The following is a 224,120-nucleotide window of genomic DNA, read 5'->3' as shown; positions in this document are numbered from 1 at the left end:
AAGCACATCTGGCCGATCTTCATCCCCGGCCAGAGCGTTATGGGGAGCGTCGCGACGTTGCTGAGCTCGAGGGTGACGTGGCCGGTGAAGCCCGGATCGATGAACCCGGCGGTCGAGTGGGTCAGCAGCCCGAGCCGTCCGAGCGAGCTCTTGCCCTCGAGGCGCGCCGCGATGTCGTCCGGCAGGGACACCTCCTCGTAGGTCGAGCCGAGCACGAACTCTCCCGGGTGGAGGATGAACGGCTCGCCCTGCGGCGTCTCGACCAGGCGGGTCAGCTCGGGCTGGTCCTCGGCCGGATCGATGTACGGGTAGCGGTGGTTGTCGAACAACCGGAAGAAGCGGTCGAGGCGCACATCGACGGACGACGGCTGCAGCATCGACGGATCGTGCGGGGCGAGCCCCACGCGGCCGGAGGCGAGTTCGAGCGAGATGTCGCGGTCGGAGAGGAGCACGCTGCGATCCTAGGGCGTGGCGCGACCCCGGGGCGTGGGCCGGCTCCGGGCCTTGCTACGATGTCCTGGTGCGCCCGAGTGGCGTCGCGCGAGTGTAGTTCAATGGTAGAACTTCTGCTTCCCAAGCAGATGGCGCGGGTTCGATTCCCGTCACTCGCTCTCCTCTCCCCTCGTCTGCGGCCGGTCCTCCGGCCCGATGCGAGCGGCTCCTCCTCCGGCGCTGCAGCGGCGTACGGCAGCGCAGCTGCGTTCGGCAGCCCCGCGGTGTCCGTCAGCCCAGCAGCGGCAGTCGCCCGACGATCCTGTCGATCCGGTTCCTCGGCCCCACCAGGCTGACCGCGAGGTACTGCAGCTCGTCGGAGCCGCTCGCCGCCACCGCCTCCCGGTACTCGTCGTACACCCGGGTGGCCTGCGCCGACGCGGGCATGTCGGCGACGAACGTCCCCTCGTGCGCCTCGGCCTTCGCGCGGATCGCGAGCAGGGTGGCCGCGTCGGCGGCGAGGACCGTGCAGCCGGCCCACGGCAGACCGGGATGCAGCGATCCGGACGCGTCGGCGGGGCTCGGTCCGAGCAGTCCCGCGACGTGCGCGGCCGTCGCGGCGCCCACGCAGATCGCGGCGTTCACGGCGCGACCGGCGGGGAGGGACTCGTCGACGACGACCACCCACTTGAGGCGGGCCGAGCGGGTGGGCGCGGCGGTGTCGATCTCGTCGGGGTGGAAGCCGACGGCGTCGGGGGCGGGGATGGTCATGCTGCTCCTCGGTTCGTGCGAAGTGACGTCACGAAGAGTAGGCAGGAGGGGTCCCCTGCGGCAGGATCTCCGTATGAACGACCAGCAGAACGGCCCAGGAGCGGCACTCGACGAACTCGACGTCCGGATCCTGCAGGTCCTGCAGTCGGATGCACGGATCACGAACCGGGACCTCGCAGCCGCCGTGCACGTCTCGCCCACCACCGCCCTCGACCGCACGAGGAGCCTCCGGCGCCGCGGCGTCATCACCGGCGCGACGCTCACTCTCGACTTCGCGGCCCTCGGGCGCGGCGTGCAGGCGCTGATCGCGGTCCGCATCCGTCCGCCGTCGCGCGAGATCATCGAGGCCTTCCGCGACTGGGTCGCCGGCCTCGACGAGACGGTCGGCGTGTTCGTCACCTCCGGCTCGGAGGACTTCATCATCCACGTCGCCGTCCGCGACAACCAGGACCTCTACGCCTTCGTCATCGACGAGCTGACGCAGCGCCGCGAGGTCGCCGACGTGCGCACCTCGGTCGTCTACGAGCACCTGCGCGAGCAGGTCGTCCTGCCGCTGGAGCCGCACGGCCGCGCGGAGCGGTGAGGCGCCCGAGCGGCGTTCCGACGCGACACGCCGGGCGGATCAGTGGCAGCGCGCGTGATCGCGGGACGCAGAGGGCAGGGTGGAGGGGTGACAGAGCTCGTCCAGATCCCGTCGCCGGGCGTCGCCCTCGAGTACGGGCACCCCGGCCGGCCCGTGGTGGTCGTGCTGCACGACGTCTTCGGGCGCCTGCCGTGGCTGGAGCCGTTCGCCGAGGCCGTGGCGAAGCACGGCTACCACGTGCTCGTGCCCGACCTCTACGACGGCTGGGCCACGCTCGCCCCGGAGGACGCGCGCGACCTCGCCGCGATGGCCGCGCAGGACCGCACCCTCGCCGCCGTCGCCGAGGCGGTCGGCACCGGAGTCGCGGCCGGGGCACCGCGCAGCGCCGTCATCGGCTTCGGCTTCGGCGGCCGCCTCGGGCTGCTCGCCGCGGGCACCGGGCTCGTGGACGCGGTGGTCGCGTACTACGCCACCCTCGGTGCGGAGGAGCACGTGCTGGTCCCGTGCCCCACCCTCCTGCACTACGCGCAGAGCGACGAGTGGCCCGCGGGCGACGACCCGGAGTCGTTCGTCGGACGGCTGAAGGAGTCGGGGACGCCGGTCACGGCGCACACCTACCCGGACACGCAGCGGCACTTCGCGAACGGCAACCTGCGCGACGCGGTCAGCCCCGCCTCCGCGGCGCTCGCCTACGCGCGGACGCTCTCGTTCCTCAATCCGCAGCTCATCGACACCTGAGCTCAGCCCTGCACATCGTGCAGGTGGTGCTGGACGTCGTGCAGGTAGTAGCGGGCGATCGTGTCGACCGTGAACGCCGCGCCGTCGCTGCGGCGGCCTCGGCGCTGCCACTGGGCGCCGGCGACGGAGTCGAACACCTCGGCGATGCGCTCGGCCGCCTCGACCAGCTCGCGGCCGACCGTCGCGGGGTCCTGCTGGTCGTAGCGCTCCTCCACGGCGGTGACGTCCTGGTCCCAGTTGGGGTAGAGCGGGTCGTCGCCGGCGAGCATCAGCTGCACGCGGGTGCGGTAGATACGGTGCACGTCGCGCACGTGCGCGGCGTACTCGAGCGGCGACCAGGTCTCGTCGTCGGGCCGGCCCGCCGCGTCGTCGCGGTCGAGCACGTAGGGCCAGGCGGCGGCGTTCTCGCGGATGAGCTCGGCGACCTCGTCGGCGTCGACGAGCGAGGCGTCGAAACCGCACTCGAGGCAGGGGCGCTCGAGGACCCAGGTCCAGTCCTTGGTGTCGGGAGTGATCGGCATGGCACCAGAGTAGGGCGCCGTCGGATCAGCAGCGCGTCGGGGTCCCCTGCACGGCGCCGCGCTCGCCGTCGGCCGTCCACGGGAGCCGGGGCAGGCCCTCGGCTCCCGCCGCGGCTCCCTGCTCGACCGCGATGGCGGCCAGCGTGCGGGCGACCGTCGCGGCGAAGTCGCCGCCGGGCGTCGAGCTGTTGATCGAGACGGCCACGGTCAGGCCCGAGACCGGGTCGGAGTAGGCCGCGGTGACGAAGCCGGGCGCGAGGCCCGAGAAGCCGCGGAGGGGTCCCGCCTCGTGCCCGCCGAGCGCGGCGCGGAGGTAGTCGGCGCGGCCCTGGCCCTGGACGACCGGGTCCTGCCACATGGCGTCGCCCGCGGGATCGGCCGCGAGACCCGTCGCCAGCCGCCGGAGGTCCTCCAGATCGGTCAGCGCTCCGCCGGCGGCGCCGAGGGCGGACGGGGACGCGGCGGTGACGTCGAGGCGCACGTCGCAGCGCTTCTCCCCGGTCGCCGGGTCCAGCGCGACCGCGTAGCCGCGGGGGGACGGAGCGGGCAGGTCGACCTCGGAGGCGCCGGGCAGCTCCGTGCTCCGCAGCCCGTACCGCGGCACCACGTACTGGTCGTAGAGCTCCCCGATGCTCCGACCGGTCACCTGCGCGGCGACGATGCCGGCGAGCAGCGGACCGGTGGCGGAGTCGGACCACGCCGCTCCGGGCTCGGCCGAGGCACCGCGCACCTGGGCCGCGGCGAGCAGCTCGAGCGTCGGCCACTGCCGCGGGGGGTTCTGGAGCACGGTCGGCCAGAGCGCCGAGCGGAAGTCGGCCAGGCCGGAGGTGTGCGCGCAGAGCTCGCGCAGGGTGAGCCCGTCGATGCCGGGCAGGGAGCGCAGCGTCTCGCCGACGTCGGCGTCGAGGTCGACCCGGCCGGAGTCGGCGAGGGCGAGGACCACGTCGCAGGTCATCGCCTCGGTGCCGCCGGTGCCGAGCCGCAGGTGCGCGTCGGTGGTGAGGGCGGTGGTGCGCTCGTCCGACTCCCAGCCGACCGCGCCCTCCCAGCTGCCGCCCCACGGCGACCAGACCCCGGCGACCGCTCCGGTCGCGCCGGCGACGCCGACCGTCTCGTCGAGGAACCCCGACAGGGCGGAGGCGAGCTCCTCCGACGCCGCCTGCGCGGGCGCCTCCGCCACGCGCGAGGCGGCGGCGGACGTGCAGCCGGCCAGTGCGAGCACGAGGACCGGGACGACGAGCAGTCCCGTCCGCGTCCGTCTGCGAGATCCCATGCCGTGCGACTCCCCCGTCGTCTGCGAACGGCACCACTGTACGGGGGCTCCGTCGGGCCGGAGAGGGCCGCTGAGCGCGCGATCGCGATTCGTGTCCTGACCGTGACCGGCGGAGTCCACCCCGTTCCCAAACCGGCAGGCGCCGGGTTACGAAGAGAGGGAGTACAGCGCAGAGGCGCTGCTCGAAGGAGGTAAGAGACCATGCGCAGATCCCCCAATCGACTGCTGGCGACTCTCTTCGGAGCCGTCTACGTCGTCGTCGGGCTCCTCGGCTTCGTCGTGACCGGAGGTGTGCAGTTCCTCTCGACCGAAGGCGGGCTCCTGCTCGGCGTCTTCGAGGTGAACCCGCTGCACAACATCGCCCACCTGCTCATCGGAGGCGCCCTGCTGATCGCGGGCCTGTCGACCGTCGCCGCGGCGAAGACCGTCAACGTGACCGTCGGAGCGGTGTACCTGCTGCTCGGCATCGTCGGCTTCTTCCTGGTCGACACCGCTCTGAACGTGCTGGCGCTGAACACCGCCGACCACTTCCTGCACCTGGCCAGCGCGCTGGTGCTCCTGGGAGTCGGACTCGGCACCGAGAAGACGGCGAGGACGCGCACCGCCGCGACCGCCTGACCCGGGCGGCACCCGCCGCCCCCCTCTACTCCGTCCGCCGTGGGCCCGCCGTTTTCCGCGGCGGACGGACTGAACGGCCCCGGACGACACGATGCGGTGTGTCGATCCGGGGCCTCCTCTTCTTCCCCGATCCAGCGAAGGAGCCGCCATGACCACCGTGGCCCGCTGCAACGCCGCTTTCGCCGGACTCGGCGCCGGGCTCGTCCACCTCTCGCTCGCCGCCGGCGGCGAAGGCGTGCAGGCCCCGGTGATCGGAGTGCTCGGTGCCGTCGAGATCCTCTGGGCGGTCCTCGTCCTGGCGCGCGGCCGGATCGTCGTGCCGCGCTCCGCGCTGGTCGTCGCGGTCGCCTCCCTGGCGGCGTTCACCCTCGCTCTGGCCCTCGGCGCACTCGCCGAGCCCCTCCCCGCGCTGGCGGCCGCGGTCCTCCAGCTGATCGCGGTCGCCGTGGTGGCCGTCTCGCTCCGCTCTCCGCGCGTCGAGGAGAAGGCCGTCTCGCCGTCGCGAGCTCTCGTCGGACTCCTGGCCGGCGCGCTCACCGTCTCCGCCCTCGCCACCCCCGCCATGGCCGCCTCCTCGGGCGGGTCGGGCGACATGGGCGGGATGATGCACTCCGTCGTCGACGGCGGACACGGGCACTGACGCCTCTGGTCCCAGCGGCTCCGCTCGGCTAAGGTAAGGCAGACCTAAGTCGCCGAGGGAGGCCACCGTGTCGAACGTCATCCCGTTCTCCGAGGCCCTGCGCCTGCGCATCGGGCAGTCCGGCGCGGACGACGAGGGCGCCGCCTTCATGACCTCGCTGATGACCGGCTCCGGCAGCCGCGACGACTACATCGCGCTCATCTCGCAGCACTACTTCGTCTACGAGGCCCTCGAGGCCGTGGCGGAGGACATGGCCGGCGATCCCGTCGCGGAGCCCTTCCTCTCGGCCAAGCTCACCCGGCTCCCCGCGATCGCGGAGGACCTGCGCTTCCTCGTCGGCGAGGACTGGCGCGAGCGCATCCGCCCGCTGCCCTCGACCAGCGCCTACGTCGACCGGATCCGCACTGTGGCCTCGGGCTGGAGCGGCGGCTTCGTCGCCCACCACTACACGCGCTACCTCGGCGACCTCTCCGGCTGCGCGATCGTCCGCGGGCTGCTGCAGCGGCGGTTCGGCTTCGAGACCAACGGCGTCGGCTTCTTCCTCTTCGGCGAGATCGCCGCACCGTCGGCCTTCCGCGCCACCTACCGCGAGCAGCTCGACGCCGCGGGCTGGGACGAGGAGGAGCGCGAGCGGGTCATCGCGGAGGTCGCGGAGGCGTACCGGCTGACGACGGAGCTGTTCCGCGATCTCGCCCGGACCTGCGCGGCGGCCTGAGGCCCCTGCTCCCACGTCCTCCGCAGGGCGTCAGTCCGCGGACGCCTCCGCGACGGCGGCCGGCTCGGCTCGCCGTTCGGACATGAAGCGCAGCACGTCCTTGTCGACGATGATGTCGCTCGGCCGGAGCGGCCGCGTCAGGTAGAGCCCCTCGAGGCTCGTGATGCGGCTGAGCGCCACGTAGGTCTGCCCGGGGGCGAAGGCGCGCTGCCCGAGGTCGACCACGGCGGAGTCGTAGGTCTTGCCCTGCGACTTGTGGATCGTGACCGCCCACGCCAGGCGGAGCGGGAACTGCGCGAACTCGGCGACGATCTCGCGGGTCAGCTTCTTCGTCGCGGCGGAGTAGGAGTAGCGGTAGCGCTCCCAGGTCGCGGGCTCGACCTCGTGGACCTCGCCGTCCACCTCGACCCACACCGTCCCCGCGACCTTCGTCACCCGGCCGATCGTGCCGTTCACCCAGCGCTGCTCGGAGTCGTTGCGCAGGAACATCACGTGCGCGCCGATCTTGAGCTCGAGGTTCTGGTCCGCCGGATAGGCGCGCCCGCCGAAGTCGCCGCTGATCTCGGCCGACGCGGTCTTCAGCGGGCCCTTCAGCCGCGCGAGCGCCGCCTGGTTGATGCGGTTGACCGTGTCGTTGCGGGTCGCGAGCGTGATCGCGTCGTCGGCCGGAGGCGTCCGCGCGCCCGCCGCGTTCAGCACGTCGGCGATCTCCTTCGTCACCATGCCGAAGCGGACCGCGTTGAGCATCCACTTGAAGCGCTCGTCGCTCTGCCGGTGGATCCGGCCGAGCTCGACGATCCGCAGCGGCGCCTCCTGCCAGACGAGGGCGTCGAAGAACCACAGCGAGCGGTAGCGGTCGGCGAAGTAGGCGCGCTCCTCCGGATCGCCGGGAACGGGTGCGAGCTGGAACGGGTCGCCGAAGAGGACGACCTGCACGCCCCCGAACGGCTCGGAGCGCCGCTGCCGCGCCTGCCGGAGGCTGCGGTCGATCCCGTCGAGCAGGTCGGCGTTGACCATGGAGATCTCGTCGATGACGAGCGTGTCGATGGTGTTGAGGAGCTTGCGCAGCTCGGGCGGCTGGTCGAGGTCGGAGTCGGCGATGACGCCGATCGGCAGTCGGAAGAGCGAGTGGATGGTCTGGCCGCCGACGTTCAGCGCCGCGACGCCGGTGGGGGCGCAGATGACGATCTGCTTGTCGGTGTTCCAGCTCAGGTGGTTGAGCAGGGTGGACTTGCCCGTGCCCGCGCGACCCGTGACGAACAGGTGCTCGCGCGTGTTCTCGATGAGGTCGAAGACCCGCTGCTGCTCGTCGGAGAGGGTCGGCTGAGTCACCGCTCCACTGTACCCGCGGGCCGCCGGGACCCCGGGGCCCGGGCGCGGATCAGCCGCGCTTCTGGAGGGCGGCCAGGCGGTCGTTGTAGGCCGTGAGCTCGGCCTCTCCGGTGCGGTCGGCCTGGCGGTCGCGGCGCTTGGTCTCGCGGGCGTCGGAGCGGCTCCACATCATCGCGACGACGATCGCGAGCGCGAGGGTGGGGATCTCGCCGATGCTCCACGCGATGCCGCCGGCCGCCTGCTGATCGGCGAGCGCGGAGGTGCCCCAGCCCATCGCTCCGTACCAGTCGGCGAGGAGCAGCCCCTCCCCCGTCATCAGTGCGAGGCCGAAGAAGGCGTGGAACGCCATGGTGCCCAGCAGCAGCAGGAGGCGCATCGCGTAGGGCACGCGGTGCACGCTCGGGTCCACTCCGATCAGGACGCTGACGAAGAGGTAGCCGGTGATCAGGAAGTGGACGATCATCCACTCGTGGCCGATGTGGTCCGTGGTGGCCCAGCGGAACAGCGGGGAGTAGTAGAAGCCCCAGAGCGACCCGACGAACAGCAGCGCGGCGACGATCGGGTGCGAGATCGCGGTGGCGAAGCGCGAGTGCACGGCGAGCAGCACCCACTCGCGGGCACCGCGGGAGCCGTCGGTGCGGCGGGCGGCGGCGCGGGCGATGAGCGTGACCGGTGCCGCCGGGACGAGCAGCAGCGGCACCGCCATGGTGAGGACCATGTGCGAGAGCATGTGGGCGCTGAACAGGTACTTCTCGTACGCGTTCACCCCGCCGTTCGTGATGTAGGCCAGGAGGAGCATGCCCGCGATCCAGAGGATCGTGCGGTGCAGGGGCCAGCGGTCGCCGCGGCGGTGCAGGCGCACCACCCCGGCGACGTAGAACGCGATGGCGAAGGAGCAGACCAGGAGCCAGACCAGGTCGATGTTCCAGAGCGTGAGGAAGTTCATCGCGCTCGCGGGCGGCGGCAGGGGCTCGCCCGTCAGCAGCTGGGCCGGGGTCGGATCCGTGAGCTGGCTCGCGGCGATCTGGTCGACCGGGGTCGCGGTGCGCGCGAGCGCCGCGGCGACTCCGGACGCGATCCCCATGAAGGCGACCTCGGCGCCGACGAGCCACCAGAAGCTGCGGCCGCCGACACCGCCGGCCTTCCGCATCCGCTCGATGAGGTAGCGGCGCTGCAGCACGCCGAACAGGCCCAGCGCGACCAGCGCCGCGACCTTGACCAGCACGAGGATCCCGTAGCCGGTGAGCAGGTTGTCGAGGGTGGCGAGCCGGAGCTCGGCGCTGACGTAGCCGGACGCCGCGACCACGACGAAGCTCACGAGCGCAAGGCTGGAGTAGCGCTCGATCACGGGCAGCAGGCGGGAGCCGCCGAGCAGGGGCCGCAGGGCGATGACGGTGATGAGGCCGCCCAGCCAGATCGCCGCGAAGACGAGGTGCAGGCCCAGCGCAGCGACGGCGGCGTCGTGCCCGCTCGCTCCCGCCGCGTGCCCCTGCTGCGCCATCGGCAGCAGCGTGAGCAGGGCCAGGCCCGTGACGAAGACGAGCGCGGTCTGGTTGCGGACGGCGAAGCAGAGGACGGTGACGACGGCCGCGAGCAGGGTCGTGATGAGCCAGGCCTGGCCGACCTCGATGCTGCCGATGAAGTAGCTGAGCTTGGTGCCGAAGTCGCGGTCGAGGCTCAGAGGCGTCTGCGTGACGTTGAGGAAGGTGAGGAACCCGGTCACCGCGCTGGCCGCCGCGAAGAAGGCGGCGCTGGCGGCGGCGACGTCGAGGGCGATCGAGAACTCGGTGCGCGGCTCGGGCGCGGCCTCGGCGGACGCGGGGCGCGCGGGGGCGACCGCGGTCCGCGTCGATCCGGCGCGGGAGGAGGCCTGGCCGCCGCGCGAGGACTGGCCGCCGCGCGAGGAGGCGTGAGCGGTCGAAGACCGGGACGAGGACCGGGCGTCGCGGGCGGCGGCGGCGCGGGGGCTCAGCGCGAACAGCGTCAGCACGAGCGAGCCGATCATGCCCGCGGCGCCGAGATTGACGGCCAGCTTGGCGATCGGGAGGCCGTAGCGGACCACGGGGCCGGGATCGTTCAGCAGCGGAGCCGCGGCTCCCCCTCCGAAGGCCAGGGCCGCGAGGAGGGCGACGAGCGCTGCGGCGACGAGCACGAGCGCAGGGCCGACGATCCGGACGGTTCGATTCACCGGTCCAGCCTACGTTCCGCGGCTGATCGGCAGCCGCGTCCGCGGACGACGACGGCCCCGGCGCAGTGCCGGGGCCGTGTCGGAGGGCGCGACTACTTCGCGGCGGCCTTGAGCTTGGTGCCAGCGGAGACCTTGACCGAGTGGCCGGCGGCGATCTGGATGGTCTCGCCGGTCTGCGGGTTGCGGCCGGTGCGCGCGGCGCGGGAGGTGCGCTCGACGGCGATCCAGCCGGGGATGGTGACCTTCACGTCGTTCGACACGGAGTCGGCGAGGGTGGTGAAGAGCGAGTCGAGGACGCCGTTGACGGCGGCCTGGCTCTGGCCGGAGTCGGCGGCGATCTTCGCGACGAGCTCGGTGCGGTTGAGCGACTTGTCAGCCATGGAGTGTCCTCCCAGGACGTTCTCGCTGTCGGAACAGCTGGTTTCGATGGATCGTCCTCGGCCGGGGACGGACGTCCTCAACCGGTCGGACCGTCGGTAACCTACCAGCCCCGCCCCGGATCTCCGGCGATTCCGGCCCCGAGACGCCCGGAACGACGCCGATCGCGCCGGTCGGTCCCTCCACAGGAGGCGCTCGGCGCCTCTCGTCCACCGATCCGCCGATCGCCTCTCCGCAGAGTCCGCCGCCTGACGAGGATCGGCTCATGACGACGACGGCACTCCTCCCTCCATCCGCTCCGGCCGACGCGGCCCTCCCCCGGCCGCCCAGGCGGCACCCTCCCGCTCGCCGGCCGTACGAGCCCGGCCTCGCCGCGCTCGCGCTGGGCCTGCTCGCGCTCGCGTCCTCCGTGCATCCGCTCTGGGCCCTCCCCGCCGTCGCCGTGGCGGTCGCCGCGGTGATCGCGTCCGTGCGGGCGCTGCGGTGGGCGGGCGAGCGGAGGAGCGCGGTGGCCGGGCTCGCCTGCGCGGCTCTCGCGCTGCTCGTCTGCACCGTCACGGCACCCGCCTCCGTGCGGGCGGGCCTCGCCGTGCTGGCCTGGATCACCGCCCTGCGGCCCGGCTCGTGAGCGGGCGCGGCTCCGGTCCAGCCCGCCTCGCTACAGTGACGGCGGCCCGCGCCCGAGCGGGCCGGGAGGACGGCCACGATGGCTCAGACGGACGGTTGGATCTCGACGGCGATCTGGTGGCACGTCTACCCGCTCGGCTTCACGGGCGCCGAGGCGAGCGCCTCGGAGGGTCCGGGCCCGGACGACGAGCCGCAGCACCGCCTCCGCGCCCTGCTCCCCTGGCTCGACGACCTGCTGGCGCTGGGCTGCAACGGGCTGCTGCTCGGGCCGGTCTTCGCCTCCTCCACCCACGGCTACGACACGGTCGACCACTTCCGGGTCGATCCCCGCCTCGGCGACGAGGCCGACCTCGACGCGCTGATCGCCGCGTGCCGCGAGCGCGGGATCCGGGTGCTGCTCGACGGGGTCTTCAACCACGTGGGACGGGAGCACCCCTGGTGGCGTGCCGCGGTCGCGGCCGGCGAGGGCTCCCCCGAGGCGGCGCGCTTCTCCCGCAGCGAGCGGTCGCAGGAGGTCGACGGCCTCCGCGTCGACGTGTTCGAGGGGCACGACGCCCTGGTCGAGCTCGACAACGGGAACCCCGAGGTCGCGGAGCACGTGTCCTCCGTGCTCGCGCACTGGCTCGAGCGGGGCATCGACGGCTGGCGGCTCGACGCGGCGTACGCGGTCGCGCCGGCGGCCTGGCACGCGGCGATCGACCCGGTGCGGCAGCGCTTCCCCGACGCGTGGTTCGTCGGCGAGGTCATCCACGGCGACTACACCGGCTACGTGCGGGAGTCGGGGCTCGACTCGGTCACGCAGTACGAGCTCTGGAAGGCCGTCCGCAACTCCCTCGAGGAGGCGAACCTCTTCGAGCTGGCCTGGTCCCTGAAGCGCCACGACGACTTCGTCCGCGAGTTCCTGCCCCTCACCTTCGTCGGCAACCACGACGTGACCCGGATCGCCAGCGCCGTCAGCGACGAGCGCCACCACGGCCACGCCACGGCGATCCTCGGCTTCGTCGCCGGCGTGCCGAGCATCTACTCCGGCGACGAGCGGGGCCTGCGCGGCGTCAAGGAGGAGCGGATCGGCGGCGACGACGCGATCCGCCCGGAGTTCCCGGCCGATCCCGCCGCGTGGCCGGGCGGGGAGGCCTACCGGGCCCACCAGGAGGTCGTCGCGTTCCGCCGACGGAACCCGTGGCTGGTCGGCGCGAGCACCCGCACGGTCGACCTCTCCAACACCGCCGTGATGCTCGTGGCGGAGGGCCCGGAGGGACGCACCGCGCGGCTCGCGCTGAACATCGGCGACGAGACGGCGACCGTCGGCGGCGTCCAGGTCGCTCCCCACTCCTGGTCGCTGCACGACTGACCAGGCGCGCAGGCGGCCCGGCAGTGCGCGACGGAGCGTCGACCTCCGGAGGCCGGTCCTCTACGCTCGGGCGCATGCCGAGACCTGCACGAGGACCCTCCGACGGGCGAGCCGACTCGATCGACGACGCCGGTATGCCGGCGTCCGGACTCGAGCAGGCGTTCGCCGCCCCGGTCGACCCGGAGAGCGACCCCGGACCGGGCGAGAGGAGCGGCCTCTCGAGCCGCATCGCCCAGGAACTGCTCGAGGACGGCTTCGGCCTCGACGCGAGCGACGAGGAGCCCCCGTCCCGCGCCGTCGAGATCGACGATCCCGCCCGCGCCGTCGGTGACGATCCCGCCCACCCCGTGCACGGCTCGATGTCCGGCGAGTTCGAGCGCCGCTGAGCCCGGCCGCCGTCGGTCGGTCGTCGACAGCCCGGCGGCACCGCTCCGCCCGCCGGCCGTCGTCACCCCGCCGGTACCGCGCCGCCGGCCGCCGGAGCCGGGTCCGGGCCGCCCGCCTCCAGCTCGGCGAGGAATCCGGGCCGGAGCACGCGTGCCTCGATCGACGCGGCTCCCGAGGTCCAGCCGTCGCCGAGCGGACGCTCGGGCGTGAGCAGCACGTGGCCCGGCGTCCCCGCTCGGCCGAGGGCGGCGGCGACGCGGCCCTCCGGATCGTAGAGGGCGTGGTCGACGAGCGGCCCGTAGACGGCGTGCACCGCGAAGTCCTCGCGGCTGCCGAGGAGGACGGGCAGCAGCTCCTCGGCCGGGCGCAGGCCGTGGGGCCACCAGCGGAAGCGCTCGACGAGCTCGTGGCAGGCGGCGCACGAGGGCGAGAAGAAGACGAGGTGCGTCGCCGGGCGGGACAGCTCCTCGAGCGTCAGGAGCTCGCCGGCCACCGTGACGAACGCGAGGTCGGCGGCCGAGAGGTCGCCCTCGGGCGCGCGCCCCGGCGCGGACTCCCTGTCGGCTGCGGGCAGGCGGGCGGCCGCCCGGACGCGAGCGGCCGTCGACGCCGCACGGCGGTCGCGCACCAGCACGAGCGAGACCGCGGCGAGAGCGGCGGCGAGCCCGGACACCGCCGCCGAGGCACCGCCGCCGCCGAGCAGCGCGGCCGGAGCGAGCCCGCCGAGCGCCCCGGCCACCGCGAGCGCGAGCAGCACCGCGTTCCTCGCGACGGTGCGTCCGGTCATCCGCGCCGAGCCCAGCCCGCCGAAGCACTCGCAGTCGACGTCCTCGGTCGCACGGACCGCGCGGACTGCGACGACGAGGAACACGGCGTCGAGGAGCACCACCGGCACGAGGGCGGCACGGTGCGCCGGAGCGGGCGCCAGCACCACCGCGGCGCCCAGCACGATCTCGACCACGGGGAAGGCGGCCGCGAACCAGCCGCGGCGCCGGAGGAGGAGGGGGACCCCGAGCGCCTCGAGGCTCGCCCGGAACCGCTCCGCGCGGCCGAGCTTCAGGGCACCGCTGACGCCGAGCACCGCGCCCGCGCACCACGCGGCGATCGCGAGAACCGCCTCCAGCATCCGTCGCCCTCCTCGCTCGGCATCGACCCGCGCGACGCTACCGGCGCGGATCGGCCTCCCGCGGCCGAGGCGGGGAACGGGGCGGAGACGGCGCGATCCGGCGCGTTCCGCCCTCCGGACGAGCCGTTGCCGGTGCATCCGGTGCCCTGATCCGGCCAGGCGCGGCGCCCCCGGGCTCCCTCCCGGTCCCGGACGGCCGCTCGGCCGTACACTGCGAGAGGATCGGAGGGGTCATGCGGGGACGGCGAGCGCGCGACGAGCGGCACGGCACGGCGACGACCCCGCCTGCGGACGCCGCTCCCCCGGCAGCGGTCCCGGCTCCGGCCCCCTCGGACTCGCCGGACGACGCCTCGGGCGACGTCTCGACCGGGATGCGGATCGCCGCCGCCTGGTCGTGGCGCTTCCTCGCCGTCGCCGGGCTCCTCTACCTCCTCGTGCGCCTCGTCTCGCTGCTGCCCGTGATCGTCGTGCCGGTGCTGATCGCGCTGCTGCTCACCGCGCTCCTCACCCCGCTGCGGAACCGGCTCGAGCGCCTGCGGCTCCCCCGCCCACTCGCGGTCCTGGTCTCGATCGTCCTGATGCTCCTCCTGCTGACCGGCCTCGTCGGGCTGGTGATCGTGCAGTCGCGCTCCGGCTTCAGCGGAGTGGGGCAGCGCGCTCTCGACGCGGTCGACGGCGTCGAGGCGTGGCTGCGGAGCCCGCCGCTGTCGTTCTCGGACGTCCAGCTCTCGGACTGGGCGCAGCGCGCGGTCGACTGGGCCGACGCGCAGGCGTCGACGATCGCGTCCGGGGCCCTCGCCGTCGGCTCCCAGCTGGCCGAGGTCTTCGCCGGAACCCTCCTCACCCTGTTCTCGCTGATCTTCCTGCTCCTCGACGGCCGCCGGATCTGGCACTGGTTCCTCCGCCTCCTCCCCCGCCGCGCCCGCCCGGCGATGGAGCGCGGCGGCGCCGCCGGCTGGCGGACCCTCAGCCAGTTCGTGATCGCGCAGCTCGGCGTCGCCGGGATCAACGCCGTCGGCATCGGCATCGGCGCGCTCGCGCTGCAGCTGCCGCTCGTCGTGCCGATCGCGATCGTGGTGTTCCTCGGCTCGTTCGTCCCGATCCTCGGCGCGATCGTGACCGGTGCGCTCGCCGCGCTGGTCGCGCTGCTGTTCAGCGGGCCCGTCGCCGCGCTGGTGATGGTCGGCGTCGTGATCCTGGTGCACCTGCTCGAGGGGCACGTGCTGCAGCCGCTCATCCTCGGGACCGCCGTGAAGGTGCATCCGCTCGCCGTGGTGCTCGGAGTCGCGACCGGGCTCGAGGTGGCCGGGCTCGCCGGAGCGCTGTTCGCGGTGCCGACCATCGCGACGCTGAACGCGGCGGTCACCGCCATGCGGGCGCGCGCGCCCGGCGCGGAGTGAGCGCGTTCGATCCGGCCGCCCGACCCGGATCGACGGTGCTGCCCGCCCTCGCCTGCCCGGTCTGCGGCGGCGCGCTCGCCCCCGACGCGCTCCCCCGCCCCTCCTCGCTCCGCTGCCCCCTCGGGCACAGCGCCGACCTCGCGCGCCAGGGCTACGCCTCGCTGCTGCGCGGGAGGCACGCGACCTCGGGCGACACCACGGCGATGGTGCAGGCCCGCGCCGACCTGCTCGGCTCCGGCCACTACCGGGTGATCCAGGACGCGGTCGCCGCGGCCGTCCCCGCCGGCGCACGGCTCGTGGTCGACCTGGGCTGCGGCACCGGGGCGTACCTCGCGGCCGTGCTCGAGGCGCGTCCGGCGGCGGACGGGCTGGGCCTGGACCTCTCGGCCCCGGCCGCCCGCCGCGCCGCCCGCGCGCACCCCCGGGCGGCGATCGCGACCGCGGACCTCTGGCAGCCCCTCCCGCTGGCCGACGCCTCCGCCGACGCGCTGCTCACCGTCTTCGCGCCGCGGAACGCCCCGGAGATGCGGCGGGTGCTCCGTCCGGGCGGCGTCGCCGTCGTCGTCACTCCGCGCGAGAGGCACCTGCACGAGATCCGCGAGCGGTTCGGGATGCTCGGCATCGACGCCGGCAAGGCGGAGCGGCTCGACGAGCAGCTGGCGGGATTCGCGCTCGGGGAGCGCATCGAGCTGGACACGACGGTGCTGATGAGCGTCGACGAGCTGCGCGCCGAGGTGCTGATGGGGCCGAGTGCCCACCACGTGGATCCCGAGGCGCTGGACGCTCGGCTCGCGGCGGTAGAGGGGACGACCGCGGTGACGGTCGCGGTCACCGTGTCGCGCTTCGTGCGCGCGGAGTAGCGGCGGGCGCGCCGCCGGCCCCGCGTCAGTACGTCTCGCGCAGGCGCTCCTGGTCGACCACCGCTCCGCGGTCCGCGAGGCGGCGCAGGCCCGCGAGGGGCTGGGCCATCCGGTGGTTGCCGCGGAGGACCGGCTCGGCCCGGTCGAGGAAGGCCCAGTACCCGGCGGTCACCGGGCAGGCGTTCTCGCCCAGGCGCACCTTCGGGTCGAAGCGGCAGCCGCCGCAGTAGTCGGACATCCGGTTGATGTAGGCGCCGCCCGAGGCGTACGGCTTCGTCGCGACGACGCCGCCGTCGGCGTGCTGGGACATCCCGATCACGTTCGCGGGCATCACCCACTCCGTGCCGTCGACGAAGACGTCCACGAACCAGTCGTTGAGCTCCGCCGGATCCCACCCCCGCTGCAGTCCCCAGTTGCCGAGCACCATCAGGCGCTGGATGTGGTGCGCCCAGCCGTGCCGGTGCACGTCGTCGAGCGTCTCGTGCAGGCAGTTCGCCTCGATGCCGCTCGGGTCGAGCGCGAGCAGCCCGGCGGGCAGCGGCGTGGAGGCGCCGAGCGCGCGGCTGCGGTTCCGGTACTCCGGCCCGAGGTGCCAGAACAGGTTCCAGACGTAGTCGCGCCAGCCGAGGATCTGGCGGATGAACCCCTCCGTCGCCGCGATCGGCGCGCCCCCGGCGGCGTACTCCGCCTCGGCCGCCTCGACGACCGTCCGCGGATCGAGCACGCCGAGGTTCATCGGGGCGCTGAGCAGCGAGTGCGCCATCGTCCAGTCGCCCGAGAGCATCGCGTCCTCGTAGGTCCCGAAGTCGCCCAGGCGCGACGACACGAAGTCGGCGAGCGCCGCCTCGGCCTCGGCGGGCGTCGCGGCGAATCGGCGCGGACCGTCGGCGCCGACCAGGCGGACCGCCCCCTCGGCCTCCCAGCGCGCGAGGTCGGCGCGCACCTCCTCGTCGATGTCGTCCTCCTCCGGCCACCACGGGTCCGGCAGGCCGAGCCGGGAGGCGCCCTTGGGCGGAGGCTGGCGGTTGTCGTGGTCGTAGTTCCAGCGGCCGCCCTCGGGCTGGTCGCCGCGCATCAGCACGCCGGTGCGCTCGCGGCTCCACCGGTAGAAGTCCTCCAGCAGCAGGCGCTTGCCCGAGCGGGAGAGCGCCCACTCGCGGAAGTCCTCCTCGGCCGTGATGAAGCCGCGGCCGGGCAGGACGCTCATGCCGAGCCTGCGGGCGAGGCGGCGGCCGCCGCGGGTCGGCGGGTCGATCACCTCGAGGTCGTCGCGCCCGGCGAGGGCCTCGCCGAAGGTCTCGGAGCGGACGTACTCGGCGCGGTCCCCGAGCTCGCGGGCGCGGTGGCGGAGCGCCGACAGCAGCAGTTGCGCCTTGGCGCGGTGCATCGGGCGGCGCCCGAACGCCGATCGGGCCTCGACCAGCAGCATCGGACCGCCGTCGTCGAAGGCCGGTCCGAGCTGGCCGATGACGCTCCAGCGGGTGCGAGGGGGTCTGCTCATCCTCGGAGGCTAGGCGGGCGGATCCGGCACCGGTAGGAGTTGCGCGGCACGGATGTGCAGCCGCCACGTCTTGCACCCCCGCCCCCGATGCAGAAGTCTCGGAGCGAGCGCGGTCGATCCGACCGCGCACCGACGCGACGAAGCGAGGAGGCCGCCATGGCCCACCACGACCACGACAACGAGCACCACGAGGGTCACGAGCACCACGACCACCACGAGGGTCACGACGAGCACGCCGCCGGCCACGGCCGTCACGTCGCCGAGGGCACGAGCACCGAGGACACCGAGGGCGGCGAGTACACCTCGACGGAGGGCGTCTCGCACACCGCCGGCGAGGCCGAGGGCAGCTACGTCGACACCTCGGTCAACGAGCAGAGCACCGCCGACAAGGGCAGCTACGTCGACACCAGCGCCGCGGGCACCTCCGCCGAGGGCGAGGGCGAGTACACCGACCGCGACGAGTGACCCGCGCCCGGGCGCCGCGCGTCCCGCCGGGACACCGCGCTCCGGCCGGTGTCCCGGCGGGGAGCCGGCGCCTCGGCGGGACGCGGTGGTCCGCCGGCGCTTCAGGCGGGCTTCAGCGGGGCCGCGGCTAGCCTGGGCTCGCGCGGACCCCCGCGCGCCGAGCCCTGGGGAGGCCGCCATCCGCATCCTGGTCGTCGACGACGAGATCAACCTGCTCCGCGCCCTCGAGACGGGCCTGGAGGCCGAGGGCTTCGCCGTGGACACCGCCACCACCGGCACCGACGCCCTCTGGTACGCGCAGGAGGCCGACTACGCCGCCATCGTCCTCGACCTGATGCTCCCGGACGTCAGCGGCTTCCGCGTCTGCGAGCGGCTGCGCGCCGCCGAGGACTGGACTCCGATCCTGATGCTCACCGCGAAGGACGGCGACCTCGACCAGGTCGAGGCCCTCGACACCGGCGCCGACGACTACCTCACCAAGCCGTTCTCGTTCCCGGTGCTCGTCGCGCGGCTGCGCGCCCTCATCCGCCGCGGAGCCGCCGAGCGGCCCACGGTGCGCGTCGTCGGCGATCTCGTGCTGGATCCGGCGTCCCGGAGCGTCGAGCGGGGCGGAGTCGCCGTGCCGCTGACCGCGCGCGAGTTCAGCGTCCTCGAGTACTTCGTCTCGCGGGCGGGCGAGGTCGTCTCCAAACGGGACGTCCTCGGAGCCGTCTGGGACTTCGACTACGACGGCGACCCGAACATCGTCGAGGTCTACGTCCGCACCCTGCGCAACAAGATCGACCGGCCCTTCGGCCGCGACACCCTCCGCACCCGGCGCGGGGCGGGCTACACGCTGGTGGCCGGGTGAGCCGCCGGAGCCTGCGGACCCGCATCACCGCGGCCGCGACCGCCGTGGTGGCCGCCGCCGCGCTCCTCGGGAGCGTGCTCTTCGTCCTGGTCCTCTCCTCCGTGCTCGCCTCGAGCGCCGCCTCCGCCGCCGACGCCGAGGCGGAGCGGGTCGCGGCGCTGGTCGAGCAGGGCGGCCCGGAGGCCGTCCGCGGCTCGGAGGGACTGGTCCAGCTCGTGGTCGACGGGCGGGTGACCGCCGCGGGCGAGGACGCGGAGGACCTCCCTCCGCTCGCGCTGGCCGAGAGCGACGACCCGGTCACGGTCGACGTGGACGACGAGGGGGCGGTGGTGGTCGCCGCCCGCGAGCTCGACGACGACTCCCTCGTCGTGGTCGGCGTGCCCGACGAGGGCCGCGAGGAGGCGGTGTCCACGACGATCGGGCTGCTCGCGGTCGCCGTCCCGCTGCTGATCGCGCTGGTGGCGGTGGTGTGCGCCGGCGTCGTCGGCCGGGCGCTGCGCCCCGTGGAGCGGATGCGCGCGGAGGCCGAGGCGGTCACCTCCTCCGCCCTGGACCGCCGGATCGCCGCTCCCGGCTCCGGCGACGAGGTCGACCGGCTGGCGCACACCCTCAACCGGATGCTCGATCGGCTGCAGAGCGGGCAGGAGCGGCAGCGGCGCTTCGTCTCGGACGCCTCGCACGAGCTGCGCTCCCCCGTCGCCGCGCTGCGCCAGACCGCGGACGTGGCGCTCGCGCACCCGGACCGGCTCGACTCCGCCCGGCTGGCGAGGACGGTCGCGGAGGAGTCGGTGCGGCTCGGCGGGCTGATCGAGGGCCTGCTGCTGCTCGCCCGGGCGGACGAGGCGCGCCTGGCCGTGGCGGCGGCTCCGGTGGACCTCGACGACCTCGCCCTCGGCGAGGTGCGGCGCCTGCGCGACTCCGGAGTCCGGGTCGACGCGAGCGGGATCTCGCCCGTGCAGGCGGTGGCCGACGAGGCCCTGCTCTCGCGGGCGCTGCGGAACCTGGTCGACAACGCGGTGCGGCACCGCTCCTCGCAGCTGGCGCTCTCGACCCGGATCGACGGAGCGGAGGCGGTGCTCGCGGTGGACGACGACGGGCCGGGGATCCCGGCGGCGGAGCGCGAGCGGGTGCTCGAGCGCTTCGTCCGCCTCGACGAGGGCCGGGCGCGCGACGCCGGAGGGTCGGGCCTCGGCCTGGCGATCGTCGCCGGGATCGCCCGGGCGCACGGCGGACGGGTCGTCGTCGGCGACTCGGCGCTGGGCGGCGCCCGGGTCGAGGTGCGGGTGCCGCTCGTCCGCTGAGCGGGCGCTTCAGGCCTCCTTCAGCGCCCGACCGCGAGAGTGCTGGAGGCGTCGACGAGCGGCGCCGGGACGGAGCCATCGTGCAGAAGAAGACGAAGATCATCGCCGGGATCGCCGGAGCGGTCGTGCTGATCGGAGCCGGGACGGGCATCGCCTACGCCGCGACCGACGGCTTCGAGGGATCCGACTCCCTCACCGGCAGCGACCTGGACCGCGCGAGCGAGGCCGCGCTCGCCGAGATCGGCGGCGGGACCGTCACCTCGGCCGAGCGCGACGACGACGGCGCCACCGGCTACGAGCTGGACCTGACCGACCACGCCGGCCTCGAGTACGAGGTGCGCCTCGACGACTCCTTCGCCGTCCTGTCCGTCGACCCCGACGACCGCGCCCTCCAGGCCGGCTCCGACGACGACGGCGTGCCTGCCGGCGACCCGACCGCCGCCGCCGTGGACCCGGACGACCTCACCGGCGACGACCTGGCCCGCGCGAGCGAGGCGGCGCTGGGCGCCGTCGGCTCCGGGACCGTCACCGAGGCCGAGCGCAGCGACGACGCCGACCACGCCTTCGAGGTGGAGGTCACCCGCGAGGACGGCACGGACGTGGACGTCGAGCTCGACGCGGCGTTCGCCGTGCTCTCGACGCAGGAGTAGCGCTCTAGCGGCCGCCGGGGCCCTTCGCGGCCCCGGGCGCGGCACCGCTGCCCGCGGGGGCGCCGACGCCGGTCGCCGCACCGCGAGCGCCGGGGCCGTTGCCGTTGCCGCCCGCGTTGCCGTTGCCGTTGCCGTTGCCGTTGCCGGGAGCGTTCCCGCTGTTCCCGGGTGCGTCGCCGCTGTTCCCCGGAGCGTCCCCGCTGTTCCCCGGAGCGTCCTCGCCGGGAGCGGCCGGGGTCTCCTCCGCGGGCTCCTCCGGCTCGGTCGGCGTCTCCTCCGGCTCCGACTCCTCGGGCGAGGGGGCGGGGTCGTCCTCGGTCTCGACGGGGGCCGGCGTGTCCTCCGGCTCCTCCTCGACCGGGGTCGTCTCCTCGGGAGCCGGTTCGGTCGTCTCGGCCGGCGCCGGCTCCGGGGCTCCCGCGATCAGGGCCTCGAGGTCGCCGCGGACGACGTCGACCTGCGCCTGCACCGTCGCTGCGCGGTCGGAGCTGACGGATTCCTCGGCGAGCGCGGCGTCGAGCGCCGACTGCAGCGAGGCGAGCTCGGTGAGAGCGCCCTGGTAGTCGTCGGCCGAGGCCTTCTCGGCGACGGCCACCACCGCGTCGTCGAGGGTCTGGGCGGTGCCCTCGTCGATGCCCTGCGGCGCGGAGGAGCATCCGCTCAGCAGCAGGACCGAGGCGAGCACGGCGCCGGCGGCGCGCAGTCGGAGGCCCCTCACGAGCGGATGCTCTCGCGCAGCTGACGGAGGTGGTCGCCCAGCTCGCCGTCCACCTGCGGCAGAGGCGACTGGGGACCGTCGATCAGGATGATCGCGAGCCCGACGGCGACCGCGACCAGCGCGAGCACCAGCACGATCAGCCACGGGCTCGGGCCGCGGCGCTGCGGAGGGGCGGCCGCGGAGCGGAGCGGAGCCGTGCGCGGCGCTGGAGCGGTCCGCGGCGCCGGAGCGATCCGCGGTGCCGGAGCGATCCGCTCGGTCGCGGTGAAGCGCTGCGTCGGAGCGATCGCCTCCGTGGCCGGGTACGCGTCGGCCGCGAGCCGACGGGTCGGGTCGAGCGCCTCCGTCCGCGTGATCGGCTCGGTCTCGGCGAGCGGCTCCGTGGACATCACCCGGGTGGCGGGGACGTCGGGGACGACGATGGCCGCCGGCGGGGAGTCGCGCCGCGGATCGATCAGGCGGCGTGCCGACTCCGCCACCTGCAGCGCGGCGGGACGCTCGCCGGGCTCGCGCCGCGTCATCGCGGTCAGGAGCGAGGTCCAGCCGCTGCCGAGCGACTCCGAGACCTCGGGGTCGCGGAGCAGGCGGGCGAGCGTGACCTCGATCGCCGAGCCCGTGAACGGGCGGCGGCCGGTCAGCGACTCCAGGAGCACCAGGCCGAGGGAGTAGATGTCGCTCGCCGAGGTGACCGGGTCGCCGTGCGCCTGCTCGGGGCTGAGGTAGGCGGCGGTGCCGATGAGGGTGCCGGGCGCGGTGATCCGCGTCGCGTCGATGAGGGAGGCGATGCCGAAGTCGGCCAGCTTCGGGCGGAACTCGCGGCTGGTCAGCGGGCTCGGGACGAGCAGCACGTTCGACGGCTTCACGTCGCGGTGCACGACTCCGGCCGCGTGGACCGTGTGCAGGGCCTCGCCGAGGTCGCCCGCCATCGAGGCGACGTCGTTCGGCGCGACCGGGCCCTCGGCGAGCCGCTCGGACAGGCTCGGGCCCTCGGCGAGCTCCATCACCATGTAGGCCTGGCCGTTGGTGTCGTCGCCGCCGTCGTGCGCGTCGTAGAGGGTGACGAGGGCGGGGTGGTTGAGCGCCGCGAGCAGCCGGATCTCGGACGCCTTGCGCTGCAGGTCCTGGGCGTCGTCGATGCCGGGGGCGAACATCTTCAGCGCGACGGAGCGGCCGAGGACGCCGTCTCTCGCCCGGTAGACCGTGGCCATGCCGCCGCGGCCGATGAGCTCCTCGATCGTGTACCGGCCGTCGACGGTCGTCCCGACGATGCGGGTGTCGCCTGTCCGGTGGGATGCCACAAGTCCTCCTCGCGGTCGGCGGCGGGTGTGCCGCGCCCCCCGGTGCGACCGTCGACCCAGGGTAGTACGTCGACCCTGCACGCCGCCCTCCCCCGGCCGGGCTGTCAAGCGGGTGCCCCCGCTCGCGCCCCGACGTAGCGTCGGAGGTCCCGACGAAAGGCGACGACATGGACCAGGACCGCACGGAGCAGGACGACCAGGGCTCGACCATCGGCAAGCCGGACGGGGCGGCGCCCGCCACCTCCTCCGAGAGCGAGACCATCGAGAAGGACATCTCGGAGTCGCCCGGCAGCGAGCGCGAGACCGAGGCCAAGCAGGACTCGGACCCGGCGGAGAGCCGCACCGAGGTCTCCGGCTCGGCCGAGGTGAAGGCCGTGCCCGGCACGGGCGGCCCGGACGACGTGGGCGACGTCGAGGTCGACCCCGACGAGGTCTCGCTGAACGGCAAGCCGTTCCCGGGTCACGCCGGCACGAAGTAGGACGCCCGGGAGGGGCGGGGCCGCGGCTCCGCCCCTCCCGGGCTCTCCGGTCCACCCACCACCCGTCGTCCGCCCTCGCCCGGAGGTTCCGCGGACCGCGCGGATCGTCCCGCGCCTGTCAGGCGAGCGGCGTCAGGCGACCGGCCTTAGGCGACCGGCGTCAGCAGGCCCGGGTCGCGGCGGTCGACGGCGCGGGAGTTGTTCACGCGGCGGTCGACCGGGTGGGCCGTGACGGTCGAGGCCATCGCGACGGACGCCCGGTCGAGGGTGGCGAGCATCTCCTCGGCGGAGGCGAGCGGAGCCGGGTCGAGCCAGGCGTCGCGCACGTCGGGCGTCAGGAACACGGGCATCCGGTCGTGCACCTCGCCGGAGGCGTCGCGCGCCTCGCGGGTGATGATCGTGAAGGAGACGCGCCAGTCGTCGCCCTCCTTGCGGGCCGTGTAGAGGCCGGCCGCGGCGAGGATCGGCTCCTCGCCCTGCAGGAACCAGGGCTGCTTGCCGTCGGCGCGGGTCTCCCACTCGTAGTACCCGCGCATCGGGACGATCGCGCGCTGCTTGGCGAACGCCCCGCGGAACAGGCCGTTCGTCGCGACCGACTCGAGGCGCGCGTTGATCGGCGAGGGCCCCCTGCCCTTCGACCAGGACGGGGTGAAGCCCCAGGAGGCGAGCTCCAGCTCGCGCTCCCGCTCGCCGTCGTGGAGCCGCTCGCGCACGATCGGCGCGACGTCGGTGGGAGCGACGCTGTAGTCGGGCGCCCAGTCCTCGGCGCGCCCGCCCGCGGCGACGAACTCGCGGATCAGCTCATCGGTCTCGGAGTCCATCGCGAAGCGGCCGCACATGCGGGACAGGCTACGCCGCACCTCCGACGCCGCGCGAGGCGCCCGGTCCGACCACCCGGGACTTCGCGGACCAGAAGCGCATCAGCGCGCCGGCGAGGATCGAGCCCAGCGCGCCGGCGGCGAGGTCGCCGAGCGTGTCCTCGTAGCCGACGAAGATCGAGGAGTCGATGAAGCGGTGCCCCGCCCACTCGCCCCACTCCCACAGGACGCCCGCCGTCGTCCCGAAGCAGGCGCAGAGCACGACCGCCGGGAGCAGCGGCCCGCGATCGCCCGCGACCGCCGGCACGACTCCGGCCCGCGCGGCGACGATATAGGCCACCGCGGCGATCAGCCCGTTGAGCACGCAGTGCACGACCAGGTCCCACTGCGGCCAGGCCTCGTAGAGGCCGAGGACGCTGCTCCAGGACGCCACGAGCAGCGCGAGCCCGAAGAGGGCGTCGAGCGCCGGACGGATGCCGAGGAAGCGCGGCAGCACCAGCCCGATCGCCGCGAGCGCGAGCACCGCCACGTCGACCAGGTCCCAGCCGATCGCGGCCGCCACGATGCTCGCCGCCCCGATCGCGCGGATGCCGTCGGCCGTCCACTCCCCGCGGGTGCGCGGGGGCTCGAGGAAGGTCTCGACGAGGGCGGAGCCGCTCACGGGTTCGTGAAGCGCAGCACGGCCTGGACCGGCTCGTGGTCGGAGGGCGCCGCTCCCCCGTAGCGGACGGCGTTGATCCCCGCGGAGACGACCTCGAACGCGCCCTCGCTGACGAGCAGCCAGTCGATCCGCTTGCCCGGCGCCGGCGCCCGGTAGTTCGAGAAGGTGCTCCACGAGTGGGTGAGGTGCTTCTCCGCCGTCTCCCACGCGTCCGCGAGGCGGCCCTCGTCGAGGATCGTCCGGTAGGGGACGGTGTCGACGTCGGTGTTGGTGTCGCCCATCACGATCGCGGGGCGTCCGAGCTCGAGGACGCGGCGGGCGATGAGCTCGGCGGAGCGCTGGCGCGAGCGCCGCGAGATGTGGTCGAAGTGGGTCGAGATCACGGTGAGCTCGCGGCTGGTCGCGTGATCGGTCAGCTCCGCGATCACGGCGGTGCGCGGGATGCGATTGCCCCAGCTGCGCGAGCCGGCGACGTCCGGGGTGTCCGAGAGGGCGATCTGGGTCCAGTGCCGGACGGCGTAGCGGCTGCGGTCGACGAAGAGCATCACGCGCTCGCCGCCGCGGTCCGCGTCCCGGCCGAAGCCCATCGCCTCGAAGGAGGAGCCCAGCGCCTCGTGCACGGCGGCCGACTGATCCGGCAGCGCCTCCTGCACGGCGAGGATCGAGGGGCGCTCCTGCTCCAGCACCCGCTGGACGAGCGGGCGGCGCCGGTCCCACTGGTCGACGGCGCGGGAGGTGAGGCGCGGCATGCGGCGGCGGATGTTGTAGGTCATCACGTGCAGATCGGGCGCCTCGGTCGGGCCGATCAGAGGCGTCGCGTCGGTCATCACTCCACCCTACGGGGGCGGATCGAGGTGCCACGGAGGCTTGCGGTGACCGCTCCCGGCCGCTCTACTTCGGACATGCCCCTCTCCCAGGACCTCTCCGCTCTCGCCGACGAGCGCTTCGTCTCGCTCACCACGTTCCGGAAGTCCGGGGACGCCGTCTCGACCCCGGTCTGGATCGCCCGCGACGGCGACGAGCTGATCGTCACCACTCCCCGCCGCAGCGGCAAGGTGAAGCGCCTCCGCAACGACGCGCGGGTGACCCTCGTCCCCTGCGACCGCCGCGGCCGCGTCTCCGACTACGCGGTACCGGTCGAGGCCGCCGCGGAAATCGACGCCGACCCCGGCCAGGTGGAGCGCCTCGGCCGCGTGTTCCTGGCGAAGTACCGGCTCGAGTACCGCGTGTTCCTCCTGATCGAGGGCCTGGTCACCCGGGCCGACCGCACCCGCGTGATGCTCCGCGTCTCCGACCGCTGACCCGGCACCGCCCTACACCCCCGGAGGCTCCCGCCGGAAGGCCTGGGGGCCGCCGGTCCCGGGGTCTACCGTGGGGCGATCGCCGGTGCCCCTGCGCGCTTCCCGCGCGCGCTCCGGCGGCAGTCAGAAGGAGCACGCAATGAGCATCGGAGCAGGGATCTTCCTCCTCGTCGTCGGCGCGGTCCTCGCCTTCGCGGTGGACGTGCAGGTGTCCGGGATCGACCTGAGGCTGGTCGGCTACATCCTCATGGCGGCCGGAGCGGTCGGCCTGATCCTCGGGCTGGTCCTGCTGACGCGCCGCCGCCAGGCCGTCTCGACCACGCGCTCGGCCGTCGACCCGGCCAGCGGCGAGCAGGTCACCCGCCGCTCGAGTGAGAGCGACGGCCCGCTGATCTGATCGGCGGAACGACGAAGGGCGGGACCTCGCGGTCCCGCCCTTCGTCGTTCACGGCCCTACTCGGCGGGCTCGTCCGGCTCGCCGCCGGAGACGGTGTCGGTGTCGCCGCCACCGGAGGAGGTGTCCGTCCCGGTGCCGTCGGGGAGGTCCTCGGTCTTCTCGGTGTCCTCACCCGTGGTGCGGTCGGTGCTCATGGCGCTCTCCCTTCGCGTCGGCGACCTGCCGACCCTCCCACTCTGCTCCGCCCGCGCCTCGCGGGGCAGGGGGTAGCGGAGGCGGAGGCCGGCGTGGAAGGCGCCTACTCCTCGACGACGATGGTGGTGATGACCGGGTTGCGGCGGTGGCGGCGGGTCAGCCAGCGGCCGAGGGTGCGCGTGATCAGCGCCTCCATGGCCTCGAGCTCGACCGGCTTGCCCGCGGCCTGCAGGACGGCGTCGTCGATCGCCTTGCTCGCGTTGGCCTTCCAGCCCGGCTCCTCGACGAAGCCGCGGGTGAAGAACTCGACCGGCTCGCCGAGCGTGCCGCGGTCGAGGTCGGCGATGGCGAGGACCGTGATGGCCCCCTCCTCGGCGAGGACGATGCGGTCGTTCATCGCGTCCTCGGTGGCGACGCCCATCGTGGTGCCGTCGACCAGGATCTGGTCGGCCGGGATGCGCCCGCTGATGCGCGAGCGGCCCTTCACCAGGTCGATCGAGACGCCGTCCTCGATGACGAAGACGTCCTTCTCGTCGATCCCGGTGCGCGTCGCGATCGCCGCGTTCGCGGTGAGGTGGCGCCACTCGCCGTGCACGGGGAGCACCGCGGTGGGGCGCAGGATGTTGTAGCAGTAGGCGAGCTCGCCCGCGCTGGCGTGGCCCGAGACGTGCACCTTGGCGTTGCCCTTGTGCACGACGGTGGCGCCCCAGCGGGTGAAGGCGTTGATGATCCGGTAGATCGCGTTCTCGTTGCCGGGGATCAGCGAGCTGGCCAGCAGCACGGTGTCGCCGGGGCCGATGTCGATAATGTGGTCCTTGTTGGCCATGCGCGAGAGCGCCGCCATCGGCTCGCCCTGCGAACCGGTGCAGATCATCACGATCTCGGTCGCGGGGAGCTTCTCGAGCACCTTCATGTCGACGACGAGGCCGGCCGGGATCTTGAGGTAGCCCAGGTCGGCGGCGATGCCCATGTTGCGGACCATCGAGCGGCCGACGAAGGCGACCTTGCGGCCGTGGCGCTGCGCGGCGTCGAGGACCTGCTGGATGCGGTGCACGTGGCTCGCGAAGCTGGACACGACGATGCGGCGCGGCGCGGTGCGGAACACCTGGTCGATCGCGGGGGCGAGGTCGCCCTCCGAGATCGCGAAGCCGGGGACGTCGGCGTTCGTGGAGTCGACCAGGAACAGGTCGACTCCCTCGTCGCCGAGGCGCGCGAAGCCGGGGAGGTCGGTGGTGCGCCCGTCGAGCGGGAACTGGTCCATCTTGAAGTCGCCCGTGTGCAGCACGAGGCCGGCCTCGGTGCGGATCGCGACGGCGAGCCCGTCCGGGATGGAGTGGTTCACGGCGAGGAACTCGAGGTCGAAGACGCCGGCGTCGATCCGGTCGCCCTCCTTCACCGGGCGCGTGCGCGGGGTGATGCGGTGCTCCTGCAGCTTCGCGCTGATCAGCGCGAGGGTGAAGGTCGAGGCGATGATCGGGATGTCGCCGCGCTCCTTGAGGAGGTAGGGCACGCCGCCGATGTGGTCCTCGTGGCCGTGGGTGAGGACGATGGCCTCGATGTCCTTCAGGCGCGAGCGGATCGCGGCGAAGTCGGGGAGGATCACGTCGATGCCGGGCTGGTTCTCCTCGGGGAAGAGGACGCCGCAGTCGACGATGAGCAGCTTGCCCTTGTGCTCGAAGACGGTCATGTTGCGGCCGATCTCGCCGAGGCCGCCGAGCGGGGTGATCCGCATGGCGCCCTTCTCGAGGGGCTTGGGCTTGGGGAGCTCGAGGTGGTGGCGGGCGGGCTTGGCGGTTCTGGCGTTTCTCATGCGGTTCTTCCGGGAGGGAGTGGCTGGACGCGGGCGCGCGGCGCAGGGTCCGACCGCGCGCCCGGTCGGGCCGCGGTGATGTGTCGCTCCGGCGCTGTGAGCGCTGTCGGGAGCGGGTGGAGGTGTGCGGGACGGGGCCGGGCGGGGCCGCTCTCAGCGGGCGGTGCCGTCCGTGCGGCGCGCTCTCGCGCACCGACCGTCCCGTACATCCTGCCAGCGTTCCCTGGGTCGCGGGTCCAGGAGGCGGGATCCGGGCCTCGCAGGCGCTCAGGCGCGCGCGTCCTCCGGGGTCTCGGCGGCCTCCTCCGCCGCGCGGAGCACGCGCAGGGTGTTGCGTCCGGCGAGGTCGAGCAGCTCCGCGTCGCTCCAGCCGCGGTCGGCCAGCTCGGCCAGCAGGCGCGGGTAGCCCGAGACGTCGCCGAGCCCCTCGGGCAGGTCGGCGACGCCGTCGAAGTCGCTGCCGAGGCCCACGTGCCGGGACCCGACGGCCTCGCGGGCGGCGTCGACGTGGTCGGCGACCTGCGCGACGGTGACGAGCGGCGCCGGGTGCGCGCGGCGCCACTGCTCGAAGGCGGCGAGCGCGGCGGGCTCGGCCACCGGGAACGCGGCCCGGTTCGCCCGCGCGGCGTCCTCGGGCGCCTCGGCGGGGCGGGGGGCGCGGGGCCAGGGCATCGACGTGGTGATCCCGAGCCCGGCGCGGGCTGCGTCCGCCTCGGCCGACCAGTCGGCGAAGGCGCGCGAGACGAACTGCGCGACGAAGGCGATCTGCAGCACTCCTCCGTTCGCGGCGAGCGCCGCGAGAGCCCGGGCGGAGACGTTGCGCGGGTGGGCGGCGACGTCCGCGACTCCGGAGTGGGAGTAGAGGACGGGAGCGGAGGTGGCGGCGAGCGCGGCGAGCTGGGTGCGCTCGGAGGTGTGCGAGAGGTCGACGACGACGCCGAGCCGGTTCAGCTCGCGCACGACGGCCACCCCGTCCGCCGTGAGCCCGCCCTCGACCGGGGTGCCGGTGGCGGCCTCCGCCCAGTCGAGGGAGCTGTTGTGCGTGAGCGTCATCGTCCGCACGCCCAGCCGGGCGAGCATCCGGAGCACGCCGAGGGAAGAGGCGACGGAGTGGCCGCCCTCGATCCCGAGGAAGGAGGCGATCCGGCCGGAGGCGACCGCCTGCTCCGCCTCCCGCACCGTGGTCACGATGCGTAGGTCGCGCGGGTGGGCGGCGGCGAACCGGTACGCGGCGTCGATCTGCTCCAGCGTCGCGGCCACCGCGTCGCCCTCGCTCTGCAGCGCCGAGACGAAGACCGACCAGACCTGCGCCGAGACGCCTCCCGCGCGCAGCCGCGGCAGGTCGGTGTGGAACTCCGGGCGGGGCCGGTCGAAGCCCTCGACTCGGTACCCCTCGTAGCGCCGCAGCCCGCAGAGCAGGTCGTTGTGCGTGTCGAGCAGCACCTCGCCCTCGAGGAGCCGGCGGAGGCGCTCGGCGCTCACGCGACGTCGTCGGTGGGGATCGGCCCGACGCCGCGCCAGCGGGAGAACACCAGGGTCGTGTAGGTGTCGGCGACCACCGGATCGGAGGTGACGCAGTCGAGGACGAAGTCGCTCAGCTCGTCGGGGCTCGCGGCGACCACCTCGATCAGGTAGTCGTCCTCGCCCGCGACCAGCCACAGGTTCACCACCTGGGGCAGCTTCGACATCGCCTCGGCGAAGCGGGCGTTCTCGGCCCGCGAGTGCTCGCGCAGCTGGACGCGGAGGATCGCGCGGATGCCCTTGCCGAGCAGGCGCGCGTCGACCTCGGCGTGGAAGCCCGAGATGACTCCGCTCTCGATCAGCGCCCGCACCCGGGCCAGCGAGGAGGAGGGCGCGAGGCCGATCCGGTCGGCCAGCTCCTTGTTCGGGATGCGCCCGTCCTGCACCAGGACGTTGATGATCGCGCGGTCGACCTCGTCGAGCCGGACCGGCCTAATTATGTTCGGCAAGGGAGACACCTTTCGCGGGCGTGAGCCGCTTCTGTGCGGCCAGAGTGGGAATCGCTGTACAGGATACAGACCGTTTGCCTCGATGGGCATCGACGTGCAGACTTTCTGCGAGATCACCGAACGCATGCGCCAGTCCCCTCGATGACGCCGCACCCTCCCGACTCCCCCGAGTCTCCCGATGCACCACACACGAAGGGGTACCTCCTCCCATGAAACGGCTCCCGAAGCTCCTGATGGCGGCGGTCGCGATGACCGCGGCCGTCGGCCTGCTGTCCGCCTGCGGCACCGACTCGACGTCGTCGAGCCAGGCCGGCACGTCCTCCCACGTCCTCACTGTCGGCAAGCTGCTCCCCCTGCAGGCCGTCGATCCGCACAAGGTGAACGACGGCATGTCGAACGAGGTGCTCACCGCCGTCTTCGACGGCCTCTACACGCTCGACGCCGACGGCCAGATCGACCCGCTGATGGCGGAGAGCGTCGAGAAGTCCGACGACGGCCTGACCTACACCTTCACGATCCGCGACGCATCGTGGAGCAACGGGACGCCGGTCACCGCGCAGGACTTCGAGTACTCGTGGAAGCGCCTGGTGAACCCGGCCACCGCGGCCCCGAACAGCAACGAGGCGGTCGCCGCCGGCATCAGGAACGCGAACGAGATCGTCAACGAGGGGATGGACTACACCCAGCTCGGCGTCACGGCGCTCGACGACAAGACCCTGCAGGTGCAGCTCGCCGCAGACGTGCCCTACTTCCAGGCGCTGCTGGTGCGGCCGGCGTTCCTCCCGGTGAACCAGGCCTACCTGGAGAGCGTGGGCGACACCTACGGCCAGACCCCCGAGACGACGATCTACAACGGGCCCTTCGTCTGGGACTCGTGGGACTTCGCGAACAACTTCTCGGTCGCCAGGAACGCCGACTACTGGAACGCCTCCGGCATCGACCTGGACGCGATCAAGTGGCAGGTCGTGAAGGACTCGCAGACCGCGGCGCTCCTCCAGGAGAGCGGCGACCTCGACTTCACCGAGATCTCCGGAAGCCTGATCGACCGCTACACCGACTCCCCCGAGCTGACCACGGCGCTCGAGGTGCACATGTGGTACTTCTACCCCAACCTCCAGAACCCGGCGCTCGCGAACGAGGACATCCGCACCGCGCTGGCCACCTCCTTCGACAAGGAGGCGCTCGCCGACGAGGTGCTGAAGAACGGCGCCCAGCCGGCCGACTACTTCGTCGGTCAGAACCTGGCGGTCGGACCCGACGGGAAGCAGTTCCGCGACACGGGCGGCAGCTACCTCGCCTACGACCTCGACGCGGCGCAGGCCGCCTGGACGAAGGGCCTCGCCGCCCTGGGCACCGACTCGGTGAGCCTCACGCTCTCGTACTGGGACGACGAGGCCTCGATCGCGCAGGCCGAGTACGTCGCCTCGCAGTGGGAGGCGAACCTGCCCGGTCTGAGCATCGAGCTCACCAGCCAGCCCAAGGCGACGGCGAACGAGCAGGCCACGGCCGGCGACTTCGACCTCTACCTCTTCCGCTGGGGCCCCGACTACAAGGATCCGATGGCGTTCCTGGAGCTGCTGTCCTCCACCTCCGCCCGCGACTTCGGCGGCTATGCGAACCCGGAGTACGACTCGATCATCGCCGCGGCCCGCACCGCCGACATGCTCTCCCAGCCGGAGGCGCGCTGGCAGAGCCTGCACGACGCGGAGGACATCCTGATGGGCGACGTGGCGGTGATCCCGACCGTGCAGAACGGCATCGCGATGCTGATCAACCCCGCCGTGCAGGGCATGGAGGTCCGCAACGTGAGCCTGACCTGGAACTACCGCCTCGTCACGAAGGACGACTGATGCAAACCACCCCCCGAGAGGAGACGGCACGATGACCGCGACGAGGACCCTGCGCGAGCTGATGGAATCCGGGAGCGTCCTGGCCCCCTGCGTCTTCGACTGCTCCTCCGCCCGAGCGGTCGAGCTGGCCGGCTTCGAGGCGATGCTGCTGAGCGGATCGGAGGTGTCGATGTCGATGAAGGGCATCCCCGACCTCGGACTGCTCTCGCTGGAGGAGCTCCTCTGGGCGGTGGAGCGGATCGTCGACATGTCGCCGCTGCCGCTCGCGGTCGACATCGAGGACGGCTTCGGCGCGAGTCCCCTGCAGGTCTACGAGACCTGCAGGCGGGTGGCCAAGGCCGGCGCGATGGCGGTGCTGATGGAGGACGAGTTCGAGCCCGGCTACGCCCGGGACGTCTCGGCCGACAACATGATCCCCCGCGAGGAGTACTACGCGAAGGTGCGGGCCGCCGTCCGCGCAGTCGAGGGCACCGACTGCATGGTGATCGCGCGCAGCAACTACGGCAGCGCGAACCTGGAGGAGGGCATCCAGCGGATGATCGACTGCGTCGCCCTCGGAGCGCACGCGACGGTCGTGGTCAACGTCACGACCCTCGCGGACGCCGCCGAGGTGGCCCGCCGGGTGCCGGGGCTGAAGATGTTCGCCGACATCAACGCCAAGCGCGGCCTCGAGCAGATGTCGTTCGCGCAGCTGGCGGAGCTGGGCTTCCAGCTGGTCACGATGCACTTCACGATGAAGGCGTCCATGGCCGGGATGATCGAGGCCGGCCGGGCGAACCTCGCCGAGATGGGCAACACCTACTCGAACGAGCTGATGCCGGAGGAGTACCCGGGCCACAGCGGCATGGCGTTCTTCGCCGCGCAGGAGCTGCTCGACCTCGAGTCGGAGTTCTCGGGCCGCGTCCAGTCGTTCAACGACCCTCGGACCGTGCACGCGGCCCCGGCCGGCTGAGCGCGACCGCACCTCTGCAGGGCCGTCCGCCCGCGCCTCGAGCGCGGCGGGCGGCCCTTCGTCGTGCGCGGGGCGCGAGGGGCGCGGCGCCGAACATCGTTCGGCCGAGAGCCCTCACTGCCGCACGCAGCCGAATCCGCTTCGGCAGCAGCGTCGCATCGGCGCTTCTGTTCGGCTGACTTGCCGCTCGCCCGCGTTCTATGCAGACTTGAGCCACTACCACCGAACGACCGAGGCTCCGAAGCCGGATCAACGAAAGAGACTCACTCCCATGACTGAACTGGCACAGACGAGCGGAACCGCCACGATCGGCTCCTCTCAGCCCGACTTCGTCGAGATCGACGGCTTCACGCTCACGATCGAGGACATCGCGCTCGTCGCCCGCGGGCTCTCGGACGGCACGTTCCCCGAGGTCGTCCTCAGCGACGAGGCCCGCCGGGTCACGAACGAGGCCCGCGCCTACGTCGACGAGCACTTCCTCGCCCCCGACGCCCCCGCCATCTACGGCATCAACACCGGGCTCGGCCGGCTGATGGACGTCCGCGTCCCCGCCGAGGACCAGGCCCGCTTCCAGCGCCTGGTCATCAACTCCCACTCCGCCGGCGTCGGCGAGCCGCTCCCTCTCGACGAGACCCGCGCGCTCCTGCTGCTGCGCACCAACGCGATCGCCAAGGGCATGTCGGGCGTGCGGATCGAGTGCATCGACCGCCTGATCGCGATGCTCAACGCCGACGTCCTCCCGGTCATCCCGGGCCAGGGCTCGGTCGGCGCCTCGGGCGACCTCGCCCCCCTCGCGCACATGGTCAGCGTGATGGTCGGCCACGAGAAGGCCGAGGCCTACCACCGCGGCGTGCGGATGCCCGCCGTCGAGGCCCTCACGGCCGCCGGGCTCGCCACCGAGTTCGAGCTCAAGCCCAAGGACGTCCTCGCCCTGATCAACGGCTCGACCATCTCGCTCGCCACCGCCTGCCTCGCCCTGCACGACGCGTGGAGCCTCACCCGCCAGGCGGACGTGGCCCTCTCGCTCTCGCTCGAGGCGATCCGCGGCGAGCTCGACGCGTTCGACGAGCGCATCCACCTCGCCCGCAACGCCCCCGGCCAGGTCGACGTGGCCGCGAACGTCCGCGCCCTCACCGCGGGCAGCGAGCGCACCGTCGAGGAGGCGCGCCGCCTCCGCCTCCCGGACGAGCAGCGCGTCGGCGGCGTCTACAAGCCGCGCGTGCAGGACGCCTACTCGCTGCGCTGCGCGCCGCAGGTGCACGGCACGACCCGCGAGTCGCTCCTGTTCGCGCAGACGCTGCTGGTGCGCGAAGCCAACGCCGCGACCGACAACCCGCTGGTGCTCCCGGACGGCGAGGGCGGCTACGACGTCCTCTCCGGCGGCAACTTCCACGGCGAGCCGATCGGCGTCGCGGCCGACCTCATCGCGATCGCGGTCGCCGAGATCGGCGCCATCTCGGAGCGCCGCTCGTTCCGCCTCACCGATCCCAACCTCAGCTACGGCCTGCCGCTCAACCTCGTCGGCGGCCAGCTCGGCCTCAACACGGGCTTCTCGATCGTGCACTGCGCGGCGGCCGCCATCGCCTCCGAGAACAAGGTGCTGTGCTTCCCCTCCGTCGTCGACTCGATCCCGACGAAGGCGAACCAGGAGGACCACGTCTCGATGTGCACCTTCTCCTCGCGGAAGGCGCGCAGCATCATCCACAACACGCAGGTGATCCTCGGAGTGGAGTTCATCCTCGCCACCCAGGGCATCGACCTCGCGTCGCCGCACCTGGAGGACCGGGCGCTCGGCGAGGGCAGCACGGCCGCCTACGAGGCGGTCCGCTCGATCGTGCCGATGACCCGCGAGGACATCTACCAGTCGGAGCAGATGATCAACGCGCAGGCGATGGTCGTGCTCGGCACCGTCCTCACCGCCGTCGAGGCGCGCATCGGAGCCGTGCGGTGACCGCGGGCGGGACGGTCGTCCACGGCCGCGTCGTCACGCCGGGCGCCGTGATCGAGGACGGGGCGGTGGTCGTCGAGGACGGCCGCATCGCCGCCGTGCTCGGCGGACGCGAGGCGGCGCGCGCCCTCACGGAGGCCTCGGTCGTGATCGGCGGCGCGGGGATGCTCGTCCTGCCCGGCGCGGTCGACGCGCACGTCCACGCCTTCTCGGAGCCGGCCGAGACGTTCACCGGCGCGACCTCGGCCGCCGCCGCGGGCGGGGTGACCACGATCCTCGACATGCCCTACGACGCGGGCAGCCCGGTGAACACCGCCGCCGCCGTCGTCGCCAAGCGCGAGCGCCTCGAGCGCGAGGCCGTCGTCGACGTCGCCCTGCACGGCACGGTCCGCCCCGGGGACGGCGCGCGGGACGTGGCCGGGATGATCGACGAGGGCGTCTGCGGATTCAAGGTCTCGCTGTTCGAGACCGACCCGATCCGCTTCCCCCGCATCCCCTCCGACCAGCTGCTCGAGGCTTTCGCGATCATGGCCGACCGCGGCGTCCGCGTCGGCGTGCACGCGGAGGACGGCGAGATCATCGGCGCGCTCGTCGCGGCGGCGAGGGCCGCGGGCCGCACCGCCCCCCTCGACCACGTCCGCAGCCGCCCGCCCGTGTCCGAGACCTCCTCGGTGGCGCTCGGGCTCGAGCTCGCCTCTGCGGCAGGCGTGCCCTTCCACATCTTCCACGCGAGCCTCCCCGGCACCGTCGAGCTCGTGACGGCGAGCGCCGCCCGCGGGCTCGACGCGACGCTGGAGACCTGCCCGCACTACCTCGTCCTCACCGAGGACGACATGGAGCGGCTCGGCGCGCTCGGCAAGATCAACCCGCCGCTGCGGACCGCCGAGCACGCCCGCGGGATGTGGGAGGCGCTCGCCGACGGCCGGATCGGCCTGGTGACCTCCGACCACGCGCCGTGGCCGCTGGCGAAGAAGAGCGCCGACGTGATCTTCGACAACGCCTCCGGAGCGCCCGGCGTGCAGACCCTGCTGCCGATCGTGATCGGCGCCGGCTACCTCGGCGGCCGCCTCTCGCTGCTGCGTGCCGCAGAGGTCCTCGCGACGAACCCCGCCCGCGCGTTCGGCCTCGGGCACCGCAAGGGCGCGATCGAGGCGGGCCTGGACGCGGACTTCGCCGTCGTCGACCCGTCCGGCACGACCGTGATCGACGACACCCCGATGCTCTCGACCGCCACCTGGAGCCCCTACGCCGGGATGTCCTTCCCCGGCCGCCTCGAGACCACCGTCGTCCGCGGCACCCCCGTCTTCAGCCGGGCCGAGGGCCTGCTCGCGGAGCCGGGCGACGGACGCTTCGTCGCGAGGGCCGCCTGATGGGCGAGCAGTCCCTCCGCGCCTTCGTCGACGCGCTGCCCGCCGACGAGCTCGTCACCGTCGAGCGCACCGTCGACGCCCGCTTCGAGCTGGCGAGCGTGCTCGCGCTGCTGGACCGCGGCCCGGCCGTGCGCCTGACCTCGGTCGCCGGCTCGGCCCACCCGGTCGTCGGCAACGTGCTCTCCAGCCGCGAGCGGATCGCCCGCGCCGTCGGCTGCCGGGTCGACGAGCTGCTCGACCGGCTCACCGCCGCGGTCGCCGACCGCACCCCGGTGCGCGTGGTCGAGGACGCTCCGGTGCAGGCCGTGCGCCTGCCCGCCGCGTCCGTGTGGGAGGAGGTCGTCGCTCCGGTCTGGTTCGAGAAGGACTCCGGCGGCTACCTCACCGCCGGGCTCATCGTGGCGTTCGACCCGGTGACCGGGCACCGCAACGCCTCCTACGCGCGGATCAAGCCGCTCGACGCGACCACCGGCTTCGTCGGAATCGCGCCGAACCACCACCTCACCGCGCTCTCGCGCTCGGCCGCGGCCGTCGGCGGGCTCCCCGTCGCCGTGGTCCTCGGCGCGCACCCGGCCGTGCAGCTCGCCGCCTGCTGCTACCTCGCCCTGGGCGACGACGAGCTGGAGCACGCCGCGCACCTGCTCGGCGAGGAGGTGCGGGTCGCGCGGGCCACGACGAGCGACGTGCTCGTCCCCGCCGACGCGGAGATCGTGATCGAGGGGATCCTGCACGCCGACCGGCCGGTGCACGAGGGCCTCGTGAACGAGTACCACGGCATGTACGAGGACTACGGCGACGGGATCACCCTCGAGGTCACCGCCGTGACCCGCCGCGAGTCCCCCGAGGTCCAGGTGATCCTGCCCGGCCTCTCCTCGGAGCACAGCTACATCGCGGCGCTGCCCATCGCCGCCGGCATCCGGCACGCGCTGCGGAACGTCGGCTGCGACATCGTCGACGTGGCGGTCACGCACTCCGGCGGCGGCCGGGTCGACGTGGTGGTCGCGATCGCGAACGGCCGTCCGGGCACCGCCAAGCGCGTGATGTTCGGCGCGTTCGCGGCCGTCAGCATGGTCAAGCAGGTCACCGTCGTCGACTCCGACGTGGACGCCTGGGACATGGAGCACGTGCACTGGGCCCGGACGAGCCGGATGCGGTGGGACCGCGACCTGATGCTGGTCGACGGGGTCGCCACCGACCGCAACGTGCCGATGCAGGTCGGCGGCACCGTGACGAAGGTCGGGATGGACGCGACCCGCAAGGAGGGCGACCGCGCGCTCGGCGCCGAGCTGGCCGTCCCGCCCGGGGACGTCCTCCGCCGCGTGCGCGACGCCCTCGTCGCCGACGGAGTCGCCCTCCGCCCCGCCGTCGTCGTGCACGGCTCCCTGGCCGACGACGGGGAGGACCCGCGATGACCCCCGACGTGCGCTTCCCCGACGCCGGCCGGCTGGCCCTCGACCTCGACGAGATCGCCGGCCTCGTCGACTCCTCGCGCCCCGGCTGGAGCCGCGTGGCGATGACCGAGGTCGACACCGACTCCCGCCACTGGGTCGCCGAGCGGATGCGCTCCGCGGGCCTGGAGGTCCGGATCGACGGGATCGGCAACGTGATCGGCACCCTCGCCGGCACGGGAGCCGCCCGCCGCGCGATCGTGATCGGCTCGCACACGGACACGGTGGACGGCGGCGGGCGCTACGACGGCGTCGTCGGCGTGCTGGGCGCGATCGAGGTGGCGCGCCTGCTGCAGGAGTCGGGGATCCGGCTCCACCACGACCTGCGCGTCGTCGACTTCTACAACGAGGAGGCCAACCGCTTCGAGCTCTCCTGCCTGGGCAGCCGCGCGCTGGCCGGCTCCCTCACGGGCGAGCACCTCTCGGCGACCGACGACACCGGGCGCACCCTCGGCGCCGCCCTGGGGGCCGCCGGATGGTCCGACCCGCTCTCGGGCACCCGCTGGAGCCCCGACGAAGTGCTCGGCTTCCTCGAGCTGCACATCGAGCAGGGCCCGGTCCTCGAGCGCGAGGGGCTGCCGCTCGGAGTCGTCACCTCGATCGCGGGCATCTCGCGGTTCCGCACCCTCTTCTCGGGCCGCCGCGACCACGCGGGCACCATGCCGATGGCGCTGCGGCACGACGCCGGCTGCGCCGCGGCCGGAGTGGTCCTCGCGGTCGAGCGCATCGCCTCCCGGGCCGCGGAGGCGGTCGGCACCGTCGGCTCCGTCACGTTCACTCCGGAGGCGACCAGCGTCGTCACCGAGAGCGCCCTGGTCACCGCGGAGTTCCGCAGCCCCGACCCCGGCTGGTTCACCCTCGCCCGCGAGCAGATCGCCGAGGCCGCGGCCTCCGAGGCGGCGGCGCGCGGCCTCGGCCACGAGGTGACCTGGCTGCCCTGGGAGCGCCCCACGGCCATCGACCCCCGCCTCGCGGACGGCATCGGCCGCTCCATCGAGCGCCTCGGCCACCCCGCCGCCCGCCTCTACAGCGGAGCCGGGCACGACGGGGTGCAGATGGCGAGACTGGGACCCATCGGCATGATCTTCATCCCCTCGCAGGACGGCCGCAGCCACTGCCCGGAGGAGTACACCGGGATCACGGACATCGCGGTGGGCGTGCACGCGCTCGCGCAGTCCGTGCTCACCCTCGACAAGGAAGGCCTCGCATGAACCGCACCCGCCAGGAGCCCCCCGGCCGCGTGATCGTCGCCATCACCGGCGCCTCCGGAGTCGGGATCGGGGTCCGCATCCTCGAGCTGCTGCGGATGGATCCGGGGCTGCGCAGCGACGTCATCGTCTCGAAGGCGGGCGCGATGACGCTCGACCAGGAGTGCGGCCTCACCCAGAAGCAGGTGGAGGCGCTCGCCGACACGGCCCACCGGCCCGCGCACATCGGCGCCTCCATCGCGTCGGGGTCCACGCCCGCCACGGCGATGGTGATCGCGCCCTGCACGATCAAGACCCTGAGCGGCATCGCCTACGGCCTCGCCGACAACCTGATCACGCGGGCGGCCGACGTCTGCCTCAAGGAGGGCGTGCCGACGCTCCTGATGGTGCGGGAGTCGCCGCTGCACCGCGGCCACCTGGCCGCGATGGACGCGGTGGCCCGCTCGGGCGGCATCATCGCGCCGCCGGTCCCCGCCTTCTACACGCGGCCCGCCTCGGTGGAGGAGATCATCGACTCCCTCGCCCGCCGCGCCCTGGTGCGCGTGGGGCTGACCCAGTTCCACGCCCGCTCCTGGGCCGGCATCCCCGAGGACGGCGAGCGCGCCGTGCTCGCCGAGGGGTCGAGCCGGTGACGAAGTACGTCGCCACCCGGCTGCTCACCTCGGTCTTCACGATCATCGCGATCGCGATCGTGATGTTCGCGCTGCTGCAGCTGCTCCCGGGCTCGCCCTTCAACAGCGAGAAGCTCGACGCGGTGCAGAAGGCGCTCCTCACGCAGAAGTACGGGCTCGACGAGCCGGTGCTGCTGCGGCTGGGCACCTACCTGGTGAACCTCGCCCGCGGCGACTTCGGCATCTCGTACAACCTCATCCCGGACTTCCCCGTCTCGGAGATGCTCGGCAGCCGCCTGCCCGTCACGATCCGCATCGGCCTGCAGGCCCTCGTCCTCGGCGTGGCGCTGGGACTGCTGATCGGCATCGTCTCGGCGATCCGCCCGCGCGGCTGGTTCGACAACCTCTCGACGTTCGTCTCGGTGATCGCCTTCAGCGTCCCGTCGTTCGTCATCGCGCTGCTGCTGGTCTACTTCGTCGGCTTCGAGTGGAAGCTGCTGCCGATCCGGTACTCCGAGTCGGACCCCTTCACCTCGAGCGTGCTGCCGACGATCTCGCTCGCCGCCTACGTGATGGCGGTGACCGCCCGCTACGCCCGCTCCGAGATGCTCGACTGCCTCGAGAGCGACTACATCCTCCTGGCGAAGGCGAAGGGCATCGGCCCCTCCAAGGTGATCGGCCGGCACGCGCTGCGCAACACCCTGGTCTCGATCATCACGGTGCTCTCGCCGCTGCTGATCGGCCTGATCACCGGCTCCGTCGTCATCGAGCAGATCTTCGGAGCGCCGGGCCTGGGCCAGCTGCTGCTCACGGCGATCCAGAACGTCGACTACAACATCGTCATCGCGATCAGCCTCGTCTACAGCATCATCTACATCCTCGTGATGCTGCTCGTCGACGTGCTCTACGGACTGATCGACCCCCGCATCCGACTGGCAGGACAGGCAGCATGAGCGACCGCGTCTCCCCCACGGCCGGCCTCGACGCCGGCGTCCCGCCCGAGGGCCTGCGCCTCGTCTCGCCGGGCAACCGGCCCGCCGGGCCGCCGACCACCTCCACCCGCATCATCCGCGGCGGCGGCCGCGACATCGCCCGGCGCTTCCGCGGCAACTGGCCGGCGATGGTCGGCCTGGTGCTGCTGGTGGTCATCGTCGTGCTGAGCCTGGTGGTCCCCTTCTTCCCCGCAGCCGGAGGAGGAGCGGACGTCGGCTCGCGCTTCCTCCCGCCGCGCGTGCCGCTGCTCGAGGGCCTCGGGATCCTCGACGGCACCCGCGACGGCCAGGACGCGTACGCCGCGGCGGGCCTACCGCCCGGCACCTACTTCCTCTTCGGCACCGACGAGCTGGGCCGCGACGTGTGGTCGCGGGTCTGGAGCGGCACCCGCGTCTCGCTCCTGATCGCCGTGATCGCCTTCGCGATCGACGTCGTCATCGGCATGACCTACGGCCTGGTCTCGGGCTACTTCGGCGGTCGCACCGACTCGGCGATGCAGCGCGTGGTCGAGGTGCTCTCCGGCATCCCGCAGCTGGTGATCGTGACGCTCTTCGTGGTCGCCGTCGGGCCGGGCATCGGCGCCATCGTCTTCGGCCTGCTGCTGAGCAACTGGCTGGCGATGAGCCGCGTCAGCCGCGCGCAGGCGCTGCGCCAGAAGACGGAGGAGTACGTGCTCGCCTCGCGCACCCTCGGAGCGCGGGACAGCCGGATCGTGTTCGTCGAGATCCTCCCGAACATCATCGGCCCGATCGTGACGATGAGCATGTTCTCGATCCCGTCGGCGATCTTCACCGAGTCGTACCTGTCGTTCGTGGGCCTGGGCGTCCAGGCGCCGATGGCCTCGCTCGGCTCGCTCGTCAGCGTCGGCTACAAGTCGTTCCTCTCCTATCCGTTCCTCGTGATCGTCCCCGTGGTCGTGCTGGGCCTGCTCATGGTGGCGTTCACGCTCGTCGCCGACGGGCTGAAAGAGGCCACCGATCCGCGACTGTCCCACTCGAGAGGCCACTGACATGACCGAGAGCAGCACGGGCACGACCCGCCAGGACACGGCCGGACCGGAGCGCGGCAGGGTCCTCCTGTCGGTGCGCGATCTGGCGATCTCGTTCGACAACGAGGGCGGCAGCGTCGAGGCGATCCGCGGACTGGGCTTCGACCTGCACGAGGGCGAGGTGGTCGCGATCGTCGGCGAGTCCGGCAGCGGCAAGTCGGTCACGGCGCGCGCGATCCTCGGCCTGATGGCCCGCAACCAGCGGATCACCGCGGGCAGCATCGAGTTCTCGCACCGGAGCGACGACGGCACGGTGACCGCGAAGGACATCGCGGCGATGCCCGAGTCGGCGATCCGCCGCGAGATCTGCGGGCGCCGCATCGCGATGGTGTTCCAGGACGCCCTGACCTGCCTCGACCCGACGATGTCGGTCGGCAAGCAGGTGATGGAGGGGATCCAGGAGCACTTCGGGCTCGGCCGTCGCGAGGCGCGCGCCCGGGCCGTGGAGCTGCTCGGCGAGGTCGGCATCGACGATCCGGAGCGGCGGTTCAAGCAGTACCCCCACCAGCTCTCCGGAGGCATGTGCCAGCGGGTCAACATCGCCATCGCGCTGTCGTGCAACCCGGACGTGCTGATCTGCGACGAGCCGACGACCGCGCTCGACGTGACGATCCAGCTGCGGATCCTCGAGCTGCTGAAGCGCCTGCAGGCGGACCGCGGGCTCTCGGTGATCTTCATCACCCACGACCTCGGCGTCGTCGCGACCGTCGCGGACCACGTCAGCGTGATGTACGCCGGACGGATCATCGAGCAGGGCACCGCCGAGCAGGTCTTCTACGACCCGCGGCACCCCTACACCTGGGGCCTGCTCTCCGCGATGCCGGACCTGACCACCGACTCCCCCGAGCTGTTCGCCATCCCCGGCAGCCCGGCGAGCCTGGTGAACCGCGCGCCGGGCGACCCCTTCGCTCCGAGGAACCCGTTCGCGCTCGAGATCGACTTCGTCGAGGAGCCGCCCCTCTTCGACGTGGGCGGCGGACACCGGGTCGCCTCGTGGCTCTGCCACCCCTCCGCTCCCCCGGTCGAGATGCCGGCGCCGCTGCGCGCCAAGATCGACGCCATGCTCGCCCCCAGTGAAGGACCGACCCCGTGACCGCACTCGCTCCGACGCCCGACTCCGCGCCCGCCCTGCTCTCGGTGCGCGGCCTCACCCAGGTGTTCCGGCTGGGCCGGCGGCACCACGTGACCGCGATCGGCGGCGTCGACTTCGAGATCCGGCGCGGCGAGACCTTCGGGCTGGTCGGCGAGTCCGGCAGCGGCAAGTCCACGATCGGCCGCTCGATCATCCGGCTGATCGACCCGACCGACGGCCAGGTCGTGCTCGCGGGCCGCACGATCAGCGGCCGGCTCGACGCCGCCCAGCGCGACCACCTGCGCTCCAGCATCCAGATGATCTTCCAGAACCCGATGTCGAGCCTCAATCCGCGCAAGACCGTCTTCGACATCGTCGCGCAGGGACTCACCACCCAGCGCCGGTACTCCTCGGCGGCCGAGCGCGACGAGAAGGTCTACGCGATCCTCGAGAAGGTCGGCCTCGACCGCTCGCACGCCGACCGCTACCCGCACCAGTTCTCGGGCGGCCAGCGGCAGCGCATCGGCATCGCCCGCGCGCTCGTGATGCAGCCCGACCTCGTGATCGCGGACGAGTGCGTCTCGGCGCTCGACGTCTCGATCCAGGCGCAGGTCGTGAACCTGATGCGCGCGCTCCAGGAGGAGCTCGGCACCGCGTACCTCTTCATCGCCCACGACCTCGCGATGGTGAAGTACATCTCCGACCGGATCGGCGTCATGCACAAGGGCCACCTGGTCGAGACGGGCACGACCGCCGAGATCTTCTCCGGCCCCGTGCACCCCTACACCCGCTCGCTGCTGCGCGCCGTGCTCTCGGCGGACCCGCGCGCGATGCGCCGCCGCGCCCCCTCCGAGCCGTACGACCCGGTCGCGCTCGGGATCGACTACTCGGCCGGGAGCGTCCACGAGCTCTCGCCGACCCACCGCGTCCTGGCGACCCCGGAGGAGCTGGCGGCCTGGCGCGCGTGACGGCCGCCCGGCGTCAGGACTCGTCGGCCTCGAAGCGCAGGGGCCGGTCGGCCACCGGCAGCCCGGAGTCGCGCACGGCGGCCTCGATCGCGGCGTGCCCGCCGTCGGGCGCGACGATCCGCAGGCCGTCCTCGGTCGCCCAGTAGGCGGTGACGCCGTGCTCCTCGACGAGGGTCGTGATCAGCGCGGCAATCCGCTCCTGCTCGCCGGGACCGACGGTGATCGCGGCCCACGGGCCGGAGATCTCGACCGGGGCGCCCCGCTCCGCGCCCGCAGCGTCCCGCAGGTCCTCCGCCGCCCGGACGATCGGGAGCAGCGCGGGCAGCCCGCCGGAGACGTCCTCGAAGGAGTCGAGGGCGAAGGACCCCTCGCGGAGCGACGCGTACAGCTCCAGGCCGCGGCCGAGGCCGTCGATCCGCTCGAGCAGGGCCGACGCGTCGACGGCGGGAGCGGGGCACGCGCCGATCGGCTCCTCCGCGCCCGCGAAGGAGAGGGCGTTCCCGCCGGCGGAAATCGCCCGGAACGACCACAGCACCGGATCCGCGTACTCGGTCGCGCAGGCCGTCGCGAGGGCGTCGGCGAGCGCCGGCTCCTCGACCGCGACCCCGACCCACGAGGTCGGCGGGCCGAACGCCGGCGCCTCGACCCAGCGCTCGGCGCCGTCGAGGGAGACTCCGGGCACCGCGGCGACCTCGCTGGTCAGACGGTCGAAGCCGGCGTCGGGCCGTGCGAACGGCGTCTCGTCGATCGTCCAGACGAGGAGCGTCAGCCCGCCGGCGGCGAGGGCCGCGGCGAGGACGCCGGCGACGGGGAGGAGGAGGCGACGGGACACGCCCCCATCCTCGCTCCCCTCCTCCGCGGCGTCACGTGGACATCGGGCGAACGGACGGTGCGTCGGCGTCGACGGCTCCCGCCTCGATCGAGCGCATCATCCGCGTGTTCACGGGCGACGGGTGGATCGAGTCGACCCGGACGCCGGTGCCCGCGACCTCGAGGGCCGCGCTCTTGGTGAGCCCGGCGACCCCGTGCTTCGAGGCGACGGAGGGGCTGAGGCCCGGGGCGCCGTCGAGCCCGGCGACGGAGGAGGTGGTGATCACGCTGCCCCGCCCCTGCTCGATCATCCGCGGCAGCACGGGGCGGCGGCGGTGCCGGCCCGCTCCCAGCACGCTGGGCGGCCGCCTGCCACCTGCCACGGGGGTCGACCTCCGCGGGGGGCAGGGGCTACAGGCGCAGTCCCGAGACGAGCGCGAGGAGCCCGTCCATCGACTCGACGACCAGGGGCGGGAGGTCGCCGCGCTCGGCGACGAAGGCGACCGCGAGCACGCCCGCTCCGGACGCGTCCGACTGCTCCCGCTCCGGCACAAGGCCCAGCGCGCGGGCCGCCGTCTCCGCTTGACTGGGGGCGACGCGCCGACCCTCGGCGCACCCGGGAGGCGACATGGCGAACCACCGTTTCGAGCTGCGGTCCGGCCGCGGGATGGGCGTCTCGGCGGCGGGCGATCCCGTCGCCGACCGGCTGGTGGTGTTCTGCCACCCCACTCCCGGAGCCGGCGGCTTCGACCCCGACCCCACTGTCACCGGCCCGTGGGGCCTGCACCTGCTGATCCTCGACCGCCCCGGCTACGGCGCCTCGGACCCGGTCGACGCCGCTCACGGCCGCGTCGAGGACCGCGCGGACGACCTCGCCGAGTACCTGCGCCGCTCCGAGCGCACCGCCCGCATGGTCGAGGGCGCCCGCTTCGGCAGCGTCGGCGTGGTCGGCTGGGGCTCCGGCGGCGCGTTCGCGCTCTCGCTCGCGGCCCGGCACCCCGACCTCGTGGACCGCCTCGCGCTGGTCGGCACCCCCGCGCCCCCGCAGGCCGGCGTGATCGTGCACCCCACCAGCGCGTGGGAGCGGCGCGAGACCCTCCGCGGGGAGGACGCCGACGCGATCGCCGCCGCCCTCCCGCAGACGCAGCCGGGCCTGGACGCGCTCGGGATCGACTCCGACGACCCGGTGCTCGCCACCCACGGCGGACTGCGCAACCGGCTGGAGCGGATGCTCTCCGAGGGCTGGCGGCAGGGCCCGAGCGGCGCCGCGACCGACCTCGCGGCGCTCCGCGACGGCTCCTGGGCCGACGACCTCGACCGGGTGACCGCCGAGACGCTCCTGGTCCACGGCGACGCGGACCCGGTGGCGAGCGCCGAGGACGGCCGCTGGTACCGCGGCCGCCTCGCGCGGGCGCGCACCGTGACCGTCGACGGAGCCGGCCGGCTGGCGCTCGTGCGCGAGTGGCGCCGGATCCTCGACCACGTCGCTCCGCTCGAGCGCGGGGCGGAGGGCCGATGAGCCGCCTGGGCGCGGGCCCGCTCGTGCTCGTGTCGGCGATGGCGGTCTCGGGAGTCGTCCACCTGGTGCACCCGCGGACCTTCGACGCGGTGGTCCCGCGAGGGATGCCCGGCTCGGCGCGCGGATGGGTCCTCGTCTCGGGAGCGGCGGAGCTGGTCTGCGCGGCCGCGACGCTGCACCCGCGGACCCGCGCGGCCGGCGGTCTCGCCTCCGCCGCCCTGATGGCCGCCGTCCTCCCCGGCAACGTGCAGATGGCGCGGGACGCCCGTCGGCCTCGGACCCGGGTGATCACGCTGCTGCGCCTCCCGCTCCAGATCCCGCTCGTGCTCTGGGGTCTTCAGGCGGCGCGCGGCCGCTGACGCAAGCCCGCGCGGGCGCGGATCGCCCGCTGCTACCGTCCAGGCATGACCGACCAGAGCGCGGACGACCGCCACGACCAGCTGACCAGCGCCCCGAAGGCGACGGAGGCCGACGCGGCCCCGCGCATCGAGGTCTCCACCACCGAGGCCGGCGACACCCGCATCGACATCCGCGAGGACGCCGCCGTGCGTCCGGGCCGTGTCGACGAGAACGGCGACGAGCTCGACGAGAGCCGCGACGATGCCTGAGCGCCGCCGTGCCGCCCTCGTCTACAACCCCGTCAAGGTCGACCTGGAGTCCGTGAAGGCCGCTGTGAAGCGCGCCGAGGAGGCCGCCGGCTGGGAGGAGACGCTCTGGTACGAGACCTCCGTCGAGGACCCCGGAGCCGGTCAGACGAAGGAGGCCCTCGCCGCGGGCGCCGACGTCGTGATCGCGGCCGGCGGCGACGGGACGGTCCGCGTCGTGGCGGAGGCCCTCCGCGGCTCCGACGCCTCGCTCGCGCTGCTGCCCTCCGGCACCGGCAACCTGCTCGCCCGCAACCTGAACCTCACGCTCGACGACATCGACAACTCCCTGACCGTCGCGTTCTCCGGACAGGACCGGGCGATCGACGTCGGGATGATCGACATCGAGACCTCCACGGGCCGCGACCGCCACGCCTACGTCGTGATGGCGGGCCTCGGGATCGACGCGAAGATGCTCGCCAACACCGACGACGACCTCAAGAAGCGGGCCGGCTGGCTCGCCTACGTGGACGCGCTGCGGAAGGCCCTGCTCGACAAGAACCAGCTCGAGTTCCGCTACCGCCTCGACGGCTCGAAGACCCGCAAGGTGCGCGCGCACACGATCATCGTGGGCAACTGCGGCGCCCTGCCGGCGAACATCCTCCTGCTGCCGGACGCGGCCGTCGACGACGGCGAGTTCGACATCGTCCTGCTGCGCCCCGAGGGCTTCTTCGGCTGGGTGCAGATCATCTTCAAGGTGGTGTGGGAGAACGGCGTGCTCCGCCGCAGCGGCGTCGTCGGCAAGAAGCTGATGGGCCTGACCAAGGAGGTGTCGGCCCTGCGGTACGTGAAGGGCCGCGACCTCACGGTCCGCCTCGAGCACGCGCAGGAGATCGAGCTCGACGGCGACCCGTTCGGCTCGACCTCGGCGTTCCGCACCTGGATCGAGCCCGGCGGGCTGACGGTGCGCGTCCCGGCCTAGCGCCGGCGGCGGCCGGGCGGATCCGCCCGGTCCGCCTCCCGCCGGGAGAGAGGATCGTCATCCCTCCCGGCGGAGGCGTCTGCTCCGAGCAGGGCGGTGCAGTGCGGCTTCGGGTACCGCACCCCATGCACCTGCATGAACACGGCGACTGTAGTGCGGAATCCGTCGCCGCCGCAACGATCCGCAGGGCTCCGGCGGCTCGAATGGGTAATTCCACCGTGCGATGCTCTGCGGCCGCGACGGATTCCGCACATGACTGTCCGCACGGCCTTGCTCGGACGGGCGCGAGGATTCGTGTCGGCGGCCCATCACGAGTCAGCAAGGCCGGTGTCTCCGCGCGCGCACGAGGCGGATCGATGTCGATCGGGACGCCATGTCCCGGTACTGTCAGGCTCGCTTCATCGAAAGCGAGAACAGGGGACACGCTATGAGCGGGCATCAGGAAATAGGCGACGAATCGCATTCGGCTCACGAGACAACCGGAGACGCCGGGCAGGAGGGCTCAACGGGTTCTGAGGACACAGAGGCTCCCCGACCCCGCACTCGCTTTCGCCGCCCTCGGCGCTCTGTCCTCTTCGCGGCCGGCGGACTTGTTCTCGCCACTGCCCTGGTCGTCATCGGAATCGGTGTGACGAACGCGATAGCCGAGGCCGAGAAGGCCAAGGCCGAAGCAGTCGAGGATTACCAGACCGCACTCGAGCGGCACGATTCGACATTCCGAGCCCACCAGGAATCGACCTCGGACGCCAGAGCCGAATCTCTCTCGGTCGGAGCCGATGACCTCGACAATGCCGCCCTGCTCACTCTGCTGCAGGAGTCTCTCGAGCGCGCGGAGAAAGAGGAGGCGGACCTCGCCGCCGCCCAGCTCGACACGAGCGCCGTCAGCCGCGAAGAAGTGGAAGCTGCGACCGCAGAACTCGATGAGCGCGAGAAAGCTCTCGACCGGGGTAGCGACAGAGTCGACCTTGCCGTCGAGGCGGTCGAGAGCGATAAGACAGCGAAGGAAGAGCGGCTGGCTGCAGAGAAGCAGGCCGCTGAGGCAGCTGCCGCGAAGGCGGCAGCTGTGGCGATCGGCTACGAGGACCTCTTCCGAGCCGGGAACGCCGCGGCCGGCTCCTACTACAAGTTCGAAGGGAAGATCATTCAGGACGCAGGCGGAACGTACCGCGTGAACATCACACGCGAGCCTGGATACAGTCGAGATTTCTGGGAGGACACCATCCTCGTGACCATCGCCGGCTCGACTCCGCAGCGTCTGCTCGAAGACGACATCATCGCGTTCACGGCTCTCTCCGCGGGGGTTCAGTCCTACACGACGATCTTCGGTGCCACAGTGGAGCTCCCGTCCGTCGTCGCCTCGGGGAGCGACGTGAGCGTTACCGGCCGCGCCGAATAGGTCAGCTGCCCATTCCCGTACCAGGGCGGTAGAAGAAGCACACCGCTGTCGGCAGGCCGGATCGCCGCGGCGCGGCCGGGGTGTCAAGGAGGGACGGCAGGTCGGCCCGAGCCGATACCGTCCCTCCATGGGCTTCTTCGACCGCAACGACTCCTCGACCAGCGCCGCCGCGCCGCAGCCGAGCGCACCTGATCCGCAGCGGCGGGTCTGGAGCGACGGCCTCGGCCGGTTCGCCACCCGCTGCCTCCAGGTGGTCATCGTCCTCCTGCTGGCCTCGGTGCTCGTCTTCGCGATGACGCAGCTCACGCTGGTGCTCATCCCCGTGATGATCGCGCTCATCCTCGCCGCGGCGATCCACCCGGTCCTGGCGTGGATGCGGCGCAAGGGCGTGCCGTCGATCCTCGCGACCTGGCTGGCGCTGATCGGGCTGCTCGCGATCCTCGGCGCGGTCGGCTGGCTGATCACGGTCGCGGTCCGCAACCAGTGGGACGAGCTGGTCAGCAGCGCCTCCGACGGCATCACCTCGCTGCAGGACTACGTGCAGCACCTGCCGTTCCAGATCACCGACGAGCAGATCGAGTCCGCCCGCCAGTCGGTCGTCGACTTCCTCACCTCCAGCTCGTTCGGCAACGGCGCGCTCGCGGGCGTCTCCGCAGCGGCGAACTTCATCACCGGCCTCGTGCTGATGATCGTGGTGCTCTTCTTCTTCATGAAGGACGGCCCGAAGATCTGGGAGTTCCTCCTGCGCCCCTTCACCGGCTCGGGCTACGAGCGCGGCAAGCGCGTCGGGCACAAGACGGTCGACGTGCTGGGCGGCTACGTCCGCGGAACGGCGACCGTCGCGGCGGTCGACGCGATCGGCATCGGCGTCGCGCTGGCGATCATCCAGGTGCCCCTGGCGATCCCGCTGGCCGTCATCGTCTTCCTCACCGCGTTCATCCCGATCGTCGGAGCCACGGCCGCCGGCATCCTCGCCGCTCTCGTCGCGCTGGTGGCCAACGGCCCGGTCGCCGCGCTGATCGTGATCCTGGTCGTCATCGGGGTCAACCAGCTCGAGGGCAACTTCCTCCAGCCGGTCGTGATGGCGCGCTCGCTGAAGCTGCACCCGCTGATCGTCCTCATCGCCCTGACCGTCGGCACCGTCCTCGCCGGCATCGTCGGCGCCGTGCTGGCCGTGCCGATCGCGGCCGTCGTCTGGGGCATCGTCTCGATCTGGAACGGGCCCTCCGACCCCGCCGAGCCCGCGCGGCAGAAGCGCGCCGAGACGGTCTAGGCCCCCGGGACCGTCGAGCGCGCGCCTAGCGCTCGACGATCCCGTCGCGCAGCGCCTGCCGGCGGAGCGAGATCTTCGTGCCGACGGCCAGCCCCTCCGCCCGGTACTTGCCCCGGGCGCTGCGCAGCGAGCTCCGCGCGGCGTCCTGGGTGATGCCGAGGAGCGTGGCGACCTGCTTCAGCGGCATCCCGTCGACGAAGAGGCGGACGATCTCCCGCTCGCGGTGCGTCAGGGTGCCCGGGCGGTCGGCCCCGAGCAGCTCCCGCGTCTGCGCCGTCAGGAAGCGCTCGTCGCGCGCCGCCGCCCGGATCGCCGCGAGGATCGTCTCGGTCCGCTCGCTCTTGACCACGTAGCCGTGCGCTCCGGCCTCGAGCGCCCGGCTGATCGTCCCCGGCTCGGAGTGCGTGCTGATGATGATCGTGGCGGCGCCGGCGGCCGCGATGATCCGGATCTTCATGGCGAGGTCGAGCTCGTCGCCGAGGTCGATGTCGAGCAGCACCACGTCGGTCGGGAAGGCCGGGTGCGCGAGCAGGTCCGTCCAGGTGCCGGCCGTCGCCGCCACGCGGATGTCCGTGCCCGAGCGGCGGATCCACTCCGCCAGCGCCGCCAGCAGGATCGGGTGGTCGTCGAGGATGGCCAGCGTGATCGCGGGCTCGTCGCTCATGTCGTCGTCCTCCTCCGGGGCCGGTGAGAGACGAGGATCCTCGTCGCGCCGTGGTCGGTCGTCGTGCGGTGCTCGCCGAGCTCGCTGAGGATGCCCCAGACCGCGCGGTCGAGGTCGCGTGCGCGGATGCCCGCCGCGACCAGGGCGAGCTCCACCCCGCCGCCCTGGCCCGGCTCCAGGCGGACGGCGAGCGGAGTCCTCCCGGCGGGGGCGGAGAGCAGCCAGAGCGCCGAGAGCAGCCGGGAGCGGTCGAGCGGGGCCAGCAGCGCCGCGGCCCCGCTCGGATCGTCGATCGCGACAGCGGAGGACAGCAGCGCCGACTCCTCCACCGCGATCCTCAGCCAGGTGCGGTCGTGGCTGCGGGCGAGCGCCTCGCGGAGCTCGTCTCCGAGCACCCGCGCCCGCTCGCCCAGCTCCTCGTCCAGCGGCACCGGCGTCCGGACCCGTTCGAGGAGCTCCTCGATGCGGGCGTCCACCTGCGAGAACTCGTCGTCCGCGGCGTGGACGGTGCCGCCGGCCAGGCTGCGGTCGAGCGTGCGCCGCACGTACTGGTCGAGCGAGGTGAGCACGACGACGCACACGGCCGCGGGCGCGACGGCGAGGAGGACGTTGCTCACCGCGAGGGCGACGCCTCCGTCGCCGAGGAGCGCCTGGCCGACGAGGCCGAGCGCCGTGAGCCCGACCAGGACCACCAGGGCGAGGAACGAGCGCGAGAGCGGCTGGAAGGTGATCAGCGCGATCACGCCGGCGCCCACTCCCACGCAGACCGACGGGTAGTACATCGGAGCCGGTGTCGGCAGAGCGTGGTCGGCGAATTCGAGCAGCAGAGCGGCCACGTCCACGGTGAGGACGCCTGCGAAGGCCCGGCGCGGCAGCTCGCCGTGGCGGCGGAGGGCGATCGAGACCCCCACCGCGCTCGCGGCGACGACCAGCAGCCAGGAGAGTCCGCTCAGCCAGGTCGCGGACCGCGCGTCGAGGGACCAGAGGTACGAGATCACTCCGCGGATGTCGAGCAGCACCGCCATCGTGAGGAAGCCCAGCCCGAGGTAGCTCCCGCTCAGGCGGTTCGGCCGGGTGAGGCGCTCGCGGATGCTCCACAGCGCGCCCGGGCTCCTGTCCGCCGCCCGGACCAGCTCCAGGAGCGTCCCCTCCTCCTGCCGCGACCCGCTCACAGCGGCACGCTCAGCAGCACGGTCGCGCCGGACCCGGGCGCCGAGAAGACCCGGACCGCGCCGCCCACCGCCTCGATCCGGCCGACGACCGACTCCGCGAGGCCGAGGCGTCCGGCCGCCACCGCGGCCGGGTCGAAACCGCGCCCCTCGTCCGAGACGACGACGCGGAGCGAGCCCGCCTCCTCCGCCACGCTCACGTGGGCCAGGTCCGCTCCGGAGTGGCGCCGCACGTTCTCGAGGCACTCCCCGGTCGCGCGCACCACGGCGTCGAGCACCTCCGCGCGGATCCGCGGCTGCGCTCCGCCGTGCCAGCGCACCTCCACGCCCACCGCCGCCGACCGCCGACCGAGCGCGAGGAGCGCCTCCGGCACCCCGGCCGCCCCGTCCGGGTCCGGCTCCTCCACCGTCTCCAGACCGCGCAGGAGGGCCAGGTCGGCGGCGGCCCGGTCGCGCAGCACGGGAGCGGGCACGCCCTCCCCCCGGTGCGCCACCAGCGTCAGCGTCGCCAGGATCGTGTCGTGCATCAGCCGCGCGTCGGCGCGGTGCCGGGACTCGCTCTCGCTCGAGCGGCGCTCGGCGTCGTGGGCGGTCCGGAGGCGGGCGGTGCCGACGTGCGCACGCGCGACGCTGCCCGCGAGCCACCGCGCGGCGGTCAGCAGCAGCGCCCAGCAGACGACGACCGAGATCAGGACGAAGGGAGCGCGCCCGGACGCGCCCGTCGCCGCCGCGCCGAGGGCGAGGACCGGGAGCAGCGCGAGGACCGCGGCCCACGGCATGCCCCGCCAGGAGCCGACGGCGAGCAGCGCGCACGGCAGCGCCATCGAGGCGAGCATCGTGATCCCGCCCAGAACGGCGCGGAGGGAGGCGTCGACGCCCGGCGAGAGGAAGGCGGCGAGTGCCGCGACGTCCAGCGCGGATCCCAGGATCACGGCCCTCGTCCCGGTCGCGACCGATCGGCCGGGCGCGAGCTGCACGAGCGCCGAGACGACCAGCAGCGCCAGGCTCGGCAGCACCGTGGTCAGCTGCGCGGGCGTCAGGGCGAGCAGGTGCAGCGCGGAGGCGGCGGTCAGCACCCCGCCCGCCCGCCGGGCGCAGAGCACGCCGACCTCGCGCTGCTCGCGCAGCAGCACCGCGGCGTCGGCGGGCCGGGGAGGCAGGGGCACGGTGACCTCGGGAGGACGGGCTCCGGGCTCGTTCCGGGGCGACGGTGGCGGGGAGGCTGTGGCGGGGAGGCTGTGGCGGGGATCGGCGGCGGGGAACGGCGCGATCCGAGTCGTATCGTGGCACAACGCGACCCGCCCGGACAGCGGTTCCGGCCGCCTCGCGCACGCGGATCGGCGCGCCGTATGACGCGGGCGGTCGCGCTCGGGGGCCGTGATCCCGTAGAGTCGAGACATCTCCTGGGCGATCGCCCGAATTCCACGGCTGAGAAGTCGCACGACGACGAAGAGACTCAGCCCCTGATAGAGACCGCACCGACCGAGAGCATCGTCCTCGGTCGTCCGGTTCGAACGCCCGCCTCGCACGCGGGTACCGCCCTTCACAGGACGCCGCGGAAGCCGCGCCGTTCCTCGTTCGACCCCCGCTCCACCGGCTCGCCCGGTCCGCGGGACGTTCTCCCCCGCAGAGCCGCCCTCCCCCGGAGGCGCGAGCTCAGCCCCTAGACGACCCGGACGACTCCGGCAGACGCGTGTTTCACCCGCGGAGGCCGAGTCGAGCGGGTACCGCACACTCGTGCGGACTCTGACGACGCCGGCCCCGGTCGGCGTCATTAACACATAAGGAAAAGAAATGCCTACTGGCACCGTTAAGTGGTTCAACTCCGAAAAGGGCTTCGGCTTCATCGCTCCCGACGACGGAGGCGCCGACGTGTTCGCGCACTTCTCCGCCATCGCGAAGCAGGGCTACCGCGAGCTCGTCGAGAACCAGCACGTCGAGTACGACGTCGAGCAGGGCCGCAAGGGCCCGCAGGCCGCGAACATCCGCGGCGTCGGCGAGTAATCTCCGACTTCCGACGCCCCGTCGACCAGGATCCCCGGATCCGGTCGGCGGGGCGTCCGTCGTTGACGGGGTGATCCCGCCCCCGGCCGGCGGAGGCGAAACCCGTGTCACCCCTCCGGGCCGCAGGATCGGTATCCTCTCCGTGGCGGCTCCCGAGCTCACGGAGCCCGCGACGCCGTCCGGGACTCCGGCGCGTCGGCACGACTTCACGGCGGAGACAATGGGACGACTGATCTACGGACCGCAATCACTCGAGATCGACTTCGAGGACCGGCTCCTCGCGCACCTCAAGGTCGCGATGTTCACCAAGATGCGGCGGAACGAGTCGTTCAGCCTCTCCTGGAGCGAGCCGGAGTCGTCCGGCTACGGCCGCAGCTCCGTCTGGGTGCACCCGACGACTCCGCTGCACTTCCGATTCCACGGCAGCAAGCGCCCGTCGCTCAACCGCCTGTGGATCGAGCAGTTCATCGCGAGCGCGAACAACACCGGCGAGATGACCGTGGTGCCGGAGCCGGCCGAGGGCTCCTGACCCGCGACGCTCCTCAGACCACGAGCGGCCGGGCCGTGTGCACGAGCTCCTCGTGCGGCAGGGCCCGGAGGCGCTCGGCGATCTCGGCACGGGCGCCCGCGTCGACCGACGCCCGGGCGTGCTCCTGCGGCCGCAGTGGCGTGAGGGTGACCAGGTCGGCGTGACCGGTCGCCAGGTCGAGCCGCTCGGGCAGGCCGGGGCTGCGCAGGCCCAGGAGGACACCGACGGTGCCCTGCTCGTCGGTCCAGGCGGGCGGCGCCGCGACGTTCGCGAGCCGCGCCGTGTCGAGGGAGCTGCGGCAGCACACCCCCTGCAGGGCGGCCCGTCGGGCGGCCTCGTACAGCAGGCGGAAGTGCCAGTGGTTCCAGAGCTCGGCGGTGGGGACGCCGCGGACGGCGGACGTCTCGAGGCACAGCTCGAGGCCGAGACCGGTGCCGGGATACGCGAGCCGGTCGAAGGGGTCGCTCAGCCCGTCGGTCGCGAGCACCACGGAGGTGCCGCGGTCCACGCGCAGGAACGCACGGTGATCGGTGGGCCAGCGCGCGCCGCCGCGGACGCCGGGATCCTCGGTCGAGACGACGACGGTGCGATCCAGCGCACCCACTCCGCGCCAGGCGTCGGCCCGGTCCTCCGCCACCGCCTCGGCCAGCGCCCGCCTCTCGTCCTCGGTCCATCGGACCTCACGAGTGCGGTTCAGGAACAACGACATGGGACTCCCCGTCCGCGCGACCGGCGTGCCGCGCTCCCGGAACGCTACGGCGCCCACCCCTGCTCCTCCTCCGAGCAACCGGAACGCCAGCTGTGTGCGGTGTTCACTCCCGCGGCGGTCCCCGCCCGCCGCGGCGCGGTCGGCTCCCAGGAAAGGCCGGGCAGGTGGAGCGGGTCGCGACCGGCTACGCCGAAACGCTGGAACGCGTTTCGACGGTTCGCCTCACGGCGGTGTTCGTTACCGCGGCGGTCCCCGCCCGCCGCGACGCGGTCGGCTCCCGCAAACGGCCGGGCAGGTGGAGCGTGTCGCGACCGGCTACGCCGAAACGCTGGAACGCGTTTCGACGGTTCGCCTCACGGCGCGCCGCCGTGGCCGTGGATGGAGGAGTCGATGGCCCGCGCGGCCGGGCGTCCACCGCCGCTGTGTCCGCGAGGCGAACCGGCGGAACGCGTGTCAGCGTTCCGTCGTAGCTGGACGCAGGACGCTCCACCCGCCCGGCCATCCCAGGTAGCCGACTGCGCCGCGGCGGGCGGGGACCGCCGCGGAAGGAGGCTCAACCCAGCGGGTTGATGCCGTTGGTGCGCCAGCGCTCGTCGGCGAGCTGGCCGGGGGTGCCGGCGCTCGCGTTCTTGCCCAGGGGCTCGCCGCCCTCGATCGCGTCGGCGCCGAGCGCGGTGCCGGCTCCCTCGGCGGTGCTGCCGGGGGGAAGCAGGCCCTCCTCGTCCTCGCGGGGGCCGACCTCGTCCTCGGGGGCGTTCTCGGAGCCGCTCTCGCTCATCGGGTCGTAGCCGTGGTCCGGGTCGCGGCTCTCGTCGGCCGTCGTGTTCTCCTCGACCTCGGCGTCGGCGGGATGGACGTCGTCGGCCTTCTCCGCATCGGTGGAGGGGGTGGCCTCGAAGCCTGCGAACTCGGGGCTGTCGTCTGCGCTCATGGCCGCCACGGTAGCACCGGCCCCGCGGGCACCGGAGGGGGTTCCGCCGGGCGCCCGCGACGCCTCCGCTCAGCGGCCACGCCCTAGGCTCGGGGGGGCTGGCACGGACGACGGGAGCGACATGCGACGACTCGGGTACGACAGGTTCGGCGGGCCCGATCTGCTCTCGTGGCGGGAAGCGCCGGTGCCCATGCCGGGTCGCGGCGAGGTCCTGGTGCGCACGCGCGCGGCGAGCATCAACGCGACCGACGAGAAGATCCTGTCCGGCTCCGCGCGGATCATGGCCTTCGGCCGCTCCCGTCCCTACGGGTTCGGCCTCGACATCGCCGGCACCGTCGAGGCGCTCGGCCCGGGGTCGCACTCGGTCGCGATCGGCGACCGCGTGGTGGGGATGACCCGCGACGGCGACGCCTTCGCCGACGCGTCCATCGCGCGCAGCCGCTCGCTCGTCCCGATGCCCGACTCCCTCGGCTTCGTCGAGGCCGTCACGCTCGCGATGTCGGGCGGCACCGCGGTGGGCCTGGTGGACGCACTGCACGTGCGCGCCGGCGAGCGCGTCCTCGTCAGCGGCGGCTCGGGAGCCATCGGCGATCCGACGATCCAGCTGCTGGTGCGGGCGGGCTGCACGGTCGCGGCCACCGGCTCGGCCGCCTCCGCCGACCTGCTCCGCTCGCTCGGCGCCGAGCCGCACGACTACCGCGCGCTCGACCTCGGGGTGCTGGGCGGCCGCTTCGACGTGGTCGTCGACGTCTCCGGCCACCTGCCGGTCGACGACGCGGCGATCCTCCTGGCCGAGGGCGGACGCATCGCGACGCTGGTGCCGAGCGGTCCGGCGCTGGTCTCGCAGGCGACGGGCCTCGTCCGCCGCGACCGCCCGCGGGTGCGCAACATGATCGTGGTGGCGACGGCGGAGCGGATCGGGCGCGCGGTCTCGCTCGCCGCCTCCGGCGAGCTGCGGCCCCGGCCGGGCGCCGTGCATCCGCTGGGCGACGTCGTCGACGTGCTGTCGCGCCGAGCGACCGGCGCCGACCGCACGATCGGCAAGATCGTCTTCACCGCCGACGACTCGGCTCCGCTGAGCTGACCTCCGGCTCCTCCTCCTCTGCCGGGCGGCCGAGCGAGAGCGTGGCCAGGAAGCCGACGGCGAGGAACCCGGCGGCCGCGAAGGCGGCGTAGCGGGTGCCGTCCGAGAACGCCTCGCCCGCCGCCCGGGCCGCGTCGGCGGTGGCCGGTGAGGCGGCCAGCCCCGCGATCGCCGCACCGGAGGAGTCGACCACCGCGTCGACGGTGGTCGCCACCTGCTCCGCGGGGAGGCCCTGCTGCTCGAGCGAGGTCGTGAGGACCCCCGCGGTCGAGGTGTAGAGGATCGTCCCGAGCACGGCGATGCCGAGGGCGGAGCCGATCTGCCGTGCGGTCGACTGCGTGCCCGAGCCCTGCCCGCTGAGCTCGACGGGAACGTCCCGGAGCACGACCCCGGTCAGCTGCGCCGTCGCGAGGCCGACGCCGAAGCCGTAGACGGCGAGGAACGGGACGAGGGCCCACCACGGGGTGGAGTCGGAGACGACCAGGCCGATGCCCGCGACGCCGACGATCTCGGCCGCGAGACCCACCCGCACGATCAGCACCGGCGCGACCCTGTTGCCGAAGGCGCCGGCGAAGCCCGAGGCGACGAAGGAGCCGAGCGCGAGCGCGAGGAGCACCAGGCCGGTCTGCACGGCCGTGTAGCCGAGGACGCTCTGGAGCCAGATCGGCAGCGCCAGGATGATCCCGAACTCGCCGAGCGAGACGATCATCGCGGCGAGGTTGCCGTTGCGGAACGAGGCGAGGCGGAAGAGCCCGATCGCGAGCATCGCCGAGCGCCCGGCGCGCTCGCGGGCCCGCGCCCAGAGGACGAAGGCGACCCCGGCGAGCACCGCGACGGCGAACGCGATCGGGACCGGCGAGAGGCCGAGCGGCCAGCTCCAGCCGCCGACGCTCAGCGGCTCGTCGACGCCCCACCAGCCGAGGGTGCGCCCCTCGATGAGGGCGAACACCAGGGAGGCGGAGGCGATGATCGAGAGCGCGGCGCCGACGAGGTCGACCCGCCGCCCGTCGGGCTGCCGCGACTCGTCGACGAACAGCAGCGCTCCGACCACGATGATCACGCCGAGCGGGATGTTGATGCCGAACGCCCAGCGCCACGAGAAGTCGGTGGTGAGCCAGCCGCCGAGCAGCGGGCCGACCGCGGTCATGCCGCCGATGGTCGAGCCCCAGACGGCGAAGGCGATAGCGCGCTCGCGCCCGCGGAAGGTGGCGTTGATCAGCGAGAGGGTCGTCGGCAGCACCATCGCTCCTCCGACGCCCTGAACGACCCGGGAGAGGATCAGCAGGTCGCCGGTCGGAGCGAGGGCCGCCGCGACGGAGGAGAGCGCGAAGAGCGAGACGCCGACGATCAGCATGCGGCGCCGGCCCCAGCGGTCGGCGAGGGTGCCGAAGACCAGCAGGAGCGCGGCGAACACGAGCGTGTACGACTCCTGCACCCACTGCACCTGGGTCGAGGTGATCCCGAGATCGGCGACGATCGACGGGATGGCGACGTTGACGATGGTCGAGTCGACGATGATCGTCGCCACTCCGAGGCTGATGACGACCAGCCCGATCCACTTGCGGTTGCGCACGACGCTCTCCTCCGACGATTTAGTAAGCCAGCTGACTATATGCCCGCGGAAGGCGCGGTGTCGAAGGGAGGGCCTGGAAGATTAGCGGGAGGCGGGCGCGGCGACAAGGGCGCGAAGCTCTCGGAGCCGCCCGGTCAGGATGGACGCATGCCCGCATCCCCCCGTTCCTTCCCGTATCCCCTCGGCGTCTCCCTCCGCGGCGACGCCGGCGCCAACGTCGCCGTCTACTCCGAGACCGCGGACAGCGTCGAGGTCTGCCTCTTCGACGAGTCCGGAGCAGAGACCCGCGTCGCCCTCACCGAGCGGACCGGCCACGTCTTCCACGGCCTCGTCCCCGAGATGGGCATCGGCACCCGCTACGGACTGCGCGTCGACGGCCCCTGGGACCCCGCCAACGGCCTCCGCCACAACGCCGCCAAGCTCCTCCTCGACCCGCACGCCACCGCGATCGAGGGCTCGTACACCTGGTCCGAGGACGTCTTCGGCCAGTTCTACGAGGACGCCGACTCCCGCAACGACGCCGACTCCGCGCACGCGGTCCCCCGCTGCGTCGTCACCGACCCCGACTCCTTCGACTGGAGCGGCGACACCGCGCCGCGCATCCCGCTCGAGGAGACCGTCGTCTACGAGGTGCACGTGAAGGGCTTCACGAAGCTGCACACAGACGTGCCCGAGGACATCCGCGGCACCTACCGCGGCCTCGCGCACCCCGCCGCGATCAAGCACTTCACCGACCTGGGCGTGACCTCGGTCGAGCTGCTCCCCGTGCACCAGTTCGTGCAGGACTCGCACCTCGAGGAGAAGGGCCTGCGCAACTACTGGGGCTACAACTCCCTCGGCTTCTTCGCGCCGCACAACGAGTACTCGCACGCCGGGGACGACGGCTCGCAGGTCGACGAGTTCAAGGCCATGGTCAAGGCGTTCCACGAGGCCGGCCTCGAGGTCATCCTCGACGTGGTCTACAACCACACCGCCGAGGGCAACGACAAGGGCCCCACCCTCTCGTTCAAGGGCATCGACAACGGCTCCTACTACCGACTGGTGGAGGAGGACCGCGCGAACTACTTCGACACCACCGGCACCGGCAACAGCCTCAACGTCGCGCACCCGGCCGCGCTCGGCCTGATCATGGACTCGCTGCGCTACTGGGTGACCGAGATGCACATCGACGGCTTCCGCTTCGACCTCGCCACCACCCTCACCCGCCAGACCGGTGAGGCCGAGGTGCACAGCGCCTTCCTCGACCTGATCGCGCAGGACCCGGTGCTCGCGCCCGTCAAGATGATCGCCGAGCCGTGGGACACCGCCGGCTACCAGGTCGGCGGCTTCCCCGCGGACTGGTCGGAGTGGAACGGGAAGTTCCGCGACGACGTGCGCGACTTCTGGAACGGCGCCGACTCGGTGCTCGGCACGACCGCGCAGCGCGTCCTCGGCTCCCCCGACGTGTACGAGGCCGACCGCCGCTCGCCGGTCTCCAGCATCAACTTCGTCACCGCGCACGACGGCTTCACCCTCGCCGACCTCACCGCATACTCGCGCAAGCACAACGCGGCCAACGGCGAGGACAACAACGACGGCGAGAGCGACAACCGCTCCTCCAACAACGGCGCCGAGGGCCCGACCGAGAACGAGGCGGTCAACGAGCGCCGCGACCGCATGCGCCGCAACTTCCTCGCGACGCTGCTGCTCTCGGCCGGCGTGCCGATGATCCTGGGCGGCGACGAGATCGCCCGCACGCAGGGCGGCAACAACAACGCCTACTGCCAGGACGACGAGATCTCGTGGTTCGACTGGGAGAACGCGGACCGCGAGCTGCTCGCCTTCACCCGCGAGCTGATCGCCCTCCGCGCCGCGGAGCCGGCGCTGCGCCCGAAGTGGTTCCGCCGCGCCCCCGGCGACGGCGGCCCCGACACGGTCGACATCCTCCGCTCCGACGCGCAGGGCTTCGCCGACGAGGACTGGGACAACCCCGACGCCCGCTCGATCACCTTCGTGTTCGAGCACGAGGGCAGCGCGAGCTTCGCCCTGCTGCTGAACGCGGCGGAGAACGGCGTCGAGTTCACCGTTCCCGAGGCGCCCGGCGCCGAGTGGACGCTGGCCGCCTCGAGCGACCCGGAGCAGGTCGTCGAGGGCGAGGTCACCACGCTGATCGTCCGCGACGGCTCGTTCACGCTGCTGCGCTCGGCCTCCTGATGACCGGCCGGACCCCGCGGCTCCTCCGCTTCGGCGGGCGCATCGCGGGGTTCGGCACGTCCTCGGGCACAAGGATCGTGCTGGGCCTCTGGGAGGACACCCCCTTCGGCCCGTTCGCCGACGCGATGGTCGAGGACGGCGACGGCCACCGCCTCCTGATCGCACCGACCCGCGAGGTCGCGGACTTCATCGGGTCGACGTACGCGTTCGACGAGGTGCGGATCGCGCCGGTGTCGTGGCGGAGGATCGCGGGCGGCCTGTCCGTCGCGGCCGGACCGCTCGCGGTGCGACTGGAGCTCGGCGGTCTCACTGCGCTCGGCCGGCTGCTGCGGATCGTTCCGCGACCGCTCGCCGAGCACCCGGCATGGCTGACCGCGATCTCGCCGGTCGCCTCCCTGCTCGTCCGCGGGGTCAGCACGGCCGGGTCGGCCGGGCACGGACGCCGCGAGTACTACGGCGTGCGGGCGATCCGCCGCGTCGAGGGGGTCCACGCGGTGCTGGCGGAGGAGGACCTCGGCCCGCTGCGCCCGCTCTCGCCGCCCGTGCGGTTCGGCTTCTCGTCGGCGCCCGCCGCCCCGGCGATCGTCGACGTCACCACCACCATCGCGCTCCCGCGCGAGGGGACCACCGCGCTCCGGCGCGACCGAGAGAGAGGAGCCGCCTCGTGAAGAAGGGCGACAAGATCAGCTGGAACACCTCCCAGGGCGAGACCCACGGCGAGCTGGTCGAGAAGAAGACGAAGGAGTTCCAGTTCGAGGGGCAGAAGTTCAACGCCTCGGACGACGAGCCCTACTGGATCGTGCAGAGCGACAAGACCGACGCGAAGGCCGCGCACAAGGAGTCGTCGCTGACGAAGAAGTGAGCGGGCGCAGGCCGAGCGGCTGCGGGCCGGGCTCCGGATCCACTCCGGGGCCCGGCCCGCACCCGTCTCACGCGATGCGGATGAGCTTCTTGTTCACGAACTCCTCGAGGGCGGGGCGGCCCATCTCGCGGCCGGTGCCCGAGCGCTTCACGCCGCCGAAGGGCAGCTCGGCCGCGTCGCCGAGGACGAGGTTGATCCAGACCATGCCCGCGTCGATCCGGTCCGCCAGGCGCAGCGCCTGCTCCTGGTCGGTCGTGTAGAGGTAGGAGCCGAGGCCGTAGGGGGTGTCGTTCGCGAGGGCGATCGCCTCGTCCTCGTCGCGGACGCGGTAGAGCGCGGCGACGGGGCCGAAGAACTCCTCGCGGTAGGCGTCCATCTCGGGCGTGACGCCCTCGAGCACGGCGGGCGGGAAGAAGTTGCCGGTCACCTCGCCGCTGGCGCGGACGGTGGCCCCCTGCTCGCGCGCGGCCGCCAGCTGCGCCTCGAGGCGCTCCGTCGCGGCGGAGGAGGAGAGCGGGCCGAGGAGGGTGCCCTCTGCGAACGGATCGGCCGGCTGGGCGCGGGTGAACGCCTCCGTGAACTTCTCGGCGAACGCGTCGTACAGCTCGTCGATCACGATGAAGCGCTTCGCGGCGTTGCAGGACTGGCCGTTGTTGTCCAGACGCGCGGCGACCGCGTCCTCGACCGCCTTGTCGAGGTCGTCGGTCGACAGGAGCACGAACGGGTCGGAGCCGCCGAGCTCGAGCACGACCTTCTTCAGGTGTCGGCCCGCGAGCTCCGCGACGGCCGCGCCGGCCCGCTCGGAGCCGGTGACGGAGACGCCCTGGACCCGGGGGTCGGCGATGACGGTCGCGGCCTGCTCGTTCGTGGCGTAGAGGTTCACGTAGACGCCGGCGGGCGCGCCCAGCTCCTCGGCCGCGGTGCGGAACATGTCGGCGATGGCGGCGGCCGATTCCGGGCACTGCGGCGCGTGCTTGAGCAGGATCGTGTTGCCCGCGACCACGTTCGGGCCGGCGAAGCGGGCCACCTGGTAGTAGGGGAAGTTCCACGGCATGATGCCCAGCAGCACGCCCAGCCCGGCACGGCGGATCAGCGCGGAGCCGGTGCCCTCGGCGAGCTCGATCGGCTCGTCGGCCAGGAAGGCCTCGCCGTTCTCGGCGTAGTAGCGGTAGATGTCGGCGGCGAAGCCGACCTCGCCCTGCGCCTGGTCGAGCGGCTTGCCCATCTCGCGGACGATGATCGCCGCGAGCTCGTCGGCGCGCTCGACGTGCAGCTCTGCCACCCGGGCGATCAGCGCCGCGCGGGTCGCGACGGGCACGGTCCGCGACCACGAGGAGTACGCGTCCTGCGCCGAGCCGATCGCCGCGGTCAGCTCGGCGTCGCCGAGGGTCGGGTACTCGCGGAGGGTCTCCCCCGTGGCCGGGTCGATCACGGCGTAGTGGGTGCTCATGCGGGCTGTGCTCCTTCGCTGCGGGGGGCCGGTGCGATCGCGCCGTCCTCGTCGATGATCTCCTGTGCCAGGCGCCTGCCGACGCGGATGGCGCCGTCGACGTGCTGGTAGCCCTCGGCGGCGAGGTCGCTCGTGCCGAAGCGGAGCGGACCCACCGGCTCCAGCTGCAGCGCGCCGTACCGGGTCAGCCCGCCCAGGTCGAAGCTCGCGGCGTACGCGCCCTGCGTCCACTCCTCGGACGCCCAGTCGCTCTCGTAGTAGACGACCGGATCGAGTGCGGCCGGGCCGAAGTAGGCGGCGAGCGAGTCGAGGATCGCGGCCTTCCGCTCCGTCTCGTCGAGCGCGAGCACGCGGTCGGCCTTCTCGTCCGAGACGAAGCCGACCAGGGTGCCGCGCTCCTCCCCGTGGTTCGAGTTGTCGTAGGCCTCGTGGACGAGCGAGTGCGGGCTGAACGCGGTGCCGGAGAGGCCGTCGGCGCGCCAGAAGGGCGTGGCGTACGTGGCGTGCACCTTGATCACGAGGCCGAGCGACTGGTGCTGCAGGGCCTGCTGCCGCAGGCGCGGGAGCGGCGGGTCGAACGAGATGCGGCCGACGAGGTTCGGCGGCACGGCGACGATCGCGCGGCGGGCGCGGAGGACGACGCCGTCGGCGCGCACCTCGACGCCGTCGTCGCCGTAGCGGACGGAGCGGACCGGGTGCCCGAGCAGGACGCGCTCGGCGCCGAGGCGCTCGGCGAGCCGCTCCGGGACCTGCTGGAGGCCGCCGATCACGCGCTTGTCGAGGATGAAGTCGGCGTCGACCAGGTTGCTGAAGCTCCCCGCGCTCGCGGCCATGAGGAGCGCCTGGAGGAGGGAGAAGGCGTGCGCCGGCTTGGTGAGCATGGCGTCGGCGAGGAAGAGGGCGATGTTGGCCCGCGCCTCCTCGTCGTCGCTCTGCTGCTCCAGCCAGGCGGCGAAGGTGATGCGGTCGTAGTCGCGGGCGAGCGGATGCGTCCAGGGCGCCGCCGGGTCCGTCTCGGCGACGAGGCGGTCGAGCACCTCGATCAGACGGGAGATCTCGGACTCGGTGCGCTCGCTCCCCGGGAAGATGTCGCCGGTGAAGCGTCGAGCGGAGCCGTCGGCGCCGATGTAGACGCTCTCGCCCTCGCGGTAGCGGGAGTAGCTGCCGAGGCCGAGCTCGTCGAGGGTCTCGAGGAGCGCCGTCTGGTCCGGCGAGACCCACTGGCCGCCGAGCTCGAGGAGCTGCCCGTCGACCACGCGGGTCTCGAGCCGCCCGCCCACGCGCTCGCGCGCCTCGACGACGACGACGTCGAGCCCGTGCTGCTGCAGCCGGAGCGCCGCGGTGAGTCCGGTGGCACCGGCTCCGATCACGACGACGTCGTGCTCGCTGGGGGACATGACTTCTCTTTCCGTCGGTGATCGCGGGAGTGGACGCGCGAATACGGACGATCCTGTCACAGAAGCGGAGGAGAACGTCAGTGAGTGCGCCCGATGGAGGGCGGACTCGGAGCGCCCTCCACTGAACTACATAGGCGTGCTATATTGTTTCTCGTGCCCGACCCCAGTGCCCCCGTGCGTCTCGCCTCCGCCGCCACCGCCCTCACGCGGTTCGCGGGCCGGGCGAGCGGCGCGACCGGGCTCGGTGCGCAGTCCGGAGCCGTCTGGTCGACGCTCGCCGAGCTGCGCACCGCCTCCCCCTCCCGCCTCGGCGAGCTCGCCGAGCGGGTCCGCGTCACCCAGCCGACGATGACCGGCATCATCGCCCGGCTCGACGAGGCCGGCTGGATCCGCCGCGTCCACGACGCCGGCGACGGCCGCGCCTGGCTGATCGAGGGCACTCCCGCCGGCTTCGACGCCCTCGCCGAGCACCGTCTCCGCCTCGAGGCCGCCCTGGCCCCGCTGTTCGAGGACCTCGACGAGGACGACCGCCTCGCCCTCGAGCGCGCCGCGACCCTCGTCGAGGCCCGCGTCGCCCGGATCGCCGGCACCCCCGTCCCCTCCTCCCCCGAGAAAGGCCCCACGCCGTGACCACCTCCCCCCACTCGCCCGCCCAGGGCTCGATCCTGAAGCAGCCGCTGGCCGTCTGGGCCGTCGCCTTCGCCGCGGTGATCGCCTTCATGGGGATCGGCCTGGTCGACCCGATCCTCCCGGCCATCGCCGAGAGCCTGCAGGCGACTCCGACCGAGACCTCGCTGCTCTTCACGAGCTACCTCGTCATCACCGGCGTCGTGATGTTCTTCACCAGCTGGCTCTCCAGCCGCATCGGCGCCAAGAAGACCCTCATGATCGGCCTGGTGCTGATCGTGGTGTTCGCCGCGCTCGCCGGCACGGCGGGCAGTGTCGAGGGCGTCATCGGCTTCCGCGCGGGCTGGGGCTTCGGCAACGCGCTGTTCATCTCGACCGCCCTGTCGACCATCGTCGGCGCGGCGAGCGGAGGCTCCTCCGCGGCGATCGTGCTCTACGAGGCCGCTCTGGGCATCGGCATCGCCGTCGGCCCGCTGCTCGGCGGGCTCCTCGGCAGCGTCTCGTGGCGCGGTCCGTTCTTCGGCACCGCCGTGCTGATGGCCGTCGGCTTCATCGCCATCGCGACGCTCCTGCGGGAGGACGGCCCCAAGCCCGCTCCGACTCCGCTCTCGGCGCCCTTCGCGGCCCTCAAGGTCCCGGCCATCCGCACGCTGGCGGGCGCCGCCCTGTTCTACAACATCGGCTTCTTCGTGCTGCTCGCCTACACGCCCTACCCGCTCGGGCTGGACGAGATGGGCCTCGGCTTCACGTTCTTCGGCTGGGGCCTGGGCGTGGCGGTCACCTCCGTGTTCGTCGCTCCGCTGCTCACCCGGCGCCTCCCGCGCACCGTCGTGCTGCGCTCGGTGCTGCTGCTGCTCGCGCTCGACCTGATCGCCGGCGGCCTCGTGATCTCGTCCCGTGTCGGCCTGATCGTCTGCATCATCGTCGGCGGCCTGCTGCTCGGAGTCGTCAACACGGTGCTCACCGAGTGCGTGATGGAGGCGACCGACCTGCCCCGCTCGGTCGCCTCGTCCGCCTACTCCGGCGTCCGCTTCCTCGGCGGCGCGATCGCCCCGCCCGCCGCGTCCGCCCTGGCCGCCGCGATCTCGCCGGCCTTCCCGATGTACGCCGCAGCCGGAGCCGTCGCCGTCGCCGCGCTGATCGTGCTGCTCGGACGCCGCACCCTCGCCCGCGCCGACGCCCACGAGCCCGAGCCCGAGCTCGTCGAGGCGCAGGCGATCACGCTCGGCGAGTGACGCGCCCGCACCTGCGCGCGCCAGCTCGCTGAAGGGTCGCGGATGGTCGTCATCCGAGCGGGATGACGGCCGTTCGTGACGCATGGACGCGGTCGAGCGGGGTGGGCGCAGGATCCGGCCTGTGGAGAACCGGTTCACGAGGATCGGGAGGCGGGACAGTGGCCGGATGCACGATCCCTCGCCGCTTCCGATCGGACTCCGCGGCCGCGCCTTCACCGTCGCTGACGCTCGCGCGAGCGGTCTGAGCCGCGGGCGGCTCCGCAGCTCCGACCTCCACCGTCCCTTCCACGGGGTCCGCACCCCCGACCCCGACCCCGACCTGCGCCTGCGCGCGGAGGCGCTCCTCGCGCTGGTCGGTCCGGAGGCGCTCCTGAGCCACGTGACGGCGGCGCGGCTCTGGCCGCTCGACCTCCCGCCCGCCGCTGCGGACGAGCCGGTGCACGTCAGCGTCCGCCGGCCGGGACGCGCTCCCCGGCACCGGAACGTCGTCGGCCACGCCCTCGCCGATCCCGACGTCCGCCGCGTCCTGAGCCGCGGACTGCCCCTCACCGATCCGGCCTCGCTCTTCTGCCATCTCTCCGCGCTCCTCGAGCCGGACGACCTCGTCGCGGTGGGCGACGCGCTGGTGCGCACGCCGGTCGTCGGCGATCCGGCCGATCGACGGCCCTGGGTGCCTCTGCCCGACCTGCGGGAGCGCGTGTCGGCCTTCCGCGGTCGGGGCTCGGTGCGACTCCGCGCCGCACTCGCTCTGGTGCGCGACGGGGCGGACTCGCGGCAGGAGTCGCGGTTCCGGCTCGCCTCGCTCCGGGCGGGGCTCCCGGAGCCGGTGCTGCAGGAGCCGCTGTTCGACTCCGTCGGGGTCTTCGTCGGGCGGCCGGACGGATGGTACCCCGCGGAGCGGGTCGCGTGGGAGTACGAGGGCGACGATCACCGCACCAGCAACCGGCGCTTCGCGCGCGACCTCGGCCGCTACGACGACCTCGCCTCGATCGGCGTCCGCGTCGTCCGCATCGTCGGCGCCGAGTTCGTCCCCCACCCCGAGCGCTCCGTCGAGCGCCTGCGACGAGCACTCGCGGAACGGGCTCCGCATCGACGACCGCCGAGGGGTCGCGAACGGCCGTCATCCGGGCAGGGTGACGACCGTTCGTGACGCCTCACGGGAGGGCGCGCGCTCAGGAGTCAGGGCGCGACCTCGAAGAGGCGCGGGCGCAGCGCGGACGTGCGCGGGTCGGCGGCGCAGGCGGCGAGCGCCGCCGCGAGGACGCCGCGGGCCGGGTGCGGCTCGCGGACGTACACGTCGACGCCGGCGGGCGTGAACGGCGTCCGGGCGAAGCGGGTGAGCGCCCAGCCCGCCTCGTCGTCGGCGGCCACGAACGACCAGCGGCTGCGGGCGAGGAGGGTCAGCGGCTCGACGCCGCGCCAGCGGAAGCCGGACGGATCGTGCGGGTCGGGGGTGTCGATCCCGACCACGTAGTGCGAGCGCGTGCGGCCGCGCCAGCTGACGACGTCGCCGATCCCGCCGGTCGGGAGCGGCGCGTACGTGATCGCCACCCCCGACCGCGAGCGCCAGAGCGGCAGCGAGGAGCCCCGGACGAACCAGGTGCCGCTCGCGAGCGCCCGGGCGTCGATCATCGGAGAGCGTGCTTGATGTTGGTGCGGGCCAGCGCGACGGCCTCGCCCGCTCCTCCGTTCATCACGATCTTCGAGACCGCCAGCGCGAAGCCCTTCACCTGCGCGCCCGTGATCGTGGGCGGGAGCGAGAGGGCGAGCGGATCCGTCACCACGTCGACGAGGACCGGGCCGCCGTCGGCGAGAGCCGAGCGGAGGGCCTCCTCCACGTCGCGCGGGTCCTCGACGCGGATGCCGCGGATGCCGATCGCCTCCGCCACCTTCGCGTAGTCGACCATCGGCACGTCGACAGCGAAGTCCGGGAAGCCGTCGACCAGCATCTCGACCTTCACCAGCCCGAGCGTGGAGTTGTTGAACACGACGATCGTCACGGGCAGCCGGTAGGCGGCGACCGTGACCAGCTCGCCCATCAGCATCGAGAGCCCGCCGTCGCCGCTCAGCGAGACGACCTGGCGACCGGGGTGCGAGAGCTGCGCGCCGACCGCCTGCGGCAGCGCGTTCGCCATCGACCCGTGCATGTACGAGCCGAGCAGGCGCCGCTTCCCGTTGGGGGTGATGTAGCGGGCCTGCCAGACGTTGCCCATGCCGGTGTCGGCGGTGACGATCGCGTCCTCGGAGAGCAGGCCGTCGAGCGTGGACGCGACGAGCTCGGGGTGGATCGGGCTGCGCGTGCCGACCTCGGTGTACTTCCCGACGACTCCGGTGACCAGCTTCTCGTGCTTCTTCAGCGTCTTGTCGAGGAAGCGGTGGTCCTTCCGCTGCACGAGCGGGGTCAGCGCGGTGAGGGTCGCCGCCACGTCGCCGTGGACGGGGTGCGCGACGCTGACGCGGCGTCCGAGCTTCGAGGCGTCGCTGTCGACCTGCGCGATCACCACCTTCGAGGCGTCGGGGAGGAACTGCTCGTAGGGGAAGTCGGTGCCGAGGAGGAGGAGCAGGTCGGCGTCGTGCATGCCGGCGTGCGCCGCTCCGTAGCCGAGGAGGCCCGTCATGCCGACGTCGTAGGGGTTGTCGTACTGGATCCACTCCTTGCCGCGCAGGCTGTGCCCGACGGGCGCGCCCACCAGCTCGGCGAAGGCGACGACCTCGTCGTGCGCGTTCTGCACTCCGGCGCCCGCGAAGATCGCGACGGTCCGCGCCTGGTCGATCGCAGCCGCGAGGGCGCGGACGTCGGCGTCGGCGGGGACCAGGACGGGCGTCGACGGCAGCACGAACGCGGGGAAGCCGTCGACCGCCTCCAGCTCGGCGATGTCGCCGGGGAGGGTGACCACGGCGACTCCGCGGAGCGCCACCGCGCTGCGCATCGCGGCGTTCACGACCCGCGGAGCCTGGGCGGCGGTCGAGATCAGCTCGCGGTAGTTCGAGCACTCGACGAAGAGCCTGTCCGGGTGCGTCTCCTGGAAGTAGGACGAGCCGATCTCGTTGCTGGGGATGTGGCTCGCGATGGCGAGCACCGGGGCGGAGGAGCGGTGCGCGTCGTAGAGGCCGTTGATGAGGTGCAGGTTGCCGGGGCCGCAGCTGCCGGCGCAGACGGCGAGGCGCCCGGTGAGCTGCGCCTCCGCGCCGGCGGCGAAGGCGGCCGCCTCCTCGTTGCGCACGTGGATCCAGTCGATGCCTCCCTTCTCGGATCCGCCGCTGCGGCGCACCGCGTCGACGATCGGATTCAGCGAGTCGCCGACGATCCCGTAGATGCGGGAGACGCCGGCGTCGATGAGCTGAGCGATGAGCTGGTCTGCGACCGTCTTCTGAGCCATGACCCCATTCGACCCGACCGGGCTGAGCGTCCGCTACTCCGGAAAGTGGAGATCCGGATCGAGTGCATCCCCCTCGGGACGGATGCCCTGCACCCCTAGCCTGGGAGCCGTCACAGGAACACCTCCGTGCAGCAGATCCCGGGAGTCGTCATGAACCGCCGCAGAACCGCCCTCGTCCTGGCCGCCGGCGCGGCCCTCACCCTCGGCCTGACCGGCTGCTCGGGCCTGAACGGCCTGATGGGAGGCGAGACCCGCGACGACGAGACCGGGGAGATCACCGAGGGCGGGACGACCGACGTCTTCCAGCTGCGCGTGGGCGACTGCCTGAACGGCGAGCTCAGCGAGGAGGCGACCGAGGTCACCGACGTGCCGACCGTGCCCTGCACCGACCCGCACGTCTACGAGGTGTTCCAGAACCTGACGATGGCCGACGCCGACGAGTACCCGGGCGAGTCCGTCGCGACGGAGCAGGCCGAGACCGACTGCGTCACGGCGTTCGAGTCGTTCACCGGGATCGGCTACCAGGACTCGGCGTACGACTTCAGCTACTACTACCCGACCGCCGAGAGCTGGGGCACGGGCGACCGCACGATCAACTGCATGATCACCGACCCGAACGGGCCGAGCACGGGCACGCTGGCGGGCGTCGCGGCCTGATCGCGATCCCCGCGCGCGGTGGTGCCGGTCCCGCCGAGCGCTCCGCGCGCGGCTGGTGTCAGTCGCGGTCGCGCGCGGGGAACAGGCGCAGCAGCAGGCCGGAGCCGATCCAGACCACGGCGATCCCCGCGACGAGCCAGGAGGCTCCGAGGCCGGACGCCGCTCCCGCCAGCACAGCGCCGACGGCCGCGGCGGTGGAGCGCAGCCCCGCGCCGATCGTGAACACCTGTGAGCGGACGGCGGCGGGGCTCTCCTGGTCGCGCAGCAGCAGCATCGCGGCGTTCGAGGGGGCCGTGAAGACGCCGGCGACCGCGAAGGCGGCGACCGCCACGACGATGCCCAGGTCGGGGACGGCGATCAGGAGGACGGCGCCGGTCGCGATGTAGGCGGCGCCCATGGTCCACGCCGGCGGACGGCGGGTCCAGCGGCGGGCCGCCACGGCGAGGGCGCCCAGCAGGCCGCCCACGGCGAAGGCGGTCAGGATCCACGCGGCGGCGTCGGTGCTGCCCAGCCGCTCCACCGAGAGGCTGATCGCCGCGACTCCTGCCGCTCCGCCCGCGACCTGGCTGAGCGTGCCCGCCGAGGTGACCACCGCGATCGGACGGTGCCGCACGAGGTGGGTGACGCCCGCGACGATCGTCCGCAGCACGCCGACGGTCGGCGCCGGACGGGCCTCCATCGCCAGGCCGAGCGACCCGACGACGCCGATGAGGGCGAGGACCGCCATGGCGAGCATCGCGGTCCGCGCTCCCCCGACTCCGACCGCGAGGCCCACGATGGCCGGCCCGCTGATCGAGGCGACCGTGTACGAGAGCGAGTCCTGCGCGTAGGCGCGGCGCGGCTCCGGGATGGCGCTCGTGACGAAGCTCGACATGCCGCCCATGTAGACGGGCGTCGCGAGCCCCGCGAGGAGCAGCAGCACCACGATGAGCGGCGTCGGCACCTCGCCGAGGAAGGCGGCGACCGCGAAGGCGACGGCGGTCGTGAGCGCGGCGCCGACCAGGAGCCGGCGGGGGCGGCGGACCCGGTCGAGCACCGTGCCGACCAGCGGCGCGGCGATCACGGCGGGGAAGAGCGCCGCTCCGGTCAGGGCGCCGCCGAGCGCGACGTCGCCGAGACGCTCGACGGCGAGAACGGGGAGGGCGACGACCATGCCGGCGCTGGCCAGGCGGAGGGGGATCGACGCGGCCTGGTAGCTGACCGCGCTCATGCGGGACCGGGGATCGACATCACCTCCGATGGTGCCACGGCTGCGGGGCGGGGTCGTTCGGAGAGGCAGGCCACCGGCCTATGAGCGGCCTGCGGCGGCGCGCCCTAGGCGATCGGCGTCCGCGCCGCGAGCTCGGCCGCTGCCGCGACGCCCAGGCGCCAGGGCGCGCCGTGGCCGGGCAGGAGTGTCCGCGCCCCGGTCCCGGCGAGGACCCGCAGCGAGTCGAGGGACTGCGCCGTGTCGGCGGTGGCGGCGCGCGCGACCAGGTGCGGGCCGGTGCGCGCGGAGTAGGGGTCGAGCGTGACCAGCGCGTCTCCGCCGATCACCGCGTCGCGCTCGGGCAGGTGCAGCGAGACGTGCCCGTCGGTGTGCCCCGGAGTCGCGAGCACGCGGGGCGATCCGGGCACGTCGAGCACCGCTCCGGCGGTCAGCGGCAGGGTCCCGTGCACGGGCGGCACCGCGAGCGCGCCCGCACGGGCCATCGCTCCGAGCACCGGGATCGCGGAGGGGTGCAGCAGCGGGTACACGAACGGCGTGCGCTGGCGGCGGTAGGAGTAGGGCTGCGCGGCGAGCGGCTGGTCGGCCGCGTGCAGGTGCACGGGGACGCCCTGCCGGACGAGGCTGCGGGCGACGCCGAGGTGGTCGAAGTGCGCGTGGGTCAGCACGAGGGCGTCGATGTCGCCGAGCGAGCGGCCGAGCACCTCCAGCGCACGCACCAGGTGCGGCCACGTCCTCGGGAGTCCGGCGTCGACGACGGTCAGCCGGCCGGCCTCCTCGATCAGGTAGAGGTTCGTCCAGGCGTGCTCGAGCCGGTGCACTCCGGGTGCGACGTCCCGATGCAGGCTCGCGCCGCCCCCTCGCCGCTGCTGCCGGTGCTGCTGATCGCGCTGCTGCTGCTGCTCGCGCTGCTGCTGCTCCATCGTGCTCCCGCCCCTCCGGGCCCGCGCCCGATCGCGACGACGCTACGAGCGTCTATGACGGATCGGACAGGGCGTTGACGGCGGGGGTCCGCGTCGTGCAGGGCTCAGCGGCGCCGCCCGCGGAGGGCGAGCTGCACCGCGGCGAGCAGGAGGAGGACCGCGAAGAGGATCCCGGACACGCGCGCCGGCAGGAGGAAGGAGAGCGCCACTCCGGCGAAGGAGAACGCCGTGGCGGTGAGCCCGACCACGAGGCCCGCGCGCACGTCGAGCAGGCCTCGCCGGGCGTTCGCGATCGAGCCGGTGACCGCCGTCGGGATCATCGCGGCGAGCGAGGTGCCCTTGGCCAGGAGGTCCGCGAGCCCGAAGGCGCCGACCAGGACCGGCACGGCGATCGCTCCGCCGCCGATGCCGAAGAGGCCGGAGGCGACGCCCATCCCGATGCCGAGCCCCGCGAACCCGGGCCACACGCCCCAGCCCTCGGCGACGGCGCCGGTGTCGTTCGAGCCGAACACGGCCATCCGCACCGCCGCGGCCACGAGCAGCGCCACGAACATCCAGCGCAGCACGCCCAGAGGCAGCCGCGCGAGCAGCCAGGATCCGGCCACCGCCCCGAGCATCGCCGCGGCCGCGATCACCGCCGCCGGGACCCAGGCGACCTGGCCGGCGAGGGCGTAGCCGAACGCACCGGCGACCGAGGTCGGAGCGATCGCGAGCAGCGAGGTGGCGGAGGCGCGGCGCTGGTCCATCCCGGCCCACGCGATCAGCATCGGCACCATCACGATCCCGCCGCCGACGCCGAACGCGCCCGACAGGGTCCCGCCGACCGCGCCGATCAGGGCCAGGACGAGCAGGGCGCGCGGCCGCAGGCGCGAGGCCGGCGCTTCCGGGAGGGGCGCCTGCGGGGCGGTCGCGTCGGTCACGGCTCCATGCCACCACAGCACCGGGCCGAGGGCGAATCGACGGGCGTCGACCGCGTTCCTGAGAGGACCGGCCCGCCCCGGCCCGCCTCTCTGGCAGTTGCCTGGGCGGGCCGGATCCGACCGTGACGTTCGGCGTCGACGGAGCGTCCTACCTGCATACCCCGCCTGATCGAGCGATCGGGCCCCGAGCGAAAGAGGAGACCATGGCCGAGACCACCGCGACCACCACCCGTCAGACCAGCACCGGATCCGGACGCACCGTGATCGAGGACGGCGTCATCGCCAAGGTCGCCGGCATCGCCGCGCGCGAGGTCCCGGGCGTCCACGCCCTCGGCGGAGGAGCGGCCCGAGCGATCGGCGCCATCCGCAATGCGATCGGCAACGACGACCGCGGCCAGGGCGTCAAGGTCGAGGTCGGCGAGCGCCAGGTCGCCGCCGACATCACCATCGTCGCCGAGTACCCCGCGCCGCTGCAGAAGGTCGCCGAGGACGTGCGCTCCGCCGTAGCCGATGCCATCCAGCACATCGCCGGCATGGAGGTCGCCGAGATCAACGTGACCGTCCAGGACGTCCACATCCCCGAGGACGACACCCAGGAGTCCGACCCGCGCGTCGTCTGACCCGTTCCCCCGCACCGACGCCCCGGGCCGAACGGCACCGGGGCGTCGGCGTGTCGGCGACCCTGCGCCGACCCCCGGGGCGTCCCCCGCGCCCCTCCCCGACCGGGAACCCGGCCCCGCACCCCGACGCGGGGCCCCCGCCCCCGAACCCTGACCCGAACAGGAGCGATGACATGGAGAAGTCCTGCGTCCGCCCCCTCGACCTGGACGACGCCGTCGCCCTCGTCGGCATCCTCGCCGCCCTCCAGGCCCTCCTCGACAGCGGCGGCCTCCCCCCTGAGGAGGTCGAGGCCCTGCGCCACGGCCTCGAGCAGGGCGGAGCCCTCCTCCCCGGAAGTGACGAGAACGAGATCGCGACGGCTCTGGGTGGGCTGAACGCCCGCCTGCGTGGGACCATCGGGTGATCGCGCCGCGCTCGACGTTCCCGTAGCCTTCATCCGCGCTCGTGTCGACCCCGGAGACGCGCTCCCCCGCCCACGGGTAGCGTCCGGTCCGGTCCCGCACTCCCACGGGGTCGCTGAACCCCGAGAGCCGGAGGAGATCCGATCGTGAACGGTGACCACTTCGTGCTCTCGACCGCGACGCCGTGGGACGACCGCACAGAGATCATCGGCGTGTACGCCTCCGAGGCGTGGGCCCGCGAGGCCGCGGCCGCATGGCTCGGCTCCCCGGACCGCGAGGCGTTCCCCCGGTGCGTCATCGAGGGCTGGAGCGGCGCGCACCTCCTCGGCCGCGAGGTCGTCGAGGCCCTCGGCGTCGACGACGAGGGCGGCGACGAGTCGCTGGGCGGCCCCCGCAGCCTCTGACGTGGCGGCCTAGCCGCCCCAGTGCGACGGGCGCTCGAAATGCGACGGCAGCGTGGTCGCCGCATCCCCTCGGGCGCTGTTCACCTGCGCCTGGGTGAGGTAGACCGCCTCGGCGAGCCGCGCACCGGACACGTCCGCATCGCGAAGGTCCACCCCCAGCAGGTCGCACCGCTGCAGATCCGCACCCCGCAGGTCCGCGGCGAGGAGGAGCGCGCCCCGCAGATCCGCCCCCCGCAGGTCCGCGTTCCGGAGCGATGCACCCGCCAGATCGGCACCCGGAGCGAGCCGACGGCCCCTCGACCGGCGGGCAGCCGGCGCCGCTCCTGCGCGAGCGGCCGCGCTCGCCGCGATCAGGAGCGGCCGGGACGCTCCGTACTCCGCGTCGACGTCGACCGCGACCACCTGCTCCGGCTCGCCGAGGGTGTGCGCGTGCACCGCGTCGAACCGCTCGCGCAGCTCATCGAGGAGCGGCGCGCCGACACCGGGAAGCGCCAGTGCGGAGTCGAGGTACCAGAGCAGCTCGTGCAGGCGGCGCATCAGCGGGAACACCGCGAACATCCGCTCGCGCACGGCCGGGTCGGACCGCCAGGAGACGCCGCCGAACGTCTGCTGCGAGACCTTCTGACCGGCGCCGAAGCAGTCGAAGACGGTGCAGCCGACGAAGCCCTGCGGCCGGAGCCGGCGGTGGATCGTGCACGCGTCCTCGCCGTCGAGGTTGACGCACGCGTCCCCGGCGCGCTTGTCGAACGGGAAGTCGGCGGAGCGGGCGAAGGCGAGGGCCACGCAGCACAGGCCGAAGCAGTTCGCGCAGTCGGCGCCGAGGTCCTCCCGGCGGCCGAGCTCGACCCTGGTGCGTGACGTCATCCGTCCGAGCCTACGCGCGGCGGCGCCTCCGGATCAGTGCGCGAGCGCGAGCACGCCGACGACCAGCACGCCGAGGCCCACGATCCCGAGCAGCGAGACGAGGCTCTCCTTCCAGGAGAGGCCCGCGCGCACGACGGCGATGAGGGCGATCCCCGCGAGCGTGGCGACGTAGACGCCCGCGCCGATCCGCAGCGCGACCGTCGCGTCGATCCAGCCCAGCGCCGCGGCACCGAGCGCGAGGACCGGCAGCGACGCCGAGGCGAGCGCCCCGCCCGCGATCCGCAGCATCGTGCCCGACTCCGCTCGCGAGGGCGTCGCCGCGTGCACGACCTGGTGCGCGATCACCTCGGCGACGAAGCCCGCGGCGGAGATCCCGATGATCGAGATCACGAGGCTCTGGAGGGCGTGGACCGCGTCGGGGTGGTCGCCGACGAGGTAGATCATCACCACGGCCAGGCCCGTGAAGGTCGCGTAGACGCGCTCCTTGAGGGCGCGGGCGATCTCGTCGAGGGGGCGGCGGGTCCGCTCCGCCCACCGGCCGGCGCGGCCCGGGCGCAGGCGCACGGGCGTCATCCGGTCGGCGGGTGCGGTGCGGCCCTCGTCGGCCGCTCCGTCAGTAGGAGGCGGAGTCGACACGTGCCGCGGAGGAGTCGCCCGAGTGCCGCGCCGCGAGGTCGCCGAGGATGGTCGCGGAGCCGCTGGTGCCGAAGCGGGTGACGCCGAGGCCGCGGTAGGCGAGGAGCGTGTCGAGGTCGCGGACGCCGCCGGACGCCTTCACCTGGACGGCCTCCGAGACGGCGCCGCGCATGAGGCGGAGGTCGTGCTCGTTCGCGCCTCCGCCCGCGAAGCCGGTGGCGGTCTTCACGAAGTCCGCGCCGGCACGCTCGGCCGCCCGGCTGCCCTCGACGACCTGCTCGTCGTCGAGGAGGCTCGTCTCGAGGATGACCTTGACGACGTGGCCCTCGGCGGCCTCGACCACGGCGCGGACGTCGTCCTCGACGTCCCGGAGCAGGCCGCTGCGGAGGCGGCCGATGTTGACGACCATGTCGAGCTCGGACGCGCCGTCGGCGAGCGCCTGACGCGACTCCGCGACCTTCGCCGCGGTCGAGGTGGTGCCGTGGGGGAAGCCGATGACCGTGCCGACCAGGACGCCGGAGCCCTCGAGCCGAGCGACCGAGTAGGCGATGTCGGAGGGGCGGACGCAGACGCTGAACACGCCGGACGCGCGCGCCTCGTCGAGCTGGGCGTCGACCTCGGCGCGGGTGAGCTCGGGCTTCAGGATCGCGTGGTCGATGAGCGCCGCGATCTCGGCGACGGTGGGCAGGCTGGAGTCGGTCATCCGCACATTTTACGTCCGCCGGCGGGACGACGAAGGCCCGAGATCCTTCGATCACGGGCCTTCGGTCGTTCACGCCGCTAGCGGCGCTCGGTCACCAGCTGGACTTGGTGATACCGGGCAGCTCGCCGCGGTGCGCCATGTCACGGAAGCGGACACGCGAGATGCCGAACTTCGTGAGGTTGCCGCGGGGGCGGCCGTCGACGGCGTCGCGCGAGCGGACGCGGACGGGCGAGGCGTTGCGGGGGAGCTTCTGGAGGCCGACGCGGGCGGCCTCACGGGTCTCGTCGGTCCCGGCCGGGTCGACCAGGGCCTTCTTCAGCTCGAGGCGCTTGGCTGCGTAGCGGTCGACGATCACCTTGCGCTGCTCGTTGCGGGCGATCTTGCTCTTCTTGGCCATACTTAGCGCTCCTCGCGGAAGTCGACGTGCTTGCGCACTACGGGGTCGTACTTCTTGAGCACGAGACGGTCGGGGTCGTTGCGGCGGTTCTTCTTGGTCACGTAGGTGTAACCGGTGCCGGCCGTCGAACGGAGCTTGATGATCGGACGGACGTCCTGCTGCTTGGCCATTAGATCTTCACCCCGCGAGCGAGAACATCCTTGACGACGGACTCGATGCCACGGGCGTCGATGACCTTGATGCCCTTGGCCGAGAGGGTCAGGGTGACGTTACGGCGAAGCGACGGCACGTAGTACGTCTTCTTCTGCACGTTCGGGTCGAAGCGGCGCTTGGTGCGCCGGTGCGAGTGCGAGATGGCGTGCCCGAAGCCGGGGACGGCTCCGGTCACCTGGCAGACTGCTGCCATGGTTTCCTCCATGTGTGGTTACCGTGGATCACGCGCGGCACGAAGCCCCGCCCGACCCACCCAAGGTCACTTGTCGGCGCACCGCCCGCCTGTCCGGCCGGAGCCGGAGCTCCTGCCCGGTGGGCAGCACGCAAGCGCGTGCAGATGCACGCAACCTCGCTAGGCTACGCGACCCGGGCGGCGGCCGCAACAGGGTGGGGACACTCCCCCGACAGGGTGGGGACACTCCCCCGACAGGGTGGGGACACTGCCCCGACAGGGTGGGGACGCTGCCCGGACGTGCACGGGGACTTCCTGGGAGGTTCCGGCAGAAGTGGCCTTCCGTACCCCCCGAGCAGGGCGTTCGTGTACCTTCCGCCTTCCTCGCGGGTCCGCGACCGCCCTACTCTGAGCCGACCGCGGGCGCCCGCTCCCGGCAGCAGCCGGGAGTAGCAGCACATGCGCCAGTCCTTCCTCCGTTCCCTCGTCGCCGCGGCCGTGCTCGTAGCGGGCGCAGGACTCAGCGTCGTGGCCGCGCCGACCGCGTCGGCGGCGCCGGTCTTCAGCACCGCGTGCTTCACCTCCCCGAAGGTCTCGACGGTGTCGCAGTACACCGTTCCCGCGACCGGGGTCTCGACGGTCCGCGCCGTCCTCAGCGGACAGAACGGCGGGAAGGGTGCGAGCGGCCTCGGGACGGGCAACGCCGGCGGACGCGGCTCCAGCCTCGTCGTCGAGGTGCCCGTCACGCCCGGGCAGGTGCTGGAGATCGGGCGCCTCGCCGGCGCCCCGGCCGGAGCGGCAGGCGCCATGCGCTACGTGAACGGCGGCGTCTACGGGGGCGACTCCGGCGGCGCGGGCGGCGACGCCCAGTACCTCAGCACGGCCGGCTCGGACGGCTGTCAGCACGCCCTCGCCGTGGCGGCGGGCGGCGGAGGCGGCGGCGGGCGGTCCTCGGTCGGCGGCGACGCCGACGCCGGCAGCGGCGCGAGGGGCGGCGGGAACGGCGGCAGGAACAACGCGGCCGACGGCGGCGGCGGCGGCGCGGCCGGGCAGAGCTCGGGCGGCTCGCCCGGCGCCCGCGGCTACAGCACGTTCGGCGAGTGCGCCGACGGCAACAACGGCCAGTGGGGCGTGTTCCTCAACGACGGCAAGGGCGCCGACGCCGGCGCCTCCCGCGGCGGCGGCGGCAACTGCTCGTTCCCCGGCCACAGCGGCGGCGGCGGCGGGGCCGGCTGGTGGTACGGCGGCGGCGGCGGATCGCCCTATGTGTTCGGCAGCATGAACGACACCCTCGGCGTCATGAACGACCCCGGCGCCGGCGGCGGCGGCTCGAGCTACGTGCACCCGAGCGTGACGAGGATCTCGCAGACGGCCGGCCCGACGGCGGCCGACCCCGTGGTCGCTCCGGTGTACGACACCGCCGTGACCGTGACGCGCACCCCCGACTTCTCGATGCTCGGGCAGGAGATCACCGTCACCGCGAGGGTGACCATCCCGAGCCTGGGCCGGCCGGTGGCCGCCGGCGGCACCGTCGAGATCCTCACCGGTGCGGGCACCAGCAGGGTGACCCTCGACGCGGACGGCGTCGGCGTGCTGACCACGAGGGACATCCCGCAGGGCTGGAACGAGATCCGCGCGCACTACCCCGACACCATCACCGCCGCCGAGGCGGGACGCGGGAGCTGGTCGGCGCTCCCCGCTCTGCGCCACGAGGTGCGCGCGTGCGCCGCGACACCCGTCATCACCCGGCAGCCCTCGGACATCGCGGGCGTCACCAACCAGATCTACACGCTGACGATGGGCGTGAGCGTCTCGGCCGTCTACGGCGGCATCCCCGCCGTGTCGTGGGAGAGGTCCACGGACGGCGGCGCCACGTGGAAGCCCGCGCTCGGCCGGGCGGGCGCCCGGGAGGACGGGACCGCGTTCCTCGAGGCCGGCCCCGATCCCACCGGCTCCTACCGCTACCGGGCGACCCTGACCACCTGCGGCGGCAGCGTCCGCAGCGAGCCGGCCACCGTGGCGGTGGGCGGCGTGCGCTTCGACCTGTCGACGCTCCCGCAGAAGGCCTACGGCGACTCCTTCGACGCGAGCCCCTACGCGCAGGCCGTCGACGTGCCCGGCCGCTCGATCGTCCTGAGCAGCAGGACCGCCGAGACCTGCTCCGTCAGCGGCATGAGGGTGACCGTGCTCCACGCCGGCGTCTGCACGCTCGCGGCGAGGCTCGACGCGCTCGCTCCTCTGGGCTGGGCGGGCGAGCCCCTGCAGAGCTTCACGGCGAAGCCGAAGGCGCTCACGGTGACCGCCCCGACGGTCGACTACCCGCGAGGCGCGCCGGCCCCCGACCTGCGCTGCACGGCCGCCTTCGTCGGCTCCGACACCTTCGGCGCCCCGCTCACGGCCGGCGTCTACCGCCCGATCGTCACGGCGGACGACGTCATCTACCGCCTGATCCCTAACTGGCCCACCTCCACCTTCACCACCTTCACCACGCGGTGCAGCGGCGCGAAGGTCAGCAGCGACTACACGATCGCGGGGTACAAGGACGGCGCGCTGCGCATCGTCGCGGCTGTCCCGATGGTGACCGCCTCCTCGCCCTCGTCGACCTACGGATCCACTCCCCCCGCGATCACCGCCTCCGTGACCGGCTCCCCCTCGGGGACGGTCTCCTGCGGCGCCTTCGCGGCGTCCGACACCGGATTCACGACGCCGCTGGCGCTCTCCGCGACGACCCCCGTCGGCCGCTACCCCACGCGCTGCTCCGGCCTGACGAACCCCTCGGGACAGCTGATCACCATCGACGGCGCGCTCACGATCTCGCCGGCGCCCCTCTCGGTGACCGCGTCGAGCCCCGGGACGCAGGCGCACGGCACCGCGACCGCCCCGACGGTCACCTGCACGGCCGACGGCTTCGCAGGAACCGACCGGTTCGTCACCGAGCCGACCGGCGCCTACTACACGGCGGACGGCACCGGGAAGGTGACGATCGGAGCGCGCACGCCCGTCGGCGACTACGTCACGCGGTGCGACGGAGGCGACGCGGGGCCGAACTACACCCTCCGGTCGATCCCCGGCACCTTCGCGCTGGCCGACCGCTCGGCCCCCGTCGTGACCGTGCCCGCCGCCGTCACGGCCGAGCCGGCCGACGTCTCCGGCGCCGTCGTCACCTTCGCGTCCTCCGCGCAGGACGCGGTCGACGGAGCCGTGGGCTCGACCTGCACGCCCGCCTCGGGAAGCGTCTTCCCGATCGGGGACACGACGGTCGACTGCACCGCGGACGACGAGGCCGGCAACACCGGCACGTCCTCGTTCCGGATCACGGTCCGGAAGTTCTCGCAGACGGTCGCCTTCACCTCCTCGCGGCCGACCGCGCCGACGGCGCTGGGCACCTTCACTCCGACGGCCACCGGCGGCGGCTCCGGGAGCCCCGTCTCGATCGGAGCGACCGGATCCTGCGCGATCGCCGACGGCGTCGTGACCTTCACCCGGAGCGGCACCTGCACCGTGACCGCCGACCAGGCCGGCGACGACCACTACACCGCGGGGCGCGCCTCCTTCGATCTCGAGGTCGCGAAGGCGTCGCAGACGCTGACGGTCGCGGTGCCGAGGACCGGCGTCCTGGAGTCGACCGGCGTCGCCACGGCGACCTCGAGCTCGGGACTGGCGGTGCTCGTCAGGACCTTCTTCGGCTGCACCGTCGCCCCCGACGCGACGGGTGCGCAGATCCTGACCTACACCGAGCCCTCGACCTGCGGCGTGCAGTTCGACCAGCCGGGCGACGACGTGTACGCGGCCGCCGACGGCCTGGTGCGCTTCGTCCCGATCTCGCGGATCCCCCAGACGGTCGTCGTCACCTCGACTCCGCCCGACCGGGTGTTCACCGACGACCGGTACACGGTCGAGGCGACCGGCGGCGGCTCGGGCAACCCGCTCGTGATCGCGGTGATCGAGAACGGCAACTGCACCATCGCGGACGACGTGGTGACGTTCTTCGGCGACGGCACCTGCACGGTGACGATCGACCAGGCCGCGGACGATCGGCACGACGCCGCTCCGCAGGTCCGGCAGGTCATCACGGTCGGGACTCCCGAGGGGAACCTCTCCTTCGGGAGCACCGCGCCCCCGCACGCGATGTCGCTCGAGACGTACCGGCCGACGATCGTGCCCGGCCCGTCGAAGGGCGTGCCCGTGCTCTCCGCGAGCCGAGACTGCTCGATCCTCCCGGACGGAGTGACCGTGCGGAACGACGGGGCCGGGCTCTGCGTGCTGTCCCTCGACCAGCCCGGAGACGGCTACTGGCCCGCGCGGCACGCCGAGCAGGAGTACTCGATCTACTTCCTCCCGCAGACGGTCCGGATCACGAGCGCGCCTCCGGTCGGCGCCGTCCTCGGGGACACGTACCGCCCCGTGATCGAGGGCGGCGCCTCGGGCATCGCTCCGTTCCTCCTCACCACCGCGTCGTGCTCGGCGAAGGACGGCGTGGTCACCTTCACCACGAAGGGCGTCTGCGGCGTCTTCGCCTACCAGAACGGCAACCGGCAGTACGACAGCGCCCGGCCCGCCGTGCAGGAGGTGGAGGTCGGCTACGCGCCCGGCTCCGTGGCGTTCACGACCGCCGTCCCGACCGACGCGGAGGTCGGCGGATCCTTCACTCCCGCCTTCACGCGCGGACCGTCCTCCGGCCCCTCGGTGCTCAGCGTCTCGGGCGCCTGCTCCGACGGCGAGAACGGCGCCGTCCGGTTCGACTCCGCGGGCACCTGCACGCTGACGGCGATCCACTACCGCGACGCCACCTACGGCACCGCGCGGGCGGTCCAGACCTTCGAGATCACCGCGATCGCGCAGACCGTCGCCTTCACCTCGACCGCGCCGTCGACGGCTGCGTCCGGCGACACGCTCACTCCGACCGCGACGGGCGGCGCGTCCGGGCTCCCCGTGACGATCGGAGCGACCGGCGCCTGCACGCTCGCGGACGGCGTCGTCACCTTCGCCGGCAGCGGCACCTGCACCGTCACGGCGGACCAGGCGGGCGACGGGCGCTACGCCGCGGCGGCGCAGGCCTCGCAGACCGTCGCGGTCACGCAGCTCGCGGGCACCGTCGCGTTCGGCGGCGATGCTCCGGCCGAGGCCCGGGTCGGGGGCTCCTCGACGGCCGCGGTCGTCGCCGGCCCCTCCAGTGCTCCCCCGGTGCTGACGGCCTCCGGCGCCTGCTCCGTCGGGCCCTTCCGACTGGTCTCCTACGACTCCGCGGGCACCTGCACGCTGACGCTGGACCAGGCGGGCGACACCCGCCACAGCGCAGCACCGACGGCCGTGCGCAGCTTCGAGATCACCCGGATCGCGCAGGCCGTGGCCTTCACCTCGCAGGCGCCGGACTCGGCGCTCTCGGGCGGCACCTACCGCCCGACCGCGACCGGCGGAGCCTCCGGGCGGCCCGTGGTGCTCGGCGCCTCCGGGTCCTGCACGCTCACCAACGGGGTCGTCGCCTTCACCGGATCGGGCACCTGCACGGTGACCGCCGACCAGACGGGCGACGCCCGGTACGACGCGGCGGAGCGGGCCTCGCAGGTGATCGCGGTCGGACTGCTCGCGGGCACCGTCTCCTTCGGCGGCACCGCGCCGACCGGCGCGACGGTCGGCGGGACGACCACCCCGCGGATCATCGCCGGGCCCTCCACGGCGCGTCCGGTGCTGACCGCCTCCGGAGCATGCTCGGCGGCCGCGGGAGTCGTGTCCCACGACTCCGTCGGCACCTGCACGCTGACGCTCGACCAGGCGGGCGACTCGCGGTACGGCGCCGCTCCGCAGGCCGTCCGCGCCTTCGGGATCGGCGCCCTCGGCCAGACGCTGGCGTTCACGTCACCGGCCCCCGACGCGGCGGTCGCGGGGGGCTCCTACACGCCCGTCGTGACGGCCGGCGCGTCGAGCGCCCCCGTGGTGCTCGGAGCGGCCGGATCCTGCACGGTCGCGGACGGCGTGGTGACCTTCACCCGTTCCGGCACCTGCACGGTGACCGCCGACCAGGCCGGGGACGAGCGCCACTCGGCGGCTCCGCGGATCTCGCAGTCGGTGGAGGTCGGCGCGGCAGCGGGAGCGGTGACGTTCCGCGACGCCGCTCCGACGGACGCCCGGATCGGCGGCTCCTGGACCCCGTCGATCGTCCGCGGCCCGTCGAGCGCCGACCCGGTGCTCGACGCCTCCGACTCCTGCTCGCTGGGAGAGGACGGCACGGTGTCCTACGACTCCGTCGGCACCTGCACGCTGACACTGGACCAGGCCGGCGACGACGCTCACGCGCCCGCGGAGCAGGTCGTCCGGACGTTCCCGATCGGCAGGGCGCTGCAGACGGTCGCCTTCACCTCCGCGGCTCCGAGCACGGCGACCGCGGGCGGCCGCTACACGCCGACCGCGGCGGGCGGCTCCTCCGACCTGCCGGTCACGATCGGCGCCACGGGCGCGTGCTCGCTCGCGAGCGGCGTCGTGACCTTCAGCGGATCCGGCACCTGCACGGTCACCGCGGATCAGGCCGGCGACGCCTCGCACGACGCGGCTCCCCGGGCGACCCAGTCGATCGCGGTCACCGCGGTCGTCCCGCAGAAGAAGAAGGCGCAGAAGGTCGCCTTCTCGACCGCGATGCCGTCCTCGCCCGAGAAGGGGATCGCCTACCCGGTCGCGGCCACCGCCTCCTCCGGTCTGCCCGTGAAGCTGTACGCGAGCGGCAGCTGCACGCTGACCGCGACCGGCGCGGGCACGGCGACGGTGCGGCTGACGGGCGCGGCGAGCTGCACCGTCCGGGCCACGCAGGCGGGCGACTCGGCGTGGCTCGCCGCGACCTCGGTGACGCAGTCGCTGCAGGTGAAGTCCTCCACCCGCGCCGACCTCACACTGACGCTGGCGCCGGCGCCGGGACTGGCGGCGACGGCCCCGCTCTCGGGCACGATCACCGTCCGGAACACCGGCACTCGGGACGCGGCGACGACGACCACCCGGGTCGTCGTCAGCGGAACGGTGGCGAGTGCGCCCGGCGCCGTGCAGACGAAGGGCTCGGCCGCGGGCACGACGGTCCTCACCTGGACCGCGCCGAGCGTCTCGGCCGGGCGGAGCACCACCTACTCGGTGACGCTCGTCGACCGGCCTGCCGCCACGACGATCGACGCCAGGGTGTCGACCGCCGCCGCCGATCCCACGCCGGCGAACAACGCGGTCAGGCGCACCTTCCGGTAGAGGCTGCGGGGAGGGAGGGGTGTCGCGCCGCGTTGCCCGCTCCCTCCCCGACCGCTACGGTCGCGGGGACGCTCCGGGGGACGGGGCTCGCGAGGGGGGCCCGTGGACCGGTTGAGGCGACGCGCGCTGCTGCTGGGGATCGCCTCCTCGGCGGTCGCGCTGACGGGGTGCACGCCCGCCCGGCCCGCTCCCGCGGCGCTCCCGCCGAGCACGGCGCCGGCGGCGGTGCTGCCGTCCGCCGCTCCGACGGCCGTCCGGACCCCTCCCCGCCCCGTGCCGACCATGACCGCCGCGGCGACTCCGGTGCGGCGGAAGGCGCCGCTGCCCTCCGGCACGATCTCGGAGCTGCCCGGCGAGGGGAGCACGCTCGCCTGGACCGTCGACGACGGCGCCGACTCCGACGTGGTCGCCGCCTACGCGCAGTTCGCCCGCGACACCGGCACCCGGCTGACCTTCTTCCTCAACGGGAAGTACGACTCGTGGACCGCGAACGCGCCGCTGCTGGCTCCGCTCGTCGCCTCGGGGCAGGTGCAGCTCGCGAACCACACCTGGTCGCACGCCGACCTGACGAGCCTCTCGAGCGACGGCGTGCAGGAGGAGCTGGGCCGCAACGGCGACTTCATCCGCTCGACCTACGGGGTGGAGGCGGCGCCCTTCTACCGGCCGCCGTTCGGGTACACGGACGAGCGAAGCCGGGCCGCCGCGGCGGCGATCGGCTACACGGCGACGGTGCTCTGGTACGGCTCGCTCTCGGACTCCGGGCGGATCACGCCGGAGCAGGTGGTCGGCTTCGCGGACCAGTGGTTCCTGCCGCAGCACATCGTGATCGGGCACGCGAACTTCGATCCTGTGACGCAGGTCTACGCGCGGCTCGTCGACATCCTCCGCGAGCGCTCGCTCGAGACGGTGACCCTCCGCGACGTGTTCGCGGTCTGAGCGCCTCCCCGCCGACGTTGGTCAGCGCGCGGGTCAGCGCGCGGGTCAGCGCAGCGCGGGTCAGCGCGCGGGTCGGCGGAGCGCGGCGCGCGCGGCGGCGGAGACGGCCGCGGCGACCGCGTCGAGGGCGGGCGTGTGCAGGGCCCACTGCTGCCAGTAGAGGGGGACGTCGACGGGGTCGCCGCCCAGCTCGACGAGGCCCTCGCCGCCGACCGGGGCCTGCAGCTCGGGCAGCATCCCCCACCCCATGCCCAGGCGCACGGCCCGCTCGAAGTCGGTCGACCCGGGGACGCGGTGCTGCGGCGGGCGGCCCTCGACGCCGGCGGCTCGGAGGAAGTCGTCCTGCAGGCGGTCCTTCTCGTCGAAGACGACCAGCGGAGCGCTCGCGAGACCGGCCGTGCCGCCGTCCGGGAACCAGCGCTCGGCGAACGCGGGCGCGGCCATGGCGCGGTACCGCATCACTCCGAGCGGTGCGACGGTGCAGCCGAGCACCGCTTCCGACTCTCCGGTGACGGCCGCCAGCACGGTGCCGTCGCGGAGGAACGCGGTGGTGTGCGCCTGGTCCTCGCGGTGCAGCTCCACCACGACGTCGGGGACGGAGGCGAGCGCGGGCAGCACCCAGGTGGCCAGGGAGTCGGCGTTGACGGCGAGCGGGAGGACGACGGGGCCCGCCCCCTCCGCGTCCTCGCCGCCGAGCGAGCGGACGGCGTCGTCGGCGAGGAGCTCGATCTGGCGGGCGAGGCGGAGGAGCCCCGCACCGGCCTCGGTCGCGACGACCGGGCGCGAGCGCACCAGCAGGACGCGGCCTGCGGCGGTCTCGAGCGCCTTGATCCGCTGGCTGAGGGCGGAGGGGGTGATGTGCAGGGCCCGGGCGGCGGCGTCGAAGGAGCCGTACCGGACGGAGGCGGCGAGCGCGCGCAGGCGGGAGAGGTCGAGGTCGTCTGTAAGCATCAGTGCTGCTTACGGTACTGAAGGAGCATGAGCTGGTCTACAGGAGCGCCCCGCCCTAGCGTCGGAGCGTGTCCCCCCTCCTCGCCGCCCTCTCCGGCCTCGGCTTCGGCCTCTCGCTCATCATCGCCATCGGCGCGCAGAACGCCTTCGTGCTCCGCCAGGGCCTCCGCCGCGAGCACGTGCCCGCCGTCGTCGCGATCTGCGCACTCTGCGACGCCGCGCTGATCGTGCTCGGGATCGCGGGGATCGGAGCGGTCCTGGAGTCGGCGCCGTGGCTGCTGGTGGTGATCCGCTGGGGCGGCATCGTCTTCCTCCTCGCCTACGCGGTGATGGCGGCGAGACGCGCACTGCGGCCGGGGACCCTCGACGGCGATCCGGCCGGCGCCTCGACGTCGCTCCGCACGGCGATCGGCACGTGCCTGGCGCTCACGCTGCTGAACCCGCACGTCTACCTCGACACGGTCGTGCTGCTCGGGTCGGTGGCGAACACGCACGGCGACGAGCGCTGGTGGTTCGGGGCGGGGGCGGCGGCCGGGAGCGTGCTGTGGTTCACCGCTCTCGGCTTCGGGGCGCGCGCGCTGCGGCCGCTGTTCCGGAGCCGCGGGGCCTGGCGGATCCTCGACGCGGCCGTGGCGGTCGTGATGGTGGTGCTGGCGGTGTCGCTCGCGCTGCACTGAGGGCCTGGTGGTGCACTGCTTGTTCTACTAACATTGCAAACATGTTGTTCCGGGTCGACCACTCCGCGGCGGGCTCGCTCGCCGACCAGCTGGAGTCGCAGGTGCGCTCGGCCGTCGCCCGGGGCGAGCTCTCGGCGGGCGACCGCCTGCCGCCCGCCCGCGAGCTCGCCGACTCGCTCGGCATCAACATGCACACCGTGCTGCGCGCGTACGCCGCCCTGCGCGACGACGGGATCCTCCAGATGCGCCGGGGCCGCGGCGCGTGGATCACGGAGTCGGCCGGGCCCGGGCTCGTGCGCGTCACCGCCCTGGTCGACGAGCTGCTCGCGGAGGCCCGCCGCAGCGGCATCACCCCGGCGGAGCTCGTCCGCCTGATCGAGAGGACCGGATCATGACCGCCACCGCCGACCGCCGCCGCGAGCTCCTCGCCGCCGCGTCCCTCCTGCTCCCCGCCGCCGGAGTGCTCGTCTCGCGCCTCGTCCTGGACGACGTGCTGCCCGCGGAGCTCGCCTCGCACTGGTCGGGCACCGGGGCGGCCGATGCGACCGCGTCGACGGGCGCCCTGCTCGCGATCGCCCTCGTGCTCTCCGGGCTCCCGGCCGTCGCGGGCCTCGTGGCGGCGGCGGTCGGGCGCGCCCCGCGGCTCCTGCTGGCGACCCTCGGCCTCGTGGCCGGGCTGGGCGCCTCCGCCTGGGCGACCTCGGTCGGCACGACGCTGGCGGCCGGGCGCGCCGAGGGGGCGGAGCTCGGCGGATGGCTGCTCGCGCTGCTCGGCGGGATGCTCTTCGCCGTCGCGCCCGCGCTGATCGCCTGGGCACCCGGCGCGCCTCCCGCCTCGCCGCCGGCCGCCTGCCGCTCGCGGCGGAGGAGACCGGCGCCTGGTCGCAGACGCTGACGGGCCCGGTGTTCGCCGTCGCCGCGATCGCCACGGCGGCGGGCGCGGCCCTCTCCCTCGCGACGCTCGCCGCGGCGGGCGCCACCGGTCCGGCGATCGCGACGGCCGTCGTCCTCGGCGTCGTCGCGCTGGTGCTCCTCTCCTTCTCCCGCCTGAGGGTGACCGCCGACCGCCGCGGCCTCCGCGTCGTCACGACCGCCCTCGGCATCCCGCTGCGCCGCATCCCGCTCGACACCATCGCCTCGGCCGGCACGGCCCGGCTGCGGCCGTCGGAGTGGGGCGGCTGGGGGTACCGGGTGATGCCGGGCCGCTCGGCGGTCATCCTGCACGCCGGGCCGGGGCTGGTGGTGACGACGGACCGCTCGCGCGAGTTCGCGATCAGCCTCGACGACCCCGAGACCCCCGCGGCGCTGCTCGAGACCCTGCGCTCGCGGGCCTGAGGCGCCGACCCGTCAGTCGACCACGATCCGGACGAGCGTCGTGACGGCGTCCACCGCGTTCACGTAGGAGTAGTGCCGCGAGGTCGGGAAGGCGAGGTGCCGTCCGGGCTCCAGCCGCACGGGCTCCTCGCCCTCCCGCTCCAGGAGGAGCGCGCCGGCGGTGACGAGCAGGATCTCGTGCCACCCCTCGGGGTCGGGCTGCGCGTCGTAGCGGTCCCCGGGGCCGAGCGTCCAGGTCCAGAGCTGGGCCTCCCGGCGCGCGGGGACGGAGGAGAGCAGGACGGCGACGCTCGCCTCGCCCGCTCCCCGCCAGGCGACCTGGTCGATCGCCGCGGGCGCGGATCCCGGGGCCGAGACGAGTGCCGTGAACGTGGTGCCGAGGGCGGTCGCGAGGCGGTCGACTCCGGTCAGCGAGATGTTGGCCTCGCCGGCCTCGGCCGCGACGATCGTCCGCCGGCTGATGCCCGAGCGCGCCGCCAGCGCGGTCTGGCTCAGCCCGGCTCCGCGCCGCGCGAGGCGGAGGTTGCCGCCCAGGTGGGCGAGGACGGGAGCCGACATGCGCACTATTCTGCACCGAGAAGCCTCTGATGCTCCTAGGATGTGCAGAATGATGCACATCTCGCCGCTCCGGGGCCTCCGCTTCACGCGTCCGGAGTGGGCGCTCATCGGCATCACCGCGATCTGGGGCGGGACCTTCCTCGCCGTGCACATCGCGATGGAGCACAGTGGTCCGCTGTTCTTCGTGGGAATGCGGTTCGCGATCGCGGGGCTGATCAGCGCGGTCGTGTTCCACCGGTCGCTCCGGGGGATGCGGCGGATCGACCTCGCGGCCGGCATCGCGATCGGGGTGATGATCTTCGCGGGCTACGGCCTGCAGAGCTACGGGCTGCAGACGATCCCGAGCAGCACCTCCGCGTTCCTCACCGCGCTGTACGTGCCGCTGGTGCCGCTGCTCCAGTGGGTCGTGTTCCGTCGCCGTCCGGGCGTGCTGACGCTGGTGGGCGTCGCGCTGGCGTTCGTCGGACTGCTCCTGATCGCGGGCCCGCAGCCGGGCGTCGCGCTCGGAGCGGGCGAGGTGGCGACGATCGTGAGCACGCTGCCGATCGCGGCGGAGATCATCCTGATCGGCCTCGTCGCCGGACGGGTGGACCTCGGCCGGGTGACCGTGGTGCAGCTGCTGGTCGCCGGCGCGCTCGGGTTCGCCTCGATGCCCGTCGCAGGCGAGGCGGTCCCGGCGTTCTCGGGGGCCTGGCTGATCCCCGCGCTCGCGCTCGGGGCGAGCAGCTGCCTCATCCAGCTGACGATGAACTGGGCTCAGCGCTCGGTCTCGCCGTCGCGCGCCACGATCATCTACTCCGCCGAGCCCGTCTGGGCCGGCCTGATCGGCCGCCTCGCCGGCGACCGGCTCCCCGCGCTCGCCCTGCTCGGGGCGGGGTTCATCGTCGCGGGCACGCTCGTCAGCGAGCTGAAGCCGCGCCGCGAGCCCGCGCCGCCGGCTCTCAGGTGACGGCGGGGAGGGCGGCCGAGGCGACGAGCGCGCCGCCGGCGTCGGTGATCTCGACGGCGGCGACGGACTCGCGCAGGACGGCCGCGTTCATCTCGCAGTCGAGCTCCGCGGAGCTGCCGAGGAAGGACCCGGACGGGAGCCGCTCGCCGGAGCCGGTGACCAGCACGAGGTCGTAGCTCTCGCCGAGGGCGAAGCCGGTCCCGCGGAGGATCGTCTCGGTGCCCCAGGTGTGCGCGACCAGCGAGCCGTCGAGCGTCACGCCCTCCGTCCGCTCGTCGAAGGCGATCGCCTCGACGGCGCCGAGCGTCCCGGGCGGTCCAGCGACGGGACGCTCCTCAGCGGACCGCAGGGCCGCTCCGGCGACGCCGCCCACGACGAGGAGCGCGGCCGCCGCGGCGACGGCCAGGACGGCACGGAGACGCGAGGCACGGCGGCGCGGGGCCCGGCGGCGCGAGGCACGCAGACTCTCCCCGCGCTCGGGCCGCTCCCCGGCGAGCGCCGCGACGCGCGACCGCAGCTCCGGCGACGGCTCCGCCTCCTCCCAGCGGCCCAGTGCGCCGAGCCGGTCGACCACCGCACCGAACGACGCGAGCTCGGGGTCGATCGAGGGGTCGGCGGCGCGCAGGCTCTCGAACTCCCGCGCCTCCTCGGCGGAGAGGTCGCCGGCGAGGGCCGCGGCGAGGAGCTCCTCGCGGCGGCCGCCGGGCTCGTCTCCGGCGGGCTGGTCTCGGTCGGTCACGATCTCTCCTCGTCGGTGGGTCCGGCGCCCGCGAGGTGACCGCGGAGCGCTCGGAGAGCGTAGAAGGCGCGGCTGCGCAGGGTGGCGACCGGCACGCTCGTGGCGGCCGACAGCTCGGCGTAGGTCTCGCCGTTCACGTGGACGGCGACGACGACCTGCCGGTGCTCGGCGGAGAGCCGCGCGAGCGCCTCGGCGATCGCGAGCGGCTCGAGGGGGTCGCGGTCCTCCGCGGGCACCTCCTCCAGAACCTCGGCCTCGACCAGGCGCGGCAGGCGCTGCCGCGAGCGGTGCACGTCGATGACGACGTTGCGTGCGATGGCGAAGAGCCAGGTGCGGGTGCTGGCACGCTCGGCGGAGTAGCTCGCCCGCGAGCGCCAGGCGCGCAGGAACGTCTCCTGCACGCAGTCCTCGGCGAGGCCGCGGTCGCGCAGGGCGTTGAGTGCGAAGCCGAGCAGGGCGGACCCGTGCTCGTCGAAGGCGGCGGCCGGGTCGAACTCCGCCGTCCGGGGCTCGAGGCGCACCACGGGAGCCGGGACCTCCGAGTGCTCGCGCGGCATCGCGGGCCCTTCGTCTCGTCGTGCCGTCGCCGTGCGCGCCACACCGCCTCCTCGTCGGGACCGGTGGTCCGTCGGAAGGGGGTACGGCCGCGGCGGCGGCGGCGTTCATCGGAGGCGAGGACCGTCTCCGTGAAGATCCTCTCAGATGGAGTGAACGCGGCGCCGCTTCCGGCCGTACTCCCTGCATCGGGCCCGCTCGGCGCTCGCGATCGAAAGGCTCCACCATGACGAAGACGTCCCCCGCGCGGAACCGCGCCGGCCGCCGCCTGCTCTCCCTCGGCGGCATCACCGCCGTCGCCGCCGCCTCCTTCTTCGCCGCCGCGCCGGCCCAGGCCGAGACCGAGGTCGCCGAGCCGTCCTCGTTCACCAGCGCCTTCACGGTGATGGCGACGCCCGACCAGGTCGTGAACGCCGATTCCGCCGCGACCCCCGGCCAGCCCGGCGCCACGGGCGAGATGACCTTCCGGGTCAACAGCGACCTCGACGTCATCTGCTACGACATCACCCTCACCGGTGTGACCGGCGACTACCAGAGCCCCGCGAAGACCGCGACGCACATCCACCAGGCGGCGCTGGGCAAGGCGGGCCCGCCGCGCATCGCGTTCCCGAACCCGGCCCCGGTCGGAGACGGCCCCCGCACCAGCAGCGGCTGCCTGCAGGGCCCCTTCACCACGGGGATCCAGGCGAACGGGGCCGACACCGGCGCCGGATTCACGCTGAAGGCCCTCGAGGCCGATCCCGCCGCCTTCGCGGGCGACTCCCACACGGCCTCGTATGCGGCTGGCGTCGTCCGCGGCCAGCTCTCGCAGGTGCCGGTCGGCGGCCTCCAGACCGGTGGCGGCGCGACCGCCGCCGGGAGCGACGCCACGGGCCCGTCCGGTCTCGCCGCGATGGCCGGCCTCGGAGCCGTCGCCGCCCTCGGCGCGGCCGGAGTGGTCGTCGCCCGCCGGCGCACCGCCTCCTGATCGTGGGCACCCGGTCGAGGAGCGGCGCGGCGGCACTGTGCGCCGTGCTGCTCCTCGCGGGGTGCGCCGCCGCGGACGGGAGCGGAGGAGCGGAGACGCCCGCGAGCGCGCCCGCGCCTCCGGCCCTCGCTACTGCTCCCCCGGTCACTCCTCCCCCGGTCCCCGCGCCCGACCCCGCCGCTGCGGCGCCCGCGCGCACCGTCGGCGTCGAGCCCGCCCGGCTGATCGTGCCCGCGATGGGCCTGGACGAGCCGCTGATCGCCCTGGGCATCCAGTCGGACGGGGCGATGGAGGTGCCGGTGGACTACGACGACGTCGGCTGGTTCTCGGGAGGCGGGCGCCCGGGCGGCAGCGGCCGCACCGTGATCGCGGCGCACGTCGATTCGCGGTCCGGTCCCGCGGTCTTCTTCCGCCTCGGCGAGCTCGCCCCGGGAGATGAGATCGCGGTGAGCGGAGTGAACGGCTCCGACCACCGCTACCGGGTGACGGCGGTCGAGTCCCACGCGAAGGCCGCGTTCCCCACCGCCCGCGTCTTCGGCGCGACCCTCGAGGAGGAGCTGATCCTCGTGACCTGCGGAGGCGAGTACGACACGGCGATCGGCCGCTACCGGGACAACCTGGTGGTGTTCGCTTCTCCGCTCTGAGGCCCGCCACGGAGGCGCGGCACAGAGGGGCGGCACAGAGGGGCGGCACGACGGCCCGGCATCGCGGCGCGGAACGGAGGCGCCGAGCACAGCACGAGTGCCTCGTCGGCGCAAGGGTCCGGGCGCGCGGACGCCGTGTGGTCGGATGAGGAGGGCCGCCCCCGCCGCCGCTCCCCTCCCGCTCCCCACTGCCGTGGCGCGGCCGATTTGACAGGACGCCCGTGTCCACCAGCCCCCGCCCCACCCTCTTCGCCCTGCCCGGACTCGGGCTCGACGGCCGCGCCTTCGACGCGCTCGGCCGCGAACTCGCCGACGTCGCGGATCTCGTCGCGCTCGACCTGCCCGGTGGATCCGGGACCTCGCTCGAGGAGATGACCGCCGCCACGATCCGCCGGATCCGCGAGCACGGCGCCTCCCGCTGGCTGCTCCTCGGGCACAGCATGGGCGGGAAGATCGCCTCGCTCGTGGCCTCCCGCACGGTCACCGGCCGCTCGGGCCTGTTCGGGCTCGCGGGCGTCGTGCTCCTCGCCGGGTCGCCGCTCTCGCCCGAGCCGATGGAGGAGGAGCGCCGCTCGACCATGCTCGGCTGGGTCGCCGACGGGCACCTCGACGAGGCGCAGGTGCGCGAGTTCGTCGACCAGAACGTCGGCTCGCCGCTGCCCGCCGACGCCGACGCGGAGGTGCTGGCCGAGCTGCGCCGCTACTCCCCCGAGGGCTGGCGGGACTGGCTCGAGCACGGCAGCCGCGAGGACCGCACCGGCGAGGCCGCCCTCGGGCCTGTGCCCGCGCTGCTGATCGCGGGCGGAGAGGACGGCGACCTCGGCGCCGACGCGCAGCGCCGCCTCACCGGCTCCCTCTACTCCCGCGCCCGGCTGCTCACGCTCGCCGGGGCGGGCCACCTCCTTCCGTTCGAGCGCCCGGTCGAGGTGGCGGCGGCGATCCGCCGGTTCTGGGAGGAGGAGGCCGGCACGGCGCCGTCGGTCCCGGCCGACGTCGGCGCAGCCATCGCCTCCGCCCGCACCTCCACGCGGGTGCGCGGGCTGCTGGCAGTGCGCGCGCTCGCCGACGACCCGGAGTACGCGCCCCGCGCCCTGACCGTCGCCCAGCTCGCGGAGCTGCGCGCGATCGCCGACCGGGTCGTCCCACAGGAGGGCGGCCGGATCGACCTGGCCGCGCGGGTGGACACGCAGCTCGCGAACGGCGAGGGCGACGGCTGGCGCAACGCCGACCTGCCGGCCGACCCGATCGCCTACGGTCTGGCGCTCGACGCCCTCCGGGGCTTCGCCGGCCTCGGCCCCGCCGAGCAGGACGCGCGCCTCACCGCGATCGCCGACGGCTCCGCGGAACTCGGCGACCGCTCGGCCGGCGGGCTCGGTGCCGAGCAGCTGACCGCCTGGTTCGAGGACTGCCGCGTCGACCTCGTGAAGCAGTGGCTGGCCCACCCCGCGTCGATGGCGCGGATCGGCTACGACGGCTACGCCAGCGGCGGCGACACGCTGCCGCTCGTAACGGGCTTCCGCCTGCTCGGCGCCGACGACCGCGAGACCTGGGAACCGACGACGAGGAGTCACCGATGAACACGACCGGCATGCGCCGCTTCCCGCTCGACGAGACGGTCGACGCCGTCGTGATCGGCACCGGGGCCGGCGGAGCGCCCCTGCTCTCGGTGCTCGCCGCTCGCGGGCTGCGGGTCGTCGCCCTCGAGGCCGGGCCGCACGTCGATCCGCTCGGCCACACCGCCGACGAGACGGCGGCCGTCGAGATCAACTGGATGGAGGAGCGCCTCAGCGGAGGCGAGACCCCCACCGCCTTCGGGCAGAACAACAGCGGCCGCGGGGTCGGCGGCTCGACGCTGCACTGGGGCGCGTTCACGCCCCGCCCCGACCCGCGCGACCTGCGGCTCCGGAGCGACTCCGGCGTCGGCCGCGACTGGCCGATCGAGCACGCCGAGCTCACCGCGTACATCGAGAAGGTGGAGGCGACGATCGGAGTGGCGGGCCCGGCCGAGTACCCGTGGGACCCGTCGCGCCGCTACCTGCAGGGCCCGCTCGCGCGGAACGCCTCGGCCGACATGATGCTGCGCGGCTGCGCGGCGATCGGGATGCGCGCGACCGACGCGCCCGCCGCCGTGCTCAGCGGCCCGCGGGACGACGGCCGGCCCTCCTGCGTCAACTGCGGCCAGTGCCATCAGGGCTGCCGGACCGGCGCGAAGACGAGCATGGACGTGACCTACCTGCCGGAGGCGGTGCGGGCCGGTGCCGAGATCCGGGCCGACTCGTTCGTGCACGGGATCGAGCTGGACGCCGCGGGACGCGTGTGCGCCGTGGTCTACACGAGCGGCGGAGTGGAGCACCGGCAGCGCTGCTCCGCCCTGTTCCTCTGCGCGGGCGGCGTCGAGACGCCCCGGCTCCTCCTGCACACCGGCATCGCGAACAGCAGCGGCCAGGTGGGCCGCAACTTCCTGGTGCACGGGGCGACCCAGGTCTGGGGCACCTTCGAGAACGAGATGCGCGGCTACCGCGGCTACCCCTCCTCGGTGATCACCGAGGACACCGTCCGCCCGGCCGACGCGGACTTCGCGGGCGGCTACCTGATCCAGAGCCTCGGAGTGATGCCGCTGACCTACGCGACGACGCTCGCCCGCGGCGCGGGACTCTGGGGCCGCGATCTGATGGACGCGCTCGACGGCTACCGCTTCGCGGCTGGCGTCGGGATCAACGCGGAGTGCCTGCCCGCCGACGGCAACCGGCTGGAGCTGACCGACGAGCTGGACGAGCACGGGGTGCCGAAGGCGCGCATCACGTTCTCGGCGGGCGCCAACGAGGAGGCGATCGACCGGCACGCGATCCGGACGATGACCGCGATCGTGGAGGCGGCCGGCGCGACGAGCACGCGGGTGATGGCGCGCACGGCGCACACTCTCGGCACCGTGCGGATGGGCACCGACGCCGGTGACGCCGTGATCGACGCGGACGGCCGCAGCTTCGACGTGCCGAACCTCTGGGTGTGCGACAACTCGGTGTTCCCGAGCGCGCTGATCGCGAACCCGGCGCTCGCGACGATGGCGCTCTCGCTGCGGACGGCGGACCGCTTCCTGGCGGCGTAGCGTCGCGGCGGCGGGGCGGCTGCGGGGCGGGACGACGGGCGAGGTGCTCCTGCGCGTCGCCGACTGACCGCGAGGGCGTGCCCGGACTGCGCGCCTGGACTGCGCACCCCGCCGTATCAGCCGTGGGGCGGTGCGGGGCGCCAGCGCAGTCGCGAGACGCCCTGACCGAACGGCGGGCCGTCGCGACGGCGCTCGACGGAGGTTCAGCGCGCGCTGAGGTGCTGAGGTGCTGACGTGCTGAGGTGCTGAGGTGCTGAGGTGCTGCATCGTGGTGGCCGAACGGCGGCAGGGCGCAAGGCGGCGGCACGGCCCTGGTGTCGGCACGGCGTCAGGCGACGGACGGTGCGGCCCCGGTGACGGTCCGCGCCTCAGCGGCAGTGGTGCGGCGGTGGTGCGACGGTGCGGCCGCGTGAACCCGAGCGAAGGCGCAGATCCGAGCGTCAGCGGCGCGGCGGTAGTGCGCTGAGCACTCGCCCCCGAGCGACTCACGGCCCGATCACCAGTGCGAACCCGCGCAGCGGGCCGAACCCGCCCGACAGCCGATTCCCTCACGGCAGCACGGGAGCACGGCAGCACGGCAGCACGGCAGCGTGTCAGAACGGCGGCGGCCGGTCCTCGAACCTCGGGGTCGCGGGTGGGTCTGGACGGAGCCGTTCCTCGAGGCCCGGCGGGCGCGTGGTGATGCGGCGGCCAGTGGGGGTGGTCCAGTCGGCGGTGCCGTCGGGGTGGAGGACGTAGGTCCAGCGGTCGCCGTGCCGCACGTGGTGGTGGGCGACGCAGAGGCTGGCGAGGTTGCCGGGGTCGGTGCCGCCGCCGTTGCGCCACTCGACGACGTGGTCGGCCTCGGCGCTCGCGGCGGAGCGGGTGCAGCCGGGGAAGCGGCAGGTCACGTCGCGGAGCTGGAGGAGGAGCCGCAGCTCGCGGTGAGGCAGTCGGCGTGTGCGCCCGACCGAGAGGACGGCGCCCGTCCGGGGCTCGGTCAGCACGCGGGTGACGGTCGCGGGGACGAGGCTCCGGGCGACGTCCGCCGGGATCGGGCCGTAGCCGTCGAGCTCGGCGGAGGCGTCGTCGGCGTCGGACATGGTGCTCGCCGACAGGGTGACCCGCACCTCGGCGCGCACGCCGGTGACGAGGGTCGGAACGGGCCGATCGGCACCGACCGGGTCGGGCGCCGTGCCGATGACGTCCGCCTCGCAGAGGAGGTCGGCCAGAGCGTCGGCTCGCAGCTGGGCGAGGGTCCGCTCGTCGCCCGCTCCGGAGATCGCGTCGACGTCGCACGCCCCGGTGATTCCGGTCGGCTCCGCCCCGGTCGTCCCGCTCGACTCCGCCCCGCAGGAGCCCGCGTCCGTGGCGGCAGGCGGCTCCGCCCCCGCCGGCCCCTCGGCGCCGTCGCGGAGGATCCGGGCGATCCGGTCGAGGCGGCTGTACGCCCCCACGGCGACCGGGGCGGGGAGGAGGGCGCAGAGCGTCGCCATGCCGTCGACCTCGGGGGTCAGCCAGACCGCGCGGTCCTCGCGGGCACGTCGGTGTCGCTCGGCGAGGGGCTGCTCGTGGAGCTCCTCCCGCAGCCGCGCCAGGGCGCGCCGCAGCTGGGTCGGCGTGGTGCGGGCCGCGAGCTCGGCCGCCCGCGTATCGAACGCGGCGCGGGAGCCCGGAGGCAGGGTGGCCGCGACGGCGCAGACGACCTGGCCCGCCTCCCACCGCAGGCGCGCCCCGGCGAGGGCGGCGCGGGTGGTCGGCAGGTCCTCGACGAGGAGGCGCGCGTGGTCGAGCTCGCGGGAGGCGACCCGCTCGGAGACTCCGAGGGCGACCGCGAACTCCGCGCGGATCGACCGCTCGGCGAGGTCGCTCGACGCGTGCGGCGCCGAGCCGCGGGCGAACGACTCCGGATGCTCGAGTGCGGCCCGGTGCCCGGCGTGCAGCTCCTCGGCCGCGGCCAGGAGCAGCGGGGACGCCGAACGGGCCAGCGCAGCGGCTCGGTCGCCGCGAGCACGCACCTCGCTGAGCACCGCCTCCGCTGCTGTCGACCCGCTGATCATCGTCATACGTGTATTCAATCAGCGACCACCGACACGGAAGCGACGGATCGTCACATCCGTGGAGAACCGGCGTGAGGCCCTCCTGTGGAGGGAGGGATCACCGCAGCCGACGCCGCACATCCCAGCCGTCCTCGGGGCGGCGCGCGCAGGACACCGGCGCAACACCCCGCCACACGCCCCCGCTCACCCGAACCGCACCGCCACACACGCCCCCGCTCACCCGAACCGCACCGCCACACACCCCCGCTCACCCGAACCGCACCGCACCGCCACACGCACCCCCGCACGCCCCCAGCCTCACGCGAACCGCCCCGCCACCTCCGCCAGGCACTCCCGGAACACCCGCACGGCCGGCGACGCCAACTGCGCCTCGCGCTGGGCGGTGAAGATCGTGCGCCGGGGCGTGCCGGGCAGCTCGAGGAGGCGGCAGTCCGGCGCCTCGCCCGCCCAGACCAGGTCGGGCATCAGGGCGACGGCGTGGCCGGAGGCGGCGAGGCGGATCTGCGCCTGCAGGTCGGCGGTCTCGAAGCGGACATCCGGCTCGAAGCCCGCGACCCGGCAGGTCTGCTCGGCGAAGTGGCGGCTCGCGGTGCCGCGCGGCTCCATCACCCAGGCGGAGTCGCGGGCCGAGGCGAGGTCGACGACGGCGGAGTCGCGGCTCACGGCGAGGCGGATCGCGTCGGTCGTCAGGTCGCTGCGCACCAGTCCGGGCAGCCAGGAGGTCGAGTGGCCGGGGTACTGCTCGGCGACGACGAGGTCGAACTCCCGCGCCCACGACGTCTCGTGCAGCGCACCCTCGGGCTCGCGCTGCACCATCTCGACGCGCACCTCGGGGAAGCGGTCGGCGACGGCCCGGAGCGCACCCGGCATGAGCGCGAGCGCGGCCGACTGGAACACCGCGACCCGCACCCGCCCGGTCACCGACTCCCCCGAGGCCGCGAGCGCCGCCTCCGCCCGCTCGAGCAGGGCCATCACCTCTCCGGCCGCCTCGACCAGGATCTCGGCCTGGGGTGTGAGCTGCACGCGCCGGCCCGCCTTCCGCAGCAGCTCGACGCCGGCCTCGCGCTCGAGCACGGCGAGCTGCTGCGAGACGGCGGAGGGACTGTAGGCGAGGGCCTCGGCCGCGGCGGCGAGAGTGCCGCGGATGGCCACCTCGCGGAGCAGGACCAGGCGGCGGACATCGAGCACGGCGTCCCTCCGATCGTTCAGCTGAGCTGACCGGTACCGATAAGGAACGGTCGCTTCTGCTCAACGGTAGTCGGTCGAATACTGAAGGCACCCACCTCAGAGCAGAAGGACCGCACCATGACGGATCTCGCCAGCCCCGCTCTCGCCACCGGCCCCGCCGCCGACGGCCCGTCCGCCGATTCGATCGATCCCCGCCTGGTCGACGAGAGCGTCGCCCTGGTGCGGCGCTGGCTGCGCGAGGCGTCCGCGATCCCGATCGACGCCTCCGGGGCGCAGCTGGCGGGCGTGCTGAAGGACCCGGCCGGCCTGGACTTCACGGTCGGCTTCGTCGACGGCGTCGTCCGACCCGAGGACACCCGCGTCGCGGCGGCGGCGCTGAAGGCGATCGCGGGCGGCGTGCCGTCCTTCCTCCCGGCTCCGATGCGCGGCGCGGTCGCCCTCGGCGGCGTCATGGCGCCGCTCCTCCCGGACGTCGTGGTGCCGATCGCGCGCCGGGTGCTGCGCCGGATGGTCGGCCACCTGATCATCGACGCGACCGACTCCCGCCTGGGCCCGGCCATCGCCGCGATCCGCCGCGACGGCGTCCGGCTCAACATGAATCTGCTCGGCGAGGCCGTCCTCGGCCGCGAGGAGGCCCACCGCCGCCTGGAGGGGACGCACTGGCTCCTCGCCCGCGACGACGTCGACTACGTCTCGATCAAGGTCTCCTCGAGCACCGCCCCGCACAACCCGTGGGCCTTCGACGCCGCGGTCGACGACATCGTCGAGGAGCTGGCGCCGCTGTTCGCCCGGGCCGCCGCGTCCTCGCCGCAGAAGTTCATCAACCTCGACATGGAGGAGTACAAGGACCTCGACCTCACCATCGCGGTCTTCACCCGCATCCTCGACCGGCCGGAGTTCCTCGGTCTCGAGGCCGGCATCGTGCTGCAGGCCTACCTGCCCGACGCGCTCTCGGCGATGATCCGCCTGCAGGAGTGGAGCGCCGCCCGCCGGGCCCGCGGCGGCGCCGGCATCAAGGTGCGCCTGGTCAAGGGCGCGAACCTGCCGATGGAGCAGGTCGAGGCCTCGGTCCACGGCTGGCCGCTGGCGACCTGGAGCAGCAAGCAGGACTCCGACACGAACTACAAGCGCGTCGTCGACTACGCGCTGCACCCGGAGCGGATCCGCAACGTGCGGGTCGGCGTCGCCGGGCACAACCTCTTCGACGTCGCGTACTCGTGGCTGCTCGCCGGCACCCGCGGCGTCCGCGAGGGGATCGAGTACGAGATGCTCCTCGGCATGGCCCAGGGCCAGGCGGAGGCTGTGCGCCGCACGGTCGGCTCGCTCCTGCTCTACACGCCGGTCGTCGCGCCGGCCGAGTTCGACGTGGCGATCGCCTACCTGATCCGCCGGCTGGAGGAGGGCGCGTCGAGCCAGAACTTCATGTCGGCCGTCTTCGAGCTCGAGGCCGACCCGGCGCTCTTCGCGAGGGAGGAGGAGCGGTTCCGCGCCTCCGTCGCCGCCCTCGACGGGGCCGTCCCCCCGGCGCACCGCGTGCCCGACCGGTTCGCCGCGAGCGGCCGCCCGGGACCGGGCGACTTCCGCAGCACCCCCGACACCGACCCGTCCGTCGCCGCGAACCGCGAGTGGGCGCAGGCGATCCTCGCGCGCGTCCCCTCCTCCCGGGCCGGCGCCGACGCGATCGAGGCCGCCACGATCGGCACCCTCGACGAGCTGGAGTCGGTGCTCTCCGGCGCCCGCGGCAGCGGCTGGAGCGACGTCCCGGCCGAGGAGCGTGCCCGCATCCTGCACCGCGCCGGCGACGAGCTGGAGGCGCGCCGCGCCGAGCTGCTCGAGGTCATGGCGGCCGAGGGCGGCAAGACCCTCGACCAGGGCGACCCCGAGGTCTCGGAGGCCGTGGACTTCGCCCACTACTACGCCGAGCGCGCCCTCGAGCTCGACGCGGTCGACGGCGCCCGCTTCCACCCGGCCGCGCTGACCCTGGTCGCTCCGCCGTGGAACTTCCCGGTCGCGATCCCGGCCGGCGGCGTCCTTGCGGCGCTCGCGGCCGGCTCCGCCGTGGTGCTCAAGCCCGCCGGTCCGACCGCGCGCTGCGGCGCCGTGGTGGCCGAGGCGCTGTGGGCGGCGGGCGTGCCCCGCGAGGCCCTGCGCCTGCTCCGCCTGCCGGAGGAGGAGCTGGGGCGCGACCTGATCGCCTCCCCGCAGGTCGACCGGGTGATCCTCACCGGCGCCTACGAGACGGCGGAGCTGTTCCGCTCCTTCCGGAACGACCTCCCGCTGCTCGCCGAGACGAGCGGCAAGAACGCGATCGTGGTCACCCCCTCGGCCGACCTCGACCTGGCGGTGAAGGACGTGGTGGCGAGCGCCTTCGGGCACGCGGGCCAGAAGTGCTCCGCCGCCTCGCTCGTCGTGCTGGTGGGCTCCGTCGCTCGCTCGAAGCGGTTCCGCGCGCAGCTGCTCGACGCTGTCTCCTCCCTCACGGTCGGCTACCCGACCGATCCCGCGACGCGGATGGGGCCGGTGATCGAACCCGCCGAGGGCAAGCTGCTGCGCGGCCTGACCGCGCTCGGCGCCGGTGAGACCTGGCTGCTGCAGCCGCGGAGCCTCGACGACTCCGGACGCCTGTGGAGCCCCGGCGTCCGCGACGGCGTGCGCCGCGGCTCCGAGTTCCACCGCACCGAGTACTTCGGGCCGATCCTCGGGATCATGACGGCGGCGACCCTCGACGAGGCGATCGCGATCGTCAACGAGGTCGACTACGGGCTCACCTCGGGCCTGCACGCGCTCGACCCGGAGGAGATCGGCACCTGGCTCGACGGGATCGAGGCCGGCAACCTCTACGTGAACCGCGGGATCACCGGGGCGATCGTGCAGCGCCAGCCGTTCGGCGGCTGGAAGAAGTCGGCGGTCGGCCCGGGCACCAAGGCGGGCGGGCCGGACTACCTGCTCGGCCTGGGCTCCTGGACCGCGGCGCCGTCGGAGGCGACCGCTCCGGTCGTCGGACCGGCCGCCCGCCTGCTCGCCGCGTCGCGCGCGGAGCTCCCGGCGGAGGAGCACGCCGCGGTGGAGCGGACGGCGCGCAGCTGCGCGGCGGCGTGGGCCGCGGGCGCTCCTCGCGACGTGACGGGGCTGGAGGCGGAGCGCAACGTCTTCCGCCGCCTGCCCTACGACTCCGCCGTGCTGGTGCGCCTGGCCGCCGGGGAGCCGCTGGGCTCGCTCGTGCGGGTGGCCGTCGCAGCGGCGACCGCACAGGCACGGGTGGTCGTCTCGAGCGCCGTGACGCTGCCTCCGCAGCTCGCCGCCGGTCTCGACGAGGCGGCAGGCGCCGTCGTGGTCGAGGACGACGCTGCGTGGGAGGCGCGGGTGCGCGCCCACGCCGCCGGACGGGTGCGCCTGCTGGGCGCGTCCGCCGCGACGGTGACGGCCGTGACGGGCGGACGCCCCGACCTCGCGGTCTACGCCGGCCCGGCGACCGAGGCGGGCCGGCTGGAGCTGCTGCCGTTCCTCCGCGAGCAGGCCGTGTCGATCACGGCCCACCGCTTCGGCACGCCGGACCACCTCACGGACGGGCTGCTCTGACCGGCGTGATCCGACCGGCGTGATCCGACCGCCTGCCACGAGGTGCCGCTCCGGTACGCCCGCTCCGGCGTGTCGCTACCGGAGCGGCGTCTCGCGGAGAGGGCGACGGAGGGACGACGGGGCGGAGAGGGATCAGCCGCAGGTCGCACGTCAGTCCGCGTCAGCTCCGCGACGGGGCCGCAGGGGTGGAGCGCGCGTCGTTGCTGGTGCGCGGGCCCTCCGGGAGGAGCGCGGCGCGTCCCAGGCCCGATCGACGGCGACGGCCGGGGTCAGCAGGATGTGCGCATGACCCGCCAGGAGAACGGCCGGCGCACCGCCGCGCCCGCCCGCGCGCCACGCCCGCGCACGCGCCCGACCGTCGGCTCCGCCTTCGACCCGCGGTCGAACAGCATCAACGCCCTGCGGCTCGGGCTGGCGGTCCTCGTCATCGTGTCGCACTCCTTCCCCCTCGGCGGCTACGGCGACGACCCCGGGTTCGGAGGCTCGACCCTCGGCGCCTGGGCGGTCGGCGGGTTCTTCGCCACCTCCGGCTTCCTGATCACCGCGAGCCGGCTGCGCTCGCGATCGCTGGTCGACTTCCTCTGGCGGCGCTTCCTCCGCATCTATCCCGCCTTCCTCGTCTCGCTCCTGGTCGTGGCGTTCGTCGCCGCACCGCTCGCGTCGCTCCTCCTCGGAGCCGGCGAGTACAGCGCGGCCGGGGCGGTGCGCTTCGTGGTCGCCAATGCGGCCCTCTACATCCGGGAGTACGGGATCGCGGGGATGCTCGGCTCCGTGCCCTACCCGGGCGCGTGGAACGGCTCGCTCTGGAGCCTGTTCTACGAGTTCGTCAGCTACGTCGTCATCGGCCTGCTCGTCTCCCTGGCGCCCGCGCGCTGGGTGCGGCCCCTCGTGGTCACGGGATTCGCGGGCCTCACCTTCGTCGCGGCGGTGCTCGCGACGGACCTCGTCCCGTTCCCGGCACCCCTCAACCAGACGGTGACGCTCGTCGGGTACTTCCTCGCCGGCGCGCTCGTGCACCTGTACCGCGACCGCCTCCCCCTGACGGGCGCACTCACCGCCGTCGCGGCCGTGCTGCTCGTCCTCGTGATCGCGACCGGCCTCTACCGCGTGCTCGCCGGCCTCCCCCTCGCCTATCTGATGGTCGCGCTCGGCGCCCGGCTCCCCCTGCGTCGAGTGGGCGCGACCCACGACGTCTCCTACGGGATGTACATCTACGCGTTCCCCGTGCAGCAGCTGCTCTCGCTGGCGATCGTCGGAGCCGGAGCCGCCGTGCCGCTCTGGGCGTACATCGCGCTCTCGGTCGCAGCGACCGTCCCCCTCGCGTGGGCGAGCTGGCTGCTGGTCGAGCGCCCCGCGATGCGGCTGAAGCGCCTCACCGCCCGGGCTCCCGTCGACGTCGAGGGCCACGTCCTGCGCTGAGGCGCCGAGCCGAGAGCCCGGAGCCGCGACCCTGCAGCCGTCCTCGCACAACGCGCCCGCCCGCAACCGTCCACGCCCGGTCGCGCCCCCGGAGCCGCCCGCCCGCAGCCCCCGCCGGTGCCCGCGAACGCCCCGGAGCCGCCCGCATCCGACGCGCCGCGTCAGCCGTCCCAGCCGCCGGGGAGGTCGCGGACCACCCGCCAGCGCGGGTCGAGCTGCGTCGCCGCCCCTCCGTTCCACGCGCGGCTGTGGAACCACGGCGCGATCACGTCGGCGCCGCCGTGCACGTGGTCGCCGAGATGAGCGCCCCAGTACGAGAAGGTCGAGTTCGTCAGCACGAGGCGGCGGGACGCGGCCAGCAGGGCGAGCTGCTGCGGCACCGGCGTCCCCGCCCCCGGGAAGCGCACCTCGAGGCCCTCGAGGACGCGGGCCAGCTTCACCCGGCACCAGTCGAGGTCGTCCGACACGATCAGGACGCTGCGCACGGGCTCCCGCTCGCGGGCCAGGGCGAGCGCCGCGTCGACGTACTCGACCACGTCGAAGGAGTAGCGGCCGCGGAAGGCCGGGACGCTGTAGTAGTCGCCGCGCCGGATGTTCACGGTGAGGTCCGCCTCCGGTCGCGCCGCCGCCACCAGAGCACTGAAGGGGCCGCCGGGCGGGAGCAGCATCGTCGCGACGAAGTCCGCCAGCTCGTCCGTCGTGAACTCCACGCCGAGCTCCTGGTGGACGCTCCCGAGCTCGCGGGGGCTGAAGAACGACATCTCCGCCGGGGGCACCACGAGCTCCTCGAGGACCCGCGGGAAGACCTCCGCCCACTCCGCGGTCCTCCGCGTCGCGCGCACCGCGGTCGGCACCCCGCGGCTCCGACGGGCGTGGGCCTGCAGCCAGAAGTAGGCGAGGTTCCCGACCCCGAACGACTCGCCGGGCAGCAGCACCGTCGTGCCCCGTCGGCGGAGGGGCGCCAGCAGCGTCGAGCGGACGTCGCCGAGCGTCACCACCGCGGGCCTCCCCCGCTCACGAGAGCTCTCCGAGCGCCACGAGCTGGGCGAAGCCGGGGTGCGCGGCCCGCACCTCCTCGAAGGTGCCGGCCCCCTCGATCCGGCCGCCGTCGAGGAAGAGCAGCCGGTCGGCGCCGCGCACGGTCGAGAGCCGGTGGGCGACCACGAGGACGGTCATGCTGCCGTGCAGCTCGGCGACGGCACGCGAGATCTCGTGCTCCGTGCGGTTGTCGAGCGCCGACGTCGCCTCGTCGAGGACGAGGACGGAGGGGCGCCGGTACAGCGCCCGGGCGAGGCCGAGCCGCTGGCGCTGGCCGCCGGAGAGGCGGACGCCGCGCTCGCCCACGCGGGTGTCCAGACCCTGCGGCAGCCCGCCGACGAACTCCTCGAGCTGCGCCGTCCGCAGCACCTCGCGCACGCGCTCGTGGTCGACCTCGGCCGCCGGCACCCCGAAGGCGACGTTCGCGGCGACCGTCGCGTCCAGGAGGAACACGTCCTGCGGCACCACGCCGAGCCCCGCGTACCAGGCCGCGGGGTCCTCGTCGATCGGCCGCCCGCCGCAGAGGATCCGGCCGCTCGTGGGCGGGAGCAGGCCGAGGACCAGGTCGAGGAGGGTGCTCTTGCCGGCGCCGCTGGATCCGACGAAGGCGGTCGTGGCGTTGCGCTGGATCACCAGGGAGACGTCCCGCACCACGTCCACGTCGGAGTCGGCGTAGCGGTAGGTGACGTGCTCGAGCGCGATGTCGCCGGAGTAGCGGCCGCCCGGCCCGGGCGTCTCGACGTGCGCCCCCTCGGAGGCGAGCTCCTCGGCCGCGTCGGAGACGATCCGCAGCCCCGCCTGCCCGCTGCGCACGATCGCGAAGGTGGCCGAGACGCGGTTGAGCGTCGGCAGGGCGCGGAGGGAGGCGGCCGCGAAGACGCCCAGGACGGAGAGCGCCTCGGCGCCGGAGCCGGTGGCGACGAGGATCCCCGAGACGCCTACGACGGCGACGACGAAGCCGATCTCGAGCAGGTACTTCGGCAGCTCCGAGACGAGCGAGAGGGAGCGCAGAGCCTGGGCGCTGCGGCGCTTGGCTCCGCTGAAGCCGGCGACCAGGCTCGCCGCGCTCGAGGTCAGGCGCGCCTCGCGGAACCCGTCGAGCGAGGGGAGCAGGAACTGCCACGACTCCAGCGCCGCCTCCGCCATCTCCTCGCCGATCCGGCCCTGCCGCCGCCGCAGGAGGGCCTGGACGCCGCCGAGCAGCACCGCGAAGAAGACGGCCGCGAACAGGGTCGCGACCGGCGAGGCGACCAGCAGGATCGCCACGATCGCGACGAGCACCAGCAGGTCGGAGGCGATGCCGATCACGCCGAGGAGCACGCCGGCCGCCTGCGCGCTGGCGTCGTTGATGGTCCGGTACACCTCGGCGAGGCGCCGGGAGCGGTGGACGGCGTAGGGCGCGAGGACGTACCGCCGGAGCAGCTCCGTCGCAGCGTCGGCCGAGATCCGCGTGGTGCGGCCGAGCAGCCACCACCGGAAGACGATCGTCCCGGCGCTCTTGAGCACGAAGACGACCGCGACGAAGCCGGCGATGATCGGGAGGAGGGTCTGGACGTCGGTCGAGCCGAGGACGCCGGAGAGGACGCCGAGCGCGCCCGTGGTGGTGTCGGTCCCGGTGAGCAGCGCCATGAGCGGCACCATCGCGGCGACGCCCAGGGTGTCGAGGACCGCGAGCGCGAGGGAGCCCGCGACGGCGGCGGTGATCCAGCCCGGAGAGGCGGCGCCGGCCAGCGAGAGGAGGGTGCGCAGTCCCGGTCGCAGGGACCCGCCGCTCACGCCGCCACCCCCTCGTACACGGCGGCGATCCCGCCGCACATGGCGGCGACGTCCCGCACGGCGCGAGGAGCCGCGGCCCTCGACGCCTGCCGCTCCAGCGCCGCGGCCACCGCCTCCGGGTCGTCGGCGTCGACCAGCGAGTCCCGCTCGACGATCTCGGGGTTCCCGCCCACCGCGGAGGCGACCACGCCGATCCCGCGGGCGGCCGCGTCGAGCAGCGTGTAGGAGCAGTTCTCCCAGACCGAGAGCTGGGCGACGACGTCCGCCGCGGCGAGCGCCGCCTCCGGATCGGCGAAGCCGGGGAACGACACGGCGTCGCCGAGGCCGAGCCGCTCGGCCCGGGCGCGCAGGGCGCCGTCGAGCGGCCCCTCGCCGGCGACGGTCAGCGTGGCGCCGGGGACGCGTCGGCGCAGCACCGCGAAGGCCTCGAGCAGCGCGTCGAGGCGCTTCTCCGGCGCCAGGCGCGCGAGCGAGAGGACCCGGAGGGAGCCCGGCTCCCCCGGCTCGCGGTCGCGGGGCGCGGCGTCGACTCCGTTGAGCACGACCTGCACCGGCAGGCTCGGCCGCCACTTCTCGATCATGGTGCGGCGGGTGGCCTCCGAGACGGCGATCGCGCCGTCGAAGGACCGCAGCCGCGCGTGGTGCGCCGCCGCGGTCGTCCGCGCCCGCAGGGCGGTGCGGTGGTAGACGTCGGGCCCGGCGATGCCGTGCTCCGTCGTGACGCGGTGGACCCCGCGGGGCAGCGGGGTCGCCGCGGTCACGAGGTCGGCGTGGGCGAGGTGGGAGTGGACGATCGCCGGGCGGAGAGCCGCCGCGGTCGCGCGCAGGGTCGCCACGGAGGCGGCGACGCCGGCGGAGACTCCGAAGCGCCCGGTCGTCACGGCCGAGCCCTGCTCCCGGAGCCGCTCGGCGAGTGCTCCCTCCGGGCAGAGCACGACGAGCCGGTGGCCGGGGATCCCGTGCCGGGCGGCGTCGAGGACGTGGCGGGCCACCCCGCCGAACTCGCCGACCGGCACCGCCCAGAGCGCGAGCGGGGTCACAGCCACTCCTCCAGCCGCTCGAGCGCGGTCCAGAAGCCCTCGCCGCTGTTGACGTGCCCCTGCCAGATCTCGGGGATGAACGGCACCCCGGGCGCCAGCTCGTCGAGCGACGCCGCGAAGTCCGGCCAGTCGATCTCGCCCTCGCCGATCTGCACCCCCTCGCCGTCGACACCCGTCGCGTCGACGAGGTGCAGGTGCGCGCTGAGCGGAGCGAGCAGCGTCACCGCCTCCGAGAAGGCGAGCCCGAGGTGGTTCGCTGCGAGCTTGGTGTGCGAGGCGTCGAGGCAGAGCGGCGTGCCGGTCGCGGCCGCGAACTCCGCGGTGTCGCGCGGGTCCACGAAGAGGTTGTGGAACTGCTGCCCGCCCATGAGCCACGGGTAGGGCGGGAGGGTCTGCGCCAGCACGCGGACGCCGCTCGCGTCGATCCGCTCGAGGGCGTCGGCGACGCGCTCGTAGAGGGGAGCGCGCTGATCCGGAGCCACGTGCGCGTGCCGGGTGAAGCCGCCCATCGTGACGACCATCATCGGGTCCTCCTCCTGGCGGAACCAGCGCGCGAGGCTCCGGGTGGTCTCGACGGTGCGCTGCACCTCCGCGATCGAGCGCTCCCACACGTCGTCGTCGAAGGAGGCGAGGTCGACGAGGAAGTCGCCCGCGAACAGGTCCGGCAGGTGGGTGGTGAAGCCGGAGTCGAGGCGGCGGGTGAACACGTCGTCCGGCTCGATCTCCAGGTCGCGGTACGAGAAGTGGAACTCGAGGAAGTCGGCGTTCGACTCCGCGGCGAGCGCCGCGTGGTCGTGGTACCGCACCGGCAGGCCCCAGGGGCGGCGGAACCGGAACGGCCGGCCGGACGGCGTGCTCTCGCGCAGGTCGCCGGCGAAGAAGAACCCGCCCTCCTCGACGTCGCGGTGGAGCGCGCGGCCGAGCAGCTGCGGCAGCTCGTTGGGCTGGAGGCCCCGGCCGGGGCTGCGGACGACGACGTCGGCGGCGCGCACCACGTCCCCGATCGAGAGGTCGCGGGAGGCGACCAGCGACTTCGCGAGCGAGACGCGGTTCATCGACTCCCCCGTCGAGACCGATCGGGCGTCGCGCGTGCCGAGCGAGTCCTCGATGTCGCGGATCTCGCCGACCATGCGGCGGAACTCGTCCGGGAGCAGGGACACCGTGTGGTCGTTGCCCTCCATCCCCCGGTCGACCGTGAAGTGCTTCTCGACGATGCGGGCCCCGCGGGCGACGGCGGCGACGGGGACGTGCCAGCCCCGCTCGTGGCCGGAGTAGCCGACGACGCCGCCGCCGATCTCGGCGAGCCGGTCGAGGTAGGCGAGGTTGAGGTCGCGGTAGGGCGCCGGGTACGTCGACTGGGTGTGCAGCAGGGCGAAGGAGGTGCCGAGCGAGCGCAGCAGCGCGACCGACTCGAGGATCTCGGACTCGCGGGACATCCCGGTGCTGAGCAGCAGGGGCAGCCCCCGGGTGCCGGCGTCCTCGATCAGGCCGTGGTTGGTGAGGTCCGCCGAGGCGATCTTGAGACCCGGGATCCCGTAGTCGACGAGCGCCTGCACGCTCGGGGCGTCCCACGGGGTGCAGAGGACGTCGATCCCGGCCTCGGCCGCGTGGTCGAAGACCCGGAGGAGCGGCTCGGCGGGCAGCGAGAAGCGGCGCAGGAGGTCGATCGTGTACTGGGCGCCGAGGTCCTCCCCCGCGGTGGCCCCGCCGGCGCGCCGGTAGAGGGAGTCGAGGTCGCGCAGCTGGAACTTCACCGCGTCGGCGCCCGCCTCGACCGCGAGGTCGACCAGCCGCCGCGCCAGATCGACCGATCCGTTGTGGTTGTTGCCGATCTCCGCGATCAGGAAGGCCGCGTGGCCGTCGCCCACCTCGTGGCGGCCGATCCGCAGCGCCCGGTCGCCCTCGACCGCGATCGCGACGAGGTGCCCGCGGTCGTCGACGAGCGGGAGGTGGCTGATCCCGTCGCGGCCGAGCTGGGCGGCGATCGCGGTGGCCGGCTCGTCCGCTCCCGCCGTGCGGACGGCGGTGTTCGCGACGGCGAGGGCCGGGACGTCGAGGGAGGCCGTCGGGTTCGCGATGATCCAGCGGCGGAAGTCGCCGTCGGACACCGACCCGCGGAGGATCCCGTGCCCGTCGACGCAGAAGACGATCCGCTGCTTGTTCGCGTTGATCTTGGCCAGCGCGGTGAGCACCGGGTCCTCGGCGAAGACGATGAACGGGGCGAGGTGCCGGTCGATGATCATGCGCCGCCTCCCGCCGACAGGCTGAGGAGGGTCTGCTCGACCACCGCGAGGTCCGCCTCGGTGTCGATGTCCCCGCCCTCCGCCTCGTCCATGACGAACAGGCCGACCCGGCCGCCGATCCGGTTGCGCTCGCGCTCGTAGACCTCGGTGCGGGTGAGGTAGAGGGACCCGGTCTCGCGGTAGAAGAAGTCGGCCTCGGCGAGGTCCTGGCGCCGCGGCCGGGCCGTGACGTCGTACTGCGGCACGGCGGCCCCCTCCTGCAGCCGCCAGAGGAACGGCGTCTGCGGGACGACGCCCACCAGCGAGTCGACCCCCGTCGAGGCGAACTGCTCGAGCGCGCGGGCGAGGGTGCCCGGGAGCCGGATCGGCGAGGTCGCCTGGAGCAGCATCACCGCGTCCGGGCGGCGGCCCAGCGCGGCCCGGTGCTCGATCGCGTGGAGCACGACGGGCTCGGTCGCCGTCTCGTCGCGCGCCAGCTCGGCGGGCCGGAGGAACGGCACGTCCGCTCCCGCCCCCTCCGCGATCGCGGCCAGCTCGGGGTCGTCGGTCGACACGAGCACGTCGAGACCGGCGGCGAGCGCCTGCTCGATGCTCCAGACCACCAGAGGGCGGCCCGCGACGGGGCGGGCGTTCTTGCGCGGGACGCCCTTCGAGCCCCCGCGCACGGGGATGACGCAGAGAACGGTCACGGGGTGCCTCCTTCGGCGATGGCGAGCGCCCGGCGGGCGACGGCGACGGCCGGCTCGACGGACGGGACGGGCGGAGCCGCGGTCGGCGTCTCCCCGCCCCAGCGCGCGAGCCGGTACCGGCTCCAGAACTCGAGCACCCAGGCGGGCGGGTCCTCGCAGACGACCCACGCGGGGATCCCGGCGGCCGCGGCCTCCAGGACCCCGGTCGAGAAGATCGAGGCGACCGGCCGGGCCTGCGCGGCGAGGTCGCCGCCGCGGAGCACCCGGATGCCGCGGCGCTCCCACCGCGCGTGCTGCCAGCGCGAGCGGCGGTCGACCTCGGCGGGGTGGGGGCGGTAGTCGGCGCCCGCCTCGCGGCAGAAGCGGGAGGCGGTGGCCGCGGCCGTCCGCCGGGGCAGCTCCGCGCCGTGCAGCTGGCCGAGGAACAGGGGCCGCTCCTCGAGCCGCTCGGGGCGCGGGCGGCGCGACGCGGTCCAGAGCAGCTGGCTGCCGACGACCTCGGTCTCCACGTCGCTGCGGCCGGAGGTCCAGAAGGCCGCGTCCTCCTCCGAGAACGCCAGCAGCGTCGCTCCGGGCGGGAGCGGCGGGGCGGAGGGGGTGAGCAGCCCGTGCTGCACGACCAGGAAGCGGGCGCCGAGGATCCCGGACCAGCGGTGGGCGGCCGCTCCCGCCGCGAGGAAGTGTCCGGTGGCGATCACGGCGCGGAGGCTCCGCAGCTCGGCGGGCGGGTCCGCCTCCGGGTCGACCGGGTGCGCCCTCCAGCGGCCCGGCAGCAGCCCGGACAGCGCGTCGCCGGCTCCGGAGGGAGCGAGGACCGCCGCGGGAGCCCCGCCGAGAGGAGCGAGCGAGGCCGCGGTCGAAGCGAGGGCGCTCGCCGTCGACGCCTCCACCGCGAGCAGGACCGCAGGCCGGTCGCCGCGCACGTGCAGCACCAGGCGGGTCGGCTCGGAGCGCCGCAGCGCCGCCCGGGCGGTGCGCAGCGGGTCGCGGCCGCGCTGCCAGCGGCGCCAGGCCTCCAGGTCGGTCGGGTGCGTCAGCGCCACAGTGCCCTCACCTCCCGCATCCGGTGCACGAAGGTGTGCTCGGCGCCGGTGCGTCGCGCGCCCGCCTCGCGGATGCGCCGCGCCCAGGAGGGGTCCGCGCCCGCCCGCCGCACGTGCTCGACGAGCTGGTCGCGCTCCTCGAAGACGAGCACCTCTTTGCCCACCTCGTAGAACTCCGCCACCTCGGGCCGGTCGATCAGGGTCAGCGCCCCGACGCCCGGGGCCTCGAAGGCGCGCATCGAGAGTCCGCCGTGGCCCGCGCCGTGCAGAGCCAGGGTCGCGGTCGAGCCGGCCATCACTCCGTAGTAGCCCGCCCGCGGGACGTCGCGGCGGGCGGGGACGCCGGCCGAGCGCCAGCGGCCGGTGCGCGCCACGTCCCAGGGGTGCCGCGACCACTGCCGCCCGTACGCCTCGACCGCGACACCGCCGGCCGCGAGCTCCCGCAGCACGCGCTCGCGCTCGGGGTAGCGGGCGCCGACGAAGGTCACCGCGGAGGAGGGGCGGGGGCGGAAGGAGAGGAGGGAGTCGAAGGCGTCGGGCAGGTGCCCGGCCGGCACTCCCGCGCGGGCGAGCTCGGCGACGTCGGCGGTGGAGTAGCTGACGATCGACACCGCCTCCCCGGCGAGGGAGCGCAGACGGTCGACGGGGTGCCCCATGTTGCGGAGCTCGTCGTAGAGCCAGAGCACCACGGGGACGCCGGCGCGGCCGATCTCCTCCCACCAGGCGTCGCCGAGGGAGTCGCCCTTCACCACGAGGACGGCCCGGGGCCGGACGGCGCGCAGCGCCGCGATCGCGCGGTCGGTCTCGGCGCGCATCGACGAGCGCCGGAGCCTGCCCCCGGGGAGCCGGTGGCCGAGGGCGTCGCGCACGTGGGCCAGCCCGGTCGCGGCGTCGTAGCGGTGGACGACCACGTCGTCGCCCAGGTGGGCCAGCGCCGACTCGAGCGCCTCCCAGTAGCCGTGGAAGACCGGGCTCACCACGAGCACGGGCCCGCTCACCGGGACGCCGCCTCGGCGGCGGCGACGAGCCGGAGCTCGCGCCGGAGGACGGCCAGCGGGCGCACGTCGCTGCCGGCGGCGGCGCGCACCGCGTTGGCGGCGAGGTTCACGGCGGAGGCGGCGCGCAGGGCCGCGGCGAGGGCGGCGGGGCGCCCGCCCCACTTGCGGGCGTAGCGCAGGCGCGAGGCGACCAGCCAGATCAGCCGGCGCGCGGGGTCGGAGGAGCCGCCTCCCGTGTGCTCGGCGACGACGGAGCCGGCGAAGACCGAGGGCACGCCGCGCTCGCGCAGCCGGCGCTGGAGGTCGACCTCCTCGCAGTTCATGTGGAAGGACTCGTCGAACCCGCCGACCGCGCGGAACTCGGCCACCGGCAGCAGCATCACGGCGCCCACCACCCAGTCCACCGGCACCGTCGCGCCCGGGGTGCACCGGGTGTCGTGGCCGACGGCCGCGTGCAGCCGCGGTCGCCAGCGCGCGAGCGGAGTGAGCCACTCCACGACGTAGTGGTGCGGCCGCGGGAAGCGCCGGCCGACCCACTGCCGCTCCCCGCCCGCGTCGACGAGGTCCGGAGCGACGACCGCGGGCAGCCACGGCCGTCCCGCCTCGAGCAGGTCGCGGAGGAAGGAGGGCCCGACGACGAGGTCGCTGTTGAGCACCAGGAGCAGCGGGTGGCGCGCCCGGGCGGCGCCCGTGTTCACCGCGGCGCCGAAGCCGCCGTTCCGCTCGCGCCGCACGACCTCCACTCCGTCGGTCCCGGCCGGGAACGGGATAGGGGAGGCGTCGTCGACGACGACGATCTCGAGGGCGGAGGGCGACTCCTGGCTGCGGAGCCGCTCGACGAGGGCGAGCGCGGGCGCGGGGTCGCCGTAGTGCGGGATCACGACGCTCACCCCCTCGGCGGTCACCTCGCGACCGTCTCGGCGGCGCGGTCCCGGCGGAGCGAGCGGCGGGTGCTCCGGACGGTGGCGGCAGGGGGCTCCGCGCCGACGGGCAGAGCGCCGAGAGCGGGGAGGATCACCCGGAGCAGGGCGTCGATGTCCTCGACGGCCGCCGCGGCGACGTCCGGTCCGCGCCCGAACGGGTCGGCGAAGTCGTCCTCGGCTCCGTAGGGGGCGGTGTCGTCGGCGAGCAGCCGCAGGAGCGGGACGCCGGGGGCGGCTCCCGCCAGCCGCGCCGCCCGGCGGACCGTGGTGGTGCGGCGCGCGGCGGCCGGGAAGTGGCGGGTGACCCACTCCCGCTGGCCCGCCTCGAACACGAGCACGGGGTCGGTGCCGGCGAGCATCCGGCCGTCGGCCTGGCGCGCGCGGTGCCCGGCCGTGGAGAGCCCGCGGGCCCGCAGCGCATCGCTGAGCTCGGGGTCGAGCCCGCGGCCGGCCTCCGCGTGCGTTCCCGCGCTCTCGACCCGCCAGTCGGAGCCGGCGCCGAGCAGGCGCGCCGCGATCAGCTCGGCCGAGGGCGACCGGGCCACGTTCGCATGGCAGAGCAGGAGCAGGCGCCCGCTCATCGAGCCGCCCGGCGGGACGTCTGCGGAGGCAGGGCCCGCGACTCCACCGGGGCGAGCTCGGACCGGCGCGGTGCCGTCGCCGCGCGCTTGCGCCCCGTCGCCGGCTGCGGCTCGGCGTAGTACGCGTTCTTGCGGTCGTAGTAGTAGTACCCGGTGTCGCCGTCGCGGGCGGTGACCATGTTGAGCACGGTGCCGAGCACGCGGGCGCGGACCTGCTGGACGATCCGCCGGGCGGCGACGACCTCGGGCCGGCGCGTCTGGTTCGAGGCGACGACGAAGACGACGCCGTCGACGACGGTCGCGACGATGGAGGCGTCGGTGACGGGCAGCACGGGCGGCGCGTCGATGATGACGAAGTAGTCCTTCGAGAGGCGCGCGACCAGGGCGCGCATCGCCTCGGAGCCGAGCATCTCGGAGGGGTTGGGCGGGATGTGCCCGGCCGGGAGGGCGTAGAGGCCCGCGGTGCCGGTGGGGCGGATCGCGTCGTCCACGGGGATCTGGTGGCTGAGGACCTCGCTGAGGCCGATGGCGCCGTCGATGTCCAGCATCCGCGCCACGGAGGGCCGGCGGAGGTCCGCGTCGACCAGGAGGGTGCGCTGCCCGGACTCCGCGGTGACGCGGGCCAGTCCGGCGGCGATCGTGGACTTGCCCTCGGCCTGGTTGGCGCTGGTGATCACGACGCTGCGCGTCTCCTCGTCGACGCTGGAGAAGCGCAGGCCCGTCCGGAGCGAGCGGAACGCCTCCGCGGTGAGCGCGTCGGTGCCGCGGCGGCCGCCGGTCCGGCCCGGGCGTCCGGCCTTGGGGATGCGGCCGAGGACGCCGACGCCGAAGAGCTCGGTGAGGTCGTCGACGGTCCGCACGCGGATGTCGAGGGCCCGGCGGAGGAAGGCGAGACCGAAGCCGAGCACGAGCCCGCCCAGGGCGCCGAGCAGGATGTTCCGCACCCAGTCGGGGCTCGTCGGGGCGGCGGGCGGCTCCGCGTTCTCGAGCGGGACGACGGTGATCTGCGGTGTGCGGTCCGCGGTGGACTGCGTCTCGATGTCGGTGATGACGGCCGCCAGCGCCGCGAGCGCCCCGTTGGCCAGTGCTGCGGCGTTCTGCGCGGTCCCGGCCTCGGCGGTGACCTCGATCAGGGTGCTGCCCGGAGCGACCCTCGCGGTGAGGCGGCCGCTCAGGGCCTCTCCGCCGGGGTTCGCCTCCGGGTCGGCCTCGATCCGCTCGGAGACGGCGCTGCTCGAGATCAGCGGCAGGTAGGCGTTCGCCCGGGTCACCGCGGTCTGCGACCCGCTGATCGCATCGGCCGAGCTGCCGTCGCTCGCGGCGATCACGAATCCGGCCGAGCTCGACTCGTAGACCTTCGGAGTGAGGAACGAGAAGGCGGCCATCGCCAGGGCTCCGACGAGCACGGCGACCACGAGGGTCCGCCAGTTCCGCCGGATGAATGCGATGAGATCGACGACAGTCACTGCGCACCTTTCTGCGTGCCGCGCATGCGCCGCACGACGATGCTGAGGTGTCGGTCACGCTAGCAATGCGGAGCGCCTTTCCCTAGGCGGTCCCCGACCCCTCGGAAGGCCCTTTCTGCGAGGATGACGACATGTCCGCGCCAGGGGGAGAGATCGTCGTCGAGAGGCGTTACCCGCTCGTTCACGCGGCCTTTCCGATAGCACATTCCGCCCGGATACTCGATGCCGTCCTGATGGGCCTCCTGGTCTACCGGCTCCCCACCCCCTTCCTCCCGGGGAGCGTCCCGCTGGCCCAGACGGCGCTGGCCGCCCTGGTCCTCGTCAGCCTCTTCCGGCGTCCGACCCGCCGTCTCGGACGGGCCGCCTGGTACCCGTGGCTGTGCCTCGCACTGCTCGCCTTCGTCCTCGCCGGCTCGTCCTTCGACGGCCTCGACGCCCTGCGCCGGGCGGCGAACATCGCGCTCGTCATGCTCACCGCGGGCTTCCTCGCGAGCGGGCGGATCGACGTGGTCTCGGGGCTCAAAGGACTCGCCGCGGCCCTGTCGCTGAACGCCGTGCTGTTCGTCGCGGGACTCGCCCCGGACAGCTACCAGGGCGCCCTGACCGGCTTCCTCCAGGACAAGAACGTGGCCGGTCTCGTCTACGGAGCGGCGGCGCTGCTGGTCTCGGCGCTCAGCTCACGGCTGTGGCTGCGGATCGGCGTGCTCGCGCTCGGAGCCGGCGCGGTCGTCGCCACCGACTCCCGCACGTCGATGGCGGCCTACGCCTGCGCGCTCGTGTGGCTCATCGCGGCGCCGCATCTGCGCCTGCTCTTCCGCGCGCTCCTCGGCGGCGGCCTCGTCCTGCTGTTCCTCTGGGCCGAGCGGAACCTGGCGACGGCGGGCGACTACGGGGTGGAGCGGGCAGGCTCCGACGCCCTGCGCGCCCGCATCCTCGACGCCTCGGTCGACAAGGTGGCGCTCTCGCCGTGGACCGGCTCCGGGCTCGGCGAGGCGACGGCGCGGGTCGACGGGATCGACTGGTTCTTCCACAACTCCTACCTGGCGCTGATGGCCGAGGGCGGCGTCGTGCTGCTCGTCGGCGTCATCGGCACCGTGCTCGTGGCCGGCTTCGCGACCACGGCCGCCGGGGCCGGGAGCCGCCCGGGGCACGCGGTCGGCGCGGCGAGCATCCTGGTGCTGCTGTGTGCGACGCAGCTGGGCGAGGTGTTCTTCGCCCCGATCTCGTTCGTCGTGATCGGCGCGGGTCTCGCTCTGCTCGCGGAGCAGTCCGCCCGCGCCCGCGCTCTGCCGCCGGAGTAGCGCATCCCGCGCCCGCCCGATCCGGCGCGGATCCGCGGGTCCGGGGCGCGGAGGTCCCGGTCGGCGGGCGCTTCCCGGTGGGGCGGAGGTCGCCCGGTGCGGCCCCGGCCGACCGCCGCTCAGACGCGGCCGCGCTCGCGGACCGCGTCGCGGAGGATGGCGCGCACGCCCGCCCACATGTGCCGCGCGTTCAGCTCGGCCAGCACCCGCTCCCGGCCCGCGCGGGCGACCTCGGCCCGCTTCCCGTCGTCGCTCAGCACCGCCTCCAGCACCGCCGCGATCCCCGCCGGGTCGTGCAGGGGCAGCGCGAAGGCCGTCTCGCCGTCGCGGATGTAGCCGGTCATCGCGGCGCTCGCGGTGACCGCCGTGCAGGTCCCGCAGCCGGAGGCCTCCAGCAGGACGCTCTGGCCCGTCGGGTAGGCGAGGTCGTGGCTGGTGACGACGACGAGCTCGGCGTCGCGCAGGTTGTCGCGGTGCCGATCGACCGGGACGGGATCGTGCAGGACGACGTTGGCCGGCAGCGCCCGGGACGGCCGCCGCGCAGGAGTGGTCACGACGTCGAACCGCCGGTGCGGCAGGCGCTCGGCGGCGGCGACCAGCGAGTCGAAGTCGCGCCCGCGGTCGACCCCGACGGCGAGCACCTCGAACCGCTTCGGACGCGGAGGAACGGGCCGGTAGTAGTCGGAGTCGACCCCGAAGAGGACCGGTGCGATCCGCCGCTCGTCGACGCCGTGGCGGGCGAAGACCTCGCGCTGGTTCTCGCTGAGCACGACGAGCCGGTCCACGCCCTGGAGCAGCCGGACCACCTGTCGGCGCCGCTCCGGCGAGCCGGTGAGCAGCTCCTCCGCCCACCAGCAGGAGAGGACCACGAGCGGCGTGCGGCCGTACGGCCCGAGCCGCGCGCGCCGGAGCAGGGCGGGGAGGCCCGCCTCCGGCTCGAGCACGCAGAGCACCGCGTCGGCCGAGCGGACCGCCCGGAGCGCGCGCAGCTGCGTGTCCACGTTCAGCCCCGTGCGGTGCTCCACGACGTCGCGGAGCTTCACGTGCGCGGGCCGAGACGCGTGACCGGGGACGAGGAGCCGCGTCGAGTCGTCCCGGAGGAGGTCGGCCCGGTACGGCAGCCTCCCGCGGGCGAAGGGCTCACCCGGAGCCAGGCGCAGTGTCGGGTGCTTGAGGAACAGTCCGAGCACTCTGAGGACTTCCGGTTCGGGGGTCATCGTCGTCCTTTCCGGAGGGAGGAGGAGAGGCTCGCCGCGGCATTCTCCGGAAACGGATCGATCGCGTGGCGGGAGGATCAGGAATCACCGGAGAGGACCATTCGCGCCAGAAGTCCGTCGATAGCCGACTTCCCGGAGGACGGCGAGTAGGAATCGGTCCAGCGGGCACGATCACTCTCCCGCGACTCCGATAGTCCTCTCTTCTTCCGGGCTCTGATCAGCTCGGCCAGAGCCCGCGGATCGCCGGCTCGGAACGTGGCGCCGATCGACGGGCCGACGACCTCGGGGAGCGCACCGGCATCGCTCACGACCACGGGGACGCCGGCCGACATCGCCTCCGTCACGACCAGGCCGAACGACTCCGGCTGCACCGACGGCACCACCAGGAGGTCGATCCGCGAGAAGAGGTCGCCGGGCTCGATCCACCCCGGCCGGTCCACCAGAGCGGCGACCGGGGCGAGGGCCGCCTCCACCTCGCGACGCTCCCGCTCCGCCACGAACCGGGGCTCGCCCGCCAGCACCAGGCGATACGCGCCCGGTTCCCCGGCCTCCAGCAGCGCCAGCGCCTCGGTGAGGACCCGCACCCCCTTCGCGAGCGAGGGACGCCCGAGGAAGCCGAGGACGGTCGTCCCGTCCTCCCGCGGCCGCGCCTCCGGCAGGTCGACGCGGCGGCTCCAGTTCGGCAGCACGGTCGACCCGGGGACGACCCCCGCCAGGTAGCGGGAGGGGACGAGGGTCGCCAGGGCGCCGCGGCGGGCGACGGGCGCGAGCACCCGCTGCAGGCCGGACGGGCGCTGGTGCAGGTGCACGATCCGCCGCGGACGCCCTGCCGTCGCCACGGCCGGCACCAGCCCGTTGCACCACAGCACGCCCTCGCGGGAGGAGGCGTCCCAGCGCCGCAACGCGCGCATCCAGGCGGGTCTGCCCGCGGCCTCGAGCTCGACGACCCGGTGGCCGGCGGCGAGGGCGGCGGCGACGAGCGCACGCGGCTCCGAGGGGCCGACGACCACGACAGGCACCTCGAGCGCCTCGAGCGCCTCCGCGATGCTCAGCAGCATCACCTCGCCGCCGCCGATGTCGCCGTTGTTGGTCGCGAGCGCCACCGGAGGCCGCCCGGCGCCGCCCGCTCCCCCGTGGATCATCCGCCGCCCCGCCCGCCTCCGTGCGGCGCCCCCGCGGCCCGCGCGCCCATCCTCACCGAGACGAGCGCCCGGCTCCACCGGGCCCGGCCGGGCTCCGCGGGCCGCGGGAGCGCTGGAATACTGACCGGATGGAGCTCGTGGGCGTTCTCTGGGCCGACGAGGCCGTGCCGCTCGTGTCGGCGTTCGTCCACCGGCGGGCCGACGCGGCGGGCCTGCGCGCACTCGTGCTCAAGGGCCCGACCGCCGCCGCCGACCGGCTCCGGCCGCCCCGCACCTCCGGCGACGTCGACCTCCTGGTCGCCCCCGACGACCTGCCCCGGATCCTGGCCCTCCTGGCCGCCGACGGCTGGACCGAGCGGCCCTGGCCGGACGGCCCGACGCTCGCGGCCAAGCACTCGCGCTCCTACCGGCACGCCGCCTGGCCGGTCGACATCGACGTGCACTGGCGCTGGCCGGGCTTCCTCGTGCCGCCGCGCGACGCCTTCGAGGCGCTGTGGAGCCGGCACCGGATCGTGGAGCTGGCCGGCCGTCCGGTGGCGACCGCGAGCGTCGCCGACTCGGCGCTCGTGCTGGCGCTGCACGCGCTCCGCGACGCCTGGCAGATCACGGACCCGCGCCTCACGCGGCCCTCCGACTACGACCTGCTCGTCGAGGCGGTGGGCGCCCGCGCGGAGCTGCACGCTCCGCTCCGGGCGGCGGCGGAGGAGCTCGGCGCCGTCCAGACCGCGCAGCCCTTCCTCGACGCGCTCGGCATCCGCGCGCGCGCCGGGGAGGTGCCCGCGGCCGAGCTGCGGGCGTGGCGGATCAACGCGAGCTCGCCCCACGCCTCCGCGGGGGTGGGTGCAGGCCGTGCGCGCGGCCGGCTGGCGGCAGCGGCCGCTGCCTCGCCCGCGCCGTCTTCCCCGCCCCCACGCCCTGCGCGCCGCCGACCCGCCATCGGCCCGCGCCGGATCGACGTGGCGGCCGGCTGGTGGCGGCGGCTGCGCCGCGGCGCCCGCACGGCTCCGCTCGCGTGGGACCACCTCCGACGGACGGACAGGACCTGACATGACCCGCCGGCTGATCCGCGCCCCCTTCGGGCTCGGCGTGCGCTTCACCTTCGACGACACCGTCCCCGACCGCTTCGTGACGGAGGTGGAGGAGTCGTGGAACGACGTGGACGACGACGCCGATCGCCCGGGATCCGAATACCGGGTGTCGCTGACCGAGCCGGTCGGGGAGCCCGGAGTGATCGCGCAGCCGACCGAGGAGGCCCTCGCCGAGCACATCGGCGCCGCGCTCACCCTCGCGGCGGCCGACGCCTGCGAGGGCCGGCTGCTCAGCGTGCACGCCTCCGCGGTCGCCCTGCCCGACGGCCGCGTCGTCGCGTTCGCCGGGCGGCCCGGTGCCGGGAAGTCGACCCTCGTGAGCCTCGCCGCTCGGCGGTACGGGTACGTGACCGACGAGACGGTCGCCGTCCGCCGCGACGGGCGGGTGCTGCCGTTCCGGAAGCCCGTCGCCCTCCTCGACGGCGGCGACTGGAAGCGGTACCGCTCCCCCGCCGCGATGGGCCTGCAGCCGCTGCCGGACGCTCCGCTGCGCCTGGCCGCCCTGCTCCTGATCGCCCGCGACCCGTCCGGCCCGGCGGAGCCCCGGCTCGAGCCGATCGCCTTCGACGAGGCGCTCTCGGCGCTGCTGCCCGAGCTGAGCCACTTCGCACGGCTGCCCGCGGCGCTGCACCACCTCGCCGGGCTGCTCGATTCCGTCGGCGGGGCGCGGGTGCTCCGCTACCGCGAGGCGGAGACGGTGCTGCCCCTCCTCGAGCGGATCGGGGAGCCGTCGCCGGTCGTCGCCGATGCACCAGAGGCCGATCCTGCGGCGCCCGGCCCGGGCCTGCTCGCGCGCGCCGCTGGCGTCGAGTGGGTCGAGCGCGACGGAGTGGTCAGCTGCCTCCTCGACGAGCGGGTCGAGACGCTGACCGGGATCGGCCCGGTGCTGTGGCGCGTTCTCGGGACGCCCGCGACGGTCGACGCGCTGACCGGGGCCGTCGTCGCCGAGCACGGCGCCCCGCCCGCGGGCGACCCCCGGGCGCACGTCGAGGCCGTGCTCGACGCGATGGTCGAGCACGGCCTCGTGGTCCACGGCGCCTGACGGCGCCGAGCGCGCGGCTAGCCCGTGCGGACGTTCGGCCCGACGGAGCCGCGGGCGATGAACAGGTCGAGCAGGTTCACGAGCCCCACCGCGCGGATGTAGAGCGCCGCGACGTCGTAGCGGCCGACGGGGAGCGCCTCGAGGGCGGCGGGCCCGGTCGGGTTGGTCGAGCGGTTCTGCGCGTTGACGTCGATCTGGATGACGTTCGTCAGAGCCGTGAAGACCGGGGTGAGGACCGCGTTCTGCAGCGTCGTGAGCAGCGGCGGGAGGGTGACGGTGAGCAGGGTGGTCACCAGCGCCTGGACGCCCAGACCGACGACACCCGCACTGACCAGCGGGACGCCGTTCACCCGGATGGCGGCCCCGAGCCGGGTCGTCAGGGTGGAGAGGAGCGCGGCGGTGAAGTTCCCCACCGCCGTGCCCGGCACCTGCAGGGCGTTGTCGACGAAGAGGGTCGAGTTCGGCGGGAGGCCGTTGACGTAGGGCGAGGTCGCGCCCTGGCCCGGTGCTCCGCCGAGCAGCGAGAAGAGATCGACCGTGATGGTCGCGGGGTTCGTCGACAGCTGCGCCTGGATCGGCTGCGTGCCGCCGGGGATGCTGCCGCCGAGGACCGACGTGGTGTCGACCGTGACCGTCAGCCCGAGGCCCGAGAGGTTCACCACGGCACCGAGCAGCGTATTGAGCGCCGTCGTGATCGCGGTCAGCGTCGGCGAGGTCAGCACCAGGTCCAGGCGGCCGACCTGGTAGTCGCGCTGCAGGTTGTCCGACCCGGGCACGCAGGCCGACTGGAGGGACGCGCGACCGGTCAGGGCACCGATCCGCAGGGTCAGGTCCGTCACGTTGGTGAGCAGAGCGGCCACTCCGGCGCCGCCGGACGCCGCGAGGATCGCCCGGAGGTTCACCGTCCCGAAGTCGGGGAAGCTCCCCGCCGTCGAGTCGAGCGCCAGCTGGCCCGCGTCCGTGATCGCGCCGGAGGCGCCGCGGACGGTGCCGTTCGTGTTCGCCGACGCGTACTGGTTGAGAGTGCCGACGCCGGCGGGAGCCGCCAGCGTGAGGAGGGAGGAGAGCGTGCCGGTCAGCCCGGTCGCGTTCACGGCGATCGTGTTCAGCACCGTGGCGTTGACGCCGCCGGTCACGACGGCCGGGTTGCCCTGGTCGGGAGCGATCGCCGTCACGCCCGAGACGCCGGCCACGGTGTCGAGGTTCACGCCGCCGAGGAAGCCGCTGAGGAGGCGTCCGCGGGCGACCGCCTGGAAGACCGTCCCCACCGGGAAGCAGCTGATCGAGACGGCGGAGGCGGACTGCGCCAGCATCACCGCGGGCACCGACCAGACCGCTCCGGCCACGACCGTCCGCCGTGCGAAGACGCCCGCAGAATTCGCGCTCTTCTTCTCGCTCTTATCGCTGATATCGCTGGATGCGAGCGGATTAGACTCCGACATTGGCGGCCCTCCGGTGCTGTCGCTCGACGTACACCCCTTGGCGCGTCGGCGGCAAACATAGCGAGAGAGGCGTCGCGATAAGAGGCGCTGGCGGATTTCTACTCGCACTGGCGGTGATCAGCGGAGAGGACGCGGAGAAGATGGCAGAGGACCCCCGGCTCCTTCTCTGGCGGCGCCGCCCGGACACGGCCTCCGTCGATCTGAACGGTCGCGTCCTGGTGCTCCCGCTGGACGTCTCCCCGATGGGCAGCCCCTACGCGCTGCGCGAGAGCGTGGCCGCGACCTGGCGGGCGCTCGACGACGAGCCGCAGGACTTCTCCGGCCTGGCCGACCGGCTCGCCCGCCTCCACGCCACCGATCCCGGCGCCATCGCCGACGACCTGGCGCGCGTGCTGAGCGGGCTGGAGGAGCTGCTCCTGGTCGAGAGCAGCCCGCGCGGCGAGGAGTCCCCATGAGCGTCGCGAGCGTCGTCGTCCCCAGCTACGCGGGGGCGGCCCGCCTGCCCCGCCTCCTCGCCGCCCTCGCGGCTCAGACCCACCGCGATCTCGACGTGGTCGTGGTCCTCGACGGCGTCGTCGACGCCAGCGAGCACGCCCTCGACGCCTCCCCCGTGCCTGTGCGCCGCGTCGTGCTCCCCGAGAACCGGGGGCGCTCCGCCGCGCTCACGGCCGGCTTCGATGCCGCGCGGGGCGACGTGCTGATCCGCTGCGACGACGACCTCGAGCCCGGCCCGGGCTGGGCCGCCGCGCACGTCGGGGCCCACCGGGACGCGGTCGTCGGCGTCGTCGGCCTCTGCCCCGACGTCGACCCGGGCACCGCCTACTCCCGCGCCTACGGCCGGCCCGCCGGCGAGCGCTTCCGCCGCGGCGCCTACGCGGCGGGCCCCGACGCCTCCTGGCGCTACTGGGGCGGCAACGTCTCGGTGACGCGGGCGACCTACGACCGGGTCGGCGGCTACAGCACCGACTACCGCGAGTACGGCTGGGAGGACGTCGACTGGGGCTACCGGCTGCACCGCCTGGGAGTGCCGGTGCGGATCGAGCCCGGCGCGGAGGCCCTGCACCACGGCGCCTCCGTCTCGGCGGCGGTCCGCAGCCGGCGCGCGTTCCTCTCGGGGGCGGCCCGCCGCACCTTCGAGCGGCTGCACCCCGAGCAGGTGCGGGAGGCGGTGCCCGCAGCCGGCGCGTGGGACGCAGCCGTGCGACTCCTGGCCCGCGGCGGGAGCGAGCGGCGGACGGCACTGGTCGCGGGATTCGCGGACGCCGCGCTCGGAGTGGTGCCCCGCCCGGTCGGCGAGAAGCTGGTCGCGCTCGCCGTCGAGTCCGCGGCGATCGCGGGCTACGACCGCGGCAGAGGGCGCCCCGCGCACGGGTGACGGCGGCGCGGATCGACGGATCCGCGGGCCCGGCAGCGGCGCCGACGCCGTGCGGGAGCCGATCTAAGCTCCCCCGCATGCGAGTCCTTCTGGTGGGCGGAGCGGGCTACATCGGGAGCCACACCGCCGTCGCGCTCCTCGAGAGCGGCCACGAGGCGCTGGTCGTGGACGACCTCTCGCACGCGAGCGAGCGGACCCTCGACGCGGTGGAGGAGCTGACCGGCTCAGTGGTCCCCCGCCTGATCGCCGACGCGCGCGACACGGCCGCGCTGACCCGCTTCCTCGCCGCCCACGGACCGGTCGACGCCCTGGTCCTGCTCGCCGGGCTCAAGTCGGTCGGCGACTCGGTGCGGCGGCCCCTCGAGTACTGGACGGTCAACGTCGGGCTCGCCACCGCGGCGTTCTCGGTCGCGGCGGAGAGGGGGATCCGCACCGTCGTCTTCTCGAGCTCGGCGGCCGTCTACAGCCCGGGCTGCGTGATGCCGGTCGGGGAGGACTCCCCCGCCGGACTGAGCGCGGCGAGCCCCTACGGCGCGACCAAGCGCGTCATCGAGGAGATCCTCGGCGACGCCGCGCGCGCCGATCCCCTCCTGCGCGCGGTCAGCCTCCGCTACTTCAATCCCATCGGCGCGCACCCGTCGGGGCGGATCGGCGAGGATCCGGCCACGGCGCCGGGGAGCCTCCTGCCCGTGCTGACGCGGGCCGCGGGCGACCCCTCCCGGTGCGTCGACGTCCTCGGCGACGACTACCCGACCCCCGACGGCACGGGGCTGCGCGACTACATCCACGTCTGCGATCTCGCGGCCGGGCACGTCGCGGCGCTCGAGCGCGCGCGGCCCGGGCACCGGGTCTACAACCTCGGCACGGGCTCGCCGACGAGCGTCCTCGAGCTGATCGACGAGGTCGAGCGGGCGAGCGGGGAGACGGTCCGGTGGCGGGCCGTGGGGCGCCGGCCGGGCGACCTCGCCGCGAGCTGGGCCGACCCGGCGCGCGCCGAGCGGGAGCTGGGCTGGCGGGCGGTGCGCACCGTCCGCGAGGGCGTCCGCGACCAGTGGCGGTGGCAGACCCTGCAGCGCATCGGCGTCTCCTGATCCTTTCGGCAAGGCGTCACTGAAAGAGTGACTTCTTCTTCTCCGCGGCTCTTCTCCATCGTTGTGATCTCCAAGGGAATAGCGCCTCCGCGACGCACTCCAGACGATCCTCGCCATTCCGCTCGCGGCTTATCCGGATTATCGGACTCTCCTTTCCCCGTCGTTCTGCGACGACTCGTACTCGCCTTTCGATTCCTTCTCCACGAGCCGGTTAGCTTCTACTGCACTGCTGATCGGTCACCGACGACGGATAAGCATTCGGAGCCGCTCCCGTCTCCGGATGGCCGCCCGATCCTCACCGCACGCCCGGGGGAAGGGGCCCATCATCACTGCCGTCATCGACGCGACCACCCGTTCCCGATCCGTCCCGCCGGTCGGTCCCGGCCTGATCGTGCACGAGTGGGTCGAGCGCCGCGGAGGCGCCGAGCGCGTGCTCGAGGCGATGACCGAGGCCTTCGCCGACGCCGACGTCCGCGTCCTCTGGAGCGACTGCGCCGAGGTCGTCGGCAGGCCCGTCTCGGAGTCCTGGCTGGCGCGCACGCCGCTGCGCCGCCACAAGGTCCTCGCTCTGCCGGCGATGCTGCCCACGTGGAGGCTCCCGGTCGGCGCCTCCCGCGAGTGGGTGCTGGTCAGCTCGCACCTCTTCGCCCACCACGTCCGCACCAGCGGGCCGACCCGCAAGCTCGTCTACGCGCACACGCCGGCCCGCTACATCTGGGAGCCCGACCGCGACGGCCGCGGCAGCAGCCTCGCCGCCCGCACCGCGAGCCTGCTCCTCAAGCCGATCGACCGCCTCCGCGCCGCCGAGGCCTCCTCCATCGCCGTGAACAGCCTCTTCACCGGGCAGCGGGTGCGCGACGCGTGGCACCAGCCGTCGCGGGTCATCTACCCGCCGGTGAACACCGAGCTGCTCTCGACGATCACCGACTGGCGCTCCCCGCTCGACGACGACGAGCTGCGCCTCCTCGACTCGCTCGCCCGGCCGTTCATCCTGGGCGCCTCGCGGTTCGTCCCCTACAAGCGCCTCGAGAAGGTCATGGACGCCGGAGCCCGCACCGGGCTGCCGGTCGTCATCGCCGGGCACGGCCCCTGGGAGGCGCGGCTCCGCGCCTACGCCGAGGAGATCCGGGCCGACGTGACCTTCGTCATCTCGCCCTCCGACCAGCTGATCCGCGCGCTCTACGCGCAGGCGCTCGTGTACGTCTTCCCCGCGGTCGAGGACTTCGGGATCATGCCCGTCGAGGCGATGGCCTGCGGGACGCCGGTCATCGGGACCGACATCGGCGGAGTGCGCGAGAGCGTGTCCCTCGCCGGCGGGGGCGTCATCGCCGACCTCGAGGGCGATCCGGACTGGAGCGACCTGCTGCGCCGTGCGCTCGCGCTCGACGTCGACGCCTTCCGGGCTCGCACCCGGGTCTTCTCGCGCCGGCGCTTCATCGCCGAGATCCAGGACTGGGTCGCCGAGCAGACCGCCTGACGACGGCGCTCCCCGCCGTGGGAGGCCGTCCGTGCGCGCGTCACCGTGCGTGCGGACGACGCTCCCGCGGAGGGATCAGAACAGGCCGCGCGGGGGCTCGATCGAGGCGAGGACGCCGGGGGCGGCGATCACGCTGAGGCGGCCGACCTCCTCCGGGGTCAGCTCGGGCAGGCGCTGCGCGAGGTCGAGGAAGCGCTCGATCTCGGACTCCTCGAGCACGTCGGCGGCGAGCGTGCGGAACTTCGACACGTACTGCTCGCGGCTGAACGGGTGCGCGCCCAGCGGGTGCGCGTCCGCCACCGCGATCTCGTCGACGACCGTCGTGCCATCCGTCATCAGGATCTCGACGCGCGCGCCGAACGCCTTCTCGCTCGGATCGGTGGAGTGGTAGCGGCGCGTCCACTCCGCGTCCTCCTGCGTGGTGACCCGGTGCCAGAGCGCGATGGTGTCGGCGCGGGCGGCCCGCTCGGGGGCGTAGCTGTGCACGTGGTGCCAGGCGCCGTCCTGCAGCGCCACCGTGAAGATGTACGGCACGGAGTGGTCCAGCGTCTCGCGGGACGCGGCCGGGTCGTACTTCTGCGGGTCGTTCGCGCCCGAGCCGATCACGAAGTGCGTGTGGTGCGAGGTGTGCAGGACGATCCGCTCGACGCGCTCGGGGTCGGCGGCCTCGGGGTGCGTCCGGTGCAGGCGGCGCGCGAGGTCGATCAGCGCCTGCGCCTGGTACTCGGCCGAGTGCTCCTTCGTGTACGTGTCGAGGATCGCGCGCTTGGCCTCGCCGCGGTCGGGCAGCGGGACGTCGTAGCTCGCGTCGGCGCCGTCGAGCATCCAGGCGATGACGCCGTCCTCGCCCTCGTAGATCGGCGACGGGCTGGTCTCGCCGCGCATAGCCCGGTCGACCGCCTCGATCGCCATCTTGCCCGCGAAGGCCGGCGCGTACGCCTTCCAGCTCGAGATCTCGCCCTTGCGCGACTGCCGCGTGGCGGTCGTCGTGTGCAGGGCCTGCGCGACGGCCTGCTCGATCGTCGCGACGTCGAGGCCGAGCAGCGTGCCGATCCCGGCGGCGGCCGAGGGGCCGAGGTGCGCGACGTGGTCGATCTTGTGCCGGTGCAGACTGATCGCGCGCACCAGGTCGACCTGGACCTCGTAGCCGGTGACGATGCCGCGGACGAGCTGCGCCCCGCCGATGCCCGCGTGCTGGGCGACGGCGATCAGCGGAGGGATGTTGTCGCCCGGGTGCGAGTACTCGGCCGCCAGGAACGTGTCGTGGTAGTCGAGCTCGCGCACGGCGACTCCGTTGGCCCAGGCCGCCCACTCGGGCGAGACCCGGCGGGCCGGGTCGACGCCGAGGACGACCGAGCCCTGGCCGCCGATGGAGGCGGGGTGCGCGAGAGCCTGCGCGCGGGCGGCGACGACCGGGCGGCGCAGGAGCGACGCGGTGGCGACGGCGGCGTTGTCGATGACCCGGTTGACCACCATCTCGGCGACCTCGTCGTCGATCTCGACCGGATCGGCGGCGACCTCGGCGAGCGCGTGGGCGAGCTGCCCGTGTCGCGGGAGCTCCTCGTCGCTGCGGTGGACGCGGACGTGGTGTTCGTGCACGGGCGGCTCCTTCGTCTCTCCCCCAGGCTATCGCCCGCCTCCGGCCCGGGCCGCGCGGGCAGAATGGGCGGATGTCCTCCCCCACGCGCGTCGCGGCGCTCGACTGCGGCACCAACTCCCTCCGCCTGCTGATCGCCGACGTGGAGGGCGGCCGCCTCCGGGACGTCCAGCGCCGCACCGAGCTCGTGCGGCTGGGCCGCGGGGTCGACCGCACCGGCCGCTTCGACCCGGCCGCGCTCGAGCGGACCCTCGCCGTCACCCGCGAGTACGCGGCCGCCGCGCAGGAGGCCGGCGCCGAGCACCTCCGCTTCGTCGCCACCTCGGCCACCCGCGACGCGGCCGACCGCGAGGACTTCCTCGCCGCCGTCGAGCGGATCCTCGGCGTCACCCCCGAGACGATCTCCGGCGAGGAGGAGGCGCGGCTCTCCTTCCGCGGCGCGGTCTCGGCCGTCGACTCCGCCCGGCCCGTGCTGGTCGTCGACCTCGGCGGCGGCTCGACCGAGCTCGTGCTCGGCGGAGCGGAGCCGGAGCAGGCGCACTCGATGGACGTCGGCAGCGTCCGCCTGACCGAGCGCCACCGCCGGGCCGCCGAACCGACGGAGGGCGAGCGCGCGGCGATGCGGGCGGACGTGGGCGCCGCGCTGGCCGCCTCCTCCGTCGACCTCTCGCAGGCCCGGAGCGTCGTCGGCGTCGCCGCGACCGTGCTCACGATCACCGCGCACGTCCTCCGCACCACCGACCGCGCCGCGCTCGAGACGTCCCTCCCCCTCTCCGACGTCCTCGCCGCCTGCGACGAGCTCGCCGCGCTGTCTCCGGAGGGGACGGCGGCCCTCCCCTGGGTCCGCCCGGGGCGCGAGGACGTGCTGGCGGCCGGCACGCTGGTCTGGGGCGAGGTCCTCCGCGCGGTCCACGAGGCGTCGCCGGCCGTCGACCGGGTCCACTCGACCGCGCACGACATCCTCGACGGCATCGCGCTCGGCCTCGCCTGACGCCCGCGCGGGTCAGGCGGTGAGGGCGCTCCCGGAGTCGCGCGGGAGCCGGGCGGCGGCGGCGAGCGGCACGAGGGTCAGCACCGCGAGGGCGAGGAAGGCGACGCGGTACGGGACGAGGCCGGGCCCGATCGCGGTGCCGACGGCGAGCGCCACCGCGCCCACCGCGACTCCGAGGCCGGCCGCGATCTGCTGCGTGGTGGCGTTGAGGGTGTTCGCGCCCGACATCCCCTCCTGCGGGACCTCGGCGAACGTGACGGTGTTGTAGGCCGTGAAGCCCGCCGAGCGGGCCACTCCGCTCAGCACCAGCAGCGCCACCACGAGCGCCACCGGAGTCGCCGGATCGAGGAACGCCATCGCCGCCATGCACGCCGCCCCGACCGCGCTCGCCGCGACCAGCACCCCGCGGAAGCCGAGGCGCCGCAGCAGCGGAGTCGTGGCCGGCTTGATCGCCAGGTTGCCGGCGAAGAGCGCCAGCACCACGGAGCCGGCCTGCACCGGGCTCCAGCCGAACGCGTCCTGGAACAGCAGCGGGAGCAGGAACGGCACCGCGTTCACGGTCGCCCGGTAGAGCGATCCGCTCGCGTTGGCGACCCGGAAGGTGCGGAAGCGGAAGGCGTCGAGCCGCACGAGCGGATTCTCGGCGCGGCGCAGGTGCCGCACGGCGAGCGCCGTCACGGCCGCGCCGACGAGCATCGGCGCCACCGCCCGCCCGTCGAGCTCGGAGTCGGTGAGGAGCCCCGCCGCTCCGACCAGCGCGCCGAGCCCGACCGCGACGAGCACCAGCCCCGTGACGTCGAGCGGGGGCGGCGCGCTCTCGGCGGTGGCGGGGACGATCCGGCGCGCGATCGCGAACGCGACGACCCCGAGGGGCAGGTTGATCAGGAAGATCCAGTGCCAGGAGGCGACGGTGGTGAGCAGCCCGCCGAGGAACGGCGCGATCACGGGGGCGACCAGTCCCGGCCAGACCAGGATCGCGATGGCGTGGATGATCCCCTCCCGCGGGGTCGCCCGCAGCACCGCGAGCCGGCCGACCGGCACCATCAGCGCGCCGCCGACGCCCTGCAGGACCCGGGCGCCGACCAGAAGCGGCAGCGTGGGGCTGAGCGCGCAGAGCAGGGAGGCGAGGGTGAAGACGGCGATCGCGCTGGTGAAGACGCGGCGCACGCCGAAGCGCTCGCTGAGCCAGCCCGAGGCCGGGATGAGGACGGCGACGGTGAGGAGGAACGCGGTGACGGTGATCGAGACCGCGGCGGAGTCGACGCCCAGGTCGGCGGCGATCGCGGGCGCGGCGGTCGTCACGATCGTGGCGTCGAGGTTCTCCATGAAGAAGCAGCCGGCGACGAGCAGCGCGAGGGAGCGGTGGCGGGGGTCCGTGCTGTCCTCCTCGGCATGGGGCTGTCGGCGGCGAGCGTAGCGCGGCGACGGCGCGGCCGCCGGGCGGGTACCGTCGCAGCATGAGCGCTGCAGCCGAGACCAGGACGATCCAACTCCGACGCTACGAGCTGATGGACGGGGTGATGGACGACTTCCTCGCCTGGTTCCCCGAGCGGATCGTGCCGGCGCGCGAGGCCCACGGCTTCCGGATCGAGTTCGCCTACGCCGACCGCGAGGTGAACGAGTTCGTCTGGGCGGTCAGCACGGCCGGCGACGCCGACGCGTTCGCCGAGGTCGAGCGGGCGTACCTGGCCTCGCCCGAGCGGGACGCCGCCTTCGCGGGCGAGCCGAAGCGCGTCGCGGTGCAGCACGTGCGGCTGGTCGAGCGGATCGTCTGACTCGGGCGGCGTCCGACCGGGGCGCCGACGGCTCCGGGCGCCGTCGGGTCCGGGCCCGTCAGCTCCGGGCGCGCCGCACGGCCGCGAGGACGCCGCGGACCACGAGCGTCCCGACCGCGATCGACCCGATCGCTCCGGTCAGGCGTGCCCAGACGTGCTTCGGCCGGTCGATCCCGGCGCGGTCGGCGGGCGAGGGGAGCGAGGCGGGCGCGAGCGTGCGGCCAGCGGCTCCCGCCTCGGCCATGTGGGCGAGCCGGCGCACGGCCTCGCGGTTGCGGATCCAGAGGAACGAGTGCATCAGCGGCTTCGGGACGAGCGTGCCCGGGCCCTTCACGGGCGCCTCGTGCATCCGCACCTTCGCGCCGCGCGCGTGCGGCTCGACCTCGACGCGCACCCGGGCCTCGCCGAGCGGCCAGCCGGCGGCCTGGATGACCATCCGGTGCGGCGGGTCCCACTCGAGGACCGTGGTGCGGTCGTCGATCACGAGCGGCCACAGGCCGAAGGAGTGGTGCAGCTGCGAGCCCACGTGCGGGAAGTCGGCGTCGACCTTCCGCATCCGCGACGCGCCGACGACCCAGCTCGGGAACAGCCAGCCGGAGGCGAGCACCGCGAAGACGGACTCGGGCGGGCAGTGGACGACGCGGGTGGTGCGGGACATCGCGGACTCCTTCGAGTGGTGGTGGGGCGCGTGGCGGCGCCGTCCCTCAGCCTGGCAGGCCGGGGGCGGCGACGGGCGCAGCGCAACGGCGGCGGCTCAGGCCGGGCGCGCCTCCGGCGACAGGTCGGGCGACTCGCGCACCCCGAACTCGTGCCGCAGCGCGCTGCGGGCGGCGTGCCAGCCGGCCATGCCGTGCACTCCCGGGCCGGGCGGGGTGGATGAGGAGCAGAGGTAGAGCCCCTTCGCGGGCGTCCGCCACGGGTCGGTCGTGGGGACCGGGCGCGAGAGCAGCTGCGCGACGCTCGCGGCGCCGGCGGCGATGTCGCCGCCCAGATAGTTCGGGTTGTAGGCCTGCATGTCGCGGGCGGTCATCGAGGAGGCGCCGATCACGCGGTCGCGGAACCCGGGGGCGAAGCGCTCGATCTGGTCGGTGATCGCCTCCTGCTGGTCGGCGGGCGAGTACCGGGGGACGTGCGTGTACGCCCAGAGGACGTGCTTGCCCTCGGGCGCCCGGGTCGGATCGACGATCGAGGGCTGCGCCACCAGCACGTAGGGGCTGCGGCTGTGCCGGCCGCGCTTCACGTCGCGCTCGGCGGCCGCGATCTCGGCGCGGCTGCCGCCCACGTGCAGCGTGCCCGCGCCGGCGAGCTCGGGGTTCGTCCACGGCACCGGCCCGTCGAGGGCGAAGTCGACCTTGGCCACGCCGTTGCCGTAGCGGAAGCGCTGGAGGGCCGCCGCGTACGCCGGGGGCAGCCGGTCCCCCGCCATCGCGAGCAGCGCCGTCGGCGTGCCGTCGACGAGCACGGCGCGGGCCGGGGGCAGCTCGGAGAGGGAGGTCACCTCGACGCCGGTCTCGATGGTGCCGCCGTGCGCCCGGAGGTCGTCGGCGAGCGCGTCGACGATCGACTGGCTGCCTCCGATCGGCACCGGCCAGCCGCGCGCGTGGGCGTAGGCGCCGAGCGCCAGGGCGGCCGCGGCCGTCGACGGGCTCGGCATCGGGCGGATCGAGTGCGCGGCGACCCCGGAGAACATCGCCGGGGCGACGTCCTCGCGGAAGCGCAGGTTCCACACCGGGGTGCCCTGCTCGAGCACCCGCAGCCCGAAGCGGATCAGCACGCTCGGGTCCGTCGGGATCCGCAGAAGCGCGTCGTTGGTGAAGCCCGCGACGCGGTCGGCCCGCTCGGAGAGAGGTCCCATCAGGGCGCGCCACGCCGCTCCGTCGCGCCCCAGCGCCTCAACCGTGCGGTCGAGGTCGCGGTAGGCGATGCCCGCGCGGCCGCCGTCGAGCGGATGCGCGTACGAGATCTCGGGGACGACCAGCTCGATGCGCCGGTCGAGCCCGAAGGCGCGGAAGAAGCCGGACGCGAGCGCCATCGGGTGCACCGCCGAGCAGACGTCGTGGTGGAAGCCGGGCAGCGTCAGCTCCGCCGTGCGCGCGCCGCCGCCGATCGTCTCGTTGCGCTCGAGCACGGTGACCGAGAGCCCGGCCCGCGCGAACGTGACCGCGGCGGCGAGGCCGTTGGGCCCCGCCCCGATGACGACGGCGTCGACCACGGTCACTTCCTCCGCAGGGCCGAGACGACGCCCGCGGCGCCGGCGGCGAGGGCCGCGGCGGCCCCCGCGTAGCTCAGGGCGCGGTGGCGGATCATCCAGATCTGGGGCGTCATGGTGTGCGCGCGGTCGCTGAAGAGGCCGCGGGCGCCGTGATCGCCGGGGACCGGCTCGTAAACGTTGTTCGGCAGCATCGGCTCCGTCTTGTCGGGGGCCTGCTGACCGTCGAAGGCGCTGCGGGCGAGGTACCAGTCCATGAAGCGCCCGGCGAAGCGGTCGCCGAGGATGGTGCCCGCGGTCGGCTCGCCGACCCAGGTGCGGCGGCGCGGCTTGTCGGCCACGTCGGCGATCGCGATCGCGCCCACCTCGGGCTCGTAGATCGGCGGCACGGGCTGCGGGTGGTGCGGCAGCTGCGACTTCACCCAGTTGAACTGGATGGTGTTGAGCGCCGGCATGTCGACCTCGGACAGGCGCACGCGGCTCTTCGCGTGCAGCAGCTCCGCGGTGACGGCCTCGGTGAAGCCTCGGGCGCCGAACTTGGAGGCGCAGTACGCGGCCTGCAGCGGGATGCCCCGGTGCGCGAGGGCGGAGCCGACCTGGATGACGTGCCCGCGGTCGCGCGGGGTCATCCGGGAGAGGGCTGCGCGGGTGCCGTTGACGAAGCCGAAGAAGTTGACGCCCACGGCGCGCTCGAAGTCGGCGGGCTCGGTCGAGAGGAACTCGCCGAAGACGCCGACCATCGCGTCGTTGACCCACAGCTCGATCGGGCCGAGCTCGGCCTCGACCCGGTCGGCCGCCGACTCGACGGCCTCGCGGTCGGCCACGTCGGTCGGGATGCCCAGCCCGCGCCGGCCCTTCTGCTCGATCTCGGCGACCGTGGCCGCCAGTCCGTCCTCGCCGCGCGCCAGCACGGCGACGTCCCAGCCGCGGGAGGCGAGCTCGCGGACCGTGGCGCGTCCGAGCCCGGCCGTGCCGCCCGTGACGACGGCGACTCCGCGGCTCATGCGCGGGCCTCGCGGGAGGAGGTCTCGAGGCGGGGGTGCTGCGTCATGGTGCGGGCTCCTTCGTGAGGGCGCGGTGTGCGTCGGGAGTCCCACGCTAGGCGGGAGCGGCGGCGCGGCGCGCGGGGTTGCGCCCGATCGGTGGAGAGCTCGGTGGATCCGCGCCCGGGGAGGAGAATCGCTCCCGACAGCTCCCGGCTCTCCTCCAGAGACCGCCGCCAGACTGACGCCCGCCCGAGCACCCTCCGACCGGATCGACGCATGACCTCTCTCCTCGACCTGAGCCTCGTCTCCGGCCCCCTCGTCGTCGCCGTCTACGTGCTCGCGATCGGAGCGCTCCTCCTCCTGCTCGCCGCCCACGTCCGCGCTCCCCGCCGCGGGCGCTCCCGGCGCGGCGGGATCGCCGTCGCGGTCCTCCTCCTGGGCCTGATCGGCGGCGCCGCCCTGGCCGCCCTCGTCGACGGGCCCGACGGCCCGTTCGGCGTCGACTTCACGCCGGTCACCCGGGTCGCGATCGGCCTGGGGATCGGCGGGCTGGGCGTCGCGCTGGTCGTCCTCGGCCATGCGATCGCCCGCCGGCGCGTGCGGGGGGTGCTCGCGTCGCTCGCCGCCGGAGTGCTCGTCGTCGCGGCGGCCGCGATGACCGTCAACATCGACTTCGGCCAGTACCCCACGGTGCGCAGCGCGCTCGGGATCAGCGCGTACTCCGACTCCTCCGTGCCGGTCGCCGCCGCGGACGGACCGCACTCGGACCTCGCGACCTGGACCGCCCCGGCCGGGATGCCCGCCGTCGGCTCGGTCTCGACGGTCGCCATCCCCGCCACCGCGTCGGGCTTCCCGGCCCGCGACGCCGTCGTCTACCTCCCGCCCGCGGCCCTCACCGCGACCCCGCCGCTGCTGCCGGTGATGATCATGCTCTCGGGGCAGCCGGGGTCGCCCTCCGATCCCCTCTCGACCGAGAAGTTCCAGCAGACCCTCGACGCCTACGCCGCCGCGCACGCCGGCCTCGCGCCGATCGTCGTGTCGCCCGACCAGCTGGGCGATCCCGACAGGAACCCGATGTGCGTCGACTCGCCGCTCGGGAAGTCGGCCACCTACCTCACCGTCGACGTCCCGAACTGGATCCGCGCCAACCTGCCGGTGCTCGGCGACGCGCAGCACTGGGCGATCGGCGGCCTCTCGCAGGGCGGGACCTGCTCGATCCAGCTCGGCGCCGGCCACCCGTCGCTCTTCGGCAACATCGTCGACGCCTCGGGCGAGCTCGCGCCGACCCTCGGCAGCGAGGCGGCGACGGTCGCGCAGGGGTTCGGCGGAGACCAGGCCGCCTACGAGGCCGCGAAGCCGGTGAACGTCCTCGCGGAGAACGCCCCCTACACCGGCACCGTCGCGATCTTCGGCGTCGGCGCCGAGGACACCTCGTTCCTCCCCGGGGCGAAGACCGTCTACGCCGCGGCCGTCGCCGCCGGCATGAGCGCCACCTACCTCGAGGTGCCGGACAGCGCCCACGACGTCACGGCGTGGTCGGCGACCTTCGACAAGGGCCTCGAGATCCTCGCCGACCGCTGGAAGCTCGTCCCCGCCTCCTGAGCGGCTCCGGGCCTCAGGCGCTCTCGACCAGCCGGACCGCCGCCTCGATCCCGCCGCTCCACGGCGCTCCGTGGCCCGGCACCACCCAGCGCGCCCCGGTGGGCAGGAGCGCCCGGAGCGACGCGAGCGCCTGCTCCGGCTCGTCGGTGAAGGGCGCGGGCTGCGGACCCGTGCGGCCGGTGAGCACGTGGCGGGTGGTCAGCCCGTCGCCGACGAAGACCGCGTCGGCCAGCGGCACGTGCACGGCGATGCTCCCCGGGGAGTGACCCGGGAGCGCGATCACGCGGGGAGCGCCCGGCAGGTCGAGCGTCTGCCCGTCGTGCACTTCGACGACCTCGGTGAGCGGCGGGACCTTCGCGATGCCCTTCCGCAGCGCGTAGGCCGCGAAGCCGAGGAGCGGCAGGACGCGCAGCCGCGGTGTCGCGGTCCTCGGCTTCGCCCCGCCCTTCGCCCGCTCGGCGTCGGCGGCGTGCACGTGGACCGGCACGCCGTGGTCGCGGCGCAGGCGCTCGGCGAAGCCCACGTGGTCGGAGTCGCCGTGGGTCAGCACGACGCCGCGCACGTCGTCGAGGGTGCGGCCCATCGCGCGCAGCTCGGCCAGGAGCTCCGGCCAGAGACCGGGCAGGCCGGCGTCGATGAGCGTGACGCCCTCGTCGGTGTGGACGAGGTGGACGGCGACGATGTCGGTGCCGATGCGGCGCAGGTGGGGTCCGAGTTCCATGATGGCTACGCTAGTTAGCCATCATGGCTACTGTCAATAGCTATACTCGGTCCATGCCCACTCCCGACCGCACCTCTCTCGAGGCGATCGTGCGCGCCGCCGGCGAGCTCCTCGAGCGCGACGGGCTCGCCGGAGTCACGATGCAGGCCGTCGCGCAGAGCGTCGGAGTCCGCGCCCCCTCCCTCTACAAGCGCGTCGAGGGGCGCGAGACGCTGATCCGCCTCGTCGCCGCGGACGCCCTGACCGTGCTCGCCGACCGCCTCGCCGACGCCCCGGACGCCGCCGCGCTCGCCGACCGCCTCCGCGCCTTCGGCCACGAGCGGCCGGCCGCGTTCCTCCTCGTGATGGCTCCCGCTCCCGGCACGCCCGTCGCCGCCCAGGAGTACCGCGACGCGGCGAGCGCCCGCCTGCTGGACCTCACCGCGCAGCTGGCGGGCGAGGAGGACGCCCTCGAGGCGGCGCGCACGCTGACCGCCTGGGCGACGGGGTTCATCGGCATGGAGATCACCGGCGCCTTCACCCTCGGCGGCGACGTGGAGAGCGCCTGGCGCTTCGGGCTGGGGCGGATCGTCTCCGCGCTCGCTCCGGCCGCGTCGCGCTGAGCGCCACCGCTCAGGCCCGGCGGAGCGCCGCCTCGTCCTCGAGGAACCGCGGACGGCACGCGACGATCCCGCTGACCAGCAGCACCGCCACTCCGGCGAACAGCAGCGCGTACGCGCCGCTCCAGTCCCCCTGCGCCTCGTAGAGCACGCCGATCAGCAGCGGACCGAGGCAGGCGAGCCCGTAGCCGAGCCCCTGCGTGGCGCCGGAGAGGGTCGAGGAGCCGGTGGTCGTCCGCGTCCGCGCGTTCACGAGCGTCAGCGTCATCGGGAACGTGCTGACGCCGAGCCCGAGGCAGACCACCCACGCCACGGCTCCCTCCAGCGGAGCGACGACGAGGCCGGCGTAGCCGACCGCGAGCAGCGCGCAGCACACCACCACAACCACGACCGGGTTGCGCATGCCCAGCGTCAGCGGCGGCACCACGAACGCGGCGGCGAGGCCGAACACCGAGAACAGCGCCAGCAGCGCCCCGCCCTGCGCCGGATCCGCGCCCGCGTCGACGAGGATCGTCGGCAGCCAGGTGATGATCCCGTAGGTGTGCAGACCGGTCATCCCGAGCATCAGCACCATCGCCCAGAGCAGCGGCGTGCGCCAGGCCCCGTCCACGCGGCCGCCGGCGGCGGCCGGAGCCGCCCCGCCTCCTCCGCGGGCCGCGAGCGCCGCCCAGAGCAGGCACGCCGCGGCCGTCATCACGGCCCAGATCCCGATCGCCCAGCGCCACCCCGCCGTCGAGGCCAGCGGCACCGCGACCAGCGGAGCGACGAACTGGCCCACCTGCAGCAGCGCCAGGTAGAGCGAGCTGACCGTCTTGATCCGCTCGGCGAAGTACCGCTTCACGATCGGCACGATGAGCACGTTCGTGGTGCCCACGCCCGCGAAGGCGACGACGGTCGAGAGCACCAGAGCGACCGGGCTCGGGCTGAGCGCGCGGAGGGCGATGCCCAGTGTGGTCACCAGCGTCGCGATCGCGAGCGTGCGCTCCAGGCCGATCCGGCGCGAGACGGCCGCGGCGACGAAGCCGAAGACGGCGAAGGAGGCGGTGACGATCGTCCCCAGCGCCCCGTAGAGCGAGGGCCCGAAGCCGAGATCGGCGCCGATCGTGTCGAGCAGCGGGCTGAAGCCGGTGACGGCGGTGCGGAGGTTCAGCGCGGTGATCGCGATGGCGGCGAGGGCCAGGAGGGCGGTGGCGCGGAGCGTCGGTGCTGCGGTCATGGAGTCCCCGATAGATAGGATGATGGGATGAATCCTGGCGAGTCTAGCCCCGCGGCGCCGTTCCAGCGCGAGAGCGTGATCGACCACGTCACGGCGCTGTTCCACGAGGAGATCCGCTCCGAGCGCTGGGCCGTCGGCGAGCGGATCCCGGTGGAGGCCGAGCTCGCCCGCTGGACCGGCGCCGGCCGCAACTCCGTCCGCGAGGCCGTCCAGGCCCTCGTGCAGGCGGGCCTCGTGCGGCGGGAGCAGGGGCGCGGCACGTTCGTCACCGCGCGCTCGCAGCTCGCCGAATCGCTGCGCCGCCGCATCCCGAGCGCCGCCCGCCGGGAGGGCCTCGAGCTGCGGTTCGCGATCGACGGGGCGACGGCCGCGCTGGCGGCCGAGCGCCGCACCGGGGAGGACGTCGCCTCCCTCCGCGCCCTGCTGGCCCGCCGGGCCCGCTCGTGGGAGGCGCCGGAGCTCGCCGAGCGGATCGCCGCGGACACCGCGCTGCACCGGGCCGTCGTCGTCGCGACCCACAACGACCTGTTCGTCGAGCTCTACGACGGCCTCACCGGCATGTTCGAGTCGGTGCTGGAGGAGGACGTCGTCGGCGAGGAGGACGTGCACGCCCGGCAGCACGCCGAGCTGGTCGAGGCGATCGCCGCGGGCGACGCCGAGGGGGCGCGGCGCCGGATCGAGGAGCTGCTCGCGCCGCTGCTGGCCGAGGCGCAGCACGACGTCTGAGGGGAATCCTCCGCGGCCGGCGGCGGACGGCACGCGCTCGCGGCCGGTTCCGTGCCGCCCGCCGAGTGGGATCAGCCCCTCGGACGACGGGTCGACCAGAGCGCCCACGCCACCAGCAGCGGCTGGAACGCGAGGCGCACGGCGCGCTTGCGGTCGGTGTCGAGGCCGAAGGCGCTCGTCCGCGTCACCCACTGCGAGACGTTGCCCGGGAAGATCGCGGTGAAGAAGGCGGCGGCCGCGGCTCCGACCAGCGGCGCCCGGCGGCGCGCGAGCACCAGGGAGGCGCCCAGGCCGATCTCCACCACGCCCGAGGCGAGCACGACCGCGTCCTTGTCCAGCGGCACCCACTCGGGCACCTGCGCCTGGAACTCCTCCCGCTTGCGGGTGAGGTGGCTCACCCCCGCGAAGAGGAGGGCGGAGCCGAGGAGCACCTTGGCGCCGGTGCGGAGGAGGGACGGGGAGGAGGATGACATGCCCTCCATCGTTCCCGATGCGGGCCGCCGCCGCCGCCGTGGCGCGGCCACTGCGCACGAACGTGCCGGTGTCGGAGGCGGCGCCTAGTCTGATCGCGTGACTGACCGCATCCTCGTCCTCACCACCGGTGGCACCGTCGACAAGGAGTACTCGCTCGCGGGCGAGCTCGAGATCGGCGCCCCGATGGTGCCGCGCCTGCTCGCCCCGGTGCTCACCACGCTCGAGTTCCGCGTCGAGGAGGTCCTCGCCAAGGACAGCCTCGAGCTCGACGACGCCGATCGGGCCCTCATCCGCGAGCGGGTGCTCGCCGCCGAGGAGGATCGGATCGTCCTCACCCACGGCACCGACACGATGACCGCGACGGCCGAGGCCCTCGGCGTCGTCCGCGATCGGGTGGTCGTCCTCACCGGCGCGATGCAGCCCGCACGGATGCTCGACAGCGATGCCGCGTTCAACCTCGGCACCGCGGTGGCCGCCGTGCAGCTGCTGCCGCCGGGCGTCTACCTCGCGATGAGCGGGCGGGTGCTGCCCGCCGGCTCCGTGGTGAAGGACCGGTCGATCGGGGTGTTCCTCCCGGCCTGAGCCGGACCAGGATCGAGGGGCGCCCGCGGACGGGCTCCCGGCCGGACCGGCGTCAGGCCTCGGCGAGCTCCGCGGTGCAGGCCGCGCAGAGCCCGAAGACGTCCACGACGTGGTGCGCGTCCGTGAAGCCGTTCTGCGACGCGACCGAGCGCGCCCACTCCTCGACCTCGTCGGCCGCGATCTCGACCGTCAGCCCGCAGCGGCGGCAGATCAGGTGGTGGTGGTGCGTGCCCGGCGTGCAGGCGCGGTAGAGACTCTCGCCCTCGGGCGACTGCAGCGAGTCGGCCTCGCCCTCCACGGCCAGGTCCGAGAGCGCGCGGTAGACCGTCGCGAGCCCGATCGGCGAGCCGGAGGCGTGCAGCGCACTGTGCAGGCCCTGGGCGCTGACGAAGTCCTCGCGACGCCCGAGAGCCTCGCGCACCGCCTCGCGCTGCCACGTGTTGCGCTTGACCACTGGACCACCTCCACTCCGCACGACCCGGGCCACGCTACCGCCCCCCGCCGACGGCGAGCCGGGAGCGCCGGACGCCCTTGCGGCCGATGATCCGGCAGACCGCGTAGATCGCGAACGAGATCGTCGTCACGTAGGGGCTGATCGGGATCGATCCGCCCAGCGCGAGCAGGATGCCGCCCACCAGCGCGCCGACGGCGAAGAGCACGCTCAGCAGCGGCACGACCACCGGCGAGGCGGAGAGGCGCAGTGCCGCGGCCGCCGGCGTCACCAGGATCGCGAGCACGAGCAGCGAGCCGACGATCTGCACCGAGACGGCGACCGCGAGGCCGAGCAGGAGCATGAACGCGATCGAGAGCGCCCGGGTGGGGATGCCGCGCGCGGCCGCCACGTCGGCGTCGACGCTCGCGAAGGTGAGGGGGCGCCAGATCAGCGCGAGACCGACGAGGACGACCACCGAGATGCCGATCAGCCACCCGAGCTGCGGGTCGTCGACCGCGACGATCTGCCCGGTGAGCAGGCCGAACTTGTTCGCGCTGCGGCCCGGGTAGAGGGCCAGGCAGAGGATGCCGATGCCGAGTCCGAAGGGCATCAGCACCGCGATGATCGAGTTGCGGTCGCGGGCGCGCGAGCCGAGCACGCCGATCAGGACCGCCGCGATCAGCGATCCGACGATCGATCCCTCGACGACGCCGACGCCCAGCAGCAGCCCCGCGGAGGCCCCCGCGAACGAGAGCTCGCTGATGCCGTGGACCGCGAACGCCATGTCGCGCGACATCACGAAGACGCCGATGAGCCCGCCGACCACTCCGAGGACCGCGCCGGCGATCACAGAGTTCATCAGGAGCGACAGCAGCGCTCCGTAGTCCGAGAAGTCGAAGATCTGCGACCAGACGTCCGTCACGACTGCCCCTCCTCGTGCTCGTGCACGTGCGAGTGGTCGGGGGCGCCGACCACGATGACCCGGCCCCGGGCGCGGATCACGTCGACGGGTGCGTCGTAGAGCTCGCTGAGCACCTCCGAGCGCAGGACCTCGTCGGGGGTGCCGATCCGGAACCGGCCGCCGGCGAGGTAGAGCACGCGGTCCACCATGCCGAGCACCGGATTCACGTCGTGCGTGACGAAGAGGACGCCGAGGTTCCGCTCGCGGCGGTGCCGGTCGATCAGCTCGCTGACCGCCCGCTGGTGGGCGAGGTCGAGCGCGATCAGCGGCTCGTCGCAGAGCAGCAGCGCCGGGTCGCCCGCGAGCGCCTGGCCGACGCGGACGCGCTGCTGCTCGCCGCCGGACAGGCTGCCGATGGGGGCGTCGGCGAAGGCGGTGGCGCCGACGGCCTCGAGCAGCGCGTCGACGGCCGCGCGCCGGGAGCGGGAGGGCAGGGGCAGGCCGAACCGGTGGCCGTCGATCCCGAGCCCGAGCAGATCGCGGGCGCGCAGCGGAGTGCCCTCGTCGGCGAGCTTCTGCTGCGGGATGTAGCCGATGCGCCGGTTGCCGCGGTGCACGGGCTCGCCGAGCACCTGCAGCTCCCCCGCGCTCAGCTGCTGCTGGCCGAGCACCGCGCGCAGGAGGCTCGTCTTGCCGGAGCCGTTCGCGCCGAGCACCGCGACGAACTCGCCGGCGCGCACGTCGAGGTCGACGCCGCTCCACAGCTCGCGGTCGCCGAAGCGAAGGCCGGCGCCGCGCAGCCGCAGCACGGACGCCGAAGGGCCCGCCTCCGGGGAGACGGGCCTGGTCGGGGAGTCGTGGCTCACTGGGAGAGGGCTCCCTCGATCGCGTCGAGGTTGGCGGTCATCCAGCCGGTGTAGTCGTCGCCCTCGGGCAGCGTCTCGGTGACGGGGACGGCCGGGATTCCGGCGGCCTTCGCGGCGTCGAGCACCGCGTCCGTCTGCGCGCCCTCGGTCTGCTCGTTGTAGATCAGCGCGTCGACGGCCTCGCCGGAGAACAGCGCCAGCGTCTCCTGGAGCGTGGTCGCGGGGACGTCGGTGCCCTCCTCGACCGCCTCGCTGAAGGCCTCGGGAGTCGCGTCGGTCAGGCCGAGCGCATCGGTCATGTACAGCGGGACGGGCTCGGTGATCGCGATGGAGCGGCCGGAGAGCGCGCCCTTCAGCTCGCCCTCGCGGGCGATCAGAGCGTCGAGCCCCTCGTCGAGGGTGGCGAGATTGGCGGAGTAGGCGGAGGCGTTGTCGGGGTCGAGCGCGGCGAGCTCGTCGCCGATCCGCCCCGCGACCTCCTTCATCACCGAGAGGTCGTACCAGACGTGCTCGTTGAACTCCGCGTGCTCGTGCCCGCCCTCCGACTCCTCCTCCTCCGCGTGGTCGTGGACGTCCTCCAGGCCGGCGATCACGGTGGCCGTGATGACGGGGGCCTCGGTGCCGGCCGCGCTGATCATGGTGTCGAGGAAGTGGTCGTAGCCGCCGCCGTTCTCGATCACGAGGGTCGCGCCGGACACCGCGAGCTGATCGCGGGCGGTGGCCTCGTACTCGTGCGGGTCCTTGTCCGGGCTGTCGATGATGCTGGTCACCTCGACCAGGTCGCCGCCGATGCTCGAGACGAGGTCGCCGTAGACGTTCGTCGACGCGACGACCTTCACGGGTCCGCCCGCGGCGGCGGCGGAGGAGCTGTCGGAGGCGCTGCCCGCTCCGGAGCAGCCGCTCAGGGCGAGCGCGGTGCCGCCGAGGAGGGCGGTGAGGGCGAGGAGGCGGGTCTTCACGGTGAGCCGATCTGGGTCAGGGGCCGGGCGGGTGCCCCCACGCTAACGGCTATTGATAACGATTGTCAAAATCGTGCAGAGGCGCCCGCCGGTCATCCGCGGACACACGCGGACACGGGGCGACACGCGCCTCGCTCCGGACACCTCGCCCCTGGCACAGTCGCTGCACACCGCCCCCGACGAGACGAGGACACCGTGACCACCACCGCACCCACGACCGCCGGCGCCGACGCCGCGACGACGATCGGCGCCGCCGCCGAGCACTGGTCGGCCGCACCCCGGCCCGACTCCCCTGACGCCTGGCTCGTCCGCGCCGAGGAGGTCGCCGCCGTGCTCGCGACCGACGCCCTCGAGCGCGACCGCGCCGGCGCCGCCCCCTTCGCCGAGGTCGCCCTGTTCAAGGCGGCCGGCCTCGTCACGCTGCTCGGGCCCGCCGAGCACGGCGGCGGTGCCCAGGAGTGGACCACCGCCCTCCGCGTCGTCCGCACCGTCGCGCGCGGCGACGGCTCGATCGGCCAGCTGCTCGGCTACCACTACCTCTGGGCCTGGGCGGCCCGCCTCGTGGGGACCCCTGAGCAGATCATCGCGGTCGAGCAGCTCGCGACCGAGGGGGACCTCCTCTACGGAGGCGCGGTGAACCCGCGCGACTCCGACCTCACCGTGCGGGAGGAGGGCGACGAGCTGGTCTTCACCGGCCGCAAGTCGTTCTCGACCGGCGGCGTGGTCAGCGACCTGACCGTGCTCGAGGGGGTGCTCGAGGGGACGGACACCCACCTCTTCGCGATCGTCCCCACCGCTCAGGAGGGGATCGTCTTCGGCCGCGACTGGGACAGCCTCGGCCAGCGGCTCACCGAGTCCGGCTCCGTCGAGATCCGCGGCGTCCGCGTGCCGTGGGCGGCCGCGGCCGGCTTCGTCGACAGGGTCTACCGTCCGCTCGTCTACAACACCCTCAACGTGCCCGTCATCCAGCAGGTCTTCGCCGAGTTCTACCTCGGCATCGCGCAGGGAGCTCTCGAGCGCGCGGCGCAGTACACCCGCGAGCGCACCCGGGCCTGGCCGTACGGCGGCGACGACAAGGAGCGCGCCGGCGACGAGTGGTACGTGCTCGAGGGATACGGCGACCTGCAGTCCCGGCTCTGGGCCGACGAGGCGCTGATCGACGCGACGGGGGCCGCGCTCTCGGCCGCGCTGCACGCTCCGCGCGAGGAGCTGACGCCTCGGCGCCGCGGCGAGATCGCCGTGCGGATCGCCGCGGCCAAGGCGCGGATCGTGGAGGACGGCCTCGCGACGGCGACCCGCGTCTTCGAGCTGACCGGCGCCCGCGCCTCCGCGAGCTCGGTCGGACTCGACCTCTACTGGCGGAACCTCCGCACCCACTCCCTGCACGATCCGCTGCCCTACAAGCGCCGCGAGGTCGGCGTCTTCGCCCTGCTCGACACCGTCCCCGAGCCCAGCTGGTACACCTGATCGGCCGCGGGGCGCGTCCTGCTCCGGCGGCGCGCCCCGCCCGCACGCCGCCCCGGCGTCGATCCGCGACAGGCCGGAGCGGAGCCCCGGGGTAGCGTGAGGGCCGAGCGGAGGGAGGACCGTGGCCGTCACGCTGCACGACGTCGCCCGCGCCGCCGACGTCTCGATCAAGACCGTCTCGAATGTGATCAACGACTATCCGCACGTGCGCCCGGCCACCCGCTCCCGGGTGCAGGCGGCCATCGCGCAGCTGGGCTACCGCCCCAACCTCTCCGCGCGGAGCCTGCGCCGCGGCCGCACCGGCGTGATCGGCCTCGCCCTGCCGGAGCTGAGCCTCCCCTACTTCGCCGAGCTCGCCGACAGCGTGATGCGCGCCGCCGACGAGCGCGGCCTGACGGTGCTGATCGAGCAGACCGGCGGCGACCCCGAGCGCGAGCGGAGCGTCCTGGCGAGCGAGCGCCGGCAGCTCACCGACGGCCTGCTCTTCAGCCCGCTGGGCCTCGCCGACGAGGACGCACTCGCGGTCGGCTTCCCCCTGGTGCTGCTCGGCGAGCGGATCTTCACCGGGCTGGTCGACCACGTCACCATGCAGAACACCGCGGCGGCGCACGCGGCCACCGCGCACCTGCTCGCCTCCGGAAGGCGCCGGATCGTGGTGCTCGGGACGCACCCCGACGCCGCGGTCAGCTCGGCGTCGCTCCGCCTCGAGGGCTACCGCGCCGCGCTCGCCGAGGCCGGCATCGCCTACGACGAGCGGATGATCGGCGTCTCTGGCCCGTGGCGGCGCTCCGGCGGCGCCGAGGCGATGCGCCGCGTGCTCGCCTCCGGGCTCGACTTCGACGCCGTGTTCGCACTCAACGACACCCTCGCGCTCGGCGCGGTCCGCGCGCTCCAGGAGGCGGGGGTCCGCGTGCCCGAGGAGGTGGCGGTGATCGGCTTCGACGACATCGACGAGGCGGGCTACTCCTCCCCCAGCCTCTCCACCGTGGACTCGGGGCGCGACGAGATCGCGCGCACCGCGGTCGAGGTGCTGCAGGCCCGGATCGAGGGCACCCGCACCGGCCCCGGGACGCTCCACGAGGCGGCGTTCACCGTGGTCGCCCGGGAGTCGACCGCGGGCCGGCCGATCGCGGAGGACCCGCCGGTCGGCCGGGCGTCGGCCGGGGCCTAGGCGCAGGTCCCGCTGCCGCAGATCTCGCGGCGGATCCACGCTCCCGCGTCCGCGACGGCCAGCTCGCCGCGGCGGAGGAGCCGACTCCACTCCACGGCCCGCGTCGTCAGCCGGTCGTCGGCCGAGCCGCGGACGTCGCCGCCGACGGTCCGGAGGAACAGGTGCGCGAGCGGGCCGCCGAGGTACAGCGTGGCGCCCGCGACGCCGGCGAAGTGGCGGGCCTGGCCGCGGGTGCCGTCGTCGTAGGGGCGGCGGAAGCCCTTCCCCCGGACCCGGTTGCGGCCGCCGTGCGCCAGGTCGAGAGCGCCGAGCGGGGCGCTGCGGATGCCGGCGACGTCCTTCGCGACGGCCGCGAGGAACGCGCGCGGGCGGGGATGCGACGCCGCGAGGGCGTCGGCGCGGTCGGCGAGCTCGGAGCAGGCGTCGGTGACGGCATCGGAGGAGGGCACCCGCCCAGTCGAGCACAGGTGCGCTGAGCGGCGGCGGGGAGACGCGACGCCCGAAGAGGTCTGCCGCCGTCGGCAGCGGCGAGCAGCGAGGCAGGAGGGGGCCGGTGCCGCTCTTGACAGCGGCCGAGCCGGGGCGGACCATCGTGTACAACGTTAGAAAGACCGCTCGCCGCCGAGCCGCTGCGGGAGCCCGAAGCCCGAAAGGCCCTCATGACCGACGCCCCCGCCGCCACCGCGCGCATCAGCCTCGACCCCGCCGCGGTCGTCGCCCCCGTCACTCCGCGCCTCTTCGGCTCGTTCGTCGAGCACCTCGGCCGCTGCGTGTACGACGGCATCTACGAGCCCGGCCACCCCGCCTCGAACGAGGACGGGTTCCGCCTCGACGTGGTCGAGCTGGTCAAGGAGCTGGGCACCACGACGATCCGCTACCCCGGCGGCAACTTCGTCTCGGGCTACCGCTGGGAGGACGGCGTCGGCCCGCGCTCCGAGCGCCCCCGCCGCCGCGACCTGGCCTGGCACTCGCTGGAGACCAACGAGGTCGGGCTGGACGACTTCGCGAAGTGGGCGGAGCTGACCGGCAGCGAGATCATGTACGCCGTCAACCTCGGCACCCGCGGCGTCCTCGAGGCGCTCGACGTCCTCGAGTACGCCAACGGACCGGCCGGCACCGCTCTCGCCGACCAGCGCATCGCCAACGGCGGGACCGAGCCCTACGACATCCGCATGTGGTGCCTCGGGAACGAGATGGACGGCCCCTGGCAGGTCGGCCACATGAGCGCCGACGACTACGGCAAGCTCGCCTCCCGCACCGCCAAGGCCCTCAAGATCGCCGACCCCTCGCTCGAGCTGGTCGTCTGCGGCTCGTCGAGCTCGTCGATGCCGACCTTCGGCGAGTGGGAGCGCGTGGTCCTCGAGCACGCGTACGACGACGTCGAGTACGTCTCGTGCCACGCCTACTACCAGGAGTACGACGGAGACCTCGGCTCCTTCCTCGCCTCCTCCCTCGACATGGAGTACTTCATCGCGACCGTCGCGGCGACCGTGGACCACGTGAAGTTCAAGCTCAAGAAAACGAAGGACATCAAGCTCTCCTTCGACGAGTGGAACGTCTGGTACCTCGAGGAGTGGCAGGCCAAGGAGAAGGCCGACGCCGAGGGCGACCAGAGCACCCGCGAGTGGGCCTACGCCCCGCGCCTGCTCGAGGACGTCTACTCCGTCGCCGACGCCGTCGTCCTCGGCAACCTGATGATCACGCTGCTGAAGAACTCCGACCGGGTCACCTCCGCCTCCCTCGCGCAGCTCGTCAACGTGATCGCGCCGATCATGACCGAGCCGGGCGGAGCCGCCTGGCGCCAGACCACGTTCTTCCCGTTCTCGACCACTGCACGCCTGGCCTCCGGCTCGGTGCTGCGCCCCCGGATCGACGCGGGGACTTACTCGACCGCCCGCCACGGCGACGCTCCGCTCATCGACTCCGTCGCCACCGTCGACGAGGGCCGCGCGGCCGTCTTCCTGGTGAACCGGTCGCAGACGGAGCCGATCGAGGTCACCGTCGACGTCAGCGGCCTCGGAGTCTCGAGCATCGCGGAGGCGCTGGCCCTGTTCGACGAGGACCCCTACGCGAAGAACACGCGTGACGACCAGAACCGCGTGCGCCTGCGCGAGGCCCCGGCGACGCTCGAGGACGGCGTGCTGACGCTGACCCTCCCGCCCGTCTCGTGGACGGCGGTCGCGCTCACGGCGTAGCGACGTCCGACCCGCGGGACCGCGTCCGGCCTCCCGGAGCCGCGCGGACCCGCGGGCCCCGTCGGGAACCGTCCCGGCTCAGGCCGCGGGCCACTGCACGGGCACCGGCAGGCGGCGGCGCTCGGGAGGGGCGTCGCGTCGGGCGAGGCGCTCGATGAGCAGCTCCGCGGCCGCCCGGCCCAGCTGCTCGCCGTCCACGTCGACCGCCGGCACCCCCACCAGCCCGAGCGCGTCGACGATCGACCGCTCCGAGCTCACCACGAGCCGCTCCGGGAGGCCGCCGGAGGCGAGCAGCGCGTACTGCACCCCGAGCCCGAGGGCGGTCGCGTAGGGCACGACCGCCGTCGCTCCGGACTCGCGCACCGCGGCCGCGGCCGAGACGCCGGCCGCGAAGGTGGCCGGGAAGGACCCGAGCACCGTGAGCTCCGCTCCTCCGCTCGCCGCAGCCTCGTGCACGGCCGCGGTGCGCTGCCTGTCCTGCCACGAGCCCTCCGGCCCGCCGAGGTAGAGCACGCGCTCGTGCCCGTCGGCGGCGAAGCGCGCCACCAGCGACCCGAACGCGGCGGCCGTGTCGGCGACGACGGAGGCGAGACCGTCGACCTCGCGGTCCACCAGCACGGTCGGCTTGTGCGATCCAGCCGCCACCAGCAGCTCGTCCCCGCCGCGGGGAGCGACGACGATGAAGCCGTCGACCTGCCGCGAGAGCCGGTCGAACGCGCCGAGCTCGCGCACGGCCTCGAGCGGGTGCACGGCGACGGTCAGCTGCAGGCCGTCCTCGTCGGCGCGGCGCTGCGCCCCTCCGATGATCGGGGTGAAGAAGGCGTTGTCGAGCGTGGGGACGACCAGGGCCACGACGCCGGTGCGGCCGCGGGCGAGCTGGCGCGCGGCGGAGTTCGGGATGAAGCCGAGCTTGGCCGCCGCGGTCAGCACGCGGGCGGCCGTCTCGGGCGAGACGACCTCCGGGCGCGAGAGCGTGCGCGAGGCGGTGGCCTTCGAGACGCCGGCGAGGGCGGCGACGTCGGCGAGCGTGGCCATCCGACTCCTCCCTGCGGTCCTCCCGCGATCATAGGGGCCCGCCTGCAACCGGTCGCACCGGCGGCGCGAAGCGGTCCCGGATTCTGAAACACGGAATTTACACGGGCGACGCAGACCGGGTACCGCCGCACCCGTAGGGTCGATGCAACCGGTTACATCCGCAGCCGGCCACCGCTCGCCCCGGAAGGAGCAACCCGTGAGGACACGATCCGCTCCCCTCCTGCTCCTGCCGGGACTCGGGTTCCTGCTGCTGTTCTTCGTGGTCCCGTCGCTCGTGATGCTGTTCGCGCCGCCCGGCGCCACCGCCGCCGACGTGATCGCGAGAGTCGGCCAGATGCTGACCGACCCGTACGAGCTGCGGATCATCGGCCGCACCGTCGGCATCGGCCTCGTCGTCACGCTGATCTGCGTCGTCCTCGGCTTCCCGATCGCCTACCTGCTGGCCCGCTCCACCTCGCGCTGGGCGGGCGTGCTGCTGGCCCTCGCGATCTTCCCGCTGCTGCTCAGCAACGTGGTGCGCACCTTCGGCTGGCTCGTGGTCCTCGGCTCGAACGGCGCGATCGGGCAGCTCCTCGTCGCCACCGGCCTGGTCGACGAGGCGCCCCAGCTGCTCTACACCGAGCTGGCGATCGTGCTCGGCCTCACGCAGCTGTTCCTCCCGCTCGCGATCATCTCCTGCTACTCCGCCGTCTCGCAGGTGGACGCCGGGCTCGACGACGCCGCCCGCGGCCTCGGCGCGAGCCCGACCCGGACCTTCTGGGACGTCGTGGTGCCGCTCTCGCTCCCCGGCGTCGTCGTCGCGGCGACCCTCGTCTTCGCGGGATCCGTGACCGCGTACACGACTCCGTACCTGCTCGGCGGGTCCTCGCAGCGGATGCTGAGCACGCAGCTGTTCTCGTACTCCAGCGTGACGATCGACTGGGCGGGAGCGTCGGCCACGGCGATCGTGATGACGATCCTGGTCTTCCTCGTCTCCGGGCTCTCCTCGCTCGTCGCCCGCCGGGGGGCCGTCTCGTGAGGACCCGCCGCCCCGTCGCCGCGACCCTGGCCGTCGCCGGCTACGTGATCATGATCGTGCCGATCCTGTTCGTCGTCGCCACGGCGTTCACGGCCGGATCCACTCTGCGCTTCCCGCCGGAGGGCTTCTCGTTCCGCTGGTTCGGCGAAGCGCTCTCGTACGACCCGTTCCTCGAGTCGCTCGCCACCAGCGCTCAGCTCGCCGTCCTCTCGACGGCGATCGCGCTCCTGCTCGGGATCCCGGCGACCCTCGCCATCCACCGCGGGCGCATCCCGGGGAAGGGGATCGTCGAGGGGCTCTTCCTCTCGCCGCTGATCGTGCCCGAGCTCGTCGTCGGGCTGGCCCTCTTCCAGCAGCTCGTCGTGACGCTCAAGGTCGACAACGCCGCCGTGCTCCTCGTCGGCCACACCGCGCTCCTGCTCCCCTACGCGGTGCGCGTCACCGGCGCCTCGCTCGCCACCAGCGACCCGGCGCTGGAGGAGGCCGCCCGCGGACTCGGGGCCGGACCGCTGCGCACCTTCTTCACGATCACGCTGCCGATCCTGCGCCCCGGCGTCTTCTCGGCCGCCCTGCTCGGCTTCGTGACGTCCTTCAACAACGTCCCCCTGTCGCTCCTGCTGCAGAGCCGCGACGCCAGGACCCTGCCCGTCACGATGCTCGACTACGTGCAGCAGAGCTACGACCCGATGGTCGCGGCCACCTCCACCCTCATCCTCGCGGCGACCGTCGTCATCGCGTTCCTCGCCGAGCGCAGCGTCGGCTTCGCCCAGATCTTCGGAGGCATCAACCGATGAGCGCCGCAGCGGAATTCGTCAACGTCAGCCAGGTCTTCGGGGACTTCACCGCCGTCGACCGCATCGATCTCGCGATCCCCGCGGGGCGGCTGACCACCCTGCTCGGCCCCAGCGGCTGCGGCAAGACCACCTCGCTCCGGATGCTCGCGGGCTACTCGGCCCCCAGCTCCGGCCGCATCCTCATCGACGGCCTGGACAGCACGAAGCTGCCCCCGGAGAAGCGCGGGCTCGGCATGGTGTTCCAGTCGTACGCGCTCTTCCCGCACCTCAGCGTCGCCGAGAACGTCGGCTACGGGCTGAAGCTGCGCGGAGTCGGGCGGGCGGAGCGGCAGGCCCGGGTCGTGGAGAGCCTCGAGATGGTGGGCCTGGCGCACCTCGCCGCCAGCAGGCCGAGGAAGCTCTCCGGCGGCCAGCAGCAGCGGGTCGCGCTCGCCCGGGCCATCGCGATCCGGCCGAGGCTGCTCCTGCTCGACGAGCCGCTGTCGAACCTCGACGCCCGGCTGCGCGTGCAGATGCGCTCCGAGATCCGCCGCATCCAGGCGGAGACCGGGCTGACCGTGGTGCTCGTCACCCACGACCAGGACGAGGCGCTCGAGATGAGCGACGAGATGGTCCTGATGCGCGCCGGGCGGATCATGCAGCAGGGCGCCCCGAGCGCCGTCTTCGGCTCCCCCGCGAACCGCTTCGTCGCCGACTTCCTCGGCTACGAGAACTTCCTCGTCCTCGCGGACGGGTCGCTCGCGACGGTCCGGCCCGAGCACCTCGCGGTGTCGGCGACGGCCCCCGCCTCGCCCGGGCTCGCGCTCGACGGCGTGGTCGTCGACGTCGCCTATCGCGGCGTCGACGTGCTGGTCACGGTGGCCGCGACCGACCCCTCCGGCGCCCCGGTGCGCCTGGTGTCGGACGTCCGGGCCGACGGATCGGCCGCGCTCTCCCCCGGCGACGCCGTCGTGGTCTCGGCGCCGGCCGCGCGGCTGGTGCCGCTCGCCGCCGACGTCCCGGCCTGATCCGCGGTCCTCCCACCCCTCGCTCCTCCCACCCCGCACCGCCCGCTCCCTCCGCCCCGCAGCGCTCTCCTCCTCCACCGCCCCTCGAAAGGACCCGCCATGTCCCGCACCACCGCCCGGCGCACGCTCGCCCTCACCGCGGGGGCCGTCATCGGCGCCCTCGCCCTGGCCGGCTGCTCCGGCTCCGGCTCCTCCGACGAGTCCGACGCGCAGTCGCTCGTGGTCAGCACCTTCCCCTTCGGCGTGGAGGAGTTCCAGGAGGCCGTGATCGACCCGTTCACCGAGGCCACCGGCATCGAGGTCGAGGTCGAGACCGGCTCCAACTCCGACCGCCTCTCGCAGCTCCAGCTGGCCGGCGGGGACGACCCCGGCGTCGACGTGATGCTCATCAGCGACTACTACGCCGCGCTGGGCCAGAAGGACGACCTGTTCCAGCAGGTCGACGCGGCCTCGGTGCCCGCGCTCGCCGACGTCGCCGCCTTCGCCACCGAGGAGTCCTACCTCGGCCCCGCCTACAGCTACCAGCTCAACGGCACGCTCTACTCGACCGACGCCCTCACCGCCGACCAGGCGGCTCAGTGGTCGGTCTACTCCGACCCCGCGAACGCCGGGAAAGTCGCGCTGCCCGACATCTCCGTCACCGCGGGCCAGCTGATGGTCAGCGGAGTCGCCGCGACCGAGGGCTCCGGCCCGTACGACATCGACGCGGCCCTCAGCACCCTCGCCGACTGGGCCCCCGGAGTGCTCCAGTTCTACAGCTCCTCCACTGAGGTCACAAACCTGCTCACGCAGGGCGAGATCGTCGCCGCCGACGCCCTCAGCGGCTTCGCCACCGACCTGGTGGCCTCCGGCGAGCCGATCGGGTGGACCCCGCCCGCGACCGGCCGCTACATGGCGACCAACCGCGCGATGATCCCGACGGGAGCCGCGAACGTCGACGCCGCCGAGCAGTTCATCGACTACCTGCTCTCGGTCGAGGCGCAGACCTCCTCCGCCGCGATCGTCGGCGACCTTCCCGTGAACCTCTCCGCCGAGGTGCCCGACACCATCACGGCCGTCGTCGGCGACATCGCGGCCGACCCGACCGCCGCCGGCTACTCCACCCTCGACCCCGCCGAGCTCGTCCCCACCCGCTCGGAGTGGGTCGACCGCTTCGCCCGCGAGGTCACCGCCCAGTAGCGGCCCGCCCCGTGCGCGACGCCCGCGCACGGGGCCCCGACCGTCCGATCCCGCACCTCCGGAGACCGCCATGAGCACCACCCCCACCGCCGCCGTGCCCGACGAGTGGATCCGCCGGATCCCGAAGGCCGACCTGCACTGCCACCTCATCGGGACCGTGCGGCCCGCGACCTTCGCCGAGCTCGCCAGCCGCGAGGGCCTCGCCCTGCCGGCCGAGCCGGAGCGGATCTTCGCCGACATCAACTCGCTGCCCCCGGACCCGGCGCTCTACCGGGACACCGTGATCCCGGTGCCCCAGGGCCGCTCCGCCGACGAGCCCGCGGTGTCGTACTCGCTCTTCCAGGTCTCGGACTGGGTGGTGCAGCTGCTCCGCACTCCGGAGGACCTGACCCGGATCGTGCACGAGGCGTTCGAGGACGCCCACCGCACGAGCGGCACCCGCCACCTGGAGCTGTTCTTCGACGCCGTCCCGGAGCACCTCGCCGGGCTCGGCTACCGCGGCAGCGTCGAGGCCTACGCCGAGGGCATCCGGATGGCCGAGCGCGACTTCGGCATGACGGGGCGGATGATCGCCGGCATCGACCGCAGCCGCAGCGGGGAGGAGGCGCTCGAGCTGGTCCGCGAGGTCGTCCGCCACCCCCACGAGTACGTGGCGGGGATCGGGCTCGACAACCTCGAGACGGCGGGTCCGCCCGAGCGCTTCGCCGACGCCTACCGCCTCGCCGGGGAGGCCGGCCTGGGCCGGACCGCCCACTCCTCCGAGCACGCCCCGACCGCGGCCAACACGACGACCTGCCTCGATCTGCTGGGCTGCGACCGGATCGACCACGGCTACTTCGTCCTCGAGGACCCCGCCGTCGTCGAGCGCGTCCGCGAGCAGGGCGTGGTGTTCACCGTCGCCTCGACGACCTCGCGCCGCTCCTGGCGGCCCTGGCGGCGCGCGTCCATCCGGGCGATGCTCGACGCGGGACTGCGGGTCGTGCCGTGCTCCGACGATCCCGGGATGTTCCCGACCACGCTCGCCGACGAGTACCGCCTCGCCGCCGGCCCGATCGGCGCGACCGCCGCGCAGCTGCGCGCGATGGCGCTCACCGGAGCGGAGGCCTCCTGGCTGCCCGCCGATGAGAAGGAGAGTCTGCGCGCGTCGTTCGCCGCGGAGCTGGACGCGCTGGACGCGGAGTTCGGGCTCGTCTGAGGCCCGGGACGCGACGGGCTCCCCGCCCTGACAGAGTGGACGGATGAGCCCCCTTTCCGATCCCCTGGCCTTCGACCTCGAGGCGCTGCGCCGGGAGGTGCTGCCGGACGACGGGGGCGAGGTCGACGACAGCATCCCCGCGCTCGCGGATGCCGACCCGGGACTCTGCGCGATCGCGCTCGTCCTGCCCGACGGGTCCGTCCGCGCGAGCGCCGACGCGGAGGCGCGGTTCAGCATCCAGTCGGCCGTGAAGCCGTTCCTGTTCGCGCTCGCGCTCCTCGACACCGGCGGTGACGCGCTCGACCGCGTCGGCATCGAGCCCACCGGCGAGGCCTTCGACGCCCTCAAGCTCGAGAGCGGCACCGGGCGCCCGCCGAACCCGATGGTCAACGCGGGAGCGCTGCTGACCGCCGCCCTGGTCGACGGGGGCGACGCCGACGGCCGGAGCGAGCGGATCCTCCGCGGCCTCTCCGCCTTCGCCGGCCGCCCGCTCTCCGTCGACGAGAGCGTCGCCGCCGACGAGCACCTCCTCGGCGACCGGAACCACGCCCTCGCGCACCTGATGCGCGCGGAGGGCACCCTGCACCGCAGCGCCGACGACGCCGTCTCCGCGTACGCCCGGGCGTGCGCCGTGCTGGTCGACGTCCGCGACCTGGCCGCGATGGGCGCGACGCTCGCGTTCGGCGGCGTGCACCCGGGGACCGGCGAGCGGGTCGTGCCGGCGTCGGTCGCGCGCGACGTGGTCGCGGTCATGGCGACGTGCGGCGTCTACGACGGCTCGGGCCGCTGGATGCGCGCGGTCGGCGTGCCCGCCAAGTCGAGCGTCTCGGGCGCCCTCGTCCTCTCCGCTCCCGGTCGCCTCGGCGCCGCCGTCGTCAGCCCGCCGCTGGACCCCCAGGGCACCAGCGTCCGCGGCGCCCGTGTCGCCGCCCGCCTGAGCGACGCCCTCGCCCTGCACTCCTTCGCCGTCTCCCCCCGCTGACCGCTGCCGTTCCCCCGCTCTCCCCGCTCCCGCCGGCGCAGCCGCGGCCCGTGCCTCACGCCGTCGCGGGCGCCCACCGCACCCTCAGCGGAGACCACCCGCCCTCCCTCGACAGCGAAGGGCCGAGCCGCATCCGTGCACGCTCGCCCTCAGGGCCGAGCCACGTCAGCGCACGCTCGCCCGCAGGGCCGAGCTGACCGCCGAATCGCGTTCCAGCGATTCGCCGTAGCGGTACGCTCCCCGCTCCACGAAACGCCCCACCTCGTACAACCGACCGCGGAGCCGATGACGACGAAGGAGGAATCCGCTCGATCGAGCACCGCCGAGCTCACCGCCGAATCGCGTTCCAGCGATTCGCCGTAGCGGTACGCTCCCCGCTCCACGACACGCCCCCACCTCGTACAGCCGACCGCGGAGCCGATGACGACGAAGGAGGAATCCGCTCAGTCGAGCAGCAGCGCCGGTTCCTCCAGCACGCTGGCGACGTCGGCGACGAAGCGGCTGACGACGTCGCCGTCGACGACGCGGTGGTCGAAGGAGCCGCCGACCGTGGTGACGAAGCGGGGGCGGACCTCGCCGTCGACGACCCAGGGCTTCTGCTTGATCGTGCCGAGGGCGATGATCGCGACTTCGCCGGGGTTGAGGATGGGGGTGCCCGTGTCCATCCCGAACACGCCGATGTTGGTGATGGTGATGGTGCCGTTCTGCATGTCGGCGGCGGTGGTCTTGCCGTCGCGGGCGTCGAGGGTGAGCTTCTCGAGGGCCTGCGCCAGTTCGAGGAGGCTCATCGACTGGGCGTCCTTGACGTTGGGGACGAGCAGTCCGCGCGGGGTGGCCGCGGCGATGCCGAGGTTGACGTAGTGGCGGACGACGATCTCGGTGTCGGTCCAGGCGGAGTTGACGGTGGGGTTGCGGCGGACGGCCCAGATGATGGCCTTGGCCATGATGAGCAGCGGCGAGACCTTGACGCCGGCGAAGTCGGGCGAGTTCTTGAGGCGCTTGACGAACTCCATGGTGCGGGTCGCGTCGACGTCGACGAAGACGCTGACGTGGGGCGCGGTGAACGCGCTCGTCGACATCGCGGCGGCGATCGCCTTGCGGACGCCGCGCACGGGGATGCGCTCCTCGCGGTCGTCGCCCCAGGCGGGGGTCTGGATGTTGCGGAAGACGCTGGCCTGGGAGGCGTGGCGGATGACGTCGTCGCGGGTGACCTCGCCGGCGAGGCCGGTGGCCTGCACCTCGAGGAGGTCGACGTCGAGGTCCTTCGCGAGCTTGCGGATCGGCGGCTTCGCGATGACGGGGAGCGCGGCGGCGGCCGGCACGGAGGCGGGCCGGGCCGGGGCCGTCGGGCGGGCGGCAGGCGCGCGGCCGGAGCGGTGGCGCCCGGTCGGCGGCGGCGGGTCTGACGTGTCCGCCGGCGGTGCCGTAGCCGACGAGCGCGGCTCCGGAGCCCTCGCCCGGCTCGGTGGTGGAGGGGGCGGGCGGAGCGGCGGCCTGCGCGGGGTGGGCCGGGATCGCGGGCACCTCGGAGCCGATCGAGCCGGCTCCGGCCTGGACGGTGATGATCGCGGTGCCGACGTCGACCGTCTGGCCCTCGTCGACGAGCACGTCGACCACGGTGCCGCTGAACGGCGAGGGGAGCTCGACGAGCGACTTGGCGGTCTCGATCTCGACGAGGACCTGGTTGACGGCCACCTCGTCGCCGACCTTGACCTTCCAGGCCACGATCTCGGCCTCGGTGAGGCCCTCGCCGACGTCGGGGAGGAGGAACTGCTCTGTCATCGGGGGGACTCCTGTGGGCTCGTGCGGGCGGATGTCGCGCGCGTCAGTACGCGAGCGAGCGGTCGACGGCCTCGAGCACGCGGTCGACGTCGGGGAGGAAGAGCTTCTCGACCTTGGCGGGCGGGAAGGGGGTGTCGAAGCCGGCGACCCGGAGGACCGGCGCCTCCAGCGAGAAGAAGGCGCGCTCGGTGACGGTCGCCGCGATCTCGGAGCCGAGGCTCACGTTCGCGGACGCCTCCTGCGCGACGACGAGCCGGCCGGTCCTGCGGACAGACGCGAGCAGCGGCTCCCAGTCGATCGGGGAGAGCGAGCGCAGGTCGACGACCTCGACGCTCGTGCCCTCCTCGCCCGCGAGCTCGGCGGCCTGGAGGAGGACCGCGACCATCGGGCCCCAGCCGACCAGCGTGACCTCGGTGCCCTGGCGGACGACGCGGCTGGCGTGCAGCGGCGCGGCGGAACCGCTGAGGTCGACGTCGCCCTTGGGCCAGTAGCGGCTCTTGGGCTCGAAGAACATGACGGGGTCGTCCGAGGCGATGGCCTCCTGGATCATCCAGTAGGCGTCGTTGGGAGTCGACGGGCTGACCGCGCGCAGGCCCGCGGTGTGCGCGAAGTACGCCTCGTTGCTCTCCTGGTGGTGCTCGACCGCTCCGATGTGCCCGCCGTAGGGCACGCGGATGACGACGGGCATGGTGATCGCGCCCTCGTGGCGGTTGGTCATCTTGGCCAGCTGCGAGGTGATCTGGTCGAACGCCGGGTAGATGAACCCGTCGAACTGGATCTCGCAGACCGGGCGGAAGCCGCGCATCGCGAGCCCGATCGCGGTGCCGACGATGCCGGACTCGGCGAGCGGCGTGTCGAGCACGCGCTTCGCCCCGAACTCGGCGTGCAGGCCCTCGGTGATGCGGAAGACGCCGCCCAGGGGGCCGATGTCCTCGCCCATCAGGAGGACTCGGTCGTCCTGCGTCATCGCGCGGCGGAGGCCGGCGTTGAGCGCCTTGGCCATGGACATGGACTCGAGCTGCGACCCGGTGAGGGGCGGCTGCGCGGCCGTCGTGCTGGTGTCGATCGTCATCACTCGCCTCCGAACGATTCTTCGTAGCGCTGCAGCCACGCCTTTTGCTCCTCGACGAGCACGTGCGGCTCCGAGTAGACGTGGTCGAACATGACGCCCGTGGGCGGGACCTCGAGGGCGAGGAGGCGGCGGCGGATGTCGGACGCGAAGTCCTTCGCCTCCTCGTCGACCTCGTCGAAGAAGGACTGCTCCACGCCCTCGCTCCGCAGGAACGCGGCGAAGCGGGTGATCGGGTCCTTCGCGACCCACGAGGCGAGCTCGTCGTCGGTGCGGTACTTCGTCGGGTCGTCGCTCGAGGTGTGCGCGCCGATCCGGTAGGTCAGCGCCTCGATGAACTGGGGACCGCCGCCGGAGCGCGCGTCCTGCAGGTGCTTGGCGGTGACCGCGTAGCTCGCGAGCACGTCGTTGCCGTCGATCTGCACGCCGGGGATGCCGAAGCCGGAGGAGCGGAGGTAGAGGGGGCTGCGCGACTGCGTGGCCACGGGGACCGAGATCGCGTAGTGGTTGTTCTGGAGGAAGAAGACCTCGGGAGCCTGGTAGCTCGCGGCGAAGACCATCGCCTCGCTGACGTCGCCCTGGCTGGAGGCGCCGTCGCCGAAGTAGACGACGACGGCCGCGTCCTTCTCGGGGTCGCCCGTGCCGGTCGCTCCGTCGAGGGTGAGGCCCATCGCGTAGCCGGTCGCGTGCAGGGCCTGCGAGCCGAGCACCAGCGTGTAGAGGTGGAAGTTCCCGTTCGTCGGGTCGGTCGGGTCCCAGCCGCCGTGCGTCGTGCCGCGTAGGAGCGCGAGGACGCCGAGCAGGTCGATGCCGCGGATCTTGCCGACGACGTGCTCGCGGTAGGAGGGGAACACGTGGTCCTGCGGGCGCATCGCGAACGCGGAGCCGACCTGCGCCGCCTCCTGCCCGTGGCTCGGGACCCACAGTCCGAGCTGGCCCTGGCGCTGCAGGTTCGCGGCCTCGGTGTCGAAGCGGCGGACCACCGCCATCTCGCGGTAGAAGGAGCGGTGCTGCGCCTCGTCCACCCCGTCGAGGTAGGAGGCGTACTGCTCGGCCGCGGGGGTCGGCGAGAACCGCCCGTCCGCGGAGAGGAACTGGACAGTCGGCGACTCCGTGCTGGTGGCTACCACCCGACTAACCTATCCGTCTCGCGGGGTGGCCCTCGGGGAGGGAAGCCACAATCTCGGCCGCCGCGCTGAGGAGCTTGTCGACAGAGCGCGCCTCGCCGACGGAGACGCGGATCCCCTCCGGCGGGAACGCGCGGACCACGACCCCGGCGCGCTCGAAGACCTCGGCCGCCCGCGCCGTGTCCTCGCGGGTGTCGAACCAGAGGAAGTTCGCCTGCGACTCCGGGATCGTCCAGCCCTGGTCGAGCAGCGCCCGCCAGAGGTCGTCGCGGAGGCGGGTGATGCGGTGGACGCGCTCGAAGAGCTCCTCGCGGTGCTCGAGGGAGGCGACCGCCGCGGTCTCGGCGAACCGGGTGACCGAGAGCGGGATGGCGGTGGAGCGGGCGGCGTCGAGGATCCGCGCGTGGCCGATCGCGTAGCCGACGCGGAGGCCGGCGAGGCCGTACGCCTTGGAGAAGGTGCGAGCGATCACGAGGTTCGGGTAGCGGCCGAGCAGGCGGGTGCCGTCCACGGCCCGCTCGTCGTCGACGAACTCGGCGTACGCCTCGTCGAGGAGCACGAGGACGTCTCCCGGGACGCGCTCGAGGAGCGCCTCGACGTCGTCGGCGGTCGCGACGGTGCCGGTGGGGTTGTTGGGGCTGCAGACGATCAGCAGGCGGGTGCGCTCGGTGACGGCCTGAGCCATGGCGTCGAGGTCGTGGGTGTCGTCGGCGCGGAGCGGCACGCGCACGCTGGTGGCGCCCGCGGTCGTGACGAGCGAGGGGTACGCCTCGAACGAGCGCCAGGCGTAGACGACCTCGTCGCCCGGGCCCGCCGCCGCGGTGATGAGCTGGGCGATGACCGCGACGGAGCCGGCTCCGACGATCACCTCCTCGATCGGGACGCCGTACTCCGCGGCGAGCGCCGTGCGCAGGGCGGTCGCCGCCGCGTCCGGGTACCGGTTGAAGTCGTCCACCTCGCGGACCCGCGCGAGCACGGAGGGCAGCGGGTCGAACGGGTTCTCGTTGGAGGAGAGCTTGAAGGCGTCGGCGGCGGCCGCGCGGCCCTGCTTGTAGGCGGGGAGCGCCAGGATCTCGGGGCGGAGGCGGACGGGAGGCTCCTGCTGGTCGGTCACCCGCCCCATGCTAGGCGGCGCGGCGGCGGGCGCCCCGCCGTTCCGCGCGCGCCGTCCCCCGCCCTCGACGGGCGTGCGCCGGCCCCCCTTCCCACCGGTCGAGCGCCGCCGGTGCGGCCCGGAGGTGCGGCCGACCCGGGTCTCGGATGCGCGAACCGCCCCGCTGACCGGCGCCCACGGCGGCCGTCCCCCGATTAGGGTGCAGTGATGCGGAGTCGAGGGCGAGCCGAGCGGCGCGGGGGTGCGCGCCCGCTCCTCCGGGGCGCCACGGCCGCGATCGCCCTGCTCGTCGCCGCCGGCGTGCTCACCGGATGCACGCCCGCCGCGGAGGGCACGCAGGCGACCCCGACTCTCCGGGAGACGTCCATCGACGTCGCCGCTCCCCCGGCCTACACCGCCGCGCGCGAGGCCGGCCTCGCGCTGCGGGACGACTCGCTCGCGCTCCTCACCGCGACCGACGGCACCGTCGCGGGCGCGGCCCGCACCGATCTGCTGGTGGCGATCGGATCCCTGAACGCAGCGCTCGAGGGAGTCTCGGCCGACGCCATCACCACCGCGACGACCGCGGCCGGGGAGCAGCGGACGGCGCTGGCCGAGCGCGTGCTCGGGCTCGCCACGTCGACCCTCGCCTCCGGTCGCGGATCGACGTCCCGGCGGGCGGTGCTGACCGACGCGGTCGAGCAGCTCCGGAGCGCTCTCGCCTCGGGAGCCGCGGTCGCTCCGCTGGCCGTCGCCGTGATCGAGGCGCGCGAGCCGCTCGTCCCGGAGCCGGGCAGCGGATTCGCTCCTCCCCCGCGCCCCGCGCCTCCCGCAGCTCCCCGGCCGACCAGTGCGCCCGAGCCGACCCAGGAGCCGACGCCCGATCCCCCGGCTCCGGAGCCGGCTCCCGCGCCCGCTCCCGAGCCGACCGTGGCCCCGCAGCCGACGGCGGAGCCCCTGCCGCAGCCCGAGCCCACCGCGGTGCTCCCTCCGCGGACCTGCGCCGACGACCCCCGCCTCTGCACTCCTGCGCCCGAGCCGACCATCGGCGGGCCCCTCACCTGAGCCCCGGCTCGCGGCCCGCCCCGCCTGCGGGGATAGTGGAGGCATGAGCAGACTCCTCCTCGGCCTCCTGACCAACGCCGTCGCGATCTGGCTCACGACCCTGGTCGTGGCGGGCGTGCGCGTCGACCCGTACGAGGAGGGCCCCGCCGCGGCGGTCCTCACGTACCTGCTGGTCGCGGTGATCTTCGGCGTCGTCAACGCCGTCGTCGGCGGAGTGGTGCGGGTGGTCGCGTTCCCCCTGTACGTGCTGACGCTCGGCCTGGTCTCGTTCCTCGTCAACGGCCTCCTGCTGCTGCTGACCGCCTGGATCAGCGGCCTCTTCGGCTTCGGCCTCGTCGTGGACGGCTTCTGGTGGGGCGTGCTCGGCGCCCTCGTGCTCGCCCTGGTGAACTGGTTCATCGGCCTCCTCCTGCGCCCCTTCCTCCGCCGCCGTCAGGACTGACACCGCGGGCTCGGCAGCCAGCATCGGCCGCGCCGCCGCCGCCCGGGAGGCCGCGCGCGCCATCGGTGGACGGCGGCCGCGATCGGCCTGCTGTGGAGGAGCCGCGGTGCGCCATGATGGGCGGGTGACCCCCGACTCCCCTGCGCCCTCGGCCTTCGCCGTGTGCTTCGTCTGCACCGGCAACATCTGCCGGTCGCCGATGGCCGAGGTGGTGCTGCGCTCCCTGGCGGAGCAGGCGGGGCTCGGCTCCGCGATCGAGATCAGCTCGGCCGGCACCGGCGAGTGGCACCTCGGCGAGCACGCCGACAGCCGCGCCCTCGCGGCGCTGGAGCGGCACGGCTTCGACGGGGGCCGCCACCGCGCCCAGCTCTTCGACCCGTCCCGCTTCGCCGAGTTCGACCTGGTCGTCGCGCTCGACCACGGGCACGAGCGCGCGCTGCGCTCCTGGGCGCGCACCGAGGTCGACCGGCAGAAGATCCGCCGCCTGCTCGACTTCGAGCCCGGCCTCTCCCCGCAGGGCGACGTCCCCGACCCCTACTATTCCGATGCGGCGGCGTTCGACTCGGTGCTCGCGCTCATCGAGCGCGCCTGCCGGGCCCTCTTCGCCCAGATCGAACCAGGACTGCGCGGCAACCGCTCGGTCCGCCCCGACTCCACCGACGCGCGCGCCGCCCTCGCGCAGGACACCTGAGAACCGGAAGGCACCACCGCATGACCTCGCTCCCCACCCAGCCGCTGAGCCCTCTCGACGGCCGCTACAGCGGTGCCGTCTCGTCGCTCGGCGAGTACCTCTCGGAGGCGGGGCTGAACCGCGCGCGGGTGCACGTCGAGGTCGAGTGGCTGCTGGCGCTGACCGACCGCCGCCTCTTCGGCTCCGAGCCCGTCGACGCGGCGACCGCCGAGGAGCTGCGCCGCCGCGCCCGCGACTTCGGCCAGCCCGAGATCGACGAGCTGGCCGCCCTCGAGGCCCGCACCCGCCACGACGTGAAGGCCGTGGAGTACCTCGTCCGCCAGTGGCTCGAGGAGCTGGGACTGCAGCGCATCGCCGAGCTCACCCACTTCGCCGCCACCAGCGAGGACATCAACAACCTCTCCTACGCGATCGTGGTCCGCCAGGCCGTCGGCGAGATCTGGCTGCCGAAGCTGCGCTCGGTCGTCGCGTCGCTCCGGGAGCTGGCCGTCCGCTACCGCGACGAGTCGATGCTCAGCCGCACCCACGGCCAGCCCGCGACCCCGACCACGATGGGCAAGGAGTTCGCCGTCTACGCGTACCGGCTCGAGCGGGTCGTCGCGCAGATCGAGGCGACGGAGTACCTGGGCAAGTTCAGCGGAGCGACGGGCACGTTCGCCGCGCACCTCGCCGCCGACCCCGGCACCGACTGGCCCGCCCTCGCGGAGGAGTTCGTCACCTCCCTCGGCCTCGTCTTCAACCCGCTGACCACCCAGATCGAGTCGCACGACTGGCAGGCCGAGCTCTACGGCAGGGCCGCGCACGCGAACCGCATCCTGCACAACATCTGCACCGATGTCTGGACCTACATCTCGCTCGGCTACTTCCGGCAGATCCCCCAGGCCGGGGCGACCGGCTCGTCCACGATGCCGCACAAGATCAACCCGATCCGCTTCGAGAACGCCGAGGCGAACCTCGAGCTCTCCAGCGCCCTGCTCGACTCGCTCGCGCAGACCCTGGTCACCTCGCGCCTCCAGCGCGACCTCACCGACTCGACCACGCAGCGCAACATCGGCGTCGCGTTCGGCCACTCCCTCCTCGCCCTCGACAACATCGCCCGCGGCCTGCTCGAGATCGACCTCGACCCGACCGCCCTCGCCGCCGACCTCGACGGCAACTGGGAGGTGCTGGCCGAGGCGATCCAGACGGTGATCCGCGCAGAGGTGGCGGCCGGCCGCTCCTCGATCACCGACCCGTACGCGCTGCTGAAGGACCTGACCCGCGGCAAGCGCCTCGGTGCCGACGACCTCGCCGTCTTCGTGCAGGGTCTCGACATCGGCGACGGGGCGAAGGAGCGCCTGCTGGCGCTGACGCCGGGCGGCTACACGGGCCTCGCCTCGTCGCTGGTCGACCGTCTGAGCTGATCCGCCGGGCAGCGAGCGCGCGGATGCCGCCGTCCTCGAGCGCGAGCACTCGGACTCCTGCGTGCTCGCGGCGGCGCGGTCGACGGCGGCGCGATGTCGGGGGTCGCACCTAGCGTCGGCGGCATGGCAGCGTGCGCGATCGGAGGGTGCGCCTCCTCGGCCGAGACGGGCGCCCCCCTCGCGCTCTGCGCGGCGCACCTCGGGCTCGCGCACGACTGGGTCGCCCGCGAGGACGGGGTGATCGACGCCCTGCCCTCGCCGTGCGCGGCGTGCGGGTCCCGCCTGGGCGTCCGGCTCCCCTCCGCCTGGCTCTGCGCCGCCTGCGAGTGGCGGCTCGGCGACGCACCCGACGGCGAGCTCCCGCCGCCCCGGGTCGACGTCGTCTACTACATCCGCTTCGGCGAGCGGATCAAGATCGGCACCAGCGGCAATCCCCGGCAGCGCCTCCACCGGCTCCGGCACGAGGAGCTCCTCGCGTTCGAGCGCGGCGGGCGGGCGCTCGAGCAGCATCGGCACGCCCAGTTCGCCGACGAGCGCCTGGAGCGCACCGAGTGGTTCGCGCGCAGCCCTGCGCTCGACGCCCACATCGAGACCGTGCGCGCCGGGGAGCCCGACCCCTGGGCCCTGCACCGCCGCTGGCGCAGCGAGGCGCTGGCCCTGCGGCTCTGACGCGTCGGCTGCGAGCGGTCGGCTGCGACTCGACCGCTCCGACTCGCCGGCTCCTACTCGACGGTTCCCGCTCGCCGGCACTGCGTCGGCGGGTCCCGTTCCGCCGAGCCGGACACCGGCACGGAGCGACGGGGAGGGAGCGACGGGGACGGATCCCGGAGGACCGTCCCGCAGCCGCCGCGCGACTCGGTCAGCGCCCCCAGGCGTCGACGAGCAGCGGACCGCGGACATCGCGGAGCCGGTCGACGAGGCGGTCCGCCAGCGCGGCCGTGACCCCCGTGGCGACCAGGTCGTGGGGGCCGAGCGGCAGCAGCTTCCCCGTGCGGATGCGCACCACCTCCCATCCGGCGGAGCGGAGCGCGCGGTCCTTCCGCCGGTCGGCCTCCTCGCGGTGCCCGACGTGCTCGAGTCCGTGACGGCCGGTGGAGTCGTACTCGATCGCGACGCGCAGCTCGCCGAGCACCAGGTCGGGCCACGCCTCGCAGTGCTCGAAGAACGGCCGCGCGAGACGCACCGCCGTGTGGGCCGGGTCGAAGACGAGGCGCTCGGCGAGGAGTGCCCGGAGCCGGGCCTCGACGGCGGAGGCGGGAGGAGGCGCGCACCGGCTCGCGAAGGGCTCGCCGACGGGGAGGTCCGGCGTCTTCGGGCACACGCGGGCGGGCCGGGGTCGGGAGCGCGCCGGGCGGGCGGCGGGGTCGGCGGACGGGACCGCGGCCGGAACGGCGGAGGCAGCGGCGGGAGGGGCGGACGGGAGCGCGGCCGGAACGGCGGCAGTTGGAGGGGTGGATCGAGCGGACGGAGGAGTCGACGACGCGGCGGGCGCGGATCCGCTCGAGCCGGTCGAGAACACGGACGTCGGGAGCCCCCGCGCGATCACGGCGGGCGGCGCCAGGAGGACGAAGGAGCCGTCGTCGGGGGCGGCCGTCGGCGCGAGCACCTCGGCGAGCCGGCCGCCGATCATCGGCGCGGCCCGGGGCAGGCGCGGCGAGGCGAGCTCGGCGCAGTCGGGGCACCAGGAGGAGCGGCGCCGCTCCCGGCCGGGACGGTGGCGCTGCTCCTCGGGGGTGGCGACGAAGACGTGTCCGGCGTCGCAGAGCCAGCACAGGTACACGTCGGCCGCGGGCGGGATCTGGCTGAGCACGATGCCCTCGTTGTACTCGGGCCGGTACTGCCGCACCAGGACGGGGTAGGACGCCCAGGCCTCCCGGTAGGTGCCGACCGCGTAGGGGACGTCGGCGCCGCGCGAGAACCGCCGCCTCTGCCACCATCGCCCGATCGCCTCCGCCACCCTCCGCACGCTACGCGCGACCACCGACGCGGAAGCGGCGCCCGCGTGCGCAGGCGGGATCTCGAGACGCCCTGCGGGCTGCTCCATCAGCATGCGCGGCGGAAGGGACTATCCGCCCGCGCGGCGTGCTCCCGGCCGGCTGGGGACGGCGGAGCCGTCCCTCGCCTAGTGTGCGGAGTCCTGCTCGTCGATGTCCGCGATCTCGGCCTCGTCGGGCTTGAAGGTCAGCGAGAACATGGCGATCGCGACGAGCACGACGATGAAGGCGACGCCGAACGAGATGAGCGCGACGACCGGCTCGCGGGTCGAGAGCATGACGACCAGGCCGACGAAGGCCGCCATCACCGCGGAGAAGCCGATGAGCTCGAGCGGGCGCAGGCGGTCCTTGCGGGTCGGCTGGAACGTGCGGGGCGTGAACTCGCCGGGTTCGCGCGGCGGGGCGGAGTCGGCCGCCGAGGCGCGGTCGGCGGGAGAGGCGGGGTCGGGCTGCTGGCCTTCGGCGGTCATCGGTCTCCTCCGGAGGTCGGTGTCGTGGGGGCGACGGGATCGTGTCCGGTGGCTGCGTCGGCGCCGGCGGCCCATTTGAGCGAGAACGCCGCGATGGCGAGGAACACGGCGACCATCACGGCGTAGGCGCCGAGGAGGCCGACGGTGACGACGGGGTGGGGCGGGAGGAGTCCGAAGGCGGCGCCGAGGAGCATCGTGCCGACGCCGACGATCACGGAGTCGCGGGCGGCGAGGCCCTGACCGCGGCGGCCGCTCGAGAACTCGAGGAAGCCGGAGAGCAGCGCCCAGCCGGCCACGAGGGCGACGAAGGAGAGCAGGTTGGCGACCGGGAGCGCGACGAGCGCCGCGACTCCGGCGACCAGGGTGAGCACCGCGGAGCCGAGGGCGAGCGGGCGGGCCCGGCCGCTCCAGCTGCGGAGCCCGAGGGCGAGCGAGACGGCGCCGGTCGCGATCGCGAAGCCGCCGAAGACGGCGAGGCCGAAGGCGGGCCCGTGGTCGGGAGAGAAGGTGACGACGCAGCCGGCGACCGCCGCGATCACGGCGCGCGCGAGGGGCAGGGTCCACAGGCGGCGGTCGGAGTCGGCGGCGATGGCCACGGTCGAGCCTCTCTGGGATGGAGGGAGAAGGCGTCCGGGAGCGGACGGCTGGGCGCGCGACGGCACGGCGACGCGGACTCCACCGATTTTACGCTCCCGCGGCTCCGCCCAGGCCCGGAGCGGGGCCCGGGGCGCGATCCGGGGCGAAGTCGCAGGCGGCTCAGCCGAGCCAGACCTCCTCCACCCGCGGGAACACGGCGTCGGCGGAGAAGCGCTCACGGAAGCGCGCCCCGGCCTTCTCGACGACCTCGGCCCGGGCGTCCTCGTCGGTGATGAGCTCGGTCAGCGCGGCGGCGAGGCCCTCCACGTCTCCGGGCGCGACCACGCGGCCGCAGCCGTCGCCGAGGACCTCGGGGATGCCGCCGACCGCGGTCGAGACGACGGCCGCGTCGCGGGCGAGTGCCTCGAGGATGAAGATCGGCATCGCCTCGTCGCGCGAGGGCAGGACGGCGATGGACGCCTCGTCGAGCAGGGCGAGCAGGCGGGCGTTCTCGAGCGAGCCGAGGAACTCGATCCCCGGGACGCCGCGATCGACGACCTCCGGCTCGCGGATCGGACCGGCGACCAGCAGGCGCCAGCCCTCCTTGCCCTCGACCTGCGCCCACGCCTTCTGCAGCACGTCGACGCCCTTGCGGTGGCTGACGACGCCGCCGAAGACGACGGTGCGGGTCTTCTCGCGCGGGGTGCCCTGCTCGAGCGCGTTCGGCACGAGGTGCACACGCTCGGCGGGGACGTAGCGGCGGCAGATCGCCGAGGTCTCCTCCGAGAGCGAGATGATCTCGTCCGCGCTGCGCAGCACGTCCTTCACCAGGCGCGGGTGCGCGGCGGTGAAGGCGGCGAACTCGCTGCCGTGCAGGTGGGCGACCGTGCGCAGGCCCAGGCGGTGCGCGAGGCGGAGGAGGGACCCCTCGCGGAGGAACGAGCCGCGCTCCGAGAGGTGGACGACGATCACGGCGCCGGGCTCCCGGCGCGCGATCGCGACGATGCGGGCGGCGGCGCCGGCGGCCAGGCGGGCCGCGGCGACGTGCTCGCCCGGAGCGGTGCGGGAGGAGATCACCCGGACGTCCGAGCGCTCGAACGGCCAGCGCAGGTACCCGTTGACGACCTGCGTCATGCCTCCGGGAACCTCTCCGCTGCGGCCGACGTGGTACACCCGCGTCCTCGGGCCGGCAGTGGCTGCCGCGGCGGCCGGGCGGCTGCGGGGCGGCACGGCGAGCAGCGCCTGGATGTCGTCGCGGACGCCGCGGAGGCGTCCGCGGGCGACGAGCAGCTTCTCGAGCAGCTCGCTCCGGCGGGCGACCACGGCGGAGAACGTCTCGACGCCGGCGGCCGGGGTCGTCCGGGACATGTCGACCGTGACGTCGTGGATCCCGATGGTCTCGAAGTGGCGCGAGGCCTTCGTCGATCCGTCCATCTGCAGGCTCACCGGGGCGGCGCCCTCGGTGAACGCCATGATGATCACGTGCAGCCGGTCGCTCATCGCGACGCGGGCCGTGCGGTAGAGCTCGCGCAGCAGGATCTCGTGCTCGTCGTGGGTGTGCGCCGGATCCCAGTCGAGGATGTCCGCGTCGAGGTCGGCGGCGAGACGGCGGGAGCGCTCGGCGTCGACGGCGACCTGCGTGACCACGACGATGTCGAGGTCCTCGCGCTCGGCGAAGCCCTTGATCGCGGCCAGCCACTCCTGCTCGGGGTAGGGGCGGGCGTCCACCTCGTGGTCCTCGCGGAGGGACAGGACCAGCACGCGCCGCTCCTCGTCGGGCTGCGCGGCGAACGCGGTCAGCTCCGCGTCGCTCGAGCCCTCGCCGTAGCCGAGGTCGGGCATGGCGGCGCCGACGCGCATGTAGCCGGCGGTCTTGTCGTCGCGCCAGCGGGTGTAGCTCGAGAGCGCCATCGAGGGCCACATGATCGCGCGGGGCAGCGGGGCGAAGTTGCGGGTGCCCACGCCGGCGCGGATCACGCGGCCGCCGCCGAGGCGCACGAGGGCGATGCCCGGGAGCATCACGAGGTGCTCCTTCATCCCGATCAGGGTCAGCTGGATCTCTCCCGGCTTGAACACCGAGTTCGCCCGGCCGGCCAGGGCCTCGCGGGCGAGCGCCGCGTACCAGCGCAGGAGCGAGCGGTACACCGTGTCGTCCGGGCCCAGGCGCAGGCCGTCGTCGTAGCCCCACGGCGAGTGGCCCACGTAGACGTGGAGCGGACCCGACTCGCGGAGCCAGTCGAGGAGCTGGCGGCGCAGGATGATGTCGCCGATGTTCTCGTACTGGCCGCGGCCGACGGCGAAGATCGATCGGGCAGGTGTCACGGGCGGGCCTTTCGGAGGGGTTCGCGTGGGGGTGACCGGTGCGGAGCGGGGAGCGTCGCGGGTCTCCCCGGTCGATCCTCCTGCCGCGCTGCCGTCGTGGGCCGGGCCGGCCGGGCTCCGCAGGAGCGGGCTCGGGGCCGATGGCGCCCCGGGCAGACTAGCGCAGGCGGGCTCGTCGGCTCGAGGAGGAGTGCTCGCGTCAACAGCCGTTGGTGACCAGGAAGGCCTTGAGGAACGCGCCCGTCTGGTAGACGTACTGGTTCACCAGGTAGTCCAGGCCCATCGGCTCCCCCGAGGGCACCATCGAGAGCTCGCCGGAGTAGCAGCGCTCGATGATCATCTCGGCGCGCACGAGGTGGGAGGCGTTGGTGATCACGATGACGTGATCCCAGCCGTACTGCTCGGCCATGTCGCGCAGCTGCCGGGCCTCCCCCTGGGTCGTGAGCGGGTCGGCGGAGTAGCAGAGGACGTCGCCGCCGGGCTCGTTGCACTTCTTGTACTTCTTGGCCTCGTAGGGAGCGTTCATCTCGCCGGGGCCGACCGAGAGCACCATCGTGTCCGTCGCCCCGGAGGTGATGATCCGGCGGGCGAACTCGACGCGTGCCCTCGTGGACGGGCCGAGCACGAAGACCGCGTCCGCCTGCTCGGGGATCGGGTCGATCGGGGGCGTGACGTAGAGCGGGATCCCGGCGCCGAAGAGGGCGAGGATCACGAGGGGGACGAGCAGGAGCCGTCCGATCACGGTGCGAGCGCGGACCCGGTGGCGTCTCGGGCGCTCCCTGGACGGCGGGGTGGACGGGCGGTCGCCGGTCGCGGTCGTGGCCGTGTCCATCGCGTCCTCCCTCTCGTCGGGACCGCCGCTCGCCCGCGGCGGGTGATCCGCGACGCGGGTGCGACGGCGATCACCAGTGGAGAGCCCATCATCGCAGTGTTTCGGCGCGGGGTCGGCCCGGTGAACGCCCGGTCAATTCTCTCGCCCAGCGGCCCGGCCCGGGGCCGTGTCCAGAGTCGCCGGGTAGGGTCGCCGTTCCTCGACCGAGCAGAACTCCCCCTCGTCCATTCCGCGGACGGGCATTCCCGGAGTCTCCTCCCGATCCGACATCCGCCCTCCGATCCGTCGTCGACAGCGCGTGTGACCGTTCCGTGTACACGCATGCGCGGCGGTTCGCCAGTCCTTCAGCGGAATCGCTGATACAAGCCCGACCACCACGCCCGAATGGGGTACTACAACCTGAATCCGTCTCATCCAGCCATCAGTCGCAAGGCCCGTCTATAGCGTCGGGAGGACCAGCACCACCCCCTTGAGCAGCCCCCTCGAACCGCCCCCGACGCCCCCTCGAAGACCCGGAGCCGATCGTGAATCCTCAGACGACGCCAGACCCGACCCGCCCTCGCCGACGACGCGCACGCCTCTCCCTCACCACCGCTCTGATCGCCGCTCTCGGCATCCTGGTCGCCCCCCTCACGGCGCCCGCCGCCTCCGCGGCCACTCTCGACCCGGGCGCCGGGCAGAGCACGCGGATCCAGGAGACGAACTCCTCGCTGACCTACAGCGGCTCGTGGCGCACGATGACGGGCGGCGACAGCGGCGGCGGGATCAAGTTCCTCAACAGCACCGGCTCCGTCTCGTTCAGCTTCCGCGGCACCGGCTTCAGCTGGGTCAGCCGCACCACCGCCTCCGCCGGCATCGCCACCGTCACGGTCGACGGCGCGAGCACCTCGGTCGACCGGTACACGAAGACCACGGCGTACCAGGTCCCGGTGTTCACCAAGAAGGACCTCGCCGACACCGTCCACACGGTCAAGATCGCCTGGAGCGGCAAGGCCAACAGCTCCGCGAGCGACAAGAACCTCGTCATCGACGCGTTCGACATCACCCGCGCGACTCCCGCCACCGAGGAGCCGACCGACGAGACCGGCGGCGGCGAGGACGACGGCCCCGTGCTCGACCCCTCCGGAGCGACCAGCCTCCTCGTGCAGGAGACCGACCCCGCGCTGCAGTACACCGGCTCGTGGAGATCGATGGCCGGCGGCGACAGCGGAGGCGGGATGAAGTACCTGACCTCCGCCGGATCGGTGAAGTTCACCTTCGTCGGCACGTCGTGGCGCTGGATCAGCCGGAAGACCTCCTCCTCCGGCATCGCCGCGGTCTCGGTCGACGGCGGACCCGTCACCAAGGTCGACCGCTACAGCTCGACCGCGCAGTACCAGGTGCCGGTCTACGAGACGACCGACCTCGCCGAGGGCACGCACACCGTGACCATCTCCTACACGGGGACGAAGAACTCCAAGTCGACCGACAAGAACCTGATCATCGACGCGTTCGTCCTCGCCGAGGACGGCCTCGCGACCGACGCCGTGGAGCTCTCCCCCCTGACCGACGGCTACACCGTCGCCTGGGACGCGCCCTTCAGCTCGCGGGTCGTCTCGTACGACGTGCACCGCTCGAACGAGGACGGCTCCGGCGACACGGTCGTCGGCACCGTCGCCGACCCGGTGCGCCAGTACCGCGACGAGACCGCCGAGGCGGGACGCGCCTACACGTACACCGTCACGGCGACCGACGACGCTGGCCGCGACTCGCGGCTGAAGGAGTCGGCCACCACCTCGGCCGACATCCTCGCCTCCCGCGCCTCGCTGCTCGCGGCCTTCGACTGCCCCGCCGCCACCAAGACGGTGTCGACCTCGGCGCAGCTCGTCACGGCCCTGACCAACCCCTCCTCCGGCGACGTCATCCGCCTGGCCGACGGCGTCTACACCGGCAAGTTCGCCCTCCGCGGCACCGCCGCCCAGCCCGGCTCGATCTGGATCTGCGGCTCGCCCAACGCGGTCCTCACCTCCGGATCCACCTCGAGCGGCACCGCGCTCATCCTGAACACGGTGAGCGACGTGCACCTCGTGGGCTTCTCGGTCCGCAGCTCCTTCCAGGGCATCCAGGTGCTCGCCAGCAAGGGCGTCCAGATGGCCGGCCTGACGGTGAGCGAGATCGGCTACGAGGCGGTCCACTTCCGCAACCAGACCACCGACTCCCTGATCGTCGGCAGCACCATCCGCCGCACCGGCATCGTCTCCGCCAAGTACGGCGAGGGCGTCTACGTCGGCACCTCCGACCGCAACTGGTGCGAGTACAACAGCTGCAACCCTGACCGCACGGCCCGCATCGCGGTCGTGGACAACGCGATCAGCGACACCGGCGCCGAGCCGATCGAGGCCAAGGAGGGCACCCTCGACGGCGACATCATCGGGAACACGGTCCTCGGCGGATCTCGGCTCGCCTCGGACGTCGTCTCGCTGATCCTGGTCTCGGGCAACAGCTGGCTGGCCGCGGGCAACTCCGCCGCGGGCACCACCACCTACGGCTACCAGGTGATCACCCGCGCCGACGGCTCGGGCAACGACAACACCATCAGCGGCAACCTCGCGCTGAAGACCAGCAACGCGGTGGTCTACCTCCACCAGCCGTCCAACTGGTCCACCAGCGGCAACACGCTGAGCTGCTCCAACTCCGGGAAGGACCTGATCGGGAACGTGGCCTGCACGCCGTGACCTGATCCGCTCCCCGCGCGCAGAACCGCCGCCGTCGTCCCCTCGACGGCGGCGGTTCTGCGTGTGCCCGCCTCCCGCCGACCACGCGCGGACGGCCGGGGTCGCGCGCGATGACCGCGACCACCGAGGGCTCGCGAGGGCGCGGGCGGGCGCTCGGTGCCCGTGGGCCGCGGGAGGGGGCCGAGCGGACGGGGACGGGATCAGGGCCCGGCTGACGCGCCCGCACCACTCCAGCACGCAGAAGTGGGCGGAGTCGCGCGCGAGTACCGCGACTTCCGCGGACTCGACCGGTGAGCGGGCTCGCGGGAGCCGAAGCGGGGTCTGGTCCGGCCACGGTGGGCGCTGGAGAGACTGGAGGGCGGACGGGGCCGGCCAGGCCTCGCAGAACCCGCACGGGCCCGCCCCGGAGAGCCCGCGGGCCCAGCACGGGGACGCCGCCTCCTCTCGAATCCGCGGAAGTCGGCGTGCTCGCGCGCGACTACCGCGACTCGTGCGGACTCGCGGGGTGAGCGGGCTCGCGGGGGACGGAGAAGGGCCCGTCCGGCCGCGGTGGGCGCCGGAGAGACTGGGAGGGCGGACGGACCGGCCAGGCCTCGCAGAGCCCGCACGGGCCCGCCCCGGACAAGCGGCGCGGTCCCCGGACGCGGAAGAGCGCACCGCGGCCGGGGCCGGGGTGCGCTCTCCGCAGCGTGCGAGGACGCGATCAGACGATCGCGGGGGCCTTCTGCAGCTTATGGCGGGCCAGGACGACCGCGCCGACCACGGGGGTGCCGGCGGTCTCGATCCAGTGGACGTCGGCGGCGGCCTGGGGCGAGTCGACCTTGCCCTCGATCAGGACGAGGACGGCGCCGTCGGCCACGCCGCGGAAGGTCGGCGACTGCTCGGTCGCGCCGAGGGTGCCGGTGACGATCAGGACGATGTCGTAGACCTTCTCGAGCTCCTCGACCAGCGCGCGGAGGGCGTCGGTCGGCATCGGCGTGCCGGCCTGGGCGCCGCCCGCGGGGAGCAGGTCGACGCGGTCGGTCGAGCGCTTGATGATCGCGTCGTCGAGCGAGGCGGCTCCGGCGAGCACCTCGCGCAGGCCCGGGCGTCCGCCCGAGGCGGAAGCGAGAGCCGAGCCCTCGGCGGTGCCGTCCACGATCACGACGGACGAGCCGAGCACGGCCAGCGCCTTGGCGAGCAGCACCGCGCTGGCGGTGTGCGGGGTCTTCTCGGACGCCGGGGCGATCGCGAAGGAGGAGTACGAGCGGGTGCGCGCGATGGCGGAGAGCTCGAACGCGACGGCCGAGTAGCGGGCCGGGATCTCGGTCGAGTTCAGCATCTCGTCGAGCTTGGTGGCCTTGACCGGGACGATGCCCAGCAGCGGCCGGTCGATCGCGGAGCGGACGTCGTCGCCGCTGCGGAGGCGGCGGTCGAGGGCGGTCATCACGATCGCCACTCCAACGCCGACCACGGCGCCGCCGAGGATGCCGAGCGCGAGCAGGACGAGGATGCCACCGGTGACCGGCAGCTCCGGCGGGAGCGCCTGGCTGAGCACCTGGAGCTGGATCTGCGGGACGGCGACGCCGTTCGTGGTGGTCGCCGGATCGGCGCCCTTCACGGCCGCGTCGAGCTGGGCGGCGACCGCGTTGGCGATGACCGCGGCCTGCTCGGGCGAGGGGTCGGTGGCCGAGATCGTGATGACCACGGACTCCGGCTCGGCGAGGACGGTCACGCGCTTGGCGAAGTCCTCGATGGGCTCGTCGATGCCGAGGCCGTCGATGACGCCCTGCAGGACGGTGTCCGAGGTGCCGAGGGCGACGGAGGTGACCGTGGCCTGGGAGGCGGCGCTGTTGGCCGCGACCCGGTCCGCGGTCGAGAGGACTCCGGACGAGGAGACCGCGACGTACACGCGTGCGTCCGCCTTGTACTGCGGGAGGAGGACGGCGTTGAGTACCAGGGCCGCCACGGCGCCGAGCAGAGCGAAGGCGACGATGTAGACCCACCTCCGGCCGATGCCGGCGAACAGTCCGTTCAAGGTCATGGTGTGTGGTGTCCCTTTCGTCGACTGCACCGGAGTGCAGGGGGTCTGACTGTAGCGTCGTGATGTGTCGTCCGCGTTGCGCGGACCCGGCCGCGAGGTTTCGCGCGGGAGCGGTGGATCAGAGGTGGGCCTGCAGGAAGGCGAGGATCGCCTTCTTGTTGTTCGGGGTGTTGTTCTGGAGCCCGTGGTGGCCGGAGCCGTCCACGCCGACCTCGGACGCCACTCCGGCGTCCTGCAGGGCGACCTGCATCGCGTCGGCCTGCTCGACCGGGACGAGCTCGTCCTCGGAGGTCAGCCAGATCTGCGGGGCGTCCGTGGAGTCGACCGAGGTGATCGGCGACGCGGGGATGCTCTGCGGGCAGGTCGTCGAGTCGATCTCGTCGCAGTCCAGGTAGGAGAGGATCTGCTCCTTCGCCTCGGGCACCGGCGTGCCCAGCGACATCCCGGTCTCGGTCATGTCCGCGACCGCCGAGAAGGCGACGACCGTCTTGACCCGCGAGCCCTCGGTGAGGGAGCCCTCGCCGAGCGTGCCCATGGTCGCTCCGATGATCGCTCCGGCGGAGCTGCCCATCACGCCGATGCGGGCGGGGTCGAGGCCGAAGCGCGTGACCTGCGCGGGCTCGCGCAGCCACTCCACGGCGGCCTGCGCGTCCTCGATCTGGCCGGGGTACCGGCTGTCCTGGAGGAGGCGGTAGTCGACGGAGACCGAGACGAAGCCGCGCTCGGCGTAGTACTCGCAGAGCTCGGTCATCCCGCCCTCGTCGCGGGCGCCGTCGACGAACCCTCCGCCGTGCAGCATCAGCAGCGCGGGGCGGTCGGTGCCGCCCGCGGTGGGGAGGCAGGCGTCGGCCTTCAGCGAGACGCCGTCGACCGAGCGGTACTCGATCGCCTTCTCCGTCGTGAAGCCGTCGGGCGTGCGGACGGGCTCGGGCTGCGAGGAGCAGCCGGCCAGCCCGAGGGCGACGGCCACGACGGCCGCCAGGACTCCGGCTCTGCGTGCTCGTGTCGTCTTCACTCGTGGGACTCCGCTCTCTTCTTCTCGTGACTGGGGGAGGTGCCGGGCTCATCGGCCGGGACCGCGGCGGGATCGGAGACGACTCCGGGGCCGCGCGCAGGGACGGGCACGGGCTTGCGCCGCTTGCCGGGGCCGCCGAGGGCGGCCGGGGGGACGTAGATCCACTTGACCTTCGAGAGGTAGCGGGTCACGAAGAGCGAGAGGACGACCGCGAGCACCATCACGACCAGCAGCAGCGGCACCTCGAAGCCGCCGATCTCGGAGCGGTCCTCGGGGAGGATCACCCGCAGGATCGTGATGGCGATCACGATGAAGTAGAGGTGCAGCAGGTAGATGTGCAGGCTGCGCTCGCCGCAGATCGTGAAGAAGTTCAGGAATCGCACTCGTGAGAGGGCCCGCGACACGAGGATGCCCATCGCGACGGCGGCCATCTGGCCGGCGAGGGCGAGGAACGGCACCCAGCGGATCGGGAAGAGGAAGAGCACCGCGCTCAGCACGACGAAGACCGGAGTGACGTAGAGGAACGCGCGGCTCCCCTTCTGCTCGACGAAGTCGATGATCCTCTTCGAGTAGAGCGTGCCCACCAGGAAGAAGACGAACAGGGCGCCGATGCGGTTCCAGCCCACGTTGGTCGTGTTGAGGAGACCGGTGGTGAACATCGTCCCCATCACCGCGGCGAGGGCGACCTGCACGCGGTGGTCGACCTTGCGCAGGAGCCACGCGCCGAGCGTGAAGAGGACGAGGCCGTAGATGAACCAGTAGCTGCTGCTGGGCCAGAAGAACAGCAGGAGCAGGTTGAGCGGGTCGGTCGCGGGGAGCTCGCCGAGTCCGCCGTTCGCGAGCGGCACGACCAGGTAGAAGGCCATGCGGATCACGGACCAGACCACGTAGAGCCAGAGCAGCGGGTACAGCCTGCGGCGCCAGAGGTCGCCGAAGCTCCAGGTGCGGATGCGCGAGCCGAAGAGACCGGACACCAGGAAGAAGAGGGGCATCGGGAACAGCTCGAACACGACCTTGATGCGGCCGAGAGTGTTCTCGACCCCGATGTCGCCGAGGTACAACGACGTGTGGTAGTACACGACCATCAGGATGGCGGCACCCTTGGCGAAATCCACCCATTCGCGTCGGGCCCCGCCCGCAGGCTTCAGCAGCTTCATTCTCTCCCCCTTGTGCCCGGTCGTACCGCTCGTGAATTCCATCCGAGGTGAACAAGGCTCAGAGAAGGACGCAGGCTCGGTCGCAGAATGCGACCGAGGATCAAGACTAAGGGTGTATCGTCCGCGCCGCACATTCGACGGAATAGTGACGAGGACTCGATTGCCGGGAAGCGCACTCCGGCCTCTCCGCGCACCGGGGAGACGACGGTCACCGGCGTCCGTTCCCGGCGCTCATCGCCGCTCGGTAGAGCGCGGGCGCCGCGGCGGCGAGCCCGAAGAGGACGGAGCGCTTGAGGTCGCGCCGGCGCACGAGCGCGACCAGGTGCCGGAGTCCCGCCTCGTCGTGCGCGGCCCGCCAGAGCCGGTCCGCCTCCTCGGGACTGTGCGCGCCCGAGGTGGCGTCCTTGAAGCGGGAGAGCAGGGAGAAGCGCGCGCGGTAGTAGGAGTAGTCCTGCGAGTCGAGGATGCGCGGGTCGAGCCCGCGGGCCGTCCGCTCGATCACGGCGGCGAGCCCGGCGAGCGAGTCGGCGCGCTTCGCGCCCGAGCGGATGATCGAGCCGGAGCGGAGGCGGTACTCGTAGACGGAGTCGGGGACGACGACGACCTCGTCGGCCGCGGCGAGCAGCTGCGCGACCTGCGCCTGGTCCGAGTGCTGGCGGATCCGCGTGAACTCGATGCCGTCGAACAGCTCGCGGCGGAACAGCTTGTTCCAGAGGTGCCCGGTCAGCTCCCCGACCAGGAGCGCGGTGAAGGCGCCCCGGCCCGAGAGCGCGAGCGGGCCGCGCAGGGAGCCGACGGGCGTGGATCCGGTGGCGTCGACCGTGACCGCCTGGGCGACCACCACGTCGGCGCGGCCCGCCTCCCCCGCCGAGAGCATGGCCTCGACCGCGGTCTCCGGCCACTCGTCGTCGGCGTCGACCAGCCAGACCCACTCGCCGGCGGCCTCGCCGACGGCGCGCTCGCGAGCGGCGGCGACGCCCTGGTTCTCGTCCTGGCGCAGGTAGCGGATCCGCTCGTGCTCCTCGGCGAACGCGCGGCCGATCGCCTCGGTCCCGTCGGTCGAGGCGTCGTCGACCACGAGGATCTCGAGCTCGGCGTGGGTCTGCCGCAGCAGGCGCTCCAGGGCGGAGGCGAGGTGCGCCTCCTCCTGGTGCGCCGGGACCACCACCGAGACGAGGGTCACTTCTGCCCCACGACCCGGCGGAGCACCGTCTCGAGGTCGCGGCCGCTGGACTCCAGCGAGAAGCGGTCGAGCCAGCGGTCGATGCCGGTGATCTCGAGCTCGCTCGCGCGGATCAGCGCGTCGGCGAGGTCGGAGGCGGAGGGGGTGAGCGCGAGCTCGCCGGTCAGGCCGGGGACGATCGCGTCCGCGACTCCGAGCGCCCCGGACACGGCGACCGAGGGGACGCCGGCGGCGGCCGCCTCGACCAGCACGTTGCCGAAGCCCTCGCGCAGCGACGGGAGCAGCACGACGGCGTTCTCGTCGAAGTGGTGGAACCAGTCCTCGACCCAGCCCATGTCCTGGAAGTCCACGCCGCGCGCGGTCGCCTCCGCCTTCATGCTGCCGAGCAGCGGGCCGCCGCCGAAGGAGACGACCTTCGCGGGGATGCCGCGGCGCTCCAGCTCCTCGGCCGCGAGGATCGCGAGCTCGGGGCGCTTCTGGACGACGAGGCGGCAGGGCAGCACGATCTGCAGGCCCGCCGCGGTGCCGGGGGTGCGCGAGACCTGGCGGGAGCGGTCGACCTTGGCGGTCGCCGGGTTCGGCACGACGGTGCAGCGCTCGCCCGAGACGCCGAAGCCGGCGACGAGCTCGCCCGCGACGGGATGCGAGATCGCGATGACGTGGTCGGCGCGGCGGTAGAGCGTCTTGGCGAGCCCGAGCTGCACCTTCTGGGTCCTCGAGAAGCCCGGGATGCCGAGCGAGACGAGGTTGCGCTCGCTCACGATGGTCTTCGGGCGGTCCGCCTTCGCGGTCATCTCGGCCGAGGCCAGGAGCACGATGTTCGGGTAGCCCTGCAGGGCGACCGCGACGTCGGGGGTGCGGCGGCGGAACAGCTCCTTGAGCATCCGCGCCTTGCCGACGTGGCCCTTGCCCTCGCCGATGCGGTGCAGCACCGCGCCCTCGGGGAGGTACTCGTCGGTGCCCTTCACCGAGGTGGTGACGACGTCGACGTGGTGGCCCTGCTCGAGGAGCCAGCCCATCCAGGTGCGGGCGACGAACTCGGCCCCGCCGCCGTGCAGCGACGTGACGACGAACATGATCCGCATGCGCGGTCCCTTCTCCTGCGCCGCGCTCATCGCACGACCTCCGCGCCGAGGCCGCGGGTGTTGAGCGCCGAGAGGCGGCGCACCTCGGGCATGGCCGCGTCGATGGTGGCGCGCACGCCGCCGTCGCCCGGTTCCGCGAGGATGCGGTCGATCACCGGGAGGACGCGGTCGGCGAAGCCGGGGACCGGCTCGACGCACAGCTGCGGCAGGCCGATGAGGCGCATGATGCCCTCGACCTTGCCCTGGGTGGCGAGGGTGATCGCGGGGACGCCGAGCGAGAGCGACATGATCGCGAGGTGCATGCGGCCGGTGACGGTCAGCAGGGCGTCCTCGGCGAGGCCGCGGATCTCGGCGGGCATGAGCACGCGGTCGACGACGGTGACGCCCTCGGATCCCACGCGCTCGGCGACCGCGCGGACGGCCACCTTGTCGTCGCCGATGGGGCGGGAGACGTGCGGGAGGAGCACGACGTGCACGCCGGCGGCGCGGAGGCGGTCGACGATGCGCTCGTACTCCGGCACCTGGTCGACCATGCCGGCGACGAGGGCGCTCGCGTTCACGAGCGCGAAGGGGACGCCCTCGGGCAGCCCCAGCCCCTCGCGGAAGCTGCGGTCGCGGGTGCGCGCCGAGAAGACGATGTCCGTGACCTCCTCGACGCGCTGCACGCCGATGCTCCGGGCGCGCTCCGCCGAGAGCGGGTCGCGGAGCATCGGGACGACGCCGGCGCGGGAGGCGGCGATCAGGGAGCGGCGGGCGGCGAGGCGGGCCGCCGCGTTCCAGGAGAAGCCGAGGATGCGCGTGGGCACCCCTGCCTCGGCGGCCGCCTGCGCGAGCAGGGAGCGGCGGACCGAGCCGCGGAGGCTGTACTTGCCGTCCATCATGTCGGCACCGACGACCGAGACCGAGCGGGCGCGGCGGATCAGCGCGGCGTAGGCGCGGAGGTCGGCGGCGTGCGCGTCGCCCACTCCGTAGACCAGGTGCGGGAGCTCGACGACCTCGACCCGGTCGGCCTGCTCCTCGGGGATCACGACGTCGCCGGCGTAGCGCTGGACGACCACGACAGGACCGGTGGTGTTCTCGAGGAACGCCTCCAGCATCGCCTGGTCGCCGATGTTGCCGCTGCCGGGAGCGGCGATCACGAGGTGCGACTCGGGCTCGGGTCGGAGGTCCGCGAGGGCGGCGCGGAGCACCGCCGCGTCGCGGCGGGCGGGCAGGCGGGTCGTCGTGACGAAGTCCTTCTTCCAGGACTTGACGACGCCGAGCTTGAGTTTCATCGATCTCTTTCGGTGGGGGGAACGGCGGCGGGAGGCCGCTCGGAGTCGGGGGTGCCGGCCGTGACGGCTCCGTCGACCAGCGCGCTGTCACCGGTGGGGCTGGTGGCGTCGACCGTGGCCGGGGCGGGAGCGGCGGCCGGGCGGCTGCGGCGGAAGTGGCGGCGCAGGTCGGCGAGGCCGAGGATCTGGCGGCGGAACGCGGGGAGGATCAGCATCCAGAGCCCGACTCCGACCAGGACGGCGGCACCGCCCACGAGGAGGCGGAGGACGGGCTGGTCGGCGGCGATCCAGACGGTGGAGAAGGAGGAGCCGACCGTGATCGAGCCGAACGCGATGCCGCTGCGGAGGCCGTTGGTGAACATCTCGCGGGCGGGGGCGTCGGAGGTGCGGCCGATCCAGATCAGCGCGATCGGCCAGGTGAGGGCGAGCGAGCCGGCGTACGCGACCGCGACGCCCGTCACTCCCCAGTTGGAGCCGAGCAGGATCAGGACGACCATCAGCGGGCGGGTCGCCAGGCTGTACCAGACGCTCTGGCGCACGAGGCCCTTGGAGAGGAACACCCACCAGGAGCAGTAGGCCGTGGCCTGGAAGAACCCGGCCACGAGCAGGATCTGGAAGATCGGGACCGAGGCGAGCCAGCGCTCCCCCAGCAGGATCCGGATGACCGAGTCGGACTGGGAGCCGAGGACGGCGAGCACGAGGCCCATCACCGTCAGCATCGCCGACTGGCCGAAGAGGATGAACGTGCGGAACCGCTCGCGCTCGTCCTGCAGCTTGGAGAGCACGGGCAGGGCGACGCGCTGCGCCGGGGCGTTCAGCTGCTGCAGCGGCAGCATCATCAGCTGGAACGCGCGGTTGTAGAGGCCCAGGTCGACCGGGCCGAAGCGCGCGCCGATGATGACGGAGTCGACGTTCTTGCTCGCGTAGGTCAGCGCCTGGGTCGCGAAGACGCCGCCTCCGTAGCGGAGGAAGTGGCCCATCGCCTCGCCGCGGCGGTAGCGGCCGGGACGCCAGCCCGTGATGAAGACCAGCATCAGCACGCCGATGAGCGGCTGCACGACCTGGCTCGCGGCCAGCGCCCAGTAGCCGGCGCCGCCGAGCGCCATCAGCACGCCGACCACGAGGCCCAGCACCTGGCCGACGATGTCGACCAGGGTGAGCTTCACGAAGCGGAGGTGCCGGGCGAGGTCGGCGCGGAACTGCGTCGAGATCCCGTTGAGGAGGAACGTCGAGGAGAGCACGACGGTCAGCAGCTGGAGCCGGTCGTCGCCGTAGAGGGCGGCGATCGGCCACGAGGCCGCGATGACCAGCAGGGTGAGGGTGAGGCCGATGCCCGCGTTCATCCAGAACAGGTTGCTCTTCTGGCCCGGCGTGATCTCCTTCGCCTGGATGGCGGCGGAGGAGAGGCCGAAGTCGCGGAAGATCTCGCCGATGCCGATGATCGCCGTGACCATCGCGAGCAGGCCGTAGTCGGCCGGCGCGAGCAGGCGCGCGAGGACGACGATGCTGCCCAGCTGGACGGCGATGCGGATCGCCTGCCCGCCGATCGTGACGGCGGCGCCGCGGCTCGCGGAGCGGCCGAGGCTCGGAGACGGCTTCTGCGTGGTCCCGGTCATCGGGTCGAGCCCTTCTTGGTGGCGATCGCGCCCTCGTAGGCCTTCTTGAGCTGGAGTCCGAGCACGTCCCAGTCGCGACCGGAGAGAGCGGGGAGCCCCTCCGGCGGACGGGTGCGCGTGCGCTCGAGGGCGGAGGTGATCAGCTCGGGCGTGAGATCGCCGTCGTACTCGATCACCCAGTCGCTGCCGACCTCCTCGGCCAGGGCCGTGTTGGTGGGCGTGCGCGGCACCAGGATCGGCCGGCCGAGCGAGAGGGCGACCAGGATCGAGCCGGAGTTGTGCATCTCGCGGTAGGGCAGGACGATCAGCTCGGCCCGGCCGATCTCGTCGACCATCTCGGCGTCGTCGACCCGGCGGAGCGTGGTGCGCACCCGGGTGTCGCGGGCGGCCCGCTCCTCGACCAGCTCGCGCTGGCCCGTGCTGGGGCTGCCGACCACGTGCAGGGAGAGGGAGTCGTTCTCCACGCCGCGGAACACGTCCATCAGCTCGACGACGCCCTTGTACGGGCGGATGATGCCGAAGTAGAGGACGCGGCCGTGCTCGCGCTCGGGCAGCGGGTGCTGGGCGAACTGGTCGCGGTAGTGGCCGTGCAGCACGGTGACGGCGGGCGCCCGGCCGGGAGTGACGGTCGTGGGGTTCAGGCGGACGAACAGGTCGGTCGCGCGGTCGATCCGGGCCAGCGAGCGGCGCTCGGCGGCGGGACCGAGCTCGTGCGGGTGCAGGTTGTGCACCGTGCGCACGAGCGGGATGCGCTGGAGCGCGAGGCGCACCAGCAGCACGTCGAGGGCGCGGCGGCGGAGGAAGCGGTGCAGCGGGCTGCGGCCGCGGATCATCAGCTCGGGCCAGTGCACGTGCAGCACGTCGTAGTCGGCGAGCAGGGCGCTGCGCCAGGAGAAGAACAGCAGCTCGACGCCGGGGGCGAGGCCGTCGACGATCGAGTCGACGTACTGCGTGGTCGAGTCCGGGGGCGCGAGCGACTGCTGGACGACGAGCGCGGCCGGCGACGAGTCGTTCCTGCGCGAGCGGCGGCTCACCGCTCGCCCCGCATCCCGACGGCCATCGGCGCGTCGAAGATCCGCGCCCCGAGGGGCTGGCGCATCCGGATGCCCTTCGAGAAGTCGGGGACGTGCACCGGGTTCAGGCAGATGATGACGAGGAAGCCCAGGAGCAGGTGGCTGGGGCGGACCGCGTCGATGGCGTTGTAGCCGGCGAGGCAGACCATGAAGCCGAGCAGGCCGGCCGCGGGGCCGACGTCGCGACGGCTGAGCGTGGCGCCGAACATCGCGGCCACCATGATCACGAAGAACAGCAGGCCGGGGATGCCGACGCTGATCAGCAGCTGCAGGAACGAGTTCTCGATGACCACGTCCGAGAACCGCCTGCCGCTGATGCCGGACGTCGCCGCTCCGGAGCCGAGCCAGTGCGTGAGCTCGGCCGCCTTCAGCGACACGGTCACCGCGAGGTCGCGGGCGCCGGCCGAGATGGAGGCGTCGAGGTTGTTGTTGCGGGCGGTGACGGGCTCGAAGTTCAGGACTCCGACGCCCGCGATGAGGCCGGCGATCAGGATCGAGCCGGGCCGGAGCAGCGAGCGGTCCGGGTTGAGGAAGCCGACGGCGACGAGCGCGACGACGACCGCGACGGCGATGGCCGCCATCGGTCCGCGCGAGACGGTCGCGACGACACCGCCCGAGGCCAGGATGCCCAGCAGCAGGTCCGACTTGCGGGAGCCCTGGAGCCAGGAGCCGAAGGCGAGTCCGGCGCCCACGGTGAGGAAGGTGCCGGCGAGCAGCGGGTGTCCGAAGGTGATCTCGGCGCGGTAGAGCGACCAGTGCTGGTCCTGCTCGTAGCCGAGGGCGCCGTAGACGGCACCGAGGATCGGGGAGCTCTGCGCGACCAGCTCGAGGGCGGCGTAGAGGGCGAGCAGCCCGGAGAGGATCACCCACGTCTTGCGCAGCAGCACGGCCTCGCGCTGGGCGTCGAAGACGAGCATCGGCACGCCCACGCAGATCGCGAAGCTGAACAGCCACGAGACGCCCTCGCTCGCGAAGGAGCCGCGCACCGTCGCGACGGCCGACCAGAGCATGAGGGCGATGAACGCGAGGATCACCACGGCCCGCCACGGGGAGAGCACGAGCTCGCGGGTCCACGCCTTGACGGGGGCGCGCCACAGCTCGGGAGCGAGCCCGCGCCGGATCGCCCAGATCACGAGGATGACCGCCCAGAGCGTCATGCGGAACGTCAGGGTCGAGGGGGTGAGCGGCGTCGGGACGAGCGCGAAGAACGCGAGCGCCATCGCCGGCAGCCAGTGCGCGGGGACCCTCAGCAGCACGTAGGCGCCGACGATGCCGCCGACTCCGGCGGCGATCACCAGGAGGCCGGTGGCCGGCTCCCGGGTCGAGAAGATGTACCCCATCCCGAGGACGATCACCAGGGCGACCGAGAAGAGCGCGCCGACGAGGAGTCGTCGCGGGAGGATGTCGATCACGTCAGGGAGTCCTTCTGGCGTCGGAGCGGAGTGGTGGAGGAGGGGGCGGGCGGTGCGGCGCTCACGGGAGTGGTCCCGTCGGCCTCGATGAGGATCGCGATGCCCTCGCGAGCCGCCTCTCGGCGGCTGGGACGCCTGCGATGCCGTGCCCTCCTCCTCCACTGCTCGACCCTGGCGCCGACCCCCGGGGAGGAGGGGTCGCGTCGGTCCTGCCGCGGATCAGGCGGGGCCCTCCTGGAGCCAGCGGCGGAAGGTCTCGACCGAGTCCTTGTTGGTGGTGGTCGGGACGATGTGGCCGCCCTGGTAGCCGTCGCTGCTGTGGTACGCGATCGTCGCCTCCTTGGCGACGGGCAGCGCCAGGCGGCGGAGACGTCCGCCGTGGAGCTCGGCGGGAGCGAGCTGGTCGGCCGTGCCGGCGCTGACGCGCAGGCGGATGCCCTTCCACGCGTCCTGCGGCAGCCGGGCGGGGTTGGTCGCGCGCATCAGCGCCCGGTCTCCGCCGTACACCGCGAGGACGCGGTTCGGCTGGGTGTCGTCGCGCGCCGCGAGGTCCTCGACGTCGAAGACGCTGCTGGCGTGGTACGCCCCGTAGATGTTCGGCACCATCTTCTTCGCGTAGGCCCAGCACATCATCGCTCCGCCACCGGAGTTCGAACGGAGGAAGCTCGCGCGGACGTTCCAGAGGCTCTGCACCCAGGCCGTGGCCGCCGTCTGCACGGCGAGCGCGGTGGGGTTGGTGTAGTTGCTCGGGCCGCCGAAGTCGGGGCTGATGCTGACGAAGCCCAGGTCGACGAGCGGATCCGCCGAGTAGCTGTACGCGTTGTCGAGAGCTTTGTAGCTGCTGCCGCTGGCGTGGTAGAACCAGGCGACCGGCACCGAGGAGCCTGAATTCGGCTTCGCCGAGTGCGGGACGAAGAGACGGGTGGAGTCGTTGCCGATCTTGACGTCGATGATCTCGTACGGCTTCCTGCCGTTCCTCGAGATCGCGGTGTCGAGGCGCGAGACCTCGCCCGGGAGCCTCGGGATCACGCTGTAGTTCGGCGCGGCGAGCGCCGGGGTCGCTACGAGAGCGGAGGCGGTCGCGGCGGCTCCGACAGCGGAGGCGGCGAGCAGGAGGCGGCGCGAGAGGCCGCGCGGGGTGTCAGTCATATCGAGAATCCTTCGGAGCTTTCGCCATCAGTGTCGAGTCGGCCGACCATTCCGAATTCGACGCACATGAAGTGACGTCCGGCCCCCCAACCCATTCGAGAGTGTACGGGCCGCGGATGACGCGTGGATGTCGTTCTCATCACGTCTGGTCGCTCGGGCGGGGATCAGCGGGAGGAGGGGAAGAGACGGCGGGAGAGGCCCGAGGACTTCTCGGCCGTCTCATGCACCACGAAGGGCACGGCGGAATCGGCGGAGACGACCCGCCTCGCCGCGGCGAGTTCGAGCGTCTCGCGGGAGAGGCCCTCGATGTCGACGGTGACCGCGAGGCCGGAGTCGGCCAGGCGCGTGGCGATCTGCACCTGGTGGTCGTCGACGTGCTCGCCGAACGAGGCGCGGCGCGGGACCAGGATCGGCACCCGGCCCTGCTCGATGGCGCTGAGCGCGGTGCCCACTCCCCCGTGCGCGATGACGACGTCGGCCGCCTTCATCGCGGCGTTGAGCTCGTCGTGCGGCACGGAGTGGCGGCCGTCGATCCCGAGCCCGGAGACGTCGTTCGCTCCGGTCTGCCAGAGCACCTCCACGCCCTCGAGCAGCGGCGCGAGCGCGGCGAAGAAGCGGGGGAACGGGTAGCCGTCCTGCGTGCCGACCGAGACCACGGCGCGGCGGATCGGCTGCGGGACGACGTCCTCGACGCGGTAGGTGTCGAAGATCGAGCCGCCGAAGCTCCAGCGGTCGTCGGCCCAGGAGCGGTACTGGGTGTAGGTCGAGACGGCGGGGACCCGGGCGAGGATCCGACCGGTCATCGACGGGCCGAGCACGCGGGCGGCGCTCTCGATGTAGTGCGCGGGGATGCCGCGCGAGGCCGCGAGCGGCAGGAAGGAGAGGGCGGGGCTGGCGCCGGTGCTGAAGACGGCGTCGAAGGACCCGCGGGCCAGCAGGGAGCGGCCGATCATCGCGTTGCGGAGCACCGGCACCACGGCGCGGGGCGGCGGATCGGCGAGGTGGGTCACGCGCCGGTCGGCGAGGAGGGTTCGGCTGAGGGCGCTGTCGACGGTCGCCCAGTGCTGCTCCTCCGGGTCGACTCCGAGGAGCCCCGAGAGGGCGAACATCTCCTTGAGATGCCCGCCGCCGGAGCAGACGAAGAGATACGAAGCCATACGCGCCTTCACTGGTGATGATCGAGATAACAGGCGTGTGGATGATCGATCGTCCGCCGAGAACGACCCCCCGGTCCCTGGTGCAGAAGTCGCCCGATCATAGCAGGGAGGGTCTCCGAGGGGCACTTCTCTGAGAGAACTGTTCACCTCGCCGGAAAGCGATAGGGGCTCATTCGACAGGCGATATCCGCTCACTTCTCCGGAGGGTGGAGAGCGATATCCGCTCGATTCGAGGATGGCCGGGAACGTCGCTCGGCACCCCGATAGCGGACCGGCCGATTCCCGTCGATCACCTGCACCGCACGGGCGGCGCGCGTAGCGTCGGACCACCGGCGCAGAGGCCGGTCGACCCAGGAGGAGCGCCATGAGCGACAACGAGCAGAACAGCCCCGTGATGGACGGAGCCGAGGACGCCAGCAACGACGAGAAGCTCGGCGGCCTGATCGACCAGGTCGAGCACGACCACGGAGCCGAGGGCGCCGGCGCGATGGCCGACGCGCTCCGCGACCGCGCCGACGAGACCGACACCGAGATCGCCGAGGAGTCGGACGCGTCCGGCCCGGTCGAGGACAGCGGCACCGCCCAGGTCTGAGCGACGGGGCCCGGAGGACGACCCCGGGCCCCGCTCCCTGATCGCTGGGGAGAGCGGTGGGCCCTCCGGATCGCTCGTCAGAGCGGCCCGGCGAGCGCCGCCCGATGTGCACCGGAGCGGCCCGGCGAGCGCCGCCCCACCCCCAAAGCTGTGTTTGACGGTGCGGGAGCCGCCGGACACCATGGCCGCATGTCCTCTCTCGACGAGCTGCGCGCCACCGCGCATCCGATCCGCCTCCGCCTGCTGTCCCTGGTGACGGGAGCGGCGATGAGCGCCGCGGAGGCCGCCCGCGAGCTGCAGCTGTCACAGGCGACGGCGAGCTACCACTTCCGCGTGCTGGAGCGCGCCGGGCTCGTGGCCGTCGTCGAGACCGTGCGCCTGCGGGGCGGCGAGGCGAAGCGGTACCGGCACGAGGCCTCCGGAAGGCCCTTCGACGTGACCGCGTCAGTGGACGCCGGGCCGGAGGAGGAGCGGGACCTGCACCTCGAGGCCCTGATCGAGGAGCTCCGGCGGCGCTCGTCGAGCCGGGCGGACGGTCCTCAGCTCTCGACGGACGCGGAGCTCTGGGTCGACCCCGAGGTCTGGCGGCGGGTGGTGCGGCACGTCGGGGAGGCGTCCGCGCTGCTGCACGCGGCGGCCCGGCCGCCGAGGACGCCCGGTACCGCGCCGGTGTCGATGACGACCGCGATGTTCCCGCTCCGCCGGCCGTGACCCGCGACGGGCGCGGGCCGCTGGCGCACGGTCCTCTCGCGCACGGCCCCTTCCGCTGGCTCCTCGCCGCCCGCACGACCGGGGTCCTCGGCAACGCCGTCGCTCCGATCGCCCTGGCCTTCGCCGTGCTGGACCTGACGGGCTCGCCGACGGACCTCGGACTCGTCGTCGCCGCGCGCTCCCTCGCCAACGTCGCCGTCCTGCTGCTCGGCGGCGTCCTCGCCGACCGGCTCCCCCGCTCCGTGATCCTCGTCGGCACCTCGCTCGCGGCGGCAGCCACTCAGGCCGCGGTCGCCGTGACGGTGATCACGGGGACGGCGACCGTCGCGGCCCTGGTCGTGCTCAGCGTGCTCAACGGCGCCGTCGCGGCGATGAGCCTGCCCGCCGCGGCCGCCCTCGTCCCCGAGACGGTGCCGGTCGGCGAGCTCCGCCCGGCCAACGCCCTGCTCCGCCTGGGCCTGAACGGCGGGAGCATCGTCGGCGCCTCGGCCGGGGCCGCGCTCGTCGCACTGGTGGGTCCCGGGTGGGGGCTGGCGGTCGACGCCGCGGGCTTCGCCCTGGCCGCGGTCCTCTACTCCCGTGTGCGGCTGCCGCGGACGGTCCGCTCGGGCCCGGGCGCCTCCGTCCTCGCCGACCTCCGCGAGGGGTGGCGGGAGTTCACGAGCCGGCGCTGGGTGTGGATCGTCGTGGCGCAGTTCACCGCCGTCAACGCCGCGTTCGTCGGCGCGACCACGGTCCTCGGCCCGGTCGTCGCCGACCGGTCCTTCGGCCGAGCGGCGTGGGGACTCGTGATCGCCGCGCAGACCGTCGGCCTGGTGATCGGGGCCGTGATCGCGCTGCGCTGGCGGCCCCGCCGTGCGCTCGGGGCGGGCGTCGCCCTCATGGCGGTGACGGCCGTCCCGGTCGCCGCCCTCGGAGCCGTCCCGGCGCTCCCCGCCCTCCTCCTCGCCTTCGCCCTCGGCGGAGTCGCCCTCGAGATCTTCGCCATCGCCTGGGACCAGACGCTGCAGACCCACGTCCCCCGCGAGGCGCTCGCCCGGGTCTACTCCTACGACATGGTCGGCTCCTTCCTCGCCGTGCCGCTCGGGGAGGCGCTCGTGGGCCCGCTCGCCGACCTCGTCGGGCTCGACCGCACCCTGCTCGGCTGCGCCGCGGTCGTCCTCGTCGCCTCGCTCCTCGCGGCCTCCAGCAGGAGCGTCCGCGGGGTGGGCACGGACCACCCGCGGCCGGAGACGCTCTAACGCGTCCCGGGAGGTGCGGGTGAGGGGGCGAGCGGTCGGAGGTGCCGGAGGATCGCGGCCGCGACCGCCCCGGGGGCCTCGCGCTGCACGAAGTGGCCGACGCCGTCGAGCTCGATCAGCTCCCGGCCTGCGGAGAAGTACCGGCCGTTCGCCCGTGCGAGGGCGGGCGTCTCGCAGCCGTCGGCCGTCCCGAGGAGGAAGGTCGTCGGCGCGTCGATGCGCGGCCAGGCGTCGAGGGCCTCCTGCGCGGCGCGGTACACGGCCCGGCCGGGCGCCTCCCCGGCGCCGTGCCGGTAGTAGTCGACGACCGTGTCGGCGAAGCCGCTGGTCGCCGTCGCCGCGAGGACCTCCTCCAGGGCCTCCGGCGGGAGGGAGCCCGGAGGCGACCACTCCCGCCAGGCCCAGCGGACGAGCTGCGCCGGGTCGCCCCGGAACGCCTCCGCTCCCGCGGCCGTGCAGAGCCAGTAGCGGTACCAGGCCGCGGCGGCGTCGTCGAGGACCTCGCCGCCGCTCAGCTCGCTCGACGGTCCGTACGCGGTGGCGAGGGTGACCAGTGCGCCGACCCGCTCGGGCGCGAGCGCCGCGACGGCGTGAGCGGTCCGCGCTCCCCAGTCGTGGCCGACGAGCACGACAGGCCCGAGGTCGAGCGCCTCGAGGAGATCGAGCAGGTCGGTGGCCAGCGCGGCCACCTGCCCGGACCGCGCCCCGGGGTCGACGACACGGGTCCGCCCGACCCCGCGCAGGAAGGGGCGCACCACCCGGAGTCCGGGGGGAAGCAGCTCCAGGACGCCGTCCCAGGTGGCGGGGACGTCGGGGAAGCCGTGCACGAGCACGAGCGGAGTGCCGTCCTCCGGTCCCTCGTCGAGGTAGTGGACGTCGGTGAAGCGCGTGGACAGGACGCGCGCACCCGTCCCCTCCTGCTCCGGCCCGTCCGAACGGGAGTGCCGCGGCCCGCTCACGGGCGGTAGAGGGAGTCGACGGGGACCTCGCGGCTCGAGCCGTCCCGGGTGGTGATCGTGACCGTGCCGGCGGGCCCGGCGGCGAGACCGTCGGACGAGGGCCACCAGGCGGTCCAGGAGCCGCCCTCGAGGGTCGCGACGACCGGCTCGACGCCGGCCTCGTTCAGCACCACCGATTCCACGTCCGCGCCCGCGAAGCCGACCGCGTAGATCAGAGCGGCGTCCCCCTCTCCGAAGGTGCCGGCCGAGCTGAGCTGGACGGCGTCCGCGGCGAGGGGGCCGGCCGGTGCGGCGTCCGCCACCTCCCACATCCCCGCGCCGTTCCCGGCGCTGAGGCAGTAGTAGAGGGAGTCGTCGAAGCGGTAGATCATCGAGGCGGCGTCGCCGCGCGCGTCGAGGTGCGAGATTTCCGCCGGCCCGGCCTCGCCGTTGGGGCTCTGCAGGTTCGTCGCACACCACTGCGTCGCCGACTGCCCGAGCTCGGAGCTCGGCAGGATGCGCTCGGGGATCGCGGTCCAGGAGGCGAGCACCGCGCGGTTCAGCCCGACGGAGCCGGTGCCGGGGATGAGACCCGGGACCACGACGATCACCGCGGCTGCGGCTGCGGCGGCCAGGAGCACGGTCGCCGCGCCGGCGACGGCCCAGTCGCGGGGGCGGAAGAAACGGGGAGCGGCCGCGTCCTCGCTGACCAGGATCTCGCCGAGGAGCGCGTCCCGACGTGCGGCCTCGGCAGCGGTGAGGGGGATGCGGGGCTCGGCGTCGTGCGCGCGGAGCAGGTCGAGGAGCTGGTCGGTCATGAGAGGGTCCGTTCTGCCGTGCCGGAGAGGAGGGTGGAGTCGAGGGGGGCGAGCAGCGCCGCCAGCCGCCGCTTCGCGCGGGTGAGCCGCATCGCGTAGGCGGCCCGGGAGCAGCCGAGCACCTGCGCCGCCTCGGCCTGCGGGAGGTCCTCCCACACGTGGAGGGCCAGAGCCTCCTGCTCGGCGAGGGGCAGCCGCTTCCACGCGCTCGCCAGGTCGAGGCGGTCGCCGACCGACGGGTCGGCCTGCTCCTCCGGAGCAAGGGTCCCGACCCGCACGGCCAGCGCCTGCCGGCGGTTCTCGCCGCGGGCGGCGTTGAGGATCACGTGCCGGGCCGTGCCGAACAGCCAGGGCCGCACGTTCTCCGGCAGGTCCTGCCGGCGACGCCAGGCGGCGAGGAAGGTCTCGCCGACGATGTCGTCGACCGTCGCGGCGGGAGCGCGGCGGCGGACGAAGCGGAGCAGGTCGTCGTAGTGGGCGCGGTACAGCTCGGAGAAGTCGTCTCGGGAGCGGATGCTCATGGTTCCCCTTTCGCGGAGTCACAGGTACATGTCCGGCTGCGGCGGCGATGCAACATCCGTGTCGGCGGGAGTCCCGATGGGGCGGTGGCCGCGGCGTCCTGCGCGGCGCTCCGTGTCCGGGCAGGATCCACCGCGCGGGGCAGGTCCTGCAAGCGGCAGGCGGCGATCCGCGTCGACCGCACGCCGGAGAGGAGGGACCCTCGGCGGGTGGCGGGCTGTCGGAGGGAGCAGCGGACGCGCGGTCATCCCCGAGGCGCACCGGACGCGACTCCCGGACGACGCACCGGACTCCTCCGGCCCGGGACTCTGGCAGAACGCCGCCGAGCCTCTGCTCCCGGCGCCCGTCCCGCCCAAGGAGACCCTCGTGAACCGCGCCCTCGCCCTCGCCGCCGCCTCAGCCCTCGTCGTCGCCGCCGCCGACCAGCGCGCCGCTGACGCCCGATGACCGGCTCCGGGAAGCCGGCCGGCGATCAGGCTCCGCTCCGCCTCACGCTCGTGCACGTCGACTTCTGGTCGGCCGTCAAGCTCTCGTTCCTTCTCGGCCTCGCGCTCGCGGTGCTCGGCCTCGCCGCCGTCCTGGTCGCCCATCCGCTGCTCGTGCACTCGGAGCTCTTCACCCAGGCCGACACGCTCCTCGGGCAGGTCGTCGGCGATCAGGTCGACCTCGACGCGATCCTCTCGCTGCCGAACGTGCTGGGCTTCGCGCTCGTCGGAGCCGTGCTGAACACCGTCGTCGCCACCGCCCTGGGCGGGGTGGGGGCGCTGCTCTTCGGATCCGCCGCCGCCCTCGCGGGCGGGCTCCCGGTCGGCCTCGCCCGGCAGTGAGGGGCTCCGCTCCGACTAGGCCGCGAGCCCTCCCTCGGGAACAGGGGACGGACGGTCGTCACCGAGGAGCGGCGCCTGCTCGGGCTCGGCGGCGACGACCATGTCGCGCCCGGACGCGGGGGTGAGGAGCTCGCGCAGCCAGAGGCGGTTCACGGCGTGCAGCCGGGGATGATCGAAGCGGTACTCCAGCACCGCGTTCGGCTGCACGAGGATCGCGTGCGAGCGCGACTCCGACTCCTGCAGCGTCCTCCAGGTCAAGCGGAACGGCTGTCCCTGCTCCATCCGCGCGCGCACCACGATCCGCACGTGCGCGAGCGTCCGGTCCTCGAACTCGATCCGGCGCCGCCAGGCGCCGAAGATCAGCACTCCCACAGGGGCTCTCCTCATCGTGTCGGTCGAGCAGCCCGCAGAACGGCGGGGGCGGCGGGCGCGAGGCTCGCAGGGCCGGACCGCCATCGGACGGTCCGGTCGTGGGGACCGGAGTAGAGGTGGGTCCGAGGCTGGTCCCTTCCCGGAGGTGTGCGGACGGAGTGCGCTCCCGCGTCAGTCGGCGAAGATCGCGCCGACCGGCTCGCGCTTCTCGGCCTGGAAGCGGTCCTCGGCGCGGCCGAGAGCCCAGTAGGCCGAGAGCGAGAGCGCCCGGCGCTCCACGCCCCACTCGTCCTGCAGGAGGGCGCGCAGCTGCTTCATCGCGGTGCGCTCGCCGTGCGCGAAGACCTCGAGCACGCCCTCGGGCCTCCGCTCGGCCCGGACGGCCGCGACCAGCGCCCGGCCGGCCTCGAGACCGCCGCGGTGCAGCCAGCGCACCTCCACTCCGGCCGGAGCGGGAAGATCGAGCTCGTCGGCGGCCGAGTCGACCTCGATCAGGACCAGGCCGCGCGCGTGCGCGGACATCCCCTCGAGGGCGGAGGCGATCGCCGGCAGAGCGGAGTCGTCGCCGAGCAGCAGGTGCACGGCCTCGGGGTCGGCGCTCGGCGACCAGGCGCCACCGGGCGCGGAGAGAGCGATCCGGTCGCCGGGAGCCGCGGCGAGCGCCCACGGCCCCGCCACCCCTTCATCGCCGTGCACGACGAAGTCGACGGCGATCGAGCGCCGCTCGAGGTCGACCGAGCGGACGGTGTAGGTGCGGCGCACGGGCAGCTGCTCGGGGGCGACGCTCGCCCGGAGCGCGTCGAGGTCGAAGGGCGGCTGGAGGTCGGAGCCGCGCGGCGGGAGCAGGAGCTTCGCGTAGCGGTCGGTCGCGGCGAGGCGCTCGGGGTCGGACTCGGCGAGGAACGCGTCGAGCCCGTCGCCGCCGAGGTGCACGCGGACGAGGTGGCCGGTGAGGCGCTCGGTCCGCAGCACGGTGAGCACGTGCTGGCTGCGGGCACGGCGCGGGCGGTCGGGGGACGGGGCGGCGTCGGTCATCCGTCCAGCATGCCCGGTCGTGCTCGGTGCGGGCCGAGTGCGGGCCGCTCGCGGGCGGGTGGGCGCCGAGGGGTCACGAACGGTCGCTTCGGGAGGACGGAAGGAGCCGTTCGTGACGCATCGGAGCAGGCCGACGCGAGGCCGGCAGGTCGCGGCGGCGCCGAGCGCGAGGCGGCGGCGGGGGCGCGCGTGCGGACGAGCGGGCGCCGAGGGGTCACGACCGGTTGCTTCCGACGGGCGGAGGGGACCGTTCTCGACGCATCGGAGCGGGCCGGGGGCACGGCCGGGACATCCCGGCGCCGAGCGCGAGGCGGCGGCGCGGGCGCGCGTACGGACGAACGGGCGACGAGGGGTCACGAACGGTCGCTTCGGGAGGACGGAAGGAGCCGTTCGTGGCGCATCGGAGCAGGCCGGGGCGAGGCCGGGGCATCGCGGCGGGGATCCGCGCGAGGCGGCGGCACGGGCGGGCGTGCGGACGAGCGGGCACCGAGGGGTCACGAACGGTCGCTTCGGGAGGACGGAAGGAGCCGTTCGTGACGCATCGGAGCAGGCCGGGGCGAGGCCGGGGCATCGCGGCGGGGATCCGGGCGAGGACGGGGCATCGCGGCGGGGATCCGCGCGGGGCGGCGGCACGGGCGGGCGCTGATCCGTCGCTCACGGCCCGCGGAGGAGCGCAGGACGGGCCGTCCGCGACGGATCGGAGCGGGCCGGACGCGGCCGGGCGCCGCATGCGGAGCGAGCGCGGGCCTGCCGGACGGCGTCGGGCGTCGATCCGTCACGAAAGGCCCGTGCGGGAGGACGGAACGGGCCGTCAGCGACGGATCGGAGCGGGCGGCCGGAGGCCCGGGCCGACGGAGCGGAGCGGACAGCAGCGCACGTGGGCGGGGCGGGCGGCGCCGCGGCCGGTCAGCGACGGCTGGGAGCGGGCGGCCGGAGGCCCCGGCCGACGGAGGGGAGCGGACAGCAGCGCACGTGGGCGGAGCGGGCGGCGCCGCGGCCGACGGCCCGGCGGACTGCCCAGCGGACGGGCGGTGGCGCGAGGTGCGCTCGCGCGGGGCGCGGCGGCGGGGGCGCGCCTACTCTCGCGGGATGACTGCGACGGCTCCGCGACTCCGGCACGACCGACTGGTCGCCCCCGACGTGCTGCGCGGAGTGGCGGTGGCGGCCATGCTCGTCGCGCACGCGATGCCGCTCGTGCCGAGCGCGCGCACGGGGGTCGTCGGGTTCCTGGCGTGGAACGTCAACGATCTCGCGTCGCCGCTGTTCGCGCTGGTGATGGGGATGTCGGCGGCCCTGGTGCTCGCGCGGCCCGGTGCCTCGCCAGGGCGGGTGCTGCTGCGGAACGCGATCCGCGGCGCGGTGCTCGTGGCACTCGGCGTCTGGCTCGAGACCTGGGGCAGCTGGATCGCGATCGTGCTGCAGTACCTCGGCGTCGTGCTCGTGCTCGGCACGCCGCTGCTGCTCCTCCGCTCCCGGACGATCGCCGCGCTGGCCGCCGTGCTCGCGCTCGCCGCCGGGCCCGTGAACGCCGCGGTCGCCGCCGCCGCACCCGGCTCTCCGCTCGCCCTCTGGCTCTTCACCGGGCCGAGCTACCGCGCGACCAACCTGCTCCCCTTCTTCCTCCTCGGCGCCCTGCTGCTGCGGCACGGCGCGCAGCGCGACCGGCTGCTGCCGGTGCTCGCGGCGGTCGCGGTCGTCGCGTATCCGGTGCGGCCGCTGGTCGCGCTCCTGCTCGGCGTGGAGTCGCCCTCCGGCAGCCTCCCGGACACCCTGCACGACCTCGGGCTCGTGCTCCTGGCCTACGTCACGGTGGTGCTGCTGACCACGTCGCGCTCCACCGCTGTCCAGCGGCTGCTGGTGCCGCTCCGGGCGATCGGCACGCTCGCGCTCTCGGTCTACGTGCTGCAGGTGGCGCTCGTCGCAGCGCTCGCGCGGGAGGGCCTCGGCTACTCCGCCGACACTCCGCTCGCCGCTCTCGCCCTCGTGCTCGGGCTGTGCGCGGCCGCCGTGCTGTGGTGGCGGTTCCTCGGCGCCGGCCCCGTCGAGCGGCTGACGGCGCGGCTCACCGGGCTCGTGCCGCGCTGAGCCGCCCGGCGGCCCGGACGAAGCCCGCGGCGAGGACCTGAATCCGCGGCGAGGACCTGAGCCCGCTGCGGCCCGCGGCGAGCTCGCCTGAGCTCACAAGGTCCGCGGCGACCCCGGCTGATCCCTCAGAGCCCGGCAGCCCGCACACGGGCGCAGGCCGCGGGCGTCCCCTCCCTCAGCGCGCGAGCGCCGACGCCTCCTTCGCGAGGGCCGGGCCGTGCGCCGCGAGCACCAGGTCCCGAACCGCGGTGGCCGGGAGCGACGCGGCTCCGGCCGGCAGCAGGTCCGCGTCCGAGGCCAGCACGAGCGGGGTGTCCGCCGACGAGGACGGCAGCCTCCCGTGCGTGCCGCGCACGAGCGACGCGTCCAGGGGCACCAGGTTCATCGCGTAGCGCAGCCCCAGGGCCTTCTTGGCCAGGTTGCCCGCCGCCTTCGCCTTCACCAGCGGGTCGGCCGGATCGAAGAAGAGCTCGGCCGGGTCGTAGCCGGGCTTGCGGTGGATGTCGACGCCGCGGGCGAAGTCGGGCGCGCGGTCGTCGTCGAGCCAGTAGTAGTAGGTGAACCACGCCCCCGGCCGGGCGACCACGACGAACTCGCCCGAGCGCTCGTGGTCGAGGCCGTAGCGGGCCTGCGCCTCCCGGTCGAGCACCTCGTCGACGCCGTCGAGCCCCTCGAGGATCGAGCGCACCCGCGGCAGGTCCGCCGCGTCCTGCACGTAGACGTGCGCGACCTGGTGGTCGGCGACGGCGAACGCGCGCGACGTCCACGGGTCCAGCTGCTCGCGGCCGTCCTGCACGTAGACCTCGAGCAGGCCCTCGCGGCGGAGCGCCCGGTTCACGTCGACCGGAGTGTCGGCGTCGGCGATCCCGTACTCGGCGACCACGATCACCGACGCGCCCAGAGCCTCCGCGTCGTCGAGCAGCGGAGCGAGCACCACGTCGAGCTCCGACGCGGCCCGGCGCGCCTCGGGCGAGTCCGGTCCGAAGCGCTGGAGGTCGTAGTCGAGGTGGGGCAGGTACGCCGTGGTCAGCTCGGGCGGGCCGGAGCCGTCGCCCGCCAGCACGTGCCGGGTCGCGTCGACCATCCACTGGGTCGAGCGGAGCGACGCGGTCGGCCCCCAGTACTGGAACAGCGGGAAGGCGCCGAAGCGCGAGACCAGCTCGTCGTGCAGCGCCGGCGGGCGCACGTACGCGTCCGGCGACTTGCGGCCGTCGGCGTGGTAGATCGGGCGCGGAGTGACGGTGACGTCGGTCGTCGCCCCCATCGCGTACCACCAGCCGATGTTGGCCGCGCGGTACGGCTCCCCGCTCAGCCGGCGCGCGGTCTCCCAGACCTTCTCTCCCGTGACCAGGCGGTTGTGCTGGCGCCACAGGTGCACCTCGCCGAGGTCGCGGAAGTACCAGCCGTTGCCGACGATCCCGTGCTGCGCGGGCATCGAGCCGGTGAGCATGGTCGACTGCACGCTGCAGGTGACCGCGGGCAGGACCGTGTCCAGCGGCAGGCGCCCGCCCGCGCGGGCCAGCCGAGAGAGGCGGGGCATGTCGGCGAGCGCCGTCGAGGTCAGCCCGACCACGTCGAGCAGCAGCACGGGCCTCACAGCGCCGCCGCCTGCGGGAGGAGGGGCGCCAGCAGCGCCTCTCGGGAGGCGGGCGTGAGCAGGTGCGCGGCCGCCCAGGCGAGCTCGGCGCCGATGCCCGTCGAGAGGTCGCTCGGGGCGTCGGCGAGCACCGACCAGGTGTAGGTCTCGACGTCGAGGTGGATCTCGTCGTACGGCCAGGCGGCGTCGACCGCCGAGACCGCCTCCGCCAGGACGGCCGTGGTGGCCGAGAGCGGCGCCTCCGGCCGGTGGTGCAGCGGCACGTGGAAGTGCACGCGCCACGGGCCGGTGCCGGGGAGCGTGTCCAGCGCCTCGGGCAGGTCGTCGACGCGGAGCACGCCGTCGATCCCGTTCTCGCGGGTCTGGTGCAGGTAGCGCTTCTCGACGAACGGGGTGAGCGCGTCGCGGCCCGAGGGGTCCTCCAGGTGGAGCGCGGCCGAGGCCTGCACCTTGACCACGCGCAGGCCCGCGTCGCGGATGCGGCGGACGGCCGAGACCGGGTCGGCGAAGGAGACGGCGAGGTGGCAGGTGTCGAGGCACACGCCCACGTACGCCGGGTCGACCACTCCGATCCGCGGGTGCAGCCAGTCGACGACGTCGTCCACGGTGTCGAGGATGCAGCCGGGCTCGGGCTCGATCGCCAGGCGGATCGCGTGGCCGGTGGAGCGGCGCAGGTCGCGCAGCTCCTCGACGAGCCGGGCGAGGTTCCGGCAGGCGGCCTCGTCCTGCTCCCGCCCCCAGCCCTCGCGCCAGCCCAGCGGCAGCGTCGAGATGCTGCCGTCGGCGCCGGCGGGCAGCAGGTCGGCCAGGATCCGCGCGCAGTCGATCGTGTACTGCAGGCGCTCCGGCGTGGTCCAGTCGGGGCGGTAGACGTCGAGCTTCACGACCTCGGCGTGGAACGCGGCGTACGGGAAGGCGTTGAGCGTGCGCACCTCCAGGCCGTTGCGCTGCAGGGCCGCGCGGAGGACGGCGCGGTCCTCGGCGCTGGCGACCAGGCGGGCCGCGAGGTCGCGCGGGATCCACAGGCCGACTCCGACCAGGGCGAGCCCGGCGGCCACGCGCGCGGGTCCGGCGTAGACGTCGAGCTGGCGGACGACTCCGGCCAGGTCCTCGGCGGGATGGACGTTGGTGCAGTAGGAGAGGTGCATCACACGACCTCCGCCACGCGCGGGGCGCCCCGGAGCACGGAGTTGCCCTCGAAGGTGCGGCCGGCCGACTCCTGCACGTCGAAGCCCGCGACGGGCGAGAGGTCCAGGCGTCCGCTCTGCCCGTAGAACTCGACCGGGTTCTGCCAGAGCAGCCGGTCGACGTCGCCCGCGCTGAAGCCGGCGACGAGGAGGAGGCGGCCGGTCTTCGCGGTCGTGAGCGGGTCGGAGCGGCCCCAGTCGGCGGCGGAGTTGACCAGCACGCGGTCCAGCCCGATCCGCTCGACCAGCGTCACCAGGCGGGTCTCGTCCATCTTCGTGTCGGGGTAGATGGAGAAGCCCATCCAGCAGCCGGAGTCGCGGACCGCGTCGACGGTGACCTCGTTGAGGTGGTCGACGAGGACCCGCCCGGGCTCGAGCCCCGAGTCGGCGACGACCTCGAGGGTGCGGCGGGTGCCCGACTCCTTGTCGCGGTGCGGGGTGTGCACCATCGCGGGGAGGCCGTGCTCGCCGGCGAGCTCGAGCTGCTGGCGGAAGACCTGGTCCTCCTCGGGGGTGAGCGAGTCGTAGCCGGTCTCACCGACGGCGACGACGCCGTCCTTGGCGAGGTAGCGGTCGAGCTCGGGCAGGACGGCCCGGCAGCGCGGGTCGTTCGCCTCCTTCGGGTTGAGCCCGATGGTGCAGTGGTGGCGGATGCCGAACTGCGCGGCGCGGAAGCGCTCCCAGCCGATCAGGGCGTCGAAGTAGTCCGTGAACGAGCCGACGTTCGTGCGCGGCTGGCCGAGCCAGAAGGAGGGTTCGACGACCGCGCGGACGCCGGCGTCGAACATCGCCTGGTAGTCGTCGGTGGTGCGGGAGGTCATGTGGATGTGCGGGTCGAAGATGCGCATCGTCGCGCCTTTCTCATCGGTGGTGGTGCCCCGCGGTCGGGGCGGCGTTCGGGGGCGGTCAGCTCGGCAGGAGCACCGCCAGATCGTCCGGGAGCGGGCGCCCGGCCGCGCGGCGCTCGTCCGCGAAGCGGCCGGCCATCGCGCGCAGCTCGGCGTCGCTGCGCTCCTCCAGCCCGGCGACCGCCGCGAGCGGGACGCCGAGGAAGACGAGCTTGAGCACCCCGTGCCGCCAGGCGTGCGCGTCGAGGTGGCGGCGGGCGAAGGAGCCCATCGCCGCGGCGACGAGCCGGGTGTCGTTGGCGCGCAGGGCGTCGGCGGTCAGCTCGAGGCCGGCGAGGGTCGTCGCCGGTCCCGGGTCGCCGAGGGCGTTCAGCCCGGCCAGAACTCCGCGGCGCTCGGCGCCGTCCCCGCCGCGGTAGAGGCGGAGGAGGAGAGCGGCCAGGTCGTCGTCGCCGAGCGCCAGCGCCGCGGCCTGCACCAGGGCGGCGCGGGCCGCGTCGTCGTGCGTGCCGTGGACGAGGCCGTGCGGGTCCTCGGCGGGCCGGAGCGGCTCGCGTCCGGCCTCGCGGCCCGCGGCGGGGAAGAAGCGCTCGATCCGCGACGGGCGCTCGAGGACGGCGGCGCGGGCGGCCGCGGTCCACGGGTGCTCGGCGTGCGAGGAGGCGCCGCCGAGCGCCTCCTCCATCGCCGCGAGGCTCGCCACGGCCAGGCGGGGCGCGTCGTGCGAGTGCCGGGGCAGCTCGACGGCGGCGATCCCGCGGTAGCCGATCTCGGCGAGGGTCGCGAAGGCGGCCGCGAGGTCGAGCGATCCGGTGCCGAGCTCGAGGTGCTCGTGCCGCTCCGGGAGCATGTCGTCGACCTGCACGTTCAGGAGCAGGTCCCCGGCGCTGCGGAGGGCTCCGACCACGCCGTCCGGCTCCACCACGACGCAGTGGCCGAGGTCGACCGTCAGCCCGACCGACTCCGGGTCGCCGAGCTCGCGGCGCAGCAGCAGCGCGTCGGCGACCGTCTCCACCAGCATCCCCGGCTCGGGCTCGACGGCCAGCCGCACGCCGTGGCGCTCGGCCGTCGCGACGACGCCGCGCATGCGCTCGACGAGCAGCCGCCAGGCAGCGGCCGCATCGGCGCCCGCCGGCACGACCCCCGACCAGAGGGAGACGGCGTCGGCGCCCAGCAGCGCGGCGATCTCGATCGCGCGCTCGAGGAAGCGGACGCGGGGGCCGGCCTCCTCGTCGACCAGCGTGGGGCGGTGCTTCGCGAACGGGTCGAGCAGGTACCGCGCGCCCGTCTCGACGACCACGCGCAGGCCCAGCTCGTCGAGCCGCGACCGGAGCGCCAGCGTCCGCTCGCGCCAGTCGGCCGCGAAGGGATCGAGGTGCGGGTGCCCGAGGGTGAGCGCGACGGCGCGGTACCCCGCGGCGTGGATCACCGTGAGCGCGTCGTCGAGGGTGTGATCGGCGAAGCCGTTGGTGCCGTAGCCGAGGACGGGTCCGGTGGCGCTCATGTGATGTCCGCCGTCCGCGGGCGGCGGAGCAGGAGGGAGCCGAGCGCGTCGAGCGCGAGCAGCGCCGCGCCCAGCTCGGGACGCTTCAGACCGGCGAGCGCGGCCTGCAGCGGGATCATCCCGGTGATGCCCGCGCGGGTGGCCGTCCGCGCGGCCGCGGCCGTCGGCGTCCGCACGGCCTGCAGCTGCGCGGTGAGCACGAGCAGGAGCCAGCGCCCGAGGCCCGCGGCGACGACCGCGGCAGGGGCGGCCCGGCGCTCGGCCAGAGCGCCGGCCGCGGTGGACCAGCGCGATCGCCGCGGTGCCGGCCGAGACCGCTCCCGCCGCGACCGGAGTGGTGCCGTGCACCTCGCCGCGCGAGAGCACGGTGACGCCGAGCGTGTGCGCGGCCACGGCGGCGGAGGCGGGGGCCGCCGCGCGCACGCCGTCGACGCCCGCGCCGAGCAGCACGTCGAGACCGCGGCAGGCCGCCATCACGACCGGGCCCAGCGGAGTCGGCTTCGCGAGCAGGTCGTACGACCAGATCCCGGCCGCGAGCGGCAGCGAGAGCGCGAGCGAGCGCCGCCCGTCCACGACGGCCGCCACGACGATCCCCGCCGCGGTCAGCGCGGCCGCCGTGCCCAGTGCCGCCGAGCGCCGGATGCGCCCCGAGGGGATCGGCCGCTCCGGCCGCTCCCGGGCGTCGAGCTCGGCGTCCGCATAGTCGTTGAGCGCCATGCCCGCCGAGTAGAGCAGCGCCGAGGACAGCGGGAGCGCGACCGTGCGCGCTCCCACTCCGCGGCCCGCCCACGCTCCGCCCGCGACGGTGTCGCCGATCACGGTCAGCGCGGCCTTCGCGCGGACGAGCTCGAGGTAGTCGCGCAGCTCAGCCATCGCTCCGCGTCCCGCTCGTCACCGGGGTGCGGCGCTCGGCGACGAGCGCGCCGGTGCGGGCGGACCAGGCCACCAGCTCCGCGGTCTGCTCGGCGAAGCCGTGCACGTCGCTGCCCCACGGGTCCTTGAAGAAGAAGCCGAGCTCGCCGACGGGGCCCGAGACGCCGGCCTCGTCCGCGAGCGCCAGCAGGCGGGCGAGGTCGAGGATCAGCGGCGCCGCGAGTGCCGAGTCGTACGCCGACCAGATCGTCTGCACCGTGATCCGCGAGCCGAGAAAGCCCTCGGCGTGCACGTGGTCCCAGGCGGTCTTGACGTCGCCGAGGTCCGGGACGTTGTCGATGTGGAGCGGAGTGACGACGTCGTCGCCGAGGAGGCTGCGGAGTCCGCGGTTCTTCGAGACGAGCTTCGAGCGCACCGCCTCCGGGTCGGCGAGGGTCTGCCCGTCGCCGCCGCCGAGGAGATTCGCCCCCGCCCAGGAGAGCACGCGCATCCCGCGCGCCGTGAACATCGGCGCGAGCACGCTGCGGAGCAGGGTCTCCCCCGTCTTGCCGTCCTGGCCGGCGATCGGGATCCCGGCCTCGGCGGCCCACTCCTCCAGGGCCGGCAGGGCCAGCGCGGTCGAGGGAGTGAAGCAGGCGTAGGCCGCGCCCGCGACGACGGCCGAGAGGGCGGCGATCGAGCTCGGCGGCAGGAGGCGCTCGCCCGGACGCGCCAGGGCGGCGCGCAGGGCGACGAGGTCGTGGAACTCGGGACGGTCGGCCGGCAGCACCTCGGTCGAGGCGACGTCGATCACGACGACCCGGGCGAGGCCGTGGCGCTCGCGGAAGGCGACGATGTCGGCGGCCCGGCGGTCGATCTCCTCCTGCTGCGACGCGGCGTCGGAGGGGGCGAGGCGGATCTCGGCGTCGGTCGCGTCGATCCGGTCGGCCACCTCGGCGACGACCGAGGTCGGGAACATGCCGCCGGCCGCGAGGCCCGTGGCCTTCTCGAGCAGCGGGGTCGGCGAGACGTCGTGGCCGCCGATGACGATGTCGGCGAACCCGGCGAGCGGGACGTCCTCGAAGGCGGGGGTCGCGGTGGCGCACCCCGAGCTGGGCGCGGCTCCGGCGGCGATGGCGTGCAGGCCCACGGCGGCCGTGGTGGCGACGCTGCCCCGGGCCCCGATCAGCCAGAGGCCGATGCGCCCGCTCGATCGGGGGGCGCCTGTGGTGGTGGTGTCGGACGAGGTCATCGTTCTCTCCTGTCTGGAAGGGCTGGCTGAGCGGCGATCGTCGGGGCGCACCCGGGCGATCGGAGTGGGGAGGGGCCGCGGCCGGGCGCGCGTCGCGCCTCCGGCCGGCCGTGTTGCGCAGGACCCGCACGCAGGGCCCGCCGAGATTGCGCGACCGTGCGTCGACTGGTTTCCTCAGGTGTGCTGTCCCCCGAACCCGTTCTCCGGGCCGAGAGAAGGAGCTGAGCGTGGCCGAGCGCGCGGGTACCGCGACCGGCGACATGCTGAGGCTGTTCGCCGACGGTCGGCCGCGCACCCGCGCCGAGCTGGTCGAGGAGACGGGCCTCGCGCGGACCGCGGTGATGACGCGCCTGGAGCAGTTCTTCGAGCTCGGACTGATCGCGCACCTCGACCGCGCTCCGTCGACCGGCGGCCGTCCGTCCGCGCGTCTCGTCTTCGACCCGGCCGTCCGCTCGCTCCTGGCCATCGACCTGGGCGCGGCGCACTCGACCATCGCGCTGACCGACTTCGACGGCCGCATCATCGCCGAGCGCCGCGAGGAGCTCGACATCGCGCAGGGCCCCGTGGCGGTGCTCGGGCACGCGCTTGACGTCTGCGACGGGATCCTCGCCGCGGCCGGCGTCGACCGCTCCGCCCTCGCGGGCATCGGGGTCGGCGTGCCCGGCCCGGTGGAGCACGCGAGCGGCCGCCCGGTGCGCCCGCCGATCATGCCCGGCTGGGACGGCTTCGACATCCCCGCCTTCGTGCGCCGGCGCTACGACACCACGGTGCTCGTCGACAACGACGTGAACCTGCTGGCGCTCGGCGAGCGGGCCTCGCGGTTCCCGCACGCCCTCGACCTGATGTTCGTGAAGGTCGGCACCGGCATCGGCGCGGGCATCGTCTCGTCCGGGCTGCTCCAGCGCGGAGCCCTCGGCTCCGCGGGTGATCTCGGCCACGTCCAGGTGCCGCGCACGGCCCCGGCCGCGGCGGGCGGTCAGGAGGGGGACCTCGAGGCGGTCGCGGGCGGCTCCGCTCTGGCCGCCGGGCTCGCCCGGGCGGGCCGCGACGTGCAGTCGGTGCGCGAGCTGATCGACCTGCTGAAGGCGCGCGATCCCGAGGCCGTCGAGGCGGCGCGGATCGCGGGACTCCAGCTCGGCGAGGTGCTGGCCACCTGCGTGAGCCTGCTGAACCCCTCCGTCATCGTGCTGGGCGGCGCGGTCGCCCTCGCCAGCCCGGAGATCCTGACGGCCGTGCGCTCGGTGATCGACGAGCGCTCCCTCCCCCTCGCGACGCAGCGGCTCGACGTGGTGACCGCCGAGCTGGGCGGCAGCGGGGGCGTGCGCGGTGCCGCGCTGATGCTGCGCGGGCACCTGCTCAGCCCCGCCGTGGTGGACGGCTTCCTCGAGCAGCTGCGCGCCGAGGGGCGGGCGGTCCGCTAGAGCGGCGGCCGCGCACCCGGAGGCGGCGGGCCGCGCCGGCGCGATCCCCGCGGACCGCGCCGGCCGCACCCGGTCAGGAGCGGACCTCCGCGCGGTCGGCGTCCTCCGGCTGGGCGCCGAGAGCGGCGGCGACGGCGGCGTCGATGCGCGCCTGCTCCCCCGCGGCCCGGCGGCGGCGGCGGACGACGGTCAGCACGATGAGCCCGATGAGCAGGGCGAGGAGGAGCACGGCGCTCCACGGCACGGCCGCGGCCGAGGTCTCGGCGGTGGCGACCGGCACGTCGGGGACGACGACGGCGGAATCGGCCTGCGCGGCCTGGTCGGCGGTGACGACGGTGCCCGAGAGCGCGGCGCGGGCGGTCGCGACGAAGAGCGGCCAGACTCCGGCGACGGTCACGGTGCGCGAGACGGAGGTTCCGGGGAGGAGCTCGGGCAGCGGCTCCGGGTCGGTCGCGGACACCGGCGCGAGGCCGAAGAGGCCGGCGACGCTGATCTCGGCGCCCGGCGCGATACGGGTGTTGCCCGCGTTGGTCACGGTGTAGTCGACGGTCGCGGAGCCGGGGGCGAAGGGGTTCCAGCCGCCCTGGTACGAGACGGCGAGGCCGTCGATCGACAGGCGCGGGGCGAGCTCGCCGCCGACGCGGAGGTACATGCGCGAGCCCAGGCGCCGGTCGACCGAGACTCCGGTCTCGCCCTGCACCAGGATCGAGGAGACGACGCCCGCGGCGTAGTCGCCCGGGGTCACGTCCTCGGGGACGACGACCTCGAAGGGGACCTGCACGCTCTCGCCGGCGGGCACGGTGACCTCGGGCTCGGGGAACGCGATCCAGCTGCCCAGCTGCGTCGAGGGCTCCGCGGCGGGGAGCAGGTCGAGCTGGCCGGCCTCGGTGATGAAGCCGTCGGAGCCGTAGACGCGGAACGTCTGCTCCTCGTCGTCGTAGTTGGAGACGATCAGGGCGTCGCTGAGGCGGCCGCCGGGATCGAGGGCGTACGCGTAGTTCGGCCGCTCGCTGCCCTGCTCGGTGTCGGCGGGGCGCACACCCCAGGTGACCGGCGTGGAGGCGGGGTCCGCCTCCTGGGCACCCGCCTGAGCCGAGAGGCCGCCGGCTGCGAGGAGCGTCATCAGCAGCAGGGCGGCGGTGGTGCGGGAGGTGCGTGGCATGAGCGACATCGATCAGGCTTCCGTTGCAAGGGGGATGCCTCCCGCGGGACGCCGCTCCGGTACACGGCTCGCCGAGCGGGGCGTACCGGAGTCGCGTCTCGCGGAGAGACGGGGGGAGGGTGGGGCGGCCCGGAGGCCGCCCCACCGGTGCTAGCCGAGCGCGGTGAGCGTCAGCGTCGCGGTGTAGGTGCCGGTTCCGACCGAGAGCGGGAGCTTCAGGTCGAGGTCGGCGCCCAGGACCGAGGATCCGGTCGGGTGCTGCGCCGCGGCGGAGCCGAGGACGCGGGGCGTGGCGAGGCCGTTGCCCGAGTCGAACCCGGAGGGGACGGCTGCGCCGGCGACGGCACCGCCCGTGTTCTCCAGGACCTCGGGGGTCCAGCCGAGGTGCTTGCCCGAGAACGTCTTCTCGCCGGAGCGGAAGTCGCTCAGCTGGCCGGTGACCGACCAGGCCGGGCCGTTGAGGCGGGTGTCGGTCACGCGGACCGGCACGAGCTCACCGGAGGCGGCGAAGTGGTCGCCCTGCTCCTCGGCGACGCCGAGGTTCACCAGGTTGCTGGTGCCCTCGAGCGTCCAGGTCAGCTCGCCCTTGTTGGCCTCGGGGACGATGACGGCCACGGCCTGGTCGCCGGCCGCCGCAGCGCCCGCCGCCGTTCCCGTGAAGGTGCCGTCGACTCCGGCGGCGGTGTTGCCCGCGCCGAAGTTGACCGCCGGCGCGTTGTCGGCGAGCGCGATGCGCCCGCCGACCGTCGAGCCCGCGAGCTGGACGTTGCCGGAGTTGCCCGAGAGCGTGAGGTTCCCGCCCACCGTGTTGCCGAGGGCCGAGGCCGAGCCGTCCTCGTTCGCGCCCAGGAGGACGCCGCGCGAGGAGCCGGTGACGGCGAGCGAGCCGCCGACGATGGCGCCCTGCACGTTCACGCCGAAGTCGCTGCCGGCGAAGGTGGCGTCGCCGCCGATGCTGGTGCGGTCGACGTCGACGTAGTTCGCCGCGTCGGTGCTGACCGAGCCGTCGACCGAGAGGTCGCTGAACTCGACGTCGATCCCGCCGGCCTCGACCATGCCGCCGACCGTGAGGTCGCGCAGGTAGAGGAAGCCGTTGCGGCTGCCGTCCGAGAACGACACGACGTCTCCGCCGACGCTGGTGCCGTCGATCGAGATGCCGTACGCGTCGGTGCCGATGACGTCGCCGCTGATGGTCGCCGAGGTGGCGTCCAGCCAGGCGTCGTCGCCGACGATGACGTTGCCGGTGACGGTCACGTTGCCGAGCACGCAGGTCTGGCCCGCGCCGACGTTGAGATCTCCGGTGATCGTCTGGTTCCCGAGCTCGGTGGTGCAGTCCGTCGTCGCCGCGAAGGCGGACGGTGCGGCGACCATCGCGAGGGAGGCGGCCGCGAGGACCGCCGTGGGCGTCTTCCACTTCATGGGGGTTCTCCTCGGTGCGCTCGTGCGCGTCGTGCTGGTGGTGGTGCTGTCGGTGCGGCGCGCGCGGCGCGGGGTGCGCTCAGCCACGGAGCGCAGCGATCGCGGAGTAGCTGCGGGAAGCGGCCTCGAGGGAGTTCCCCGTGCTCGGCGGCGTCGCCAGCGTGGGAGCGGTGTCCTGCTCCCAGACGCCGAAGCGCTGGCCGCGGTCGCGCAGCTCCGAGAGGAACGCCTGGTAGGGCAGGTTGCCCGCGCCGAACTCGACGATGTCGTAGCCGTTGGTGTTGGCGTTGTTCGTCTTGCCGTCCTTGAGGTGCAGGATCGGGTAGCGGCGAGGGTTGCGCTTGATGTAGTCGAGCGGCTCGAAGCCCGGGTAGAGCTTCTTGCCGACGTACGCCCAGTAGACGTCCATCTCGAGGTACACGTGACGCGGGTCGGTGTTGTCGTAGAAGAGGTCGTACAGGCGGGTCTTGGGGTCGTCCGTGGCGAACCCGAACTCACCGGCGTGGTTGTGCTGGTAGAGCTTCATGCCCGCGGCCGAGACCTGCTGGCCCCACTTGTTCCACTCCTCCGCCGCGGCGAGGTAGCCCGCCTTGGTGTTGACGTTGGTGGGCGCGTTGCCGGTGCCGAGGTGCGGCGTGCCGAGGATCTGCGCGATCTCGATCTGCTTGCCCAGCTCCGAGCGGAGGAGGTTGGTGCCGACGTGCGAGCCGACGGCGCGGAGGCCGTTGTCGTCGAGCAGCTGGCGGATCTGCTGCGGGGTGATCGCCCCGACGTTGCCCTGGGTGTACCCGGCGAACTCGATCTCGCTGTAGCCGATGCGGCCGAGCTCCTCGAAGACGGCCCGGAAGCCGAGCGACGAGACCTTGTCGCGGACGCTGTAGAGCTGGATGCCGATGCGGTTGATCGGGACCAGGCGCGTGGATCCGGACGAGGGCGCGGGGGCGGCCGTGGCGGGTGCCGCGAGGGCTCCCGCTCCGACGCCGACCGCGACGGTCGATGCGGCCAGGGCCGTCATCAGCGAGCGCCGGCTCATCGGCTTGGCCGTGATGGATGCGTGGTGGTGGTGCATCATTTCTCCTTCGAAATGGCAGATGGTGCAGGGGGTGGGGGGCCGGCCGGCCCGGTCGAGCCGGCCGGCCCCTGCGCGGGGGCTACTGCTGGACGGTGAGGTTCAGCAGCGCCGACGCGGCGTTGGTGTCCGCCGTGGCGGTGTGGGTGACGGTCAGCTTGTAGCTGCCCGCCGCGAGCTTCGGGAGCGTCACCACGACGTGCCCGTTCTCGTCGAGGGTCCCGGTGAGCATCGCGACGGTGGAGAGGTTCCTCTTCACCATCACGCTCACCTGACCGGTGCCGGCGACACCCGTCGAGGACTTCGCGTCGACCGTGACCTGCGCGCTGGCGCCCGGCTTGACCGGGTTGGGCGAGACGGTCGCGGTGAGCTCCGAGGCGGCCTTCGAGACGATCAGGCGGGCGGTGCCCTCCGAGGCCTTGAAGGTGGCGTCCGAGCCGTACGCCGCACGGAGGGTGTGGGTGCCGGCGCCGAGGGTCTTCGGCAGGGCGAAGGTCGCCTTGCCGTCCTTCAGCGTCGCGCGGCCCAGCTCGGTGGCGCCCTCGTAGAGGACGACCTCTCCGCCGGGGTTCCCACCCTGACCGGTGACCGTGACGGTCGCCTCGCCCGGTGCCCCGAAGGTCACGCGGGGAGCCGAGAGCGCCACGGTGGTGGTCGACGCGGCGGTCGGGGCGTTCGCCGCGGCCAGGTCGATCGTGAACTTCACCGTGCCGACCGCCGAGACGTTGCCGCCGGTGTCGGTGGCGCGGTACTGGATCGTCCGGGCGCCGTTCGTGGTGAACGGGACCGTGTACGCGCCGTTGACGGCGCGGACCGTGGTCCACGTCGTGCCGTTGTCGGCGGAGTACTGGACGGTGGAGAGCGCTCCGTTGTCCGTGGCGGTGAGGCCGAGGGTCACGGGCTTGTTGTAGACGCCGCCGACGCCCGCAGGCGCTGCCGGGTCGAGGGTCGCCGCGACGGTCGGAGCCGTCTTGTCACCGGCGCCGACACCCTGGAAGGTGAGGGAGTCGAGCGACAGGCCGCTGGGCGAGGTCACGTAGAGCGAGCCGGTGCCGCGGGGGACGTTGGTGCCGAAGGGGACGAGGACGTCCTTCCAGCCGGCTCCCGCGGGGATGGTCGCCGTTCCGAAGGGCGCTGCGTCGGCAGCGTTCCAGCGGAGGTCGACGGTGCCCTCACCGGTGGCGCGGACCACGACGCCGGTCAGGTTGGCGAAGTTCACCGGGTCCCAGCGCAGGAAGGATCCCGCACCGAGTCCGCTGACGGCGTTGCCGCCGCTGGCGGTGGTGTCCGCGTAGGGCAGGACGCCCTCACGGGCGGCGTGCTCCGCCTCCTGCGTCTTCGGGTTCAGCCGCAGCGTCGCCTCGGCCGCAGCCGGGGGCAGGCCGTTGAAGCCGCCGTCCGTGTAGGTCACGACGACGGTGCCGTACAGCAGCGCGCCGGGGCCGTGCTCGGGCGAGTCCTTGGACGTCGGGAACGCTCCCTTGGCACCGGTGCCGGTGACCTCGGGGTGGGCGTGCTCGTCGTGGCCGAGGCCGTAGGTCCAGCCCACGCGGCTGCTGACGATCTGGTCGCCGTCCTCAGCGTCCTTGCCGGTCACCTGGTAGGGGATCGCGTCGCCCCAGCTGAAGAACGAGCCGTTGCCGGGCGTCTGGATCTGGATCTGCGGCGCCTGGTTGCCGACCGAGATGACCCGCGAGGTCAGGCTGAACTTGCCCTTGGCGTCGGTGACGCGCAGACGGGCCGTGAACTGTCCGAGCTCGGTGTAGGTCTTCTTGACGGTCACTCCGGTGGCGTCGAAGGTGCCGTCGCCGTCGAAGTCCCAGTCGTAGGTGAGCGCGTCGCCCTCGGGGTCGGTCGATCCCTTGGCGTCGAACGTGACCTCGAGCGGGGTCTGCGAGGCGGACAGGGGGGTCGCGGTGAAGCGGGCCTGCGGCGCCTTGTTGCCCTCGGCGTAGTCGATCCGGTACAGGCCCGCGTCGGGGTTGGCGCGGAAGAATCCGTCGCCGTACTCGATCACGTACATCGACCCGTCGGGGCCGAACTCCATGTCCATCGGGTTGTCGTGGATCGGCTGCGCGGCCTGGCTGAGCGCCGCGTTGGGGAGGAAGTCCTCGATGTGCGTGACCGCGCGGTCCTCATCGAGCGTGAACGCCGCGATGTAGTCCTGCGAGAACTCGCCGAAGAAGGTCTTCTTGTCCCAGTACTCCGGGAACTTCGACGTCGAGGTGTTGTCCGCGTCGAAGTGGTACACCGGTCCGCCCATGGGGCCCTGGCCGGTGCTGGTCCCGAAGTTGACGAGCTCGTCGAACGGCTGGTCGCCGGGGTTGTCGCCGTAGTAGACGGTCGCCGCCTTGGCGTCCGGGATGTCGACGAGGCCGGTGTTCCAGCGCGAGTTGTTCTTCAGGTTCTCCGGGTCGAAGAAACCGCGGGGCGTCGACGTCTCGAAGTTCCACTCGTTGTACGGCGCGTTGGGTCCGTGGACGTAGGGCCAGCCGGAGTTGTGCGGCTCGTCCAGTCCGGTCGCGTTCCACTCGACGAGGCCCATCGGGCCGCGGACGCCGTCGGCCGCAGCGGCCTTCGTGGCGTCGGGGCCGTAGTCGCCCCAGGAGAGGGTGTTCGTCTCGGCGTCGACGTCGATCTTGAACGGGTTGCGGACGCCCATCACGAAGATCTCGGGGCGGGTCTTCTCGGTTCCCACCGGGAAGAGGTTGCCCTCGGGGATCGTGTACGAGCCGTCCTCCTGCACGGTGATCCGGAGGATCTTGCCGCGGAGGTCGTTCGTATTGCCGGCGCCGCGACGCGAGTCGAAGCCCGGGTTCATGCGGGGCGCGTCGTTGTTCGGCGCGAAGCCCGCGGCACCCGGAGCGCTCGCCGGCGTGTTGTCGCCGGTGGAGAGGTACAGGTTGCCGTCGGCGTCCCAGTCGAAGTCGGCACCCACGTGGCAGCACTGCCCGCGCTGGGTCTCGATGTCGATGATCTTCTGCTCGCTCGCGAGGTCGAGGCCCGAGCCGGTCCACTTGAACCGGGAGAGGCGGTTGATGCCCTTCCACTGGTCCCAGTAGCTGTCGGTCGCGCCCTCGGGCAGCATGTTCGGGGCCGCGCCGGTCGGGGTGTTCCCGGGGGGCGCGTAGACGAGGTAGACCCACTTGTTCTCGGCGAAGTCGGGGTCGATGCCGACGGACTGCAGTCCGTCCTCCGAGTTCTGGTACACGGGGATCGTGTTGACGACACGGGTGGTGCCGGTCTTGGGGTCGGTGTGGCGGATCTCGCCGTTCCGAGCGGTGTGGAGGACCGACTTGTCCGGGAGGACGGCCAGGTCGAGGGGCTCGCCGACGTTCTTCGTCAGCAGGACCTTCTCGTAGTTGCTCCAGTCGAGAGCGGATGCTCCGCCCTCGGAACCGTGGTCCACTCCGTCGTGGGCCGAGGCGGGCAGGCCGAGGGCGGTGAGTCCGGAGACCGTCACCATCCCGGCGATGCCGAGTGCGAGAAGACGCCTGATGCTTCTTCTCGAGGATCGCTTACCATTCATGCGTGATGTGATTCCTTCAATGAGGTGTTCATCGCAGAGGCCGGGTCCGTCGCTGTCCGCACGACTGAGCGGATCCGGTCTCCTCCTGTCCGGCCCTGGGGCCGGTGTCTTGCACTCCTCCTCCTCTCGCGGATGCCGGTGGCGCTGCGCTGCGGGTCGTCAGTGATCCCGGGGCGGCGCCGAGGTGGGGGCCGGCGCGGGATGGTTCCCGCGCCGACCCGGGCTGGTGGGGCCGATCAGGACTCGAAGGCCGAGGGCAGGTACTCGGAGACGTTGTCCTTGGTGACGACCGGCGCGAAGAGCTGGATCTGGCGCGGGACGCCGAGCGAGCTGGTGTCGGCCATCGACTTGTTCTGCTCGACGAGGCGGGCGAGCTTGATGCCGTCCGCGGCCTGGGTCGAGGGGTAGACGACCGTGGCCTTGACGACGGAGTCGTCGGCCTCGATCGCGCGCATCACGTTGGCCGAGCCGGCGCCGCCGACGAAGAGGAACTCGTCGCGTCCGGCGGTGTCGATCGCCGCGAGGACGCCGACGCCCTGGTCGTCGTCGTGGTTCCAGATGGCGTCGATCTTCGGCGCGGCCTGGAGGAGGTTGGCCGCGGCCTGCTCTCCGCCCTGGACGGTGAAGTCGGCGGCGACGCGGTTGTCCACGTCGAGTCCGCAGCCCTCGAGCGCGTCCGAGAAGCCCTGGCTGCGCTCCTGGGTCAGCGGGAGGGAGTCGATGCCGGCGATCTCGGCGACGACGGCGTCGGGGTTGTCGCCGAGCTCCTCGCAGATGTAGGTGCCGGCGCTGACGCCCATGCCGTAGTTGTCGCCGAGGATGGTCGACCGGGCGGCGAAGGGGCTGGAGAACTCGCGGTCCACGTTGATGACGGTGATGCCCGCCTCCATCGCCTGGGTGGCGACCTGCGTGAGCGCCGCTCCGTCGATCGGCAGGAGCACGATCGCGTCGACGCCGTCGTTGATGAAGGTCTCGACCTGGCTGATCTGGAGGTTGACGTCGTTGGTGCCCTCCGCGGTGCGGAGCTCCACGTCGTCGTACTTCTCGGCCTCGGCGATGGCGGCGCGGCTGACCGCGCCCATCCAGCCGTGGTCGGCGGCGGGAGCGGTGAAGCCGATGACGACGTTGTCGCCGGAGGCGTCGTTGTCCGAGGCGGCCACGGCGGCGGCGGTCCCGCCGGAGGCGGCGTTGCCGGTCTCGACCGGGGCGTTCGAGATGCAGCCGGTGAGCATCAGCGCGACGGCGCCGAAGGCGACGCCGGCCGAGCCGAGTCGGGCGGTGCGGGAGAGGCGGCTGCGGGTGAAGGGGCGTGCGGGCATGGAAGTGATCTCCTTCGATCGATCCGAGGGGTCCGAGGGCACACGTGTCCTGCGGAGAGGTGACCTGAGTGGTCGGGTGGGTTGCTGTGTGTGGAGGAGCGGGGCCGGAGCCCCGGGGTCAGGACTTCCTGCCGCGGGCGGCGAATCGCTGCTGCAGCAGGACGGCGGCGACGATGATCGCGCCCTTCGCGACGGCCTGAGTCGAGGTCGACATGTTGTTCTGCGTGAACACGTTGGTCAGGGTCGTGAAGATGAGGACGCCGAACACGGTGCCGACGATGGTGCCGCGGCCGCCGGCCAGCAGCGTGCCTCCGACGACGACCGCCGCGATGGCGTCGAGCTCGTAGAGGAGGCCGTTGGTCGAGCTGCCGGCGGTGGTGCGGGCGAGCATCATGACGGCGGCGATGCCGGCGGTGAGCCCGGCGAGGCCGTAGACGTACATGGTGTGGCGGCGGACCTTGATGCCGGCGAGGCGGGCCGCCTCCGGGTTGCCGCCGACCGCGATGGTGCGGCGGCCGAAGGTGGTGCGGTTGAGCAGGATCCAGCCGGCGACGGCGACGACCACGAAGATCAGCACGAGCACCGGGATGCCGAGCACGTCGGCGCGGAAGAAGTCGAGGAACGGCGTGACCGTGACGACCTGCGTCTGGCGGTTCGAGATCAGCTCGGCGAAGCCGCGGGCGGCGACGAGCATCGCCAGGGTCGCCATGAAGGCGACGACCCGGCCGTAGGCGATCAGCGCGCCGTTGATGAGGCCGCAGACGAGGCCGACGACGACCGCGGTGAGCACGATCACCAGCCAGGAGGTGTTGGCCGCGTAGTACTGGGTCGAGACCGTGCTCGCCCAGACCGTCGCGAGCCCCATCACGGAGCCGACCGAGAGGTCGATGCCGCCGGAGGTGATGACGAACGTCATGCCGATGCTCAGCACGCCGATGACGGCGGCGAGGCGGAGGATCGTGAGCACGTTGTCGACGCTGGCGAAGCGCTCCCCCGCGGTCGCGAATCCGACGATGCAGAGGATCACCAGCGCGAGCAGCAGCCCGACGTTGCGGCCGAGGGAGCCCTGCATGAGGCGGGCGATCCCGGAGCGGGAGTCCTTCGAGGGCACGCCCCCGGAGGAGCCTCCCGTCGCGGCCGACGCGTGACGGGCGGCGTCCTCCTGCGGACCGCCGATCGACGGCGACGCGGTGTCGAGCTGTCCGCTCACGCTGCACTTCCTTCCATGACGAGATCGAGCACGCGGTGCTCGTCGATCGAATCGGCCGGGCCCTCGTGGACCACGGCGCCGTCGGAGATCACGAGCACTCGGTCGGAGAGTCCGAGGACCTCGCCGATCTCGCTGGAGACCACGAGCACGGCGGCGCCGTTGGTCGCGAGGTCCCTGATCAGGGTGTAGATCTCGGCCCGTGCGCCGACGTCGACCCCGCGGGTCGGCTCGTCGAGCAGCAGGACGCGGCAGCCGCGCACGAGCCAGCGGGCGAGGAGCGCCTTCTGCTGGTTGCCTCCGGAGAGGGTGCGGGCGTCGCGGTCGACCCCGGAGGGCCGCAGGTCGAGGGAGACCGCCTGCTCGGCCGCCGCCGCGCGCTCGGAGCGCTCGTCGAGGAAGCCGCGCTTGGCGAAGCGGTCGAAGGTCGAGAGGGTGATGTTGCGGTAGACCGGCTCGTCCAGGAGCAGGCCCTGGCTCTTGCGCTCCTCCGGGCAGAGGCCGATGCCGGCGTCGACCGCCGAGGTGACGGATCCGGCGCGCAGGCGCTTGCCCGCCACGCTGACCGTCCCGGTGCTGGCGCGGCGCGCCCCGTAGATGGTCTCGAGGATCTCGGAGCGGCCGGAGCCGACCAGCCCCGCGAGGCCGACGACCTCGCCGGCGCGGATCTCGAGGGAGACGTCCGAGAAGGAGCCCTGCAGGCCCAGCTTCTCGACCTTCAGCAGCGTCTCGGCCTCGACGTCGAGCTCCTGGCGGTCCGGGAAGACGTACTCGACGGCGCGGCCGGTCATCAGGGTGATGAGCTTCGAGGTGGGGGTGTCGGCGACCGCGAGGTTCTGCGCGACGGTCGCGCCGTCCTTGATCACGGTGATCCGGTCGCCGATGGCGCGGATCTCGTCGAGGCGGTGCGAGATGTAGACGATGGCGACGCCGGAGGCGGTGAGCTGGCGCACCACGTGGAAGAGGTTCTCCACCTCCTCGGAGTCGAGCACCGCGGAGGGCTCGTCCATGATGATGACCCGCGCGTCGTGCGAGAGGGCACGGGCCATCTGCACGATCTGCTTGCCGGCGGCGGAGAGCGTGCCGACCTCGCGGTTCGGCGAGATCTCGGAGTGCCCGAGGCGCTCCATCAGCTCGCGGGTGATCCTCGTGGCCTTCGCCCGGGCGGTGAAGCCGCCGCGGGAGAGCTCGTGGCCGAGGAAGATGTTCTCGGCGACGGAGAGGCCGTCGACGACGTCGAGCTCCTGGTACATCGTCGCGATGCCCAGGGCGAGGGCCGCCGTCGGGGACGGGATCGTGACGACGTTCCCGTCGACGAGGATCTCGCCCTCGGTGGGCTGGTGGGCCCCGGCGAGGGTCTTGATGAGGGTGGACTTGCCGGCGCCGTTCTGGCCGAGGAGGCAGTGCACCTCACCGGGTCGGACATCGAGGTCGACGCCGTCGAGAGCACGGGCGCCGGGGAAGACCTTCACGATGCCGCGCATCTGCAGAAGCAGCTGCTGAGACTCGTCGGAGGTGCGGGGAAGAGGCTGTGCAGCAGTGCTGCGGGGGTCTGCGGTGACCATGCGGATGAAGCTACTTCCACTTACGTCGCGGGTCAAGCAAAAGTTCTGAACCGATTCGAAGGCGGTTCGAGTGATCGCCCAGTCGCCCCAAGGGCTTCCTGCTACCGCGTCAGGGCTGGGATCCGCGGGATTACGCGACATCTGACGGCGGCTGTTGAGACATTCCGTCCGTGATAGAGCGCTCTCCGAACCCTATGAACGTGCTCATGTCCGTGCAGCCCGGGCGCGTCGCCCCGGAGGCGGCCTCGCCGAGCGCGGTAGCGCCCGCGCCCCGACCCGTGGCAGGGTCGTACGGCCGACGAAAGGACGACGATGTCGAACGACCGAGCCCTGCGCGTCGCGATGGTGGGGACCGCCTTCATGGGCCGCACCCACTCGCACGCCTGGCGCACCGCCTCCCGCTTCTTCCCCCTCCCCCTCCGCCCCGAGCTCGCCGTGCTCGTGGGGAGCAACCCCGACTCGACCGCGGAGCGCGCCGAGCGGCTGGGCTGGAGCGAGGCCTCCACCGACTGGCGGGCCGTCATCGCCCGCGACGACATCGACCTCGTCGACATCTGCACCCCGGGCGACACCCACGCCGAGATCGCCATCGCGGCCCTCGAGGCCGGCAAGCACGTGCTGTGCGAGAAGCCCCTCGCCAACTCCGTCGAGGAGGCGGAGCGGATGGTCGCCGCGGCCGCCGCCTCCGGGAAGGTGGCGATGTGCGGCTTCAGCTACCGTCGCACCCCGGCCCTCGCCCTCGCGAAGCGCTTCATCGAGGAGGGCCGCCTCGGCGACATCCGCCACGTGCGCGCCCAGTACCTGCAGGACTGGCTGTCCGACTCCGAGGCGCCGCTGACCTGGCGCCTGCAGAAGGAGCGCGCCGGCTCGGGCGCCCTCGGCGACATCGGCGCGCACAGCATCGACACCGCCCAGTGGCTGACCGGCCGCGGCATCACCTCGGTCTCGGCGACGCTGCGCACCTTCACCACCGAGCGCCCCGTGCTCAGCGAGCAGGTCGGCCTCGGCGGCCGCGCCGGTGCCGACGCCCCGCGCGGCGCCGTGACCGTCGACGACGCCGCGGCCTTCACCGCCTCCTTCGAGGGCGGTGCCCTGGGCGTCTTCGAGGCGACCCGCGTCGCGACCGGCCGCCGCAACGCCAACCGGATCGAGGTGAACGGCGAGCTCGGCTCGATCGCGTTCGACTTCGAGCGGATGAACGAGCTCGAGTACTACGACGCCCGCGACCCCGAGGAGGCGCAGGGCTTCCGGCGCATCCAGGTCACCGAGCCGGCGCACCCGTACATGGCGGCCTGGTGGCCGACCGGGCACGGCATCGGCTACGAGCACCTCTTCACGCACCAGGTCGTCGATCTCGTCGAGGCGATCGCCGGCGGCACGGCGGTCACGCCCACGTTCGCCGACGCCCTCGACGTGCAGCGCGTCCTCGACGCGGTGGCCACCAGCGCCGGCGCGTCGTCCGTCTCCACGCCGGTCGCCCGCTGACCCGACCCCTCCCCGCGAGATGCCGCCCCGGTACGCCTCCCCTGCGTGTCGCGTACCCGAGCGGCCTCTCGCGGAGGGGGACGGAGGGCGGGTGCGGGAACGCGTTCGGCGCCGTGCGCCGATCCTGCGCCATAATGCGCCTATGAGCAAGAAGATTGACGCCGCGCATCGCGCGCTGGTAGACGCCCTCGACAAGCACGCCCGACTCGTCTCGGACAAGGAGTCGAAGCCGCGGAAGGTCGAACGGGCGGGAGCCGAGCTCCGCGCCGCGACGAAGGCGTACGCCGCGCTCGTGTCCGCGCGCACCGGCGCCGCGAGCCCCTTCGCCGACCTGGCCGACCCCCGCCTGGACAAGCCGACCATCGCGTCGCTCCGGGCCGAGCGCGACGCGATCGCGAAGCGGATCGCCAAGCACGAGGCGTCGGCGGGCGAGGACGGCGCGCTCGCGAGCTGAGCGTGCGGCGCGGCGCGGTCGCGGCGCTGAGCAGCCGTCACAGCGCGATCCCGCGCTGAGCGGCGCCGCGGCGCGCTCTCGAGCTGGCCGCGCTCCACGCCGCGCTCAGGCGGTGAGCGGGCACCTCCTCTGCCTCCGAGTCGCCGTGTTACGCGCGGGTTCCGCGCGGGTCCGGCCGCCTTCGTAAGGTGATCCCCGGGATCCGCGCAGTCGCGGCGCCGAGCGACCGGAGGCCGGTCGCAGCGCCGGCGGTGACCAGCACCGCCCGGTCGGCGCCGAGTGCCCGGATCCTCTCCACGGAAGGATCCCCACAGCCATGACCCTGCGCACCCGACTCCTCGCGACCTCCGCGATCGCCGCCTCCGCCGCCCTCCTCCTCTCCGGCTGCTCCGGCGCGGGCGGCGGCGACGACACCGTCCGCATCGGCGTGGTCGGCGCGAGCGACCCCTACTGGGCCACCTACGAGAAGGCCGCCGCCGACGCCGGGATCGACGTCGAGATCGTCGACTTCAGCGACTACAACCAGCCCAACCCCGCCCTCACCGAGGGCGAGATCGACCTCAACCAGTTCCAGCACATCGCCTACCTGGCGCAGTACAACACCTCGGCCGACGCCGACCTCGTGCCGATCGGCGCGACCGCGATCTACCCGCTCGGCCTCTACTCCTCGCAGTACGACGACGTCGCGGACATCCCCGCCGGCTCCACCGTCGCGATCCCCAACGACGAGACGAATCAGGCGCGCGCGCTGCTGGTGCTGCAGTCGGCCGGGCTCGTCGAGCTGAAGGACGGCGGCGGAGTGCTCTCGAACGTCGACGACGTCGAGTCCTCCTCGAAGGTGGAGGTCACCGCGCTCGAGGCCTCCCTCACCCCGACGTCGCTCCCGGACGTGGCCGCCGCGATCATCAACAACGACTTCATCGAGAACGCGGGCCTGAAGGCCTCGGACGCGATCGCCCAGGACGACCCGAGCGACCCCGCCTCCCTGCTCTACACGAACATCTTCGCCGCCCGGGCCGACGACGCCGAGAACGAGACCTACACGAAGCTCGTCTCGATCTACCAGGACAGCCAGGACGTGCTCGACGGCGTCTCGGAGCAGTCCGGCGGCACCGCGGTCTTCCTGAAGACCCCCGCCTCCGAGCTGGAGACCTCGCTCGAGTCCGCCGAGACCGACATCTCCGCCGCCTCCTGACTCCGGCACCCGCGGCACCGCGCCGGTCGGGTCCTCCGCTCGCGGAGCTCCCCTCCGGCGCGGTCCCGCGCCTCCCCCGCAACAGAAAGGGCGCCCCGTGCCGCTCATCCGCATGACCGACGTGCGCAAGGTGTACCCCGGCGCAGGGCGCGGCGCCGCCCCGACCGCGGCCGTCGACGGCGTGAGCCTCGAGATCGAGGCGGGCGACGTCTACGGCGTGATCGGCTACTCCGGCGCCGGCAAGAGCACGCTCGCGCGCCTCGTCAACGCTCTGGAGCCCGCGACCAGCGGCAGCATCGAGATCGACGGCCGCGAGACCGTGGGCCTGCCCGAGCGCGAGCTGCGCCGGCTGCGCCTGGGGATCGGGATGATCTTCCAGCAGTTCAACCTGTTCGGCTCGAAGACCGTGGGGCAGAACGTCGCCTACCCGCTGCAGGTCGCGGGCGTCCCCCGGGCGGAGCAGCGCGCCCGCGTCGACGAGATGCTCCGCTTCGTCGGCCTGAGCGACAAGGCGCGCAGCCACCCGGAGCAGCTCTCGGGCGGGCAGAAGCAGCGCGTCGGCATCGCCCGCGCCCTCGCCGCCTCCCCGCGCATCCTGCTGGCCGACGAGGCCACCAGCGCGCTCGACCCGGACACCACCGGCGAGGTGCTCGCCCTCCTCCGCCGCATCAACGAGGAGCTGGGCGTCACCATCGTCGTGATCACCCACGAGATGGACGTGGTCCAGCAGCTCGCGACGAAGGTCGCGGTGATGGAGTCGGGCCGCATCGTGGAGCGCGGGCCCGTCTTCGACGTGTTCTCGGCCCCGCGCGAGCCGGTCACCCGCCGCTTCGTCTCCACGGTCGTCCGCTCGGTGCCCTCACCCGCGGAGGCGGCTGTGCTGCGTACGCGCCACCGCGGCCGGCTGGTCACGCTCTCGTTCTCGGACGACTCCGCCTCCCAGGGCGACGTCTTCGCCGAGGTCGCGGCCGCCGGTGTGCCGCTCGAGCTCGTCTACGGCGGCATCACCGACGTCCGCGGACGGGCCTTCGGCCACCTCACGGTCGCCCTCGACGCGCCGGACGGCGTCGTCGACCCCCTCCTCGCCCGCCTCGGCGGACGCGTCGCCCTCACGGAGGTGCCCCGATGAACGAGCTGATCCCGCTCCTGCCCAAGCTCGTCCAGGCGACCGGCGAGACGCTCTACATCGTCGCGCTGAGCCTCCTCTTCGGCGGGCTCGGCGGACTGCTGATCGGGCTGGGCCTCGCGCTCACCCGCGGCGGCGCCCTCTACGCGAACCGGGTGGTCCACGGACTGCTCAACGTGATCGTGAACGTGTTCCGGCCGATCCCGTTCATCATCTTCATCGCCGCTGCCCAGCCACTGGCCCGGCTGGTGGTCGGCTCCGGCATCGGCACGGACGCGATCGTCTTCACCCTCTCGCTCGGCGCCGCGTTCGGCATCGGGCGGATCGTGGAGCAGAACCTGCTGACCGTGCAGCCCGGCGTGATCGAGGCGGCACGGTCGGTCGGAGCGAGCCGGTTCCGGATCGTCCGCACGGTGCTGCTGCCGGAGGCGCTCGGTCCGCTGATCCTCGGCTACACGTTCGTGTTCGTCGCCGTGATCGACATGTCGGCGGTCGCCGGATACATCGGCGCCGGCGGGCTCGGCAACTTCGCGATCCAGTACGGCTACCGGCAGTTCGAGCCGGTCGTCACCTGGGCCGCGGTGCTCGTGATCATCGTGATCGTGCAGCTGGTGCAGCTGCTCGGCAACGTGCTGGCCCGGCGCGTCCTGCGCCGCTGAGGCCGCCCCGCACGAAAGCGGGACGCCACTCCGGTACGCGACACGCGAGGGCCGCTGTACCGGAGTGGCGTCTCGTGGAGGCCCGTCCGCCGGGGCCGGAGGCGTCAGTAGCGCGGCTTGCGCTCCGGGCGCTCGCTCGAGCGGCTCGGGCCGCTGGGGCGTGCGCCGCGGTCGGCGCCGGCGCGGCTCGGACGGCGGTCCGGCTTCAGCTCGATCAGCTGCCCGCTGATGCGGGTGTCGGCGAGGCGGTCGAGCACGTCCTGGGGCAGGTCGGCCGGCAGCTCCACGATCGAGAAGTCCGGGCGGATGTCGATGTGCCCGAAGTCGCCCCGGTTGAGGCCGCCCTCGTTCGCGAGCGCGCCCACGATCTGGCGGGGCTCGACGCGCTGGCGGCGACCGACCTCGATCCGGTACGAGGCGAGGTTGCTGTTCGCCGGGCGCTGACGGCGCTCGGGACGCTCGCCCCGGTCGCCGCCGCGGTCGAAGCGGTCGCCGCGCTCGGGGCGGTCGCCCCGGTCGGGCCGGGAGTCGCGGTCCTCGCGCTCGCGACGGGCGAAGCGGGGGTCGTCGGGCGAGAGCAGCAGCGGCTCCTCGCCCTGCGCAACGATGGCCAGCGCGGCGGCGACGTCCGACTCGACCACGTCGTGGTGCTCGACGTAGTGGCCGATGATGTCGCGGAAGCGCTGCAGGCGCTCGGTGTCGGCGAGCGCCGCGGTGATCGCGTCGTCGAAGCGCGAGAGGCGGGTGACGTTGACGTCCTCGACGCTCGGCATCCGCATCTCGGTCAGCGGCTGGCGGGTGGCCTTCTCGATGGCGGCGAGGAGGCGGCGCTCGCGCGGCGTGACGAAGCTGATCGCCGCTCCGCTGCGCCCCGCGCGACCGGTGCGGCCGATGCGGTGGACGTACGACTCGGTGTCGATCGGGATGTCGTAGTTGACGACGTGGCTGATGCGCTCGACGTCGAGGCCGCGGGCGGCGACGTCGGTCGCGACGAGGATGTCGAGCTTGCCCGACTTCAGCTGCTCGACGGTGCGCTCGCGCTGGGCCTGGGCCACGTCTCCGCTGATCGCCGCCGCGGTGTAGCCGCGGGCGCGCAGCTTCTCGGCCAGCGTCTCCGTCTCGCTCTTCGTGCGGACGAACACGATCATGCCCTCGAAGTTCTCGACCTCGAGGATGCGGGTGAGGGCGTCGACCTTCTGCGGGTACGACACCATCAGGTAGCGCTGGGTGGTGTTGACGGAGGTCGTGGTCTTGTTCTTGACCGTGATCTCCTCCGGCTCCTTCAGGTACTTGCCGGAGATGCGGCGGATCTGCGCGGGCATCGTCGCCGAGAACAGCGCGATCTGCTTCTCGACGGGGGTGTCGGCGAGGATCGTCTCGACGTCCTCCGCGAAGCCCATCTTGAGCATCTCGTCGGCCTCGTCGAGAACCAGGAACTTCAGCTGCGAGAGGTCGAGGGTGCCCTTCTCGAGGTGGTCCATGATGCGGCCGGGCGTGCCGACGACGACGTGGACGCCGCGGCGGAGCGCGGAGAGCTGGGTGCCGTAGCCCTGGCCGCCGTAGACGGGGAGGACGTGGACGC

General features: G+C 73.8%; 209 protein-coding genes, 1 tRNA gene and 1 pseudogene (2 of these 211 running past the window's edge). 100 read left to right on the top strand and 111 right to left on the bottom strand.

The genetic code is table 11. The features are described from left to right. Positions 1–452, bottom strand: partial view of a dCTP deaminase gene (gene dcd, locus GTU71_RS15615; RefSeq protein WP_104222898.1) — the 5' portion only. The gene continues 133 nt to the left of window position 1, outside the view; the window shows 452 of its 585 coding nt (coding positions 1–452); it begins with the start codon at positions 450–452; its stop codon lies beyond the left edge, outside the window. An 88-nt stretch (positions 453–540) separates the two neighbouring features. Here dcd and GTU71_RS15610 point away from each other — a divergent pair. Beyond that, positions 541–611, top strand: a tRNA-Gly gene (locus GTU71_RS15610). Positions 612–723: 112 nt separating this feature from the next. On the opposite strand, the gene GTU71_RS15605 is transcribed toward GTU71_RS15610, so the two are convergent. Further along, entirely contained in the window at positions 724–1,203 is a 480-nt protein-coding gene (locus GTU71_RS15605; RefSeq protein ID WP_104249914.1) for a DUF2000 domain-containing protein, read from the bottom strand. A 73-nt stretch (positions 1,204–1,276) separates the two neighbouring features. Here GTU71_RS15605 and GTU71_RS15600 point away from each other — a divergent pair, with 73 nt between their 5' ends. Continuing rightward, positions 1,277–1,786: an Lrp/AsnC family transcriptional regulator gene (locus tag GTU71_RS15600; protein ID WP_104255349.1), complete on the top strand. Its 510-nt coding sequence runs from the start codon at positions 1,277–1,279 to the stop codon at positions 1,784–1,786. Between the two features lie 87 nt (positions 1,787–1,873). Continuing rightward, positions 1,874–2,524, top strand: coding sequence for a dienelactone hydrolase family protein (locus GTU71_RS15595; protein ID WP_104237610.1), 651 nt, complete (start codon positions 1,874–1,876; stop codon positions 2,522–2,524). A 2-nt stretch (positions 2,525–2,526) separates the two neighbouring features. Here GTU71_RS15595 and GTU71_RS15590 read toward each other — a convergent pair whose 3' ends face one another. Beyond that, entirely contained in the window at positions 2,527–3,045 is a 519-nt protein-coding gene (locus tag GTU71_RS15590; RefSeq protein ID WP_104222903.1) for a DinB family protein, read from the bottom strand. Positions 3,046–3,070: 25 nt separating this feature from the next. After that, on the bottom strand, positions 3,071–4,318 hold the full coding sequence (locus GTU71_RS15585) for a serine hydrolase domain-containing protein (RefSeq protein WP_159940949.1): 1,248 nt from the start codon (positions 4,316–4,318) through the stop codon (positions 3,071–3,073). Positions 4,319–4,519: 201 nt separating this feature from the next. On the opposite strand from GTU71_RS15585, the gene GTU71_RS15580 reads away from it, so the two are divergent. The 3 genes from GTU71_RS15580 to GTU71_RS15570 all read left to right on the top strand — a co-directional run bounded on the left by GTU71_RS15580 (position 4,520) and on the right by GTU71_RS15570 (position 6,291). Further along, entirely contained in the window at positions 4,520–4,936 is a 417-nt protein-coding gene (locus GTU71_RS15580) for a DUF4383 domain-containing protein (RefSeq protein ID WP_104222905.1), read from the top strand. Between the two features lie 148 nt (positions 4,937–5,084). Then, positions 5,085–5,576 carry a hypothetical protein gene (locus GTU71_RS15575; RefSeq protein ID WP_159940947.1) on the top strand — a complete coding sequence of 164 codons (492 nt, stop codon included), beginning with the start codon at positions 5,085–5,087 and terminating at the stop codon, positions 5,574–5,576. A gap of 67 nt (positions 5,577–5,643) precedes the next feature. Further along, positions 5,644–6,291 carry a biliverdin-producing heme oxygenase gene (locus tag GTU71_RS15570; protein WP_104226125.1) on the top strand — a complete coding sequence of 216 codons (648 nt, stop codon included), beginning with the start codon at positions 5,644–5,646 and terminating at the stop codon, positions 6,289–6,291. Positions 6,292–6,321: 30 nt separating this feature from the next. Here the strand turns inward: GTU71_RS15570 and GTU71_RS15565 are convergent, their stop codons facing one another. The 3 genes from GTU71_RS15565 to GTU71_RS15555 all read right to left on the bottom strand — a co-directional run bounded on the left by GTU71_RS15565 (position 6,322) and on the right by GTU71_RS15555 (position 10,191). Next, complete coding sequence (locus tag GTU71_RS15565) at positions 6,322–7,623, bottom strand: DEAD/DEAH box helicase (protein ID WP_104222908.1); 1,302 nt, start codon at positions 7,621–7,623, stop codon at positions 6,322–6,324. Between the two features lie 49 nt (positions 7,624–7,672). Further along, entirely contained in the window at positions 7,673–9,811 is a 2,139-nt protein-coding gene (locus tag GTU71_RS15560) for a cytochrome c oxidase assembly protein (RefSeq protein ID WP_244230583.1), read from the bottom strand. 92 nt (positions 9,812–9,903) lie between these two features. Next, on the bottom strand, positions 9,904–10,191 hold the full coding sequence (locus GTU71_RS15555) for an HU family DNA-binding protein (RefSeq protein ID WP_056037903.1): 288 nt from the start codon (positions 10,189–10,191) through the stop codon (positions 9,904–9,906). 263 nt (positions 10,192–10,454) lie between these two features. Here GTU71_RS15555 and GTU71_RS15550 point away from each other — a divergent pair, with 263 nt between their 5' ends. The 3 genes from GTU71_RS15550 to GTU71_RS15540 all read left to right on the top strand — a co-directional run bounded on the left by GTU71_RS15550 (position 10,455) and on the right by GTU71_RS15540 (position 12,553). After that, the gene (locus tag GTU71_RS15550; protein WP_104339586.1) at positions 10,455–10,817 is read left to right on the top strand and encodes a hypothetical protein; all 363 of its coding nucleotides are present in this window, start codon (positions 10,455–10,457) and stop codon (positions 10,815–10,817) included. Between the two features lie 78 nt (positions 10,818–10,895). Next, the gene (locus GTU71_RS15545) at positions 10,896–12,167 is read left to right on the top strand and encodes an alpha-amylase family glycosyl hydrolase (RefSeq protein ID WP_159940945.1); all 1,272 of its coding nucleotides are present in this window, start codon (positions 10,896–10,898) and stop codon (positions 12,165–12,167) included. Between the two features lie 74 nt (positions 12,168–12,241). After that, positions 12,242–12,553 carry a hypothetical protein gene (locus GTU71_RS15540; RefSeq protein WP_146084422.1) on the top strand — a complete coding sequence of 104 codons (312 nt, stop codon included), beginning with the start codon at positions 12,242–12,244 and terminating at the stop codon, positions 12,551–12,553. A gap of 62 nt (positions 12,554–12,615) precedes the next feature. On the opposite strand, the gene GTU71_RS15535 is transcribed toward GTU71_RS15540, so the two are convergent. Beyond that, positions 12,616–13,680, bottom strand: coding sequence for a MauE/DoxX family redox-associated membrane protein (locus tag GTU71_RS15535; RefSeq protein WP_159940943.1), 1,065 nt, complete (start codon positions 13,678–13,680; stop codon positions 12,616–12,618). A 233-nt stretch (positions 13,681–13,913) separates the two neighbouring features. On the opposite strand from GTU71_RS15535, the gene GTU71_RS15530 reads away from it, so the two are divergent. Together GTU71_RS15530 and GTU71_RS15525 are read left to right on the top strand one after the other, a co-directional pair. Further along, a complete protein-coding gene (locus GTU71_RS15530) occupies positions 13,914–15,080 on the top strand; it encodes an AI-2E family transporter (RefSeq protein ID WP_159940941.1) in 1,167 nt (388 codons plus the stop codon). Beyond that, complete coding sequence (locus tag GTU71_RS15525; RefSeq protein ID WP_159940939.1) at positions 15,077–15,940, top strand: methyltransferase domain-containing protein; 864 nt, start codon at positions 15,077–15,079, stop codon at positions 15,938–15,940. The genes GTU71_RS15530 and GTU71_RS15525 overlap by 4 nt, the downstream gene beginning before the upstream one ends. A 25-nt stretch (positions 15,941–15,965) precedes the next feature. On the opposite strand, the gene GTU71_RS15520 is transcribed toward GTU71_RS15525, so the two are convergent. Next, a complete protein-coding gene (locus GTU71_RS15520; protein WP_159940937.1) occupies positions 15,966–17,441 on the bottom strand; it encodes a cryptochrome/photolyase family protein in 1,476 nt (491 codons plus the stop codon). A gap of 156 nt (positions 17,442–17,597) precedes the next feature. Here GTU71_RS15520 and GTU71_RS16350 point away from each other — a divergent pair, with 156 nt between their 5' ends. The 4 genes from GTU71_RS16350 (at position 17,598) to GTU71_RS15500 (ending at position 20,707) form a co-directional block, all read left to right on the top strand. Then, positions 17,598–17,906, top strand: coding sequence for a hypothetical protein (locus GTU71_RS16350; RefSeq protein ID WP_208543601.1), 309 nt, complete (start codon positions 17,598–17,600; stop codon positions 17,904–17,906). 178 nt (positions 17,907–18,084) lie between these two features. After that, positions 18,085–18,756 (top strand): response regulator transcription factor, encoded by a 672-nt coding sequence (locus GTU71_RS15510; protein ID WP_104222956.1) that lies wholly within the window; start codon positions 18,085–18,087, stop codon positions 18,754–18,756. Next, positions 18,753–20,057, top strand: a complete 1,305-nt coding sequence (locus GTU71_RS15505) for an ATP-binding protein (RefSeq protein WP_159940935.1) — start codon at positions 18,753–18,755, stop codon at positions 20,055–20,057. The genes GTU71_RS15510 and GTU71_RS15505 overlap by 4 nt, the downstream gene beginning before the upstream one ends. 80 nt (positions 20,058–20,137) lie before the next feature. Then, the gene (locus GTU71_RS15500; RefSeq protein WP_159940933.1) at positions 20,138–20,707 is read left to right on the top strand and encodes a PepSY domain-containing protein; all 570 of its coding nucleotides are present in this window, start codon (positions 20,138–20,140) and stop codon (positions 20,705–20,707) included. Positions 20,708–20,711: 4 nt separating this feature from the next. Here the strand turns inward: GTU71_RS15500 and GTU71_RS15495 are convergent, their stop codons facing one another. Further along, complete coding sequence (locus tag GTU71_RS15495) at positions 20,712–21,425, bottom strand: hypothetical protein (RefSeq protein WP_159940932.1); 714 nt, start codon at positions 21,423–21,425, stop codon at positions 20,712–20,714. Next, a complete protein-coding gene (locus GTU71_RS15490) occupies positions 21,422–22,723 on the bottom strand; it encodes a serine/threonine-protein kinase (RefSeq protein WP_159940930.1) in 1,302 nt (433 codons plus the stop codon). The genes GTU71_RS15495 and GTU71_RS15490 overlap by 4 nt, the downstream gene beginning before the upstream one ends. A 167-nt stretch (positions 22,724–22,890) precedes the next feature. On the opposite strand from GTU71_RS15490, the gene GTU71_RS15485 reads away from it, so the two are divergent. Continuing rightward, positions 22,891–23,202, top strand: coding sequence for a hypothetical protein (locus GTU71_RS15485; protein WP_104222919.1), 312 nt, complete (start codon positions 22,891–22,893; stop codon positions 23,200–23,202). A gap of 146 nt (positions 23,203–23,348) precedes the next feature. On the opposite strand, the gene GTU71_RS15480 is transcribed toward GTU71_RS15485, so the two are convergent. From GTU71_RS15480 to GTU71_RS15470, 3 genes are read right to left on the bottom strand one after another with little or no spacing between them, the layout of a single operon-like run. After that, on the bottom strand, positions 23,349–24,041 hold the full coding sequence (locus GTU71_RS15480; protein WP_159940928.1) for an SOS response-associated peptidase: 693 nt from the start codon (positions 24,039–24,041) through the stop codon (positions 23,349–23,351). A gap of 10 nt (positions 24,042–24,051) precedes the next feature. Beyond that, positions 24,052–24,681: a hypothetical protein gene (locus tag GTU71_RS15475; RefSeq protein WP_104226114.1), complete on the bottom strand. Its 630-nt coding sequence runs from the start codon at positions 24,679–24,681 to the stop codon at positions 24,052–24,054. Then, the gene (locus GTU71_RS15470; protein ID WP_104283121.1) at positions 24,678–25,508 is read right to left on the bottom strand and encodes an endonuclease/exonuclease/phosphatase family protein; all 831 of its coding nucleotides are present in this window, start codon (positions 25,506–25,508) and stop codon (positions 24,678–24,680) included. Before GTU71_RS15470 ends, GTU71_RS15475 begins: the two co-directional genes overlap by 4 nt. Positions 25,509–25,583: 75 nt before the next feature. Between GTU71_RS15470 and GTU71_RS15465 the strand changes: the two genes are divergently transcribed. Both GTU71_RS15465 and GTU71_RS15460 read left to right on the top strand, forming a co-directional pair. Further along, on the top strand, positions 25,584–25,982 hold the full coding sequence (locus GTU71_RS15465; RefSeq protein WP_159940926.1) for a PPOX class F420-dependent oxidoreductase: 399 nt from the start codon (positions 25,584–25,586) through the stop codon (positions 25,980–25,982). Between the two features lie 139 nt (positions 25,983–26,121). Then, positions 26,122–26,379 (top strand): DUF6458 family protein, encoded by a 258-nt coding sequence (locus tag GTU71_RS15460; RefSeq protein ID WP_104262774.1) that lies wholly within the window; start codon positions 26,122–26,124, stop codon positions 26,377–26,379. 56 nt (positions 26,380–26,435) lie between these two features. Here the strand turns inward: GTU71_RS15460 and GTU71_RS15455 are convergent, their stop codons facing one another. The 4 genes from GTU71_RS15455 to GTU71_RS15440 all read right to left on the bottom strand — a co-directional run bounded on the left by GTU71_RS15455 (position 26,436) and on the right by GTU71_RS15440 (position 30,354). Beyond that, positions 26,436–26,573, bottom strand: coding sequence for a hypothetical protein (locus tag GTU71_RS15455; protein ID WP_159940924.1), 138 nt, complete (start codon positions 26,571–26,573; stop codon positions 26,436–26,438). Between the two features lie 104 nt (positions 26,574–26,677). After that, positions 26,678–28,306: a ribonuclease J gene (locus GTU71_RS15450; protein ID WP_208543406.1), complete on the bottom strand. Its 1,629-nt coding sequence runs from the start codon at positions 28,304–28,306 to the stop codon at positions 26,678–26,680. 345 nt (positions 28,307–28,651) lie between these two features. Beyond that, positions 28,652–29,866, bottom strand: a complete 1,215-nt coding sequence (locus tag GTU71_RS15445) for a dipeptidase (protein ID WP_159940922.1) — start codon at positions 29,864–29,866, stop codon at positions 28,652–28,654. Continuing rightward, positions 29,863–30,354 (bottom strand): Lrp/AsnC family transcriptional regulator, encoded by a 492-nt coding sequence (locus GTU71_RS15440; protein ID WP_208543600.1) that lies wholly within the window; start codon positions 30,352–30,354, stop codon positions 29,863–29,865. The genes GTU71_RS15445 and GTU71_RS15440 overlap by 4 nt, the downstream gene beginning before the upstream one ends. Positions 30,355–30,563: 209 nt before the next feature. Here GTU71_RS15440 and GTU71_RS15435 point away from each other — a divergent pair, with 209 nt between their 5' ends. The 11 genes from GTU71_RS15435 (at position 30,564) to GTU71_RS15385 (ending at position 43,822) form a co-directional block, all read left to right on the top strand. Continuing rightward, entirely contained in the window at positions 30,564–32,204 is a 1,641-nt protein-coding gene (locus GTU71_RS15435) for a peptide ABC transporter substrate-binding protein (RefSeq protein ID WP_159940918.1), read from the top strand. Between the two features lie 31 nt (positions 32,205–32,235). Then, positions 32,236–33,156 carry an isocitrate lyase/PEP mutase family protein gene (locus GTU71_RS15430; protein WP_104284021.1) on the top strand — a complete coding sequence of 307 codons (921 nt, stop codon included), beginning with the start codon at positions 32,236–32,238 and terminating at the stop codon, positions 33,154–33,156. A 271-nt stretch (positions 33,157–33,427) separates the two neighbouring features. Then, the gene (locus GTU71_RS15425; RefSeq protein ID WP_104238813.1) at positions 33,428–35,107 is read left to right on the top strand and encodes a histidine ammonia-lyase; all 1,680 of its coding nucleotides are present in this window, start codon (positions 33,428–33,430) and stop codon (positions 35,105–35,107) included. Beyond that, positions 35,104–36,474: a dihydroorotase family protein gene (locus tag GTU71_RS15420; protein WP_159940916.1), complete on the top strand. Its 1,371-nt coding sequence runs from the start codon at positions 35,104–35,106 to the stop codon at positions 36,472–36,474. Before GTU71_RS15425 ends, GTU71_RS15420 begins: the two co-directional genes overlap by 4 nt. After that, positions 36,474–37,886 (top strand): UbiD family decarboxylase, encoded by a 1,413-nt coding sequence (locus GTU71_RS15415; protein ID WP_159940914.1) that lies wholly within the window; start codon positions 36,474–36,476, stop codon positions 37,884–37,886. The genes GTU71_RS15420 and GTU71_RS15415 overlap by 1 nt, the downstream gene beginning before the upstream one ends. Further along, positions 37,883–39,133, top strand: a complete 1,251-nt coding sequence (locus tag GTU71_RS15410; RefSeq protein WP_159940912.1) for a M20 family metallo-hydrolase — start codon at positions 37,883–37,885, stop codon at positions 39,131–39,133. The genes GTU71_RS15415 and GTU71_RS15410 overlap by 4 nt, the downstream gene beginning before the upstream one ends. Continuing rightward, positions 39,130–39,762, top strand: a complete 633-nt coding sequence (locus GTU71_RS15405; protein WP_104238809.1) for a UbiX family flavin prenyltransferase — start codon at positions 39,130–39,132, stop codon at positions 39,760–39,762. Before GTU71_RS15410 ends, GTU71_RS15405 begins: the two co-directional genes overlap by 4 nt. Then, positions 39,759–40,694: an ABC transporter permease gene (locus GTU71_RS15400; RefSeq protein ID WP_159940910.1), complete on the top strand. Its 936-nt coding sequence runs from the start codon at positions 39,759–39,761 to the stop codon at positions 40,692–40,694. The genes GTU71_RS15405 and GTU71_RS15400 overlap by 4 nt, the downstream gene beginning before the upstream one ends. Continuing rightward, complete coding sequence (locus tag GTU71_RS15395; protein ID WP_104238807.1) at positions 40,691–41,743, top strand: ABC transporter permease; 1,053 nt, start codon at positions 40,691–40,693, stop codon at positions 41,741–41,743. The genes GTU71_RS15400 and GTU71_RS15395 overlap by 4 nt, the downstream gene beginning before the upstream one ends. 1 nt (position 41,744) lies before the next feature. Beyond that, the gene (locus GTU71_RS15390; RefSeq protein ID WP_104249940.1) at positions 41,745–42,875 is read left to right on the top strand and encodes an ABC transporter ATP-binding protein; all 1,131 of its coding nucleotides are present in this window, start codon (positions 41,745–41,747) and stop codon (positions 42,873–42,875) included. Further along, complete coding sequence (locus tag GTU71_RS15385; protein ID WP_104249941.1) at positions 42,872–43,822, top strand: ABC transporter ATP-binding protein; 951 nt, start codon at positions 42,872–42,874, stop codon at positions 43,820–43,822. Before GTU71_RS15390 ends, GTU71_RS15385 begins: the two co-directional genes overlap by 4 nt. Positions 43,823–43,835: 13 nt before the next feature. Here GTU71_RS15385 and GTU71_RS15380 read toward each other — a convergent pair whose 3' ends face one another. Genes GTU71_RS15380 through GTU71_RS15370 form a run of 3 tightly spaced genes read right to left on the bottom strand, consistent with a single transcriptional unit; the run spans position 43,836 to position 45,184 of the window. Continuing rightward, a complete protein-coding gene (locus GTU71_RS15380; RefSeq protein ID WP_159940908.1) occupies positions 43,836–44,654 on the bottom strand; it encodes a hypothetical protein in 819 nt (272 codons plus the stop codon). A gap of 31 nt (positions 44,655–44,685) precedes the next feature. Further along, complete coding sequence (locus GTU71_RS15375) at positions 44,686–45,015, bottom strand: SDR family NAD(P)-dependent oxidoreductase (RefSeq protein ID WP_208543599.1); 330 nt, start codon at positions 45,013–45,015, stop codon at positions 44,686–44,688. Positions 45,016–45,043: 28 nt separating this feature from the next. Continuing rightward, positions 45,044–45,184, bottom strand: coding sequence for a hypothetical protein (locus tag GTU71_RS15370; protein ID WP_159940906.1), 141 nt, complete (start codon positions 45,182–45,184; stop codon positions 45,044–45,046). Positions 45,185–45,260: 76 nt separating this feature from the next. On the opposite strand from GTU71_RS15370, the gene GTU71_RS15365 reads away from it, so the two are divergent. From GTU71_RS15365 to GTU71_RS15340, 6 genes are all read left to right on the top strand, one after another. Then, entirely contained in the window at positions 45,261–46,151 is an 891-nt protein-coding gene (locus GTU71_RS15365) for an alpha/beta hydrolase (protein WP_104261538.1), read from the top strand. Beyond that, positions 46,148–46,510 carry a hypothetical protein gene (locus GTU71_RS15360; RefSeq protein ID WP_159940904.1) on the top strand — a complete coding sequence of 121 codons (363 nt, stop codon included), beginning with the start codon at positions 46,148–46,150 and terminating at the stop codon, positions 46,508–46,510. The genes GTU71_RS15365 and GTU71_RS15360 overlap by 4 nt, the downstream gene beginning before the upstream one ends. 45 nt (positions 46,511–46,555) lie before the next feature. Next, positions 46,556–46,759 (top strand): multidrug transporter, encoded by a 204-nt coding sequence (locus GTU71_RS15355; RefSeq protein ID WP_104222930.1) that lies wholly within the window; start codon positions 46,556–46,558, stop codon positions 46,757–46,759. Then, positions 46,752–47,717: a diacylglycerol kinase family protein gene (locus GTU71_RS15350; protein ID WP_104222931.1), complete on the top strand. Its 966-nt coding sequence runs from the start codon at positions 46,752–46,754 to the stop codon at positions 47,715–47,717. The genes GTU71_RS15355 and GTU71_RS15350 overlap by 8 nt, the downstream gene beginning before the upstream one ends. Before the next feature lie 427 nt (positions 47,718–48,144). Beyond that, a complete protein-coding gene (locus tag GTU71_RS15345) occupies positions 48,145–49,113 on the top strand; it encodes a hypothetical protein (RefSeq protein WP_159940902.1) in 969 nt (322 codons plus the stop codon). A 127-nt stretch (positions 49,114–49,240) separates the two neighbouring features. After that, positions 49,241–50,386, top strand: a complete 1,146-nt coding sequence (locus GTU71_RS15340; protein WP_159940900.1) for an AI-2E family transporter — start codon at positions 49,241–49,243, stop codon at positions 50,384–50,386. 25 nt (positions 50,387–50,411) lie between these two features. Here the strand turns inward: GTU71_RS15340 and GTU71_RS15335 are convergent, their stop codons facing one another. From GTU71_RS15335 to GTU71_RS15325, 3 genes are read right to left on the bottom strand one after another with little or no spacing between them, the layout of a single operon-like run. After that, the gene (locus GTU71_RS15335; RefSeq protein WP_104246949.1) at positions 50,412–51,050 is read right to left on the bottom strand and encodes a response regulator; all 639 of its coding nucleotides are present in this window, start codon (positions 51,048–51,050) and stop codon (positions 50,412–50,414) included. Next, entirely contained in the window at positions 51,047–52,222 is a 1,176-nt protein-coding gene (locus tag GTU71_RS15330) for a hypothetical protein (protein WP_159940898.1), read from the bottom strand. Before GTU71_RS15330 ends, GTU71_RS15335 begins: the two co-directional genes overlap by 4 nt. Continuing rightward, positions 52,219–53,385, bottom strand: coding sequence for an ATP-binding protein (locus GTU71_RS15325; protein ID WP_159940896.1), 1,167 nt, complete (start codon positions 53,383–53,385; stop codon positions 52,219–52,221). Before GTU71_RS15325 ends, GTU71_RS15330 begins: the two co-directional genes overlap by 4 nt. 628 nt (positions 53,386–54,013) lie before the next feature. Between GTU71_RS15325 and GTU71_RS15320 the strand changes: the two genes are divergently transcribed. Together GTU71_RS15320 and GTU71_RS15315 are read left to right on the top strand one after the other, a co-directional pair. After that, positions 54,014–54,223, top strand: coding sequence for a cold-shock protein (locus GTU71_RS15320; protein ID WP_055786246.1), 210 nt, complete (start codon positions 54,014–54,016; stop codon positions 54,221–54,223). 220 nt (positions 54,224–54,443) lie between these two features. Then, on the top strand, positions 54,444–54,752 hold the full coding sequence (locus tag GTU71_RS15315; protein ID WP_104226101.1) for a hypothetical protein: 309 nt from the start codon (positions 54,444–54,446) through the stop codon (positions 54,750–54,752). A 13-nt stretch (positions 54,753–54,765) separates the two neighbouring features. Here GTU71_RS15315 and GTU71_RS15310 read toward each other — a convergent pair whose 3' ends face one another. Both GTU71_RS15310 and GTU71_RS15305 read right to left on the bottom strand, forming a co-directional pair. Continuing rightward, a complete protein-coding gene (locus tag GTU71_RS15310; RefSeq protein WP_159940894.1) occupies positions 54,766–55,461 on the bottom strand; it encodes a hypothetical protein in 696 nt (231 codons plus the stop codon). 553 nt (positions 55,462–56,014) lie between these two features. Then, positions 56,015–56,392, bottom strand: a complete 378-nt coding sequence (locus GTU71_RS15305) for a hypothetical protein (RefSeq protein ID WP_159940892.1) — start codon at positions 56,390–56,392, stop codon at positions 56,015–56,017. 121 nt (positions 56,393–56,513) lie between these two features. Here GTU71_RS15305 and GTU71_RS15300 point away from each other — a divergent pair, with 121 nt between their 5' ends. Beyond that, positions 56,514–57,476, top strand: a complete 963-nt coding sequence (locus tag GTU71_RS15300; RefSeq protein WP_159940890.1) for an NADP-dependent oxidoreductase — start codon at positions 56,514–56,516, stop codon at positions 57,474–57,476. Here the strand turns inward: GTU71_RS15300 and GTU71_RS15295 are convergent. After that, entirely contained in the window at positions 57,445–59,049 is a 1,605-nt protein-coding gene (locus GTU71_RS15295) for a DHA2 family efflux MFS transporter permease subunit (protein ID WP_159940888.1), read from the bottom strand. The genes GTU71_RS15300 and GTU71_RS15295 overlap by 32 nt on opposite strands. 147 nt (positions 59,050–59,196) lie before the next feature. Here GTU71_RS15295 and glgX point away from each other — a divergent pair, with 147 nt between their 5' ends. Genes glgX through GTU71_RS15280 form a run of 3 tightly spaced genes read left to right on the top strand, consistent with a single transcriptional unit; the run spans position 59,197 to position 62,104 of the window. Further along, on the top strand, positions 59,197–61,242 hold the full coding sequence (glgX, locus tag GTU71_RS15290; RefSeq protein WP_159940886.1) for a glycogen debranching protein GlgX: 2,046 nt from the start codon (positions 59,197–59,199) through the stop codon (positions 61,240–61,242). Further along, on the top strand, positions 61,242–61,910 hold the full coding sequence (locus GTU71_RS15285) for a hypothetical protein (protein WP_104233046.1): 669 nt from the start codon (positions 61,242–61,244) through the stop codon (positions 61,908–61,910). Before glgX ends, GTU71_RS15285 begins: the two co-directional genes overlap by 1 nt. Beyond that, positions 61,907–62,104 (top strand): DUF2945 domain-containing protein, encoded by a 198-nt coding sequence (locus tag GTU71_RS15280; RefSeq protein ID WP_056866275.1) that lies wholly within the window; start codon positions 61,907–61,909, stop codon positions 62,102–62,104. Before GTU71_RS15285 ends, GTU71_RS15280 begins: the two co-directional genes overlap by 4 nt. Positions 62,105–62,171: 67 nt before the next feature. On the opposite strand, the gene GTU71_RS15275 is transcribed toward GTU71_RS15280, so the two are convergent. After that, positions 62,172–63,554 (bottom strand): NAD-dependent succinate-semialdehyde dehydrogenase, encoded by a 1,383-nt coding sequence (locus GTU71_RS15275; RefSeq protein ID WP_104226095.1) that lies wholly within the window; start codon positions 63,552–63,554, stop codon positions 62,172–62,174. Next, positions 63,551–64,951 carry an NAD(P)/FAD-dependent oxidoreductase gene (locus tag GTU71_RS15270; protein ID WP_159940884.1) on the bottom strand — a complete coding sequence of 467 codons (1,401 nt, stop codon included), beginning with the start codon at positions 64,949–64,951 and terminating at the stop codon, positions 63,551–63,553. Before GTU71_RS15270 ends, GTU71_RS15275 begins: the two co-directional genes overlap by 4 nt. 153 nt (positions 64,952–65,104) lie before the next feature. Here GTU71_RS15270 and GTU71_RS15265 point away from each other — a divergent pair, with 153 nt between their 5' ends. From GTU71_RS15265 to GTU71_RS15255, 3 genes are all read left to right on the top strand, one after another. Next, a complete protein-coding gene (locus GTU71_RS15265) occupies positions 65,105–65,581 on the top strand; it encodes a MarR family transcriptional regulator (RefSeq protein WP_159940882.1) in 477 nt (158 codons plus the stop codon). Further along, entirely contained in the window at positions 65,578–66,813 is a 1,236-nt protein-coding gene (locus GTU71_RS15260; protein ID WP_104246960.1) for an MFS transporter, read from the top strand. Before GTU71_RS15265 ends, GTU71_RS15260 begins: the two co-directional genes overlap by 4 nt. A gap of 166 nt (positions 66,814–66,979) precedes the next feature. Continuing rightward, on the top strand, positions 66,980–67,963 hold the full coding sequence (locus GTU71_RS15255; RefSeq protein ID WP_159940880.1) for a hypothetical protein: 984 nt from the start codon (positions 66,980–66,982) through the stop codon (positions 67,961–67,963). A gap of 29 nt (positions 67,964–67,992) precedes the next feature. Here the strand turns inward: GTU71_RS15255 and GTU71_RS15250 are convergent, their stop codons facing one another. Next, a complete protein-coding gene (locus tag GTU71_RS15250) occupies positions 67,993–68,445 on the bottom strand; it encodes a hypothetical protein (protein WP_104226090.1) in 453 nt (150 codons plus the stop codon). Further along, positions 68,442–70,193, bottom strand: coding sequence for a pyruvate dehydrogenase (locus GTU71_RS15245; protein WP_104226089.1), 1,752 nt, complete (start codon positions 70,191–70,193; stop codon positions 68,442–68,444). The genes GTU71_RS15250 and GTU71_RS15245 overlap by 4 nt, the downstream gene beginning before the upstream one ends. A 126-nt stretch (positions 70,194–70,319) precedes the next feature. Between GTU71_RS15245 and GTU71_RS15240 the strand changes: the two genes are divergently transcribed. Beyond that, positions 70,320–70,850: a septum formation family protein gene (locus tag GTU71_RS15240; protein ID WP_244230582.1), complete on the top strand. Its 531-nt coding sequence runs from the start codon at positions 70,320–70,322 to the stop codon at positions 70,848–70,850. A 58-nt stretch (positions 70,851–70,908) separates the two neighbouring features. Here the strand turns inward: GTU71_RS15240 and GTU71_RS15235 are convergent, their stop codons facing one another. The 3 genes from GTU71_RS15235 to GTU71_RS15225 all read right to left on the bottom strand — a co-directional run bounded on the left by GTU71_RS15235 (position 70,909) and on the right by GTU71_RS15225 (position 73,900). Continuing rightward, the gene (locus tag GTU71_RS15235; protein ID WP_159940878.1) at positions 70,909–72,060 is read right to left on the bottom strand and encodes an MFS transporter; all 1,152 of its coding nucleotides are present in this window, start codon (positions 72,058–72,060) and stop codon (positions 70,909–70,911) included. A gap of 104 nt (positions 72,061–72,164) precedes the next feature. Continuing rightward, complete coding sequence (locus tag GTU71_RS15230) at positions 72,165–72,980, bottom strand: MBL fold metallo-hydrolase (RefSeq protein ID WP_159940876.1); 816 nt, start codon at positions 72,978–72,980, stop codon at positions 72,165–72,167. 104 nt (positions 72,981–73,084) lie between these two features. Then, a complete protein-coding gene (locus GTU71_RS15225) occupies positions 73,085–73,900 on the bottom strand; it encodes a sulfite exporter TauE/SafE family protein (protein ID WP_159940874.1) in 816 nt (271 codons plus the stop codon). Between the two features lie 203 nt (positions 73,901–74,103). Between GTU71_RS15225 and GTU71_RS15220 the strand changes: the two genes are divergently transcribed. The 3 genes from GTU71_RS15220 (at position 74,104) to GTU71_RS15210 (ending at position 75,326) form a co-directional block, all read left to right on the top strand. Then, complete coding sequence (locus tag GTU71_RS15220) at positions 74,104–74,520, top strand: Asp23/Gls24 family envelope stress response protein (RefSeq protein WP_104283097.1); 417 nt, start codon at positions 74,104–74,106, stop codon at positions 74,518–74,520. Positions 74,521–74,693: 173 nt separating this feature from the next. Further along, positions 74,694–74,924, top strand: coding sequence for a hypothetical protein (locus GTU71_RS15215; protein WP_104225103.1), 231 nt, complete (start codon positions 74,694–74,696; stop codon positions 74,922–74,924). A 144-nt stretch (positions 74,925–75,068) separates the two neighbouring features. Continuing rightward, positions 75,069–75,326 carry a hypothetical protein gene (locus tag GTU71_RS15210; protein WP_104225104.1) on the top strand — a complete coding sequence of 86 codons (258 nt, stop codon included), beginning with the start codon at positions 75,069–75,071 and terminating at the stop codon, positions 75,324–75,326. Positions 75,327–75,335: 9 nt separating this feature from the next. On the opposite strand, the gene GTU71_RS15205 is transcribed toward GTU71_RS15210, so the two are convergent. The 6 genes from GTU71_RS15205 to rpmB all read right to left on the bottom strand — a co-directional run bounded on the left by GTU71_RS15205 (position 75,336) and on the right by rpmB (position 78,332). Continuing rightward, entirely contained in the window at positions 75,336–76,190 is an 855-nt protein-coding gene (locus tag GTU71_RS15205; protein WP_159940872.1) for a pentapeptide repeat-containing protein, read from the bottom strand. Positions 76,191–76,223: 33 nt separating this feature from the next. Then, on the bottom strand, positions 76,224–76,754 hold the full coding sequence (locus GTU71_RS15200) for a hypothetical protein (RefSeq protein ID WP_159940870.1): 531 nt from the start codon (positions 76,752–76,754) through the stop codon (positions 76,224–76,226). A 49-nt stretch (positions 76,755–76,803) separates the two neighbouring features. Continuing rightward, complete coding sequence (deoC, locus tag GTU71_RS15195) at positions 76,804–77,529, bottom strand: deoxyribose-phosphate aldolase (RefSeq protein WP_208543598.1); 726 nt, start codon at positions 77,527–77,529, stop codon at positions 76,804–76,806. Between the two features lie 91 nt (positions 77,530–77,620). After that, positions 77,621–77,926, bottom strand: a complete 306-nt coding sequence (gene rpsN, locus GTU71_RS15190; protein ID WP_104225107.1) for a 30S ribosomal protein S14 — start codon at positions 77,924–77,926, stop codon at positions 77,621–77,623. Between the two features lie 2 nt (positions 77,927–77,928). Continuing rightward, positions 77,929–78,096, bottom strand: coding sequence for a 50S ribosomal protein L33 (gene rpmG, locus GTU71_RS15185; protein ID WP_027692168.1), 168 nt, complete (start codon positions 78,094–78,096; stop codon positions 77,929–77,931). After that, positions 78,096–78,332: a 50S ribosomal protein L28 gene (rpmB, locus tag GTU71_RS15180; protein ID WP_056038148.1), complete on the bottom strand. Its 237-nt coding sequence runs from the start codon at positions 78,330–78,332 to the stop codon at positions 78,096–78,098. The genes rpmG and rpmB overlap by 1 nt, the downstream gene beginning before the upstream one ends. 438 nt (positions 78,333–78,770) lie before the next feature. Between rpmB and GTU71_RS15175 the strand changes: the two genes are divergently transcribed. Beyond that, on the top strand, positions 78,771–85,532 hold the full coding sequence (locus GTU71_RS15175; RefSeq protein ID WP_159940868.1) for an HYR domain-containing protein: 6,762 nt from the start codon (positions 78,771–78,773) through the stop codon (positions 85,530–85,532). Between the two features lie 102 nt (positions 85,533–85,634). Then, the gene (locus GTU71_RS15170) at positions 85,635–86,468 is read left to right on the top strand and encodes a polysaccharide deacetylase family protein (protein WP_208543597.1); all 834 of its coding nucleotides are present in this window, start codon (positions 85,635–85,637) and stop codon (positions 86,466–86,468) included. Between the two features lie 60 nt (positions 86,469–86,528). On the opposite strand, the gene GTU71_RS15165 is transcribed toward GTU71_RS15170, so the two are convergent. Beyond that, positions 86,529–87,419, bottom strand: coding sequence for a LysR family transcriptional regulator ArgP (locus GTU71_RS15165; RefSeq protein WP_159940866.1), 891 nt, complete (start codon positions 87,417–87,419; stop codon positions 86,529–86,531). A 68-nt stretch (positions 87,420–87,487) separates the two neighbouring features. On the opposite strand from GTU71_RS15165, the gene GTU71_RS15160 reads away from it, so the two are divergent. The 4 genes from GTU71_RS15160 to GTU71_RS15145 are packed head-to-tail and all read left to right on the top strand — an operon-like array spanning position 87,488 to position 89,431. Then, the gene (locus GTU71_RS15160; protein ID WP_104297480.1) at positions 87,488–88,096 is read left to right on the top strand and encodes a LysE/ArgO family amino acid transporter; all 609 of its coding nucleotides are present in this window, start codon (positions 87,488–87,490) and stop codon (positions 88,094–88,096) included. 41 nt (positions 88,097–88,137) lie between these two features. Continuing rightward, positions 88,138–88,491 (top strand): GntR family transcriptional regulator, encoded by a 354-nt coding sequence (locus tag GTU71_RS15155; RefSeq protein ID WP_104225158.1) that lies wholly within the window; start codon positions 88,138–88,140, stop codon positions 88,489–88,491. Then, the gene (locus GTU71_RS15150; protein WP_159940864.1) at positions 88,488–88,991 is read left to right on the top strand and encodes a hypothetical protein; all 504 of its coding nucleotides are present in this window, start codon (positions 88,488–88,490) and stop codon (positions 88,989–88,991) included. Before GTU71_RS15155 ends, GTU71_RS15150 begins: the two co-directional genes overlap by 4 nt. Positions 88,992–88,999: 8 nt before the next feature. Further along, positions 89,000–89,431, top strand: a complete 432-nt coding sequence (locus GTU71_RS15145) for a hypothetical protein (protein WP_159940862.1) — start codon at positions 89,000–89,002, stop codon at positions 89,429–89,431. A gap of 12 nt (positions 89,432–89,443) precedes the next feature. On the opposite strand, the gene GTU71_RS15140 is transcribed toward GTU71_RS15145, so the two are convergent. Next, positions 89,444–89,989 (bottom strand): XRE family transcriptional regulator, encoded by a 546-nt coding sequence (locus GTU71_RS15140; RefSeq protein ID WP_104292936.1) that lies wholly within the window; start codon positions 89,987–89,989, stop codon positions 89,444–89,446. Positions 89,990–90,038: 49 nt separating this feature from the next. Between GTU71_RS15140 and GTU71_RS15135 the strand changes: the two genes are divergently transcribed. Further along, positions 90,039–90,938, top strand: coding sequence for a DMT family transporter (locus GTU71_RS15135; RefSeq protein WP_244230581.1), 900 nt, complete (start codon positions 90,039–90,041; stop codon positions 90,936–90,938). On the opposite strand, the gene GTU71_RS15130 is transcribed toward GTU71_RS15135, so the two are convergent. Then, complete coding sequence (locus tag GTU71_RS15130) at positions 90,931–91,677, bottom strand: hypothetical protein (RefSeq protein ID WP_159940860.1); 747 nt, start codon at positions 91,675–91,677, stop codon at positions 90,931–90,933. The two genes, GTU71_RS15135 and GTU71_RS15130, sit on opposite strands and share 8 nt — an antisense overlap. Beyond that, positions 91,674–92,234, bottom strand: a complete 561-nt coding sequence (locus GTU71_RS15125; RefSeq protein ID WP_104256617.1) for a sigma-70 family RNA polymerase sigma factor — start codon at positions 92,232–92,234, stop codon at positions 91,674–91,676. Before GTU71_RS15125 ends, GTU71_RS15130 begins: the two co-directional genes overlap by 4 nt. 224 nt (positions 92,235–92,458) lie before the next feature. On the opposite strand from GTU71_RS15125, the gene GTU71_RS15120 reads away from it, so the two are divergent. The 4 genes from GTU71_RS15120 (at position 92,459) to GTU71_RS15105 (ending at position 96,949) form a co-directional block, all read left to right on the top strand. Next, on the top strand, positions 92,459–93,199 hold the full coding sequence (locus tag GTU71_RS15120; protein WP_104227340.1) for a CHRD domain-containing protein: 741 nt from the start codon (positions 92,459–92,461) through the stop codon (positions 93,197–93,199). 2 nt (positions 93,200–93,201) lie between these two features. Continuing rightward, a complete protein-coding gene (locus GTU71_RS16520) occupies positions 93,202–93,843 on the top strand; it encodes a class F sortase (RefSeq protein ID WP_167305259.1) in 642 nt (213 codons plus the stop codon). Positions 93,844–94,064: 221 nt separating this feature from the next. Further along, positions 94,065–95,420, top strand: coding sequence for an alpha/beta hydrolase (locus GTU71_RS15110; protein ID WP_159940858.1), 1,356 nt, complete (start codon positions 94,065–94,067; stop codon positions 95,418–95,420). Next, positions 95,417–96,949: a GMC family oxidoreductase gene (locus GTU71_RS15105; protein ID WP_159940856.1), complete on the top strand. Its 1,533-nt coding sequence runs from the start codon at positions 95,417–95,419 to the stop codon at positions 96,947–96,949. Before GTU71_RS15110 ends, GTU71_RS15105 begins: the two co-directional genes overlap by 4 nt. Positions 96,950–97,542: 593 nt before the next feature. Here the strand turns inward: GTU71_RS15105 and GTU71_RS15100 are convergent. Together GTU71_RS15100 and GTU71_RS15095 are read right to left on the bottom strand one after the other, a co-directional pair. Next, positions 97,543–98,994 carry an HNH endonuclease signature motif containing protein gene (locus tag GTU71_RS15100; RefSeq protein WP_159940854.1) on the bottom strand — a complete coding sequence of 484 codons (1,452 nt, stop codon included), beginning with the start codon at positions 98,992–98,994 and terminating at the stop codon, positions 97,543–97,545. A 291-nt stretch (positions 98,995–99,285) separates the two neighbouring features. Beyond that, positions 99,286–100,176, bottom strand: a complete 891-nt coding sequence (locus tag GTU71_RS15095; RefSeq protein ID WP_104267855.1) for a LysR family transcriptional regulator — start codon at positions 100,174–100,176, stop codon at positions 99,286–99,288. 117 nt (positions 100,177–100,293) lie between these two features. On the opposite strand from GTU71_RS15095, the gene GTU71_RS15090 reads away from it, so the two are divergent. Continuing rightward, positions 100,294–103,755, top strand: coding sequence for a bifunctional proline dehydrogenase/L-glutamate gamma-semialdehyde dehydrogenase (locus GTU71_RS15090; protein ID WP_159940852.1), 3,462 nt, complete (start codon positions 100,294–100,296; stop codon positions 103,753–103,755). A gap of 285 nt (positions 103,756–104,040) precedes the next feature. After that, on the top strand, positions 104,041–105,174 hold the full coding sequence (locus GTU71_RS15085) for an acyltransferase (protein WP_159940850.1): 1,134 nt from the start codon (positions 104,041–104,043) through the stop codon (positions 105,172–105,174). A gap of 161 nt (positions 105,175–105,335) precedes the next feature. On the opposite strand, the gene GTU71_RS15080 is transcribed toward GTU71_RS15085, so the two are convergent. The 10 genes from GTU71_RS15080 to GTU71_RS15035 are packed head-to-tail and all read right to left on the bottom strand — an operon-like array spanning position 105,336 to position 116,971. Continuing rightward, the gene (locus GTU71_RS15080; RefSeq protein WP_159940848.1) at positions 105,336–106,172 is read right to left on the bottom strand and encodes an alpha-1,2-fucosyltransferase; all 837 of its coding nucleotides are present in this window, start codon (positions 106,170–106,172) and stop codon (positions 105,336–105,338) included. A 16-nt stretch (positions 106,173–106,188) separates the two neighbouring features. Further along, complete coding sequence (locus GTU71_RS15075; RefSeq protein WP_159940846.1) at positions 106,189–107,988, bottom strand: ABC transporter ATP-binding protein; 1,800 nt, start codon at positions 107,986–107,988, stop codon at positions 106,189–106,191. Continuing rightward, positions 107,985–109,028 carry a glycosyltransferase family 4 protein gene (locus GTU71_RS15070; protein WP_159940844.1) on the bottom strand — a complete coding sequence of 348 codons (1,044 nt, stop codon included), beginning with the start codon at positions 109,026–109,028 and terminating at the stop codon, positions 107,985–107,987. The genes GTU71_RS15075 and GTU71_RS15070 overlap by 4 nt, the downstream gene beginning before the upstream one ends. After that, positions 109,025–111,271, bottom strand: coding sequence for an N-acetylneuraminate synthase family protein (locus GTU71_RS15065; RefSeq protein WP_159940842.1), 2,247 nt, complete (start codon positions 111,269–111,271; stop codon positions 109,025–109,027). Before GTU71_RS15065 ends, GTU71_RS15070 begins: the two co-directional genes overlap by 4 nt. Continuing rightward, positions 111,268–111,960, bottom strand: a complete 693-nt coding sequence (locus GTU71_RS15060) for an acylneuraminate cytidylyltransferase family protein (protein ID WP_104329399.1) — start codon at positions 111,958–111,960, stop codon at positions 111,268–111,270. The genes GTU71_RS15065 and GTU71_RS15060 overlap by 4 nt, the downstream gene beginning before the upstream one ends. Then, entirely contained in the window at positions 111,957–113,003 is a 1,047-nt protein-coding gene (locus GTU71_RS15055) for a hypothetical protein (RefSeq protein WP_159940840.1), read from the bottom strand. Before GTU71_RS15055 ends, GTU71_RS15060 begins: the two co-directional genes overlap by 4 nt. Continuing rightward, positions 112,994–114,001: a glycosyltransferase gene (locus tag GTU71_RS15050; protein WP_159940838.1), complete on the bottom strand. Its 1,008-nt coding sequence runs from the start codon at positions 113,999–114,001 to the stop codon at positions 112,994–112,996. Before GTU71_RS15050 ends, GTU71_RS15055 begins: the two co-directional genes overlap by 10 nt. Further along, entirely contained in the window at positions 113,998–114,906 is a 909-nt protein-coding gene (locus GTU71_RS15045) for a glycosyltransferase family 2 protein (RefSeq protein WP_159940836.1), read from the bottom strand. The genes GTU71_RS15050 and GTU71_RS15045 overlap by 4 nt, the downstream gene beginning before the upstream one ends. Next, positions 114,903–115,505, bottom strand: a complete 603-nt coding sequence (locus tag GTU71_RS15040; RefSeq protein WP_104227202.1) for a hypothetical protein — start codon at positions 115,503–115,505, stop codon at positions 114,903–114,905. Before GTU71_RS15040 ends, GTU71_RS15045 begins: the two co-directional genes overlap by 4 nt. Beyond that, positions 115,502–116,971, bottom strand: a complete 1,470-nt coding sequence (locus tag GTU71_RS15035; protein WP_159940834.1) for a polysaccharide biosynthesis tyrosine autokinase — start codon at positions 116,969–116,971, stop codon at positions 115,502–115,504. Before GTU71_RS15035 ends, GTU71_RS15040 begins: the two co-directional genes overlap by 4 nt. Before the next feature lie 233 nt (positions 116,972–117,204). Here GTU71_RS15035 and GTU71_RS15030 point away from each other — a divergent pair, with 233 nt between their 5' ends. After that, positions 117,205–118,272 (top strand): O-antigen ligase family protein, encoded by a 1,068-nt coding sequence (locus GTU71_RS15030; RefSeq protein ID WP_159940832.1) that lies wholly within the window; start codon positions 117,205–117,207, stop codon positions 118,270–118,272. Positions 118,273–118,391: 119 nt separating this feature from the next. Here the strand turns inward: GTU71_RS15030 and GTU71_RS15025 are convergent, their stop codons facing one another. Then, complete coding sequence (locus GTU71_RS15025) at positions 118,392–119,489, bottom strand: glycosyltransferase family 4 protein (protein ID WP_159940830.1); 1,098 nt, start codon at positions 119,487–119,489, stop codon at positions 118,392–118,394. A 77-nt stretch (positions 119,490–119,566) separates the two neighbouring features. Continuing rightward, entirely contained in the window at positions 119,567–120,631 is a 1,065-nt protein-coding gene (locus GTU71_RS15020; protein WP_159940828.1) for a glycosyltransferase family 4 protein, read from the bottom strand. Positions 120,632–120,759: 128 nt separating this feature from the next. Between GTU71_RS15020 and GTU71_RS15015 the strand changes: the two genes are divergently transcribed. Beyond that, positions 120,760–121,677, top strand: coding sequence for a nucleotidyltransferase family protein (locus tag GTU71_RS15015; protein ID WP_159940826.1), 918 nt, complete (start codon positions 120,760–120,762; stop codon positions 121,675–121,677). Between the two features lies 1 nt (position 121,678). Further along, a complete protein-coding gene (locus tag GTU71_RS15010; RefSeq protein ID WP_159940824.1) occupies positions 121,679–122,761 on the top strand; it encodes a PqqD family protein in 1,083 nt (360 codons plus the stop codon). A 17-nt stretch (positions 122,762–122,778) separates the two neighbouring features. On the opposite strand, the gene GTU71_RS15005 is transcribed toward GTU71_RS15010, so the two are convergent. After that, positions 122,779–124,203, bottom strand: coding sequence for a choice-of-anchor G family protein (locus GTU71_RS15005; protein WP_159940822.1), 1,425 nt, complete (start codon positions 124,201–124,203; stop codon positions 122,779–122,781). A 140-nt stretch (positions 124,204–124,343) separates the two neighbouring features. Here GTU71_RS15005 and GTU71_RS15000 point away from each other — a divergent pair, with 140 nt between their 5' ends. The 4 genes from GTU71_RS15000 to GTU71_RS14985 all read left to right on the top strand — a co-directional run bounded on the left by GTU71_RS15000 (position 124,344) and on the right by GTU71_RS14985 (position 128,146). Beyond that, the gene (locus GTU71_RS15000; RefSeq protein ID WP_159940820.1) at positions 124,344–124,658 is read left to right on the top strand and encodes a hypothetical protein; all 315 of its coding nucleotides are present in this window, start codon (positions 124,344–124,346) and stop codon (positions 124,656–124,658) included. After that, positions 124,655–125,578 carry a glycosyltransferase gene (locus tag GTU71_RS14995; protein WP_159940818.1) on the top strand — a complete coding sequence of 308 codons (924 nt, stop codon included), beginning with the start codon at positions 124,655–124,657 and terminating at the stop codon, positions 125,576–125,578. The genes GTU71_RS15000 and GTU71_RS14995 overlap by 4 nt, the downstream gene beginning before the upstream one ends. 77 nt (positions 125,579–125,655) lie before the next feature. Continuing rightward, positions 125,656–126,669 carry a UDP-glucose 4-epimerase GalE gene (gene galE / locus GTU71_RS14990; protein ID WP_159940816.1) on the top strand — a complete coding sequence of 338 codons (1,014 nt, stop codon included), beginning with the start codon at positions 125,656–125,658 and terminating at the stop codon, positions 126,667–126,669. A 280-nt stretch (positions 126,670–126,949) separates the two neighbouring features. Then, positions 126,950–128,146: a glycosyltransferase gene (locus GTU71_RS14985; protein WP_104224527.1), complete on the top strand. Its 1,197-nt coding sequence runs from the start codon at positions 126,950–126,952 to the stop codon at positions 128,144–128,146. Between the two features lie 75 nt (positions 128,147–128,221). Here the strand turns inward: GTU71_RS14985 and GTU71_RS14980 are convergent, their stop codons facing one another. Further along, positions 128,222–129,745, bottom strand: a complete 1,524-nt coding sequence (locus tag GTU71_RS14980) for an MmgE/PrpD family protein (RefSeq protein WP_159940814.1) — start codon at positions 129,743–129,745, stop codon at positions 128,222–128,224. 71 nt (positions 129,746–129,816) lie between these two features. On the opposite strand from GTU71_RS14980, the gene GTU71_RS14975 reads away from it, so the two are divergent. Then, positions 129,817–130,734 (top strand): exopolyphosphatase, encoded by a 918-nt coding sequence (locus tag GTU71_RS14975; protein WP_159940812.1) that lies wholly within the window; start codon positions 129,817–129,819, stop codon positions 130,732–130,734. 12 nt (positions 130,735–130,746) lie between these two features. On the opposite strand, the gene GTU71_RS14970 is transcribed toward GTU71_RS14975, so the two are convergent. Next, positions 130,747–132,084 carry an MFS transporter gene (locus GTU71_RS14970; protein ID WP_279631248.1) on the bottom strand — a complete coding sequence of 446 codons (1,338 nt, stop codon included), beginning with the start codon at positions 132,082–132,084 and terminating at the stop codon, positions 130,747–130,749. Positions 132,085–132,191: 107 nt separating this feature from the next. Here GTU71_RS14970 and GTU71_RS14965 point away from each other — a divergent pair, with 107 nt between their 5' ends. Continuing rightward, a complete protein-coding gene (locus GTU71_RS14965; RefSeq protein ID WP_104224531.1) occupies positions 132,192–132,509 on the top strand; it encodes an NIPSNAP family protein in 318 nt (105 codons plus the stop codon). A gap of 58 nt (positions 132,510–132,567) precedes the next feature. On the opposite strand, the gene GTU71_RS14960 is transcribed toward GTU71_RS14965, so the two are convergent. The 3 genes from GTU71_RS14960 to GTU71_RS14950 form a co-directional block, all read right to left on the bottom strand. Beyond that, positions 132,568–133,167 carry an SRPBCC domain-containing protein gene (locus GTU71_RS14960; RefSeq protein WP_159940808.1) on the bottom strand — a complete coding sequence of 200 codons (600 nt, stop codon included), beginning with the start codon at positions 133,165–133,167 and terminating at the stop codon, positions 132,568–132,570. Positions 133,168–133,263: 96 nt separating this feature from the next. Next, positions 133,264–134,727 (bottom strand): NAD(P)/FAD-dependent oxidoreductase, encoded by a 1,464-nt coding sequence (locus GTU71_RS14955; protein ID WP_159940806.1) that lies wholly within the window; start codon positions 134,725–134,727, stop codon positions 133,264–133,266. After that, positions 134,724–135,722: an SDR family oxidoreductase gene (locus GTU71_RS14950; RefSeq protein WP_104233564.1), complete on the bottom strand. Its 999-nt coding sequence runs from the start codon at positions 135,720–135,722 to the stop codon at positions 134,724–134,726. The genes GTU71_RS14955 and GTU71_RS14950 overlap by 4 nt, the downstream gene beginning before the upstream one ends. Before the next feature lie 258 nt (positions 135,723–135,980). Between GTU71_RS14950 and GTU71_RS14945 the strand changes: the two genes are divergently transcribed. Further along, positions 135,981–137,306, top strand: coding sequence for an alpha/beta hydrolase-fold protein (locus tag GTU71_RS14945; protein ID WP_104346400.1), 1,326 nt, complete (start codon positions 135,981–135,983; stop codon positions 137,304–137,306). 13 nt (positions 137,307–137,319) lie between these two features. Here the strand turns inward: GTU71_RS14945 and GTU71_RS14940 are convergent, their stop codons facing one another. Continuing rightward, positions 137,320–138,027, bottom strand: coding sequence for an MBL fold metallo-hydrolase (locus GTU71_RS14940; protein ID WP_159940803.1), 708 nt, complete (start codon positions 138,025–138,027; stop codon positions 137,320–137,322). 53 nt (positions 138,028–138,080) lie between these two features. On the opposite strand from GTU71_RS14940, the gene GTU71_RS14935 reads away from it, so the two are divergent. Continuing rightward, positions 138,081–138,629, top strand: a complete 549-nt coding sequence (locus GTU71_RS14935) for a TetR/AcrR family transcriptional regulator (protein ID WP_104329417.1) — start codon at positions 138,081–138,083, stop codon at positions 138,627–138,629. Positions 138,630–138,639: 10 nt separating this feature from the next. On the opposite strand, the gene GTU71_RS14930 is transcribed toward GTU71_RS14935, so the two are convergent. Then, positions 138,640–139,842: an MFS transporter gene (locus GTU71_RS14930; protein ID WP_104256448.1), complete on the bottom strand. Its 1,203-nt coding sequence runs from the start codon at positions 139,840–139,842 to the stop codon at positions 138,640–138,642. Positions 139,843–139,869: 27 nt separating this feature from the next. Between GTU71_RS14930 and GTU71_RS14925 the strand changes: the two genes are divergently transcribed. After that, positions 139,870–140,568, top strand: coding sequence for an FCD domain-containing protein (locus GTU71_RS14925; protein ID WP_159940801.1), 699 nt, complete (start codon positions 139,870–139,872; stop codon positions 140,566–140,568). 71 nt (positions 140,569–140,639) lie between these two features. Here the strand turns inward: GTU71_RS14925 and GTU71_RS14920 are convergent, their stop codons facing one another. Next, positions 140,640–141,041 (bottom strand): hypothetical protein, encoded by a 402-nt coding sequence (locus GTU71_RS14920; RefSeq protein ID WP_159940799.1) that lies wholly within the window; start codon positions 141,039–141,041, stop codon positions 140,640–140,642. A gap of 97 nt (positions 141,042–141,138) precedes the next feature. Here GTU71_RS14920 and GTU71_RS14915 point away from each other — a divergent pair, with 97 nt between their 5' ends. Then, positions 141,139–141,624: an asparaginase domain-containing protein gene (locus GTU71_RS14915; RefSeq protein ID WP_104224541.1), complete on the top strand. Its 486-nt coding sequence runs from the start codon at positions 141,139–141,141 to the stop codon at positions 141,622–141,624. A gap of 52 nt (positions 141,625–141,676) precedes the next feature. Here GTU71_RS14915 and GTU71_RS14910 read toward each other — a convergent pair whose 3' ends face one another. Genes GTU71_RS14910 through GTU71_RS14895 form a run of 4 tightly spaced genes read right to left on the bottom strand, consistent with a single transcriptional unit; the run spans position 141,677 to position 144,783 of the window. Then, positions 141,677–142,078 (bottom strand): transcriptional repressor, encoded by a 402-nt coding sequence (locus tag GTU71_RS14910; RefSeq protein WP_104238381.1) that lies wholly within the window; start codon positions 142,076–142,078, stop codon positions 141,677–141,679. Between the two features lie 34 nt (positions 142,079–142,112). Next, positions 142,113–142,916, bottom strand: a complete 804-nt coding sequence (locus GTU71_RS14905; protein ID WP_104224551.1) for a metal ABC transporter permease — start codon at positions 142,914–142,916, stop codon at positions 142,113–142,115. Between the two features lie 59 nt (positions 142,917–142,975). Then, entirely contained in the window at positions 142,976–143,824 is an 849-nt protein-coding gene (locus tag GTU71_RS14900) for an ABC transporter ATP-binding protein (protein ID WP_104227225.1), read from the bottom strand. Then, positions 143,821–144,783 carry a zinc ABC transporter substrate-binding protein gene (locus tag GTU71_RS14895; RefSeq protein WP_104336138.1) on the bottom strand — a complete coding sequence of 321 codons (963 nt, stop codon included), beginning with the start codon at positions 144,781–144,783 and terminating at the stop codon, positions 143,821–143,823. Before GTU71_RS14895 ends, GTU71_RS14900 begins: the two co-directional genes overlap by 4 nt. A 195-nt stretch (positions 144,784–144,978) precedes the next feature. Here GTU71_RS14895 and GTU71_RS14890 point away from each other — a divergent pair, with 195 nt between their 5' ends. Continuing rightward, positions 144,979–146,250, top strand: coding sequence for an acyl-CoA dehydrogenase family protein (locus tag GTU71_RS14890; RefSeq protein WP_244230580.1), 1,272 nt, complete (start codon positions 144,979–144,981; stop codon positions 146,248–146,250). A gap of 121 nt (positions 146,251–146,371) precedes the next feature. Beyond that, complete coding sequence (locus GTU71_RS14885; RefSeq protein ID WP_159940797.1) at positions 146,372–147,421, top strand: LacI family DNA-binding transcriptional regulator; 1,050 nt, start codon at positions 146,372–146,374, stop codon at positions 147,419–147,421. Here GTU71_RS14885 and GTU71_RS14880 read toward each other — a convergent pair. Further along, positions 147,418–147,870, bottom strand: a complete 453-nt coding sequence (locus GTU71_RS14880; protein WP_104224546.1) for a hypothetical protein — start codon at positions 147,868–147,870, stop codon at positions 147,418–147,420. The genes GTU71_RS14885 and GTU71_RS14880 overlap by 4 nt on opposite strands. A gap of 210 nt (positions 147,871–148,080) precedes the next feature. On the opposite strand from GTU71_RS14880, the gene GTU71_RS14875 reads away from it, so the two are divergent. Next, positions 148,081–149,616, top strand: coding sequence for an alpha-N-arabinofuranosidase (locus GTU71_RS14875; RefSeq protein WP_104349050.1), 1,536 nt, complete (start codon positions 148,081–148,083; stop codon positions 149,614–149,616). A 78-nt stretch (positions 149,617–149,694) separates the two neighbouring features. Here the strand turns inward: GTU71_RS14875 and GTU71_RS14870 are convergent, their stop codons facing one another. Continuing rightward, positions 149,695–150,651 carry a LacI family DNA-binding transcriptional regulator gene (locus GTU71_RS14870; RefSeq protein ID WP_159940795.1) on the bottom strand — a complete coding sequence of 319 codons (957 nt, stop codon included), beginning with the start codon at positions 150,649–150,651 and terminating at the stop codon, positions 149,695–149,697. A 196-nt stretch (positions 150,652–150,847) separates the two neighbouring features. Here GTU71_RS14870 and GTU71_RS14865 point away from each other — a divergent pair, with 196 nt between their 5' ends. The 6 genes from GTU71_RS14865 to glsA all read left to right on the top strand — a co-directional run bounded on the left by GTU71_RS14865 (position 150,848) and on the right by glsA (position 156,826). Continuing rightward, positions 150,848–151,669, top strand: a complete 822-nt coding sequence (locus GTU71_RS14865; protein WP_104283063.1) for an ABC transporter permease — start codon at positions 150,848–150,850, stop codon at positions 151,667–151,669. Continuing rightward, on the top strand, positions 151,666–152,463 hold the full coding sequence (locus tag GTU71_RS14860; protein WP_104283062.1) for an ABC transporter permease: 798 nt from the start codon (positions 151,666–151,668) through the stop codon (positions 152,461–152,463). The genes GTU71_RS14865 and GTU71_RS14860 overlap by 4 nt, the downstream gene beginning before the upstream one ends. Further along, positions 152,460–153,470: an ABC transporter ATP-binding protein gene (locus GTU71_RS14855; RefSeq protein ID WP_104288958.1), complete on the top strand. Its 1,011-nt coding sequence runs from the start codon at positions 152,460–152,462 to the stop codon at positions 153,468–153,470. Before GTU71_RS14860 ends, GTU71_RS14855 begins: the two co-directional genes overlap by 4 nt. A gap of 99 nt (positions 153,471–153,569) precedes the next feature. Beyond that, positions 153,570–154,649 (top strand): extracellular solute-binding protein, encoded by a 1,080-nt coding sequence (locus GTU71_RS14850; protein WP_159940793.1) that lies wholly within the window; start codon positions 153,570–153,572, stop codon positions 154,647–154,649. A 70-nt stretch (positions 154,650–154,719) separates the two neighbouring features. Beyond that, positions 154,720–155,844 carry a hypothetical protein gene (locus tag GTU71_RS14845; RefSeq protein ID WP_244230579.1) on the top strand — a complete coding sequence of 375 codons (1,125 nt, stop codon included), beginning with the start codon at positions 154,720–154,722 and terminating at the stop codon, positions 155,842–155,844. A 43-nt stretch (positions 155,845–155,887) separates the two neighbouring features. Then, on the top strand, positions 155,888–156,826 hold the full coding sequence (gene glsA, locus GTU71_RS14840) for a glutaminase A (RefSeq protein WP_159940791.1): 939 nt from the start codon (positions 155,888–155,890) through the stop codon (positions 156,824–156,826). Positions 156,827–157,269: 443 nt separating this feature from the next. On the opposite strand, the pseudogene GTU71_RS14835 reads toward glsA, so the two are convergent. The 4 genes and pseudogenes from GTU71_RS14835 to hisC all read right to left on the bottom strand — a co-directional run bounded on the left by GTU71_RS14835 (position 157,270) and on the right by hisC (position 161,918). Continuing rightward, a pseudogene (locus GTU71_RS14835) lies at positions 157,270–158,608 on the bottom strand (dihydrolipoamide acetyltransferase family protein). Positions 158,609–158,651: 43 nt separating this feature from the next. Continuing rightward, complete coding sequence (locus tag GTU71_RS14830) at positions 158,652–159,680, bottom strand: alpha-ketoacid dehydrogenase subunit beta (protein ID WP_104225191.1); 1,029 nt, start codon at positions 159,678–159,680, stop codon at positions 158,652–158,654. Next, positions 159,680–160,807 carry a thiamine pyrophosphate-dependent dehydrogenase E1 component subunit alpha gene (locus GTU71_RS14825; protein WP_104226633.1) on the bottom strand — a complete coding sequence of 376 codons (1,128 nt, stop codon included), beginning with the start codon at positions 160,805–160,807 and terminating at the stop codon, positions 159,680–159,682. The genes GTU71_RS14830 and GTU71_RS14825 overlap by 1 nt, the downstream gene beginning before the upstream one ends. 4 nt (positions 160,808–160,811) lie before the next feature. Beyond that, complete coding sequence (gene hisC / locus GTU71_RS14820; protein WP_244230578.1) at positions 160,812–161,918, bottom strand: histidinol-phosphate transaminase; 1,107 nt, start codon at positions 161,916–161,918, stop codon at positions 160,812–160,814. 207 nt (positions 161,919–162,125) lie between these two features. Between hisC and GTU71_RS14815 the strand changes: the two genes are divergently transcribed. From GTU71_RS14815 to GTU71_RS14795, 5 genes are all read left to right on the top strand, one after another. Further along, a complete protein-coding gene (locus GTU71_RS14815; protein ID WP_159940787.1) occupies positions 162,126–162,962 on the top strand; it encodes a hypothetical protein in 837 nt (278 codons plus the stop codon). Between the two features lie 43 nt (positions 162,963–163,005). Beyond that, complete coding sequence (locus GTU71_RS14810) at positions 163,006–163,404, top strand: phage holin family protein (RefSeq protein ID WP_104225199.1); 399 nt, start codon at positions 163,006–163,008, stop codon at positions 163,402–163,404. 124 nt (positions 163,405–163,528) lie between these two features. Then, positions 163,529–164,095 (top strand): low molecular weight protein-tyrosine-phosphatase, encoded by a 567-nt coding sequence (locus GTU71_RS14805; RefSeq protein WP_181027248.1) that lies wholly within the window; start codon positions 163,529–163,531, stop codon positions 164,093–164,095. A 20-nt stretch (positions 164,096–164,115) separates the two neighbouring features. Next, complete coding sequence (purB, locus tag GTU71_RS14800; RefSeq protein ID WP_159940785.1) at positions 164,116–165,498, top strand: adenylosuccinate lyase; 1,383 nt, start codon at positions 164,116–164,118, stop codon at positions 165,496–165,498. 123 nt (positions 165,499–165,621) lie between these two features. After that, complete coding sequence (locus tag GTU71_RS14795) at positions 165,622–166,167, top strand: GIY-YIG nuclease family protein (RefSeq protein WP_104351190.1); 546 nt, start codon at positions 165,622–165,624, stop codon at positions 166,165–166,167. A 190-nt stretch (positions 166,168–166,357) separates the two neighbouring features. Here GTU71_RS14795 and GTU71_RS14790 read toward each other — a convergent pair whose 3' ends face one another. From GTU71_RS14790 to GTU71_RS14770, 5 genes are all read right to left on the bottom strand, one after another. Further along, on the bottom strand, positions 166,358–167,455 hold the full coding sequence (locus tag GTU71_RS14790) for a hypothetical protein (protein ID WP_159940783.1): 1,098 nt from the start codon (positions 167,453–167,455) through the stop codon (positions 166,358–166,360). Positions 167,456–167,620: 165 nt separating this feature from the next. Then, positions 167,621–167,962, bottom strand: a complete 342-nt coding sequence (locus tag GTU71_RS16515) for a hypothetical protein (protein WP_244230577.1) — start codon at positions 167,960–167,962, stop codon at positions 167,621–167,623. Then, complete coding sequence (locus tag GTU71_RS14780; RefSeq protein WP_104225185.1) at positions 167,959–168,558, bottom strand: DUF308 domain-containing protein; 600 nt, start codon at positions 168,556–168,558, stop codon at positions 167,959–167,961. The genes GTU71_RS16515 and GTU71_RS14780 overlap by 4 nt, the downstream gene beginning before the upstream one ends. A 160-nt stretch (positions 168,559–168,718) precedes the next feature. Then, positions 168,719–170,860: a glycosyltransferase family 4 protein gene (locus tag GTU71_RS14775; protein WP_159940781.1), complete on the bottom strand. Its 2,142-nt coding sequence runs from the start codon at positions 170,858–170,860 to the stop codon at positions 168,719–168,721. Positions 170,861–171,059: 199 nt separating this feature from the next. Beyond that, positions 171,060–171,602 carry a YdcF family protein gene (locus GTU71_RS14770; protein WP_159940779.1) on the bottom strand — a complete coding sequence of 181 codons (543 nt, stop codon included), beginning with the start codon at positions 171,600–171,602 and terminating at the stop codon, positions 171,060–171,062. A gap of 614 nt (positions 171,603–172,216) precedes the next feature. Here GTU71_RS14770 and GTU71_RS14765 point away from each other — a divergent pair. Beyond that, a complete protein-coding gene (locus tag GTU71_RS14765) occupies positions 172,217–174,406 on the top strand; it encodes a hypothetical protein (protein WP_159940777.1) in 2,190 nt (729 codons plus the stop codon). A gap of 703 nt (positions 174,407–175,109) precedes the next feature. On the opposite strand, the gene GTU71_RS14760 is transcribed toward GTU71_RS14765, so the two are convergent. The 11 genes from GTU71_RS14760 to GTU71_RS14710 form a co-directional block, all read right to left on the bottom strand. Then, positions 175,110–176,429 (bottom strand): Wzz/FepE/Etk N-terminal domain-containing protein, encoded by a 1,320-nt coding sequence (locus GTU71_RS14760; protein ID WP_104226623.1) that lies wholly within the window; start codon positions 176,427–176,429, stop codon positions 175,110–175,112. 118 nt (positions 176,430–176,547) lie between these two features. After that, complete coding sequence (locus tag GTU71_RS14755) at positions 176,548–177,444, bottom strand: alpha/beta hydrolase (RefSeq protein ID WP_104247646.1); 897 nt, start codon at positions 177,442–177,444, stop codon at positions 176,548–176,550. Continuing rightward, a complete protein-coding gene (locus GTU71_RS14750) occupies positions 177,441–178,601 on the bottom strand; it encodes an acyltransferase family protein (RefSeq protein ID WP_159940775.1) in 1,161 nt (386 codons plus the stop codon). Before GTU71_RS14750 ends, GTU71_RS14755 begins: the two co-directional genes overlap by 4 nt. Positions 178,602–178,809: 208 nt before the next feature. Beyond that, on the bottom strand, positions 178,810–179,784 hold the full coding sequence (locus tag GTU71_RS14745; RefSeq protein WP_104297679.1) for a glycosyltransferase family 2 protein: 975 nt from the start codon (positions 179,782–179,784) through the stop codon (positions 178,810–178,812). After that, on the bottom strand, positions 179,781–180,899 hold the full coding sequence (locus tag GTU71_RS14740; protein WP_104222481.1) for a glycosyltransferase: 1,119 nt from the start codon (positions 180,897–180,899) through the stop codon (positions 179,781–179,783). The genes GTU71_RS14745 and GTU71_RS14740 overlap by 4 nt, the downstream gene beginning before the upstream one ends. Then, positions 180,896–182,143, bottom strand: a complete 1,248-nt coding sequence (locus tag GTU71_RS14735) for a polysaccharide pyruvyl transferase family protein (protein WP_104233543.1) — start codon at positions 182,141–182,143, stop codon at positions 180,896–180,898. Before GTU71_RS14735 ends, GTU71_RS14740 begins: the two co-directional genes overlap by 4 nt. Next, on the bottom strand, positions 182,140–183,759 hold the full coding sequence (locus GTU71_RS16565; RefSeq protein WP_104237959.1) for a lipopolysaccharide biosynthesis protein: 1,620 nt from the start codon (positions 183,757–183,759) through the stop codon (positions 182,140–182,142). Before GTU71_RS16565 ends, GTU71_RS14735 begins: the two co-directional genes overlap by 4 nt. Further along, the gene (locus GTU71_RS14725; RefSeq protein WP_159940773.1) at positions 183,756–184,793 is read right to left on the bottom strand and encodes a glycosyltransferase; all 1,038 of its coding nucleotides are present in this window, start codon (positions 184,791–184,793) and stop codon (positions 183,756–183,758) included. The genes GTU71_RS16565 and GTU71_RS14725 overlap by 4 nt, the downstream gene beginning before the upstream one ends. Then, entirely contained in the window at positions 184,790–186,244 is a 1,455-nt protein-coding gene (locus GTU71_RS14720) for a hypothetical protein (RefSeq protein ID WP_104283050.1), read from the bottom strand. Before GTU71_RS14720 ends, GTU71_RS14725 begins: the two co-directional genes overlap by 4 nt. Before the next feature lie 219 nt (positions 186,245–186,463). Further along, positions 186,464–187,393 (bottom strand): hypothetical protein, encoded by a 930-nt coding sequence (locus GTU71_RS14715; RefSeq protein ID WP_104329468.1) that lies wholly within the window; start codon positions 187,391–187,393, stop codon positions 186,464–186,466. A gap of 164 nt (positions 187,394–187,557) precedes the next feature. Beyond that, on the bottom strand, positions 187,558–188,550 hold the full coding sequence (locus tag GTU71_RS14710) for a glycosyltransferase (RefSeq protein ID WP_104260670.1): 993 nt from the start codon (positions 188,548–188,550) through the stop codon (positions 187,558–187,560). A 364-nt stretch (positions 188,551–188,914) separates the two neighbouring features. Between GTU71_RS14710 and GTU71_RS14705 the strand changes: the two genes are divergently transcribed. The 3 genes from GTU71_RS14705 (at position 188,915) to GTU71_RS14695 (ending at position 191,094) form a co-directional block, all read left to right on the top strand. Beyond that, positions 188,915–189,142: a hypothetical protein gene (locus GTU71_RS14705; RefSeq protein ID WP_104226612.1), complete on the top strand. Its 228-nt coding sequence runs from the start codon at positions 188,915–188,917 to the stop codon at positions 189,140–189,142. 189 nt (positions 189,143–189,331) lie between these two features. Beyond that, positions 189,332–189,853 carry a helix-turn-helix domain-containing protein gene (locus tag GTU71_RS14700; RefSeq protein WP_104222473.1) on the top strand — a complete coding sequence of 174 codons (522 nt, stop codon included), beginning with the start codon at positions 189,332–189,334 and terminating at the stop codon, positions 189,851–189,853. Then, positions 189,850–191,094 carry an MFS transporter gene (locus tag GTU71_RS14695; RefSeq protein WP_244230576.1) on the top strand — a complete coding sequence of 415 codons (1,245 nt, stop codon included), beginning with the start codon at positions 189,850–189,852 and terminating at the stop codon, positions 191,092–191,094. Before GTU71_RS14700 ends, GTU71_RS14695 begins: the two co-directional genes overlap by 4 nt. Here the strand turns inward: GTU71_RS14695 and GTU71_RS14690 are convergent. Genes GTU71_RS14690 through GTU71_RS14680 form a run of 3 tightly spaced genes read right to left on the bottom strand, consistent with a single transcriptional unit; the run spans position 191,091 to position 193,371 of the window. After that, positions 191,091–192,053 carry an alpha/beta hydrolase gene (locus GTU71_RS14690; RefSeq protein WP_159940771.1) on the bottom strand — a complete coding sequence of 321 codons (963 nt, stop codon included), beginning with the start codon at positions 192,051–192,053 and terminating at the stop codon, positions 191,091–191,093. The genes GTU71_RS14695 and GTU71_RS14690 overlap by 4 nt on opposite strands. Next, positions 192,050–192,850, bottom strand: coding sequence for a hypothetical protein (locus GTU71_RS14685; RefSeq protein ID WP_159940769.1), 801 nt, complete (start codon positions 192,848–192,850; stop codon positions 192,050–192,052). Before GTU71_RS14685 ends, GTU71_RS14690 begins: the two co-directional genes overlap by 4 nt. Then, positions 192,847–193,371 (bottom strand): RNA polymerase sigma factor, encoded by a 525-nt coding sequence (locus tag GTU71_RS14680; RefSeq protein WP_159940767.1) that lies wholly within the window; start codon positions 193,369–193,371, stop codon positions 192,847–192,849. The genes GTU71_RS14685 and GTU71_RS14680 overlap by 4 nt, the downstream gene beginning before the upstream one ends. A 441-nt stretch (positions 193,372–193,812) precedes the next feature. Here GTU71_RS14680 and GTU71_RS14675 point away from each other — a divergent pair, with 441 nt between their 5' ends. After that, complete coding sequence (locus GTU71_RS14675; protein ID WP_159940765.1) at positions 193,813–194,196, top strand: DUF3566 domain-containing protein; 384 nt, start codon at positions 193,813–193,815, stop codon at positions 194,194–194,196. A gap of 15 nt (positions 194,197–194,211) precedes the next feature. Here GTU71_RS14675 and GTU71_RS14670 read toward each other — a convergent pair whose 3' ends face one another. Beyond that, complete coding sequence (locus tag GTU71_RS14670) at positions 194,212–194,583, bottom strand: hypothetical protein (RefSeq protein WP_159940763.1); 372 nt, start codon at positions 194,581–194,583, stop codon at positions 194,212–194,214. A 156-nt stretch (positions 194,584–194,739) separates the two neighbouring features. Further along, entirely contained in the window at positions 194,740–195,603 is an 864-nt protein-coding gene (locus GTU71_RS14665; RefSeq protein WP_159940761.1) for a siderophore-interacting protein, read from the bottom strand. 1,089 nt (positions 195,604–196,692) lie between these two features. Between GTU71_RS14665 and GTU71_RS14660 the strand changes: the two genes are divergently transcribed. Continuing rightward, complete coding sequence (locus tag GTU71_RS14660) at positions 196,693–197,688, top strand: DUF418 domain-containing protein (RefSeq protein ID WP_159940759.1); 996 nt, start codon at positions 196,693–196,695, stop codon at positions 197,686–197,688. 175 nt (positions 197,689–197,863) lie between these two features. Here GTU71_RS14660 and GTU71_RS14655 read toward each other — a convergent pair whose 3' ends face one another. The 5 genes from GTU71_RS14655 to GTU71_RS14630 are packed head-to-tail and all read right to left on the bottom strand — an operon-like array spanning position 197,864 to position 204,928. Continuing rightward, on the bottom strand, positions 197,864–199,285 hold the full coding sequence (locus GTU71_RS14655) for a nucleotide pyrophosphatase/phosphodiesterase family protein (RefSeq protein WP_104267455.1): 1,422 nt from the start codon (positions 199,283–199,285) through the stop codon (positions 197,864–197,866). Continuing rightward, the gene (eboE, locus tag GTU71_RS14650; protein WP_159941291.1) at positions 199,282–200,433 is read right to left on the bottom strand and encodes a metabolite traffic protein EboE; all 1,152 of its coding nucleotides are present in this window, start codon (positions 200,431–200,433) and stop codon (positions 199,282–199,284) included. Before eboE ends, GTU71_RS14655 begins: the two co-directional genes overlap by 4 nt. Further along, positions 200,433–201,320: a TatD family hydrolase gene (locus GTU71_RS14645; protein WP_104222466.1), complete on the bottom strand. Its 888-nt coding sequence runs from the start codon at positions 201,318–201,320 to the stop codon at positions 200,433–200,435. The genes eboE and GTU71_RS14645 overlap by 1 nt, the downstream gene beginning before the upstream one ends. A 58-nt stretch (positions 201,321–201,378) precedes the next feature. Beyond that, complete coding sequence (locus GTU71_RS16505) at positions 201,379–203,697, bottom strand: SCO3242 family prenyltransferase (RefSeq protein WP_244230575.1); 2,319 nt, start codon at positions 203,695–203,697, stop codon at positions 201,379–201,381. Beyond that, the gene (locus tag GTU71_RS14630) at positions 203,690–204,928 is read right to left on the bottom strand and encodes an inositol-3-phosphate synthase (RefSeq protein WP_159940755.1); all 1,239 of its coding nucleotides are present in this window, start codon (positions 204,926–204,928) and stop codon (positions 203,690–203,692) included. The genes GTU71_RS16505 and GTU71_RS14630 overlap by 8 nt, the downstream gene beginning before the upstream one ends. 227 nt (positions 204,929–205,155) lie before the next feature. On the opposite strand from GTU71_RS14630, the gene GTU71_RS14625 reads away from it, so the two are divergent. Beyond that, the gene (locus tag GTU71_RS14625; protein WP_244229502.1) at positions 205,156–206,349 is read left to right on the top strand and encodes an ROK family protein; all 1,194 of its coding nucleotides are present in this window, start codon (positions 205,156–205,158) and stop codon (positions 206,347–206,349) included. Positions 206,350–206,422: 73 nt separating this feature from the next. Here the strand turns inward: GTU71_RS14625 and GTU71_RS14620 are convergent, their stop codons facing one another. The 7 genes from GTU71_RS14620 to GTU71_RS14590 form a co-directional block, all read right to left on the bottom strand. Continuing rightward, positions 206,423–207,511 (bottom strand): hypothetical protein, encoded by a 1,089-nt coding sequence (locus tag GTU71_RS14620; protein ID WP_146081490.1) that lies wholly within the window; start codon positions 207,509–207,511, stop codon positions 206,423–206,425. 150 nt (positions 207,512–207,661) lie between these two features. Beyond that, positions 207,662–208,930, bottom strand: a complete 1,269-nt coding sequence (locus GTU71_RS14615) for a hypothetical protein (RefSeq protein WP_159940753.1) — start codon at positions 208,928–208,930, stop codon at positions 207,662–207,664. Positions 208,931–209,009: 79 nt separating this feature from the next. Then, positions 209,010–210,002, bottom strand: coding sequence for a sugar phosphate isomerase/epimerase (locus tag GTU71_RS14610; RefSeq protein WP_244230574.1), 993 nt, complete (start codon positions 210,000–210,002; stop codon positions 209,010–209,012). 79 nt (positions 210,003–210,081) lie between these two features. Then, positions 210,082–213,465 carry a PQQ-dependent sugar dehydrogenase gene (locus GTU71_RS14605; RefSeq protein ID WP_104257858.1) on the bottom strand — a complete coding sequence of 1,128 codons (3,384 nt, stop codon included), beginning with the start codon at positions 213,463–213,465 and terminating at the stop codon, positions 210,082–210,084. A 299-nt stretch (positions 213,466–213,764) separates the two neighbouring features. Continuing rightward, on the bottom strand, positions 213,765–214,847 hold the full coding sequence (locus GTU71_RS14600; protein ID WP_104222461.1) for a substrate-binding domain-containing protein: 1,083 nt from the start codon (positions 214,845–214,847) through the stop codon (positions 213,765–213,767). Between the two features lie 118 nt (positions 214,848–214,965). Beyond that, positions 214,966–215,919 carry an ABC transporter permease gene (locus tag GTU71_RS14595; RefSeq protein WP_068256795.1) on the bottom strand — a complete coding sequence of 318 codons (954 nt, stop codon included), beginning with the start codon at positions 215,917–215,919 and terminating at the stop codon, positions 214,966–214,968. A 134-nt stretch (positions 215,920–216,053) separates the two neighbouring features. Then, a complete protein-coding gene (locus GTU71_RS14590) occupies positions 216,054–217,538 on the bottom strand; it encodes a sugar ABC transporter ATP-binding protein (RefSeq protein ID WP_208543410.1) in 1,485 nt (494 codons plus the stop codon). 393 nt (positions 217,539–217,931) lie between these two features. Here GTU71_RS14590 and GTU71_RS14585 point away from each other — a divergent pair, with 393 nt between their 5' ends. From GTU71_RS14585 to GTU71_RS14565, 5 genes are all read left to right on the top strand, one after another. After that, positions 217,932–219,104: a Gfo/Idh/MocA family oxidoreductase gene (locus tag GTU71_RS14585; RefSeq protein ID WP_104226598.1), complete on the top strand. Its 1,173-nt coding sequence runs from the start codon at positions 217,932–217,934 to the stop codon at positions 219,102–219,104. 142 nt (positions 219,105–219,246) lie between these two features. After that, on the top strand, positions 219,247–219,558 hold the full coding sequence (locus GTU71_RS14580; RefSeq protein ID WP_104233529.1) for a hypothetical protein: 312 nt from the start codon (positions 219,247–219,249) through the stop codon (positions 219,556–219,558). Positions 219,559–219,874: 316 nt separating this feature from the next. After that, on the top strand, positions 219,875–220,753 hold the full coding sequence (locus GTU71_RS14575; protein WP_159940751.1) for a MetQ/NlpA family ABC transporter substrate-binding protein: 879 nt from the start codon (positions 219,875–219,877) through the stop codon (positions 220,751–220,753). Positions 220,754–220,850: 97 nt separating this feature from the next. Further along, positions 220,851–221,882 carry a methionine ABC transporter ATP-binding protein gene (locus tag GTU71_RS14570; protein ID WP_244230573.1) on the top strand — a complete coding sequence of 344 codons (1,032 nt, stop codon included), beginning with the start codon at positions 220,851–220,853 and terminating at the stop codon, positions 221,880–221,882. Next, positions 221,879–222,538, top strand: a complete 660-nt coding sequence (locus GTU71_RS14565) for a methionine ABC transporter permease (protein WP_104233527.1) — start codon at positions 221,879–221,881, stop codon at positions 222,536–222,538. The genes GTU71_RS14570 and GTU71_RS14565 overlap by 4 nt, the downstream gene beginning before the upstream one ends. A 104-nt stretch (positions 222,539–222,642) precedes the next feature. Here the strand turns inward: GTU71_RS14565 and GTU71_RS14560 are convergent, their stop codons facing one another. After that, positions 222,643–224,120 carry the 3' portion of a DEAD/DEAH box helicase gene (locus tag GTU71_RS14560; protein ID WP_104237941.1) on the bottom strand. The gene runs 358 nt beyond the window's last position, so the window shows 1,478 of its 1,836 coding nt (coding positions 359–1,836); its start codon lies off the right edge, out of view; its stop codon occupies positions 222,643–222,645.

The organism is Rathayibacter sp. VKM Ac-2762 (assembly GCF_009866585.1).
GTDB lineage: Bacteria > Actinomycetota > Actinomycetes > Actinomycetales > Microbacteriaceae > Rathayibacter.
Note: the sequence above shows the minus strand (reverse complement) of the source record. Positions and strands in the feature narration are given on the sequence as shown.

Bases quoted from the DNA above. Each gene is read 5' to 3' on its own strand.
- GTU71_RS15605 (WP_104249914.1), bottom strand. From the start codon at position 1,203: ATGACCATCCCCGCCCCCGACGCCGTCGGCTTCCACCCCGACGAGATC.
- GTU71_RS15600 (WP_104255349.1), top strand. From the start codon at position 1,277: ATGAACGACCAGCAGAACGGCCCAGGAGCGGCACTCGACGAACTCGAC.
- GTU71_RS15590 (WP_104222903.1), bottom strand. From the start codon at position 3,045: ATGCCGATCACTCCCGACACCAAGGACTGGACCTGGGTCCTCGAGCGC.
- GTU71_RS15585 (WP_159940949.1), bottom strand. From the start codon at position 4,318: ATGGGATCTCGCAGACGGACGCGGACGGGACTGCTCGTCGTCCCGGTC.
- GTU71_RS15580 (WP_104222905.1), top strand. From the start codon at position 4,520: ATGCGCAGATCCCCCAATCGACTGCTGGCGACTCTCTTCGGAGCCGTC.
- GTU71_RS15575 (WP_159940947.1), top strand. From the start codon at position 5,085: ATGACCACCGTGGCCCGCTGCAACGCCGCTTTCGCCGGACTCGGCGCC.
- GTU71_RS15555 (WP_056037903.1), bottom strand. From the start codon at position 10,191: ATGGCTGACAAGTCGCTCAACCGCACCGAGCTCGTCGCGAAGATCGCC.
- GTU71_RS15550 (WP_104339586.1), top strand. From the start codon at position 10,455: ATGACGACGACGGCACTCCTCCCTCCATCCGCTCCGGCCGACGCGGCC.
- GTU71_RS15545 (WP_159940945.1), top strand. From the start codon at position 10,896: ATGGCTCAGACGGACGGTTGGATCTCGACGGCGATCTGGTGGCACGTC.
- GTU71_RS15540 (WP_146084422.1), top strand. From the start codon at position 12,242: ATGCCGAGACCTGCACGAGGACCCTCCGACGGGCGAGCCGACTCGATC.
- GTU71_RS15535 (WP_159940943.1), bottom strand. From the start codon at position 13,680: ATGCTGGAGGCGGTTCTCGCGATCGCCGCGTGGTGCGCGGGCGCGGTG.
- GTU71_RS15530 (WP_159940941.1), top strand. From the start codon at position 13,914: ATGCGGGGACGGCGAGCGCGCGACGAGCGGCACGGCACGGCGACGACC.
- GTU71_RS15520 (WP_159940937.1), bottom strand. From the start codon at position 17,441: ATGAGCAGACCCCCTCGCACCCGCTGGAGCGTCATCGGCCAGCTCGGA.
- GTU71_RS16350 (WP_208543601.1), top strand. From the start codon at position 17,598: ATGGCCCACCACGACCACGACAACGAGCACCACGAGGGTCACGAGCAC.
- GTU71_RS15485 (WP_104222919.1), top strand. From the start codon at position 22,891: ATGGACCAGGACCGCACGGAGCAGGACGACCAGGGCTCGACCATCGGC.
- GTU71_RS15480 (WP_159940928.1), bottom strand. From the start codon at position 24,041: ATGTGCGGCCGCTTCGCGATGGACTCCGAGACCGATGAGCTGATCCGC.
- GTU71_RS15470 (WP_104283121.1), bottom strand. From the start codon at position 25,508: ATGACCGACGCGACGCCTCTGATCGGCCCGACCGAGGCGCCCGATCTG.
- GTU71_RS15465 (WP_159940926.1), top strand. From the start codon at position 25,584: ATGCCCCTCTCCCAGGACCTCTCCGCTCTCGCCGACGAGCGCTTCGTC.
- GTU71_RS15460 (WP_104262774.1), top strand. From the start codon at position 26,122: ATGAGCATCGGAGCAGGGATCTTCCTCCTCGTCGTCGGCGCGGTCCTC.
- GTU71_RS15455 (WP_159940924.1), bottom strand. From the start codon at position 26,573: ATGAGCACCGACCGCACCACGGGTGAGGACACCGAGAAGACCGAGGAC.
- GTU71_RS15450 (WP_208543406.1), bottom strand. From the start codon at position 28,306: ATGCGGATCACCCCGCTCGGCGGCCTCGGCGAGATCGGCCGCAACATG.
- GTU71_RS15435 (WP_159940918.1), top strand. From the start codon at position 30,564: ATGAAACGGCTCCCGAAGCTCCTGATGGCGGCGGTCGCGATGACCGCG.
- GTU71_RS15430 (WP_104284021.1), top strand. From the start codon at position 32,236: ATGACCGCGACGAGGACCCTGCGCGAGCTGATGGAATCCGGGAGCGTC.
- GTU71_RS15425 (WP_104238813.1), top strand. From the start codon at position 33,428: ATGACTGAACTGGCACAGACGAGCGGAACCGCCACGATCGGCTCCTCT.
- GTU71_RS15415 (WP_159940914.1), top strand. From the start codon at position 36,474: ATGGGCGAGCAGTCCCTCCGCGCCTTCGTCGACGCGCTGCCCGCCGAC.
- GTU71_RS15410 (WP_159940912.1), top strand. From the start codon at position 37,883: ATGACCCCCGACGTGCGCTTCCCCGACGCCGGCCGGCTGGCCCTCGAC.
- GTU71_RS15405 (WP_104238809.1), top strand. From the start codon at position 39,130: ATGAACCGCACCCGCCAGGAGCCCCCCGGCCGCGTGATCGTCGCCATC.
- GTU71_RS15395 (WP_104238807.1), top strand. From the start codon at position 40,691: ATGAGCGACCGCGTCTCCCCCACGGCCGGCCTCGACGCCGGCGTCCCG.
- GTU71_RS15390 (WP_104249940.1), top strand. From the start codon at position 41,745: ATGACCGAGAGCAGCACGGGCACGACCCGCCAGGACACGGCCGGACCG.
- GTU71_RS15365 (WP_104261538.1), top strand. From the start codon at position 45,261: ATGGCGAACCACCGTTTCGAGCTGCGGTCCGGCCGCGGGATGGGCGTC.
- GTU71_RS15360 (WP_159940904.1), top strand. From the start codon at position 46,148: ATGAGCCGCCTGGGCGCGGGCCCGCTCGTGCTCGTGTCGGCGATGGCG.
- GTU71_RS15355 (WP_104222930.1), top strand. From the start codon at position 46,556: ATGACCGACCAGAGCGCGGACGACCGCCACGACCAGCTGACCAGCGCC.
- GTU71_RS15350 (WP_104222931.1), top strand. From the start codon at position 46,752: ATGCCTGAGCGCCGCCGTGCCGCCCTCGTCTACAACCCCGTCAAGGTC.
- GTU71_RS15345 (WP_159940902.1), top strand. From the start codon at position 48,145: ATGAGCGGGCATCAGGAAATAGGCGACGAATCGCATTCGGCTCACGAG.
- GTU71_RS15340 (WP_159940900.1), top strand. From the start codon at position 49,241: ATGGGCTTCTTCGACCGCAACGACTCCTCGACCAGCGCCGCCGCGCCG.
- GTU71_RS15335 (WP_104246949.1), bottom strand. From the start codon at position 51,050: ATGAGCGACGAGCCCGCGATCACGCTGGCCATCCTCGACGACCACCCG.
- GTU71_RS15320 (WP_055786246.1), top strand. From the start codon at position 54,014: ATGCCTACTGGCACCGTTAAGTGGTTCAACTCCGAAAAGGGCTTCGGC.
- GTU71_RS15315 (WP_104226101.1), top strand. From the start codon at position 54,444: ATGGGACGACTGATCTACGGACCGCAATCACTCGAGATCGACTTCGAG.
- GTU71_RS15310 (WP_159940894.1), bottom strand. From the start codon at position 55,461: ATGTCGTTGTTCCTGAACCGCACTCGTGAGGTCCGATGGACCGAGGAC.
- GTU71_RS15305 (WP_159940892.1), bottom strand. From the start codon at position 56,392: ATGAGCGCAGACGACAGCCCCGAGTTCGCAGGCTTCGAGGCCACCCCC.
- GTU71_RS15300 (WP_159940890.1), top strand. From the start codon at position 56,514: ATGCGACGACTCGGGTACGACAGGTTCGGCGGGCCCGATCTGCTCTCG.
- glgX (WP_159940886.1), top strand. From the start codon at position 59,197: ATGCCCGCATCCCCCCGTTCCTTCCCGTATCCCCTCGGCGTCTCCCTC.
- GTU71_RS15285 (WP_104233046.1), top strand. From the start codon at position 61,242: ATGACCGGCCGGACCCCGCGGCTCCTCCGCTTCGGCGGGCGCATCGCG.
- GTU71_RS15275 (WP_104226095.1), bottom strand. From the start codon at position 63,554: ATGAGCACCCACTACGCCGTGATCGACCCGGCCACGGGGGAGACCCTC.
- GTU71_RS15270 (WP_159940884.1), bottom strand. From the start codon at position 64,951: ATGTCCCCCAGCGAGCACGACGTCGTCGTGATCGGAGCCGGTGCCACC.
- GTU71_RS15255 (WP_159940880.1), top strand. From the start codon at position 66,980: ATGCACGATCCCTCGCCGCTTCCGATCGGACTCCGCGGCCGCGCCTTC.
- GTU71_RS15250 (WP_104226090.1), bottom strand. From the start codon at position 68,445: ATGATCGACGCCCGGGCGCTCGCGAGCGGCACCTGGTTCGTCCGGGGC.
- GTU71_RS15245 (WP_104226089.1), bottom strand. From the start codon at position 70,193: ATGGCTCAGAAGACGGTCGCAGACCAGCTCATCGCTCAGCTCATCGAC.
- GTU71_RS15235 (WP_159940878.1), bottom strand. From the start codon at position 72,060: ATGAGCGCGGTCAGCTACCAGGCCGCGTCGATCCCCCTCCGCCTGGCC.
- GTU71_RS15230 (WP_159940876.1), bottom strand. From the start codon at position 72,980: ATGGAGCAGCAGCAGCGCGAGCAGCAGCAGCAGCGCGATCAGCAGCAC.
- GTU71_RS15220 (WP_104283097.1), top strand. From the start codon at position 74,104: ATGGCCGAGACCACCGCGACCACCACCCGTCAGACCAGCACCGGATCC.
- GTU71_RS15215 (WP_104225103.1), top strand. From the start codon at position 74,694: ATGGAGAAGTCCTGCGTCCGCCCCCTCGACCTGGACGACGCCGTCGCC.
- GTU71_RS15205 (WP_159940872.1), bottom strand. From the start codon at position 76,190: ATGACGTCACGCACCAGGGTCGAGCTCGGCCGCCGGGAGGACCTCGGC.
- deoC (WP_208543598.1), bottom strand. From the start codon at position 77,529: ATGACCGACTCCAGCCTGCCCACCGTCGCCGAGATCGCGGCGCTCATC.
- rpsN (WP_104225107.1), bottom strand. From the start codon at position 77,926: ATGGCCAAGAAGAGCAAGATCGCCCGCAACGAGCAGCGCAAGGTGATC.
- rpmG (WP_027692168.1), bottom strand. From the start codon at position 78,096: ATGGCCAAGCAGCAGGACGTCCGTCCGATCATCAAGCTCCGTTCGACG.
- rpmB (WP_056038148.1), bottom strand. From the start codon at position 78,332: ATGGCAGCAGTCTGCCAGGTGACCGGAGCCGTCCCCGGCTTCGGGCAC.
- GTU71_RS15175 (WP_159940868.1), top strand. From the start codon at position 78,771: ATGCGCCAGTCCTTCCTCCGTTCCCTCGTCGCCGCGGCCGTGCTCGTA.
- GTU71_RS15165 (WP_159940866.1), bottom strand. From the start codon at position 87,419: ATGCTTACAGACGACCTCGACCTCTCCCGCCTGCGCGCGCTCGCCGCC.
- GTU71_RS15155 (WP_104225158.1), top strand. From the start codon at position 88,138: ATGTTGTTCCGGGTCGACCACTCCGCGGCGGGCTCGCTCGCCGACCAG.
- GTU71_RS15150 (WP_159940864.1), top strand. From the start codon at position 88,488: ATGACCGCCACCGCCGACCGCCGCCGCGAGCTCCTCGCCGCCGCGTCC.
- GTU71_RS15140 (WP_104292936.1), bottom strand. From the start codon at position 89,989: ATGTCGGCTCCCGTCCTCGCCCACCTGGGCGGCAACCTCCGCCTCGCG.
- GTU71_RS15135 (WP_244230581.1), top strand. From the start codon at position 90,039: ATGATGCACATCTCGCCGCTCCGGGGCCTCCGCTTCACGCGTCCGGAG.
- GTU71_RS15125 (WP_104256617.1), bottom strand. From the start codon at position 92,234: ATGCCGCGCGAGCACTCGGAGGTCCCGGCTCCCGTGGTGCGCCTCGAG.
- GTU71_RS15120 (WP_104227340.1), top strand. From the start codon at position 92,459: ATGACGAAGACGTCCCCCGCGCGGAACCGCGCCGGCCGCCGCCTGCTC.
- GTU71_RS15105 (WP_159940856.1), top strand. From the start codon at position 95,417: ATGAACACGACCGGCATGCGCCGCTTCCCGCTCGACGAGACGGTCGAC.
- GTU71_RS15100 (WP_159940854.1), bottom strand. From the start codon at position 98,994: ATGACGATGATCAGCGGGTCGACAGCAGCGGAGGCGGTGCTCAGCGAG.
- GTU71_RS15090 (WP_159940852.1), top strand. From the start codon at position 100,294: ATGACGGATCTCGCCAGCCCCGCTCTCGCCACCGGCCCCGCCGCCGAC.
- GTU71_RS15085 (WP_159940850.1), top strand. From the start codon at position 104,041: ATGACCCGCCAGGAGAACGGCCGGCGCACCGCCGCGCCCGCCCGCGCG.
- GTU71_RS15065 (WP_159940842.1), bottom strand. From the start codon at position 111,271: ATGATCATCGACCGGCACCTCGCCCCGTTCATCGTCTTCGCCGAGGAC.
- GTU71_RS15040 (WP_104227202.1), bottom strand. From the start codon at position 115,505: ATGAGCGGGCGCCTGCTCCTGCTCTGCCATGCGAACGTGGCCCGGTCG.
- GTU71_RS15030 (WP_159940832.1), top strand. From the start codon at position 117,205: ATGGGCCTCCTGGTCTACCGGCTCCCCACCCCCTTCCTCCCGGGGAGC.
- GTU71_RS15025 (WP_159940830.1), bottom strand. From the start codon at position 119,489: ATGACCCCCGAACCGGAAGTCCTCAGAGTGCTCGGACTGTTCCTCAAG.
- GTU71_RS15020 (WP_159940828.1), bottom strand. From the start codon at position 120,631: ATGATCCACGGGGGAGCGGGCGGCGCCGGGCGGCCTCCGGTGGCGCTC.
- GTU71_RS15015 (WP_159940826.1), top strand. From the start codon at position 120,760: ATGGAGCTCGTGGGCGTTCTCTGGGCCGACGAGGCCGTGCCGCTCGTG.
- GTU71_RS15010 (WP_159940824.1), top strand. From the start codon at position 121,679: ATGACCCGCCGGCTGATCCGCGCCCCCTTCGGGCTCGGCGTGCGCTTC.
- GTU71_RS15005 (WP_159940822.1), bottom strand. From the start codon at position 124,203: ATGTCGGAGTCTAATCCGCTCGCATCCAGCGATATCAGCGATAAGAGC.
- GTU71_RS15000 (WP_159940820.1), top strand. From the start codon at position 124,344: ATGGCAGAGGACCCCCGGCTCCTTCTCTGGCGGCGCCGCCCGGACACG.
- GTU71_RS14995 (WP_159940818.1), top strand. From the start codon at position 124,655: ATGAGCGTCGCGAGCGTCGTCGTCCCCAGCTACGCGGGGGCGGCCCGC.
- galE (WP_159940816.1), top strand. From the start codon at position 125,656: ATGCGAGTCCTTCTGGTGGGCGGAGCGGGCTACATCGGGAGCCACACC.
- GTU71_RS14985 (WP_104224527.1), top strand. From the start codon at position 126,950: ATGGCCGCCCGATCCTCACCGCACGCCCGGGGGAAGGGGCCCATCATC.
- GTU71_RS14975 (WP_159940812.1), top strand. From the start codon at position 129,817: ATGTCCTCCCCCACGCGCGTCGCGGCGCTCGACTGCGGCACCAACTCC.
- GTU71_RS14965 (WP_104224531.1), top strand. From the start codon at position 132,192: ATGAGCGCTGCAGCCGAGACCAGGACGATCCAACTCCGACGCTACGAG.
- GTU71_RS14960 (WP_159940808.1), bottom strand. From the start codon at position 133,167: ATGTCCCGCACCACCCGCGTCGTCCACTGCCCGCCCGAGTCCGTCTTC.
- GTU71_RS14950 (WP_104233564.1), bottom strand. From the start codon at position 135,722: ATGAGCCGCGGAGTCGCCGTCGTCACGGGCGGCACGGCCGGGCTCGGA.
- GTU71_RS14945 (WP_104346400.1), top strand. From the start codon at position 135,981: ATGACCTCTCTCCTCGACCTGAGCCTCGTCTCCGGCCCCCTCGTCGTC.
- GTU71_RS14940 (WP_159940803.1), bottom strand. From the start codon at position 138,027: ATGGAACTCGGACCCCACCTGCGCCGCATCGGCACCGACATCGTCGCC.
- GTU71_RS14935 (WP_104329417.1), top strand. From the start codon at position 138,081: ATGCCCACTCCCGACCGCACCTCTCTCGAGGCGATCGTGCGCGCCGCC.
- GTU71_RS14930 (WP_104256448.1), bottom strand. From the start codon at position 139,842: ATGACCGCAGCACCGACGCTCCGCGCCACCGCCCTCCTGGCCCTCGCC.
- GTU71_RS14925 (WP_159940801.1), top strand. From the start codon at position 139,870: ATGAATCCTGGCGAGTCTAGCCCCGCGGCGCCGTTCCAGCGCGAGAGC.
- GTU71_RS14920 (WP_159940799.1), bottom strand. From the start codon at position 141,041: ATGTCATCCTCCTCCCCGTCCCTCCTCCGCACCGGCGCCAAGGTGCTC.
- GTU71_RS14905 (WP_104224551.1), bottom strand. From the start codon at position 142,916: ATGAACTCTGTGATCGCCGGCGCGGTCCTCGGAGTGGTCGGCGGGCTC.
- GTU71_RS14875 (WP_104349050.1), top strand. From the start codon at position 148,081: ATGACCGACGCCCCCGCCGCCACCGCGCGCATCAGCCTCGACCCCGCC.
- GTU71_RS14870 (WP_159940795.1), bottom strand. From the start codon at position 150,651: ATGGCCACGCTCGCCGACGTCGCCGCCCTCGCCGGCGTCTCGAAGGCC.
- GTU71_RS14855 (WP_104288958.1), top strand. From the start codon at position 152,460: ATGAGCGCCGCAGCGGAATTCGTCAACGTCAGCCAGGTCTTCGGGGAC.
- GTU71_RS14850 (WP_159940793.1), top strand. From the start codon at position 153,570: ATGTCCCGCACCACCGCCCGGCGCACGCTCGCCCTCACCGCGGGGGCC.
- GTU71_RS14845 (WP_244230579.1), top strand. From the start codon at position 154,720: ATGAGCACCACCCCCACCGCCGCCGTGCCCGACGAGTGGATCCGCCGG.
- glsA (WP_159940791.1), top strand. From the start codon at position 155,888: ATGAGCCCCCTTTCCGATCCCCTGGCCTTCGACCTCGAGGCGCTGCGC.
- GTU71_RS14830 (WP_104225191.1), bottom strand. From the start codon at position 159,680: ATGACGATCGACACCAGCACGACGGCCGCGCAGCCGCCCCTCACCGGG.
- GTU71_RS14815 (WP_159940787.1), top strand. From the start codon at position 162,126: ATGCGGAGTCGAGGGCGAGCCGAGCGGCGCGGGGGTGCGCGCCCGCTC.
- GTU71_RS14810 (WP_104225199.1), top strand. From the start codon at position 163,006: ATGAGCAGACTCCTCCTCGGCCTCCTGACCAACGCCGTCGCGATCTGG.
- purB (WP_159940785.1), top strand. From the start codon at position 164,116: ATGACCTCGCTCCCCACCCAGCCGCTGAGCCCTCTCGACGGCCGCTAC.
- GTU71_RS14795 (WP_104351190.1), top strand. From the start codon at position 165,622: ATGGCAGCGTGCGCGATCGGAGGGTGCGCCTCCTCGGCCGAGACGGGC.
- GTU71_RS16515 (WP_244230577.1), bottom strand. From the start codon at position 167,962: ATGACCGCCGAAGGCCAGCAGCCCGACCCCGCCTCTCCCGCCGACCGC.
- GTU71_RS14760 (WP_104226623.1), bottom strand. From the start codon at position 176,429: ATGACCTTGAACGGACTGTTCGCCGGCATCGGCCGGAGGTGGGTCTAC.
- GTU71_RS14750 (WP_159940775.1), bottom strand. From the start codon at position 178,601: ATGAAGCTGCTGAAGCCTGCGGGCGGGGCCCGACGCGAATGGGTGGAT.
- GTU71_RS14740 (WP_104222481.1), bottom strand. From the start codon at position 180,899: ATGAGCGCGGCGCAGGAGAAGGGACCGCGCATGCGGATCATGTTCGTC.
- GTU71_RS14735 (WP_104233543.1), bottom strand. From the start codon at position 182,143: ATGAAACTCAAGCTCGGCGTCGTCAAGTCCTGGAAGAAGGACTTCGTC.
- GTU71_RS16565 (WP_104237959.1), bottom strand. From the start codon at position 183,759: ATGACCGGGACCACGCAGAAGCCGTCTCCGAGCCTCGGCCGCTCCGCG.
- GTU71_RS14715 (WP_104329468.1), bottom strand. From the start codon at position 187,393: ATGACTGACACCCCGCGCGGCCTCTCGCGCCGCCTCCTGCTCGCCGCC.
- GTU71_RS14710 (WP_104260670.1), bottom strand. From the start codon at position 188,550: ATGGCTTCGTATCTCTTCGTCTGCTCCGGCGGCGGGCATCTCAAGGAG.
- GTU71_RS14705 (WP_104226612.1), top strand. From the start codon at position 188,915: ATGAGCGACAACGAGCAGAACAGCCCCGTGATGGACGGAGCCGAGGAC.
- GTU71_RS14700 (WP_104222473.1), top strand. From the start codon at position 189,332: ATGTCCTCTCTCGACGAGCTGCGCGCCACCGCGCATCCGATCCGCCTC.
- GTU71_RS14685 (WP_159940769.1), bottom strand. From the start codon at position 192,850: ATGACCGACCAGCTCCTCGACCTGCTCCGCGCGCACGACGCCGAGCCC.
- GTU71_RS14680 (WP_159940767.1), bottom strand. From the start codon at position 193,371: ATGAGCATCCGCTCCCGAGACGACTTCTCCGAGCTGTACCGCGCCCAC.
- GTU71_RS14675 (WP_159940765.1), top strand. From the start codon at position 193,813: ATGACCGGCTCCGGGAAGCCGGCCGGCGATCAGGCTCCGCTCCGCCTC.
- GTU71_RS14670 (WP_159940763.1), bottom strand. From the start codon at position 194,583: ATGAGGAGAGCCCCTGTGGGAGTGCTGATCTTCGGCGCCTGGCGGCGC.
- GTU71_RS14665 (WP_159940761.1), bottom strand. From the start codon at position 195,603: ATGACCGACGCCGCCCCGTCCCCCGACCGCCCGCGCCGTGCCCGCAGC.
- GTU71_RS14660 (WP_159940759.1), top strand. From the start codon at position 196,693: ATGACTGCGACGGCTCCGCGACTCCGGCACGACCGACTGGTCGCCCCC.
- eboE (WP_159941291.1), bottom strand. From the start codon at position 200,433: ATGCACCTCTCCTACTGCACCAACGTCCATCCCGCCGAGGACCTGGCC.
- GTU71_RS14645 (WP_104222466.1), bottom strand. From the start codon at position 201,320: ATGCGCATCTTCGACCCGCACATCCACATGACCTCCCGCACCACCGAC.
- GTU71_RS16505 (WP_244230575.1), bottom strand. From the start codon at position 203,697: ATGGCTGAGCTGCGCGACTACCTCGAGCTCGTCCGCGCGAAGGCCGCG.
- GTU71_RS14630 (WP_159940755.1), bottom strand. From the start codon at position 204,928: ATGACCTCGTCCGACACCACCACCACAGGCGCCCCCCGATCGAGCGGG.
- GTU71_RS14620 (WP_146081490.1), bottom strand. From the start codon at position 207,511: ATGCCACGCACCTCCCGCACCACCGCCGCCCTGCTGCTGATGACGCTC.
- GTU71_RS14615 (WP_159940753.1), bottom strand. From the start codon at position 208,930: ATGAAGTGGAAGACGCCCACGGCGGTCCTCGCGGCCGCCTCCCTCGCG.
- GTU71_RS14610 (WP_244230574.1), bottom strand. From the start codon at position 210,002: ATGATGCACCACCACCACGCATCCATCACGGCCAAGCCGATGAGCCGG.
- GTU71_RS14605 (WP_104257858.1), bottom strand. From the start codon at position 213,465: ATGGTGACGGTCTCCGGACTCACCGCCCTCGGCCTGCCCGCCTCGGCC.
- GTU71_RS14600 (WP_104222461.1), bottom strand. From the start codon at position 214,847: ATGCCCGCACGCCCCTTCACCCGCAGCCGCCTCTCCCGCACCGCCCGA.
- GTU71_RS14595 (WP_068256795.1), bottom strand. From the start codon at position 215,919: ATGCAGGGCTCCCTCGGCCGCAACGTCGGGCTGCTGCTCGCGCTGGTG.
- GTU71_RS14590 (WP_208543410.1), bottom strand. From the start codon at position 217,538: ATGCGCGGCATCGTGAAGGTCTTCCCCGGCGCCCGTGCTCTCGACGGC.
- GTU71_RS14585 (WP_104226598.1), top strand. From the start codon at position 217,932: ATGTCGAACGACCGAGCCCTGCGCGTCGCGATGGTGGGGACCGCCTTC.
- GTU71_RS14580 (WP_104233529.1), top strand. From the start codon at position 219,247: ATGAGCAAGAAGATTGACGCCGCGCATCGCGCGCTGGTAGACGCCCTC.
- GTU71_RS14575 (WP_159940751.1), top strand. From the start codon at position 219,875: ATGACCCTGCGCACCCGACTCCTCGCGACCTCCGCGATCGCCGCCTCC.
- GTU71_RS14565 (WP_104233527.1), top strand. From the start codon at position 221,879: ATGAACGAGCTGATCCCGCTCCTGCCCAAGCTCGTCCAGGCGACCGGC.